The organism is Bartonella sp. AP30XZML (assembly GCF_042195945.1).
Taxonomy (GTDB): domain Bacteria; phylum Pseudomonadota; class Alphaproteobacteria; order Rhizobiales; family Rhizobiaceae; genus Bartonella.
In genome coordinates, this window is sequence record NZ_JBHIPJ010000118.1 from 46,844 (window position 1) to 261,730 (window position 214,887).

Annotated in this window: 157 protein-coding genes, 1 tRNA gene and 2 pseudogenes; 82 read left to right on the forward strand and 78 right to left on the reverse strand. The window is 37.2% G+C overall.

All coding sequences use genetic code 11. The features are described from left to right. The 10 genes from cyoD to acnA form a co-directional block, all read right to left on the reverse strand. Positions 1 to 569, reverse strand: a 569-nt coding sequence (cyoD, locus tag ACFIL2_RS09420; RefSeq protein WP_375681733.1) for a cytochrome o ubiquinol oxidase subunit IV, incomplete at its 3' end; no start/stop codon positions are given. Then, positions 569 to 1,237, reverse strand: a complete 669-nt coding sequence (locus ACFIL2_RS09425) for a cytochrome (ubi)quinol oxidase subunit III (protein ID WP_375617543.1) — start codon at positions 1,235 to 1,237, stop codon at positions 569 to 571. The genes cyoD and ACFIL2_RS09425, both read right to left, overlap by 1 nt. After that, entirely contained in the window at positions 1,234 to 3,252 is a 2,019-nt protein-coding gene (cyoB, locus tag ACFIL2_RS09430; RefSeq protein ID WP_375680133.1) for a cytochrome o ubiquinol oxidase subunit I, read from the reverse strand. Before cyoB ends, ACFIL2_RS09425 begins: the two co-directional genes overlap by 4 nt. 76 nt (positions 3,253 to 3,328) lie before the next feature. Then, positions 3,329 to 4,300 (reverse strand): ubiquinol oxidase subunit II, encoded by a 972-nt coding sequence (gene cyoA / locus ACFIL2_RS09435; RefSeq protein WP_375633701.1) that lies wholly within the window; start codon positions 4,298 to 4,300, stop codon positions 3,329 to 3,331. Between the two features lie 130 nt (positions 4,301 to 4,430). Then, positions 4,431 to 4,883, reverse strand: a complete 453-nt coding sequence (gene aroQ, locus ACFIL2_RS09440; RefSeq protein ID WP_375632160.1) for a type II 3-dehydroquinate dehydratase — start codon at positions 4,881 to 4,883, stop codon at positions 4,431 to 4,433. A 54-nt stretch (positions 4,884 to 4,937) separates the two neighbouring features. Further along, positions 4,938 to 6,071, reverse strand: a complete 1,134-nt coding sequence (gene recF, locus ACFIL2_RS09445) for a DNA replication/repair protein RecF (RefSeq protein ID WP_375611469.1) — start codon at positions 6,069 to 6,071, stop codon at positions 4,938 to 4,940. Positions 6,072 to 6,091: 20 nt separating this feature from the next. After that, positions 6,092 to 7,213 (reverse strand): DNA polymerase III subunit beta, encoded by a 1,122-nt coding sequence (dnaN, locus tag ACFIL2_RS09450; protein WP_375633700.1) that lies wholly within the window; start codon positions 7,211 to 7,213, stop codon positions 6,092 to 6,094. Positions 7,214 to 7,399: 186 nt separating this feature from the next. Further along, the gene (gene dnaA / locus ACFIL2_RS09455; protein ID WP_375611430.1) at positions 7,400 to 8,971 is read right to left on the reverse strand and encodes a chromosomal replication initiator protein DnaA; all 1,572 of its coding nucleotides are present in this window, start codon (positions 8,969 to 8,971) and stop codon (positions 7,400 to 7,402) included. 701 nt (positions 8,972 to 9,672) lie between these two features. Beyond that, a complete protein-coding gene (gene rpsT, locus ACFIL2_RS09460; protein ID WP_273790272.1) occupies positions 9,673 to 9,939 on the reverse strand; it encodes a 30S ribosomal protein S20 in 267 nt (88 codons plus the stop codon). Positions 9,940 to 10,176: 237 nt separating this feature from the next. Continuing rightward, a complete protein-coding gene (gene acnA / locus ACFIL2_RS09465; RefSeq protein WP_375634012.1) occupies positions 10,177 to 12,864 on the reverse strand; it encodes an aconitate hydratase AcnA in 2,688 nt (895 codons plus the stop codon). A gap of 294 nt (positions 12,865 to 13,158) precedes the next feature. On the opposite strand from acnA, the gene ccmA reads away from it, so the two are divergent. The 5 genes and pseudogenes from ccmA to ACFIL2_RS09490 all read left to right on the forward strand — a co-directional run bounded on the left by ccmA (position 13,159) and on the right by ACFIL2_RS09490 (position 16,081). Beyond that, entirely contained in the window at positions 13,159 to 13,770 is a 612-nt protein-coding gene (ccmA, locus tag ACFIL2_RS09470) for a heme ABC exporter ATP-binding protein CcmA (RefSeq protein ID WP_375680132.1), read from the forward strand. Positions 13,771 to 13,781: 11 nt separating this feature from the next. Further along, positions 13,782 to 14,447 carry a heme exporter protein CcmB gene (ccmB, locus tag ACFIL2_RS09475; protein ID WP_375617534.1) on the forward strand — a complete coding sequence of 222 codons (666 nt, stop codon included), beginning with the start codon at positions 13,782 to 13,784 and terminating at the stop codon, positions 14,445 to 14,447. A 46-nt stretch (positions 14,448 to 14,493) separates the two neighbouring features. Next, entirely contained in the window at positions 14,494 to 15,273 is a 780-nt protein-coding gene (locus tag ACFIL2_RS09480) for a heme ABC transporter permease (protein ID WP_375633698.1), read from the forward strand. Beyond that, positions 15,261 to 15,513 (forward strand): annotated as a pseudogene (locus ACFIL2_RS09485) (hypothetical protein). The gene ACFIL2_RS09480 and the pseudogene ACFIL2_RS09485 overlap by 13 nt, the downstream one beginning before the upstream one ends. After that, the gene (locus ACFIL2_RS09490; protein ID WP_375633697.1) at positions 15,488 to 16,081 is read left to right on the forward strand and encodes a DsbE family thiol:disulfide interchange protein; all 594 of its coding nucleotides are present in this window, start codon (positions 15,488 to 15,490) and stop codon (positions 16,079 to 16,081) included. The pseudogene ACFIL2_RS09485 and the gene ACFIL2_RS09490 overlap by 26 nt, the downstream one beginning before the upstream one ends. A gap of 911 nt (positions 16,082 to 16,992) precedes the next feature. Here ACFIL2_RS09490 and ACFIL2_RS09495 read toward each other — a convergent pair. From ACFIL2_RS09495 to ACFIL2_RS09505, 3 genes are read right to left on the reverse strand one after another with little or no spacing between them, the layout of a single operon-like run. Continuing rightward, the gene (locus ACFIL2_RS09495; RefSeq protein WP_375680131.1) at positions 16,993 to 17,994 is read right to left on the reverse strand and encodes an Hsp33 family molecular chaperone; all 1,002 of its coding nucleotides are present in this window, start codon (positions 17,992 to 17,994) and stop codon (positions 16,993 to 16,995) included. 36 nt (positions 17,995 to 18,030) lie between these two features. Continuing rightward, on the reverse strand, positions 18,031 to 18,966 hold the full coding sequence (gene argF, locus ACFIL2_RS09500; RefSeq protein ID WP_375636344.1) for an ornithine carbamoyltransferase: 936 nt from the start codon (positions 18,964 to 18,966) through the stop codon (positions 18,031 to 18,033). Beyond that, positions 18,963 to 20,177, reverse strand: coding sequence for an aspartate aminotransferase family protein (locus ACFIL2_RS09505; protein ID WP_375636452.1), 1,215 nt, complete (start codon positions 20,175 to 20,177; stop codon positions 18,963 to 18,965). The genes argF and ACFIL2_RS09505 overlap by 4 nt, the downstream gene beginning before the upstream one ends. Positions 20,178 to 20,662: 485 nt before the next feature. Here ACFIL2_RS09505 and ACFIL2_RS09510 point away from each other — a divergent pair, with 485 nt between their 5' ends. After that, positions 20,663 to 21,199, forward strand: coding sequence for a GcrA family cell cycle regulator (locus tag ACFIL2_RS09510; RefSeq protein ID WP_375617530.1), 537 nt, complete (start codon positions 20,663 to 20,665; stop codon positions 21,197 to 21,199). 911 nt (positions 21,200 to 22,110) lie between these two features. Here the strand turns inward: ACFIL2_RS09510 and ACFIL2_RS09515 are convergent. Both ACFIL2_RS09515 and ACFIL2_RS09520 read right to left on the reverse strand, forming a co-directional pair. Further along, entirely contained in the window at positions 22,111 to 22,701 is a 591-nt protein-coding gene (locus ACFIL2_RS09515; RefSeq protein ID WP_375617529.1) for a Smr/MutS family protein, read from the reverse strand. Between the two features lie 52 nt (positions 22,702 to 22,753). Next, positions 22,754 to 23,446: a Tim44/TimA family putative adaptor protein gene (locus ACFIL2_RS09520; protein ID WP_375617567.1), complete on the reverse strand. Its 693-nt coding sequence runs from the start codon at positions 23,444 to 23,446 to the stop codon at positions 22,754 to 22,756. Positions 23,447 to 23,620: 174 nt separating this feature from the next. On the opposite strand from ACFIL2_RS09520, the gene ACFIL2_RS09525 reads away from it, so the two are divergent. After that, a complete protein-coding gene (locus tag ACFIL2_RS09525; RefSeq protein ID WP_375633695.1) occupies positions 23,621 to 24,115 on the forward strand; it encodes an FxsA family protein in 495 nt (164 codons plus the stop codon). A 142-nt stretch (positions 24,116 to 24,257) separates the two neighbouring features. Continuing rightward, positions 24,258 to 24,734, forward strand: a complete 477-nt coding sequence (secB, locus tag ACFIL2_RS09530; RefSeq protein ID WP_375617527.1) for a protein-export chaperone SecB — start codon at positions 24,258 to 24,260, stop codon at positions 24,732 to 24,734. A 66-nt stretch (positions 24,735 to 24,800) separates the two neighbouring features. On the opposite strand, the gene ACFIL2_RS09535 is transcribed toward secB, so the two are convergent. After that, positions 24,801 to 27,101 carry an NADP-dependent malic enzyme gene (locus ACFIL2_RS09535; protein ID WP_375680130.1) on the reverse strand — a complete coding sequence of 767 codons (2,301 nt, stop codon included), beginning with the start codon at positions 27,099 to 27,101 and terminating at the stop codon, positions 24,801 to 24,803. Positions 27,102 to 27,296: 195 nt separating this feature from the next. Here ACFIL2_RS09535 and mutS point away from each other — a divergent pair, with 195 nt between their 5' ends. After that, positions 27,297 to 30,041: a DNA mismatch repair protein MutS gene (gene mutS, locus ACFIL2_RS09540; protein WP_375639520.1), complete on the forward strand. Its 2,745-nt coding sequence runs from the start codon at positions 27,297 to 27,299 to the stop codon at positions 30,039 to 30,041. Positions 30,042 to 31,063: 1,022 nt separating this feature from the next. Here the strand turns inward: mutS and ilvD are convergent. The 4 genes from ilvD to ACFIL2_RS09560 form a co-directional block, all read right to left on the reverse strand. Continuing rightward, positions 31,064 to 32,902 carry a dihydroxy-acid dehydratase gene (ilvD, locus tag ACFIL2_RS09545; RefSeq protein ID WP_375639519.1) on the reverse strand — a complete coding sequence of 613 codons (1,839 nt, stop codon included), beginning with the start codon at positions 32,900 to 32,902 and terminating at the stop codon, positions 31,064 to 31,066. A gap of 172 nt (positions 32,903 to 33,074) precedes the next feature. Then, a complete protein-coding gene (locus ACFIL2_RS09550; protein WP_375681732.1) occupies positions 33,075 to 33,290 on the reverse strand; it encodes a hypothetical protein in 216 nt (71 codons plus the stop codon). A 588-nt stretch (positions 33,291 to 33,878) separates the two neighbouring features. After that, the gene (locus ACFIL2_RS09555) at positions 33,879 to 34,130 is read right to left on the reverse strand and encodes a DUF1150 domain-containing protein (protein ID WP_012754519.1); all 252 of its coding nucleotides are present in this window, start codon (positions 34,128 to 34,130) and stop codon (positions 33,879 to 33,881) included. 26 nt (positions 34,131 to 34,156) lie between these two features. Then, a complete protein-coding gene (locus ACFIL2_RS09560) occupies positions 34,157 to 34,588 on the reverse strand; it encodes an Hsp20 family protein (RefSeq protein WP_375612819.1) in 432 nt (143 codons plus the stop codon). A gap of 120 nt (positions 34,589 to 34,708) precedes the next feature. On the opposite strand from ACFIL2_RS09560, the gene nth reads away from it, so the two are divergent. From nth to ACFIL2_RS09610, 10 genes are all read left to right on the forward strand, one after another. Then, on the forward strand, positions 34,709 to 35,449 hold the full coding sequence (nth, locus tag ACFIL2_RS09565) for an endonuclease III (RefSeq protein WP_375639518.1): 741 nt from the start codon (positions 34,709 to 34,711) through the stop codon (positions 35,447 to 35,449). Positions 35,450 to 35,604: 155 nt separating this feature from the next. After that, positions 35,605 to 35,808, forward strand: a complete 204-nt coding sequence (gene rpmI / locus ACFIL2_RS09570; RefSeq protein ID WP_183193590.1) for a 50S ribosomal protein L35 — start codon at positions 35,605 to 35,607, stop codon at positions 35,806 to 35,808. Between the two features lie 33 nt (positions 35,809 to 35,841). After that, the gene (rplT, locus tag ACFIL2_RS09575) at positions 35,842 to 36,243 is read left to right on the forward strand and encodes a 50S ribosomal protein L20 (protein WP_012754515.1); all 402 of its coding nucleotides are present in this window, start codon (positions 35,842 to 35,844) and stop codon (positions 36,241 to 36,243) included. 94 nt (positions 36,244 to 36,337) lie between these two features. Next, positions 36,338 to 37,420, forward strand: a complete 1,083-nt coding sequence (gene pheS, locus ACFIL2_RS09580) for a phenylalanine--tRNA ligase subunit alpha (RefSeq protein ID WP_375639516.1) — start codon at positions 36,338 to 36,340, stop codon at positions 37,418 to 37,420. Positions 37,421 to 37,452: 32 nt separating this feature from the next. Further along, positions 37,453 to 39,867: a phenylalanine--tRNA ligase subunit beta gene (pheT, locus tag ACFIL2_RS09585; protein WP_375680129.1), complete on the forward strand. Its 2,415-nt coding sequence runs from the start codon at positions 37,453 to 37,455 to the stop codon at positions 39,865 to 39,867. Between the two features lie 291 nt (positions 39,868 to 40,158). After that, positions 40,159 to 41,067, forward strand: a complete 909-nt coding sequence (locus ACFIL2_RS09590; protein WP_375680128.1) for a metal ABC transporter substrate-binding protein — start codon at positions 40,159 to 40,161, stop codon at positions 41,065 to 41,067. Beyond that, a complete protein-coding gene (locus ACFIL2_RS09595; protein ID WP_273790252.1) occupies positions 41,064 to 41,894 on the forward strand; it encodes a manganese/iron ABC transporter ATP-binding protein in 831 nt (276 codons plus the stop codon). Before ACFIL2_RS09590 ends, ACFIL2_RS09595 begins: the two co-directional genes overlap by 4 nt. After that, entirely contained in the window at positions 41,891 to 42,757 is an 867-nt protein-coding gene (locus tag ACFIL2_RS09600) for a metal ABC transporter permease (RefSeq protein ID WP_273790251.1), read from the forward strand. Before ACFIL2_RS09595 ends, ACFIL2_RS09600 begins: the two co-directional genes overlap by 4 nt. After that, entirely contained in the window at positions 42,754 to 43,659 is a 906-nt protein-coding gene (locus ACFIL2_RS09605) for a metal ABC transporter permease (RefSeq protein WP_375678816.1), read from the forward strand. Before ACFIL2_RS09600 ends, ACFIL2_RS09605 begins: the two co-directional genes overlap by 4 nt. Positions 43,660 to 44,067: 408 nt before the next feature. Beyond that, the gene (locus ACFIL2_RS09610) at positions 44,068 to 44,454 is read left to right on the forward strand and encodes a YbaN family protein (protein WP_375611405.1); all 387 of its coding nucleotides are present in this window, start codon (positions 44,068 to 44,070) and stop codon (positions 44,452 to 44,454) included. Between the two features lie 1,464 nt (positions 44,455 to 45,918). Here ACFIL2_RS09610 and pncB read toward each other — a convergent pair. From pncB to aroA, 5 genes are all read right to left on the reverse strand, one after another. After that, complete coding sequence (pncB, locus tag ACFIL2_RS09615; protein ID WP_375628467.1) at positions 45,919 to 47,223, reverse strand: nicotinate phosphoribosyltransferase; 1,305 nt, start codon at positions 47,221 to 47,223, stop codon at positions 45,919 to 45,921. A 132-nt stretch (positions 47,224 to 47,355) separates the two neighbouring features. Beyond that, on the reverse strand, positions 47,356 to 55,926 hold the full coding sequence (locus ACFIL2_RS09620) for a GH36-type glycosyl hydrolase domain-containing protein (RefSeq protein WP_375680127.1): 8,571 nt from the start codon (positions 55,924 to 55,926) through the stop codon (positions 47,356 to 47,358). Positions 55,927 to 56,152: 226 nt separating this feature from the next. Next, positions 56,153 to 57,853: a 30S ribosomal protein S1 gene (gene rpsA, locus ACFIL2_RS09625; protein ID WP_026500132.1), complete on the reverse strand. Its 1,701-nt coding sequence runs from the start codon at positions 57,851 to 57,853 to the stop codon at positions 56,153 to 56,155. Positions 57,854 to 57,986: 133 nt separating this feature from the next. Continuing rightward, positions 57,987 to 58,634, reverse strand: a complete 648-nt coding sequence (gene cmk / locus ACFIL2_RS09630) for a (d)CMP kinase (RefSeq protein WP_375680126.1) — start codon at positions 58,632 to 58,634, stop codon at positions 57,987 to 57,989. Further along, positions 58,631 to 59,959, reverse strand: a complete 1,329-nt coding sequence (aroA, locus tag ACFIL2_RS09635; RefSeq protein ID WP_375639508.1) for a 3-phosphoshikimate 1-carboxyvinyltransferase — start codon at positions 59,957 to 59,959, stop codon at positions 58,631 to 58,633. Before aroA ends, cmk begins: the two co-directional genes overlap by 4 nt. A gap of 187 nt (positions 59,960 to 60,146) precedes the next feature. On the opposite strand from aroA, the gene ACFIL2_RS09640 reads away from it, so the two are divergent. Then, positions 60,147 to 60,527, forward strand: a complete 381-nt coding sequence (locus ACFIL2_RS09640) for a TIGR02300 family protein (RefSeq protein WP_375611400.1) — start codon at positions 60,147 to 60,149, stop codon at positions 60,525 to 60,527. A gap of 117 nt (positions 60,528 to 60,644) precedes the next feature. Next, positions 60,645 to 60,720, forward strand: a tRNA-Ala gene (locus tag ACFIL2_RS09645). A gap of 1,598 nt (positions 60,721 to 62,318) precedes the next feature. Here the strand turns inward: ACFIL2_RS09645 and ACFIL2_RS09650 are convergent. Next, positions 62,319 to 62,906 (reverse strand): hypothetical protein, encoded by a 588-nt coding sequence (locus ACFIL2_RS09650; protein WP_375612813.1) that lies wholly within the window; start codon positions 62,904 to 62,906, stop codon positions 62,319 to 62,321. 111 nt (positions 62,907 to 63,017) lie between these two features. After that, a complete protein-coding gene (locus tag ACFIL2_RS09655; protein WP_375612812.1) occupies positions 63,018 to 64,199 on the reverse strand; it encodes a DNA recombination protein RmuC in 1,182 nt (393 codons plus the stop codon). A 90-nt stretch (positions 64,200 to 64,289) separates the two neighbouring features. On the opposite strand from ACFIL2_RS09655, the gene def reads away from it, so the two are divergent. From def to truA, 3 genes are read left to right on the forward strand one after another with little or no spacing between them, the layout of a single operon-like run. Beyond that, the gene (def, locus tag ACFIL2_RS09660; protein WP_375620854.1) at positions 64,290 to 64,826 is read left to right on the forward strand and encodes a peptide deformylase; all 537 of its coding nucleotides are present in this window, start codon (positions 64,290 to 64,292) and stop codon (positions 64,824 to 64,826) included. Continuing rightward, on the forward strand, positions 64,826 to 65,755 hold the full coding sequence (gene fmt, locus ACFIL2_RS09665; RefSeq protein WP_375633681.1) for a methionyl-tRNA formyltransferase: 930 nt from the start codon (positions 64,826 to 64,828) through the stop codon (positions 65,753 to 65,755). The genes def and fmt overlap by 1 nt, the downstream gene beginning before the upstream one ends. Position 65,756: 1 nt before the next feature. Continuing rightward, complete coding sequence (gene truA, locus ACFIL2_RS09670) at positions 65,757 to 66,500, forward strand: tRNA pseudouridine(38-40) synthase TruA (RefSeq protein ID WP_375633680.1); 744 nt, start codon at positions 65,757 to 65,759, stop codon at positions 66,498 to 66,500. 32 nt (positions 66,501 to 66,532) lie between these two features. Here the strand turns inward: truA and ACFIL2_RS09675 are convergent, their stop codons facing one another. Continuing rightward, positions 66,533 to 67,396 carry an LOG family protein gene (locus ACFIL2_RS09675; protein WP_375680125.1) on the reverse strand — a complete coding sequence of 288 codons (864 nt, stop codon included), beginning with the start codon at positions 67,394 to 67,396 and terminating at the stop codon, positions 66,533 to 66,535. Between the two features lie 106 nt (positions 67,397 to 67,502). On the opposite strand from ACFIL2_RS09675, the gene dapD reads away from it, so the two are divergent. Further along, positions 67,503 to 68,351: a 2,3,4,5-tetrahydropyridine-2,6-dicarboxylate N-succinyltransferase gene (dapD, locus tag ACFIL2_RS09680; RefSeq protein ID WP_375620857.1), complete on the forward strand. Its 849-nt coding sequence runs from the start codon at positions 67,503 to 67,505 to the stop codon at positions 68,349 to 68,351. 574 nt (positions 68,352 to 68,925) lie between these two features. Here the strand turns inward: dapD and lepA are convergent. From lepA to dnaK, 5 genes are all read right to left on the reverse strand, one after another. Beyond that, the gene (lepA, locus tag ACFIL2_RS09685; RefSeq protein WP_375611467.1) at positions 68,926 to 70,731 is read right to left on the reverse strand and encodes a translation elongation factor 4; all 1,806 of its coding nucleotides are present in this window, start codon (positions 70,729 to 70,731) and stop codon (positions 68,926 to 68,928) included. 1,446 nt (positions 70,732 to 72,177) lie between these two features. After that, complete coding sequence (locus tag ACFIL2_RS09690; protein ID WP_375611392.1) at positions 72,178 to 73,092, reverse strand: DMT family transporter; 915 nt, start codon at positions 73,090 to 73,092, stop codon at positions 72,178 to 72,180. 32 nt (positions 73,093 to 73,124) lie between these two features. Continuing rightward, complete coding sequence (gene argB, locus ACFIL2_RS09695) at positions 73,125 to 74,030, reverse strand: acetylglutamate kinase (protein WP_375680124.1); 906 nt, start codon at positions 74,028 to 74,030, stop codon at positions 73,125 to 73,127. Between the two features lie 1,729 nt (positions 74,031 to 75,759). Further along, complete coding sequence (dnaJ, locus tag ACFIL2_RS09700) at positions 75,760 to 76,902, reverse strand: molecular chaperone DnaJ (protein WP_375680147.1); 1,143 nt, start codon at positions 76,900 to 76,902, stop codon at positions 75,760 to 75,762. Between the two features lie 158 nt (positions 76,903 to 77,060). Then, positions 77,061 to 78,953 carry a molecular chaperone DnaK gene (gene dnaK, locus ACFIL2_RS09705; protein ID WP_273790233.1) on the reverse strand — a complete coding sequence of 631 codons (1,893 nt, stop codon included), beginning with the start codon at positions 78,951 to 78,953 and terminating at the stop codon, positions 77,061 to 77,063. 959 nt (positions 78,954 to 79,912) lie between these two features. Between dnaK and ACFIL2_RS09710 the strand changes: the two genes are divergently transcribed. Then, positions 79,913 to 80,467: a copper chaperone PCu(A)C gene (locus ACFIL2_RS09710; RefSeq protein WP_375633676.1), complete on the forward strand. Its 555-nt coding sequence runs from the start codon at positions 79,913 to 79,915 to the stop codon at positions 80,465 to 80,467. A 111-nt stretch (positions 80,468 to 80,578) separates the two neighbouring features. Here ACFIL2_RS09710 and lysM read toward each other — a convergent pair whose 3' ends face one another. Continuing rightward, positions 80,579 to 81,034: a peptidoglycan-binding protein LysM gene (lysM, locus tag ACFIL2_RS09715; protein WP_375606145.1), complete on the reverse strand. Its 456-nt coding sequence runs from the start codon at positions 81,032 to 81,034 to the stop codon at positions 80,579 to 80,581. A 386-nt stretch (positions 81,035 to 81,420) separates the two neighbouring features. On the opposite strand from lysM, the gene ACFIL2_RS09720 reads away from it, so the two are divergent. The 6 genes from ACFIL2_RS09720 (at position 81,421) to thpR (ending at position 86,466) form a co-directional block, all read left to right on the forward strand. Continuing rightward, positions 81,421 to 82,143 carry a response regulator transcription factor gene (locus ACFIL2_RS09720; protein ID WP_005774392.1) on the forward strand — a complete coding sequence of 241 codons (723 nt, stop codon included), beginning with the start codon at positions 81,421 to 81,423 and terminating at the stop codon, positions 82,141 to 82,143. Positions 82,144 to 82,182: 39 nt separating this feature from the next. Next, complete coding sequence (locus ACFIL2_RS09725; protein ID WP_375680123.1) at positions 82,183 to 83,967, forward strand: stimulus-sensing domain-containing protein; 1,785 nt, start codon at positions 82,183 to 82,185, stop codon at positions 83,965 to 83,967. A 23-nt stretch (positions 83,968 to 83,990) separates the two neighbouring features. Then, positions 83,991 to 84,455: an HPr kinase/phosphatase C-terminal domain-containing protein gene (locus ACFIL2_RS09730; RefSeq protein WP_375612806.1), complete on the forward strand. Its 465-nt coding sequence runs from the start codon at positions 83,991 to 83,993 to the stop codon at positions 84,453 to 84,455. A 136-nt stretch (positions 84,456 to 84,591) separates the two neighbouring features. Beyond that, a complete protein-coding gene (locus ACFIL2_RS09735; protein ID WP_375680122.1) occupies positions 84,592 to 84,990 on the forward strand; it encodes a PTS sugar transporter subunit IIA in 399 nt (132 codons plus the stop codon). A 17-nt stretch (positions 84,991 to 85,007) separates the two neighbouring features. Further along, positions 85,008 to 85,301: an HPr family phosphocarrier protein gene (locus tag ACFIL2_RS09740; protein ID WP_012754483.1), complete on the forward strand. Its 294-nt coding sequence runs from the start codon at positions 85,008 to 85,010 to the stop codon at positions 85,299 to 85,301. 625 nt (positions 85,302 to 85,926) lie between these two features. Then, entirely contained in the window at positions 85,927 to 86,466 is a 540-nt protein-coding gene (thpR, locus tag ACFIL2_RS09745) for an RNA 2',3'-cyclic phosphodiesterase (RefSeq protein ID WP_375680121.1), read from the forward strand. 106 nt (positions 86,467 to 86,572) lie between these two features. On the opposite strand, the gene grpE is transcribed toward thpR, so the two are convergent. Further along, positions 86,573 to 87,235: a nucleotide exchange factor GrpE gene (gene grpE, locus ACFIL2_RS09750; protein ID WP_375661980.1), complete on the reverse strand. Its 663-nt coding sequence runs from the start codon at positions 87,233 to 87,235 to the stop codon at positions 86,573 to 86,575. Between the two features lie 124 nt (positions 87,236 to 87,359). Next, positions 87,360 to 88,430, reverse strand: a complete 1,071-nt coding sequence (gene hrcA / locus ACFIL2_RS09755) for a heat-inducible transcriptional repressor HrcA (protein WP_375633672.1) — start codon at positions 88,428 to 88,430, stop codon at positions 87,360 to 87,362. Between the two features lie 515 nt (positions 88,431 to 88,945). On the opposite strand from hrcA, the gene rdgB reads away from it, so the two are divergent. Continuing rightward, positions 88,946 to 89,593 carry an RdgB/HAM1 family non-canonical purine NTP pyrophosphatase gene (gene rdgB, locus ACFIL2_RS09760; RefSeq protein WP_375617491.1) on the forward strand — a complete coding sequence of 216 codons (648 nt, stop codon included), beginning with the start codon at positions 88,946 to 88,948 and terminating at the stop codon, positions 89,591 to 89,593. Then, a complete protein-coding gene (gene hemW / locus ACFIL2_RS09765; RefSeq protein ID WP_375639503.1) occupies positions 89,590 to 90,789 on the forward strand; it encodes a radical SAM family heme chaperone HemW in 1,200 nt (399 codons plus the stop codon). The genes rdgB and hemW overlap by 4 nt, the downstream gene beginning before the upstream one ends. 1,620 nt (positions 90,790 to 92,409) lie before the next feature. Here hemW and dapE read toward each other — a convergent pair. The 3 genes from dapE to ACFIL2_RS09780 form a co-directional block, all read right to left on the reverse strand. Beyond that, entirely contained in the window at positions 92,410 to 93,582 is a 1,173-nt protein-coding gene (gene dapE / locus ACFIL2_RS09770; protein ID WP_375680120.1) for a succinyl-diaminopimelate desuccinylase, read from the reverse strand. A gap of 234 nt (positions 93,583 to 93,816) precedes the next feature. Beyond that, complete coding sequence (locus tag ACFIL2_RS09775) at positions 93,817 to 94,563, reverse strand: M48 family metallopeptidase (RefSeq protein ID WP_375639501.1); 747 nt, start codon at positions 94,561 to 94,563, stop codon at positions 93,817 to 93,819. A 31-nt stretch (positions 94,564 to 94,594) separates the two neighbouring features. Beyond that, positions 94,595 to 95,374 (reverse strand): alpha/beta hydrolase, encoded by a 780-nt coding sequence (locus tag ACFIL2_RS09780; RefSeq protein WP_375633669.1) that lies wholly within the window; start codon positions 95,372 to 95,374, stop codon positions 94,595 to 94,597. Positions 95,375 to 95,570: 196 nt separating this feature from the next. Here ACFIL2_RS09780 and infC point away from each other — a divergent pair, with 196 nt between their 5' ends. Then, a complete protein-coding gene (gene infC, locus ACFIL2_RS09785; protein WP_375617486.1) occupies positions 95,571 to 96,089 on the forward strand; it encodes a translation initiation factor IF-3 in 519 nt (172 codons plus the stop codon). A 597-nt stretch (positions 96,090 to 96,686) separates the two neighbouring features. Continuing rightward, positions 96,687 to 98,453, forward strand: coding sequence for an ABC transporter ATP-binding protein (locus ACFIL2_RS09790; protein WP_375617485.1), 1,767 nt, complete (start codon positions 96,687 to 96,689; stop codon positions 98,451 to 98,453). A gap of 1,528 nt (positions 98,454 to 99,981) precedes the next feature. On the opposite strand, the pseudogene ACFIL2_RS09795 reads toward ACFIL2_RS09790, so the two are convergent. The 3 genes and pseudogenes from ACFIL2_RS09795 to ACFIL2_RS09805 all read right to left on the reverse strand — a co-directional run. After that, positions 99,982 to 100,259, reverse strand: a pseudogene (locus ACFIL2_RS09795) (Arm DNA-binding domain-containing protein); the annotation flags it as partial. A 455-nt stretch (positions 100,260 to 100,714) separates the two neighbouring features. Continuing rightward, positions 100,715 to 105,373, reverse strand: a complete 4,659-nt coding sequence (locus ACFIL2_RS09800) for a translocation/assembly module TamB domain-containing protein (protein ID WP_375680119.1) — start codon at positions 105,371 to 105,373, stop codon at positions 100,715 to 100,717. Then, the gene (locus tag ACFIL2_RS09805; RefSeq protein ID WP_375680118.1) at positions 105,373 to 107,337 is read right to left on the reverse strand and encodes an autotransporter assembly complex family protein; all 1,965 of its coding nucleotides are present in this window, start codon (positions 107,335 to 107,337) and stop codon (positions 105,373 to 105,375) included. The genes ACFIL2_RS09800 and ACFIL2_RS09805 overlap by 1 nt, the downstream gene beginning before the upstream one ends. 408 nt (positions 107,338 to 107,745) lie before the next feature. Here ACFIL2_RS09805 and ACFIL2_RS09810 point away from each other — a divergent pair, with 408 nt between their 5' ends. Further along, positions 107,746 to 109,278 (forward strand): YifB family Mg chelatase-like AAA ATPase, encoded by a 1,533-nt coding sequence (locus ACFIL2_RS09810; RefSeq protein ID WP_375633666.1) that lies wholly within the window; start codon positions 107,746 to 107,748, stop codon positions 109,276 to 109,278. Between the two features lie 11 nt (positions 109,279 to 109,289). On the opposite strand, the gene ACFIL2_RS09815 is transcribed toward ACFIL2_RS09810, so the two are convergent. Continuing rightward, positions 109,290 to 110,195, reverse strand: coding sequence for a transporter substrate-binding domain-containing protein (locus ACFIL2_RS09815; protein ID WP_375639493.1), 906 nt, complete (start codon positions 110,193 to 110,195; stop codon positions 109,290 to 109,292). A gap of 1,257 nt (positions 110,196 to 111,452) precedes the next feature. Here ACFIL2_RS09815 and gyrB point away from each other — a divergent pair. The 11 genes from gyrB (at position 111,453) to tsaE (ending at position 129,872) form a co-directional block, all read left to right on the forward strand. Then, positions 111,453 to 113,885 (forward strand): DNA topoisomerase (ATP-hydrolyzing) subunit B, encoded by a 2,433-nt coding sequence (gyrB, locus tag ACFIL2_RS09820; RefSeq protein WP_375680117.1) that lies wholly within the window; start codon positions 111,453 to 111,455, stop codon positions 113,883 to 113,885. A 118-nt stretch (positions 113,886 to 114,003) separates the two neighbouring features. Then, positions 114,004 to 114,786 carry a bifunctional demethylmenaquinone methyltransferase/2-methoxy-6-polyprenyl-1,4-benzoquinol methylase UbiE gene (gene ubiE / locus ACFIL2_RS09825; RefSeq protein ID WP_375617479.1) on the forward strand — a complete coding sequence of 261 codons (783 nt, stop codon included), beginning with the start codon at positions 114,004 to 114,006 and terminating at the stop codon, positions 114,784 to 114,786. A 2-nt stretch (positions 114,787 to 114,788) separates the two neighbouring features. Further along, a complete protein-coding gene (gene ubiB, locus ACFIL2_RS09830) occupies positions 114,789 to 116,375 on the forward strand; it encodes a 2-polyprenylphenol 6-hydroxylase (RefSeq protein ID WP_375633664.1) in 1,587 nt (528 codons plus the stop codon). A gap of 68 nt (positions 116,376 to 116,443) precedes the next feature. Beyond that, positions 116,444 to 117,865 carry a bifunctional phosphopantothenoylcysteine decarboxylase/phosphopantothenate--cysteine ligase CoaBC gene (gene coaBC, locus ACFIL2_RS09835; protein ID WP_375633663.1) on the forward strand — a complete coding sequence of 474 codons (1,422 nt, stop codon included), beginning with the start codon at positions 116,444 to 116,446 and terminating at the stop codon, positions 117,863 to 117,865. Positions 117,866 to 119,753: 1,888 nt separating this feature from the next. Next, the gene (locus ACFIL2_RS09840) at positions 119,754 to 120,473 is read left to right on the forward strand and encodes a sulfate transporter family protein (protein ID WP_375633662.1); all 720 of its coding nucleotides are present in this window, start codon (positions 119,754 to 119,756) and stop codon (positions 120,471 to 120,473) included. A 982-nt stretch (positions 120,474 to 121,455) separates the two neighbouring features. After that, positions 121,456 to 122,376: an acetyl-CoA carboxylase, carboxyltransferase subunit beta gene (gene accD, locus ACFIL2_RS09845; protein ID WP_012754464.1), complete on the forward strand. Its 921-nt coding sequence runs from the start codon at positions 121,456 to 121,458 to the stop codon at positions 122,374 to 122,376. Positions 122,377 to 122,380: 4 nt separating this feature from the next. Further along, the gene (locus ACFIL2_RS09850) at positions 122,381 to 123,700 is read left to right on the forward strand and encodes a bifunctional folylpolyglutamate synthase/dihydrofolate synthase (protein WP_375639487.1); all 1,320 of its coding nucleotides are present in this window, start codon (positions 122,381 to 122,383) and stop codon (positions 123,698 to 123,700) included. 42 nt (positions 123,701 to 123,742) lie between these two features. Next, positions 123,743 to 124,741: a complex I NDUFA9 subunit family protein gene (locus tag ACFIL2_RS09855; protein ID WP_375633660.1), complete on the forward strand. Its 999-nt coding sequence runs from the start codon at positions 123,743 to 123,745 to the stop codon at positions 124,739 to 124,741. Positions 124,742 to 125,453: 712 nt separating this feature from the next. Further along, on the forward strand, positions 125,454 to 126,851 hold the full coding sequence (ahcY, locus tag ACFIL2_RS09860; protein WP_375633659.1) for an adenosylhomocysteinase: 1,398 nt from the start codon (positions 125,454 to 125,456) through the stop codon (positions 126,849 to 126,851). Between the two features lie 33 nt (positions 126,852 to 126,884). Beyond that, positions 126,885 to 129,350, forward strand: coding sequence for an ATP-binding protein (locus tag ACFIL2_RS09865; RefSeq protein WP_375633658.1), 2,466 nt, complete (start codon positions 126,885 to 126,887; stop codon positions 129,348 to 129,350). Positions 129,351 to 129,401: 51 nt separating this feature from the next. Continuing rightward, positions 129,402 to 129,872, forward strand: a complete 471-nt coding sequence (gene tsaE / locus ACFIL2_RS09870; RefSeq protein WP_375633657.1) for a tRNA (adenosine(37)-N6)-threonylcarbamoyltransferase complex ATPase subunit type 1 TsaE — start codon at positions 129,402 to 129,404, stop codon at positions 129,870 to 129,872. A gap of 678 nt (positions 129,873 to 130,550) precedes the next feature. Here tsaE and trxA read toward each other — a convergent pair. The 6 genes from trxA to ACFIL2_RS09900 all read right to left on the reverse strand — a co-directional run bounded on the left by trxA (position 130,551) and on the right by ACFIL2_RS09900 (position 142,886). After that, positions 130,551 to 130,874, reverse strand: coding sequence for a thioredoxin (trxA, locus tag ACFIL2_RS09875; protein WP_375633656.1), 324 nt, complete (start codon positions 130,872 to 130,874; stop codon positions 130,551 to 130,553). Positions 130,875 to 131,052: 178 nt separating this feature from the next. Continuing rightward, the gene (addA, locus tag ACFIL2_RS09880; protein ID WP_375680116.1) at positions 131,053 to 134,529 is read right to left on the reverse strand and encodes a double-strand break repair helicase AddA; all 3,477 of its coding nucleotides are present in this window, start codon (positions 134,527 to 134,529) and stop codon (positions 131,053 to 131,055) included. Between the two features lie 2 nt (positions 134,530 to 134,531). Continuing rightward, positions 134,532 to 137,651, reverse strand: coding sequence for a double-strand break repair protein AddB (gene addB, locus ACFIL2_RS09885; RefSeq protein ID WP_375680115.1), 3,120 nt, complete (start codon positions 137,649 to 137,651; stop codon positions 134,532 to 134,534). A gap of 385 nt (positions 137,652 to 138,036) precedes the next feature. Then, positions 138,037 to 139,611: a peptide chain release factor 3 gene (locus ACFIL2_RS09890; protein ID WP_375633653.1), complete on the reverse strand. Its 1,575-nt coding sequence runs from the start codon at positions 139,609 to 139,611 to the stop codon at positions 138,037 to 138,039. After that, positions 139,611 to 141,272: a lysine--tRNA ligase gene (locus ACFIL2_RS09895; protein WP_375633652.1), complete on the reverse strand. Its 1,662-nt coding sequence runs from the start codon at positions 141,270 to 141,272 to the stop codon at positions 139,611 to 139,613. The genes ACFIL2_RS09890 and ACFIL2_RS09895 overlap by 1 nt, the downstream gene beginning before the upstream one ends. A gap of 378 nt (positions 141,273 to 141,650) precedes the next feature. Further along, on the reverse strand, positions 141,651 to 142,886 hold the full coding sequence (locus ACFIL2_RS09900; RefSeq protein ID WP_375639480.1) for an argininosuccinate synthase: 1,236 nt from the start codon (positions 142,884 to 142,886) through the stop codon (positions 141,651 to 141,653). A gap of 169 nt (positions 142,887 to 143,055) precedes the next feature. Here ACFIL2_RS09900 and ACFIL2_RS09905 point away from each other — a divergent pair, with 169 nt between their 5' ends. After that, positions 143,056 to 143,697 (forward strand): LysE family translocator, encoded by a 642-nt coding sequence (locus tag ACFIL2_RS09905; RefSeq protein WP_375617465.1) that lies wholly within the window; start codon positions 143,056 to 143,058, stop codon positions 143,695 to 143,697. 794 nt (positions 143,698 to 144,491) lie between these two features. Here ACFIL2_RS09905 and rlmN read toward each other — a convergent pair. The 6 genes from rlmN to lptC all read right to left on the reverse strand — a co-directional run bounded on the left by rlmN (position 144,492) and on the right by lptC (position 151,646). Further along, the gene (gene rlmN / locus ACFIL2_RS09910; RefSeq protein ID WP_375680146.1) at positions 144,492 to 145,718 is read right to left on the reverse strand and encodes a 23S rRNA (adenine(2503)-C(2))-methyltransferase RlmN; all 1,227 of its coding nucleotides are present in this window, start codon (positions 145,716 to 145,718) and stop codon (positions 144,492 to 144,494) included. A 41-nt stretch (positions 145,719 to 145,759) separates the two neighbouring features. Further along, complete coding sequence (locus ACFIL2_RS09915; protein ID WP_375633737.1) at positions 145,760 to 146,263, reverse strand: invasion associated locus B family protein; 504 nt, start codon at positions 146,261 to 146,263, stop codon at positions 145,760 to 145,762. A gap of 1,885 nt (positions 146,264 to 148,148) precedes the next feature. Next, the gene (ptsN, locus tag ACFIL2_RS09920) at positions 148,149 to 148,613 is read right to left on the reverse strand and encodes a PTS IIA-like nitrogen regulatory protein PtsN (protein ID WP_375636394.1); all 465 of its coding nucleotides are present in this window, start codon (positions 148,611 to 148,613) and stop codon (positions 148,149 to 148,151) included. 911 nt (positions 148,614 to 149,524) lie between these two features. Then, positions 149,525 to 150,319 (reverse strand): LPS export ABC transporter ATP-binding protein, encoded by a 795-nt coding sequence (lptB, locus tag ACFIL2_RS09925; protein ID WP_375633647.1) that lies wholly within the window; start codon positions 150,317 to 150,319, stop codon positions 149,525 to 149,527. A gap of 6 nt (positions 150,320 to 150,325) precedes the next feature. Further along, positions 150,326 to 150,925, reverse strand: coding sequence for an LptA/OstA family protein (locus ACFIL2_RS09930; protein WP_375633646.1), 600 nt, complete (start codon positions 150,923 to 150,925; stop codon positions 150,326 to 150,328). Between the two features lie 76 nt (positions 150,926 to 151,001). After that, the gene (gene lptC / locus ACFIL2_RS09935; protein ID WP_375680114.1) at positions 151,002 to 151,646 is read right to left on the reverse strand and encodes an LPS export ABC transporter periplasmic protein LptC; all 645 of its coding nucleotides are present in this window, start codon (positions 151,644 to 151,646) and stop codon (positions 151,002 to 151,004) included. A gap of 183 nt (positions 151,647 to 151,829) precedes the next feature. Here lptC and ihfB point away from each other — a divergent pair, with 183 nt between their 5' ends. The 7 genes from ihfB to ACFIL2_RS09970 all read left to right on the forward strand — a co-directional run bounded on the left by ihfB (position 151,830) and on the right by ACFIL2_RS09970 (position 157,740). Beyond that, on the forward strand, positions 151,830 to 152,108 hold the full coding sequence (gene ihfB / locus ACFIL2_RS09940) for an integration host factor subunit beta (protein ID WP_273790186.1): 279 nt from the start codon (positions 151,830 to 151,832) through the stop codon (positions 152,106 to 152,108). A gap of 7 nt (positions 152,109 to 152,115) precedes the next feature. Then, positions 152,116 to 152,412 (forward strand): lipopolysaccharide assembly protein LapA domain-containing protein, encoded by a 297-nt coding sequence (locus tag ACFIL2_RS09945; RefSeq protein WP_375617461.1) that lies wholly within the window; start codon positions 152,116 to 152,118, stop codon positions 152,410 to 152,412. A 171-nt stretch (positions 152,413 to 152,583) separates the two neighbouring features. Further along, positions 152,584 to 153,516 (forward strand): class I SAM-dependent methyltransferase, encoded by a 933-nt coding sequence (locus tag ACFIL2_RS09950; protein WP_375633644.1) that lies wholly within the window; start codon positions 152,584 to 152,586, stop codon positions 153,514 to 153,516. A gap of 2 nt (positions 153,517 to 153,518) precedes the next feature. Next, positions 153,519 to 154,373 carry a TrmH family RNA methyltransferase gene (locus ACFIL2_RS09955; RefSeq protein ID WP_375611349.1) on the forward strand — a complete coding sequence of 285 codons (855 nt, stop codon included), beginning with the start codon at positions 153,519 to 153,521 and terminating at the stop codon, positions 154,371 to 154,373. Then, on the forward strand, positions 154,363 to 154,866 hold the full coding sequence (gene lspA / locus ACFIL2_RS09960; RefSeq protein ID WP_375611348.1) for a signal peptidase II: 504 nt from the start codon (positions 154,363 to 154,365) through the stop codon (positions 154,864 to 154,866). Before ACFIL2_RS09955 ends, lspA begins: the two co-directional genes overlap by 11 nt. Before the next feature lie 1,124 nt (positions 154,867 to 155,990). Beyond that, a complete protein-coding gene (locus tag ACFIL2_RS09965) occupies positions 155,991 to 156,764 on the forward strand; it encodes a Bax inhibitor-1/YccA family protein (RefSeq protein WP_375611347.1) in 774 nt (257 codons plus the stop codon). Between the two features lie 112 nt (positions 156,765 to 156,876). Further along, positions 156,877 to 157,740, forward strand: coding sequence for an endonuclease/exonuclease/phosphatase family protein (locus ACFIL2_RS09970; RefSeq protein WP_375680113.1), 864 nt, complete (start codon positions 156,877 to 156,879; stop codon positions 157,738 to 157,740). Positions 157,741 to 157,745: 5 nt separating this feature from the next. Here ACFIL2_RS09970 and polA read toward each other — a convergent pair whose 3' ends face one another. The 6 genes from polA to ACFIL2_RS10000 form a co-directional block, all read right to left on the reverse strand. Beyond that, positions 157,746 to 160,673, reverse strand: a complete 2,928-nt coding sequence (gene polA, locus ACFIL2_RS09975; protein ID WP_375680112.1) for a DNA polymerase I — start codon at positions 160,671 to 160,673, stop codon at positions 157,746 to 157,748. 299 nt (positions 160,674 to 160,972) lie between these two features. Beyond that, complete coding sequence (dnaQ, locus tag ACFIL2_RS09980; RefSeq protein WP_375629128.1) at positions 160,973 to 161,680, reverse strand: DNA polymerase III subunit epsilon; 708 nt, start codon at positions 161,678 to 161,680, stop codon at positions 160,973 to 160,975. Between the two features lie 4 nt (positions 161,681 to 161,684). Beyond that, the gene (coaE, locus tag ACFIL2_RS09985; RefSeq protein WP_375639474.1) at positions 161,685 to 162,272 is read right to left on the reverse strand and encodes a dephospho-CoA kinase; all 588 of its coding nucleotides are present in this window, start codon (positions 162,270 to 162,272) and stop codon (positions 161,685 to 161,687) included. Then, complete coding sequence (locus ACFIL2_RS09990) at positions 162,269 to 163,141, reverse strand: shikimate dehydrogenase (RefSeq protein WP_375639472.1); 873 nt, start codon at positions 163,139 to 163,141, stop codon at positions 162,269 to 162,271. Before ACFIL2_RS09990 ends, coaE begins: the two co-directional genes overlap by 4 nt. Then, positions 163,134 to 163,730, reverse strand: a complete 597-nt coding sequence (locus ACFIL2_RS09995; protein ID WP_375639471.1) for a Maf family nucleotide pyrophosphatase — start codon at positions 163,728 to 163,730, stop codon at positions 163,134 to 163,136. Before ACFIL2_RS09995 ends, ACFIL2_RS09990 begins: the two co-directional genes overlap by 8 nt. Beyond that, positions 163,727 to 164,566, reverse strand: coding sequence for a pyruvate, water dikinase regulatory protein (locus ACFIL2_RS10000; protein WP_375633959.1), 840 nt, complete (start codon positions 164,564 to 164,566; stop codon positions 163,727 to 163,729). Before ACFIL2_RS10000 ends, ACFIL2_RS09995 begins: the two co-directional genes overlap by 4 nt. Before the next feature lie 552 nt (positions 164,567 to 165,118). Here ACFIL2_RS10000 and rho point away from each other — a divergent pair. The 6 genes from rho to ACFIL2_RS10030 all read left to right on the forward strand — a co-directional run bounded on the left by rho (position 165,119) and on the right by ACFIL2_RS10030 (position 172,087). Beyond that, positions 165,119 to 166,384 carry a transcription termination factor Rho gene (rho, locus tag ACFIL2_RS10005; RefSeq protein WP_015857121.1) on the forward strand — a complete coding sequence of 422 codons (1,266 nt, stop codon included), beginning with the start codon at positions 165,119 to 165,121 and terminating at the stop codon, positions 166,382 to 166,384. A gap of 31 nt (positions 166,385 to 166,415) precedes the next feature. Beyond that, complete coding sequence (gene mnmE, locus ACFIL2_RS10010) at positions 166,416 to 167,723, forward strand: tRNA uridine-5-carboxymethylaminomethyl(34) synthesis GTPase MnmE (RefSeq protein ID WP_375639469.1); 1,308 nt, start codon at positions 166,416 to 166,418, stop codon at positions 167,721 to 167,723. A gap of 106 nt (positions 167,724 to 167,829) precedes the next feature. Then, positions 167,830 to 169,698, forward strand: coding sequence for a tRNA uridine-5-carboxymethylaminomethyl(34) synthesis enzyme MnmG (gene mnmG, locus ACFIL2_RS10015; RefSeq protein ID WP_375639467.1), 1,869 nt, complete (start codon positions 167,830 to 167,832; stop codon positions 169,696 to 169,698). Beyond that, positions 169,698 to 170,345: a 16S rRNA (guanine(527)-N(7))-methyltransferase RsmG gene (gene rsmG, locus ACFIL2_RS10020; RefSeq protein ID WP_375633639.1), complete on the forward strand. Its 648-nt coding sequence runs from the start codon at positions 169,698 to 169,700 to the stop codon at positions 170,343 to 170,345. The genes mnmG and rsmG overlap by 1 nt, the downstream gene beginning before the upstream one ends. Positions 170,346 to 170,351: 6 nt before the next feature. Continuing rightward, the gene (locus ACFIL2_RS10025) at positions 170,352 to 171,149 is read left to right on the forward strand and encodes a ParA family protein (RefSeq protein WP_273790170.1); all 798 of its coding nucleotides are present in this window, start codon (positions 170,352 to 170,354) and stop codon (positions 171,147 to 171,149) included. Positions 171,150 to 171,190: 41 nt separating this feature from the next. Then, positions 171,191 to 172,087, forward strand: a complete 897-nt coding sequence (locus tag ACFIL2_RS10030; RefSeq protein ID WP_375612765.1) for a ParB/RepB/Spo0J family partition protein — start codon at positions 171,191 to 171,193, stop codon at positions 172,085 to 172,087. A 21-nt stretch (positions 172,088 to 172,108) separates the two neighbouring features. On the opposite strand, the gene ACFIL2_RS10035 is transcribed toward ACFIL2_RS10030, so the two are convergent. From ACFIL2_RS10035 to dapF, 7 genes are all read right to left on the reverse strand, one after another. Further along, a complete protein-coding gene (locus ACFIL2_RS10035) occupies positions 172,109 to 172,576 on the reverse strand; it encodes a hypothetical protein (RefSeq protein WP_375680111.1) in 468 nt (155 codons plus the stop codon). Between the two features lie 154 nt (positions 172,577 to 172,730). Further along, positions 172,731 to 173,228 (reverse strand): hypothetical protein, encoded by a 498-nt coding sequence (locus ACFIL2_RS10040; protein ID WP_375633637.1) that lies wholly within the window; start codon positions 173,226 to 173,228, stop codon positions 172,731 to 172,733. Between the two features lie 2 nt (positions 173,229 to 173,230). After that, a complete protein-coding gene (gene gloB, locus ACFIL2_RS10045; RefSeq protein WP_375633636.1) occupies positions 173,231 to 173,992 on the reverse strand; it encodes a hydroxyacylglutathione hydrolase in 762 nt (253 codons plus the stop codon). Between the two features lie 62 nt (positions 173,993 to 174,054). After that, positions 174,055 to 174,741 (reverse strand): septation protein A, encoded by a 687-nt coding sequence (locus tag ACFIL2_RS10050; RefSeq protein WP_375633635.1) that lies wholly within the window; start codon positions 174,739 to 174,741, stop codon positions 174,055 to 174,057. Further along, complete coding sequence (gene ftsY, locus ACFIL2_RS10055; protein WP_375633634.1) at positions 174,738 to 175,937, reverse strand: signal recognition particle-docking protein FtsY; 1,200 nt, start codon at positions 175,935 to 175,937, stop codon at positions 174,738 to 174,740. Before ftsY ends, ACFIL2_RS10050 begins: the two co-directional genes overlap by 4 nt. A 14-nt stretch (positions 175,938 to 175,951) precedes the next feature. Further along, on the reverse strand, positions 175,952 to 177,235 hold the full coding sequence (mtaB, locus tag ACFIL2_RS10060) for a tRNA (N(6)-L-threonylcarbamoyladenosine(37)-C(2))-methylthiotransferase MtaB (RefSeq protein WP_375633633.1): 1,284 nt from the start codon (positions 177,233 to 177,235) through the stop codon (positions 175,952 to 175,954). Beyond that, entirely contained in the window at positions 177,235 to 178,086 is an 852-nt protein-coding gene (gene dapF, locus ACFIL2_RS10065) for a diaminopimelate epimerase (protein WP_375636422.1), read from the reverse strand. The genes mtaB and dapF overlap by 1 nt, the downstream gene beginning before the upstream one ends. A 225-nt stretch (positions 178,087 to 178,311) precedes the next feature. On the opposite strand from dapF, the gene ACFIL2_RS10070 reads away from it, so the two are divergent. The 8 genes from ACFIL2_RS10070 (at position 178,312) to lpdA (ending at position 189,443) form a co-directional block, all read left to right on the forward strand. Next, on the forward strand, positions 178,312 to 178,857 hold the full coding sequence (locus ACFIL2_RS10070; RefSeq protein WP_375633631.1) for an AprI/Inh family metalloprotease inhibitor: 546 nt from the start codon (positions 178,312 to 178,314) through the stop codon (positions 178,855 to 178,857). Between the two features lie 98 nt (positions 178,858 to 178,955). After that, entirely contained in the window at positions 178,956 to 180,155 is a 1,200-nt protein-coding gene (gene zapE, locus ACFIL2_RS10075) for a cell division protein ZapE (RefSeq protein WP_375633630.1), read from the forward strand. Between the two features lie 289 nt (positions 180,156 to 180,444). Further along, positions 180,445 to 181,407 carry a malate dehydrogenase gene (mdh, locus tag ACFIL2_RS10080; RefSeq protein ID WP_375617436.1) on the forward strand — a complete coding sequence of 321 codons (963 nt, stop codon included), beginning with the start codon at positions 180,445 to 180,447 and terminating at the stop codon, positions 181,405 to 181,407. An 88-nt stretch (positions 181,408 to 181,495) separates the two neighbouring features. Beyond that, a complete protein-coding gene (gene sucC / locus ACFIL2_RS10085) occupies positions 181,496 to 182,692 on the forward strand; it encodes an ADP-forming succinate--CoA ligase subunit beta (protein WP_375633629.1) in 1,197 nt (398 codons plus the stop codon). Between the two features lie 3 nt (positions 182,693 to 182,695). Beyond that, positions 182,696 to 183,598, forward strand: coding sequence for a succinate--CoA ligase subunit alpha (sucD, locus tag ACFIL2_RS10090; protein WP_375633942.1), 903 nt, complete (start codon positions 182,696 to 182,698; stop codon positions 183,596 to 183,598). A gap of 163 nt (positions 183,599 to 183,761) precedes the next feature. Then, a complete protein-coding gene (locus ACFIL2_RS10095) occupies positions 183,762 to 186,761 on the forward strand; it encodes a 2-oxoglutarate dehydrogenase E1 component (RefSeq protein WP_375680110.1) in 3,000 nt (999 codons plus the stop codon). 32 nt (positions 186,762 to 186,793) lie between these two features. Then, a complete protein-coding gene (gene odhB / locus ACFIL2_RS10100) occupies positions 186,794 to 188,005 on the forward strand; it encodes a 2-oxoglutarate dehydrogenase complex dihydrolipoyllysine-residue succinyltransferase (RefSeq protein ID WP_375680109.1) in 1,212 nt (403 codons plus the stop codon). Positions 188,006 to 188,036: 31 nt separating this feature from the next. Continuing rightward, a complete protein-coding gene (lpdA, locus tag ACFIL2_RS10105) occupies positions 188,037 to 189,443 on the forward strand; it encodes a dihydrolipoyl dehydrogenase (RefSeq protein WP_375680108.1) in 1,407 nt (468 codons plus the stop codon). Positions 189,444 to 190,591: 1,148 nt separating this feature from the next. Here lpdA and ACFIL2_RS10110 read toward each other — a convergent pair. Continuing rightward, a complete protein-coding gene (locus ACFIL2_RS10110) occupies positions 190,592 to 191,830 on the reverse strand; it encodes a saccharopine dehydrogenase NADP-binding domain-containing protein (protein ID WP_375680107.1) in 1,239 nt (412 codons plus the stop codon). Positions 191,831 to 191,885: 55 nt separating this feature from the next. After that, entirely contained in the window at positions 191,886 to 192,983 is a 1,098-nt protein-coding gene (locus ACFIL2_RS10115; RefSeq protein ID WP_375678887.1) for a carboxynorspermidine decarboxylase, read from the reverse strand. A 167-nt stretch (positions 192,984 to 193,150) separates the two neighbouring features. On the opposite strand from ACFIL2_RS10115, the gene ACFIL2_RS10120 reads away from it, so the two are divergent. The 7 genes from ACFIL2_RS10120 to mnhG all read left to right on the forward strand — a co-directional run bounded on the left by ACFIL2_RS10120 (position 193,151) and on the right by mnhG (position 199,928). Next, positions 193,151 to 193,648 carry a BA14K family protein gene (locus ACFIL2_RS10120; protein WP_375680106.1) on the forward strand — a complete coding sequence of 166 codons (498 nt, stop codon included), beginning with the start codon at positions 193,151 to 193,153 and terminating at the stop codon, positions 193,646 to 193,648. A 228-nt stretch (positions 193,649 to 193,876) separates the two neighbouring features. After that, positions 193,877 to 196,798: a monovalent cation/H+ antiporter subunit A gene (locus ACFIL2_RS10125; RefSeq protein ID WP_375680105.1), complete on the forward strand. Its 2,922-nt coding sequence runs from the start codon at positions 193,877 to 193,879 to the stop codon at positions 196,796 to 196,798. Continuing rightward, complete coding sequence (locus ACFIL2_RS10130) at positions 196,798 to 197,139, forward strand: Na+/H+ antiporter subunit C (protein ID WP_375617427.1); 342 nt, start codon at positions 196,798 to 196,800, stop codon at positions 197,137 to 197,139. The genes ACFIL2_RS10125 and ACFIL2_RS10130 overlap by 1 nt, the downstream gene beginning before the upstream one ends. Then, the gene (locus ACFIL2_RS10135; protein ID WP_375633621.1) at positions 197,139 to 198,761 is read left to right on the forward strand and encodes a monovalent cation/H+ antiporter subunit D; all 1,623 of its coding nucleotides are present in this window, start codon (positions 197,139 to 197,141) and stop codon (positions 198,759 to 198,761) included. Before ACFIL2_RS10130 ends, ACFIL2_RS10135 begins: the two co-directional genes overlap by 1 nt. Beyond that, positions 198,758 to 199,243, forward strand: a complete 486-nt coding sequence (locus ACFIL2_RS10140) for a Na+/H+ antiporter subunit E (RefSeq protein WP_375617425.1) — start codon at positions 198,758 to 198,760, stop codon at positions 199,241 to 199,243. The genes ACFIL2_RS10135 and ACFIL2_RS10140 overlap by 4 nt, the downstream gene beginning before the upstream one ends. After that, a complete protein-coding gene (locus ACFIL2_RS10145; RefSeq protein ID WP_375633620.1) occupies positions 199,240 to 199,521 on the forward strand; it encodes a K+/H+ antiporter subunit F in 282 nt (93 codons plus the stop codon). The genes ACFIL2_RS10140 and ACFIL2_RS10145 overlap by 4 nt, the downstream gene beginning before the upstream one ends. After that, on the forward strand, positions 199,518 to 199,928 hold the full coding sequence (gene mnhG / locus ACFIL2_RS10150) for a monovalent cation/H(+) antiporter subunit G (protein WP_375633619.1): 411 nt from the start codon (positions 199,518 to 199,520) through the stop codon (positions 199,926 to 199,928). Before ACFIL2_RS10145 ends, mnhG begins: the two co-directional genes overlap by 4 nt. Positions 199,929 to 199,944: 16 nt before the next feature. Here the strand turns inward: mnhG and ACFIL2_RS10155 are convergent, their stop codons facing one another. The 4 genes from ACFIL2_RS10155 to ACFIL2_RS10170 form a co-directional block, all read right to left on the reverse strand. Then, positions 199,945 to 200,337, reverse strand: a complete 393-nt coding sequence (locus ACFIL2_RS10155; RefSeq protein WP_375633618.1) for an MliC family protein — start codon at positions 200,335 to 200,337, stop codon at positions 199,945 to 199,947. A gap of 17 nt (positions 200,338 to 200,354) precedes the next feature. Next, positions 200,355 to 200,750, reverse strand: a complete 396-nt coding sequence (locus ACFIL2_RS10160) for an MliC family protein (RefSeq protein ID WP_375617422.1) — start codon at positions 200,748 to 200,750, stop codon at positions 200,355 to 200,357. 416 nt (positions 200,751 to 201,166) lie between these two features. Then, positions 201,167 to 202,300, reverse strand: a complete 1,134-nt coding sequence (aroB, locus tag ACFIL2_RS10165) for a 3-dehydroquinate synthase (protein ID WP_375617421.1) — start codon at positions 202,298 to 202,300, stop codon at positions 201,167 to 201,169. Beyond that, positions 202,275 to 202,907 (reverse strand): shikimate kinase, encoded by a 633-nt coding sequence (locus ACFIL2_RS10170; RefSeq protein WP_375636458.1) that lies wholly within the window; start codon positions 202,905 to 202,907, stop codon positions 202,275 to 202,277. The genes aroB and ACFIL2_RS10170 overlap by 26 nt, the downstream gene beginning before the upstream one ends. A 260-nt stretch (positions 202,908 to 203,167) precedes the next feature. Here ACFIL2_RS10170 and ACFIL2_RS10175 point away from each other — a divergent pair, with 260 nt between their 5' ends. The 3 genes from ACFIL2_RS10175 to ACFIL2_RS10185 all read left to right on the forward strand — a co-directional run bounded on the left by ACFIL2_RS10175 (position 203,168) and on the right by ACFIL2_RS10185 (position 205,931). Continuing rightward, complete coding sequence (locus tag ACFIL2_RS10175) at positions 203,168 to 204,106, forward strand: site-specific tyrosine recombinase XerD (protein ID WP_375617420.1); 939 nt, start codon at positions 203,168 to 203,170, stop codon at positions 204,104 to 204,106. Between the two features lie 78 nt (positions 204,107 to 204,184). Continuing rightward, positions 204,185 to 205,141 (forward strand): acetyl-CoA carboxylase carboxyltransferase subunit alpha, encoded by a 957-nt coding sequence (locus tag ACFIL2_RS10180; protein ID WP_375633734.1) that lies wholly within the window; start codon positions 204,185 to 204,187, stop codon positions 205,139 to 205,141. Between the two features lie 40 nt (positions 205,142 to 205,181). Next, the gene (locus ACFIL2_RS10185; protein ID WP_375633615.1) at positions 205,182 to 205,931 is read left to right on the forward strand and encodes a L,D-transpeptidase family protein; all 750 of its coding nucleotides are present in this window, start codon (positions 205,182 to 205,184) and stop codon (positions 205,929 to 205,931) included. 886 nt (positions 205,932 to 206,817) lie between these two features. Here the strand turns inward: ACFIL2_RS10185 and ACFIL2_RS10190 are convergent. The 3 genes from ACFIL2_RS10190 to ACFIL2_RS10200 all read right to left on the reverse strand — a co-directional run bounded on the left by ACFIL2_RS10190 (position 206,818) and on the right by ACFIL2_RS10200 (position 210,882). Next, entirely contained in the window at positions 206,818 to 207,879 is a 1,062-nt protein-coding gene (locus ACFIL2_RS10190; RefSeq protein WP_375680104.1) for a CobW family GTP-binding protein, read from the reverse strand. A 406-nt stretch (positions 207,880 to 208,285) separates the two neighbouring features. After that, positions 208,286 to 209,383, reverse strand: coding sequence for a D-alanyl-D-alanine carboxypeptidase family protein (locus tag ACFIL2_RS10195; RefSeq protein ID WP_375642807.1), 1,098 nt, complete (start codon positions 209,381 to 209,383; stop codon positions 208,286 to 208,288). Positions 209,384 to 210,075: 692 nt separating this feature from the next. After that, a complete protein-coding gene (locus ACFIL2_RS10200) occupies positions 210,076 to 210,882 on the reverse strand; it encodes a 1-acyl-sn-glycerol-3-phosphate acyltransferase (RefSeq protein WP_273790137.1) in 807 nt (268 codons plus the stop codon). Positions 210,883 to 211,011: 129 nt separating this feature from the next. Here ACFIL2_RS10200 and thiD point away from each other — a divergent pair, with 129 nt between their 5' ends. Then, entirely contained in the window at positions 211,012 to 211,866 is an 855-nt protein-coding gene (gene thiD / locus ACFIL2_RS10205; protein ID WP_375617415.1) for a bifunctional hydroxymethylpyrimidine kinase/phosphomethylpyrimidine kinase, read from the forward strand. Positions 211,867 to 213,764: 1,898 nt separating this feature from the next. On the opposite strand, the gene ACFIL2_RS10210 is transcribed toward thiD, so the two are convergent. Continuing rightward, entirely contained in the window at positions 213,765 to 214,241 is a 477-nt protein-coding gene (locus ACFIL2_RS10210) for a GNAT family N-acetyltransferase (protein WP_375633918.1), read from the reverse strand. 181 nt (positions 214,242 to 214,422) lie between these two features. On the opposite strand from ACFIL2_RS10210, the gene ACFIL2_RS10215 reads away from it, so the two are divergent. Then, positions 214,423 to 214,545 carry a hypothetical protein gene (locus ACFIL2_RS10215; protein ID WP_375633916.1) on the forward strand — a complete coding sequence of 41 codons (123 nt, stop codon included), beginning with the start codon at positions 214,423 to 214,425 and terminating at the stop codon, positions 214,543 to 214,545. Positions 214,546 to 214,887: the final 342 nt, after the last annotated feature.

Consider the following 214,887-nt stretch of genomic DNA (forward strand, 5'->3'; position numbering starts at 1 on the left):
GGCATTTCTGAACCAGGTGCTTGATCTACAGGAGTTTGCGTACCTAGACCCTGCCCCATAGGCATTTCTGAACTAGGTGCCTGTTCTACAAGAGTTTGCGTACTTGCACCTTGCTCCATCGAAACCTCTGAGCCCTGTATCTTTTCTGGCTGTTTTCTTACGGATATATCTTTGGTTGATAACTGCTCAGACACTGAAGAATCATCTCTACTTGATATTTCCGGTTCAATAACACGTCCTGAACCACCCATCATATTATAATTCAAATGAGAAATAGCCCACCAAGTTCCCCCAATAATAACAAAAACGCAAATAGCAGCAAACCACAACGCGCTTAAATTCCACTTGGCGTCTGGACCAGAATTCAAGTGCAAAAAGAAAACAATTTGTACTATAATCTGAATAATCGCCATCCCAATAAGATACGCAACCTTTGTACTAACTGCCCAACTTTCCATCATTCCATACATCACAGGAATAAAAGAACCCAAAGTGAAAAATACAGCCAGAATAAAACCAACCAAATAGGAACCAGTACTGGGACCATGTGTTTCATTTTGCACGCTCATCACAACGCTCCTAATAGATAAACCATGGTGAAAACACCAATCCATACAATATCAAGTAAATGCCAAAAAATGGAAAGGCATGCTAAACGTGTCTTATTGTTCTGATCCAAGCCATTACGACGAAGATGAAAAAACATCACAACCATCCAAAGAAGGCCAACACTTACGTGAAGTCCATGGGTGCCAACCAAAGCAAAAAATGCTGACCAATAAGCAGAGAGAATTTCCCGTCCAAAAAGCTGTAAACCTGTTGCAGGATCAATACCCGCATAAGCATTTGGATCGAAATAAAAAACCTCACTCAAAAGTTCATGAAATTCGTAAAGTTCCATACCAATGAAGCAACACCCCAATACAAAGGTAATAGCCATCCATAAACGCACACCACTGATGTTATTTTTATGTGCTTGTACCATTGCAAAGCCATAAGTGACGGATGAAAACAACAAGAAAGCAGTCTCAACCAAAACAAACTTTAAATCTATAAACTCACTGCCCGCTTTACCACCACCATAAGAAGCAGAAAATACAGCAAAACTTGAAAACAGTGTCGAAAACAGGATTAAGTCTGAAAGAATATAGACCCAAAAACCAAACGTCATTACCGAGCTACTATCGTGGTGAAGTTCATCTATAGTGCTCGCGTTATTCATTGTTACAGCACTCATACTATTACTCCTCGTTCTTTAAGAACAGCCGTAAAGGCATCTTCAGTTTTTTGCACTTCTTCAGCTGGAATATAGTAACCATGATGATCACCTGTTAATGAATGACACACAAGCGTTGCGATAAAACCAACCAGTCCAACCGCAACAAGCCACCAAATATGCCAAACAAGCGCAAAACCAACAACTAATGAGAAGAAGCCAGCAATAATTCCAGCCGATGTATTCGAAGGCATATGAATTTTTGTAAATCCACTTATCGGCCGTTGATAACCACTTTTCTTCATATTCCAATAAGCATCATCAGACTGTATCTTTGGAAGGAGGGCAAAATTATAGGAAGGAGGCGGTGAAGAGGTAAACCATTCAAGTGTACGTGCATCACCCCAAGAATCATTTAATGTTACCGGTAAGTGCCCTTTATGCTTAATACCGTACCAAATCGCCAAAACAACCTGTAGCACGAAACAAAGGATACCAAGTAAGATAATACAAGCACCCAATGCAGCAATAATAAACATCGGCTGCCAACTAGGTTCCATGTAATGCTGAAGACGACGCGTCGCCCCCATTAAACCAAGCGCATAAACGGGAAAAAAGGCAAGGTAAAAACCAATAAACCAACACCAAAAAGATGTAATACCTAGTATGCGATTTGGTTTATAACCAAAAACTTTTGGAAACCAAAATGCAATCCCCGCTAAGTACGCAAAAACCACACCTCCAATAATTGTATGATGGAAATGTGCTATCAAAAAGAGCGAATTATGAAACTGCCAATCAGCAGGAACAATAGATAATAAAACACCTGTTAATCCACCACCAACAAATGTAAAGATCATACCCATGCACCAAAGCATAGGAGGCTCAAAGCGAATCCGACCTCTATACATCGTAAGCAGCCAATTAAAAACTTTTACACCGGTTGGAACTGCAATAATCATCGTAGCAATACTAAAAAAGGTATTTACAGCTTCACCCCCACCCATTGTGAAGAAATGATGTCCCCAAACAAGAAGCGAAAGAATCAAAATAACCAACATGGCCCATATCATTGAAGTATAACCAAAGAGGCGTTTTGAAGAAAAAGTTGATACAACTTCAGAAACAATTCCAAAAGCAGGAACAACCAAAACATAAACCTCAGGATGACCAAAAACCCAAACATAGTTAATCCATACCATCGGATTTCCGCCACCAACATTGGTAAAGAAATTCATGTTCAAATAACGATCACATGCCAAGAGTGCAAATGCTACAGCCAAAACAGGATAAATGACTACAATAAGAACATTGCTGACAAAAGCACTCCAACAAAAAATAGGCATTCTCATCATTGTCATTCCAGGAGCACGCATTTTAATCATCGTTGCAATGAAATTCACTGATCCCATTGTTGTTGCAATACCAGAAAGCTGAAGTGACCATAAATAATAATCTACCCCTGTATCTGGACTCGTTTGCAATTCTGTAAAAGGTGGATACATCAACCAACCACCACGACCAAAATTCCCAACACCTAGGGATATGTTAATCAATATCGCCCCTGCAGCCGTAATCCAAAAACCTAGATTATTTGCAAAGGGAAAAGCAACATCACGCGCACCAATTTGAAGTGGTATAAGATAATTAAAAAGACCAAATAAAATAGGCGTGGCCATGAAAAAAATCATGATCGTACCATGCGCCGAAAAAATTTGATCAAAATGCTCAGGGGGCAAATAACCTGCTGTTTCACTCCCAAGAGCTAAAGCTTGATGCGTTCGCATCATAAGTGCGTCCGCAAAACCGCGAACAAGCATAATAATTCCAAGAACGATGTACATAATACCTATGCGTTTATGGTCAACCGTTGTAATCCAATTTCGCCATAGAATCCCCCACCACCCAAGTACTGTTAGAGCAATAACAGCAATTAAACCAACCAAAACAATCGCAATACATGTATACAAAACGATCGGTTCATGTGCAAGCGCATGAAAAGCACCTGCCGTAGGATCTGTAAGTCTTCCAAACATTTCTCAACCCATTTCAAATGAAATTCAAGTTTAAAAGAAACCTTTGTTAAAAGGGCTCTTTACTTTATTGACTCTGTTAAATAACATCAGGATCAAATACTGAACATAGTGCACCCCATAGCGTCTGAACAGCAGCACGTTTCATTAAATCTTCATTACATACCGTCTTTTCATCGACACATCGATTAACAACACGATAGTAAAGCCGCTTCTCAACAGGTGCAAAATAACGAACTTCAGCATCTTTTTCCTTCGCAGCAATATCACCCATACGAGGCGCAATAGAAAGTTGACGATAAGATGAACGATCAAGTACTCGACCATTAGCCCGAGCTTTTACAATCCAATCCTCAAAATCCTGCAAAGACACAGAATGCCACTTAAACCGCATACCCGAAAAACCATCACCACTATAATTTGCTGAGGCTCCTTTGAATACTCCTTGCTCTTCAGCGACCAAATGCAACTTAGCATTCATCTGCGGCATAGCGTAAAGAACAGTACCCAATTTGGGAACCCAAAAAGCATTGACAGAATTCTCTGACGTCAATTGCAATAAAACTTGACGTCCTTCAGGCGCATAAATCTCATTAATCGATGCAACACCGTATTCAGGATAAATAAAAAGCCATTTCCAATCAAGAGCAACAGCATCAATCTGTAATGGCTTTCCTTCACCTACAACTTCCACTGGAAGAGGATTTGTAGGTTCAAGCTTATAGGTATAATAAGCTGTTAATGAACCTAAAACCATTACAATTACAACTGGAATACCCCACATCAATGCTTCAATTTTATTTGAATGTGCCCAATCAGGAGAATAGTCCGCTTTCATATTCGATGCACGATATTTTATAGCTAAAAATACCACACTCACCATAACTGGGATAACAATACAAAGCATCACCACCACACAAACAACGATCAAAATGAGCTGTTGACGTGCAACATAACCTGATGGCTGCATAACATCAATTTTACAACCAGACAAAAGCAGTGATCCCCCTAAAATCACAAGCATTTCTAATTGTCTAACAAAGCTTTTCATCTCTATTTACCCCCGTCATACGCACTAAAAACTGTCATAAATATATACCTCACATTGTACAGATTTGAAAATAATTATCAAGAGAATTAAATGCCTATATTACTCTTATTAAACGCTTACTCTTTACCTATCACAATTTAATTGTTTTGCTTAATTGTTTTGCAATATACTCAAGTGCAAACCGATATCCATCACCTCCACACCCAGTTATGATAGCGTCTACACCTGCAGATGTATAAGAATGGTGACGAAAAGCTTCACGCTGATAAATATGAGATAAATGAACTTCTACTTTCGGCCCTGAAAACATTTTTAGGGCATCAAGAAGTGCAACAGATGTATGACTGTAAGCCGCTGGGTTAATGATCAATCCAGAACTTGCCTCTATTGCTTCTTGTATCCATGCTACTAATTGCCCTTCACAATTACTTTGATAAAAATTTATTATGATATCATTTTTTTTTGCCCATTCTCTGCATCTTTTTTCAATATCTTCTAGAGTTTCAGTTCCATAAATTTCTGGCTCACGTTGACCTAGAAAATTTAAATTAGGACCATTTAAAATCGTTATTATCTCTGACATAGCAAGCCTTTTCTTTCAGATCTATCACTTATTAAAAAAATATTTAGCATGTTTTTACGGCAATAAAGCGCCATCCTTAATCTCAAAGAATTCTGCGCGTCCTTTTAAGTCATCAAATAAAAGACGATCTGTTCCTGTCATAAATGTTTGTACAGCTAAATCATCAAGAATATCAAATAGAGCAGCACGTCGATGCGAATCAAGATGGGCAGCCATTTCATCAAGAAGAAGAATGGGAGATCTTTCCGACATCATACCTGTTAGACGTGCATGACACAAAACTAAACCTGTTAGCAGCGCTTTTTGTTCACCTGTTGAACAAGATGTTGCTGCTCTATTTTTATCAGCATAAAAAACCTGCAAATCTGCACGATGTGGTCCTTCTAACGTCCGACCAGCAGCACGATCCATTGCGCGATTATGCCGCAATCGATCACAAAATTGTTCTTCAACTTCAGTTGCTGATATTTCACTAAGAGCTGTTTCTAAAAAACCATCAATTTGCAAAAAAGCTCGTGGAAAAGGTATCTGTGAGGGCATTTGTGTAAACATGTCATTTAAAAGACGAATAACATCAACACGCGCCGCAGAAATAGCTGTCGCCAATTCTGCCATTTGCTTTTCTAAAGCATCAAACCAAGCACAATCTTCATTTCCATCTAAAAACAAACGATTACGTGCGCGCATAGCTCTATCATAATCGGCTATGCGGCGCCTATGCAAGGGATCAATCGCCAAAACCATACGGTCCAAAAAACTACGGCGCTCAAGTGAAGGACCTGTAAAAAGACCATCCATAGACGGTGTTAGGACACTAATATGACAATAATCTGTTAGGCAATCACTCGACTCATTCACACCATTAATATGGACCTTTCGACTGTTATCGCTAACCTCAAAAGCTGTACCAATCTTTACTTCACCATAAAGAGCGCATTCAAGACGCGCAAATACAACAAATCCTCCACCACCACCATCTACAAAGCTAACGTCAGAATAAACAGCACGCCGCAAACCACGACCAGGAGAAAGAAAAGATAACGCCTCTAAAAGGTTCGTCTTACCAGCACCATTATGGCCAGTAAAAACCACATGCTGACCAGAAAAATGAATATTGAAAAAAGAATAATTGCGATAACGTAAAAGCTTCAGCTGCCTCACTGCCACTTTGTGCACATGACTGGCCATGCATTGCAAAACAACTGCCCCTAAACGCGAATAGGCATCAGTACATAGAGCACATTCGCATCATCATTATCACGAATCAGAGCTGGTGCTCCAGCCTCAGCCAACATAAAAACCATCTCATCACTTGAAAGCTGCCCAGCAATATCCAAAAGATAACGTGAATTAAATCCTATCTCAAGCGGTTCAGATGCATAAGTTACTGATAATTGATCTTCTGCACTGCCCGAATCTGGGCTATTAACAACAAGCCTTAACTGTCCATGCTCAATCGTTAATTTAACTGCACGCCCCCGATCACTTGAAATCGTTGAAACACGATCAACTGCAGAAGAAAAGTCCTGCCTATTAACAATTAATTCTTTATCATTTCCAAGAGGGATAACACGTTGATAATCTGGAAATGTTCCATCAATTAATTTTGATGTAAAAATCACAGAGCCTATAGAAAAACGAATTTTTGTCTCCGAAAGCTCTATACATACATCGCTATCATTTTCTTCTGAAAGAAGTTTTTGCAATTCTCCTACAGCTTTACGGGGAACAATAACACCAGGCATTCCCTCAACTCCCGAAGGAGCTTCCATCTCAACTTGTGCCAAACGATGACCATCAGTTGCAACCAAACGCAATTTCAAAACACCATCATTAATAATATGGAAATAAATACCATTAAGATAATAACGGGTTTCTTCAGTAGAAATAGCAAATTGTGTACAATCAAGTAAATGTTTTAAGCCTGATGCCGATAGAGAAAAACGATAACCAAATTGCCCAGGAAGCGACTCTGGAAAGTCTGCCTTCGGAAGACATTGAAGCTGAAAATGTGCACAACCCGAAACAACGGACATTGTACCTGCTTGATTCTCATCGAGGGATAATACAACTTCATTGCTATCAGGAAGTTTTCGAATGATATCATAGAGCAAATGTGCCGGAACAGTTGTTGCTCCAGCTTGTTTAACATTAACTGCAAAAGATTCCATAACCTCTAAATCAAGGTCTGTTGCTTTTAACTGTACACGGACATTTTCTGCATCAATCAACACATTCGATAAAATAGGAACAGTATTACGGCGCTCTACCACACGGTGAACCCGACCAAGAGACTTGAGAAATTGACTGCGATCAACTGTAATACGCATAAAAGCCCCGTATGATTTACTAAAAACTATAAGAATTCCTTAGAATTAAAGAATAGATCCCTTTAGAGAATCGCCTGCTAGAGTTTATTAAACCTCTCTTAAAATGGCAAGTCACTCCTGCATAAGAAAAAATAAATCTTTTCATTAAATTCTTTAAAGTCTCTCCAAAGAAAGAAACGATAAACACTATACAGCCTGTTCTCCAATCAACCGCTTAAGCAACTCAAGTTCCTTAGCCAAGGTCTGATCACCACAAACCAAATCTTCAATTTTACGCACAGCGTGTAAAACTGTTGTATGATCACGCCCACCAAAACGGCGCCCAATTTCTGGTAATGAGCGAGGAGTTAATACTTTTGCTAAATACATTGCAACTTGCCGTGGCTTCACAACCGTACGTGTTCGACGATTAGATAACAAGTCCTGTTTAGAAACATTATAATGGCGTGCTACCGTACGCTGAATTTCTTCAATCCGAATACGCTTAGGTTCACCAGGACGTGTCAAGTGACCTAATAACTCATCAATCCGCTCTAAAGATAAATCAGACTCAAAAGATTGACGAAACAAGAGCTGATTAAATGCACCTTCAATATCACGCCCAGACCCTAAAACCGTTTTCGCAATATATTCCAAGATATCATCAGAAATTGATACCATGCCATCATCTTGTTGTGCCACCTTCAACCGCTGGCGCAACATTTGCAAACGCATTTCATAATCTGGTGCTTCAATTTCAAGAGCGACCCCTCCCTGAAGACGAGAGCGAACGCGAAGATCAAGCGATTCTAATTCTGCTGGTGGACGATCTGCAGCGACAACAACCTGTTTTGCACTATCAAGCAACATATTAAGCAAATGGCAAAACTCATGTTGTATCGACTTACCCTGCAAAAACTGCATATCATCAATAATCAAAAGGTCGATATCACGAAGCTGTTCTTTAAAAGAAAGAGCATCATTATCACGAATAGCTGTTGCAAAACGCCACATAAAATATTCAGCAGTTAAATAAATAACGCGCGCAGACGTTAAACGCTTCAATGCAGAAGCAGCAATCGCTTGAAGCAAATGTGTTTTTCCTAAGCCAACAGATGCGTGAATAAAAAGAGGATTAAAACGCAAAGCACTTTTATGCCCTTCTGCAATGGAACGCGCTGCTGCTAAAGCAACACGATTAGAAGCCCCCTCAACAAAACTTTCAAAAGTATAGCGAGAATCAAGTGGAGATCCAAAAACTCCCGTTTGAGAATTCTTAACTGAATGCTCTGCGCAACTTTCAACAAAAGATGAAGTCGCCTGCTCCTCTAGCACAACAGGAGGAACACTTCTTTTACAAACGACATCTCTTGAAACGCGTTCCATACCACGAACAATAACTTCAACACGAAGAATTGCTGAATTCTCTTGTTTCCATAAATGTGTCAGAAGAGAACCATAGTGATTATTAATCCATGAACGTAAAAAAGCAGTAGGAACAGAAAGCTTTACAAGAGTATGACTATATTCAGCAAGCTTCACACGTCCAAACCAACTGGTATAAGCCTCAACACCAACCTGCACCTTTAATTGCGCCATAACACGTATAAAAGCCGCCGCACTTTCCTCCTCTGAAACAATAGAATGCCCTATAGAAGCATTTCTACAAACGTTCTCATCACTTTCCGTCATCCTATTCTTTATTATGTTCTCTGCCGACAGGATATTTACCGAAACCCTTTTAAAGGAACTAGCTTTAGAGTTCAATTTATCCACCATCTTCCATCCTGATAAAAATAAAATTTTGTCCTGCCAAACAACTAAAATAAATCTAGCGAAGGCAAAACGCCCTACCCCAAATAAGATTACTCACCCTCCCCTAGGATAGCCTCATCACAACCCCACTAACAAAGATGACCAATAAGATTTACTTGCACTCATGATATGACCCACCCTTCTAAAATGGTAAACATATCCATTAAGAAAACTAAAAAACCGTCAGAAAACCTCTCCAACACAAAAGTTTCGAAAAGCCTAAATCAAAACATCTTGTATTCAACAAAATACAGAATAATGCGCTGATGTGACCCCTTCATGCTTCTTAGTCTTCATAAGAACCATACAAAACAGCAGAGGTAAAATGCAAGAGGTCAAAATAAAATCAAAAAACCCGAAAAAAATGCTTATATTAATGAGGACTGAAAAAAATATTGATTCAATTCATTTTTTTTCTCTAAATTTACCAATAATTAAAGAATCTCTTCAGATTTAAAAAAAAAAATAAAATGCTTGACAAAAAAGACTCTGTACAAATCCACAAAGCTTGTGGATAACCATACCTCCCCCTATAAACTTTCTCTCCTTTTTCAAGTGGAGAATCATTATCGATTCTTATTTTCAATAGAAACTTTTTGAAATAATAAACAAAAAGCCAGCATCCTCATGGATACTGGCTTTGTTCTCAATTAAAGGAGAAAAGCTTAAACGCTGAGAGCCTTCAAACGTTTAGCTAAACGCGATACTTTCCTCGCAGCAGCATTTTTATGAAAAACCCCTTTAGAAACTGCACGCATAATTTCAGGCTCAAAATTCTTAAATGCAATCTCTGCAGATGCCTTATCGCCACCCGCTAAAGCATCATCAAACTTACGTATAAAAGTACGAACGCGTGAACGGCGGGCCTTATTAACCTGTGTGCGCGCCGCAACCTTGCGCACCGCTTTTCGAGCAGAAGGTGTATTCGCCATAAATATAATCTCTCTTTCAACACCTTGGTAAAATGAGTCTCAATAACAACTCTACCAATATAAATAAATCCAACCCAAGCAAAACTATAAAGCTGCCTATAACTGTGTGGTTTATAGCGCAATCCTAAAGCTAACGTCAATTAGATTTTCAAAGATAGCCATAAAAAAACGAAGCCAAACTCTTTGATCCGCAACTTTATAGCTTAATAATAGATATTCCTTAACAAACAAAAGAATTTAAACGGCTAACTTACGCAAGACATATTGCAAAATTCCACCATGATGCAAATAATCTAGCTCATCTTCAGTATCAACACGGCATAATAATGGAACGGTTTTTACCGTACCATCAGAAAAAGTAATTTTCGCTACAGTCTTTTGACGAGGTTTCAAGTTATGAATCCCTTCAATTGTCACCTTTTCATCTCCCTTTAAGCCTAAAGATTTCCAACTTAGTCCCTCTTCAAAGACAAAAGGGACAATGCCCATACCAACAAGATTAGAGCGATGAATCCTTTCAAAAGACTGCACAATCACTGCTTTGACACCAAGAAGATTGGTCCCCTTGGCAGCCCAATCGCGGGATGATCCATTACCATATTCAATACCTGCAAAAACAACGAGTGGAATACCTTCTTGTTTATACGCCATTGCTGCATCGTAAATGGTTTGTTCTACCGCTGACGGATAATGAACCGTATAACCTCCTTCTCGACCATTTTTCCCTAACATGAAATTACGAATGCGAATATTGGCAAAGGTCCCACGCACCATAACTTCATGATTCCCACGACGCGTTCCATACTGATTAAAATCAGCCACTTTAACACCATGATCCATTAAATATTTTCCGGCAGGAGAAGCTGCTTTAATAGAACCAGCAGGAGAAATATGATCCGTCGTGATTTTATCACCAAATAAACCTAAAATCCGTGCATCTTTAATATCTGGTAAGATATCAGGTGTTTTCTGCATATCATCGAAATAAGGTGGATTGCGTACATAGGTGGATTGCTCATCCCAAGAATAGGTAGAACCCGTAGGAATCTGAACTTTTTGCCAATTTTCATCTCCCTTAAAAACATCTGCATACTTTTCGGCAAAAACCTTCCGCGTGACATTTTTTTCGATAAACTCCTGTATTTCTTGAGAAGTTGGCCAAATATCTCTCAAATAAATGGGGTGGCCATTTGAATCTTCACCTAGAGGCTCCTTGGTTAAATCTTTACACACCGTCCCGATGAGCGCATGTGCAACAACTAACGGTGGTGAAGCTAAATAATTCGCTTGCACATCAGGGGAAACACGCCCTTCAAAATTACGATTTCCTGAAAGAACCGCAGATGCAATTATACCATTGTCATTAATCGTTTTGGAAATAGCTGGATGCAAAGGACCAGAATTCCCAATACATGTTGTGCACCCAAATCCTACTAAGTTAAATCCTAATGCATCTAAATCTTTTTGCAGACCCGAATTTTGAAGGTAAGCTTCAACGACTTGTGAACCAGGTGCAAGAGAAGTTTTTACCCATGGTTTACTCTTAAGACCCTTTGCCACAGCATTTCGTGCCAAAAGACCCGCTGCAATAAGAACACTTGGATTCGATGTATTCGTACACGACGTAATCGCAGCGATCACCACATCACCGTGACCAAGCGTATATTCTTCACCCTCAACCTGATAACGCTTATCTTGTCCAGAAGTCTTCTTATAGTCTTCGACCAATGCCTTCTCAAAACCCTGCCCAACATTTTCCAACGCAATACGTCCTTCAGGACGTTTAGGACCAGCCATAGAAGGGACAACGGTTCCCATATCTAATTCAATTGTATCACTAAAAATGGGATGAGCCACCATTTCATCATGCCACATCCCTTGTGCTTTGGTATAAGCCTCCACTAAGGCAATCCGACTTTCATCACGCCCTGTCATATTGAGATAACGCACTGTCTCCTTATCAATTGGGAAAAAACCACACGTTGCTCCATATTCAGGTGCCATATTTCCAATCGTTGCCCGATCAGCAAGCGTCATATGCTCCAAACCAGGACCAAAAAACTCAACAAATTTACCGACAACACCCTTCCGACGTAGCATTTGGGTCACCGTTAATACGAGATCGGTGGCTGTTACACCTTCCTTAAGTTTACCTGTTAGACGAAAACCAATCACTTCAGGTAACAACATAGAAACAGGTTGGCCTAACATTGCTGCTTCTGCTTCAATACCACCAACACCCCAACCTAAAACCCCTAAACCATTTACCATAGTCGTATGCGAATCAGTTCCCACACAGGTGTCAGGATAAATCGTCTCACAGCCCTCTTCATTCTTCATCCATACACATTGTGCTAAATATTCTAAGTTAACCTGATGACAAATCCCTGTTCCTGGAGGAACAACGCGAAAATTTTGAAAGGCTTGTTGCCCCCATTTAAGGAAACGATAACGTTCACCATTGCGTTCATATTCATGCTCAACGTTTTCCTTAAAAGCCATGGAATTGCCAAAAGCATCAACAATAACTGAGTGATCAATGATGAGATCAACGGGAATGAGAGGATTGATTTTTTCAGCGTTACCGCCAAGTTTAACCATAGCATCACGCATTGCAGAAAGATCAACAACTGCTGGAACACCTGTAAAATCCTGCATAAGAACACGTGCAGGACGGTAAGCAATTTCTGCCCCAGCGCTTCCTTTGTCGTTTAACCACTTAGCAACATTGAAGATATCCTCTTTTTTAACTGTGCGACCATCTTCGAATCGCAATAAATTTTCGAGAATAACTTTCATCGAAAACGGTAAACGAGAAACACCTTCAAGTCCGTTCTTCTCCGCTTCAATCAAGCTATAATAAATATATTCTTTGCCACCAACATTTAATACTCTACGACAATTAAAGCTATCAATTTGAGTCATGACTGTCCACCCTCATACTATAACCACCCAATTTCCAGGAATGAACAACACAAACTACGAGTCAAGGTCGCAGCTTGAGCGCAGACGCAATTACCTCCGCCATCCATTTCCCCTCCACCCTCTAGGCATAATGCGGAAATCAGCGCCAGAAACCATTTTACACCAGATATTGATGTAAGGTATCCCTTATAGAACTATTTCTAGAACTATTCTAGGTACAATTGCATAAAAAATGTGTTTTTTATTCTATAATGCAATAAAGAATATGAAAATAAAAACAAAATAGGCAATCACATGGTGTTATCAGGCAAAGATTTAGCCGCTTACAGAAACGAGGAAATTCTGTTTAAAGGTCTTTCTTTTTGTTTATTTTCACAGCAACTTATGACAATCACCGGTCCTAATGGTATCGGAAAGTCTACATTACTCCGAATCATTGTCGGTCTTCTTGAAGCTGCTGAAGGTCATATAATACTTAAAGACCATGATCAAATATACCCTGTTGCAACTGCTTGTCATTATCTTGGTCCTCAAAATGCTATGAAACCTCTCTTATCTGTCATTGATAATTTGCAATTTTGGGCAGATTTTTACGGTCAACATTTACGTTTTGCGCATGAAGCTCTTTCCGATATTGGTCTTTCTAACCTTGAACATTTACCCTTTAACGCTCTATCAACTGGACAACAAAGACGCGTAGCTATTGCTCGCCTTTTGCTCTCCTATCGTCCTCTTTGGATTTTAGATGAACCAATATCTGGGCTTGATAACCATGCCCAAAAACTCCTTGCCCGTATTTTCCAACGTCATCTCAATCAAGGTGGTATGATTATCGCTGCAACTCATAATTCCATAGGCATTCCAGAAAACCATAACATCGCTCTGGAAAAATTTTTACCTCTCTAGGAGAGAATAAAATGAAAGCACTGTTCTGGCGTGATCTTAAACTATTATTAGCGCTACAAGCCACTTCACTAACAGGATTATTGTTTTTTATCGCTGTTGTTGTCATAACCCCCTTTACCATTGGACCAGATCCCAAAATTCTTGCACAAATAGGACCAGGTATATTGTGGTTTGGAGCCCTTCTTGCAGGACTCCTCAATCTGAACAAACTTTTCCAAATCGATCGTGATGATGGTAATCTCGACCAATTTATCCTTTCAGGAAAAAGACAAAGTTTTACACTAATTGTCTTTACAAAATGTCTTGCCCATTGGGTAGGAACAATGCTTCCTCTTATTTTTGCCACACCTATTTTAGCCCTCATGCTCCATTTAGATATAACAATAACTTTTACAACAATACTTACCCTTTTATGCGGAACACCAGCTATTATTTTTATTGGTGCTATAGGCGCTGCACTCGCAACCTCATTGTTGCACAGTACTTTGCTTATTTTTATCATTATCTTGCCGTGGATCATTCCAATTATGATTTTTGGTGTTTCCGCTGCTACAGCCCCAATAAACCCAAATACCTCTTTTCTCACTTCTCTAGCTCTTCTCAGCGCTTTTTCACTTCTTTTGAGTCTCTTTAGCTCTTTTGTTGCTGCGATAACGCTTAAACTTTTATCAGAATAATAAAAGATGATTGCCGCATAGCAAAACTCTGCCTATTATGAATTTTATGAATAAACTATCTCGTACATATAAAATCAGGTTACTCCCTGCAAGTTTCACCCTTTTCATGAAAATAAGCAGAGTCGTCTTACCTTGGTTGGCCGGCATAACATTGTGTTTCCTTATCTTAGGGCTTATTCTAGTGATGCATTCCCCTGATGACTATCAACAAGGCATTACTGTTAAGATTATGTACCTTCATGTACCCTTTGCGTGGTTGTCTACATTCTGCTATGTAACGATGAGTGCAGCGGCATTAGGAAATCTGATTTGGAAATATCATCTTGCTGATGTAGCACTTAAATGTGGAGCGCCTATTGGGGCAATTTTTACCGCCTTGGCTCTCATGACAGGAGCGCTTTGGGGGCGACCTACATGGGGAACATGGTGGGTTTGGGATGCACGATTAACATCAGTTTTAATTCTGCTTTTTATCTATCTCTCCATTATCCTGCTTGGGCGTGCTTTTGACAACCAAGTAAAAGCCGCTCGCGCTACTGCAATTCTTACACTTGTTGGATTTGTTAATATCCCTGTTATTAAATTTTCCGTTAATTGGTGGAATACATTGCATCAACCAGCATCATTGTTACGTGCTGGAGGATCAACAATCGACAATGCTATGTTATGGCCCCTTATAACAATGCTCTTTTGTTTTATCTTTATGTTTATTGCTCTTTATTTGATGGCTATGCGAAATGAAATCAATAGTCATTATATCCGAATACTTCAGATTAAAAAATCCCGTCGTGTACAACAACAGGACGCTTCATCATGCTCGACCTAAATGGCATCCACGGCGGACTTTTAGGAAATCTATCTCAGAAAATTGATTTTTTCCTGAGCACCCTTAAACACGAGCAAATTGTTGTTTTAAGCTATGTGCTTTCTGCAATATCCCTCTTATGTCTTATTGGATATATTCTTTGCAAAGCCCTATACCAAAAAAAAATTCTCCAACATCTAAACAAAAAAGAGCTGTCACAAAAAGATAAAGTATAATGAAAAACATCCCTCCAAAACTTAAAAAAAATATATCTTTACCTGTTCTGCTTGTTTTTTTGGGACCATTTGTGCTTTTTCTTCTTCTCATGATGTTTTTTTTCAACTTTATGGATAAAAAACACCTTCAAGATTCTTCTCTTCTCCCAAACGCATTGGCTGAAAAACCTGCTCCCAATATTCATCTTCCTCTTCTTGATAAAGAAAGTTATCTCAATTCAAAACAGTTTAAAGGACGTGTCACATTGGTCAATTTTTGGGGCTCTTGGTGTTTGCCCTGTCGCGAAGAGCATCCTATTCTTATGCAAATTGCACAAGATAAACGTTTTGATCTGATTGGTATTAATTATAAAGATAATAAAACAAACGCCCTGCGCTTTTTAAACAGTTTTGGTAATCCTTTTAAATTTATTGGCTTTGATATTTCAGGATATACAGCCATTGATTGGGGAATATATGGCCCCCCAGAAACCTTTCTCTTGAATAAAGAGAGCATCATTATTGCCAAACATGTTGGTCCCTTAACATGGCAAATTTATCAAAAAAAAATTCTACCAAAAATTGAACAAGCGATTATGACAGAAGAAAAATAATGCAGGTGTGTAAAAACATAACGTTTTATCATGCTATGTATGCTATTTTATTTATACGGCCACTTATTCTTCTTAGAAAGATTTGACAAGAGTATTATCATTGTTGATTCAAAAACATGTCTAAAGAAATATCTGTAGAACAAACCTCCAAAATATGACAAAAATTTTAAGTAGTTTTCATTTTTCTTTAGCGATTAAATATCTGTTTGGGAGCTTTATTTTTGATTATTTGGACAAAACAATATTGCTATAGAACCATCGTTAGCTTAGTGACAGCAACCAACTATTGTTTTCAAAATCATATAGTATTTTTTCTCCGCTTTTTTATCTGAAATACACATTGTTATGAGGGGACTTCACCACTATTCTCATCTTTATAAAATAATAAATCTGCTCTTTTGCAGCGTCATTTTTATATTTATTCCCATTACACTTATCTGTTCGTAATAGACTCCATAAAGTCTATATTGAATCTATACATTCTTATTCTCTCGATAATTTCCCTTATGATTATAACTAATAAGCTTTATTAAGTCTTAATAAGATAAATTCGAGTAAGAAAATATGACTACAATCAAAAAGTCTCATTTAACAGAGAAGATAAGTTATGAGTGCATAATCAATTTATCAATGAACATTATAAAAGAATTCATTGTAAGAAATAAACTTTTGAGATGTAAAAAGTACAAAAGAAGCTTTTTCGAGAGGAGAAAATATATTTTACAGAGAACTCTTTTTTAAGCACTCTATGACGTAATTACTGATCTCAACAGAACGATCACTCGTATACATTAAAAAAACTCTAAGACAAGCAATATTCTAGAAGTTCATATGAGATTATGCGTAAACTTTTATGACGCAAATAAAATAGGCTTTTGTTGCAATCATCATTTTTTATGAAAAATATTTGATTATGTTTTTTCTTCTAAAAATTCTTGCGGTGTAAAACAATATGTTTTTGAGCAAAATTCACATGTGACTGAAATATATTTATTTTTAACCATTTTATTGCGTTCATCAATAGAAAAGCCTTCTAGGATTCCTTTAATTTTTTCGTGTGAACAAGAACATTGATCGACAAGAGAAAAAGGGTTAAAAACTCTAATACCTTGTTCATGAAAAAGACGGAACAAGAGCTGTTTACTACCGACTTGGGGATCTGTTAATTCTGAACTTTCAATCGTTGCCATGAGTATTTTAGCTTCCTGCCATTGGTTATCCAATTGGGTATGAGTTTTCGTTTCTTCTTGCTTTTGATGAGGGGCATCTATTTTATGATGAGATGATTCTTGGGGTAAAAGTTGGATCAAAATACCTCCAGATCGCCAGCTTTTCTGCTGTTTTCCTTGTTGGTCACGATTAATTAATATAGCAACAGCCAGACGGATATCGGTAGGAATTTGTTCTGATTGATCAAAATAAATACGAGAAGCTTCTTGTAAATTTGATCCATCTAATGCAACTATCCCTTGATAGGGTTGCATATGGGGACCTTGATCAATTGTGAAAGCTAAAGTGCCTTTTCCTAAAAGTGTTTCTGAAGAGGTTTGACCATTGTTTATGGCTTGTTTAAGCTGTTCTTTATCAAAACGAGCGTATCCACGTAAACTGGAAGGAGGCAAAAAATCGCACACCAACATATTAACTGGTCCATCGGAATGAGTTTGTAAAATAAATTTTCCCGTAAGTTTTAGAGAAGTTCCAAGCAGAACCGTTAAAAGTAAAGCTTCTGCTAGAAGATAAGAAACCGGTTCAGGGTATTGATGTCTTGTGAGAATAGAATTTAAAGTTTCCCCAAGTTGTACGGTCCGTCCACGGATATCAAGTTCTTCAACTTGAAAGGGAATAACACTATCATCTTCATGCAAGAAGTTGTTGTTGAGAGAGGCTTCATCTTTAGCTTGTTCACTCATAGCTTTGCCTTTTTTATATAATTTATTGTAGGGAGGCTATTGTGGAGAGAAAAACGCATCTTGTAAACACCAAGAAAGAATTGCTTTTTGAGCATGAAGACGATTTTCAGCCTCATCGAAAACAACGGAGTGCGGTCCATCAATCACAGAATCAACCACTTCTTCACCACGATGAGCAGGAAGACAATGCATAAAAAGAGCATCAGATTTTGCTAATTTCATGAGAGATTCATTGACTTGATAAGGCTGAAAAATAGAATGACTGCGAGCACGAAATTCTTGTCCCATGGAGACCCATGTATCGGTCATAATACAATCAGCATCTTGAGCCGCTTTTTGGGGATCATGGGTTAGTGTAAGATGCGCTCCTCGTTCACGTGCCCAATGTATAAATTTCTCCTGTGGTTCACTGCCCTTTGGAGTAGCAATACGCAAATGAAAATCAAAAAGAGCTGCGGCTTCAATTAAGGAATGGAGCACATTATTACCATCCCCCATCCACGCAAATATTTTGCCAGCAATTGGCCCTCTATGTTCCTCATAGGTTAAGATATCTGCTAGAATTTGGCAAGGATGTGTATCATCTGTAAGAGCATTAATGACAGGAATTTGTGCATATTGTGCCAATTCGAGCATACGTTGGTGTTTCGTTGTTCGTAATATCACTATATCCACAAAACGGGATAAAACGCGCGCCGTATCAGCTATGGTTTCACTATGACCAAGTTGCATCTCTGAACCCGTGAGCATGATTGTATCTCCGCCAAGCTGGCGCATACTGATATCGAATGAAATACGGGTTCGTGTGGATGGTTTTTCAAAAATCATCGCAAGTGTTTTACCTATAAAAGGTTTTGAATCTTTTCCTGCTTTAAAAGATGCTTTAAGGATCTTTGCATAATCGATCAGTGCACGTGCTATTGCTGGCGTTAAAATGGATAAGTCCGTGAAATGACGAAGAGCATTTGTCATGTGTGTGATATTTGTCTTTCTTTGTTTACTTGCGAAAGATAAGCTATTGCTTTTTCAATACGATGTAAACTTTCATCTATTTCTTCTTCCCTAATGATAAGAGGAGGCAATAAGCGCACAACGTTGTTGTTGGCTGCAACGCTTAAGAGATATTCATTTTCCAAAGCATTAACGACAAGATTTGAAGGTACAATACACTGAATACCCAACATAAGCCCCATCCCCTGAACTGCGCAGATAATATCAGGATAGATATTGAGAATGTACAAAAGTCCACTTTTTAGTTTATCCCCCATACGCTGAACATGGTTGAGAAAACTTGGCTCTAACAAAATATCAAGAACACTATTTCCTACAGCCATTCCAAGAAGATTTCCTCCAAAGGTTGAGCCATGTGTCCCAAGTGTCATGCTTTTTGCAACTTTATCCGTTGCAAGGCAAGCACCTAATGGAAATCCCCCTCCTAATCCTTTTGCGAGGGTAAGAATATCAGGCGTGATATCACTCCATTCATAAGCAAAAAGCTTTCCTGTTCGTCCTATACCCGTTTGGACTTCATCTAAAATCAATAACAGACCATTATCATCGCATATTTTGCGCAAAAATCTTAAATATTCATGAGGAACCGTTCGTATTCCTCCTTCTCCTTGAATAGGTTCAATAAGAATAGCGGCGGTATTTTTATTAATAGTGTTACGCAAAGCGACTTCATCACAAAAAGGTACTTGAATAAATCCACCAGCTTTAGGTCCAAAGCCTTCAAGATATTTTTCATACCCAGTCGCAGCAAGTGCAGCAAGTGTACGTCCATGAAATGCCCCTTCAAAAGTAATTATTTCAATGCGTTCTGAATGACCAGCAGCATAGTAATAATGGCGTGCAGTTTTGAATGCGCACTCCAATGCTTCAGTACCTGAATTGCAGAAAAAAACCTTATCCGCAAAACTATTTGCACAAAGCCGCGTGGCAAAAGATGCTTGTTCAGGAGATTGAAAAATATTAGAAACATGCCAAAGTTTTTCAGCTTGTATTTTGAGCGTATCAACTAATTTTGGATGTGAATACCCTAATGCGTTAACAGCAATACCAGATGTGAAATCAAGATAATGTTCTCCTTTATCGGAAATAAGCCATACACCATGCCCTTGTTCAAAATGCAAATTTCGTCGTGCGAAGCATTCATAAAGTGGTTGTATAGAGACGACATCCATCATAATTCCCTTTATATTTTAGTCTTTTCAATATATATACAAAGCAACACTACAAATAAAACAGCATGGTATATTTCGTTACGGTGCTTTCAACATTTCATTACGATTAGTGATTACACCTATAGAATAGATCATTACACCAATTGAAAAAAAGTCAATGAGGGTTCTACAAATAAGCATTTTGGGAAAAAGCCTTAAACAAAAGTGAAAGTTTAACCTATGATTGATTTGCAAGTTGGGGAAAACATTCTAAATAAACTCTTCAAGAGGTAAAGACTCTTGTCATAGAGTGAGTGCATATTGTAATTTACAATATAATAAGCAAGATGATGTGTTTTGATTTGTAAATCCACAGGTTGGATGATTTTTTTATGCTCACGTAGAGTGTAAAGTTCTTTCATTCAGCGTAATGAAACATTATTTAAACATTTGAAGATGCAACGGGGGAGAGCATCTTAGTGACGTAATCGGAATGGAGTGCTGGTATGGGTTGGACATGTGAACGCGTTGAGCTTCTTAAAAAGCTTTGGAGTGAAGGGTTAAGTGCAAGTCAAATTGCTGCTCAATTAGGTGGGGTCAGTAGAAATGCAGTCATCGGCAAAGTACATCGATTAAAGTTACCAGGACGTGGTAAGACAGCACAAGGAAGCACGCGTGCGCAAAAAACTCCCGTGGGAAGCAGCAGTCCATCATCTCCACGTGTGCGTCGCAACACATCCACGGTATCGCCAATAAACACATCATCTGTAAGTATTGAAGAAACAGCTTTAAAGACAGAATTTGTAGTGGAAGATGTAAAAGAAGTTGATATGTCCACAAAATCCAATGTCGTTGTGCCTATATCACGTCAACTTAATCTTCTACAATTGAGTGAAAATACATGTAGATGGCCGGTTGGCGATCCATTATCAGCAGATTTTCATTTTTGTGGTGCAGATTCTGATGAAAATAGCCCCTATTGTGCCTTTCATGCTAAGCTAGCATTTCAACCAATATCTGAAAGACGTCGGATAAGAGTATAATACCCACGGTAGAATCTCATATTCTACGCCTTCTGCGCTTCGTTATTAAATTTTATTATCGAATTATTATGAGAAAGAAATTTGATGGAGCTTTTAATGAATGAAAAAAATTCTTCATGAAACTATTCAACGAAACTGTATCTTTTGGTGCTATTGCGCAGCTGTGTGTTGTAAAGTTATATTACTGTTTATTTTCATAATTTTCTTTAATTTAGTTGTACTGCTTTTAACACTATCCATAGCAACATCTTTTGAATAAGATCGTTTCTCAATTTCTCATGTTTTTATTCTTCGTGTATTTAATAGAGTAATGCTGTGGTTTATAAAAATAATTTATTGCTTTGCAACCTGAATGAGATCCATCTATATCTCTCTCATTTTAAGTCCTATTATATTGAATCAATCAAAATCTTTCGTTTGGGCGTCACGAGCGAGATGAGAACTGTGGAGAGTTAAAAACACTTAAAGAAAAGCATGCCTCTTATAAATGCTTTCAAGTGCCAAGGACTTAAAGGGTTGTTGCAACATTGGGAGATGGCAAAGTGTATGATGATGCCAGCTTGCTCTTTTATTAAGTATAAAGATAGTGAGTGCTTCATGGATTTATCGTTATACTCTTCACGAATGCCGTCGCAAAATAGGCTTGGGAGCGTTGAGAGATGTTTCTTTAAAACAAGCCTGTGAATATATGCAATTCAATGTCATTCTGTTTTGCGTGAGGGATGTGCCCCGTTAAAGAATGCGAAAAACAAAAGCGTAAAGCAATACGTAGAATGTAAAATAATATCTTTATAATTTTTTATAAAAAATTATAAAGAAGGGAATATTGTATTCAAGGCTCTTACGAAATATACAAAAACAATAAATTATAAGTATAAATAAATATAAAATCTAGAGCGACCACAATAACATCACTTTCCTTCTCCCGACACAAAACGGCGCAACCAAACATAAAGCGCACCTTCTCCGCCATGCTGACGCGCTGCTTGCTCAAACGCGTGGACATAATATCGAAAAGCTGGTGTTGATAACCAATACGGAACAAATCTATACAAAGCTCCATCGCTCCCAACGGATCGTCCTTTTCCTGTAATCACAAGGACATAACGCAATCCTCTCTGCTGAGAGGACTGTAGAAATTTTTTTAATAAAAAATAAGCTTCTTCCTGCATATAACCATGGAGATCAAGACGCGCCTCAAGAGGACAACGACCTTGGGAAATTTTACGATATGCAACATGATCAAAGAAATGAATCTTTTGTGCTTGTGTAACTGACCTCTTTTCTCTTTTAATAATTGTCGAGGATTGTTGATTTTCCTGAGACAATGAGGAGATTTGAGTTACAGGCTGTTTTTTATCATTAATATTTGCAATAGTTTCTGAAGCAGAAGAGAGCATCTTACCGTGAAGCGGTGTTATCGTACGACAAACCATCTCCCATAAAAAACGATCTTGTGGAGCCAATAAATCTATTTTTTGTCTCCATTTACTTGAGGACATTTTAATTTCTCATAAATCATTGAATGCTTATGGAAGAAAAACAAAAAGTATTTTAATTTTCATTTTCTGTAGCAAAAAGCTTCCAGTTGGGATCTGACGATAAACTATTGCGAACAAAAGTCCAAATATCCCTGATTTCTACAATAGCATCAGGATCACCGTCTATACGCTCGCCCTGTTCATTATAAGTAACAGAAATCATCTCACTGACAATACGTATCGTTAAAAGTTCATCTTTTTCTTGTATTGCCGCCGCAACAAATTCGATCTTATTAATTCCAACAAAAGTGAATTCTATTCTTTCTTTATTTTTTTCTCGTTGCTCAATAGCCGTACAAAAGCTCTCAAAAACATCCTGACAAAGCAAGCTTTTAAGTTGATTGCGATCACCTTTGGCAAAAGCTATTACAATCATTTCATACGCAATTTGTGCACCTTTTATAAAAAGTTGAGGAGAAAAATGAGGATCAATTCTATGCAATTCCCGCAAATTTTTATTCAAAACACTCCCCTCCGGTGAAATTTTATCAATTTCACTAAAGTCGTCTTTTTGTGAATTTTTCTGATGAGGGAACGAAACAATATTATCAGCCGTTTCTGCTTCAACTTGTTTTTTAGAACGTCGTGAATAAGGATCAAAGGGTGGCTTTTCAAACCCAATTCGTTTCCCTAATACATTACGGAGTTGCACAAAAATAACAACCATAACAACAAGAGCTATGACAAGTATAACGTCAAATTCCATAGGCGCTGTCAATCTCCAAAGCTTAAGTCTCTAATAAACATTGCAGTCAATACCATTTATCAATAAATATGTAAAATAAGGAATCTTATCATTCAAATATTTTTATAGATTTTGTATTTAAACGGAGTTCTCTTAAGAATTTCTCCCCCTACTCATCCAGAAGGAAACTTTCATGTGATAAAACTTTATTCTATAAATCCTCGTTTTTTTGTTGTTATCTTTCTTTGCATTCTTTTAATCGAGATTGCTGGTTTTATCTTTGTTGGTCAAGAAATTGGTATTTTGGCAACCTTGAGTTTGGTTATTCTCACAACCATAGCTGGGGTTGTTTTATTGCGAATTCAAGGGATTAGCCTTTTAAAAAATATACAAAATGAACTTATCCAAGGACGTACATTAGAGAATAATATTATTAATGATGCTTTCATCATGTTTAGTGCAATTTTACTTATTCTTCCCGGCTTTGTCACTGATCTCTTGGGAATATTACTTCTTATTAAACCAATTCGCTCTGTTGCTTGGCATTTCTTTGCATCATTAAAAAACAAAATGAATCCCAATACTAGAAGAAAAAATAACTCTGAAAAAATAATTGATCTTAAAGCAGAAGATTACACAATTCATGATACGACAGAATCTCCATGGCGCAAAAATGATGATAACCATTGAAATGCCTAAAAAATCTGTAACAAACTAAAAAAATATTCAAGATAAAGAGCGCATTTCTTGCAACCTTTTGCAAGGCGTGATAACCAATCTGGTCTTTAGATCTAAAATAAATATACATATTATAATGAGAGAGGTTTGTCGTATGGCCGAAGGTGAAATGAATAACAGTGGTGGAGAGCCGGTTTTTGCTGTATTAACTCAATATTTAAAAGATTTATCATTCGAAAACCCTGGTGCTCCTCGTTCATTGCGTGCACGTGAAAAATCACCACAAATTGATATCAATATTAACGTCAATGCTAACCCAATTGGTGATGACAATTACGATGTCGTTTTGTCTCTCTCCGTCAAAGCCAATGATGAAACTGAAACCTTGTTTCATGTAGAACTTATTTACGGTGGTGTTTTCCACCTTAAAAACATTCCACAAGAACATGTTATGCCACTGGTCTTTATTGAATGTCCCCGTCTTTTATTTCCATTTGCTCGCCAAATTATATCTGATGCTACTCAAAGTGGTGGTTTTCCACCTTTGTGGATTGATCCTATTGATTTTGCAGCACTCTTCCAAAAGCGTCTTTCTGAAGAACAAAAAGACAATCAAATACAGCCCTCTTAAAAATTTATTTTTTTGCTATCAAAAAGCCCCTTGATATATTATTGGTATATTAGGGGCTTTTTTCCTTTAGACGACTTTTGCGGCATGATAAGCCGCAAGCATTGCAATATTGACAACATCTGTATCGCTTCCACTAAACGGTACAATTTGGACAGATTTTTCCAATCCAATTAAAATAGGACCAATGATGGTTGCTTCACCGAGTTCTTGTAACATTTTGCTTGCAATGGAAGATGCGTGATATCCAGGCATAACCAAAATGTTAGCAGGCTCCGTTAATCCCATAAATGGATATTGCTGCATCAATTTGGAATTGAGTGCCACATCAGCACTCATTTCTCCATCAAACTCAAAATCAACTTTGCGTTCATGCAAAATATTAATCGCATCCTGAATTTGCTGCGTCGTCTTCCCTTTCATATAACCAAATGTAGAAAATGCTAAAAATGCTACCCGTGGTTGATATCCAAATCCTCGCACAAATGAAGCTGCTTGTTCCGCTATATCTGCAAGTTCTTCAGCATTAGGATTTTCATAAACGGCTGTATCCGTAATAAACACAATTCGTCCACGGCAAATAGCCATTGAAATACAAATCAATCGTTCTTTTGGTTTTTCATCAATTGCACGACGTATATCGATCAACGCTGTTTCATAATTGCGTGTCACCCCTGTAACCATTGCATCAGCATCTCCTAGTGCCACCATACACGCAGCAAAATAATTGCGATCATTATTGATACGACGATGACAATCACGCAACAGCCAACCTTGACGCTGCATTTTTTTATAAAGATAATTCGCATAAGCATCTGTACGGCAAGAAAGCTTAGCATTCATAATAGAAATACCTTCACGCTCCAGATCAATTCCAGCGATAACAGCCGCTTCTCTTACTTGCTCTTCACGACCAACCAAAATCGCTTGTCCCAATTTTTGATGAACATAGGAAACGGCTGCCCGCATAACTTGCTCTTCTTCACCTTCTGCAAAGACAATTTGTTTTGGCGCTTGACGAACATGGTTATAAACCCCACGCATCATCGAGGAAGTAGGATCACGTCTCGCATTCAAATCGCGCTCATAGGCCTCTAAATCATCTATGTTCTTTTGCGCAACACCGCTTTCCATTGCTGCTTTTGCTACCGCTATTGAAACAACCGTAAATAAACGCGGATCAAAAGGAACAGGGATGATATAGTTAGGACCAAACTTTAATCGCTTTCCATGATAAGCTTCTGCAACGCTGTCAGGCACTTCTTCATGCGCTAAATTAGCAAGAGCCTTTGCCGCAGCAATCTTCATGTCTTCATTAATAACTCTTGCACGCACATCAAGCGCACCACGAAATATATAAGGAAAACAAAGAACATTATTAATCTGATTTGGATAATCGGAACGTCCTGTTGCGACAATGGCATCATGACGCACTTGCATAACCTCTTCCGGCGTAATTTCTGGATCGGGATTAGCCATAGCAAAAATGATCGGCTGGGGTGCCATGGATCTTACCATTTCAGGAGTAAGAGCACCTTTAGCAGAAACCCCAAAAAATATATCTGCACCTTCCATTGCTTCCATAAGCGTACGTTTATCTGTTTGAATAGCATGCGCAGATTTCCACTGATTCATTCCCTCTTTGCGTCCTTCATAGACCACACCCTTTGTGTCACATAATATGATATTTTCGGAACGAAAGCCCATCGCTTTAATCAATTCAATACAAGCAATCCCTGCAGAACCAGCACCATTACAGACTAACCGCGTATTTTGCATATCACGCCCTGTTAAAGTCAAAGCATTGAGAACACCCGCAGCAACAATAATCGCTGTACCGTGTTGATCATCGTGAAAAACAGGTATATTCATCATCTCGCGTAGGCGGCTTTCAATCATAAAGCACTCTGGCGCCTTAATGTCTTCAAGATTAATTCCACCAAAAGAAGGTTCTAAATGGCGCACCAAATTGATAAAACTTTCTGTATCGTTTATATCAATTTCTAAATCAATGGAATCAATATCCGCAAAACGCTTAAACAACACTGCTTTGCCTTCCATGACCGGCTTAGAGGCAAGTGCCCCTAAGTTGCCTAACCCTAAAATAGCGGTTCCATTTGAAATAACAGCAACAAGATTACCTTTTGCTGTATAATCATAAGCTAGCGCTGGATTTTGAGCAATTGCCTTAACTGGAACTGCAACACCTGGTGAATAAGCAAGTGCTAAATCATGCTGTGTTGCCATAGACTTTGTTGCAATAATCTCAAGCTTTCCTGGTCGACCACGACTATGAAAATCTAGAGCTTCTCTTTCGCTCGCACTGTAAACAGTTTGAGACATTTTCTGATCCTGCTCGCTCTTTTTCATCTCACTTTATTTTCTCCAAAAACAGTGTAAATTTTGCTTGATAATGCGTATAGTCATTAAATTTGATTCATATATTAGAAATCGCTATTCTTGCCTTAGCAAATCTAATGATGCGTTGCAATTTAGAGATAAATAGATATTGAAGTAAACAAAAAAGAGTAAAAACTTCACTTAAAGGAAACAGGCCTCGTACAAATGGATAAAAAAAACAATCATAAAAATAATTTAATTCCACAGCCTGCCTCCCCATCTGCTTCCTCTCAAGAACGTCTTACACCTATGATGGAGCAGTACATAGAAATCAAAGCCGTCCATCATGATTCCCTTCTCTTTTACCGAATGGGGGATTTTTATGAATTATTTTTTAATGATGCGATTGAAGCTGCTCAGGCTTTAGGAATCACACTCACAACACGCGGAAAACATTTAGGACAAGATATTCCTATGTGCGGTGTTCCCGTTCATGCAGCAGATGATTATTTACAAAAACTGATTGCTTGTGGTTACCGAGTTGCTGTTTGTGAACAAATAGAAGATCCTGCTGAAGCAAAAAAACGTGGCTCAAAATCTGTTGTTCGGCGTGATGTTGTTCGCCTTGTAACCCCTGGAACGATAACAGAAGAAAAACTCCTTGATCCAACACGCGCAAATTATTTTATGACACTTTCCCGTATAAAAACTAGCGATGGAGAGGAATTTGCTCTTTCTTGGATTGATATCTCAACAGGCATATTTCGTGTAACAGAGAGCCGCCAAGAAAAACTTTTAGCAGATATTATGCGTGTGGATCCACAAGAAATCATTGTTTCTGATTCATTTTTTCATGATAAATCTCACAAGTCACTTTTTAGTGTTCTTGATCGTATCGTTTCACCTCAACCTGCTTGTCTCTTTGATGCACTCACCGCTGAACGCGATATTTGCAATTATTTTAAACTCTCAACTCTTGAAGGCGTTGCCGATTATTCACGCTGTGAACTCTCTGCAATTGTAGCTGCTATTCGTTATATCGAAAAAACACAAATCACGCATCGCCCTCCCCTCATGCAGCCTGAGCGCCAAAATGAAAGTGCAACTCTTTTTATTGATGCTGCAACCAGACTAAGCCTTGAACTTATTCGAACGACATCAGGTCAACGGGATGGAAGTTTATTAAAAGCTATTAATCGCACTGTAACAGGAGGAGGATCACGCCTTCTTATTGACCGCCTTATTGCTCCCCTCACAACTCCTTCAGCTATTGATACGCGTTTGGATTCTATCGATTTTTTTCTACATAATCCTTCTCTTGCGGAAGCGATAAAACTTATTTTAAAGGGGGGACCAGATATGCCCCGCGCCGTTTCACGTTTGGCTCTTGGACGAGGAGGTCCCCGTGATATGGCGACAATCCAGCGCGGCTTTGAAATCATTCGTGAATTGCATCAACTTCTTAATAATGAGCTTCTGCCTCAAGAAATAAGTGATGTACAACAGGTGTTCTCAAACTTACCCACAGCGTTGTACTTTCATTTAGAACAAACATTAGCTGATGATCTCCCACTCCTTAAACGTGATGGTGGTTTTATTCGTTCAAATTATCATAAAGAGCTCGATGAAATGCGTGCTTTACGTGATGAATCGCGCCGTGTCATTGCTGAACTTCAAGCGCAATATGCCCAAGAAACAGATATTAAGACTCTTAAAATAAAGCATAATAATATTCTAGGTTATTTCATTGAAGTAACCAGTACACAAGCATCTGCCCTTACAAATAATCCACAAGCTAAAGCACGTTTTATTCATCGGCAAACAATGGCAAACGCTATGCGTTTTACGACAACAGAGCTTGCTGACCTTGAAAGCCGTATTGCCCATGCTGCCAATCACGCATTGACACTTGAACTAGAGATTTTTGATATTCTCGTTCAGGAAATTACCGAACAAGTTGATTTTATTCGTAAAGCCTCTGAAGCACTTGCTATTTTAGATGTCTCTGTCGCCTTAGCATATCTTGCTGAAGAACAAGGCTATTGCCGCCCTAAAATTGATCTTTCACTTACCTTTCATATCACAGCAGGACGCCATCCTGTCGTCGAGCAAGCACTCTGCAAACAAGCAGCAGAACCTTTTATTGCCAATAATTGTGATCTCTCTGTGCAAGAAAATCAGCAATATGCAGCAATCTGGCTGTTGACAGGGCCTAATATGGGAGGAAAATCAACTTTTTTGCGGCAAAATGCTCTCATTGCTATTATGGCGCAAATGGGGTCCTTCGTTCCAGCGACTTCAGCACATATTGGTGTCGTTGATCGCCTGTTTAGTCGTGTCGGGGCTTCCGATGATCTTGCACGGGGGCGCTCAACCTTTATGATGGAAATGGTTGAAACAGCAACGATTCTCAATCATGCTAGCCATCATTCCCTTGTTATTCTTGATGAAATAGGACGTGGAACCTCAACCTTTGATGGACTTTCTATTGCTTGGGCTGCTGTTGAATATCTCCATGAAGTTAACCATTGTCGTGCTATTCTCGCTACCCATTTTCATGAAATGACTGCACTTACCGAAAAACTTGACAGACTGCATAATGTAACCATGAAAGTCAAAAATTGGGATGGTGATGTAGTTTTTCTTCATGAAATCACACCAGGAGCTGCTGACCGTTCCTATGGTGTACAAGTCGCAAAGCTTGCTGGACTTCCCCCAGCCGTTATTACACGAGCAACAGATGTACTCCATCAATTAGAACAAGGTGAAATGGCTGGAAAAGGACATAAACTCATTGATGATTTACCACTCTTTTCTCTTAAAGCAACATCTCCCGTCAATGAAGCAAGAAACAAACATTGTGTACTTCACGAAGCTTTAAAAAATATCCATCCCGATGAACTCTCCCCTAAACAAGCTTTAGAAGCAATTTACCACCTCAAACAGCTTGAAAAGAGTAACCCTTTATAGAAAACAAATGTTATTTTTTATTAAAAAGCTTTCTTAATAGGAGATAAAGTATCCCTTTTTGATATGCCACAGCACAAACTGTTGTTTACCGTATTCCCATCTCTTTTCTACACAATATATTTTGATAAGTGTAATGCATATAGAGGCAAAATCCTATGCATTATATTTCATATTTCCTTAGATCAACATTGGCCCGTATACAAAAAATTGGTCAATATCGACTATTTTTACAAGATAGTCGTTTTTTGCAAAGATTGTCATGAAATCTCCTCCACCTTGCAAATACGCAACATTTAATGAATTATGCTTTTTCACAATCAATATTATTGTTATCATAGCAACAGTTTTAGTTTAAAGCTGTCGGTGTTGGGATGCCTCCCCATTTTTCATAATAAATTCATGGATAATGGATCTCGCATTTTCTTCACATTTTAAGTTATAAAGAGCTCTTTTACTGTTTTCATATGAAACATATAATCAGATATATCACAGCAGTACTTTATTTTCATAAACATCCTTGAACTCCTTCCCGCACCTCAAAGGATAAGGATTTTCATTCGAATCAAGTCTGCAAACAGTCCAGATTCTAAGGGATTTACCTTAACTTCCTAGTCATGTAATTCACTTAAACTCAAAGTTTGATAAACAAGTCTAAGAATATTCACCACACACTAAATATATTAAGTAGGATGTCGTATATCACAGCTCTAAATGACAGTGTTTTTACGGTAAAACAAGATAATGCCACCAGTACAATAAATATCTTTCATAAATTATGAGTAATAAGAAACCATAATCTCATATAAGATTGGAATATGATATGAAAAGTAATTATACTGCATCTGTCTTACATAGCTGCTAAAATAAGCGATCCGCAGCAGCTTTTAGTTGTATTGATAGCTTTTTAATCATACTGATCATGACTCGAAATATTCTGATAAGTTCATAAACTCATAAAATAATTAGCTTAGAATATCGTGCAAAAGATGCAAAAAATCAGAGCATTATCTCTATTCAACTCATCAAATATTACGTACTGCACCCTTTGCAGCAGATGTGGTCATCGCTGCATAGGCTTTGAGAGCCTTTGAAACTTTACGCTGACGCTTCTCAATCGGTTGCCAAGCGCTTTTTCCTTTTGCTTCCATCTTAGAACGGCGCTGCTTCATCTCAACGTTATCCACCAACATATGAATTCTACGATTTGGAATATCAATTTCTATGATATCCCCCTCCTCCACCAACGCAATTTCTCCTCCTTCAGCAGCTTCTGGTGAAATATGTCCTATCGAGAGCCCTGAACTTCCCCCTGAAAAACGTCCATCCGTAACAAGTGCACAAACCTTGCCCAATCCTTTAGATTTGAGATAACTTGTTGGATAAAGCATTTCTTGCATTCCAGGTCCACCACGTGGACCTTCATAACGGATTAAAACAATTTCACCTATTTTAATCTTATCAGTTAATATAGCTGAAACAGCTGAATCTTGGCTTTCAAAAATTCTTGCCGGACCTTTAAAAGTTAAAATTGATTGATCAACGCCTGCTGTTTTTACAATGCAGCCATCTTTTGCAAGATTTCCATAAAGAACTGCCAATCCTCCATCTTGTGAATATGCATGTTCCCTATCGCGAATCACACCTTTTTCACGATCAAGATCAAGGCTCTCATAGCGACAAGATTGGCTAAAAGCTGTCTGTGTTGGAATGCCACCAGGAGCAGCACGATAAAATGTACGAACTGTTGGTTCATTAGTTTGTTTCACATCCCAACGGTAAAGAGCTTCTTTCATTGTTTTTGCGTGAACCGTATAAGTTGACGTATCAATGAATCCCGCCGCATCCAGTTCACCTAAAAGCCCCATAATACCACCAGCGCGATGAACATCTTCCATATGTACATTCGCGACAGCAGGAGCAACCTTACATAAAACAGGAACACGACGTGAAAGATGATCAATATCCGTCATGGTAAAATCCACCTCACCTTCTTGCGCCGCGGCTAAAAGATGCAGTACTGTATTGGTTGATCCCCCCATAGCAATATCAACGGTCATTGCATTTTCAAAAGCCTTGCGTGAAGCAATAGAGCGCGGCAAGACTGTTTCATCATCTTTTTCATAATAACGTTTAACCAATGCAACAATCTGTTTTCCAGCTTCTTCAAAAAGCATTCGTCGATCTGCATGTGTTGCTAACATTGATCCATTTCCGGGAAGAGAAAGCCCCAATGCTTCCGTTAAGCAATTCATAGAATTGGCCGTAAACATTCCTGAACAAGAACCACATGTAGGACAAGCAGCACGCTCCATTTCAGCCACTTCTTCTTCTGAATTTTGTTCTGAAGCTGCTGCAACCATGGCATCGACCAAATCAACCGTTAGATCTTGATCCTTCCATTTAATCTTACCTGCTTCCATAGGACCGCCTGAAACAAAGATTGTCGGAATATTCAACCGTAAAGCAGCCATTAACATACCAGGCGTAATTTTGTCACAATTAGAAATACAGACAAGTGCATCTGCACAATGTGCATTAACCATATACTCTACAGAATCAGCAATGATTTCACGTGAGGGCAACGAATAGAGCATTCCATCGTGCCCCATTGCAATTCCATCATCTACAGCAATGGTATTAAATTCTTTCGCAACACCACCGGCAACTGCTATCTGTTGCGCGACTAATTGCCCAAGATCTTTTAAATGGACATGCCCTGGTACAAATTGTGTAAAAGAATTCGCAATCGCAATAATGGGTTTACCAAAATCAGTATCTTTCATCCCTGTTGCACGCCAAAGTCCGCGGGCTCCTGCCATATTACGCCCGTGGGTCGATATTCTTGAACGGTAAGAAGGCATTATTTTTTTCCCCTCAAATAATTCCATTTTGCTTGTTGTGCTGTAACTTCATTATAAAAACAAGAGCTTTAATATTCAAAAGAGCAAAATACCTTGTACTGAGGCAGTTGAAGCACAAAATTAAAAGCTCTGCATAAACTTTTTCATAAAACCTTTGTTTTTTTATTACCTGTTAATCAACATCTAATCCTTGTGCAAGTCCACGTTTGAGACAAATATCAAAACGCTTCAGTGTGACATGAACAGTTCCAGATTTTTGTATGCCAGATTTGGTTAGTATATTGCATCTATCTGTTTGCGTAATCTCTAGAATTGGAAAGAATATAAAGAAATCGTGGTAAAAATCTATTATCTCCTTATAATTCAGCTTTACACCTTTCAAACGCATTCATAAAAATATCTTTTAAATAATGATGACGCATTATCTCATGCTTTTGTTTTTACACTCTTCAATAGAGCTACTCCGCTCAGGAAGAACAAAACACACCAAACAAAATACACTTGTATAGCCTTTATGTATTCATTTTAAAGAGACATCTTTCAATGCACTCGAGCCCATTTCACGATAGCGCCTATGAATGGTATAACAGCCCCCGTGAATAATATAAATCTATAAGGGACATCTTCACACTTATGAAGAAGATAACTGACACCATCATACATTTTTCTCATCCCCAATATTGCGAACATCCTTGGTAATTAAGACAATTAACAAGAGATATTTTTATTCCTTCCTTCAAGCGTTTTTATCTACACGGCTTTCCCTGCGTGTGACATACAAGCAAGTGACTTTAATTGTTTTAATACAAGAGGATCTAAAATGAGAGAACCTTATGATATTCGGGACTCTCATTCCAGTTGTAAAAAATTAATTATGAATATAAACCAATACTTATCTCATTATAACTCACATTACACCCTTTACGGAAAAACAGATAGAATTTACAAAGAGTACAGCGTTTTCTCGTAAGGTAATCTAGTGCAGAGTTACAATTTGTAGTTCATGCTCATTGGCTCCAGCAAGAGCGATAGAACGCTCATCGGATAAAATGATAGGATAACCTGTTTCACCAAAGAGAGCCCATATCGTAATGCCTGGGGTCATCGGTGGAAGATCTGGAAAGTTTTTAGCCAAATCATCTGTACAAACTTTTTTTAAATAGGCAATCTGTCCCGCATCAGAGTAGGATGTGTTCTGAAACGACAAGTTTTGTTTGTGTTCTCCCATTTCACTGTTCCTTTACGCCTTAACTTTTATGACTCACCACTACTGACTTTAATTGGAATCTGTTTTATTTCTTTTTTTAATTTTGGTTGATACAGATTAATTGATAAAAGACCATTTTTCAACTCTGCATTTGTAACATGCATCCCTTCCGCGAGAACAAAGGTTCGCTGGAATTGTCGCGCAGCTATACCGCGATATAAATATTGATGATTTTGGTTGTCTGTTTGTTTACCATGAATAACCAATTGATTATCATCGAGTAAAATATTAAGATGGTTAATCTTAAATCCAGCAACAGCCAAAGTTATCCGGATATGATTTGCATCATCACTTTTATGCAAACGTTCAATATTATAGGCTGGGTAAGCCTCATCAGCTTTACCGATACGTTGCAATATTTTTTCTACGGTTTCAAACCCTAAAAGAAAAGGATTGGAGAAAGGCGTCACATGTGTCATTCATGAGTATCCTATTTAAAACGGCTTTACTTGACCAAACTCTATAAAAGTGTTCGCTGCACTCCTCTCATATGGCGAGCGTGAATGATAACTTCAAGAGAGAAGATTTAAGAGAGTTCAATGCCTCAAAGTAACATAAAATTATCAAAGGTGCGAAATTTATCTAGTATATTGTATAATAAAGATGAAATTGCGGAAATATTTCGCCGTTTTTCTGTGCAACGCCCAACACCTAAGAGTGATCTTAACTATATAAATACTTTTACACTTTTAGTTGCCGTTGTGCTTTCGGCTCAAGCGACAGATGTAAGCGTTAATAAAGCGACAAAAGAATTATTTTGCCTTGCTGATCAACCGGAAAAAATGGTTGCATTAGGGGAAGAAGAAATAGCAAATCATATCCGTTCAATTGGCCTTTGGCGTGCAAAAGCACGTAATGTTTATGCGCTTTGCAACTGTTTAATTGATTATTATGGCGGTCAAGTACCCGATACGCGTGAAGCACTCATGGCCCTTCCTGGAGTGGGGCGCAAAACGGCTAATGTGGTCTTGAATGTTGCTTTTGGTCAGCCTACATTGGCAGTAGATACACATATTTTTCGCTTAAGCAATCGTCTTGGTTTGGCGCCTGGCAAAACACCAGAAATTGTTGAGAAAAAATTATTAAGGATTATACCGGTTCATTATATTCGCCATGCGCATCATTGGCTGATTTTACATGGTCGCTATATTTGTCAAGCCCGTAAACCACAATGTACGCAATGCATTATTGCCGATTTATGTAAAGCAGCCATCAAAACAAATGCAATTCCAGCACCTTTGGTTGAGCTTCAAGGCAATGGAGCGCCGATTTTTTTGTAATACGGTCTTGCTATTTTGTGTATACTAGCTTATGAAAACGTCTTTAAGAGCCGCCCGGCAGGGCATGCCGTGGCTGTTTAAATGCTTGTTCAAGCGTTGGTCCGCTTGAGTGAATAAAATGTTTGATTAAATAAATTAATGTACGGAGTAGCAAAATGCCCAAGATGAAGACCAAATCATCCGCTAAAAAGCGGTTTAAAATCACTGCGTCAGGCAAAATTAAAGTAGCAGCTGCCGGTAAGCGCCACGGCATGATTAAGCGTTCGAATAAATTTATTCGCGATGCACGTGGAACAATGGTTTTGTGTGAACAAGATGCTAAAAAAGTCATTCAGCATTATTTGCCGAATGGTATTTAAACCTTACGCTTTTGATTTTGAGGAGATTATAATATGGCTCGTGTGAAAAGAGGTGTGACAGCACACGCTAAGCACAAAAAAGTTCTTAAACAGGCTGAAGGTTTTTACGGTCGTCGTAAAAATACCATTCGTGCAGCTAAAGCAGCGGTTGATCGTTCAAAGCAATACGCTTATCGTGATCGCAAAAATAGGAAACGTACTTTCCGTGCTTTGTGGATTCAGAGAATTAATGCGGCTGTTCGCGCAGAAGGTTTAACTTATGGACGTTTTATTGATGGCTTATCAAAAGCCGGTATTGAGGTTGATCGTAAGGTTCTTTCAGATATAGCAATCCATGAGGCAGAAGCATTTTCTGCTTTAGTAGCTTCGGCAAAAAAAGCTTTAGAATATTTAAAAGATACGACACCTAATGCTTTCGAAGGCGCTGTCAAATAAGCCAGTCGTGTTCTCTTAAAGCATTCATTTATTCGAGGTCCCGTGCTGGCTATTGCGAGTGCGGGTTTTTCTTTATTAAAAAATAGGCAAAAATATGAATGATATTGAGCGTCTGGAACAAGAAATTTGTTTAGCCTTAGAGGCAGCAGGTGATGAACAAGCACTTGAAGAAGTGCGTATTGCAGCATTGGGTAAAAAAGGTAGTATCTCTGAAAAATTAAAAGAATTAGGAAAAATGGATGCTGGCGAGCGCCATAAAGTTGGACCAGTTCTTAATGGATTAAAAAATCGCATTTTAGAATTATGGGCACAAAAGCGTGATCTTCTGAAAAGACAGGCAATGGATGCCCGTCTTTCTCGTGAAACAGTTGATGTTACCTTGCCTGTTCGCTCTTCACCTATAGAACGGGGACGCATTCATCCTATTTCACAAGTGATTGAGGAAATTATTGCCATTTATACAAAGTTGGGTTTTTCTCTTGCAGAGGGACCTGATATTGAAACAGATTATTATAATTTTACGGCATTGAATTTTCCTGAAGGGCATCCAGCGCGTGAAATGCATGATACCTTCTTTTTTGATGTTGATAAAATGGGAGAACGAAAATTATTGCGAACCCATACATCACCCGTACAAATTCGTACACTAGAAAAACAAAAAGCACCGATACGAATCATTATTCCTGGAAAAACTTACCGCATGGATTCGGATGCAACACATTCTCCCATGTTCCATCAGGTAGAAGGTCTTGTCATCGATAAAACCTCCACCATTGCCCATATGATGTGGCTACATGAAACCTTTTGTAAAGAATTTTTTGAAGTTCCCTCTGTAAAAATGCGTTTTCGTCCCTCTTTTTTCCCTTTTACCGAACCATCTATGGAAGTGGATATTCAATGTGATCGTTCTGGTTCAGAAGTAAAGTTCGGAGAAGGACAGGATTGGTTGGAAATTTTAGGATGCGGAATGGTGCATCCCCAGGTGTTGAAAAATGTTGGTTTAGATCCCGATGAATATCAAGGTTTTGCATGGGGCATGGGCATTGATCGTATTGCCATGTTGAAATACGGTATGCCTGATTTGCGGGCTTTTTTTGATGCTGACCTGCGTTGGTTAGACCATTATGGCTTTCGTTGCTTTGATATGCCTGCTTTTTTTCCTAATAAAAACGTGTGATCTTAGTCATCGCTTTCATGTGAGGTTTTAAAATGAAGTTTACATTGTCGTGGTTAAAAGATCACTTAGAAACAAATGCATCTTTGAATGAAATTTGTGAAAAATTAACCGCTATCGGTCTTGAGGTTGATCACGTTGATGATCGGTCTTCTTTAAAAGGTTTTATGATTGCAAAAGTTTTAATAGCAATAAAACATCCTGATGCCGATAAACTTCAAATTTTATCAGTGGATACAGGAACTGCTACACCTGTTCAAGTTGTCTGTGGAGCACCAAATGCACGAGCAGGTCTTGTAGGTGTTCTGGCACTACCAGGCACTTATATCCCAGGACTTGATGTGACATTATCTGTAGGAAAAATCCGCGGGGTTGAAAGTTTTGGGATGATGTGTTCGCAAGCGGAGCTTGAATTATCAAATGAACATGAGGGAATTATCGAACTTCCAGAAGATGCACCTATTGGAGATTCATTTGCAGCTTATGCTGGTTTAGATGATCCGGTTATTGATATTGGTTTGACCCCCAATCGTTCCGATTGTACAGGTGTTCGCGGTATTGCTCGTGATCTTTCTGCCGCTGGAATGGGAAAATTAAAAGAATTATCTTTGTCAAAATTTGAGCCTTCTTTTGAAACACCTCTCGATGTTTCATTAGATTTTTCGCAAGGTTCATCATTATGTTTAGGTTTCGCTTGGCGTGAAGTACGCAATGTTCAAAATGGCGAATCACCACAGTGGATGCAACAGCGTTTGAATGCAATTGGTCTGAGACCGATTAATGCGCTTGTTGATATGACCAATTACATCAGTTTTGACCTTGGTCGTCCGCTCCATGTTTTTGATGCAGATAAAATTAAAGGTAATTTGTGTGTACGTTGTGCACGTGAGGGAGAACAGCTTCAAGCACTGAACGGAAAAATCTATCATCTGGGCGCTAAGAATTGTGTCATTGCAGATGACGAGGGGATTGTTTCGATTGCCGGTATCATGGGCGGAGAAAGAACAAGTTGTGATGAAACAACACATCGCGTTATTATTGAATCGGCGCTTTGGGATGCGCGAAGCATTGCACAAACAGGAAGAGCATTAGGTCTTATCAGTGATGCACGTTATCGATTTGAACGAGGTGTTGATCCGGCTTTTATAGACACAGGACTTGAGATTGCAACAGAATTGGTCTTACGTCTTTGTAGTGGTGAAGTATCTAAAAAGAGGATCGTTGGCTATCAGCAACAAGAAATCAAACAGATCGCTTTTCCTTTTTCTGAAATTAAACGTTTAACAAATTTGGAAATAGAACCTGAAAAAGTCATCTCTATTTTAACAAAACTTGGATTTTTTGTTGAAGGAAAAGGAGATGTTATTACGGTAAAAGTACCATCATGGCGCCCTGATATTATGGGTAAAGCCGATTTGGTGGAAGAGGTTATGAGAATTTATGGGTTAGATAAAATTAAACCTATTCCTTTGGAAAACTTTGCAGAAGGAAAAGATCAAATTTTAACATGCGCACAAATTCGTTCACGTGCTACACGTTTGGCTTTAGTGCAACGTGGTATGAAAGAAGCGGTAACATGGTCTTTTATTTCTGAAAATCAAGCTCTTGCTTTTGGAGGAGGTCAAGAAGAGCTTAAATTGGTTAATCCTATTGCTGCTGATATGTCAATGATGCGTCCTTCCCTTTTACCTGGTTTGATTATGGCGGCACAGAGAAATGCTGATTGTGGTTTTTCCGATCTTGCTTTGTTTGAAGTTTCCAATATTTATGAAGGCGATACCCCTGATAAACAACACCGTGTTGTTAGTGGGATTCGTCGTGGAACAGAGCAATTTAAAGGGTCTGGTCGTTTTTGGAATGGAAATGCAACCGTCGTTGATGTTTTTGATGCCAAAGCAGATGCTTTAGCTATTTTAGAAGCATGCGATATGGATGTTGGAAAAGTGCAGATTGAAGTTGGAGCGCCCAATTGGTATCATCCTGGTCGTTCAGGTGTCATAAAACTTGGATCAAAGATTATTCTTGGTTTTTTTGGTGTTTTTCATCCTGCTACATTAGAAAAGTTAGATGTCAGTGGCCCTTTATGCGGCTTTGAAATTTTTCTAGACAGAATTCCAGAATCAAAGAAAAAAACGACCAAAAGCCGTCCTCCTTTGAAACTCTCACCTTTTCAAATGGTGCGGCGTGATTTTGCCTTTATAGCGGATAAAACTGTTGCCTCTTCTCTTATTATTCGTGCGGCAAGTGGAGCCGATAAAAAACTTATTCATTCAGTGCAGATTTTTGATATTTTTGAAGATTTAAGCTTTGGCGAAGATAAAAAATCTGTTGCGATTGAAGTAACTATTCAGCCCATAGAACGGACTCTAACAGATGAAGATTTAGAAAAGCTTGCCTTAAAGATCGTGGATAATGTTACCAAAATGACAGGTGCATATTTGCGCTACTGAATATTTTCATTTTTTATGAGATATTTTACATGAAGTGGGAGCATTTTTGAGTGCTCCCTTTTTATTTGGCATTCAAGAGCGATAGAGCTTCTTGAAAGCGGATCTCCTTACCAAAACAAGCTGCTTAAATCATCAATTTTTTCAATATGAAAAAAGCTGTTTTTAAACATCTTGAAAAGTTATTTTTTCTCTTAATCCTTCATTGCAAATGTAAAAGATAACTGCTATTGCTAAATGATAATGCAAATTATTTGCAATAAAAAGAAGGCATATAAAGGAAAGAGAGAATCAATGAACGTAAGAACGTTTTTCACCATAGTTTTTGGAAGTGTTATTTTTTTTACACCCAATTTTGCTTTGTGTGCTGGTAAATTTAAAGCTGTTACGACATTCACTATCATTGCTGATATGGCACGCAATGTAGCAGGTGATGCCGCTGATGTTGAATCCATTACAAAACCAGGTGCGGAAATTCATGAATACCAACCCACCCCACGCGATCTTATGCGTGCTCAGGGAGCTAACCTTGTATTGTGGAATGGTTTAGAGTTAGAGCTTTGGTTTGAAAAGTTTTTTCAAAATATCAAGGATGTTCCAAGTGTTGTTGTTTCAAAAGGTATTATACCCATTAAAATTGGTGAGGGACCCTTTAGCGGTAAACCCAATCCTCATGCGTGGATGTCACCGACCTCTGCTTTGATTTACGTTGATAATATTCGCGATGCTTTTGTAAAATATGATCCTGAACATGCTGAAATTTATAAACAGAATGCTGAAATTTATAAACAGAAAATTCGTGCAACGATTGATCCAATTAGGACTGAATTAGAAGCTGTACCGCAAGATAAACGTTGGCTTGTGACCAGTGAGGGGGCTTTTAGCTATTTGGCGCGTGATTTTGATCTAAAAGAACTTTATTTATGGCCCATCAATGCTGACCAACAAGGAACACCACAGCAGGTCAAGCATGTTATCGATATGGTTCGCAAATACAATATTCATGCAGTTTTTTCTGAAAGCACTATTTCCCCTGCGCCTGCCAAGCAGGTTGCCAGAGAAACAGGGGCTAAATACGGTGGTGTTCTTTATGTTGATTCTTTAAGTGAGAAAAATGGTGAGGTACCCACTTATATTGATTTATTACGTGTCACGAGTGGACGTATTAGCAATGCTTTAGTAGAGGGAGTAAAAAACCAATGACGGAATGTGGAATTTTTGCCCAAGGAGTAACGGTAACATATCGTAATGGACATACAGCTTTACGCGAAGTGAATTTTGAAAGTCCAAAGGGTTCTATTACGGCATTGGTTGGTGTTAATGGATCCGGTAAGTCAACGTTATTTAAAGCGATTATGGGGTTTGTACGCCCCTCAAAGGGAAAAATTCGTATGTTTGATTTGCCCGTTGATATAGCTTTGAAAAAAAATCTTATTGCTTATGTTCCTCAAAGTGAAGATGTTGATTGGAATTTTCCTGTCTTGGTTGAAGATGTTGTATTGATGGGGCGGTACGGTCATATGAATTTCTTTCGCTATGCCCGTACACAAGATTATGAAGCCGTTCGTATTGCCTTAGAACGCGTTGATATGTTGGCTTTTGCCAAGCGCCAAATTGGAGAACTTTCTGGTGGACAGAAAAAGCGTGTTTTCCTAGCGCGCGCTCTTGCACAGAAAGCAAAAGCTATTTTATTAGATGAGCCGTTTACAGGGGTTGACGTTACAACAGAAGATAAAATCATTGCTTTGTTACAAGATCTCCGTAAAGAAGGAGCAGTGATCTTGGTTTCAACTCACAATTTGGGTTCTGTTCGCGAATTTTGTGATCATACAGTTTTAATAAAAGGTACTGTTTTAGCTTCTGGGTTAACAGAAAAAATCTTTACAAAGGAAAATCTGGAGAAAACTTTTGGAGGGTCTTTGCATCACCATATTTTTGATCTTCAAACCACAAAAAAAAATGATGTTTTCATGGGAAGAAAGCAGTCTGCCGTTTGTGAAGATATTGAAAGAGTGGAGCACGTTGCATGATTTCTTGGTTGCTTGAGCCACTGAGCTATCAATATATGGTGAATGCAATGTGGGTTTCTGGGTTAGTTGGGTGTGTTTGTGCCTTTCTTTCAGCTTTTTTGATGTTAAAAGGTTGGTCATTGATTGGTGATGCACTTTCCCATTCGATTGTTCCTGGTGTAGCAGGAGCTTACCTTTTAGGGTTACCTTTTTCACTCGGCGCTTTTTTTTCTGGTGGTCTTGCAGCAGCAGCAATGCTCTTTTTTAACCACCGGACAAAGCTTAAAGAAGATACCATTATTGGGCTCATTTTTTCTTCCTTTTTTGCCTTTGGGTTGTTTCTCAAATCATTAAAACCAATGGCTGTTAATATTGATACGATTGTTTTGGGAAATATTTTAGCAGTGAGTTCAACAGATATTCTACAATTGGCTTTTATCGGCTTTGTTTCGTTGCTTATATTGCTTTTGAAATGGAAAGATCTTCTTGTTTCATTATTTGATGAAACGCATGCGCATGCCATTGGATTAAACGTAAAATTTTTAAAGATTCTCTTTTTCACATTGCTTGCCGCTTGTACCGTTGCTGCGATGCAAACCGTTGGAGCGTTCTTAGTCATTTGTCTTGTTGTGACACCTGGGGCAACGGCCTATCTTTTAAGTGATCGTTTCGTAAACATCTTGGTTATTGCAGTTGTAATTGGAACCTTCACAAGTATCTTGGGTGTTTATGTGAGTTATTTTTTGAATGCACAAACGGGGGGGGTTGTAGTGCTTTTTCAAGCATCTTTATTTGTTTTGGCTTTTATTTTTGCTCCTAAACATGGGTTTATTGCTGCGCGCTTACGCATAAATGCAGCAAAAAAGGGTGTAATATTATCATGATTGATCAATTACTGCTTCCGTTTCAGTTTTCTTTTATGCTTAAGGGTATGCTTATTGTCATGATTCTTTCTATTCCCATGGCGATGCTTTCCTGTTTTCTTATTTTGAAAGGATGGGCGCTGTTAGGTGATGCCATTTCTCATGCAGTTTTTCCAGGTGTTGTTGTTGGTTATATGACAACACCATGGGTAATCGCATTTTTAACTTCTTTGCCATTTGCTTGGTTTCAGCATATACGTCCAGAGAATATTACAATGACTTTGATTACTTGCGGTGCTTTTGTTGCAGGAATGGTGTGTGCACTATTAACGGGTTTTTTAGGGAGCAATAGCCGTATCAAACAGGACACGGTGATGGGTGTGGTCTTTTCTTCAATGTTTGGTTTGGGGCTTGTTTTAGCCACGTCTATTTATAGTAGCTTAGATTTGAATCATATTCTATTTGGTAATCTCTTGGGTGTTAACTGGCTTGATATAACGCAGACGGCAATCATTTCTGCTGTTGTCACTTTTATTTTAGCAGCAAAATGGCGCGACTTTATGCTGTATATTTTTGACACAGTTCAAGGACGTGCAATGGGGTTACCAATATCTCTACTCCACTATACCCTGCTAACGATGATTTCTCTTACAATTGTTGCGGCTTTGAAAGCTGTAGGTATCGTACTCGTTATTTCTTTACTGATAGCACCAGGAGCAATTGCCTATCTTGTCACAAAGCGGTTTTCTTTTATGTTAATGATCGCGATACTTGTTGCAGCTTTTTCTGGTTTTTTAGGGATTTATCTCAGCTTATTTATCGGCTCTGATTCTGCTTCCACAATTGTGTTGATCTTGACGTTGATTTTTATGGCTATTTTCATGATGATTTTCTTTCGTCGAAACACAGTTCAAGAGACTTGAAAGTGTTAAAATTCATGCATATCAGCCATGCATTTTTATATATTGTTTCTCATTTTTATTTTAATTAGAGTCCGGGGTGCTAGATTATTTTTCCTCCTAATATCTAGCAGGTGAATGCAGTAAATTTTCTCCCCCCCAACACTGCATTCTTAATTAAGAGGCTGCATTGATTTCTTCTGCAGCCTTTTTATTTTTTTGTTTTTCTAAAATCTCTCCTCTTTTCTTGAAATCATTTAAAATGATTATAATATTGTGTAAGCTATTCGGTATTTTCAAAGAACTTATAACAGCAAAGACACTTACGCATGAAGGGATAGAGCGTAATTGTACACTCAGACATGTAAACAGAAAAAAACAGATACAATGTTTTTGTATAGGGTTTTGCGTAGAGGAAAATAGTACGAGAAAATGAAAAAAGATTTGAAGATATCGCACCCTTTACGTATCTGCTATTATATAGCAGGGTGGGCGATGGTTATATTAGGTATTATCGGTGTCGTATTACCTATTATGCCAACTGTGCCTTTTTTATTGGTTGCCTCATGGTGTTTTACGCGTTCTTCTCCACGTTTTCATCAATGGTTGAATAATCATCGTATTTTTGGTCCCCCTATTAAGCGATGGGAAGAAAAAAAAGCAATCTCTCCATTTGTTAAAGTTTTTGCAATGATGAGTATGACAGGAGGATTTTTATCCTTTTTTGTAATGCTACACCCTCCTTTGTGGATTTCTTTACTTGTTGCGGTTATATTATTGCTGATTGCCATTTATATTGTAACACGTCCATCTTCCTAATGATAAAAAAGGCTTTATGGGATACTCTTTTTAGCTTCAACTTATTTGTAAAAACTATGAGAACTTTTAAGTTTTGAATATGAGCTCTCCATTTCCAAAATGCATATGAAATAGCAAGCTTTTTGAACGCAATTAATTAATAATATGTTTGTGAAATAATTTTTATGAACACTCAAAATGTTCTCACTTGGTAAACAATGATAAATCACATTCATGGAAGAGAGTCATTATTTTTGTAAAGCATGTTTGTATGAATCTCTACATATACATCATTAAAAAGTCATTGATATGATAGTCATTTCTTTCTAAAAGACATTTCGTTTGTTTTCATATCTCTTAATGAGGATATAATACAAAGCTTACTAAACACCATCATTTTTATACTTATACAGTTAAGAAGCCGGTCTATTATATCAATCTTTAATGTTACATCTGTTATTAACTTAAGAATAATTCATAAGAAACAACAGAGTTTTTCAAATGGTTTTATATATACACGCATTCTTATTATAATATGCGAATAAATAATTTCTCTGTCTTTGTATAAAGCTTATTCGAAATAAAAATATTATTGCATTCTCTGTTTTTTAATGAAGTCATGCCCCTCACGTAAAACAAAAGGTCTCCCAAATCATGTTATTTACACATTTATTTTTAATGAAACATTTCTCAACGCTTTACTCATTTCATAATAGCAGACTATACATGGATAAAGTAAAATCTCCTGTAACATGTATAAAATCTATTTGAGCACCATCATCCTTGCCTTTCAAAATGCACACCAATAGTCACCATGCTATTTGTCATCCTCCAATGTTGCCTTAGTAATTCCTAATGCTACAATTATAGCTTGTCATCTGGTTTTGTATATTTTGACACTAGATTTTGTACCAATTTATTTTTTTCAAAGAGTTTAAAGATGTTCTCAAAGGGTTTTGAAAGCCTTTTCTCATTTTTACTTATGGAAACGCACTTTTTTCTGATTTTCGGTAATTTTTGCAATTTTAGGTGTCAAAATCTATTTTGATAAAACGCGCATTGAATGGTCAAAATTGTACATAAAAACAACAAATTACCACGTATTCCTACTTAATCCAACCTCTTCCCACTTAGTATAAAACCTACTGTCAAACTACAACAATAACCCTTAGAACTTGAAAACCTTCATACATGCAAGGAGATGAGTGTGCTTGATTTAACAGGGTTAAAATGAGAAAATCTCCTTGGCTAAACTTCCTTGGCACGTTAAGTATTTTTTTAATGCGTTGTAAATATTTTTAAGTCTTATCTATCGCGCCTTATGTAAGTGAAGCGTATGCGTGGTAGGCCAAGTAGAATCTGCTCAAAAACAGCCGAACTGTTTACAGACCAGCAAAGGTTAAAAATCCTCGTTTTAAGGCAGGACAAAAATCAATCTTATAAACAATATGATGGATCAATATACTTGTTTTAAAGAACCGGAAACTATGTTTTTATAGGTCTAGCAATTCGCTTTTTATTACCAAAAAAATTGAGATAACGTTGTACTTCTTTTGAATCACCGATCGTTTTTTCAGGATTATCTGAAAGTTTTACGGCTGGTCGACCATTGGCATAGGTCACCTTACAAACAAGGGAAAGAGCATCAAGAGTTTCGATTTCCTGAGGTGCACAGCCTGTAAAATCATTGGTAAGATCCGTGCCCCATCCAAAACTCATGCGCACTTTACCATGGAAATGATGATAGGTTTTTTCAATTGTATTGACATCAAGAGCATCAGAAAAAATTAAAAGTTTTTTGCGTGGATCTTTTCCTTTTTCTTTCCACCATTGAATAATACGTTCACCACCTTCAATAGGAGGCGCACTATCGGGTCTGAAACCCGTCCAATCAGCGACCCAATCTGGTGCATTGCGTAAAAATTCTTCTGTACCAAAGGTATCAGGTAAAACAATGAGAAGATTTCCACCATAATAACGATTCCAATCTTGCAAGACTTGATACGGAGCTCTGCGTAATTCATCATCGTTGTTGCTGAGAGCCGCAATAACCATAGGCAATTCGTGTGCATTGGTTCCAAGAGCTTCTAAATCCGTATCCATGGCAAGAAGAACATTAGAAGTTCCAGTAAAAGAATGACCAATGCCTTCTTTTAATGCTTCCACACACCAGCGCTGCCATAAAAAAGAATGGCGGCGCCTTGTCCCAAAGTCAGATATTTTAATATCAGGCAATTTTTTGAGACGTTCAACTTTACTCCACATTTTTGCTTTAGCACGCGCATAAAGTACATCAAGAGCAAAACGATCTAGTTTTTTGAGAGCAGCACGTGAACGTAATTCACTAATAATAGCAAGGGCAGGAATTTCCCACATGGAACTATGGGCCCAGGGTCCATGAAAATGAAGGATATATTGGCCATCTTTGCGGGTGAGTTCATATTCTGGAAGTTGAAAATTCTCAAGCCACTGAAGAAAATCCGGTTCAAAAATTTGTTTGCGTCCATAAAATGTATTACCAGCAAGCCAAATCATTTCTTTTTTTGTAAAGCGCAAACTAAGAGCATGATCAAGTTGGGCACGCAATTCACTCTCATCAATATCATCGACAAGACGTATTGTTTTAGAGCGATTTATGAGGGAAAAAGTAACATTAACATTAGGATATAACCCCCAAATCATCTGCACCATTAGAAGCTTATAAAAATCCGTATCAAGAAGTGACCGAATAATGGGATCAAGTTTCCAAGTGTGATTGTAAACACGTCTAGCAATATCCGGATGATTCATAACCTTTTTCTTTCATTTTCATAAAATCTAAAATATTATGCACCAACACGGCTAATATAGGCGGTGCAATATAACAACTCTACAGTTTTGGACAAGAATAAAAAGTCTGCTCTCTTTTTTCATCTTTAATCTTTAAGATTTGACAATACGTATAATTTCATGCTGACCTGTTTTTTGTAACTTTATCCCTGTATGAACTTCGGTATATTCTTTTCTATTAATATAGAGCATATTTTTAGGTCCCCATTTTACTTTAATGCAATAAACGGCATCATAAAACTTCATTGTTGCTTCATATTTTGGCCAAATAGAGGGTAAATGTGGCTGCAAAAACAATAGGTCTCCCTGACGCTGTATTCCAAGAATAGCTTGTGTTGCGGCGCGATAAAACCAACCGGCTGAACCTGTATACCAAGTCCAACCGCCTTGACCACATCGTGGTTCAACAGCATAAATATCTGCGACCATTACATAAGGTTCAACACGATAAATTTCAGGATCTTGTCCGTGGGTAATTGGGTTTATCATAGAAAATAAAGCATAAGCTTTATCGTTTTGTTCCATTTCAGCCAACGCAAAAATACTCCAAATGGCACCATGCGTGTATTGACCACCATTTTCTCGAATTCCTGGAGGATAACCTTTTATATAACCAGGCTCGAGCGTACTTTTATCAAAAGGCGGCCAAAAAAGGCGAATGAGTCCGCCTTTTTTATCATAGAGATGTTCCAACATTGATGTCATTGCTTGTTTTTGACGTTCAGGCGATGCCATTTGAGAAATGACAGCCCAAGATTGAGCAATGGTATCAATTTGACATTCATCATTGATTTTAGAGCCAAGAGGTGTTCCATCATCAAAATAACCACGTCGATACCAAGCACCATCCCAACCATTTTTCTCTAGGGATTTTGTTAAATGTTCAAGGTACGTACTCCATATTTGCATATGGCTATTGTCACCACGTTTTTTGGCTAAAGAGATAAATGCTTGTAATGTGTACCCAAGAAACCATCCTAACCAAATGCTTTCGCCTTTTCCTTCCACACCGACCAAATTCATGCCATCATTCCAATCCCCACCTAAAATAAGAGGGAGACCATGTGGTCCGCAGCGTTTAATGGCAAGGTCTAAAGCTAAAACACAATGTTCATAAACTGTTGCAACCTTTGGGGATTGGGTGGGTTGAAAATAAGCATCCTGTTGCCCACTTTTGAGAACATCACCTTCAATAAAAGGAATGAGCGTATCAAGAAAAGCGTCATCACCAGTGGTAGTGACATAGAGAGCTGTTGCATATGAAAGCCAAACGATATCATCAGAAATGTATGTACGAACACCAGCATTTGTGTCAGGCAACCACCAATGTTGCACATCACCTTCAAGAAATTGGTGCGCTGCTGCATTTAACAATTGTTCACGTGCTAATTGTGGTTCCAGCAATAACAAAGACAAGCTATCTTGTAACTGGTCACGAAAACCAAATGCACCACTCGCTTGGTAAAAGCCTGCGCGTGCCATGATGCGGCATGCGTAGATTTGATAAGGAAGCCAATGGTTGACCATAAGATTAAAAGAAGCATCAGGTGTTTTGACTTGGAAAGGAGAAACAAAATCACTCCATTGCTGTTTTTGTTTTGTGAGCTGAATTTCAAAATCACTTGCACGTACTTGATTGAGTAATTTTTCAGCTTCTTGCCTATTTTCAGCACTGCCAAGATAGAAGATGATTTCTTTTGTTTGCCCTGGTTGAAGATCAATATCATAGGCGAATGCTGAACAAGGATCACATCCTGCTTCAATGGTATTTGAAAGAGCAGCGGCTTTACGGATCGCATTTGGACGTGTTACGGTTCCCGTTGCACCAATAAATTCAGCGCGATTGGTCGTCGTGCTGGTTGGCATTTCGGATGCTGATAAAAATGTAACTTGTTGAGATTTCTCGATGTGATAGGGATTTTGAATAAAATGTGCACCCCATCTGGTCTCATAAGAGGAAACAATAAAGGGGGCATATTTTGTACGGACATTTCCCAAAACCCATTCAACATAATTATAAAGGCGTAAACTGCGTGGTTTTTTCCCTTCATTCGTAAGGATAAGACGTGAAAAGCGAATAGGTTTTTCGGGATCAAGTGTATGAGTCAGTTCTAATGCGATTTCTGAATGTGTTGATTTAAAAGTTGAGAATCCAAACCCATGACACGCCTCATAGACAATATTTTCGTCACATTCAACAGTAGAAACGGGTGAGAAACGTTTTAAAGACTGGCGATCAACCAGATAAAGAGCTTCTCCTGGTCGGTTAGACGTTGGATCATTCGCCCAAGGAGTTAGTTGATAATCGCGGCTATTGTTAGCCCAAGTAAAAATTGCACCTTCAGCAGAGACATGAAAACCAAATCTGTGATTAGCAATGACATTAATCCACGGATGCGGTGTAGTGGTACGTCCATGAAGACGTATTACATAATGATTGTGCTGATTAAAACCACCGTAACCATTCCAATATCTTAGATCTTCTCCATTTGGGAGAAAAGAGGATGGTTTTTGTTGGCTAATAAGACCAATAGAAGAAAAAAGATTTTGTTCAGTTTGTGTTGTAAATTGCTGTCCTTCGTTATATCTTGGCAAGTCTAATTGATCATAAGGTTCTTGATAATTTTTACGAACTGTGAGATTAAAATCATTCTCATCAAGTCGTTTAAGTTGTTCAGATAAAGAGCCATTTTGGGCATCAAGAACGATACGCGCTGATGCAAGAAGCGTTTTAAAACTCTGTTCACTCATTTGATCGCGTCGAAGCATGAAAATATGTTGGCGTTCATCTGCTTTTTGCGTGTGGTGATAATAAGATTCACAGACCCACTCAAGAGCGCGTTGTGTACTTTGTATATAAGAAAATGTTTGTTCATTAAGAATGACCAAATCAACAATGAGTCCACGCATACGCCAATATTCATGTGCTTTAAGGAGCTCGCGCAGTACAGTTATATTTCCCTCGTTATTTAATCTAAGAAGACAGAGTGGATTGTCTCCTGAGATAGACATGGGCCAAAGATTAGACTGTTTTCCTAGCGTTTTTGCTAATATTTCAGAAGGAAGACGCCACGTTCTTTCTGGATAAATAAGTGGTGTTGCATATTTTTGATAGACAATAGCTTCTTTAAGCTGGGTTCCGCTCTGATACAGTGCGACTTGTGAGCGCGTCCATGCCATTGAAAGTTCTTTTTGAAACATATCAGGTTGTCGATAATGTTTAATATGATTATTTAGCGCTTCTTTTGTATGAGCAGCAAAAGTCCAAAAAATAAGTTCTGCTTTTTCATGGGCTGGAATTTTTATACGGCATCGCAATGACATAACAGGGTCAAGAACACAACCTTGACTGTTACTGAAACGAGCATTTTGGTCAAATGCAGCAGGACGATGAATGGATCGCCCCCGACCAATAAACAGAGAGCGATCTGTTTCAGCTTCTGTCTCTTGGAGAATATCTGTTGTACTAGAAACAAAATGAGCAACATAGATTTCAGGGTCACTAGGCGAGCGTTTGCGCCTTTTGGCAAAAATTGTTTTACCTTCTTCAGTAATTTCTGTCTCTATAAACATACGGGAAAAAACAGGATGAACTTGGTCTGTATCCATTGTGGCAAGTGCTAATTCACCATAAGAAGTCACTTCAATGAGTCGGTCTTTATTTGTCGTATTCATCAGTTGAATACGTCTCCCTTCGCCACATCCTTCAGATGTAATAAGACATTCAAGTGTTGATTTAATACCATCAACCATTTTTGTATATTCAGCCTTTTCATCTGTAAAAATGCTGACAGCGTCTTCTTCAATAACACGTGTTGGCTCACCAGTAACAGACCACCACCGTCCACTATGCGTGTCACGTAAGAAGAATAAAGTACCTTGTTGATCTTCTGTTGCATCAGGAATAAAGCGCGTAATCGCATAATCGTGCCAACGACTGTAACCAGAACCGTTCGCTGTTAACATGGTAGAATAAAAGCCATTAGACAAAAGTAAAGTTGCTCGTGGTTTGAGTAACGGGTTTGTAATAATGCGCAAAGGGGCTGCGTCAAATGCTTGAGACTTATTGCGCATACGATTAACAGCTTTGGTATGAATAATAGGAATGAGATGAGGCGCTCTTTCCTGTAAGAGCAATTGTGTTGCTTCAATAACGGGATCACGGTGAAAACGATCACGCATTCGCCCTTGAAAAATAACATTGTTAAGAGCAAGAATAGACATGCCATGATGATGCGCATAATAATTGCGTACAATGGCGTATTTTTCCCCTGTTTTCACACGTGTTGGAGTAAAATCAACAGAGTCATAATAACCATATGTTCCTAAAGCTCCAAGATCACGGAGTCGTTTTAAATTAGCGACAGCGCAAGCAGGAGCATATTGTGCCGCTAGAAGGCTGGCATAGGGAGCAATGACAGCATTGCGTGAAAGACCACGTTGGAGTCCGAGGTTTGGAACACCAAAATGAGCGTATTGGTAATTCATTAAATGATCGCGAGCATTAAATGCGGCTTCTGAAATACCCCATGGCAATTCCCGTTTATGGGCATATTGTATTTGACAACGAATAATCAATCGATTTGTTTGATCTAGGAGAGATCCTAAAGGTTCATGCATTACGAGAGATGGCATAAGATATTCGAACATTGATCCAGACCATGATAGGAGTGCACCTTTCCCACCTATGGGTACGAGAAGTCGACCAAGACGAAACCAATGTTTAAGTTTTATATCTCCTTTTGCGATGGCAAAAAAGCTTGCAAGACGTGCTTCTGAAGCAAGTAGGTCATAACAATTTTCATCGAGTTTGTTTTCTTGAACACGATATCCTATGGATAAGAGATGCCGTTTAGGCTGTTCTAAAAAGTCAAATTTCATATCAAAGGCTATTTGCCGTGCCATTATAGCCAGCCTGTTTAGTTTTTTACTTAATTTTTCAGTATCACAATGAGCAGTCGCATCATTATGATGAGCGTTACAGGTGTCGATAAGGCATTTAGCCCAAGAAAGCGCACCAGCAGATTCTATCGTTTGAATTTTGTGGTCAAGTTCACCGACTAAGTGCACAATATCGTGGGCTGCAAGTGAAAGATCTATGATGTGAGAAGGGACCGTATTTTCTTGTTCTAAAAAAGTGAAGACAGAGTCATGAAAACGAGTGATGTTTTCTTCGATTTTTTGGCGTAAAGAGCGTAAACTGGGTTGATGATCTGGAACTTCTCTGACAGTTTCTTCAAGAATAGCAAGAACATCCGATAAGCCTTCTAGATCACTTTGGAAAAAAAGAGGCGGTTTTTCAGCCCATTCACTTAAAGCAGAAGAGAGTGTTACCAAATGACCGGCAAGATTTCCTGAATCAACGGTTGATACATAAGTAGGCAAAAGAGGCCTGAGTGTCTCCGTTTCATACCAATTATAGAGATGACCACGAAACTTTTCCATTTTTGTAAGAGAGCGTAATGTACATTCAATACGGGTGATGGTCTCTTCAAAACCAATCCAGCCAAAATCACGTGCTGCAATAATAGAAAGGAGATAAACGCCAATATTCGTAGGCGATGTACGTTGAGCAACAAGAGGTTCAGGATCTTCTTGAAAATTATCGGGAGGCAGATGGTTGTTTTGTGCATTGACAAAGGTTGTATAATAAAGCCATGTCCGCCGTGCAATAGAGCGAAGTTTTTTTTCATCTTTTGAAGAAAGATCAAGGCTATCTTGAAAGGTTGAAGGTTGACTCACAATCCAAGCAATAAAGGGTGAAAAAAACCATGCTATCCCAAAAGGCAAAGCAACCAAGCTTGCAAAACTATCAGAAAAAGGAGGGAGTGCTATAGTAAGAATACCAATAAGCGATGCTGGTGCCATTGTAAAAACATAGAAACGCAAACTATTTGGTATTGATTTTGTTGCGGCAGAAGTTTTCCATTCAAGAAGATGCTGTTTTGAAATCGTCATACGATAGAGTGTACGAATAATCGCATCGGTCATAAAATACGCCGAATGAGCAAGAAACGTCGTTTTAAGAAATATATCAGCGCTTGTAAGAGCAATTTTGTTCCAAATTAATTGAAAATGTCCACGCAAAGAATGATCTATATTGGATGAGACAAGCGTTTTTAATACACATAGAATGGGTGAAATGAAGGAGCTAAACAACAAGAATAGTTGCCAGACGATTGCACTCTTTAAAGACAAAAAAGCCCATCCTGCAAATGCTGCGATTAACCACATAAGTGGAGTGAGAGAACGACGTAAATTATCCTGCATTTTCCAACGCGTCACGGAACTTATTTGACGGTGGGAAAAAAGATAAGGCAAAAGCTGCCAATCACCGCGGACCCAACGATGATAACGCATAACATCAATATTATAAGCGGTTGGATAGTCTTCAATGACTTCTATGCTACTTACTAGAGCAGTACGAGCATATCCTCCTTCTAAGAGATCATGACTAAGAATAGTATTTTCTTTAATTTTGCCATCAAGTGCTTGTTCAAATGCATCAATATTATAAAGACCTTTACCGATAAAGGTGCCTTCTCCTAAAAGATCTTGATAAGTATCAGAAACAGCAAAAACATAAGGATCAATGCCACGGTTGATAGAAAAAACCCGTTGGAGAATTGATGTTTTTTTTCCTGTTGTAAGAGAAGGAATAATGCGTGGTTGTAAAATGCTATAGCCCTTTACAACCTTTCCACTTTGTGGATCAAAAACGGGATAATTGAGTGGATGGTTAAGCTTTCCAACAAGTTTCGCGACGCTCTCTGGAGTAAGACGTGTATCACAATCCAGCGTCATAACAAAACGGCAATCCATGGGAAGATGTGGATTGGGAGGATAAAAGCTTGTATTTTTATCGCCTCTTAAGAGCCGATTAAGTTCATGAAGTTTTCCTCGCTTTCGTTCCCATCCCATCCAACATTTTTCGCTTGTATTATAAAGGCGTCGGCGATGTAAAAGGAAAAAAAGCGGAAGTTTATCACGATGATAACGACTATTGAGTTTATCAATACTCTTTTGCGCATAGTGCAATAAATCAAGATCATCTTGCGTTTCTCTCAATGGAGCATCCACCCAATCTGTAATGAGTGCAAAATGAATGGCACCTTTAGAATTGGAAAGATAGTGCACTTCAAGATTGCGCACTTGTTCATCAATGTCAGCGCGTGATGTCATCAAAGTAGGTACAACAACCATTGTCCGTGCATGTTTTGGAATACCTTCTTTATATTCATAACTAATGAGTTGTTTTGATGGGACAAACCACGAAACAACAGTGTTAAATAAAGCAAAAGCAGCATCGATAGCAGGAAAAAGCGCCAATCCAGTAAAGCAAAAAGACATCCATTGTGTCATGCCAGATAGCTGTAAAAGGGCGTAAATTACCAGCAAAAGAGCAAGCGTCAGAAAAGAGACAGGAATGGCGATGACTCTCAATTTTGAGCAACAGGAAGCGCGTGTCCATTTTATGAAAAAGGGCGGAATATATCCACAAGCCTTTTCAAATATACCACAACCATCATCAACAAGGTACCACCCCACACAAGAATGATAAGGCATATCTTTAGAAGTGGAATTTGCCATTTCTACAACTTTATGTGCAACTTCCAGTTCACTAAGAGGCGAAAAGCGAGAAACTTTTTCAATGACTTGTCGATAAATATTGCGTGAGTGAGCATCAATTTCAGAAAAATCACTATTTTTACGCAAAATAGAATCGACACAACTCACTGTTTCAAACCATGCTGTCCAATCAACATCATCTATAGCTTTAAGAGCACGGATAATATTACCCATGGTCACACCATCTGCTGCTTGTCGGGTATGTTCATCGGCTGTTGCAATCTCTAAGCTACTGCCTTGGCTTTTCAATTGCTTTTCAAGCCAAGTTAATGCTACGGTTGAATCGACAGATGCACTGCGCAGGCGATAGAATAAATGTGCTGAAAAAGTTGGATCAACAATAAATGATTTATACTGCGTAAAAAGAGAGTGTAGATTTGTTTTATTTTTTACAAGAGAAATTTTATCTGCAACTTGACTAGCAAGATGGCGCATATGTCGCGCTTTTTCGATACGTACTGAAAGACGACGGACATTTTCAATGAGCAGCATTTGCATAACTGAAGGAAGAGCCCACAATTCACCAATTGTGAGCGCACAAACTTCTTGAAATCCGTTGGTTATAGCAGTGAGTGTTCCTTGTGAAAAGCTGCTATCGGTATGCGCAATATAAAGCCAAGTTAAAGCAAAAATTCGTGGTATTCCGGCTTTGTGTGTAGAAAGAGGAAGTTGCTTTATGAAGGACTTGGGTAGATTACAACGTAGCTTTTGTATGGTTTTATCAATGGTGTAATGATTATCAATGAGCCATTGAGCAGATGGTGCGATGGTTTCATCATTTCGAGCAGCAAAATCACTGGTATGAAAGGCATGAAGAATAAGTTTAGCATTTTCATTCAATCTCTTGCGAAAATCTCCTACTCCTTCATATTCAGGGAGTAAAATTTCTTTACCAGAAGCTATATCATGCCCTAAGTTATAAAGATCTTCCTGTACCTTATAAATTGCACGAAGAGGAAAATCCGTATTAATAAAATGATCTTTTTTCTCTTTTTGAGAAAAAAAGCACTTTATGAAAGGTATTATGCACGTCATAGTGTCCCATTGTTATTCAATTACATCGTTTTTTATTTAAATTTTAAGCATTTTATCTGAATAGTGAACCGTTGTTAGACAAAAAACAAACTTTTTGTTTTTATTTGCAAGCATTTATAATTTTTGTTTCAATAATTTAAAAATAAGCAGACAATTTTTTTAGAAAATAAAAAGGTCACTCCTAATGAGTGACCTTAATAATAAAACCAACTTTAATGATTGATGATTAATCTTGTTCTTGTTTTTTCAAAGCTGCACCCAAAATATCACCAAGAGAAGCACCTGAATCTGTAGAACCATATTGTGCAACAGCTTCTTTTTCTTCTGCAATTTCTAAAGCTTTAATCGATACTGAAATTTTACGTGTTTTTTTATCAAATGCTGTGATGCGAGCATCAACCTTTTGCCCAATTGCGAAACGCTCAGGACGTTGCTCATCACGATCACGCGCAAGATCAGCACGCCGAATGGTTGTCTCAAGGTTGTGGTCAATCAATTTCACACCAATGTCATTGTCGTTAACAGCAATCACTTCGCATGTTACAACTGCACCTTTTCGCAATTCGCCAGAAGCAGCTGCTTCTCCAACTTTATCACTGGAAAGCTGCTTAATTCCAAGAGAAATGCGCTCTTTTTCAATATCAACATCAAGGACCACAGCTTTAACGATATCGCCTTTATTGTAAGTATCAATAACTTGTTCACCAGGACGGTTCCAATCAAGATCAGACAAATGAACCATACCGTCAACATCGCCTTCAAGCCCAATAAACAGACCAAATTCTGTTTTATTTTTGACCTCTCCTTCAATTTGCGAATTGACAGGAAATTTATTGGCAAAAGCTTCCCATGGATTTTCAAATGTTTGCTTTAAGCCAAGAGAAATACGCCGTTTAGAAGGATCAATCTCAAGAACAACCACTTCTACTTCTTGTGATGTAGACAGAATTTTTCCAGGATGAACATTTTTCTTTGTCCAACTCATTTCAGAAACATGGATCAGCCCTTCGATTCCTGGTTCAATTTCAACAAAACCACCGTAATCAGTAATGTTGGTAACAGCACCCGTAATTTTTTTACCAATCGGATACCGGACACTGATGCTTTCCCAAGGATCACTTTCAAGCTGTTTCATTCCAAGAGAAATACGGTGCGTATCTTGATTAATGCGAATAATCTGCACTTTAATCGTTTGGCCAATTGTGAGCACTTCAGATGGGTGATTAACACGCCGCCATGCCATATCTGTAACGTGCAAGAGACCATCAATCCCACCAAGATCAACAAAGGCACCATAATCTGTAATATTTTTCACCACACCTTCAACGATTTGGTTTTCTTCAAGATTTTGTACGATTTCTGAACGTTGCTCAGCGCGACTTTCTTCTAAAACAGTGCGGCGTGAGACCACAATATTGCCACGACGACGATCCATCTTCAAAATTTCAAAGGACTGTGAATTATGCATGAGGGGTGAAACATCACGAATGGGACGAATATCAACTTGGCTGCGAGGCAAGAAAGCAACTGCACCATCAAGATCGACTGTAAAACCACCTTTTACTTGGCTAAAGATCACTCCATCAACGCGTGCACCAGCATTGAATTTTTCCTCCAAACGGACCCAACTTTCTTCGCGCCGTGCTTTTTCACGCGATAAAACAGCTTCACCCATCGCATTTTCAATGCGTTCAATGTAAACCTCAACTTCATCGCCAACTTGCAAAGAACCATCTTTTGCTTTAGCTCCAAATTCTTTGAGAGGAATACGTCCTTCGACTTTAAGACCAGCATCAATAATGGCCATGTCTTTTTCGATTGCAATAACACGACCTTTAACAACAGATCCTTCATTAAGATCATTAGTTTGAAAAGATTCTGTTAAAAGGGCTTCAAAATCCGCTGTTGTGGGATTGTATTGTGACATAAGAACTCCTAATATATACCTTGTATTATAAGGTATGAGCGCTAGGTTAGTGTTAACATAAGTAACTCCCTAGCCTTTTTCCTTGAATAAAGGAAAAAAAGTTAGCGCTAGGCTGGAAGTTACCTTAACGAATTTATCCAATTATATGCATTTTTATGATTGGATCAATAAAGCTGCATGCAATTTCAAATGTTGCTTCTATACTCAATTCTGACGTATCAAGCAAGTGGGCGTTTTTTGCTGGTTTTAGTGGACTTTGTTTGCGCGTTATATCGCGACTGTCGCGCTGTTCAAGTTGAGCTAGGATTTCATGATAATTTGCTTGAACACCTTTTTTTAAAATCTCTTGGTAGCGGCGTTTGGCGCGTGTTTGAACATTGGCTAGAATATAAAACTTGATATCGGCATCAGGACAAACAATCGTTCCGATATCACGCCCATCAAGCACACAACCGGGCAAAACTTTAGCAAAGTTGCGTTGTTTTTCGACAAGAATTTTGCGTACAGCAGGGTTAATTGCTATTTTTGAAGCCGCTTCACCAAGTTCATGAGAAGAAAGAAGAGAAGGATTTAAGGTGTTAAAATCAAGTCTTTTAGCATAAATAATAGCATTTTTTTCATCATTAAGAGCTAAATTTTGCTGTAAAAGCGTATGAGCAACACTACGATAAGTAAGACCAGTATCGAGATGACGAAGGCGATAATGTGCAGCAATTTTGCGTGCTAAGGTTCCTTTGCCTGAGGCAGCAGGTCCATCAATGGCGATAACAAAAGGCTTCAAGCGATTTTTCCCCCAAGTTGTTTTATAAAAGGAATAAATTCTGGAAAGCTCGTAGCGATCATTCGTTTATCATCAATGGTAACAGGTTTTTCTGATACAAGCCCAAAAATGAGAAAACACATAGCAATTCGATGATCAAGATGTGTGGCAACATACCCTCCCCCCAAACCTTTGGCAGAACCTTTTCCATAAACAACAAGAAAATCTTGACCTTCTTCACAGTCTACGCAATTAATTTTTAATCCTTGAGCAACAGCAGACAATCGATCCGATTCTTTTACACGCAATTCTTCAATTCCTAGCATTACTGTTTTGCCTTCTGCAAAGGCTGCTGCTACTGCCAAAGCAGGATATTCATCAATCATCGATGGAGCACGTTCTTTGGGCACCGTAACGCCTCTAAGGACCGATGACTTTATCCGTAGATCAGCAACATCCTCTCCACCTGTTTGACGTCGGTTCAAAAATTCAATTTGAGCACCCATTTCCCACAATGTTTCGATAAGTCCTATTCGAGAGTTATTTATCAAAACATTTTCAATGGTGATATCAGAGTCTTCTATAAGAAGGGCTGCGATAATTGGAAAAGCAGCAGAAGAAGGATCACCTGGAATATGAATCGTTTGTCCAGTAAGATGGGGTTGACCATTAAGATGAATCAAACGCGCACCTTCGTTATCTTTTTCTATTTCAAGTTGCGCACCGAATGCTTTTAACATTTTTTCCGTATGATCTCGTGTCAGAACTGGTTCAATAACAGTTGTAGTGCCGGCGGTATTGAGTCCAGCAAGCAGGATTGCTGATTTAATTTGGGAGGAAGCTATTGGAACACGGTAACGAATCGGATTAGCCATTTTCGGACCATAAAGCGTTAAAGGAAGGTGATCGTCGCGCGTTGCCTCAACTTCAACCCCCATGAGACGCAGTGGATCAAGGATACGTCCCATTGGACGTTTAGAGAGAGAAGCATCACCAATAAAGGTTGTTTTCATATGATACGGACCAACCATTCCCATAACCAAACGAGCACCTGTTCCAGCGTTTCCAAAGTCTAAAGGTTTTTGTGCAGCTAAAAGGCAACCATTCCCTGTTCCTCGTATGATCCAGAAATCTTCTTTTTTAATAATACAGGCACCCATAGCTTGCATAGCAGCAGCTGTATTGAGTACATCAGCGCTTTTAAGTAATCCATGAATATATGTCTCACCACTTGCTAATCCTCCCAATATAAGAGAGCGATGAGAGATTGATTTATCTCCTGGTATTTGAATTTTTCCAGAGAGACTACTCGATTTATAGGTGGTTATAGGGATTGCTTTTTGCATGGAAATTCTATTTAATTCTATCTAACTTTTATGAAATTGTGCATCCTTTAGCACATGCTTTAAAAGACGTCATGAAAAAATCACTGTGGAACAGTGTATTTATCTTTGACAAAGGTATTATTTTTCGATTAAGCACCATAAAATTTATCTTTTAATGGAATAACAGTTAATCAAAGAGGCACGGTTTATGGCAAAACAAGAACTTGGAACTAAACGTGTTGATCCAGAAACAGGAAAAAAATTTTACGATCTAAATCGCGATCCTATTGTGTCGCCCTATACAGGAATTTCTTATCCGCGTTCTTACTTTGAAGTTGCAGCAGCTGAAGCAAATAATGAAGAAGAAGTTGATACTGAAGAGCTTGATACAGCACTTGAAAAATCTGCTTTTATGCTTCTTGAAGATGATGATGTGGATTCTAAAGATGACGATCTTCCTGATTTAGAAGATAGTGATGTAGATCTTGGTGATGATGATGATACATTTTTGTCTCATGATGGTGACGATGAAGATGATGACGTTACTGATATTCTCGGAGGCGGTGTTTCTAATGATGACGATGCTTAAAAGAAGTAAAAGAGGACATCTTTTTTATTGAATGTAAATTCTTCTTGATCTTCAATTTTGATCGTTCTAGAAAAGCTGGAATTGTATACTGTCTTTTTGGGACAATTTGTTTTTATAGGGGCTATAGCTCAGCTGGGAGAGCGCTTGCATGGCATGCAAGAGGTCAGCGGTTCGATCCCGCTTAGCTCCACCAAAAAGACCAACTGTTCTATCAAGGAAATCAATTATAATAAAAGATGTGTGCATCAATTTAAAAGGTTTATGTGCTATTTAATTATCATTCCAATAGCGCCTGTTCCTTGCATCTTAATGATATTATAATACATTTTTAATCATTTGTTGGATTATAAAATTTACTGTTGCAACCGTGAAAGTAGATAATTTTTTTATGCTTTGCACAGAAATAGAAAATGAGCTGTTTAACTTACGCCTTGTCTTAAAGGACAAAATTTGAATTTCCTTTACCACAATATTTCCACAAATATCATAATATGTTGTTTACCGGTATCTTTTTAAAAGATATGAAGTACTTAAACAAAGAGTAGAGAATAAAATATTAAAATATACTTCTCAATTATTGCGAATCAGAACTTTCTTCGAGTATTTTTAGCCTGATCAGATGTTCTTCCAATTAAAAATTACCCACCTTGAGTAGCATATACCTGCTCAATACTAAGGTATATTAACGCTTAAATAATATATTGATCAATTAATTTTTTCCTTGCACGTCACAAACAAGGTTGAGGTGTGAGAGCAAAGTGGTGCCATCATTATATGTGCTAATTCCCAATGTTACGGATAATTCTTACATTTGAGAATGTATGTTCATAAAAAAACATTTTTAGTCTTTTCTTTCACAGTTTTTATCCACATACCCATTGTGCTTGTTATGTGCAAGCCAATGGTTTTATTGATTCAACCTCAAGAAATCTGAAACGATAAAACCCTACGCCATTCGAGATTCTTACTTTAATATGAATAACGATATATTATCTTTATAAATCAACATCTTAAACCATTTAAGAAAAAGAATAAAAATGCTTCTCATAAATATTCTCAAATGCAAAAGCTATCACAACATTGGAGACTGACTTGTTACTTCATAGGCGTTACAAATCTTTCTCTGAATACTCCCTACCCTGAGTATTCATTGTGTGTAAAGTTGCATATACCTTATCATCCTATAAACGGGAGTGTTTTTACAATACAATAAGATAACTTCTTTCAATTAAGATGAACTGGATGGACGAGTATGTTTTATTTCATACAATACTAAATACACTTAGTTTTTTTGAAGACTGTAGCGCCCTCTTTATACAAAACAACGTTTTTTCGTTTAATGCATTTCTCGTTTTTTTATATTGAATATTTTACCCTTTTTATGATGCCCGAATTGCATTTGTTTTAATTGCTATTTTATACGCTTAACAAAGAAAATATTCATATAATAATCAGCCAGTAATACGCATAATGAAAATAAAAAATGATATTATATTTTAAAATTTTTCTTCAATAACCTCTAGTACTTAGCCCAATGCGAAATGCCAACACTAAATAGAAGATGGTTTCTATTATAAATTTTTTTAACAAAGGAGGTAAAAATGTCGAGAGTATCTTCAAATATATTGTGTATTGCAAAAGCTTTCTGTCGCTTGAGTTTATTCTAAAAAATAACAATTTATTTCATTGAACGATCGGAAAAACGACACTATTTTATCATATTATGTGGAATTTTGCTTTTGAATAATTTTATCCCATCAATTCCCTGATTGAGATTTTCAAAAATCTTCCCTAATGCCATCCACATCTTTTTAATTGCTGTTCATAGAGCCTCGATATCCTTGCCATGCGCTGTGCTGTCTGTGAAAGCGCAGCACTGACATGCCCACCACTACGTGCATAAGCACCATGCCCCATATGATAATTTAAATAAAGGCTATATGCATCATCAAACCTCACCCCATTGCGTTGAACACTTTGGCTATGATACCAAGCAACAAAATCAGCAGCATCTGCGAAATTCGTACGCCATGCAAAAGACTTTCCTGTAGAGCGAAGATACATTGCCCATGTACTATCAAGCGCTTGAGCATAACCATAAGCTGTCGACCGACGCTTCCATGGTATAAAACCAAGTAGTTTTTTGCGTGGAGGACGTGCATTGTGACGAAAGCTCGATTCCATCTTAATGGTTGCAAGAATAATAGGCATAGGAATTCCATAGCGCATTTCCGCTCTTTGAGACACCTTACCCCAATTGTCAAAAAAACCATTTTTTTGTGCTAAAATAGCACAAGCATTATTTGTGTGGATGGGAGTGGTTGTTGCACATCCCTCTAGCAAAAACACCAGTGCCCCTAAAAACAAAAGGTGTCGCATATTCCTATTCCTCTCGTTTAAGAAATAAAACAAGATAGAGATACTAAAAAATGATTACCAATCAATAAAGAACATGATCTAACTTGTAATATTTAAGAAGCTTGCTTTGCTTTATTCCTCATCAGCAAAACGCAATGTTTGCGACTGAGCCAATGTTGTCATTTTTGTTGGTTCAGAGTAATTTTCTTTTAATTCGACAGTTTCAATGCGATTTGCCCGTTTCATGATTTTGGAGGACGATATCAAAATTCCCTCTATATCTTCACCTGCTTTATGAAAGTGCTTCTGTAGTGCGCGAACACGCGTATCCATTCGTCCAAAATCTTCCATCAATTTTGCTACTTCTGATTGAATTAAATGCGCTTGTTCACGCATCCGCGCATCTTTCATAATGGTTTGTACCACTTGGACAGAGAGCATCAACAAAGATGGTGAAACAATAATCACATGGGCTCTATTGGATTTTTGTACCAATGCCTCAAAGTCCTCATAAATTGTTGCGAAAATCGATTCAGATGGCACAAAAAGGAAAGCAGTGTCATGGGTTTCTCCAGGAATCAAATATTTTTGTGCAATATCACGAATATGAACTTCCATATCGGTACGAAATTGGCGTTCTGCCTCTTGACGCTCTTGCGCTGATTCTGCCTTACGCATAGCATTCCAAGCTTCCAGAGGAAATTTAGCATCAACAACAAGAGAAGGAGCTTTATTGGGCATATGAATGAGACAATCTGGGCGCTTTCCATTGGAAAGAACAGCCTGAAAAGCATAAGCGTTTGTTGGTAAGGCATCGGCAATAATTGCTTCCATCCGCCCTTGACCGAAAGTACCACGCGTCTGCTTATTGCTTAAAATGGACTGCAACTGAACAACTTGTCCCGTAAGCGATTGAATATTATTTTGTGCTGCATCAATCACTGCTAAACGTTCTTGCAAACGATTCAAATTTTCATAAGTGGATTTGGTCTGTACCTGAAGTGTTTGGCCTAAGCTTGTTGTCATCCCATTGAGTTGCTCACTGAGTGATTTATTCAATTCAGCTTGCCGTTGACCAAAAATTTCCGCCATCGTTTGCATTCGTCCTTGCATTTCAGCTTGTGTTTTCAGCAAAGTAGCCATCTGCATTTGTGCCTCACGTGCGCGTTCAGCAATTTCATTTTCCAAAAATGCTTTTTTTCGATGAGAATGTATCAACATAAAAAATGCCAAACAGACAAGTATAAATAAAAGCAAAAGCATTAGTTTAGAAAAAAAATCACCAGCGAGTATGGAAAAAAACGAATCAAACATAAATTGTAATATAACGCTCTTATTGTAAAAAAACGCAAGAATCCGTTATTCAATATTGACCAATAACAAACCATTGATTAATCTCTACTTATGCCAATGAGATCTTTAGTTACTTTACCTGATCCGATTTTACGGGAAGTGTCCAAACCTGTTGAGCAGGTCGATTCAGCTCTCCAAAAACTTGCGGATGACATGTTGGAAACCATGTATAATGCTAAGGGCGTTGGTCTTGCTGCTATTCAAATTGGTATACCGCTACGTATGTTGGTTATAGATGTCTCTGGAAATTCTGAAGATGAGCAGAAAAAACCACTTGTTATTATCAACCCTGAAATTTTATGGCTTTCAGATGAGCGTAATATTTACAAAGAAGGTTGTCTTTCTATTCCTGATTATTTTGCAGAGGTTGAACGTCCTAAACGCCTTCGTGTTCGCTATCAGAACCGTGAAGGAAAACAAACAGAAATTGAAGCAGACGATCTCTTAGCAACTTGCTTGCAGCATGAAATTGATCATTTAGATGGGCGCCTTTTTATTGATTACATTTCAAAGATCAAACGCGATATGGTGATACGAAAATTTAAAAAACGCGCAAAAGAAAAAAACATGCAGGAAGCAGTTTTGTAATGGCTTTACGATTAAGTTTTATGGGAACACCAGATTTTTCTGTTCCTATTTTACATGCTTTACTGGATGCAGGTCATGATGTTGTTGCTGTTTATAGTCAACCCCCTCGCCCAGCAGGACGTCGAGGGCTTAAATTAATCCCCTCACCTGTTCACAATGTAGCAAAAAAGAAATCCATTCCTGTCTTCACGCCTCAAACACTTAAAACAGCCGAACAACAGGAGCAATTTGCAGCACTTTCTGTTGATGCTGCTATTGTCGTGGCTTATGGACTCCTTTTACCTAAAGCTATTCTCGAAACGCCGCGTTTTGGTTGTTTTAATGCCCACGCTTCACTCTTACCACGTTGGCGTGGTGCTGCGCCTATTCAACGAGCAATTATGGCTGGTGATAAAGAAACAGGTATCATGATCATGAAAATGGATGAAGGACTTGATACGGGGCCTATCGCTCTTTCTCGCTCCATCCCCATTACTGATAACACCACCACTGCTGAGCTTTCAAACAGACTTTCACATATTGGCGCAGAACTTATGGTAGAGACTTTATCAACTCTTGAAAAAGGACAACTTAAACTGACCCCACAATCAGAGGAAGGCATTACCTATGCGGCCAAAATTAGAAAAGAAGAGACCCGCATTGATTGGACAAAACCTGCAGAGTTTATTCATAGGCATATTCGCGCGCTCTCTCCCTCTCCTAGTTGCTGGTGCAACATGAATATCGGTGGACGAGAAGAACGTGTAAAAATTCTTGATAGTCGCTTAACAACAGGTCCTTCTCTTGAAATTGGACGGATAGAACCAGATTCTTTGATTATCCATTGTGGGCAAGGACGGATAGAAATAACCTCTCTCCAAAGATCTGGCGGTAAAATTCTTGAGTGCGCAACATTTTTGCGAGGTGCTCATATTTCTGCTGTTTTTTAAGATGCCACGTTTTAAACTCACTCTTGAATATGATGGTTCAAATTATGCTGGTTGGCAGCGTCAAGCAAAACTTCACACTATACAAGGAGCTCTTGAACAAGCACTCTTTTCCTTTAGTGGACAACAATTGACCATAACAACAGCAGGACGAACGGATGCAGGAGTACATGCTACGGGACAAGTTGCGCATGTTGATTTTGAAAAAAACTGGCATCCCCATACTGTACGTGATGCGCTCAATGCTCTTTTACGAAAACAGGGAGAAGCAATTTCAATCCTAAACGTAGAAAATGTCCCTGATGACTTTGATGCACGATTTTCCGCTATAAAACGCCATTATCTTTTTAAAATACTTAATCGTCGCTCTCCACCAGCCTTAAATGCCAAACGCGTGTGGTGGTTGCCAAAGCCTCTTAATGCTGACGCCATGCATGAAGCAGCGCAAAAGCTTGTAGGACAACATGATTTTACAACTTTCCGTTCAGCACACTGCCAAGCCAAAAGCCCTATTCGCACCCTTGAACGCCTCGATATTCAAAGAGAAGGTGAAGAAATTTTCCTTTATGCACAAGCTCGTTCTTTTCTTCATCATCAAATCCGTTCATTCGCAGGAAGCCTCATGGAAGTGGGTATTGGACGTTGGACAGCTCAAGATCTCGAAACAGCTCTTCATGCTAAAGATCGTAAACGTTGTGGTGTTGTTGCCCCCCCCGCAGGACTTTATTTAACCAAAGTAGAGTATTAATGATCCTTCAAGAGTGAACATCTCAAAAGTCGTTAAAGCAGTTTATAAAAAGAACGAATTTCTTCAAAAGCTTCTGCTGCTGTATTAACAAATTTTACAAAATTAATATCAGTAGGAGAAATTGTACCTTGTGCAGACAGATACTCAAAATTGACAGTATTGCTCCAAAATTCTTTGCCAAACAATAAAATTGGTACCTGTTTCATACGCCCCGTCTGTACTAAAGTTAATGTCTCAAACAGTTCATCCAGAGTCCCAAATCCTCCAGGGAAAATGGCTAGGGCTTTCGCTCGTACTAAAAAATGCATTTTGCGCATCCCTAAATAATGAAAATTGAAACATAAATGCGGCGACACATACGAATTAGGCTCTTGCTCATGTGGTAAAATAATATTCAAGCCAATCGTTGGAGCACCAACATCACAAGCACCACGATTTCCCGCCTCCATGATTCCTGGTCCGCCCCCCGTAACAACCACAAATTCACGATATTGTGTCGTAGCAGAATAGAGTGAGCACAAACGCGCAAACTCTCTTGCTTCATCGTAATAATGTGACATAGCATGCAAATTTTTCTTTTGTATTTCATTTTTTGCAGCCCACGCTGCTTGCCCAGGTTCAGGAATACGCGCACCACCAAACAAAACAACTGTTGATTGAATATCATATTCTTTAAGGGTTATTTCCGGCTTTAAAAATTCAAGACTAATACGTTGTGAGCGCAGCTCTGGACGCATCATAAAATCTTGATCGATATAGGCTAAACGATAAGTAGACGAACGCATTTGTGCTGAATTAGAGATTTTATGGATCTGTTGTAGAGCATCCTTCGTATGGAGAAGTGGTGTCCAGTTTTCTTGCTCCCTTTTTCTTTTTTCTTTACAGCTTTTTTTCATGCACCTGTCCTACTTCCTCATCGTTTTATTGACTGAACACATTTCTTCGCGTAGTTCATAGAGAATAAATCTTGAAGCTTTCAACTTGTTTAACGGAACTCTCGTCATGACTCATATCACACAACTTGAAATTATTATCGAAAAAGCTTTTGACGACCGCGATTCTATCGATACTACCACAAAAGGCGAAATACGTGAGAGTGTTGAACATGCATTGAACCTTCTTGATAAAGGTGAAATCCGTGTTGCAGAACGACAAAAAAATGGACAATGGCATGTTCATCAATGGTTGAAAAAAGCGGTTTTACTCTCTTTTCGGCTTAATCCTATGCAAATTATTACTGGTGGAATCAATGGGACACATTGGTGGGATAAAGTTCCTTCAAAATTCTCTGGTTGGCAAGAGGCAGATTTTAAAAGTGCTGATTTCCGTTCCGTTCCTGGAGCCATTGTACGTCATTCTGCTTACATTGCACCCAATGTTATATTGATGCCATCCTTTGTCAATCTTGGTGCTTTTATCGATGAGGGCACAATGGTTGATACATGGACCACCGTTGGTTCTTGTGCACAAATTGGTAAACATGTCCATCTTTCTGGCGGTGTTGGTATTGGAGGTGTTTTAGAACCACTGCAAGCAAATCCAACAATCATTGAAGATCATTGCTTTATCGGTGCTCGCTCTGAAATTGTTGAAGGCTGTATTATCCGTGAAGGTGCTGTTTTGGGAATGGGAGTCTTTATTGGAAAATCAACAAAGATTATTGATCGTACAACAGGTGAAATTTTTATTGGTGAAGTACCAGCCTATTCAGTGGTTGTACCAGGTTCTCTCCCCGGAAAACCTTTACCAAATGGTGAAGCAGGCCCAAACCTTTATTGTGCTGTTATTGTAAAACGCGTTGATCAAAAAACACGAGAAAAAACATCTATTAATGATCTTTTACGTTCTTAGACACAAGATTAATTCATAATAATATTTCATCGTTTTTTAACTTGAATAATAACCTCGAATACAAGGATTCTCTCATTTCAAATCCTTTCATAGTGAATCAATCACTATCATTTCCTTGCACGTTATAAACGCAGTTGGTGTGTGGGTAAGAAACACTTCAAGAAAAGAGTGAAATACCTTTAATGAATTCTCTCAAGTGATAAGGACTGTCATAATATTTTGAGCTGAAAAAAAGTATGATGGGTGCGCTTTGCACCTTTCTGACGCGTAAAAGCGGTAATGCCAAATGGATTTTATATCATTCACAGTGTATTTTACGTTATATTTTTCATAGCCCCCGTTGTGAAATGGAGTTTGATGTATTGAGTGATGATTTACGAAAACGAGCACGCCAATATGCAACATAAATGTATTTTGTTTAAAGCATTCTGTTTTACGTGAGGAAGTGATACCATTATGCAATACACAAGAACATGAAGCACGACGCAATTCTATTTAAAAGTGTTCTTTAAACACCTGAACCAATCGACAAAAGCAAAAGCGCAATCAATGAGAGAAAATACCCCTTTTTTCATTATTTGTTCATTTTGAGCGCTTGAATAAATGCCGATTGTGGAATTTCTACTTTTCCAAATTGGCGCATCCGCTTTTTGCCTTCTTTTTGCTTTTCCAAAAGTTTGCGCTTACGCGTAACATCACCCCCGTAACATTTCGCTGTTACATCTTTACGCAAAGCACGAATCGTTTCGCGCGCTATAACTTTACCACCAATAGCCGCTTGAACTGGAATCTGAAACATATGCTGAGGAATAAGATCTTTCAGTTTTTCGCACATTGAACGCCCACGCTTTTCTGCAATCGTGCGGTGAACAAGCATCGATAATGCATCAATAGGCTCTCCATTCACCAAAATAGACATTTTAACTAAATCACCTTCTGCATAATCTGTCATTTGATAATCAAAAGAAGCATAACCCTTTGAAATCGATTTTAGCCGATCATAAAAATCAAAAACAACTTCATTCAGTGGTAAATCATACGTTACCATAGCACGGGTTCCAACATAGGATAAACCAACCTGTACCCCACGCCGCTCTTGGCATAGCTCTAAAATTGACCCAAGATAATTATCAGGAGTCATGATTGTTGCCCGAATCCATGGTTCTTCTATGGAAGAAATTTTAACCACATCAGGCATATCCGCTGGATTATGTAACTCTTTAACAGAACCATCATTCATATTCATGCGATAAACAACTGAAGGTGCTGTCGCAATTAAATCCAAATTAAACTCACGCTCTAATCGCTCTTGAATAATTTCAAGATGCAGAAGTCCCAAAAAGCCACAGCGAAAACCAAACCCCAAAGCCGCAGATGTTTCCATTTCAAAAGAAAAACTCGCATCATTTAAGCGTAATTTGCCCATGGCTGCACGCAAATCATCAAAATCAGCAGCATCAATTGGAAAAAGCCCACAAAAAACAACCGGTTGCGCCGGCTTAAAACCAGGCAAAGCATTTTCACAAGGACGACGCTCTTCAGTAATCGTATCCCCAACCCGTGTATCTGCTACCTCTTTGATAGAAGCAGTGATAAAACCAATCTCGCCTGGTCCTAATTCATCAACCTGTACCATTTTAGGTGTAAAAACCCCAACGCGCTCAACTGGATATTTTGCACCTGTACCCATCATACGAATGGTTTGGCCTTTTTTTAAAATACCGTCTATCACCCGTACCAAAACAATGACACCAAGATATGCGTCATACCAGCTATCAACCAACATTGCTTTCAAGGGATTTGCAACATCGCCTGTATGTGGAGGTGGTAATTGTGCAACAATTGCCTCCAAAACATCAGGAACACCCAAACCTGTTTTTGCTGATATTTCTACTGCTTGAGATGTATCAATGCCTATCACATCTTCAATTTGTTCTTTAACTCGCTCAGGTTCTGCTGCTGGAAGATCAACTTTATTGAGAACAACAACCAACTCATGGGAATTATCAATGGCTTGATAAACATTTGCTAACGTCTGCGCCTCTACGCCTTGGCTTGCATCCACCACCAACAGAGAACCCTCACAAGCTGCCAATGAACGCGAAACCTCATAAGCAAAATCCACATGACCTGGTGTATCCATAAGATTTAAAATATAGGTTTCACCATTCTTTGCCTTATAGTGTAAACGTACCGTCTGTGCTTTAATAGTAATTCCACGTTCACGCTCAATATCCATGGAATCGAGTACTTGTTCTTTCATCTCACGTGTATCAAGCCCACCTGTTATTTGAATCAAACGATCAGCTAAAGTGGATTTGCCGTGATCAATATGCGCCACTATGGAAAAATTACGAATATAATTACGATCTATTGTCATATAAGGCGATTTAGCAAAGAATAATACAAAACGCAAAGACCAATTATGCTCCAGCTCCTTACAAAAGAATATAAACCTAAAAAGCCTCTCAAAACACAACTTTTTATAGCCTAAAAAATGAGGCTTTTATTTGCTAAATTAAATCCAAGGCTGCTAAAATGATCTTTTCGCATCTTATTTGATAACTCATATGCTGTAGTAAGCTGGCACCATCACACACTTTGCCAATCTTCAATATTGCGACGATCCTTTACATTTGAAAAATTTTATAAGAGATATGCTTTTCTTTTACAGTTTTTACCCACATGGCCCCACCCACTCACTTGTGACGTGTAAGAAAGTGATTTGGATTGATTTAACATGAAAATGATTTGACGTGAGAAAATTTTACGGTATTCAGGGTCATAATTGAATGTGAATAATGCTATATTATAATTATAAATCAATGTATTATCATATTTATATGATGGGCGTGTATATCACTTAGGCTTGCAATAAAATTCGCAAGAAATGCTTTTTATTTGTACGCAATAATCTGCTTTTTTAGCAATCTTATATAAAATAACATGAATATCGAGAGAGTTTCTTCTCAATTTTTAAAACTTTAGAAATACGCTCTATTGAGTGATGTTTTTATATACTTTTTATATAACTCCTTCCTTCCTCCATTAAATATAAAACACACCAATCCTCTTCGATTCATTGGATAACGCATTGATTTATAATGATCGTTTATTGTTTTGCAATTTAAATTAAAGCTCTGAATATCGCGAGCTTCTCTCATTTTAAATCTTCTCATAATGAATCAATAAATTTTTTGCTCACCCATTATAAAACAGAGCTAGTGTATGGATAAAAACGTTTAAGAAATGAGTAAAAATACCTCTCTCTTTCAAATGCCAAAAGCTATCGTAATATTGAGAACAGATAAAGAAAATGCTCGTGCCTTTTATTTTAAGTAAAATGATGATGCTCTGTGGTTTTTCTATACTTCATGCAAACCGTCAATGAATATGATGTATATTGAGAAAATTATCTTTTAAAAAACGCTTTAATGTACAACGTTATGGGGATACTTTGGGCGTTCTATTTTGCGTGAGAAGCGTAACTCTATTAAGGGACAAAAGAAATAACGTGCGACAGTGCGTAATTTTCATTATTCAAAAACATTACCGTAGATGTTTTTGAAAGTTGTTAAAGCCGAATTTAAAGATGAGCGTTAATTTTTACCTTTATATCACCTCATGTTTTGGCTCAATGAAGGTTGTCTGCCCAGTTCAGAAATCTGACAAACAGAGAGAAGCACACTATTTCTCCAATTTGGTATGCAAAAACTGGAATAATTTATAGAACTTCTTAATCATCTGAATATTAAAAAAGCTCCAAAAATGAAAACTTTATAAGCAAAAAGCTCATGCAATAAAATCATAATAAAAAAATGTATAGCTAATCAATTTTTTTAATTGCTTTATTTTTTTTACGCCATTGTGAAGGTTGTAATTCAGCCACAATGATCCCAATCAGAATAAGCAAACCGCCCAATAAAGCTAAGGGAGATAAATGTTCTCCAGCCAAACGCCCAACAATACCAGCCCATACTGGTTCACCTGCGTAAATGAGTGTCGCACGCGTAGGGGAAATAGACTTTTGTGCCCAATTCATAGCTAATTGAATGATGGCACTCATTAATGCCAATCCTATACCAATATTAAACCAAACCCACGAAAATTCAGGAATGCTTTCTCCCATCAAAGGCATACAAGCAAATGAAAAAAAACCACTAAAAAATAACTGAATAATGGTTACACGCCGACTATCAACCTTGTTCGCAAAAATTCCGATGAGTATGACTTCTCCAGCAATCGCTAAAGCGCCTAACAAAGTTAAAATTTCGCCTTTTGAAAAATCAAAATTTCCCGGCTTTTGTCCTGAAATAAATACAAGCCCAATAAAAGCGAAAATAATGCCAATCCAACAAGCTAAACGGGGAGGTTTTTTAAAAACAATCCATTGCAAGATTGGAACCATCGGTACATAAAGCGCTGTGATAAAAGCTGACTGACTACTAATAATTGTTTGAAGTCCAGCTGCTTGAAAAGCATAACCAAAAAACATGGCTAAACCTATTGCCATCCCAGCGAAAACTTCATAAACAGTTATACCTTTTATAGAGCGCCAAAAAATTACCCCACATATAAGAGATGCAACAATAAAACGAAATCCAACAAAAAACAGAGGACCACTATAGCGTACCGCAATGTGAATGACTAAAAATGTAATGCCCCACAATATTGTCGCAGTAAATATTGCCAATTCTGGCTTACTTAATAAAGGATATTTAAACTGTTTTAGATTCACCATGAAAAACTTTCTCTTCCAATTTTCCCCACAATTTATGAAACAATAAGCGTTCCAACTCCCTGTTCGGTAAACAGCTCTAGTAAAACAGAATGAGGAGTTTTACCATTTAAAATGACAACACCTTCCACACCATTTTGAAGGGCTTTTATGCAAGTCTCTACTTTTGGAATCATGCCTCCTGAAATTGTCCCATTTTTAATAAATTTCTCAGCTTCAGAAACTGTCAATTCTTTTAAAAGTTTACCTTGTTTATCCAAAACACCAGGAACATCAGTGAGAAATAAAAGGCGTTTAGCCTCTAATGCACCAGCAATAGCTCCAGCAAAAATATCAGCATTGATATTATAAGTTTTACCATCGCGTCCTGGAGCTACAGGAGCAAGAACTGGTATCATTTCAGAAGATGCTAAAAGATCTAGCAATGTGCGGTCAACTTCAACAGGCTCACCAACAAACCCCAAATCTAAAACACGTTCAATATGCGAATCAGGATCAATGACAGTTTTATAAGCCTTTTCGGCAAAAACCATATTGCCATCCTTGCCGCATAATCCTATTGCCCATTCACCCTCAGCATTGATGAGAGCAACAATTTCTTTATTTATGGAACCCGCTAAAACCATTTCAACCACTTCAACGATCCGCTCATCGGTTACCCGTAGTCCGTTTTCAAATCGTGATTCAATCCCCATTTTCATTAAAATTTCAGCAATTTGAGGCCCACCACCATGAACAACAACAGGATTGATCCCCGATTGCTTTAATAGAGCAATATCACGCGCAAATGCTCCCCCCAAAGCAGGATCACCCATAGCATGGCCGCCATATTTTACCACGACCGTTTCATTTTCATATTTTTGCATATAAGGTAAAGCAGACGATAAAAATGCTGCTTGTTTTTCCAAAACATCTACATCACCGTTTTTAGCATCATCCATCAATAGAGCCTCCTCATCACTTTTTACCATCTCTTAATGAAATTTAGGAAAAGTGAAAACAATAAAACCAAACTTTACTCTATCCGCCCCCTCCCCTGAAAATCGTCAATTTTCCTCTAAATTACGAAAAAGGAATAGCAAAATGAAATACAAAAAACTTCCTTTAAAAATTGAAAGCGAAAAATTAAACAAAATAGACGTAAAAAAATGTCATTATTTTATGACCTTATATATAAAATTGAAAAGCAAAATTTTGAAGCTAAGCCGTACATTCAACTCATTAGTTTATCCCTATGGATACTTAACAATGAATAGGAATATATACAACCATTGATTTTGTAAGATAAAAATAAAGTTTCTTATAATAATAAAATTAACATATTCCCAAGATAAGAAATCACTCAACTGCTTTATAGCTTATCCCAATAAACTATAACTTTGGTTTTAAAAATTTGACTTTTTCTCAATCATTAAACATGAGGAAATGTCAATTGAACGCTCCTCATGGAGAATCATAATAAGTTGATTTATAATCATAATTTATCTTTTTATATCGTAAAATCAAAAAAAGGCTTTGCAAAATTATCATATATTGTGACTTTATTTCGATAACTCTTCAGAAGCATCTTCGTAAAAGCATTTAATTGTTTAGATTACTCTCTTCGTAAGGTTTTATAAAACTTCTCATTTTTCATGATCGGTCATTAAGTTTTTCTTTCTGCATAGCGATACATGCTTGAATTATTCAATGTTTTGTAGAATTTTTAACTCTTTTAATTATGTTATTTTATGAAAAAAGATTCATTTCGTAAATTTCTCTTTCCATATCACCAATCAATTTCAACAATATATCGTGCTGTTTTCTAAGCATATTGTGCTATTTTTTATTGTATTTATTTTTTCTTTTTAAAGGTAACTTCCTCTATCTTCCCACCAACTTTTTATTATGCCAATAAATTCAATTAAGTGAATTCCATCGAATCTGTTTCCCCACAAGAGAGATACATCGAATAACTCAAAAAGTGTTTTGTTATGTCTTCTTTAGCATTCAACACACATTATCTCATTCCACAATTTCTTTGGAACAAAATAAACTTGATTATAGCGTTTTTTATTATCTGGAAGAACTATTATGACATCAGAAATACAAAACTAAATCCGCATCTAAAAAGACATGATTACTGCTAAAAGCTAAGATGAGGCATGTAAAAGCTATTCCGAACAAAATAACCCTTATTTTAAAGGAAGCAGTGATTAAAACTATGAAAAATGCCAAAAATAAAATCGGTTATAAGAAGTTGATACTTTATTTGAAAAAGATGGATTGCCTAACAGCTTATTTAGCGTTTCTTGGCAAGCCGCTACCTATTTTATAGTTTTATTATAGAGCCTTTAAAAAGAAATTTTGAGTGAAAAAATAAACACCAAAAATACTGAATGCATAAAGGCAGTTATCATGACACTGGCAATATTTATTATCAATCACTCAATTGCGTTCTTATATGGATAAGCCCTTTTTAAAATGTCATAGACACTCAAAAATAAGACTTATCCATAAAACTCATGAAATATAAAAACTATCAGCAGCAGGAGTTTATCCTAAATTAGCTGTCTCTCTCTTTTCTTTTCAAGAAAAAATGCTTTTCAAAGATAATGAGACAATAGAAAGCTTAATGAAAATAACTTTCCCACAGTTCTCTCTAATTATTCTGAGAACATTCACATAATTTTAACCAGAAATATTTTCAAAAAATTCTTTCATACGTGAAAAAAAACCATGTGATTGCGGTGAATTTTCATGATTTGAGAGTTTCTCAAATTTTTGCAACAATTCACGTTGTTCTTGCGTTAATTTCTGCGGCGTCTCAATCGTGATATGGATGTAAAGATCACCCCTTGCTTGCTGACGGCGCAACATGGGCATACCTTTGCCTCTAAGGCGGAATTGACGTCCATTTTGTGTCCCTTCTGGAATCTTAACGCGTGCTTTAACACCATCAAGGTCGGAAACTTCAAACTCTCCTCCTAAAGCAGCTGTTACCATTGAAATAGGAACGCGACAGTGAAGATCTGCTCCTTCTCGCTGAAAAAACTCATGCGGTTTAATGGAAAGGAAAATATAAAGATCACCATTGGGGCCACCACGAATACCAGCATCACCCTCACCAGAAAGGCGAATACGCGTTCCATCTTCAATACCAGCTGGAACATTTACGCTTAATGAACGTTTTTTCTCTATACGCCGTGTCCCCTGACATTTGGGGCATGGATCCGTAATAGTTTCACCACGTCCATGACATGTAGGACATGTCCGCTCAATAGAAAAGAACCCCTGTGCAGCACGCACACGACCAGATCCATGACATGTTCCACAAACTTGCGGCTTAGAGCCTTTTCTTGCTCCTGATCCTTCACAAACATCACACGTAACGGAACTGGGAATATTAATTTCTGCAGTTTTTCCTGAAAATGCCTCTTCTAAAGTCACTTCCATATTATAACTCAAATCTGCGCCACGTTCGCGACTATCACCACGCTTACGGTGTGTCCCTCCCATAATCTCACCAAAAAAGTCTTCGAAAATATCCGCAAATCCACCACCAGCAGCAAAACCACCAAAGGGATTTACTCCCCCTTGACCACCGCTATTTTCAAAGGCCGCATGGCCAAATCGATCATAAGCAGCACGCTTCTGGGGATCTTTAAGAACTTCATAGGCTTCGCCAATTTCTTTGAATTTTCGCTCTGCCTCTTTATCCCCCGCGTTGCGATCAGGATGATATTGCATTGCCAACTTACGAAAAGCAGATTTCAACTTTTTATCATCACATTCGCGAGTCACGCCAAGAATTTCATAATAGTCAACCTTCATCATGTATTCCTGATAATTTTTCTGTCATCCATCTTTATGGATAATATTTCTTTTAATTTATATTTTTAGCAACAAAGTTGCAACTTATCTCAAATAATAAAGCCCAGCCTTATATTTCAAAGGCCGGGTTTATCAATTAATCAACACATATGCTGACACTATTTCTTCTTATCATTAACTTCTTCAAAATCAGCATCAACAACATCATCATTCTTTGCCTCTGTTTCAGTGTCAGCGCTCGCTGCTTGTGAGGCTTCGTACATAGCCTGTCCAAGCTTCATACTGACTTCTGCTAATTTTTGCATCTTTGTTGTTACTTCTTCCGTATCACTGCCTTCAAGCGCAGATTTCAAATCAGATATTGCTGTTTCAATCTGTCCCTTTTCTTCAGCTGATACTTTATCGCCATATTCATTGAGCGACTTTTCAGTTGAATGAATAAGAGCCTCCGCTTGATTTCTAGCTTCAACACCTTCACGGCGTTTTTTATCCTCAGCCGCGTGCTCTTCTGCATCCTTTACCATTTTTTCAATATCAGCATCACTTAAACCACCTGATGCCTGAATACGAATTTGATGCTCTTTACCTGTTCCCTTATCTTTGGCCGAAACATTAACAATACCATTCGCATCGATATCAAAAGTAACTTCAATTTGAGGTATACCACGTGGGGCTGGAGGAATACCAACAAGATCAAATTGAGCCAATAACTTATTATCACTTGCCATTTCCCGTTCACCTTGAAAAACACGAATCGTCACAGCACTCTGGTTATCATCAGCTGTCGAAAAAACTTGCGATTTTTTCGTCGGGATAGTGGTATTGCGCTCAATAAGGCGTGTGAAAACCCCACCCAAGGTTTCAATACCCAAAGATAAAGGTGTTACATCTAGCAACAATACATCTTTGACATCGCCTTGCAATACACCTCCTTGGATGGCAGCACCCATTGCGACCACTTCATCAGGATTAACGCCTTTGTGTGGATCCTTACCAAAGAAGCTCTGCACAACTTGCTGAATCTTGGGCATACGCGTCATTCCACCCACTAAAACAACTTCGTCAATCTCACCGGCCTTTAATCCAGCATCTTTCAACGCAGCTTTACAAGGTTCAATGGTACGCTGCACTAAATCGTCAACGAGAGATTCAAATTTTGCCCGAGTCAATTTCATTGTTAAGTGCTTAGGACCTGATTGATCTGCCGTGATAAATGGTAAATTAATTTCTGTTTGCTGTGATGAAGAAAGCTCAATCTTTGCTTTTTCTGCCGCTTCTTTTAAGCGCTGTAAAGCGAGTTTATCATTTTTCAGATCAATTCCTTGCTCTTTTTTGAATTCATCGGCAAAATAACCAACCAAGCGCATGTCAAAGTCTTCACCCCCTAAAAATGTATCCCCATTGGTTGACTTAACCTCAAAAACGCCATCTCCAATTTCAAGGACTGAAATATCAAATGTACCACCACCAAGGTCGTAAACAGCAATTGTTTTTCCGTCCTTTTTGTCCAAACCATAAGCTAAAGCAGCAGCAGTTGGCTCATTAATAATCCGTAAAACTTCAAGTCCAGCAATTTTACCTGCGTCTTTCGTGGCTTGACGTTGCGCATCATTAAAATAAGCAGGAACCGTAATAACGGCTTGTTCAACTTTTTCACCAAGATAAGATTCTGCTGTTTCCTTCATCTTTTGCAAAATCATAGCTGAAATTTGTGACGGAGAATATTTCTTTCCCGCCTCTTCAACCCATGCATCACCATTGTCACCTTTAACAATTTTATAAGGAACAAGCGCTTTATCTTTTTCAACCATAGGGTCATCAAAACGGCGCCCTATCAAACGTTTAACTGCAAAAACTGTCCCTTCAGGATTTGTCACCGCCTGCCGTTTAGCAGGTTGCCCAACAAGCCGCTCCCCCCCATCAGTAAAGGCAACAACGGAAGGTGTTGTTCGCGCTCCTTCTGAGTTTTCAATAACTTTTGCGTTTTTGCCATCCATAACAGCCACACAAGAGTTCGTTGTCCCCAAATCAATACCAATTACTTTTGCCATATTATAATCTCCATTCAGCAAGCTACCTCAACCTTCATAAAGCATCTTTTTAAGATAGCTCCTCATAACACCTAAAGCCCGTATATTGCTTCAAGCAACATAAATAATAATAAACTGCAAGTCGCAACAAGCCTTGCTGCCTCGTATATAAGAACAGGCTTTTATTGCTACAAGAGAATAATGAGAGAAACATCTCCAAAATAAAAAATTTATTTTAAAATAGGCACGCTAATGACCCATAAATACCATATTTATGAGAGACTTGAGAGTATAATATATTTTTCTTGCGATTCTTAAAAAATATATCTTTCTATAAAAATTAAAAAATAAAAGAATGATTGCACTCTCGCTCTTGATCTTCTCATCATTGATAAAATCATACTCACGTAAAAGCTTTTTAAAAGGCGAATAATTTATATCACAAATATTATAAATTTTCCTTGGACTAAAATAGTCATCATATCTAATGCTCATATCAGTAAAGGTATTATCTATCGATCTCCTTTCAAAAATTCTCCTTCTAACGGTCTCATTGTTTGCGGCTTTTGAAATCTGTGCTTTAAATTCACCTAAAGCGTTTTTTCTTAACTGTATAATTTTGAACTTTGAAAATATTAAAAATACCTCTGTATAAACGCTTTAAAATGCCAAGAGCTGTCATAATATTAAAAATTGGTAAAGTGGTTGATGATTGTTCTGTATTATATCTTCATTAAGTAAAATAGTAGTGCATCATAGATTTTATACCATTTGCAAATACTATTTATGAGATGAACACGGAAGCGTTAAGAGGTGTGTTGTCATTGTAAATCTTACTGTCTTCTTTTAAATTTCAAGAATTCTATGATTTTTATATTCAAATCAATTTCATTTTAGCATTTCTTTCTTTTATTTTAAATAAAAGCTCTGCTAAAATAAAAAATATTCAAAGTGTGAATCTTATGAAGGAGGGTAAATCAATGATGACATCTATTATTAAGAAAATAACAAATCTCATCTTTAAGAATATAATACATACACAATATCCATACAAAAAGGTTATCATAAATATCGTGTGTGCTCTTCTCTTTGCTGGTATAACCCTGCCAGCAGGTGCTCAGCAATATAAACTTGGCGACATAGAAATTCTCAATCCTTGGACACGCGAAACACTTAGAGGTATAAGAGTTGGTAGCGGTTATCTCTACATTATTAATCACAGTAATACCCCAGACCGTTTGGTTTCTATTTCCACAAACGGAGTAAAAACAACAGAGATACACTCTATGGCTGTCGTTAATGATATTATGAAAATGGAAAAAATGCACAATGGCATTGAAATTCCGGGAAATGGCGAAATCACGCTTAAGCCTGGCGGTGATCATATTATGTTCATGGGGCTTTCACAACCATTTAAGTTAGGTGATAAAATTAGCGCAAAATTAACATTTGAGAAAGCAGGAACCATTGATGTTGATTTCTCTGTAAACGCTATGAAAGTACCATCACCTTCTAAATCCTCTCCTGTTCACTAAGCTCCTTTTTATTATAAATACACACTTTATAAAATGAAGAAGCGTGAAATTTTTTACGCTTCTTTATTTTTTGTTTAATGCCATCAGTAAAAAATTATCCCCTTTGATGAATTAACTATGGTCAATTTCAGGAATACGTAAAACTTGTCCAGGATAAATTTTATCGGGAGATTTTAGCATTGGCTTATTGGCTTCAAAAATAAATGTGTTTTTATTACCTTGCCCTTTTCCATAAACCTCTTCAGCAATTTTCCAAAGATTATCACCAGATTTAACCTCATAAAAGCGAGAAGTTTTTCTAGGCGTTGTATCTATAACCTTTAATTGATCAACATCTACAGAAGAGATACCTTGTGAATTGCCAACAACCAGCAGTGCTTTTTCAAGTGTTTCCCTATCTGGAACTTCACCGCTTAAAATAGCTTTACCGTCTTCAACTTGAATATTGACTTTTTCTGTACCGAGTTGAAAATGATCAAATGCTCTCTTAAAATCCTTTTCTTTTGGTTCATGGTCCCCAATACCTAATTTTTCCCCTACAGTTTTAATAAAATTAAAAAATCCCATTACGACCTCCTTTCGTGTAGCAGAAACAAATTTTTGTGCATATATTGCCACATTCTTTTCTTTGCTCTTAAAACACATAGGCAGATTTTCTAAACTTCAACAATCAAAACTACATCTGTTCAATTATGAGACAAATACAATAATAAACTTTGTAATAAACCTTGATAAAAAAAGCCTTTATGAAAATTTTCTCTCAAATGAAGGGATCTTAATAGACGTAAAAACATTATAAATTATGAAAGCAAAACAAGATTTTACAGTAATGACAGAAGGTTTTTTACTTTGCTACAATTTGTATCATATTTGTTTTGCAAAAAAAATATGAACTCCCATATAAATAAGTGTGGGTAATTTGCTACCACAGCAATAGAAAGGTCTAAGAAACCATGAAAGATACACCAACAATCACGCAAACGATTGTACTTGTTGATGATGATCGCAATATTTTGACATCTTTATCTTTTGCGCTTGAGACAGAAGGATATCGGGTTGAAAGCTATACAGATGGAGCATCTGCACTCAAGGGTCTCACACTTCACCCTCCACACTTAGCTATTTTTGATATTAAAATGCCCCGAATGGATGGGATGGAACTTTTGCGTCGTTTGCGTCAAAAATCTGATCTTCCAGTTATTTTTCTTACCTCTAAAGATGATGAAATTGATGAATTATTTGGTCTCAAAATGGGAGCTGATGATTTTATTACTAAACCTTTCTCCCAACGTCTTCTTATTGAACGCGTGAAAGCTATTTTACGCCGTTCTAATGCACGTAACCAACCGCTTTCTACAGGAACTTCTTCCACCTCTTCTCTCAAACGCGGAGATCTTGTGATGGATCAAGAACGCCACACCTGTACATGGAAAGATAAACCTGTTATTTTAACCGTTACGGAATTTTTGATTCTGCAAACCTTAGCACAAAGACCAGGAGTTGTAAAAAGTCGTGATGCTTTAATGGATGCTGCTTATAGTGATCAAGTCTACGTAGATGATCGCACCATTGATAGTCACATTAAACGTCTGCGTAAAAAGTTTAAACAAGTGGATGATGATTTTGCAATGATTGAAACACTTTATGGTGTAGGTTATCGTTTCCACGAGGTATAAAACTACTTTGTCGCAAAAATTTGAATGGCAATCAAATCGATGACAGACAATTTTCAACTGGAAACTTTACAAAAAACAACCGTTAATGGTACATCCTCAACGCCATTTCTTATGTTCGCTCGTTTGCATCTTCGAACACACCGTCTCTTTAGACAATTGCTTTTTTCCAGCCTCACACGTCGCATTGTTATATTAAACATTGCTGCTCTTGCCGTTTTAGTTACAGGCATTTTATACCTTAACCAATTTCGCGATGGTTTAATTGAAGCAAAAATCAAAAGTTTATGTACCCAAGGAAAAATTATTGCTGGGGCTATTGCTGCTTCTGCAACAGTAGATACAAATTCTATCCTCATTGACCCTCAAAAACTCTTAGAGTTACAGACTGGTGAAAGCGTTACACCCGCTCCTCAATCAACCGATTCTTGGGATTTTCCTATTAACCCTGAGCAAGTTGCCCCTCTTTTACGGCGTCTTATTACACCTAAAACGACAAGAGCACGTATCTATGATCGTGATGCTACTCTCCTTCTTGATTCGCGCGTTCTTTATTCTAGTGGAGAAGTTTTTAGTTATGATTTACCCCCACTTAAAACAGAACAAAACATGTGGGATCGCCTTACTTCATGGTATTCAAGCGCATTTTATGGCAAAGGTATTGCTCTTGACAGAGAACAAACAAAAACCAGTGGTATTGCTTATCCAGAAGTGTACCGCGCATTAAACGGATCTCTTGCTACGGCTAAAAGACGCAACAGACAAGGGCAATTAATTGTTTCTGTTGCCGTTCCTGTTCAACGCTATCGCGCAGTGGTTGGAGCTCTTCTTCTTTCAACCACTGGTTCCGATATTGATAACATTGTAAAAGGCGAAAGACTGGTTATCTTTAAAGTTTTTGCCGTTGTAGGTAGCGTACTTTTGGTTCTTTCTCTCTTTTTGGCCCATACGATTGCCCATCCATTAAGTAAATTATCTGCCTCGGCTAATCGAGTGCGTAATGGCAATAATCAGCGTGTAGAAATTCCTGATTTTTCAATGCGTGAAGATGAAATTGGTCACCTTTCAACTTCTATTCGTGATATGACTAATGCCCTTTATATGCGTATTGAAGCCATTGAACGCTTTGCTGCTGATGTAAGCCACGAATTAAAAAATCCTCTCACCTCTCTACGCAGTGCTGTTGAAACACTCCCTCTGGCTAAAAATGAAGAAGCACAAGAGAAATTGCTGGAAATTATTCAACATGATGTGCGCCGCCTTGATCGGTTGATTACAGATATTTCTGATGCATCGCGACTCGATGCAGAGCTTGCACGAGAAACCGCAGAGATTGTTGATATGACACCGCTTTTGGAAAGTCTTGTTCATGCTGTTCAGGAAGTGTATCGTAATACGCAAACTATTGATATAAGCCTTAATATTGTCCCACGTCCTCATGGAAAAGCTTATCTTGTATTGGGACATGAACTTCGTTTAGGACAAGTGATTTCAAATCTTCTTGAAAATGCGCGTTCTTTTATTCCTCGGAATCGTGGCAAAATTTGCATTACTATGAAAAGTCATGCTTCAACCCTTATTTTAACCATTGAAGATAATGGCCCAGGTATTCGTTCAGAAAATATTGAACGCATTTTTGAACGTTTTTACACAGATCGACCAAATGAAGATGCTTTTGGACAAAACTCTGGACTTGGCCTTTCTATTAGTCGGCAAATCATCGAAGCTCATAATGGGACAATTACAGCCGAAAATATTATCGATCCTACACTTGGGAAGTGTAAAACTGGTGCACGTTTTACTATTATGCTTCCGCTTGCTAAATAAATCTTTTATCCAAAGTAAAAGGCATGAAAACAAAATGTGAAATACTCCACGCAAATTGCCTTCAACTGGGCGGCAAGGGGCTGTTAATTATAGGTCCATCGGGATCAGGAAAATCAACCATCACCCTTTCTTTGCTTGACCGCGCTGAGTGGTCAAAACGTGAAGCGAAGCTTATCAGTGATGATTATACAATGTTGCGTGCGGAAAATGGAAAGCTTCACGGATACACTCCCGATAATTTAGAGGGCGGCATCGAGATTCGTGGCGTTGGTCTTTATATGATAGAATTTAAAAAGCACACAACTATCGATTGCGTTATTTTTCTCGGTCCGGAATATGAACGTTTTTCCACAAATAAAACTTTTCAATTTGAAAATTTGCACATTCCTCTTTTAAAACTTCCCTCTCTTCGTGAAGCCGATTGTACAGCCATTTGTCAAGCTATTGAAGCATTTTTGTTTAGAAAAATATGGCAAAAATCTGTCTAATTTTTTTCTAAAGATAAAAAAATCACAATTTTTGCCTTTTTTTTGCAAATTTTTCTTGGCAGCAAGATAAAGCCTTGTACAATGTCTTTCCCACCAACTATGGTCGGGTCTTATTAGTTAACAGGAGTTTGCGTAAATGATTGGACTCGTGCTTGTAACGCACGGTGAGCTGGCTATCGAATTTTTACATGCCGTGGAACATGTTGTTGGAGTACAAGAAAAGTTCGCAACAATATGCGTTTATCCCGATGACGATATAGATCAGCGCCGAGGTGATATTATAGCCGCAGTAACCGATACAGATACGGATCATGGCGTCATCATATTAACAGATGTGTTCGGTGGAACACCATCAAATATAGCTATCCCTGCTATTGAAAAAGGACGCGTTGAAATGATTGCGGGTGTTAATTTGCCCATGCTTATTAAACTGATTTCTATTCGCAAATGTCCTGATATTTCATTATCAGACGCGTTAAGAATAGCACAAGAAGCAGGGCGTAAATACATTAATGTACCAAGTATAATTTTATAGCGGATAATAAAATACCAATGTTTTCCAAAGATACCCTCCCATGTATAAGTCGTCATTTCAATATCTGTAATAAACGTGGATTGCATGCACGTGCTTCTGCAAAATTTGTACAAACTGTTGACAATTTTAATGTTACTGTTGAAGTTGAAAAGGACGGAAAAATTGTTGGCGGATCATCAATTATGGGACTTATGATGCTAGCGGCTTCATCCGGTTGCAACCTCACCATTCGTGTTTCAGGACCAGAAGCAACAGATGCTCTTAATGCTCTTGAAAAGCTCATCAATAACAACTTTGGAGAGGAAAACTAGTGCTTTTTTATCATAAACAAGGATGATGATTCTTAGAAAATAGGAACTTTCCATCATTATTTTGAATTTTAATTTCTCTTCCCGCTTTTATACCAATATTCATATCCATTATAGATTGGCATAATTATCATAAATGTAAAAGCTTATAGTAATTTTGTTATGCTCGATTTTTTTCTTCCTTTCCTAACATTATTTGACCAATTTGAATAGTTTTGCGTATTATGGCTATTCCCCGACTTAATCATATAATTAAATTTTTACAGAAAAGAGAACTCTTCACCTTGTATTAAAGTATGCTTTATTTTAGACTAAAGATAAACGTCAAAATAATTTCGCACATCAAAAATCTATCAACTTTTCTTATTTTCTGCTAACTTTGTAGCCTTTATAATACACAAGTAATCTTCCATTGCACATCATTGTGATACAGATCCTGAAAACGCAATTCTTATCAATGTCATAACCATTTCTTAAAACGAATAAGCTTTGTACGCTCATAATTATAGTAAGCATTTTTTAGACATTCTTTTTCTATACTATTGCCTTGTTTTCTGTGATACGTGCCCCGCCCTTATTATCTATATTGCGCTTGAGATAGCATCTTTCATTATAAGGAGATAATATCATGGGTCGTCTATTTAGTGCTCTTCAGATTCCTCAACAAACAACAAAAGCCCTCGTATCATTGCAAAATGGCTTACCAAAAGCGCAATGGATCAACCCGCAAAATTTTCATGTCACCTTATCTTTTTTTGGCGAAGTTGAAAGCTCCTTAGCAGATGAAATTACGCATACCTTTAACACTATAGAACTTCCTTCTTTTACGCTACAGATAAAAGGTTTTGAAGTTTTTGGTTCAGAAAATGCTCCTCATTCTCTTGTGGTTCGCATTGAACCTTGTGAAAAGCTTATTCTTTTACATGAAAAGACGCAATATATCCGGAATAAATTAGAGTTAAAGCCTGATAAAAGACTATTTATTCCGCATATCACTCTTGCACGAATATTTGATATTAATCTTAAAGATCTTTCTTATTATCTATCTTTTCAAGATGATTTTTTTGTTCCTCCTTTTGAGATTGATCATTTTGTTTTATTGTTATCGGCCTCTCCCTTAAATAAGGCTCCCTATATTGTAAAAGGAAGTTGGGCGCTTCAAAGATAAAAGGGTGTTTATAACACCCTTTAAAAACCCTTTAAGAAAAGACTTCATATATGTGTGATTGCAGGGAATACTGCATTTTATGTTAGAGATTTATTATTGATGTGTTTTAAGCCGAATCAGCTTCAACAGAAGCTTCTTTTGCTCCTCCTTTAGCTACACCCACTATAGCTGGACGCAGCACCCTTTCCCCGATAATATAACCTGCCTGAACCACTTGTTGAACAGTATTATCTGGAACATCAGCATTGGGAATTTCAAACATCGCTTGATGAAAGTGAGGATCAAATTTTTGCCCCTCTGGATGAATTTTTTGCACCCCATGACGTTCTAATGCTGCCATCATGGCACGTTCAGTCATTTCAACGCCTTCTGCCAATGATTTCAAACCAGCATCACTCTCCCGTGCACCTTCTGGAATAGCTTCCAAAGCACGATTGAGATTGTCAGAAACCGATAACATATCCCGTGCAAAATTAGCAATGGAATAAGCCTTTGCATCCGCCACATCTCGCATAGTACGGCGTCGAAGATTTTCCATATCTGCAACAAGACGTAAAAGTTGATCTTTCAATTCTTTATTTTCATCCTGCAAAGACGCTAAAAGATCACTAATCTCATTGCTTTCTGTTTCAACGACTTCGTGTTCCTCTGTTTTATGTGTTTTTAAAAATTCATCGGCTGCCTGTTTAAGTGTATTACGATCAGCTGGATTTTTTAAATCACAATTTTCAAATGAAGCGTCAGTAAATTTGTTTTTTTCATCAGACATAAAAATTTTATTCCTTCATAAGATTCGTTATTCTCGATATCGAAATTCTACAGACAAAAATCAAGGGGTATCGATGTATATAATACAATGAGCTTTTATAGTACAAATACTTACTTGCATCGTTTTAACGCAATAACTGTGACACAAGTTGAGCTGTATAATCAACCATGGGCACGATCCTTGCATAATTAAGCCGTGTAGGACCAATAACACCTAAAGCACCAATGACTCTTTGTTGTGAATCACGATAAGGTGCTACAACTAAAGAAGAACCAGAAAGTGAAAATAACTTATTTTCTGAACCAATAAAAATTCTAACCCCAGAACCTTCATCCGTTAAATCGAGAAGCTGTGCCATACTCTCACGCGTTTCAAGATCATCAAACAAATGGCGTAATCGTTCTAAATCTTCTTCTGCTTTCACATCTTCAAGTAAATTGCTACGCCCGCGAACAATGAGGTGTATTTTATGATCAGCACCTTCTCCTCCCCAAAGAGCTAATCCCGTTTCAACAAGATGATGCGATAAATCATCAAGTGCAGCCCGTGTTTCTGCGCATAAGCGGGCAATTTCCCCTTTAGCTTCACTCAATGTACGCCCTTGGATATGGGCATTGAGAAAATTCATTGCTTCCGTCAATTGTGCATGAGTAACCCCTTCTGGTAAATGAACAATACGATTTTCAACTTCACCTTGTTGAGTCACCAAAACGGCAAGAGCGTGCTCCCTATCAAGGCGCACAAATTCAATATGTTTCAATGTTCCTTCTTGTTTTGTTGCTAAAACAAGCCCTGCCCCACGTGAAAGATCTGAAAGAACTCGGCTTGCTTGAACAAGAAAATGTTCAACCGATTGTGCATGACCAGCCTCTTTGACTTGCATTTCAATATTTTCTCGCTCTTCGTTTGGCAAATCACCCGCTTCCATAAATGCATCAACAAAAAAGCGTAAACCTGATTGTGTTGGCATTCGACCCGCAGAAACATGTGGTGCATAAATCAAACCGAGATGTTCAAGATCACTCATCACATTGCGAATCGTCGCAGGCGATAATGTCTGTTGTAAAAGCCGCGAAAGATTACGTGATCCTACAGGTTCACCATCATTAAGATAAGCTTCAACAATATGGCGAAAAATATCACGCGAACGTTCATCAAGATATTTTAGTTCATTATCAATAGTTTTGTGCTTCATCACAATTGTTTCACTACTTTTAAAATCCTCATCTCTTATATAAGTTTTGCCAAGGTTTGGTCAAATAGTCTAAAGTAGTATAAAAACATATTATCCTATTGAGCTGTAAAATGCTACCTTTCAGAGTGATGCTTGATAAATTACGCGGGAAATATTTTTTTGTTAGAGTGTGTGAGAAATATTTAAGATTAAGAGTTGATCTGTAAAGTGGTCTGCTGTAGGGACTTGTCAAGAGAATCTAGATTGATTAAAAACCGCTGTAAATAGAAAATTTCACCCTTTAGAGCAAGCAGAAAATTGGAAATTTACCATAAAATGCTATCATAAAAAAGACATGTCTTTCTTATCTTTGCAAGATTATCTTCGTGCAAGATAAAAATTTTTATTGGAATAAAATATCATAAAACGTGTAAAATAATCATATCATGTAAAATCAAGCAGAATGTGTGTGTATGAGCATTTAAACCGGTTTTTAGCACAAAAATAATTCCCCTTTCATTTTTGGAGAAATCTATATGAGAAGCATAGCAGATAAAAAACTTGTCATTGCTACACATAACACCGGAAAATTGCATGAAATCACTACTTTAATTACGCCTTTCGGTTTAATAATACAATCGGCAAAAGAACTGGGCTTGCCAGAACCAAAAGAAACGGGAAAAACATTTGAAGAAAATGCTTATATTAAAGCTTTTTCAGCAGCAAAAAAAACAGGACTTCCTGCACTCTCTGATGATTCAGGCTTAGAGGTAGATGCATTGGAGGGTGCGCCAGGCGTTTATACCGCTGATTGGGCAATTCAAGCCGATGGTACACGTAATTTTCCAAAAGCTATGAAAAAAATAGAAAATGAACTCCAAAAAGTCGGAGCACGAGAAAAAAGTCAACGGAAATGCCGTTTTATATCAATCATTTGCATTGCATGGCCTGATGCTCATGCAGATTACTTCCGCGGATGCGTTGAAGGAACGTTCATTTGGCCTCCACGGGGAGACAAAGGCTTTGGTTTTGATCCTATTTTTTTACCCGATGGATATGAAAATACCTTTGGAGAAATGTCAACAGAGCAAAAACACAACTGGAAACGTAATGATCTTCCCCCTCTTTCGCATCGCGCACGTGCTTTCAAACTTTTGGCAGAAAACCTTTTAGCATTCTCATGAATGAACCTTTCGGCATTTACATTCATTGGCCCTTTTGTGCAGCTAAATGTCCTTATTGTGACTTTAATTCGCATGTTCGCATCCATGGTGTTGATCAACCACGTTTTGTCACCGCCTTTAAGCGCGAAATAGAAACGCAATACCACAAAATAGGCCCACGCCATATTACAAGTATTTTTATTGGTGGAGGAACCCCTTCTCTTATGGAGCCACAGACTGTCGATGCCCTATTGCAAGCACTTGCAAAAAAATGGGTAGTCGATGATAAAATTGAAATTACATTAGAAGCCAATCCATCCAGTGTGGAAGCAGAGCGCTTTCGTGGATACCGTGCGGCAGGTGTTAATCGCTTATCTCTAGGAATACAAGCGCTCAATGATAAAGCATTGCGCAAACTTGGCCGACTCCATAATGTGGAACAAGCTCTTTGCGCCATTACTTTAGCACGGAAAATTTTTCCACGTTTATCCTTTGATCTCATTTATGCCCGTCCCGAACAAACCCTTGAACAATGGAAATCTGAACTTGTACAAGCAATTGATTTAGCAGCGGACCATCTTTCTCTTTATCAATTGACAATCGAAGAAGGAACTGCCTTTAAACGGCTTCATGATGCAGGAAGACTTATCCTTCCCCCATCAGAGCTAGCAGCAGATCTGTATCATCTTACTCAAGAAATAACGGCACTAAATGGACTTCCTGCCTATGAAATCTCAAACCATGCAATGCCCGGTGCCGAATCAGCACACAATCTTCTTTATTGGCGTTATCACCAATATGCAGGCTTTGGTCCAGGAGCACATGGACGTTTCATTGAGCACACACCGAATCATTCCTCTTTCTGTTCAAAAACATTGTCATCACACCTTGAAAACCGCGAACGTTATGTCACAATAAATGAAAAGCATCCCGAACAGTGGCTTAATTTGGTAGAAACAACAGGACATGGCTGTATTGAAACGGAACATTTAACCACTGAACAACAGGCAAATGAAATGCTCCTTATGGGATTACGCCTTTGCGAAGGCTTAGAACTTATACGCTATGAAACCTTAAGCCCTAAACACATTCCAATGGAAAAACTGATCGATTTACAACACCAAGAATTGATAGAAATGGTGGATAACCAACGCTTAAAAGCAACAACCAAAGGACGTATTGTTCTTGATCACATCATCAGCCAACTCGCAAACTAAAGTTTTTATAACAACATACTTATTTTAATCATAATTATCATTTTTCACAGCAAAGGTGAGATTAGAATATCGTGAGATTCTCTCATTTCAAAACTATTTATAGCAAGTTAGTTACCGCCATTTGCTTACACCTTAAAAAGGGAGAAGCATGTGGATAAAAACTATAAAAAAGGAGTAAAAAGGCCTCTGATGAACACTCTTAAATGCTAAAAGCTATTGCAATATTTTGAGCTAGAAAGTGTATGGTGGTCTAACTTTCTTTTTCATAAACGCAAAGATGGTGAGGCACTGTAGACTTTATACGCTTCACGGAAAATTTTATACTACACTATTCATAAGCACCGTAGTGGCATAAATGTGATAAACATTGAGAAAATTTCTTTAAAACAATTACGTGAATGCATAATACGATAATGTATTGTTCTTTATGAAATCGTGGCACCATTTAAAGAACCAGAGAAATAAGCATGAAACCATGTATCAATCTCTAATTATTTAAAAAGATATTACTCTAGTTACTTTTGAAAACCGTAAAACCGAATAAAAAAAGGAGAGTAAAAAAGCACGCTGATTTTCACCTTTATACCTTTTATATTTTCCCTCAATGAGGTTGTATGTCTGTTTCAGAGATTATAAAAAATAGATATACACAATACTTTTATCCTATTCTGGCATATAAAAGCTGTTGTCGCAAAAAATACTGAACCAATATTTATTTGAGATACGCGGCTGTATGATTGGTGTTGATTTATAGATAACAGCAACATCATGAGCTTTATTACACAAATAATGCACTCAAATGGCAAATATACCAAAGATGAATCGAGATTGCTTTGTTAGCGAGCGAAATGACATTAATCCCATATAATTTCACTTGTATGCGTACATGCTTATGAGTATCTATACGCGTCCTTTAAGGTTATTTTATTAAAAAATTGAGAATAATACTAGGACAATCCTTGGCTAAAGAAGTCAACGTGATGCTACAAAAGAATTTCTGTGTACCTTTATCATAACCAATATTAAAGCTGATTAAATAAGCTCACCTTCTATCTCGTAATGATATTGCAACGGAAGTTCTTGGGGACAAAAAAAGCAGAGCGAAATATATGAAATAAAATAAACTTAAAGCGCTTTTCCTATAGTCTTTATTCTAAGAGAGTCTAATTGAAATAAGAGGTACCTTTTGTGAGAGCTCAGAAACCATATTAAAACATGAGCTGTGAATGAGCGCATTTATGTTGTACAAACTTTTTACAATAGCAGCATGTTTTTGTGTGTCTTCATGGCTTCAACCTGTCACTACACAATGATGATATAATATTCATTGTTTTCCATATATGATTGCACTGCCTTTCTACACCTTAAAGAACGAATATTTTCAATCCAATATGATCTAAATAGTTCTGCTTCTTCAAGCAGTCCTCTTTTGGCTTTCCAATTATGTAATTCAATTAACTAAAGATTCTACAGACAAGAATCCCAACTTAAGAATATTCATCACTTACTCTAAAACCACTTAATATATTAAGTTTTACGGAACTCGCATCACCATACCTTAAATGGTAATATCTTATGGCACAACAAGATAAAAGTATTTTTGAACCAGCAATCTTTTCTTTATGAAAAAAAATCAATAATAAAACGCTCATAAATAGTAGTAAGAGTTTCCACTGCATCAAGGGACACACACTCATCTACCATATGCATCGTTTGCCCTGGTAAGCCGAATTCAACCACTGGGCAATAATCCTTAATAAATCGCGCATCCGAACTACCACCTGAAGTGGAACATTCTGGTATATTCCCTGTTACACTTTTAATAGCATTGGATAAAGTTTGAATAAGTTTATCATTTTTGGTTAAAAAAACATCCCCTAAACTTGGAATCCATTCAAGCTGATAAGAGGGATATTGGTCACCATTGTTTTTTGATTGCACCAAAGCAAGACGCTTTTCAATTTCCTCCACCAGTGTTTCTTTTGTCCAAAGATCATTGTAGCGTATATTAAAACGAACTGTTGTCTGCGCTGGGATAATATTGACTGTTAAATTACCGGTATCGATGCTTGTTAGCTCTAGATTACTAGGTTGAAAATTCTCTGTCCCTTTATCTAAAGCAGTTTGTGTCAATGCTTGAATAAGCTTACTTGCCAAAGGCAAGGGATTAGCAGCCGGCTCTGGAAAAGCAACATGACCTTGGCGACCCTTCACGGTAATAATACCAGAAATCGATCCGCGGCGACCAATTTTGATAATATCACCAACAGTCTTTACGCTTGTTGGTTCCCCCACAAGAGCCGCAGTCCATTTTTCACCTTTTTTTTCTGCCCATTTGAGAAGTTTTACCGTACCATTAACAGCAGGCCCCTCTTCATCACCAGTAATTAAAAGGCTTACCCTTCCTTTAATGGATCGTTTCTCAAGAACTCGCGCTAGAGCCGCAATAAAACAAGCGATTCCACCCTTCATATCAACAGCACCCCGCCCATATAATTTTCCTTGATCTATGACAGCTTCAAAAGGTGGATAAGTCCAATCTTCCAATGCACCTGGCGGTACGACATCCGTATGACCCGCAAACATAAGATGGGGTCCTTCACTTCCCATTTTTGCATAAAGATTTTCAACATTGTCTGTATTTTTATCCGTAAAAATAGGGCGCTCGACATGAAATCCCATTTTTTTCAAAAATTGTTCCAAAGTTGATAACGCCCCTGCTTCATGAGGTGTAACAGAAGGACAACGAATAAGTGCCTGTAATAGCTGAAGTGGATCTGTAAGAACAGACATAAAAAACCTTCCCATTTTTTATAAGTCATCGGAACTTAGGGTTATTACGCTGAATTACAAAAAAGATAAAGTAAAAACATTGAAGACACTCAGCAAACCAAGCAGGGGAGAACAATCGTGCTGAGAGCTTCAATGGCTTCCTCATTATACATGAGCAAGATACATGAGCAAGCACACACACAACAAAACACTCAACAAAAAGTTCCGTTAAATATTGCCTTCATTTGAAAGTTTTTACGCCTCTAAATTATATGAATCAAAATTAATTGCATGCAGTCTAGGAGCATTTTCTTTCAACCAAGCACGATATGTTTTACTATCAGGACATAGCTCTTCACAAAGAGCCCAAAATCTTGGCCCATGATTCATTTCAATAAGATGAGCAACTTCATGAGCAACAACATATTCCACAACTTCTTTTGGCGCCATAATAAGGCGCCAAGAAAAAGAAAGACGCTTATCTATTGAACAAGAGCCCCAACGACTTCTCGTATCTTTATAACAAATGGATTTGACTTTACGCTCTACCTGATGAGCATAATGTGCCACCAAAGGCGTTATAATAAGCGCCGCTTGTTTTTTTAAAACGTCAGCAATGCGTCTTGGAAGATATTCTAATTGACCATAAACAATAATTTCAGGCCCTTGCTCCGCATCTGCTGTAATGATTTCTGTTACTCCACGTCCCTCTCTATGTTTTATGGTATGAGAAACACCCAATAAGGGAATTGTCGCCCCCTCTTTGAGATAAGCATTTTTATGAGAGATTTGTACATGAGCAAGACGTGCCTCAATCCAAGATCGATGCTTTTCAATAAAATTTTCAACCGCATAGAGATTTATTGCTGGTGGTGTTGTTACACAAATCTCCTGACTTCTGGCATCAATACGTAAGGTAAGACGGCGCGCATACTTATTTTCCCGCACCCGTACAGGTACAGAGCGCTCAGAAAAAATAAAATGCTGTTTAGAAATGCTCATATATTTTTATCTTCATCAATAAATGTACCCCTTACTTTGCATTAATCTGATTAATAAAAGATCTCAATACTGTTTCAAGGCAATCTAAATCTTGTGGACGAGAAAAGCGATGATCTGCATCACGAACAAGTGTCAATGTTACATCATGGAGAGGTAAATGATCAAGTAAAGTCAATGTATGCTGATAGGGAATATCTTCATCTTCCATCCCTTGTAGAATATGGACTGGACACCCAACATCAATGCATCCTTTCATAACACAATTTTCGCGCCCATCTTCAATCAATGTTTTTGTAAAGGGCATTGGCTCTGTATCATCAACTGCAGGTCGTTCAATATAGCCTTTCTCCTCCAAAATCTTCCATTCTTCTGGGCCTAATTTTGGTTCCACCAATGTTTGTGTAAAATCAGGTGCTGGAGCAATCAATACCATGCCAGCAAGCTTCTTATTTTTCTGTGCTAGCATCATAGCAAGCCTTAGCGCAATCCACCCACCCATAGAGGAACCAATCAAAATTTGTGGACCCTCACAATAGGTTTCAAAAGTCGCTAAACTTTCCTTAACCCAACGCGAAATTGTTCCTTGAAAAAAATCACCTTCAGATTCTCCATGTCCAGAATAATCAAAACGTAAACAAGACAAATCATTCTTCTGAGCAAACTGATCAACTAACGTTGCCTTACTTCCTAACATATCGGATTGATAGCCAGGAAGCCAAACCAAACCTGGAGATTGGCGCCCCTTGCGATAGCGTACTGCAAGTGCGGTGTTCTCAAATGAAAAAAACTGACAAGGAATATTTTGATCCATGATTCTTTATCCTCCATAAAATAATTTCTTTAAATTAAGAGAAAAACTTTTATAATCTAAATCATCCCAAAAAGTAATAAATCAAATAATGAAAATAACACGAATTATAGTTGTTTTTAGGTACATAATTGTATATTAAATTAACTGTAGTTGAATCAAAATTTAAGGAGCATAAACCATTCGTAAACCGTTTAAAATGACACCTACCCAAAAAGACGGACCACGTTCAAATCAGGATATTCGGGTACCTCATGTTCAGCTTATCAATGATGAGGGACAACATCAGGGAGTTGTTTCGATACAAGAAGCTCTTGCTATGGCTGCAGATGCGGGACTTGATTTGGTTGAAATTGTACCAAATGCGGAGCCACCTGTATGTAAAATCATCGATTTGGGAAAATTAAAATATCAAACCCAAAAAAAAGCTGCTGAAACACGTAAGAAGCAAAAAGTCATCGAAATCAAAGAGATTAAGATGCGCCCAAATGTTGATGTCCATGATTATGGAGTCAAACTCAAGGCTGTTCATCGCTTTATTGATCATGGTGATAAAGTAAAGATTACTTTGCGTTTTCGTGGTCGTGAGATGGCTCACCAAGATCTTGGATTAAAGCTTCTTCAGCGTGTGAAAGAAGATACAAGTGAAATTGCCAAAATCGAATTGGAGCCAAAGCTTGAAGGCCGGCAAATGATGATGGTGATAGCACCTAAATAGTTTTGCATTGGAATAATATTCGCATGCAATTCATCAAAATGATGTGTATAGTATTATTTAGAAGCACCACATAGAGTTTTTGTGGTGCTTTTAAGGTTTTATAAATGTGTATAAATCCTTTTAAGAGTTTAATAATGCTTGATCGATTTATAAGAAGAATTCATTATTTTGCATATTAAATGAGAAAACTCAAACATCGTAAGGTCTTCTTATTTCAAGCTCTCTGTATCATGCAATGCGGCAAAATTGTTTGCTTACACATCACAAATGGAGATGATACATAAAAATTATCAAAAAAGCAGAAATGTTTTTTGTGAACTATTTCAAGTGCCAAAGACTATCACAATATGGAAATTGATAAATACAATAGTGAAACTTGCCGGTACCTTTTATTGAAAACTAAAAATAATGATGAACAACGAATTTTCGTTATACCTTTCACAGAAACTTTGCACTACATTCTTCACTCTCACCATCGTGAAATTGATGTGATGAACCTTGAAAGAAAAAGCTATTTTTGTAAAAAAGATTAAGGGGCTTCTTAATTAAGAGTGTTTCAATCTTGCATAAAATAATGAGAGAATATAGAAGCTCTTCATGGCTAAAAAACAAATTTCCTCTTTTGACAAACATCTTATTATCCGCCTTTTGCGAGAAAATTTTCGTAAACATATGCGTTGGTATAGTGCGGCTATCTTCTCAATGATCATCATTTCTTGTACCACAGCAACCAGTGCATGGATTATGCGGGATGTTGTTAATCAGATTATTGATGCACAAAATTTTCCTATGATTGTTTTGATTTCTAGCTTCATTGCTTTTATCTTTATTCTCAAAGGAGTTGCAACTTTTTTCCAAACTTACTTTCTAAACAAAGCAGGCAATAGTATCATTGCTGAACAACAGCGTAAAATTTTTGCACGACTTATGGAACAAGGAGTCTCTTTTTATCATAATAACACTTCATCTGATCTTCTTGTTCGTGTAACTCATAATGCGACAGCCGTACGTAATATAATTGATACTATTATCACAACTTTTGTACGTGATTTGCTTTCCGTTAGTGGTCTGTTGCTTGTCATGTTCATTCAAAACTTTGTGTTAATCTCCATTACTTTAATCGTAGGACCACTAGCTTTTTTAGGCGTTCGAATGGCTTTAAAACGCGTTCGCAGCTTGATGGAAAAAGAGCTCCTTTCACTTGGTGAAATTATCAAAATCGTACAGGAAACGGCTGTTGGTATTCGAATCATCAAGGCCTTTTCACTAGAAGAAGTCATGAAAAAACGGATGGACAAAGCCATTTGTGATGTTGAAAAACAAACAAACAGTATTGCAACACTCGAAGCTATTACCAATCCAATTATGGAAACACTCACGGGTGTTGCCATTGCAGGTATTATTTGTTTTTCCGGTTATCTTGCAACCCAACGCGCAGGTGTTCAAGGTGAATTTATGTCCTTTATTGTTGCTTTACTTTTAGCTTATGAACCCGCAAAAAGACTAGCAAATGTACGTGTTAAAATTGAATCTGGCTTGGTCAATATCCGTACGATGTTTGAAATACTCGATTGTCCCCTTACAGTTGTAGAACATAAAGAAGCTAAAGATCTGAATAAAACGCAAGGAACTATTCGTTTCGAACATGTTTCTTTTGCATACACTAATAACAAAATGATATTGAAAGACATCAACCTAGAAATAGAAGCCGGAAAAATGACAGCATTGGTGGGACCATCCGGTTCGGGAAAATCAACCCTTATCAACCTTATTATGCGCCTCTATGACCCCACAAAAGGACGCATATTGATTAATGATCAAGACATTCGCTACACAACATTTCGCTCTCTGAGAAACCTGATGGCCTATGTAGGACAGGATACTTTTCTCTTTCAAGGAACTGTTAAATATAATATCGGACTTGGAAAAGAAGGAGCTAGTGATGACGAAATTATCGAAGCAGCAAAAGCAGCAAATGCTCATGACTTTATTATGAGTTTGTCAAATGGTTATGATACACAGATAGGTGATAATGGCTGTAATCTTTCAGGGGGGCAAAAACAACGACTCGCTATCGCTAGAGCAATGATTCACGATAGTGAAATTCTGATTCTTGATGAAGCAACGAGTGCGCTCGATTCACACACCGAAGCACAAATTAATGAAGCTATTCATCACCTTACTAAAGGACGCACAACGATCATTATTGCTCATCGCCTTTCAACGATTGCTCGTGCTCATAAAATTGTGGTCATACAAAATGGACAACTAATTGAACAAGGTACTCAAAAAGAATTGCTAGCAAAAGAACATGGGTTTTATAAAAAACTTCATAATATCCAGTTCAAAAAACATACCTCCTAATTTCTAGATCCTTAAATAAAATTTGAAATAAAAAATGGATAGAAGGTAATGCTCCATTTATAAAAAAGACTTGTTACCAAGAAAAAGCATTACTTTAATCAAAGTTTGCGAAGAATTTATGGTTTATTGAAAATAAACTTCTTGGATTTAAATGAAAACTTTACTCGCTATTTTGTTGAATGCAATTGACTTTAACCATGAAATTTCAAAAACCCCTTCCCTTCCTCAAATAAGTGTTGAAACATTCATAAGTGTTGTGAATCCTGAAAGAGAGAGCATCAAGGTTTGAAAAAATTATCGCGGATGATAATGAATCTGGATCAATACAACCTTTATCCGTGTTTATCCCTGCACTGATAATTTTTTTCTCCACACAACTTTTAAAGGACAAAGACTCTACCCAATCTGATCTGTAAACAATCTAGATTTTTATTGAGCTCATTCCACTTGATAACAACTTATGTGATTCACTTATACAAGGCTTACCCTAAATATTCACCACGTGCTTTCAGAATACTGTGTCAAAAAGGCTTACATACCTTATATCACCACACCTCAAATGTCGGTCTTTTATGGTACAACAGAATAAGCTAACAATTATAAATTGTGTTGCAAATTATAGATACACTCCGTTTAAAAGAAAAACATTGAAAAAATAAGAGAGGTTTTATTATAAAACTTTTTTACTGTTGTAGCTTGCTTTAAAGCAAGCTTTGCTGTTTTTTCTACATTTAGAAACTAAAATGATATTCCTCCAATACTTTAACTGCTTGAAGAGTTTATAAATGCACAACGTTAGTGCTTATATAAGGCTATAATTTCAATATGCAAAAAAACAGATGAAAAGCAAAATGACATTCCTCTTTCTTTTAACCGCTAAAATAGAAAAATACGACATATAACTCTGATAAATATTTTTACAAAAATATCTTTTAATATACATTTTAATACTTTGATTTATAATCATAATTTGTTATTTTACATCTTAAACAAAAGATAAGATGTAATTTGCTTATTGCAAATTTTCTTTATATTTATGATGAATCAATCAAAAGCGCTTGTTGTACGTCATAAGAGATATTGGTATATGCATAAAAACTCTTAAGATAAGCAATAAAAATACCTCTACACTTTCAAGTGAAAAGATTGTCAGCAACATGAGAAGCTGAAAAATAGAATGATAATGCCGGCTTATAGCTTTAGTAAATACTTATACCTTTATTAATAACGGTAGTGTGGATTTTATACCATTCATAAGAGGTACTTTATACCATTTCACAAGCAATCTTATGAAATAGACTCAAGCGCACACTGAGAAATGTTGCTTTAAAACAAGTACATAAACTTGCAATACAATAATGTTATATTTTGGAGTATTCTGTTCGCGGAGCTATTCGTTATAAGAAAAGTGATCTCATTCAAGACACAATAAACAAAAATCTAAAATAATAGGTAATTTTTATTATTAAAAAATATTGCTTTAAATGCGTTTGACAATAAAATCGATGTCTTATGAATTCTCCGCTTAACGCTTTTGTTTATCACGTTCTTTAATGGAATCATGTCCTTCACATAAAAACAGAATGCCATTGTGTTGCAAATTCACGTGCTTGTTTTAAAGAAACCTCTCTCAAAGTCTTCCCCAAGCCCATTTCGCGATAACGTCCGTGAATTGTATAATGATAAATCCATTAAGCTGCCCTATCTTTACGCTTATGGAGTAACAAGCCGGCACCATTCACACTATTCTGCCAGTCCCTAATGTTGCGACAGCTCTTAGTTCTCGAGATGATTCATAAGAGGCATTTTTAGTCATTTCTTAATAGTTTTATCCACACAGAATTCTCCGCTTGTAGCATGCAAGCCGAATGGTTTTGATTGATTCAATACGAAAGAGATTAGTAATGAGAGAATCATATAATATTCAAAGTTCTAATTCAAGTTGAATAACAATAAATTATCTTTATAAATCAATATATTGCACACACTCCATTCTTTAGGCAACAGCACGATATGGGCTTGAAAACAAGGTAAGGTATTTCTCTAAAATAAATATATAGCAGCAAAATAACATACTATCTTTCGTGAAGATTTTTTCCCTTTAGAGAATAGCATAAACAAAAAATCGAATATTTCAGATATATCTCTTCACGCCTCAACAAAAAGCTTCTTCTTTTATAGGATTTCTAGTCTATCTCTTCTTCCTCAGATTTAGAAATGAGAGACAAAAAACGAAGAAATTGTTTTTTTAAATTCAATCTTTAATAATCTCTTTCATAAAAGAGACCTATACTAGAATTTTGTTCATTTCCTATGGCACCTTTAGCTTTGAGATGACGCGAAATATCTAAATTAATTGTCCCTTTCGTCGTTCCATCAGACCCTGCTTCAAAGCCCAAATAAATATTATTGTGTATGTAGCGTCCAATACGTAAGCCTGTATTCCCCTTCTCATTAACGATAACATCAAGATCATCAAGTCCAATTTTAGTTCGTAAAGTATTCAACAAAGATGTATTAGAACTACCTGCAAGATCAGCCGCTGCTGCTGCAAGTTGAGCAATCTGAAATGGTGATAATTCATTAAGAGAGCGATTAAAAATCAAACGCGCCAAAATCTCATCCTGAGGCAAATTTGGTTGTGATGAAAAATTAATATCAAGATTATCAACCGTCCCACTTACAGTTACAGTGACGCGAATATCACCACTGTTATTGTTGGTTACAAAATAAACCGTAGGATTAAGATTACCACTAAAACTCGCTTGTCCTTGATCAAAATTAAGACGTTGCGACAGGATATCAAAACGTCCACGAATCATTCTAAATTCACCAACTGGATGCACATCATTCAATGGACCTGCTAGATTAATGCGTCCTCCCAGTTCAGCATCTAAGCCTTTTCCGCGTACAAAAAATTGATTGCGTGCTGTAATACGCATATTTGATAGCACGACAGATGAAGATTCTTGTGTAACTATACGGCTTTTGCTTTTGTTCGTGTTCTTAACATCAGCACGTTCAAGTGTTGTTTGAATCGATTTAGTTAAATTCTTATTTCTAACATCAAGAAACTTGGCACTTTTAAAATGATCAGGAACAAAAACTTCAGCTTTTTCAACGATGATATCACCACCAAGAACAAGACTATTTAAAAAATGACCTGTCATTGTCATCTCACCTGATAATGTTGCCAGAATCATAGAACCATCATTATAATTGGCATTATCAAGATGAAATATCAAATCTGTCTCTAGACCATTAGAGATACGACCTGAAGCAGAAATTCCTCCCCCCTCAAACGAAGAAGCTGAAGCTTTTTCTATAAGGATATGATCACCTTTCAATTTGCCTTCAATCGTTATATTATTCAATCCTACATTTGTTTGTGAATCAAAAAAGCTACCGTCGCCTATAGAAATATTTCCTATCAATTGTGGCTTTGATAATGACCCATTAAGAGCTGTATCAATTCTTGCTGTACCCGTTATATGTGCACCACGCTTAGCTAATAAGAGATTAACAAAATCAAGAGGCATTATCCCTTTAACGTTTAATTTTGCCTCTGAACCATTAAGAGATAAAGGCCCATGGATGGAAAGATCTAATCCTTTATCTCCAGTAGCTATCATATTTTCAATATGAAATGTCGATTTTTTATAAGAACCACGAGCATTTATATTGATTGACATCGGTCCTTTATGCGTCATAGCGGTTAAATTTTGACTAGAAAGCTCAAAATGAGCAGATGGATCCTTCATTGTTCCATCAATATCAACTTTACCTATTACTGTCCCATCAAGCGCTTGTCCTGCAATAAAACCATTCGCCAAACGTGCAGATAAATTTTGCAAATTAATATGAAGATCAAGCGCATTTTTCTCTAGAGATACACGCCCCTGAGCTTGTGCTTGTATTCCTTCTCCTGTTAAATTTGCATTCAAAGTAAGATTTTGATCTACAGTGTTTCCCGTAGCAGAAAAAGAAAAAGGCATAATTTTTTTATCTTGAAAAGCAACGGTTGTCAGTCCCTCACCTTTTATATCGTAAGTTATATCAGGTTTTTTTAAATGACCACGAATCATAACCTGCCCTGTTACACTCCCTGCTGCTCCAAGATCGGATTTCCACAAATTGACTAAAGTAGCAGGAAGGGCATTCATTGTAAGTTGTAAATTCAGGGTATCTTGAATATTTCCTGCTAAGATGATGTTGCCCCCATTTATTGCAATTCCTAATTCATTGATTGTCATTCCATCTTTATCAAAAGAAATTATAGATGGCTTCGGCAATGTTGCATGAAAAGTGTGTTGTTTTAAGTCCACAGCTTCAATTTGCACTTCTCGTTTTATACTTTCTGGAAGTTCCTCAACCATTAAACGACCAGAAAGCCTTGCATTGAGAGTATCATGCAACATCGCTTGGACAGTAAAAACCGTTTGTCCATTATTCCTATCGGCGTGAGCATTTAAACGATTGACCATTACCAAAGGTGTTTGAATATGTTCTGCATTGATAACTCCTTCAAACTGAGTCATGCCAAAAGGGTCGAATATGTCAGCATCTATTGCCAATTTTTTTATTTTATTCTTGGAAAAATTCAAATGGTTAACATGCGCCTTCACATTGGTTTTTTGTCTGCCATTTTGTTCATCAAAAATAAAATCTCCTTTTACTTTTCCACTACCATCCTGCAAAAATAACGCTGAAAGTACGGAAATATCATCGGCATCAATATGCAGCGCTCCTTTCAAAAAACCGCCAAGTTGTTGAGAAAGATCACCCGTTATTTTTGCACTTCCCCCTCTAATATCGATATTTTCAAGTTTTCGAATTTTATGAGAATCTTTAAAAGAGGCCGATAAATGCAAAGGTTTCTTAGCAAAAATTCCTTCACCTTTTACCCCCCCCGTTAAAGCAGTAACTGGTGCTGTATTATCTACAAGTACATCTATGTTAAATGTTGTGTTTTGAAGTTTCTTCCCTACGATTAATGCTTCAGCAATATGGGCACGTGTATTTAGTTTTATATGGCTATTGCGCCCTCTCGCCGTACTTTCAATCGTAAGCGCACCGCTTATCTTTGGATCTAATTTGGACAAATCAGATATTTCAGCAGATAGATCCATTTTAGCGCTTTCATCTGAAAAATAACCATTAGCCTTTATGTTTGTATATTGATTTTTCAAATTAAAATGACGAAAAATGAAACCCTTCGTATTTCGAGTAGCACCACCTGAAAGAGTGATGTTTCCTTTGAATAAACGATCAAAAGACTGCACGCCTATTTTCATATCGTCAGCCATTCCTGATAATTGGAGATCAAAAATGCCACTCAATAAATTGATCGTTCCTTTGGCTTTAATATCTGCACTACCAGAAAGTGATTGTTTACTGAACACTTCCAAAGGAGTTAATGTTTGAGCTTTTAAACCGAGATCGCCTTTAAAAACAAAATTCTCCATTGTCCCTTTTAACCAAGAAGAAAAACTCTGAGCCGTAACACTCAGATCATGAATCAAAATTGGTTTGTTCGAAACAATATCCGTATCTAAATGCACATGAACCGCTTGGCTTAAATTTTCTACTAACGCTCCCTTAATCTTTTTAACCCCTTGAAGCGTCCCTTTAACCTGAACACCAACATGACGAGAAGCTGCATTATCAAGATTTTCGCTTACTCCTCCCATATCAAAAATTGCATCGCGAATATAAATATTTTTATTGCTTAAATGATTTACAACCAACCGCCCATTCCAAGATTGTTGACCTTCGCGACCATAGTCAATGTTCAAAGCAAGAGTATTCGCAGGTTTTGGCACTTCTGATATAGGTAAATGAACAGACTCCTTTTCGTTATCAAGAGCCATTTTGCCATCAACAAAAAGCCGTCGCAAGAATCCATCGGCGGTTATTTCAGCATTGGCTATAACATTCATTGCTTTGTTCTGAATAACCATCTGATCAAGGTGTGTCACACCTTCTTTTGTTCTTCTTGCCTTTGCTTTTAATGTTATATCAGATTCGAAGAGACTACGATATTGAACAGGTATTAAAGGGCTCAGTGTTCCCTCTAATTTCGTAGAAAAACTCTGTCCTTCTGGAACACTTGCAAGAATAACATTACCATCTAAAATAGAATGATGATCGGACTCTAAAGAAAGTTTGATAACCAAATCATCAAAAGTACCATCACCTTTCACGACGAGACTTAATGCTGGACGTTGTTCAATGTTAAAAATATTCGCCAAAATACCATTTTGTGGTTCGTTAGCAGAAATATCAATTTGAGCTGTACGATTACTATCAGATATCTTGGTGAGAACAGAAAAAGAACCCGGTGCATCTAAACGATGCGCCGCTATATCGACATCAAAATTACCACCAGCCAAGGTGAAATTGCCTTTTAAGGACATATCAGCAGAAAAACCAAAAAGATTCTGTTCAAATGTCACATGTTGAGCTGTAAGCGTATTGATAGAAAGAGCAAGCGGCAATTTTGGTAAAGAGAACTTACCCGTCTCAAGGGAAGAAACAAAAGAAGAATTGCCTTGCGGTTTGCGTAAAAATGTAACCTGTTCTGCCGAAAGCTGGTTAATATCCATCCGCCCTCTCAGCAACGCTAGACGATTCCAATCCATTTTAGCATTGGTAATTTTAAGCCAAATCCCTTTTTTATCACTGACAGTAATAGTATCAATTGATGTTTGAGAAGACAGTGTCCCTTGCATATTGTGTAAACGAACTTGACGATTAGGTGTTGAAAGCTTTCGTTCAATTAAAGAAACAAACCATGAGCGATCATCTGTTTTCATTTCGCTAGAGGGAAGAATGTCTCCTCTTTGCGCAAAAACAAAACCACCCACCCAAAAAAACAAAAATACAAAGAAGAAAGCTGATAAACGTACACCTTTTTTCATTAAAATGCTTGCCCTATACCTACATAAAAACCAATGCGAGGGTCACCCTTCTCTCTCTTTAAAGGAAAGGCTAAATCAACGCGTAAAGGACCAAGACCCGTCATATAACGACCTCCTATACCGGCTCCCCATTTAATTTTTTGAGAAAAATCAAAATTCGCCTTTTCCCCTACTAAACCTCCATCAAGAAAACTGACAAACCCTATTTTATCATTTAAAGAAACACGCAATTCTGCTGACCCCTCAATAAGCGCCCGTCCACCAACAACCCCATCATTTTCTGTTTTGATACCAATATTACGGTAAGCATAACCACGAACAGAGCCCCCACCACCAGCAAAAAAAAGCGTATTTGCGGGTACTTGTGCTGTATCATTCCCAAGAATTGTACCAAGCTTTGCCCGCGCAGCAACAACAAAACGATCCCCTTCATCCAACGCCCAATAAGAACGACCTTCTGCTGTTACTTTTGCAACAAAGTTGCTAAAACGCATCTCATAAAAAGGCTCAATGAAAACTTCACCATATAAACCTTTTGTTGCATTAAACTTATTATTACGACTATCGTAAATCAAACCGCTAGGGAAACCGATTGTTGTAAAATTACGGCTCCCAAAATAGATATCGCGTGAATAACCATTTGAAACTTCTACAGCAGCCTGTCCCGATAGATTACCATTAAAAATATGCGTAATACCTAATTTTCCTTTGATGGCTTTTGTCGTATAATTTTCTAAAACATCTTGTTGTATTTTTAATTCTGACCTGAAATCTGTATCTGGCGTGAGTACACCGGGCTTTATAAATGTGCCACCGAAAAGATAATCAAAATTTTTAAAATTATATGATTGCTTTTTATTGCTACCAACACCACTTATTTTTGTTTCAATTTTAAGAGTCTCTGCATGACCAAAAAGATTGTTATGCATCCAATAAGTCTCAAAACCAGCACCGTCTAAAGTTGAATAGCTACCGCCTACACCAAAACGACGCGGTTTACGTTCTTGTACAACAAGTGCAAGCGGTAAACTACCATCTAGATTAATAGTATCAGCCTCACGTATATTGATAGCACGAAAAACACCAAGGCGCGCAAGACGTTCATTTGCCTTAGCTAACGCATCAGAATCGTATATCTGCCCTGGTTTCAATCCGGTCATCCACGCGATATAAGCTGAATCTACACGTGGTTTCTTACTTATATTACGCACACTTAAAAGACCATAATAAGCCTTTTGTCCAGGAGCAACAACAATCCGTCCTTCAACACGCAACGCAGCATGGTCAGCCACGACCTCACTCTTCATAATTTTAGCTTTAGCATAACCTTGTTGCCGCCATCCTTCTATCGCCCATTTTTCTGCTTTCAAAATGGTTTCAGATTTAGCAATAGCCCCAACTTTATAGCCCAATTCTTCAATTGTGGGCATTTTATGCGCTTTACGTTTTTCAAACGGAGCTACTTTATCAATATTTGCAATACTAAAAACATATTGTGGACCAGCATTAATTGTAATAACAATATTAGACCGTGCTGGAAGTTGAGTTACCGGACTTAAATCAGCGACTTCTAAGCCATTAATTTTAATACTAATAACACCACCATAGCGTCCATCAGCATAAAGAGCAGAAAGAATTGCTCGATAATCTGAACGCGCCTTGGCGAGCAAACCAGAAGAACTGGCGGATGCTTTCTCTTTATCAGCAACAAGAGAAGAAACAGATTTAACTATTTTTATACCTTCTAATGGTGCACCTGGCGGTGCAACAACATCAACTTTATAAAATTTCTCTGTACTTTTGGCATAATGTGAAGAAGAATTTGTTTTCTTTTGACCAAAAAGAGGGATGCCGAAAAAATCAAATGCAGCAAGTGGCTGTGGAAAAGAAAAAGCAAAACACAAGCCTATAAATACACAGCGCACAGTCCCTGATTTTAACAAAATTCTTGTCTGGTATACCATAAAATCAGATACCTTATAATACACTTTGCATCTACTACGCTTTAAATAATATAAAAATAAGAAAGGTAAATATAATTACTTTGCACATTTTACACGTTTTATCACATCAAATAACACTCTGCGATACATAACGTTATCCTCCCCTTATATTTTCATAAAATTCTGCACTGTTGTATAACACGAACAGCCTCATTCTTTTTTTCTTAACATATTTATTTAGCTTATTATAAATGTTTTATTGCGTCCCATATCATCATGGTTAAATTTGTACAAATGACTTTCCATGGGAATGCTAAAAAACTGCCCACGTATATAGTTCTCTCTATAAAAAAAGCTATAGAGATGCTTCTTGATTTTTATAAATAGATATGATTGTCTCTACCAAGTCTAAAGGGGGAAAATAAATAAATGATCGCACGTATTACAACTGTTGCTTTTCGCGGTCTAGAAGCAGTACCTGTCGATGTACAGGTTATGATTTCGTCTGGTAAAATAGGAATGGCTATTGTTGGATTAGCTGATAAGGCAGTTGCAGAAAGCCGTGAACGTGTACAAGCAGCCCTCCACGCTTGTGGACTTTCTATGCCTACTAAACGAATTACGATTAATCTTGCACCAGCTGATTTGCCTAAAGAGGGATCGCATTATGATTTGCCAATCGCTGTAGGCTTAATGCTTGCTATGGGAATCCTCCCTCCCGAAGTAGCTCAAGACTATATCATTTTAGGAGAATTATCACTGGATGGTTCACTTACCGCTGTTAATGGTGTTTTACCAGCTGCCATGACAGCTTTATCACTCGATAAAGGACTGATTTGTCCCTTCCAATGTGGACCTGAAGCAGCATGGGCAAATGCAGAAATAAATATTCTTGCCCCAGAGACTCTGCTCACTATAGTCAACCATTTCAAAGGAACCCAAATTCAAAAACGTCCACAACCGCGCCAATATACTATCGAAACTGGACTTCCAGATCTTTGCGAAATCAAAGGACAAAAAACAGCCAAACGTGCCTTAGAAGTTTGTGCTGCTGGACGCCATAACCTTTTGTTTGTAGGTCCCCCTGGTGCTGGAAAATCTATGCTAGCGCAACGCTTACCTTCCATTTTGCCACCTCTTGATAGCCGTGAGCTTTTAGATGTCTCTCTGATTGCTTCTATTACAGGAGAAACGGTTCATAATACCATTTCACTTCATTGCCCCTTTCGTTCCCCACATCATTCTGCTTCCATGGCCGCAATGATTGGTGGAGGGCTTAAAGGACGACCAGGAGAGATCTCCCTTGCTCATAATGGTGTGTTATTCCTTGATGAATTGCCTGAATTTTCTCCACAGGTTCTTGATTCTCTTCGTCAACCTTTAGAAAGTGGGGTGTCAGTTATCGCCCGCGCTAATCACCATATTAGCTATCCTGCTCGCTTCCAACTTATTGCCGCAATGAATCCTTGCCGTTGTGGTATGGCAGGCGAAAAAGACCATGTTTGCCCTAAAGGGATACGCTGTCAAATCGATTATCAGTCCCGTATTTCTGGTCCTCTGCTTGACCGAATTGATTTACGGATTGATGTCCCTGCTTTGACGGCTATGGACCTTATGCAACCAGAACAATCAGAAAAAAGCTGTGACGTTGCCAAACGCGTCGCACGGTGCCGTACCATTCAAGCTAAACGTTTTTCAACAATGGGGTTTGATCATATTCGTACCAATGGCGATTGCCCTGCCAAAATTATAGAACAGATTGCCATTCCTGATAAAAGTGCGACCATACTCTTACGAGATGTGAGTGAAAAAATGCACCTCTCTGCACGCGCTTATCATCGCATTCTCAAAGTTGCACGCACAATTGCTGATCTTGACGGATCAGATACTCTTTCACGCTATCATCTCGCAGAAGCTATTTCCTATCGACTAGGCGCAGAAAGATTAACAGCCCTTAATTAAAAAACTACTCATCAATAAAAACTTATTGGAAAATAACGCAAATAAAGTTCTGTAAGTTTACCATCCTCTTCTAGAGATTTCAGCGCATAATTGAGTATATCAACCAATTTTTCATTCTTTTTTGCAACAGCAAGCTGCATTCCTTGCCCCAATAACTGTGGCGCCATATATGCCCCCCCAACAAAATGGCAGCAATCAACAGATTTTTGTTTTTTGAACCATAATGATAAAGCAAATCCATCATCAAAAATAAGGTCAATTTTACGCTCTTGTAATGCTTTATAGAGCTCTTCTCTCTTTTTAAACCCTTGCCATTTGGCTTTAGGAAAATAATGTTGAAAGAGTTTTTCGTGAACACTTTTAGACAAAACACCACTGGTTAAATGTATCAATTGATCGCTTATTGGCTCATCGAGATTTAAACGTCGAGAAGCAACAAATCGCGCTGGAAAGCGCAAATATGACTTTGTAAAAACAAGATCTTGCTGGGTTTTACTTGTTTCTTTTAAACCCGCAATAATGACTTCTGCACCACCATTTTTAACATGTTCTACAAGCTCTTTCCAAGGAATCACTTCTATTTCACAAAGCTTCTCTAATTTTAATTTTGAGCAAATAGCGCGCAATAAATCGATATTATAACCTGCAAGATACCCCGATTGATCAATAAAATTAAAAGGAGGAAAATCAAAACTTGTTACAAAACGCAAACGAAAGATATCCGTTGTATCAGATTGTACCAAATGTTCATGCGAATCAAAAAAAGAAGGCAGCCTTTCAGCTTCTGCGTAAGAGGAAAATAGAATCCCCCCTGCTACAAATAAAATACGAATAAAAATATTGTATGGATTATTGAATAAAAAGTACTGTAAACGCAATTGAAGATGTTTCACATATATAGATTTTTTTATTTTCAAAATCTCTCCCCCATTTTTCAAAACTAAGATGCAACACTTCTTAACTATTATCTAACGCACTTCACCAAAATATCTGGCGTTTAATAAATAAAATTCTTGCTATTTTTGAAACCATTGAAAATGCTTAGATTTCTGATGTTAATTTTCCAAAATGAATATATAAAAAGTAATTTTAGAGAAAAGCGATTTAATTTTTTAATATAAGAAATAAGCTGTATATACTTTAGTGGTACACTTTATTTTATCAAAATATCCCGCGTACCTTAAAATATTAAGACCATTTCCTTGCGTATCACAACCTGGGAAGTATATAGATACTATTGAAGAAAAGAGTAAAAACACCCCTCAAATGCCGAGGGTTTTCTCAACATTAAGGTTGCACCAACATTTAAGAGCTGAAAAATAAAATGATGATTCTGATTTGCACTTTATTGTCACGATGGGAAAGATGGGGGACATAAATCTTGTAGTATTCACAGGGTATTTTGCGTTATACTATTCAAATATCGTTGTAAAATGAGTTTGGGAACATTGAGAGATGCTCCTTAAAAAAGTGCGTGAATAAACAGTACAATGGCGTTTTGTTTTGAATGAGCGATGCAACCTCACGAGAATACAAGAAACAAAAGCGTAAGATAATGCGTCATTACCCTCCTTATTCAAAAACATCACCGTAAGACGTTTTTTTTAAATTGTAAAGTTGAATATAAAGATGATCGTGGAAACATGTTTTTACATTTACGCATTTATATTTTCCTCAAATAAAGCTTTTTTCACATTTTAAAGATGACACAAACCAATATACATAATATTTTCGCCTCAATCTAACATACAAAAGTTTGAACTGCTTAGAGAGCTCGCAACCTTTGTTTTAAATATATGGTAGAATTAGGATTGAAAAATTGATTTATGGATAAAACAAGTGAGACCTTTATTAGTGTAACACAAAATGCATAACTAATTCTGAAACAGAACGTATATGCAAAAATAAACAAAGTAAATAGCATCGTTTATGAAACAGCTTTTTGTATAAGTCATAAGTGTTTATTCGCCTTATATCACCGCCCTAGTGTTTTACAGCATAACAGTACACTATCATTTTATCATTCTCTCCATTATATATCGACAGATATTGAATCTAGATCTGATATACGGTAAATATTTAATGTGGTTATTCCATAAATAACTGATCAGAACATTGAGCTTTAAAAAAAGCGGATAAAATATTGTAAATTGAACACAGGAATGGACTAACTTATGAGTGATGAAATAACCTCACCAGCACAAAGCAATAACTATGATGCCGCTTCTATCAAAGTTCTCAAAGGTCTTGATGCTGTACGCAAACGTCCTGGTATGTATATTGGTGATACTGATGATGGATCGGGGTTACATCATATGGTCTATGAAGTTGTAGACAATGCTATCGATGAAGCTTTAGCCGGTCATGCAACTCTTGTAAACGTCACACTCCATGCTGATGGTTCTTGTTCTGTTCGTGATAATGGACGTGGAATTCCGACAGATATCCATCCAACAGAAGGTATTTCTGCAGCTGAAGTTATTATGACACAGCTTCATGCCGGCGGAAAGTTTGATCAAAACTCTTATAAAGTTTCAGGCGGATTACACGGTGTTGGCGTCTCTGTTGTGAATGCATTATCCGTTTGGCTTAAATTGCAAATCAAACGCAATGGTAAAATTCATGAAATATCATTTACCCATGGGGTAGCTGATGCTCCATTAAAAGTTGTTGGCGATTGCGATCAAGAAAGTGGAACAGAAATTAGATTTTTACCAAGCTCTGAAACCTTTACTATGGTTGAGTTTGATTTTGAAATTTTGGAGCGCCGCTTACGGGAATTAGCCTTTCTAAATTCTGGGGTTTATATTCTTCTTGTTGACGAGCGTCATGCTGATATTAAATCCGTTGAATTGCATTATGAAGGTGGATTAATAGAGTTTGTGAAATATATTGATCAATCAAAAAAAGCTCTGCTTGATACTCCTATTTATATTGCAAGTGAAAAGGATGGTATGAGCGTTGATGTTGCCCTATGGTGGAATGATTCCTATCATGAGAAGGTCTTGTGTTTTACCAATAATATCCCTCAGCGTGACGGTGGAACTCATTTGATAGGTTTCAGAAGTGCCCTTACACGCCAAATTAATGGCTATGCTGAATCTTCAGGTATTACTAAAAAAGAAAAAGTGAACTTAACCGGTGATGACTGCCGTGAAGGATTAACAGCTATTCTTTCTGTCAAAGTTCCTGATCCAAAATTTTCTTCACAAACAAAGGATAAGTTAGTCTCTTCTGAAGTGCGCCCTATTGTTGAAAGTTTGGTCAATGAAGGTCTTTCAATATGGCTGGAAGAACATCCTCATGAAGCAAAACTTCTCATTAGTAAAGTGGTAGAAGCTGCAACAGCACGTGAAGCAGCACGCAAAGCACGTGAACTAACAAGACGAAAAGGGGCGCTTGATATCACTTCTCTACCAGGAAAGCTTGCCGATTGCCAAGAACGAGATCCCGCAAAATCAGAAATCTTTATTGTCGAGGGGGATTCGGCTGGCGGTTCAGCAAAAAGTGGGCGCTCACGTCAAAATCAAGCAATTTTACCCCTTCGTGGTAAAATCCTCAATGTTGAACGAGCACGTTTCGACCGCATGCTCTCATCTGATATGATTGGAACACTTATTACAGCTCTTGGAACGTCTATCGGGAAGGATGAATTTTCACCGGATAAATTACGTTATCATAAGATTATTATCATGACGGATGCGGACGTTGATGGAGCCCATATTCGTACTCTGCTGCTCACTTTCTTTTTTAGACAAATGCCCGAGTTGATTGAACGTGGACATCTTTATATTGCTCAGCCTCCTCTTTATAAAGTGTCGCGTGGAAAATCTTCCCAATATATTAAAAATGAAGCAGCGTTTGAAGAATTCTTGATCGATACTGGATTAGAAGAAACAACGCTTGAGCTTTCAACGGGAGAAGTTCGTGCAGGGGCTGATTTGTATCAACTCGCTAAAGATGCTCGTATATTACGTCAACTTTTAAATGGTCTTCATACCCGTTATGACCGTAATATTGTTGAACAAGCAGCAATTGCTGGCGCTTTTAATCTTGAAGTCTTTGCAACACAAGAAAAAGCGCAAAAAATAGCAGATACTACAGCACACCGCCTTAATCTGATTGCTGATGATATGGAACAAGGTTGGAGTGGACAATATACAGCAGATGGAAGTTTATGTTTTGAGCGTATTTTGCGTGGTGTTAAAGATGTTGTTACGCTTGATGTGGGACTTATAAATTCAACTGACGCACGCCAAATTGATCGCATTTCCCAAAATTTTATCGACATATATCATCCTCCTGTTCTTTTACGTCGCAAAGATAAAACAGAGCGTATTTTTGGTCCTATGAGCCTTTTAGAGAGCATTTTTACAAACGGTAAAAAAGGTGTTACTCTTCAACGTTATAAAGGTCTTGGGGAAATGAATGCTGAACAACTTTGGGAAACAACGCTTGATCCCAATGCACGTTCTCTTTTACAAGTAAAAATTAATGATGCAACCGATGCAGATTCACTCTTTTCTCGTCTCATGGGTGATGAAGTTGAACCTAGACGTATTTTTATTCAAGACAATGCCTTAAGCGTTGCCAATCTTGATATCTAAAGGTACTCTTCTGTTTTTGGCTGTGTAAACGTCGTAGTTTTATACGTTGTTTTTTCGTAGTTGAACATTCCCTCTCTATTTCATTTACGATAAAAGAAAAATAAGGAAGATCATATACATGGCAATTGAAACAGAACGTGTAGGAACCAAGGGTGGCATGGAGCACTCTTTTGGTTTTACAAGAGTAGATGAAACACAAAAACAATTCATGGTGGATGGTGTGTTTCATTCTGTTGCTGAAAATTATGACAAGATGAATGATATCTTATCCTTAGGGCTACACCGTGTGTGGAAAAATTCCATGATTGCTTGGCTTTCCCCACCAGCACTTTCTCATTGGAAAGTTCTTGATGTCGCTGGCGGTACAGGTGATATTGCTTTTCGTATTCTTAATGCTTCACGCCAAAAAGCCCATGCTACGGTGCTTGATATTAATGGCTCAATGCTCAGCGTTGGCAAAAAACGCGCACAAAAAAATGGTCTTGCCCCTCTGATTGATTTTGTTGAAGCCAATGCAGAAAATCTACCTTTTGAAGATCGAAGCTTTGACGCTTACACGATTGCTTTTGGAATTCGCAATGTTCCTCATATTGATCAAGCTCTTAGAGAAGCTTTTCGTGTTTTAAAGCCCGGTGGACGTTTCTTATGTTTAGAATTTTCAAATGTCGAGATGCCTTGGCTCGATAAAATTTATGATCTTTGGTCTTTCCATGCTATCCCTAAGCTGGGTCAATTTATCGCAAATGATGGCGATGCTTATCGTTATTTGGTTGAATCTATCCGCAAATTTCCTAAGCAAGATGATTTTTCCCATATGATCAAGCATGCGGGGTTTTCGCGGGTATCGTACCGCAATCTCACCGGTGCGATTGCAGCGCTGCATTCAGGTTGGAAAATTTAAAAATGGTGCAAATTTCCCCTTACTTTCAATTGATGCGTGCAGGATGGGTTTTAACACGTGAAGGTGTTTTAAGTGCTCTTCCTCATGATGATCTTCAAGGATTTCCAGCGCTATGTCATCGTATAGCGAGTGCATTAGCACGACGCAAAACAAAAAAGAAACAGCGATCTGAAAATATTTCATATGCCATTAATAAGCTTGGACCCTCTTACATAAAACTTGGTCAATTTCTTGCAACAAGGCCTGATATTGTCGGCCGTGATATTGCGGAAGATTTGTCACAACTACAAGATCGTGTCCAAACATTTTCTTGCACCGCCGCTATTGCTCAAATTGAAAGTTCTCTTGGTCGCTCTATTGATGATTTATTCGTAAATTTTTATCCCCCCATTGCCGCCGCTTCTATTGCTCAAGTTCATCCAGCTGAATACAGTGATGAAACTGGCCATAAGAAAAAATGTGCTGTAAAAGTTATTCGTCCCAATATCAGAGCACGTTTTTCTAAAGATCTTAGAGGATTCTATCTCATTGCTCATTTGCAAGAGCGCTATATCCCTGCCTCTCGAAGGCTTCGTCCTGTTTGTGTGGTGGATACTTTAGCACAAATAACACGACTTGAAATGGATTTACGCTTAGAAGCAGCAGCTATATCTGAAATGGCTGAAAATATTCAACATGATACAGGCTTTCGGGTTCCACGTATTGACTGGGAACGGACAGGACGTAATGTTCTTACAATGGAATGGATTGATGGTATAAGAATATCCGAAACTTCCAAACTCAAAGAAGCAGGATTTGATTTGAAGGCGCTTGCTATTACGCTTATTCAATCTTTTCTTCGTCATACACTGCGTGATGGTTTTTTTCACGCCGATATGCATCCTGGTAATTTATTTGTAGATGAAAAAGGATGTATTGTCGCTGTTGATCTAGGTATTACAGGACGGCTTGGAAAAAAAGAAAAGCATTTCCTTGCTGAAATTCTTTACGGCTTTATTACCCGCGATTACCATCGAGTTGCACGTGCCCATTTTGAGGCAGGCTATGTTCCTTCACACCATAATATTGAAAGCTTTGCGCAAGCCAACCGCGCTATTGGCGAACCAATTCACGGACAATCAGCACAAAGCATTTCCATGGCTAAATTGCTCACTTTATTGTTTGAAGTCACTGAATTATTTGACATGCAAACGCGACCTGAACTTTTATTGCTGCAAAAAACGATGGTTGTCGTGGAAGGTGTTGCCCGCACATTAGATCCCACTTTTAATATGTGGAAAGCTTCTGAACCCATTGTCAAAGAATGGATTAGTAAAAATTTAGGACCCGTAGGCGTTGCAAAAGACTTTAGTGAAGGAGCACAAGCTCTCCTTTCGCTGGCACGCAAAACACCACAATTGGTTCAAAATTTCCAACAAATAGAAGAAGATTTTAATCAAATGAGAAAAACAGGTTTTAATCTTTCTCATGCTACCCTCAAACAACTTGCTGTAGAACAAAGTCACAGAAACCGTTATGGTCGTTATAGTCTTTTCATCATTGCACTTTGTTGCGCTTGTCTTACTTTTTACTTTTTTCATCTTTTCTAATCTCCTTAATATGCTAAAAATATCAACAATGAAATCATTGCAATCATTTTATTTCTTGGAGGTATTTTATGGCCAGTATTACCATTCGTAACCTGTCTCCTGAAACCAAAGAAGCTTTGCGCATACGCGCCGCGCAAAATGGTATTTCTATGGAAGAAGAAGTCCGGCGCCTTTTAAGCAATCCCTCTCTTCTCACCACACAACCCCTTCATGCTAGCGCTGTTGAAATGCAATCATTGAAATCAAAATCTCTCCTTCTTATTATTGGTGGAAGTATTGCATCCTATAAAGCACTTGATTTGATTCGCCGTTTACAAGAACGTGGAGCACATTTAAAAGTTGTGATGACAAAAGCAGCGCAAAAATTTATTACGCCTTTAGTCGCTGAAGCTTTAAGCGGTGGTACTGTATATACTGATTTATTTTCACGCGAAGAAGAACACGATATCGGACATATCCGATTAGCACGTGATGCTGACCTGATTATTTTAGCTCCTGCTACAGCCAACCGTATTGCAAAAATAGCCAATGGCATAGGAGATGATCTGGCTAATTGCATTCTTTTAGCGGCACGCTGTCCACTCTTGATTGCACCCGCTATGAATCCGTCCATGTGGACGCATCCAGCCACTATTCGCAATGTTGCACAATTGCGCGCAGATGGCGTTCATATCATCGGACCAGAAATCGGAAATATGGCTGAACGTGACGAGATGGGATATGGACGCATGAGCGAACCTTTAACTATTGTCGCTACCATAGAGAATCTTTTGAATGTGCATGAAAAACCTCTCTCTGACCGCCATTTCATCGTTACCTCTGGCTCTACCCATGAACCAATTGATCCAGTGCGTTATATTGCTAATCGGTCTTCAGGTAAACAAGGTCATGCCATCGCAACCGCTCTTGCACATTTGGGTGCAAAAGTAACACTTATTTGTGGACCTGTTAATCTCGCAGACCCACAAGAAGTAAAAACCATTCATGTTGAAACAGCACAACAGATGTTACAAGCCGTTCAAACCGCATTGCCTGCTGATGGTGCTATCTTTGTTGCCGCTGTTTGTGACTGGCGCAGTCAAACGCAGTCTTTACACAAAATTAAAAAGAATGCTCATAAAATACCACCATCCCTTCATATGGTTGAAAATCCTGACATTTTAGCAACGATTGGACACGCTCCAAACCGCCCCTCATTGGTCATTGGTTTTGCTGCTGAAACATGTGATATCATTGCCAATGCACAAAAAAAATGTGTTGAAAAAGGAGCTGATTTCATTCTTGCTAATGATATTTCTCTTCAACTAGATGGTACAAGTGTCATGGGCGCTGATACAAATCAAGTTTATCTCGTAAGTAGAAAAAAAGTTGAACAATGGCCCCATATGAGTAAACAACACGTAGCGCAAAAATTAGCAAACGTGATTGTATCATTTTTTGCCCCCAAAACACCTACTCCTCATGAGGAAAATATACCCCTTTGCAAATAAGAACTCTTCAAACGCGTTGATATTAAAACACCTTATAAAATAGAACTGACAATAGGTGTCTATCCATCTCAATTAGTATATAATATTTCTGGTTTATAATGATAATATCGCATTGTTCATATTAAATTAGAATCCCAAATATCATAAGATTCTCTCATTCCCAATCTCTCTCATGTTGAATCAATAAAAATCATTTTCTTGCACGTTGTAAACAAGGATAACTGTATGAATACAAAACGTTTCAGAAAGAACTAAAAGCGCTTATAATGGACCGTCTCAAGAACCAAGGGCTTGTCTCGGACAAACACTGAGAATGATGGTGCCAGCGTGCTCTTTTTATTAAGCGTAAAGTTAGTGATGCCCTATAAGTTTTATATTATTCACGAGAGCTTTACCCATATACCATTCACAAACGCTGTTGCGAAATGGGTGTGATGAGCGTTGGGAAATGTTTTTTTAAAAAATCCTATCTCACCCTAGCCTTCATAAAAGTAGGATCTATTGCACCACTGTCTCGCCAGCTTATAAAAAAAACAAGCTATCATTCACTTTGGCTACCATCAATTTTGACAAAGCTCTTGTAATGGATAAAATTTATAAAAAGCATTTTCTTTCTTCAATGTTTTTATCCACATATCGGTCATATTTATGATATGCAAATAAATGATTTTGATTGTTTCATGATGAGAGCAGCTAATGAGAAAATATGAAAACTTTATTTTGAGCTCTTATTCGCTATGAAAAATAATGTATAAATCAATGATATTATAACATCTCAATGCAATTTGAAGCATATCTCACACTGACGCTTATAAAGAGTGTAGACAAAATTCACTGCACCACTGTCTATAAGTTTATGAAACTGAAGCCTTTATTATTTTTCTCAGTGATCGGTCTTTAAAATTAAATGTATGTGTCCTCTCTCCAGAATACCAAGACCACAAAAACTAGAATTTTATCCATGATATCCTCACATTGTGATGTTTCATGAGAAGCATTTTTATTCCTTTATTGAAAGCTTTGTATCCATACATTGGTCTCGCCTATAATGTGTACGTAAATAATTTTTTGATGTTGAATAGAGTCTTTGAAATTAAAGAATATTTCTATATTTGGGATTCTTATTCAAGTTGAAAATGATCAATTCTCTTCGATAAATTAGTGGTGTTATTATCTAAAAATTATTTGATACAGTGCACCACTTGTATGAAAAGTGCTTCAATGAATGCTTACTTCATTGCACTTATAGCTTTTAAAATTCAAAATCTCATCATTTTTAAGCATCCGTGGTTTCTCCCTTTCTTTGCTTCCTCAAAAAACTGCTCTTCTATGGGATCGGACGGTCAATCGCCTAAGCTTATTTTTTCCACTTCTATCATATTAATCATTCTGTTGCCCAAAATTAGAATATCTACGGAGCTACTACGTTACCCCTATTCCATTGAACTCAATATTTTTTTGAAAGCGAGGGGCAAAAGCATGCCGCCAAATAGTAGAAAAGTACAGAATTTTAGGAATTGTGTAAAACAATTAAGCACTTAGATAAACGAAGTTAGATAACTCTACTGAATAAATAGAAGTAAACAACTTTTCTCCCAAATAGTTCTTATTCCTTAATTTTTTACATATATCATATAAACGCAATAATCTACACTATGTACAAAAATACTAAAAATTTCTTCTACAACAGCTACTTTTTAAATTCTTCTTTGTTTTTAAAAATCAAAATTTCTATTTATTCAAACTTTATTTTTAACAAAGAAACCTTAACCGTTTTTTATAATGTTCTTGAAAAAAATCTTGTAATTCAAAGAAAGAAAAAATTACACTGTACATACTTTAAATATATTTCTTGTTTTTTTTGCTTCTTTCCTTAGTTTATTAATCTATGATTTTTACTGCTGCTTATCGTGCTTTACAACGTCTTATGACCTCGCAATATCGTATTATGATACTGAAAGCATTGGGGGTTACTTTTTTCATTCTCACCATTTTATGGTTATGTGTGCACCAACTTTTTGTGTCTTACTTTTGGCCCTGGATTGCTCAATTTCTTCCTGGACTCCCTAGTTGGGCGGGATGGATTGGTTTTAGCATGCTTATCATTTTTAATCTTGGTTTGGCTCTTTTGTTGGCTTTTTTGATTGCACCGATCTCAGCTATGATTGGTGGTTTTTTCATTGACTCTGCTGCTGAAATCATTGAAAAAGAGGATTACCCAAACGAGCCTATTGGACAAGCTTTGCCGTTTCAGCGTTCTCTTATCATTTCCTTTAAATTTGTTATTTTAAGCCTTCTTGGTAATGGAATTGCTTTTATTTTATTCTTCATACCAGGTATTAATTTAATTGCTTTTTATCTTATTAATGGTTATTTGCTCGGTCATGAATATTTCTTGTTTGCGGCTTACCGTTTTCGAACAGAACAAGATGCCCGTGCTTTTTTACATACTCATTACACAACGGTTTTTGGCGCAGGATTATTGATAGCGCTTTTTGTTTCGATTCCAATTCTTAATTTAGCAACACCGCTTTTTGCAGCTGCCTTTATGACATATTTACACAAAATGCTTTCCCAAAAGACCATGGCACGCATTACACAAAAATAGTGTTCCTTGACTTTAAGGTTAATAAAACTTGCCAGCCAAAGAAAACATAATATAAAATTTTATGCTTTATCTTTTATTAAAGCAATATATTGATTTATAATGATAACTTATCGTTTCACAACATGAGTGAAAAACCTAAATATTATGAGGGTTTTTCATTTTAATCCTATTCATATTAGGTCAATTGAAATCGTTTGTTAATATGTCATAAACGGAGGTGGTGTGCGGATAAAAGTACTTTCAAAAAGGCGTGAAATATCTTTATATGAATCCTCTTAATGCAAACATTATCGTCGTATTGAAAACTGAAAAAGAATATGATGGTGTCGCTTTGTACTTTCTATTTCAGTAAAAACGGATAGCATAATGTCTTTTATACCATTCATGGAGAGTGTATACTCTTCATAAGAGAGTTTTGGAAATTATTGAAAGATATCTGTGTAAAATAAACACGTAAATGAGTAATATAATGGTATTTTGAGCGTATTCTATTTTAATTGTGAAAAGCACGCGCTTTAAAAAAACCTTTTGAAAAAAATCTTGCTCTGATGTTAGCGTTTCGCTAATATGATGTCGTCTTATACAGTATTTTAAATGGATTATTTTAGCCTTATTAACGCCTTATATTATAAGGTTTCTTTTCTTCAGAACCGTTGATACGAGTGATTAATTGGATATTCATTTTTATTAAAAAATAAGGGATTTGTTAACCATCGCAAGGAGTGAATTTTAATACCAAAGTAAAAAAATAAAAACATGTAAGTTCTTAAACTTATGAGAAATTTGTTATAGGGAATACTCTTCATAGATATGATTGTTATGATATTGGAAAATTAAAAAGTTAAAAAACAAGCTATACGTACACTGATAAAAGTATTAAATAGACTCCTTTGTTCCATCGGTAAAGCAAATGTGACTGCTTAGGTTCATATTCTTTCAAATCATGCGAAAGATGTGTAATATTTAAAGGAAGGTTATAAAGATGAACTGGATTACAAATTATGTTCGTCCTAAAATTAACTCTATATTGGGGCGCCGTGAAATTCCAGAAAATCTATGGATTAAAGATCCTACCAGTGGTGAAATGATCTTCCATAAAGATCTGGAAGCTAATCAATTTGTAGCTCCCAATTCTGGCCATCATATGCGTATCAGCGCTAAAAATCGTCTCATGCATTTCTTTGATGATGGTGTTTATACAGCTCTTGAAAATCCAAAAGTTGTAACAGATCCTTTAAAATTTCGTGACGAAAAACGCTATATTGACCGGTTAAAAGATTATCGTTCTAAACTTGGTGTTGATGATAATATTTTAAGTGCACGTGGTACGATTGAAGGCTTACCAATCATTGCAACCGTTCAAGATTTCGCCTTTATGGGTGGATCACTCGGTATGGCTTCAGGAGAAGCTATTATTAAAGCTTTTGATACTGCCATTGCCGAAAGGCGCCCGTTAGTTCTTTTTTCTGCTTCTGGTGGCGCACGCATGCAAGAAGGAACACTCTCGTTGATGCAAATGCCTCGTACAACCGTAGCGATTGAAATGTTGAAAGAAGCAAAACTTCCCTATATTGTTGTGCTGACTAATCCAACAACCGGTGGTGTTACTGCTTCTTACGCCATGCTTGGTGATATTCACATTGCTGAACCTGGCGCTATGATTGGTTTTGCTGGTCCACGTGTGATTCAACAAACTATACGCGAAACCCTACCAGAAGGTTTTCAAAGTAGTGAATATCTGCTCGAACATGGTATGATTGATATGGTTGTCTCACGTTTAGAAATGAAAACAACGATTGCGCGTCTTTTACGTTTGATGATGAAACGCCCTGCTGTTTTTAACCCTTCCGATCCATCCCCTACAGACTCTCAAACATCGCTTTCTACAACAAAAGCAGCTTAAATTTATGCAACAAAGCCAAATACAAAAGGTGGTAGATGATTTACTAAAAAATTATCCGAAAAAATTTGATCTTTCTTTAGAGCGTATTATTCACCTTTTAGAGCGTCTTGGTAATCCACATTTAAAACTTGCCCCTATTATTCACATCGCTGGAACAAATGGCAAAGGATCTGCCTCAGCGATTTGCCGTGCTCTTTTAGAAAGTGCAGGATACTGCGTTCATGTCTATAGCTCACCTCATCTCGTCAACTGGAATGAACGCTGCCGGTTAGGTCAAAAAGGAGGTGGTCAACTTGTTACAGAAAACCAATTGGCTGAGACAATCCGTGAAATTATAAAAGTAAATCGTCAAGAGCCGATTACTATTTTTGAAATTTTTACAGCCGCTGCCTTTATGCTGTTTAGTACACATCCAGCTGATGTTGTCATTTTAGAAGTTGGGTTGGGAGGGCGTTTTGATGCTACCAATGTCATTAACAAACCAGCTGTATCGCTTATTATGCCCATTGATTATGATCATGAGAACTTTCTTGGAAACACAATTGCTCAAATCGCTTTTCAAAAGGGGGGAATTATCAAACCAAATGTTCCAGTAGTCATCGGGAAGCAAAATTATGAAGAAACTCTTGCTACTTTAATACCCCTTGCCGATAAAAATAAAGCACCTTATTCTCTATTTGATCAAGATTATCAAAGTTATAAAGAACATGGACGTATGGTTTTTCAAAACAATCAAGGTCTCATGGATCTTTCACTTCCTAACCTTATTGGAGACCACCAAGTTGCCAATGCTGGCGCATCTCTTGAAGCAGTTTGTCAAGCAGGTTTTCAACTTTCAGAACAAACCATAAATGACGCTTTGAAAAATATCTATTGGCCCGCACGGATGCAACATCTTATCCAAGGACATTTGGTTGATCAACTGTCTCCTAATATTGATTTATGGTTAGACGGTGGTCACAATCCTGCTGCTGGAAAAGTTATTGCAGCAGAACTTACACAATGGAGAAAAAAAACAGATCGTCCTATTATTATGATTGCTGGCATGCTCAATACCAAAGATGCTGTCGGTTATTTTCGTTCCTTAGCGAACCTTGTCGATAAAATATATACGATACCGCTAATTAACAATAATGCCAGTATCTCTCCAATAAAATTAGCTGAATCAGCGCAAAAAGCAGGAATCTTTGCTACTCCACAAGCACATCTACAAGATGCTTTGCATAAGATTAGAGCCGAATATAAAGAGGCAATTGTCCTTATTAGTGGTTCCCTTTATCTTGCGGGCGATATTTTACGTGACAATAAAACACCTCCATGCTAGAAATTGATTATTTTAAAGCTTTGAAAGATAGACTTTTTAATCATGCAACTTGATTGTGCACTTTATCAACATCCTAAACTTATTACTGTTTTTGGCGGATCTGGTTTTGTAGGACGACATGTCGTTGAAACTTTGACTAAGCGGGGATATCGCGTTCGTATCGCTGTTCGTTATCCACAAAAAGCTTATTACATGCTCCAAATAGGAGAAGTAGGACAAACCCAAATGCTTAAAACGGATATCAAGCATCGTGCCTCTGTTGCACGCGCGTTGCTTGGAGCTGATGCGGCAGTGTTTTTACCTGGTAGCTTAAAACAAGCAAATCAATCGAATTTTAAAAACACACAAATTGATGGTGCTTACAATGTTGCTGAATTAACAGCACAAGCTGCTATTCCGCTCATCTATATGTCAGCACTTGTGGCTAACGAGAATGCTTCATGTCTTTATGCACGTGTTAAGTTTATGGGTGAACAAATCGTTCATAACAAGCATCCTCAAGCAATTATTATCCGTCCATCCGTTATCTTTGGACCAGAGGATTGTTTCTTTAACACCTTAGCAGATTTGTCACGTTTTTTACCAATTATGCCTCTTTTTGGGGGTGGGCAAAGCAAATTGCAACCCGTGTATGTTGGTGACGTTGCTGAGTTTATCGCGCGCGCTTTAGATGGACAGGTTGCTTGGGGAAAAAATTATGATCTTGGTGGTCCCCAGATTATTACCTTTCAAAATACTCTTGAAAATATACTCAAAATTATTCACCGTAAAAAAACAATCCTATCCATACCTCTTTCTGCTGGTCTATTGATTGGAGGAATTTTGGGAACTATCGGTAAATTGCCTTTTGTACCAACACTTGTAACAGCCAATCAGATACGTTTTTTGCAAATGGATAACATTGTTTCTAAAGAGGCTATAGAGAATGGATATACTCTAGAAGGTGCGGGAATTACCCCCAGAGCAATGGCTGCATTCTTGCCAAGTTATCTTTGGCGATTTCGTCCACATGGTCAATTTTCCCAAAACTTACACGTCTAGAATAAATTTTTCCAAAACTGAGTTATTATTTGATTTATAATTTATAGCTCGTTGTTAGCGATTCTGAAATCAGAATGCTCAATAGAGTAATGTTTTTGCGTTTTAAATGCTCTATTCAGTATCACAAAAAATGTTTAATCGTATACCTATAGTATTTTGATAAAAATCGTTGAAAACAGGAGAAAAGCACTTCTTATAAACTGTCTTTATCCAAGAGCAGATGCAACATTGGAATCCTAAAGAACCGATTCTGAATTGCCTATTCATAAATATGATAACCTATGACTTTGCATTATATTATTTTGGTAGAAAGCTTAATAATGAGATTAAAGTAATTCTTCCTTTTTCAACAACCGCATAAGTGAGTAGAATACGAGTATAATACTTTCGATATTATCCCATAAAAAATCGATATAAAAACTGTGAAGCAATGCACAATTTTTATTATTTAAAAGGTATTCTCTTTGGAGATTTTTAAAAGCTTTAAAGTTACGTGAAAAGGATAGAGTTTTGTTTATATAATAAGACTTATCATGAAGATCTCTTATTCTATCAGTAACATCATTATTCAGATTCATAAATGCATATTTGTTGCACAAATTTATGGAGATTTTAAAAGAGCTTTTTCACATAAAGAAGTCCTCTTCTTGTCTTGCATTTTTTTTTAATTTCTCCTACCGTCTTGGAAAAACTTATTTTAAAGGAATAAAGAATGGCAGCTCAAGATTTTGTTGTCAAAGATATTGCACTTGCCGCTTATGGTCGTAAAGAACTTGATATTGCTGAAACTGAGATGCCTGGTTTGATGGCTTGTCGTAAGGAGTTTTCCTCTAATCAACCTTTGCGCGGAGCGCGTATTTCTGGCTCATTGCACATGACAATTCAAACAGCTGTTTTAATTGAAACATTAAAAGCGATTGGCGCCGATATACGGTGGAGCTCTAGCAATATTTTTTCTACGCAAGACCATGCAGCAGCAGCTATCGCCGCAACTGGTATTCCTGTATTCGCCGTTAAGGGTGAAACATTGGAAGAATATTGGACTTATATAGATGCAATTTTCCAATGGCCAGATGGTAATCCTTCCAATCTTATTTTAGATGATGGCGCTGATGCCACAAACTATATTTTAATGGGAAGTCGTGCAGAACAAAATAAAGATATCCTATCGCATCCAAAAACAGAAGAAGAAGAAATTTTTTTCAAACAAATACAAAAGCGTATGGATGCAACGCCAGGATTTTTTACACGACAGCGCGCAGCAATTAAAGGTGTAAGCGAAGAAACCACAACAGGTGTAAACCGTCTTTATCAGTTACAAAAAGAAGGGCTTTTGCCTTTTCCTGCTATTAATGTCAATGATAGCGTCACTAAATCAAAGTTTGATAATAAATATGGATGTAAAGAATCATTGGTCGATGGTATTCGACGTGGAACAGACGTGATGATCGCTGGTAAAACTGCCATTGTCTGTGGTTATGGTGACGTAGGAAAAGGTTCAGCAGCATCTCTTTCTGGTGCTGGGGCTCGTGTTAAAGTAACAGAAATTGATCCTATTTGCGCTCTTCAAGCAGCTATGGATGGCTATGAAGTTGTTAATTTGGATGATGCTGCTTCCAGTGCTGATATTATCATCACGACAACAGGCAATAAAGATGTTGTTCGTTTAGACCATATGCGACAAGTAAAGGATATGTGTATTCTTGGAAATATTGGTCATTTTGATAACGAAATCCAAGTCGCAGCCCTTAGAAATTTGCCATGGACAAATATTAAACCACAAGTTGATATGATCACCTTTCCCGATGGAAAACGCATCATTTTGCTCTCTGAAGGGCGTTTGTTAAACCTCGGGAATGCGACTGGGCATCCCTCTTTTGTCATGTCAGCCTCGTTTACTAATCAAGTTTTAGCGCAAATTGAACTTTTTACCCGTGCAGAACACTATACAAATGAAGTCACTGTTTTGCCTAAACATCTTGATGAAAAAGTTGCACGTCTACATCTTGATCGGTTAGGAATAAAATTAAGTGTTTTATCAGAAGAACAAGCCGCCTATATTGGAGTCACACCACAAGGACCTTATAAACCAAACCATTACCGTTACTAAACATTTCCTTGGGTTAAAAAAGGGAAAGATATCGTGCGCAGCTTTGGTGACTATAACCCCAAAGAAAAAGCTCAAAAAATGATTCGAATCTATGCGTATATATTTTGCCTTTTTTTCTTTTTTTCTCCAACATGCGCTGTTGCTCAGTCATTGGAAGGTTATTTACCATTTTTCTTCACTTTGCCGAATGGTCCATGGCTGCTTTTAGCGCTGTGTGGAGGAATTTCTTGTGCTTCACTTCTCACGTGCCTAGCTGTTATTATGCGTGCAAAAAAAACTGCACAGAAGACTTTGAAGATAATTCAGGCAAATTTTTCTGAAAAACTTAAATATTATGAATGGCTTCTGGAAGAAACCGAGCAATTCCTTCTTATTTGGGAAAATCCAACAACCTTACCCCGTGTCGTTGGTGCCCTTTCTGCATTGCAAAAAATAGGAATCGACCAGAAAGATTTTCAGCGTTTTGAGCTCTGGGTTGAAGAAAATTCTCTTCGAGAACTTGATTATGCATTGACTCAACTACGTTGTAAATGTCACCCTTTTGATCTTTCTATCACCACCACAAACAATGTATTGCTGCAAGTTACAGGAGTCATCGCAGGAACAGTCGCTATTGCTCGTTTTCAAGATATCTCAAAACAACAGAGTGAAAATGCTCGTTTACAGAAAGATATCGCCCGCCTTCTTACTGAACTGAGAATGCAGCGTAATCTTCTTGATCTTATTCAAGAGCCCGTATGGATAAAAGATTGTGAAGGAAAAGTTTGTTTTATCAATCGCGCCTTTAGAGAAATGACAGATTTTCGTGAAGGCAGTGATGAAGTGGGGGATCTTTTCAATGAAAATACACAACGCAAAACAAATGAAACAGAAACAATTTTTCAAGAACATGTTCACACAGTTATTGATGGAGAACGACATCGTTTTCATCTCACACGTATTACAACAGCCGAAGGGATGGCAGCTTTTGCGCGTGATGACAGCGCATATGAAAATATTGCTCATGAATTAAGTTATGTCCTTCAAAGCCATTGTGAAACACTTGACCAAATTTCAACAGCTGTAGCTATTTTTGATACAAACCAAAAATTAAAATTCTGTAATCATGCTTTTAAAATTTTATGGCCGTTGGAGACTTCCTTTTTAGAAAGTGAACCAAGCCATACATTATTTCTTGAACGTCTACGTGAAAAAGGGCTCATTGCTGCACACCCCGATTGGCGCGCATGGAAAGAAGAACTTTTTAAAGCCTATCGACAAACAGAATCGAACCAACAAATTTGGAATCTTCCAGATGGGCGTACGGTGCGTGTTATCTCGAACCCTCATCCACAAGGAGGTGTCACTTGGCTTTACGAAAACCTTACAGAAAAAATTGATCTTGAACGCCGTTATAATACACTTATTAAAATACAAGGTGAAACACTTGATAAACTTTCCGAAGGCGTGGTTGTTTTTGGTACTGATGGACGCCTTCGTTTATCGAATCCTGCCTTGTCGAAATTGTGGTCTCTTCCTTATAATTTACTTGTAGAAGGGACCCATATTACACAGTTACAAAGCCATTGTTCAGCCTTAACCTTAGGACAAGAATGGGATCAATTTACCAAATTCATTACCGGTTTTGCTGAAAAACGTGAAACATTTTCAGGTCGTATAGATCTTAAAAATGATATGATTATTGACTATACTCTGGTCCCTCTTCCTAATGGACAAACGATGCTTACTTTTGTGAATGTTACGGACACTGTCCATGTTGCGCGTGCTCTTCAAGAAAAAAATGAAGCATTAGAAAGTGCTGATCGTTTGCGTAATGAATTTGTCCAACATGTTTCTTATGAATTACGCACACCTCTCACCAATATTATTGGATTTTCCGATATTTTACGTGATCAAATTTTCGGCTCTATCAATGAACGTCAACAAGAATATCTTGAACACATTCATTCAGAATCAGGAACTCTTTTAAATATTGTTAACGATATTCTTGATCTTGCTACCCTTGATGCAGGCATTATGGAGTTGGACATAAAATCGGTTAACATTGCCGATGCTATGATACAAGCAGTAGCACGTGTAGAAGATCGCCTTAATGGACGTCATATTACGCTTTTACAACAAATTTCTCCTTCCTTAAATTCTATTTCTGCTGATGAAAAGCGCTTGCATCAAATTTTTGTGAATGTACTGAGTAATGCTATTAATTTTGCAACGGAGGCGAGTACTATTGAATTTTGCGTCGATGAACAAGATGATAACATTGTCTTTAGCGTTCACAATCAGGGCTCTGACATCCCAGAAGACATCCTTGATCGTATTTTTAAACGTTTTTCTTCCCATTCACACCATGGTGGGCGTGCGGGAGCGGGTCTTGGCCTTTCCCTTGTAAAAAGTTTCGTTGAACTACACGGTGGACATGTTGAAATTCTTACCGGTTCTGGAAAAGGAACAACAGTTAAATGTTTTTTCCCACTCTCCAAAGGAGATAAGATTTTTTAATTTTAACCTTTATGATAACAAAAATTTTTCATCCATTTCATGGAACTTTTAATGAATTTTAGTTTTTTTCTTGAAAATGAAGAGGCAACAAAGCTTTTTGCACAAAATTTAGCTCTTTCTTTAAAGCCAGGAGATCTTGTGACGCTGCAAGGGGATCTTGGAACTGGAAAGTCAACCATTGCACGTACAATCATTCAAACACTTGCGAACAATAACACTATGGATGTTCCAAGCCCTACTTTTACTCTTGTGCAAAGCTATCAACTTCCAAAGTTTGAAATTATTCATGCTGATCTTTATCGCCTTTCTATGGCAGAAGAAATTGATGAATTAGGGCTTCATGAAGCTCGTGAGAAAAATATTTTACTTGTTGAATGGCCAGAAAGAAATACAGCTCTTTTAGAGCTTGCCACTTTTGCAGTCACCTTACACTATAAAGAACATGGGCGTCATGTAACAGTTAGATCAGCGCAACATTCCATTGAATGTTTGCAACAGTCTTTCGCAATTCGTACATTTTAAAAAAACATGAACATCATCATTTTTTAATTTGATAATACCTCAATACTACCTATGAAATCTGAGATGATGGACAACATAAAGAAGGATTCATGGAGGTACCAACCATGGAAGATGAAACGAAATGCTGACTCTTTCATATAACAATGACATAAATTGCAAAGGACAGCCGTTAATTTATAGGAATTCATCAATTTATTTTAGAGAATCTGATACCTACAATTTTGATTCTAGAGAATAGTATAAGAGAATTTTAAATTGAAGTGGTAACCCTTTAGAAGAGCATTATATAACCTGTAGTGAATTGCTTGTTTCTTTCTGCTTAAAAATTGTGAGCTTCAGAAAAGTAATTTGCAAAGTTTTTGCTTAAAATCTCCTTTTATGTGTTGAAAACACTATCTATTTCAATAGTCTTATCTAAGAAGAAATACCTTTATGAAATTATCATTCACCTAATATTTTTAACGCGCCTATAAGGAAAGAATTGCCTATATTCTTCATACAAAGCAATTTTTTATAAAAAATAGTCAATTGAAACATGCATAAAAGCATGAATTCTTAAATTCATTTAAAATTTTGATTTTTATTGTCTTTTCATTATAATATAATCAAAAAAGAATATTTTAAAAAAGTCAAAAGGAGAGACAAAATTTCTCTCCTTTATAGTGATTATATGTGGAATTAACTAAGCCCATCTTTTATCCATTCAGAAAGACGTCCTTTAGAGGTAGCGCCAACCATATTCGATGAAATATTTCCATTTTTAAACATTAATAATGTAGGGATAGAACGTACTCCGTATTGGGTAGCCAGTTCCGGATTTTCATCAATATTTACCTTAGCAATTTTAACTTGATTTTGCATTTCTATTGAAATTTCATCCAAAATTGGAGCAATCACTTTGCAAGGGCCACACCATTCTGCCCAAAAATCAACCACAACAGGGATGGAAGAGGTTAGAACTTCACTTTCGAAATTGTCCTTATCAACTTTTATACACGTCATTTATTTATCCTTTTATATTCACTTTTTATAGATTGGTATAATAACAATTCATATCAAGTTATTGCAAAGATAAATTATTAAAGGACTTTTTTACACCAGGGATTGTGCGTTGTGTTTGTTTGAGCGATTTTATGAAAGTAAATAAAATGTAAAAATGCTTTGCAAGGAAAAGAGTAACTTATAAGGCAACTTCACGAAGAAATGCCTCAAGTTTTTCTGGAGGAAGTTTAAAAATTTTGGCTTCTTTACTGTAGATAAGCAGAGCCTGGATATCTTTATCGGGATGAATAGCTTGCAACAATTTTTGGTAAAGGGCCATTTGCAACCAGTGATGGGAAGCAATAGCAGCTTCATTTTCTGGTGGAGTTCCGGTTTTAAAATCGGCAAAGATAATGCTGTTTTGCTTGATGTAGAGACGGTCAATTTGACCAGAGATTGCTTGTTCTTTTCCACGAATTTTCACAATACCCATTAAGGAGACCTCAGCACGTGAATGCTCAGAGAAAAGGGGTTTGAGATAAACATGATCTAATATTTTCCAAATATGGCAAAGAGCATCTTCTCTTTGACTCTCATGCCAATGAGAGGCTTTGATATTGAGATAGTTTCGAGCATAATCTCGACGTTTTTGTGGGGGACAATCGGGCAAATATTGTAACAATCGGTGAACGAGATTACCATATTCAATGGAAAAAGCTCTGTTTGTGTTCATGGCTCCTAAAACAGGTGAAGTGGTAAGCTGTTTTGGACTTGAGGACAGCTCTGTATCAGCTTCAATGGAAAGGCTCGCCACTGACGGTTTTAACGGTTTTGGTAACACTGGTTCTGCTGGTACTTTATGAGAGAAAAAAGCAGGCAAAGGTGGTAAGGTTTGGCATTCAGCGGAAGGAACTTTTGAGTTTATAGAAGCAGAAGAAGCAGGTGTAATGCAATAACGCCAAGCTGCAATATCTTCCGAAGAATCTTTTATAGCAAGGGCATGCGGTTCGAGGGCTTTTTTTACGAGTTGTAACCATGTATGAGATGGCGTTTTCGGACCTTTATACCCACAAATAAACAAGCGATCTTCAGCGCGTGTCATTCCTACATAAAGAAGACGCCTATATTCTTCTTCTGCACGCTCTTTTAAATATGAAATTGCTTGTTTAGAGAGTTTTGTATCAAACTTTTCATTGGGATGCCAAATAAAGGCTTGTTTTCCGTTCCATTGTGCATTGTTTAAAGGAACTTTAAGAAAGTGAGGCGCATGCTGAGGATGCCAAATCGCACTACCAGGATCGACTAAAAACACAACAGCAGCCTCTAGTCCTTTTGCAGCATGAACAGTCATGATACGAATTTCTTCATTACTTTGTTCAAATTCACGTTTAATTTCTGGTTCGCTTGCACTTAATGTTTCTAAAAAAGCTTGTAATCCTGGTAATCCTGTTTTTTGAATAGTGAGCGTATAATCCATAAAAGCATCGAGCACATCATTTGCTTCAGATCCTAAACGAGACAGAATTTTTTGTCGTCCCTTATCATTGTTCAGAATATAGCTATAGAATTCAAAAACTGGTATTTTATCCACTAAAGCGCGATAATGGTTTAGCTTTTCAAAAGCATCTTTAAAAGATACCTGCGATGATATATGCGCGCACAGACTTTGCCAAAGAGAGCCGGTGCGGTGTACGGCAAGCTGATAGAGTTCCTCTTCACTAAGAGCAAAAAGTGGGCTTTTTAAAACACAAGCAAGAGAAAGATCATCTTGTGGCTGCAAAACAAAACGCGCAAGCGCCATTAAATCACGGATACTAATATGTTTGGTAAGCTGTAAACGATCAGCCCCTGCTACGGGAATATTACGGTGTTTAAGAGCACGGGAAAGAGCTGAGACAAATTGATCACGTTTACGGACCAAGATCATAATATCACTTGCACGTATTAAGCGTCCTTTTGCTGGAAGCATTTCGCCTTTTTGTAACCAGTCGGCAATCGTTTCAGCAATTTTTTCTGCTAAACGAACTTCAGGTGTATCTAAATGATTAACAGTTGTATGCCAATCTTGAGGAAAGTCACTCGTTTCTTTGGAAATGGCATCCCATATAACAACTTCACCGGGACTGTGAATACGGATAGCTTCATGCACCGTTTTTGTATTTTCTGCCGAAAGCCCTTTATAGTTTTCTGGTGTTTCAAAAACAAGATCAACACTTTTAAGAACATCTGCTGTAGAGCGAAAAGAATAATGCAGTTGTATTTTTTCAAATTGTTGATTTGTTTGTTGCACTTTTTTTTGAATAATTCGTCCATTTGCAGCAAAATTTTCTGGAGCAGCGCCTTGAAAAGAATAAATAGATTGCTTTTCATCTCCAACAGCAAAAAGAGTCCGTATGTTTGTTCGTTGGCTATACCCTGAAAAAAATTCCTGTGCCAACAGTTGAATAATTTGCCATTGCTCAGGGTTGGTGTCTTGTGCTTCATCAAGTAGAATATGATCAAGTCCCTGATCAAGTTTATAGTGCACCCATTGGCTTGCACCTTTGCGCTGTAACAAATGAAGTGTACGCTCAATAAGGTCATCAAAGTCTAAGAAGCCATTGGACTTTTTTAGATTCTTATAAATTTTGAGATAAATAGTACAGAGCTGAAAAGCAGCCATATTGAGGGTGGCAACCTTTGCGCATTGATATTTTTCTAAAAGAACAGAAAGCTTGTTTTGTTTATCTTCAAGCATTTGTTGAATAAAAGGCCAAATTTCGTCTGATTTTTTATGAGATAAATGTGAAAAATTACGCGGCTCACCTTTTGTTGTAAAATAAACATCAGAAATAAGATTGAGAATATTTGTCTCATCATGCACCTTTTCTAATTGGGAAAGTTTTGCCACCATATCCTTAAAGCTTTGATTACCATTGATTTCACAATGCTTAAGAGCATAAAGAGGAAGGCGCGCTGTTTGTTTAATTTGTTCCAGAAGATATTGATTTGTTTCATTGGGCGCTAAGTTAAAAAGCGCGCGCAATTTTTCTTCTCCATTTTCAGATAAAAGAGAAGATAAAAAATCAGACAATTTATGTTGCTTTTCAACTGCCTCATAGAGCAATTGGTTAAAAGTATGTTCGCTAATAACTTGAAGTAACTGTTGCAAAGCAGGTTGTACATCACGACGAGCTAAAAGTTGACGACGAGATTCTTGTCGTAATTTTTTTCGACTGATATCATCGGGAAGTTCAAAATGCCCTGCAATATTGGCTTCTAACATAAATTGATGCAAGAGAGATTCACAAAAAGCATGAATCGTTTGGATTTTTAAGCCACCAGGCGTTTCGAGGGCACGCGCAAAGAGTTGCCGTGCATAAGTTAGTTTTTGCGCATTAACAGTTTTTTTTTCAAACCGTGTTAAGGTTTCTTGCAGCTGTGCATCATCGAGCTCATTCCAACTGGAAAGCGTGCGAAAAATTCGTGATTGCATAACAGCAGCAGCAGCTCTTGTATAAGTAAGGCATAAAATACGTGCTGGAGGCGTACCGTTTAAAAGCAAACGGATAACACGTTCACTTAAAACGTGGGTTTTTCCAGATCCAGCATTTGCAGAAACCCACACGTTTTTTTGGGGATGTGTTGCTGTTGCTTGTGCATCAAGAGCGGCTTCAGGAATAGAAAAAAACGTCATGATTACTCTTCTTTATGAAAACCACTTGACCATTCCCACAACCGAGCCAAATGGTCGTAGTCACCTTCATATCGTTTTGACATGGGGACAGCATGTGAGAGATAGCCTTGTTGTGGATTTTGATAATAAATTATGAGTGCGATAAGATTTTCCCATGCATTTTCAGCAAGATCAACAGCACTTAGATAAGTTTTTCCGTCTTTTTTCTTTAAAAGAATTGATTGGGATTTAATTTCACCTTTTTTGTTAAGGGGAATGTAAAATAAATTTGAAGGTGTAAAATCTTGAAAATCTGGGAAGCCCCCTTGTATGAGTAAAGCTGTTTCTAAAGCCAATTGCGGAAATAATAATTCACGAACTTGTTTTGATAAAGGAGGCGTTCCGGTTTTGAAATCTAGAATTTCAACCGTTTTATCTGGCAAAACATCAAGACGATCAGCACGTCCTGAAAGGGTTACCCCTGTTGTTCCTATAGGGATTTTTTGTGATACCACTTCCGAATATCGCTCTCGCAGTCCTAAACTTTGTTCCCATTGAATAAAGCGTGGAGCAAGATTTTCAAAACTATTCCACCAAATTACTTCAATATCGGGTGGAAAGTTGAATTTATCAAATTCTTTACGTCCAATAGAAAGCAGTACGTTGAGTGCATTTGCATCATTTGGATTTTTCATTTGTGTACAAAAAGCCGCAAGAATAGCGTGATAAAGTGTTCCACGTTCTGAAGCGCTAGGATCATGAATAAGTTCTTTAAGTGGTTTGAGCCTTAAGATTTTTTTGGCATAAATAGCATAGGGATCATATCGCAATGTTTCTATTTCAGTGACTGAAAAATGGCGCGGGCGTATATCAAGAGGTGGAGAAGGGCAAGGACGTTCCACCTCAGAAGTTATGCTTGTATGATCAAGTATCTTTGCCCAATGGCGTAGTATTTCACCTCGTTCACGGATTTGTTCCCAAACCTGTTTTCCTACAACTGTTTCCATGCGTTGTAGCCAGCGTGAAGGAATGGAAGGCGTATGATTAACGCGCAATGCGCGACTCATCACCACTTTATCCATTCCCATTGCCCATTGAAAATCATGCGCAGAAAGACCAATACGCTGCTCTGGTGGTTCCAGAGTTAACATCATTTTCATCGGTCGCGATAAAAAAGCATCATTTCGGGTTGATATCGGCCATGACCCTTCATTAAGGCCGCCGATGACCACTGTATCAACTGTTTGCAAACGCGATTCCAAAGTACCCCAGATGAATAAACGTGGATGTCCTCCAGGCGAAGGTGCGACAGAACGAGTTGCTATTATAGCAGAAAACATAGCAGGCCATTCACAAAGATGAAATGTTAATCCTGATTGATCACTGACCAATTCACGTAAAAACTTTGATAGGGCTTGTCCTGCTTCGTGTTGATAAAGATGTGCAAGAGAATTATCCTCATTGCGACCAAAATTTTCAAAAACTTCAACAGTTGCTATCGCAGCTTCGTTGATGGTGCATTCTTTCTCTTGTTTCATAAGAGATGTTAAAGGTTCAACAGCTGTCCTCAAAAGATGACAAAGGAAACGTGCTTCTTCACATTTCTGCTGATCAAGAGCGTTGATTTCAGAACTATTATGAAAGTATGTTTCAATCCATTTTTCAAGAAATTGATCACACTTGCAAAGATTGATGCGCCCTGTATTCCCTCGAAGAACAAAAAGTTCAAAATTTTCTGCCATTTCCCGTAAACGATGACGATTTTGTTGGAGTGTTGTAAGGGGATGTTTAAGAAGAGAAAGAAAAGCAATGGGATCATCAGGTTGCAATACATTTTCTAAGATAAGTCGTAAGAGAGTTACAGGCAATGTTTGGGCAAGTGGTATTCCCCCTGAATCATTTGCTTCAATTCCAAATCGTTGTAATTCCACGGCAACACGGCGTGCTAAATTACGGTCATTTGTAATAAGAGCTGCGGTTTTTTGGGGTTCTTCAATAGCTTTGCGTAAAGCAACAGCAATAGCGAGAGCTTCTTCACGTTCATTGATAGCTTCAATAAATGACCAGTCTGCACAAAGAGCCTCATAATCGTTACGGACAATTTGTATCCATTTATCTGTCGTAGAAGCTGGTCGAAGTGCCTCTGATAAAAGAGCCATTCGTCTTTTCTTTGTGCTACTTTGTTGGCCAATTTCGCAAACATGATGACGTTGACACTCCATGAGAGAAAGAAGTTTTTTTAAATGATATTGAGGATGGCTAAAAACATTTTCTGCTGGATCAAAAAAATCGCAAGCTGTTTTTTCTTTATTGCTTGTGCTTAATGCATTCCATTGTTCTTCATCCATATAGAGATCAAGACCAGGAAGAACAACAGCCCCTTTGGGCAGAGAAGCTATAACCTTTAAAAGATGAGAAACTGCGGGCATAGAACCCGACACACCAGCTGCAATGATCGGTTTATCAGGCAGCATACGTCGTAAAGCCTCTGCATGCATTGTGAGTGCTTGATTACGCCATTCAACGGGATTGCTTCGTTGTCTTTCTTTCAAGATTTTGGACCAATTTTGCGTAACAATAGTCAGAAAGTCAAGCGTTATTTGCCACCATTCAGCGACCATATCAGGTGCAATATCTTTAAGTTTCGACCAATCTGCTCCTTCTGTTTCAATTTCATCCATCAAATGCGCTAAATCCTGAGCAAACCAAATTGCATCAGCACTATGAGCCGGAATAAGCACATCTTCTGTACCAAACATGGCACGCAGATGCGCAGGTAAATTTTCACGCCATGGACGAATAAGGCGCGCTAAAAGCAGTAAGCGTTCACTTTTTCCAATGGGTGGATTCAGAGTGCTGGTATGATTTTCAACAAAAAGGAAACTGTCTTCATCGACATCTCCTAGAGCACGAATAGTTGGCAAAAAGGTTGATTGTGTATTACTTCTTTCAACAAAAGCTAAACGCAAAGCGCGCGCAGCACGACGTGTCGGAACATAAATAAGGCTATCAGCAAGAGCAGTTTGAATATCTCCATTGGGAGCAAAATTATCAATAAGGCTACCAGAGAGCAGTGCATCAACAAAGTGAGGCAAAAAATCCGTTCCAGAAGATATAGAAAAGACACGTGGTTTATAAGTCATATGATCTCATATTGGGAATAACAAATTTCATCTTATTGATTATTTGCTTTATTTTGACTGTATACAATTTTCATACAAGAAAAAACTGAAAAGCTCTATTTATACAGGAGATTTTTAACTGACATTCAAAATACTTAAATATATGAGCTTGTCTTAAGCTATTGTGAAAAAATATATCAAAATTTTAAAAGACGTTACAATTACAAATATATTATAACTTATTGAATATTATAAATAAATTTACCGTATTCTTTATACAGTGCAATTTGAAAGTGTTCTTTACATACTCCTTTTGTTTTCAGAAAAAATAACAATATTCAGATCCCCAACTCAATATGAAAAATCATTACCAACCAAATTGTTACATAAAAAATTCTTCTTTACATTACAAGCTTACTTGATAATCTTTAAAAGTAGAAAATTTTATCTTAGGAGCTCTTTCTGCTTCATAATTTAATGAAAAATGGTTCTCCGCTAAAAAAACTGGATCACCTTCTAAATCATACGCAATAGCAGAGCGGTGATTGCTGAGAAACTTTTGCAACTCATCTTTGCTCTGCGCTGAAATCCAACGGCATAAATTAAAGCGCGCAGACTCAAAATTCACTGGCAAAGAATATTCTATTTTTAATCGTTCTTTTAAGACATCAATTTGCAAAGCACCAATAACACCAATGAGAGAAGGCGACCCATCATCAGGAATAAACAATTGTACAACCCCTTCTTCAGCCATTTGTTGCAAAGCTTCTTTGAGCTTTTTTGCTTTCATTGGATCGCCTAAACAAACACGACGCAAAATCTCTGGTGCAAAATTTGGTACTCCCTTAAAGAGGATATCTTCTCCTTCAGTCAAAGTATCGCCGATACGCAATGTTCCATGATTAGGGATTCCTACGATATCACCAGCATAGGCTTGATCAGCAATTTGGCGCGAACGCGCAAAGAAAAATTGTGGAGCCGAAAGTGTCATCGGTTTTCCTGTTCGGACCAACTTTGTTTTCATACCACGTTCAAGTGTTCCCGAACATACCCGAAAAAATGCAATACGATCACGATGATTAGGATCCATATTCGCTTGAATTTTAAAAACAAATCCCGTCATTTTAGGTTCAGTTGCTATGATATTGCGCTGATCTGCACTTTGATCACGAGGACTTTGACCAAAATCAATAAGTGCATTGATCAAATCACGAACACCAAAATTTCGTAAAGCTGAACCAAAATAAACCGGAGTCATATGACCTTCACGGAAAGCTTGAAGATCAAAATTCTTGCAAACACTTTGAGCAAGTTCTACCCCTTCAATAAAAGTGGAACGTTGATATTCAGGGAGTAAATGGAAAATCTCTCTGGGATTTGAAACTATTTGCTGTGTTATCTCATCATCTTTTTGACGAAACCGATTATGATGAAGGTCATAGGTACCAACAAAATCTTTACCCGTCCCAATGGGCCATGTTATAGGGGCGGTATCAAGAGCAAGCTTTTCTTCAATTTCATCTAAAAGCTCTATAGGATCACGTGCCTCACGATCCATTTTATTGATAAAAGTAACAATAGGAATATCCCGCATCCGACATACTTCAAACAGTTTTAGTGTTCTAGGCTCAATCCCGCGGGCCCCATCCAATACCATGATAGCACTATCAACAGCTGTAAGCGTGCGATAAGTATCGTCTGCAAAATCTTCATGGCCTGGGGTATCTAGGAGATTAAAAATATGATTTTCATATTCAAACGTCATCACCGAAGTCACAACGGAAATACCACGATCACGCTCAATATTCATCCAATCAGAACGGGTTTGAATACGATCTTTTTTGGCTTTTACTTCTCCTGCAAGTTGAATAGCACCACCAAACAATAAAAGCTTTTCTGTTAATGTTGTTTTCCCCGCATCTGGGTGAGCAATAATTGCAAATGTACGGCGTCGCTTTACTTCCTGCACTCTTCGTTCCATTATTCCTCCATAGGTCGTGCAAGTGTTTCAGCAATCAGTGCACGCATTTCATTAATCCCATAAAGCGCTATAAATGATCCCCATCGTGGACCTCGCTCTTGTCCAAGAAGAACTTCATACAACATTTGAAAAAAAACATTGGAAACACCAGGCCCACCTTCAGGGCTTTTTTTGCTATGATCTTGATAGCGTTCCGTTAACCGTGCAACATCAAGAAGCATATTTTGTAATATGTTGCCATCAACAGTTTCAGGTAAATGAGCTAATTTTTCATCAATTTGTGCTAATGTTGCTCGTTCGCTATCATCTGGTATACGAAATTTCTTGTTTGGTTTAACAAAAACATCAAAATATTTAATGGCAAACTTCACCAATTGATCAAGTTCTGGATAAGTTTGTGCATTTGCTCCTTTAGCGTAACGAGAAATAAAACCCCAAAGAACTTCTGCATTCTCCGCATTTGAAGCACTTACCAAATTTAAAAGCATCGCAAAGGATACAGGCAAATCAACCTGCGGTGGACAACCATTATGAATATGCCATACAGGATTACTAAGCCGTTCTTGCCAACTTTGACGACCATAAGCAGAAAGATGAGCATAATATTCATCCACAGCTTTAGGAATAACATCAAAATAAAGCCTTTTTGCTGTTTTAGGTTTTGAAAACATATAAAGTCCTAAACTCTCTGTTGGGGCATAAGTAAGCCATTCATCAATGGTTAAGCCATTTCCCTTGGATTTGGAAATTTTCTGCCCTTTCTCATCTAAAAAGAGCTCATAGTTGAATCCTTCTGGGGGCTTTCCACCTAATACTTTACAAATTTTAGAAGAAAGATTTGTGGAATCGATAAGGTCTTTTCCGGCCATTTCATAATCAATGCTAAGTGCTGTCCAACGCATTGCCCAATCTACCTTCCACTGACACTTAACTTTGCCCCCAGTAACCTCTGTTTCTATGGTTTCTCCTGTTTCAGGTTCAATATAAGTGACAGTCCCTTTTTCAACATTACGCGCAATCATCGGTACCTGTAATACTTTTCCAGAAAAGGGAGAAATCGGTAGAAAGAGTGAATAGGTCGCTTGCCGTTCTTCACCTAATGTTGGTAAAATAATTGCCATAACCTTGTCATAACAAGCAAGGATTTTTAAAAGTGTTTCATCAAAACGACCGGAATTGTAATAATCCGTAGCACTTGCAAATTCATAATCAAAACCAAAACGATCAAGGAAAGCCCGTAACCGCGCATTATTTGCCGCTCCAAAAGAAGGATAATCATCTCCAAAAGGGTCGGGTACACGGCTCAACGGTTGACCAAGATAATGTTCCATCCTCTCGCGATCAGGCACATTCTCAGGAACCTTGCGCAAACCATCCATATCATCAGAAAAACAAAGTAATTTTGTTTTTACTTTATTCTCCGTGAGAATATGAAATGCATGACGCACCATGGTTGTACGTGCAACTTCCCCAAAAGTTCCAATATGCGGTAAACCAGAAGGGCCATAACCTGTTTCAAATATCACACTGTCTGGATAACCCGTTTTTTCATACCGTTTGATAATCTTACGTGCTTCTTCAAACGGCCAAGTTCTCGATTGAGAAGCTGCATCTTTTAATTCAGGCGTAAGGTTGAGGGTATCACACTGATCACGCATCATTATTATTTATCCTAAAAATTACACTCTTTCAAAATAGGGTGTATGGTTCTTGAATTTATTCGTCAATAATAGCAAGCAAAAAGATGAAAATTTCTTTATACTCTTAAGCCACAATACAAAAACCGCCCTCGTTATAAACATATTCTGTTCTGATAAAAATCAAAAACATTCAATATTATAAAGCAAAATTGACTTGTTTTGATTATCGAAGCCTTCATTGCTATTATTATCATGGGTTTTGCTTATTATATTTATTAGCGCAAAAGATAAGCTTCTAGTATTGAACGAAAGAACGGTAAAAACCAACAGAAAAAATGCTTAAACTAGGCATTTCATACAAAAGCACTGCACCTACTTTACACTTATCACCGTAACTTTCTATTTCTTTTCTTTATCACCTTGATGATGCATTGCTAATGTACGCAAACGTAGAGCATTTAATTTAATAAAACCAGTTGCATCTCTTTGATCATAAACACCTTGATCATCCTCGAAAGTTACTAACTCACTGGAATAAAGTGATTTCTTACTTTGGCGCCCTTCAATAATTACATTCCCCTTATAAAGCTTTAACGTGACTTCACCTTCAACATGTTCTTGAGATAAATCAATAGCTGCCTGCAACATCTTACGTTCCGGCGAAAACCAAAATCCATAATAAATGAGTTCTGCATAACGTGGCATCAACTCATCTTTTAAATGAGCTGCGCCACGATCTAACGTTAAAGATTCTATAGCTCTGTGAGCCGTCAAAAGAATGGTTCCACCTGGTGTTTCATAAATACCCCGCGATTTCATACCCACAAAGCGATTTTCTACCAAATCTAACCGACCAATACCATTATCGCGCCCGTAACGATTTAATTCTGCAAGTAAAGTTGCAGGAGATAAATTTTTTCCATTGATTGAAACAGCATCGCCTTTTTTAAAGCCAAGAGTAATTCTGGTTGCTTGATCTGGAGCATCTTCCGGCGAAAGAGTACGCATATGGACATATTCAGGAGCAGGAAGTGCTGGATCTTCTAAAATCTTTCCTTCTGATGAAGAATGCAATAAATTTGCATCCACTGAAAAAGGCGCTTCACCTTGCTTATCCTTTTCTACAGGAATTTGATGAATACGAGCAAATTCAAAGAGATCTGTCCGACTCTTAAATTCCCAATCACGCCATGGAGCAATAATCTTTATATCAGGATTAAGCGCATAAGCGGAAAGCTCAAAGCGTACCTGATCATTGCCTTTTCCTGTTGCTCCATGAGCAATGGCATCTGCCCCTGTTTCCTCAGCAATTTCAATAAGGCGTTTTGAAATAAGTGGACGTGCAATTGATGTTCCTAAAAGATAAGTCCCCTCATAAACGGTATTGGCTCGAAACATCGGAAACACAAAATCACGCACAAATTCTTCGCGCAAATCTTCAATGTAGATCTCTTTAACACCTAGCATTTCAGCTTTACAACGAGCAAGTTCTAGCTCTTCCCCCTGCCCCAAATCTGCTGTAAAAGTTACAACTTCAACACCTAGCGCACTTTGCAACCATTTAAGAATAATTGACGTATCCAATCCACCTGAATAAGCCAAAACAACTTTTCTAATATTTTGCCACCTTTTCATTTTAACGTTCTATATGAGCTACTTTTTTATTTCTACCCAAAAATCGAAACGATGCAAAAAATATAAAAATAAATTCTTTTTAAGCAACATTAAAAAGACGCAAAAAGCGTAAATAAAGGTGCCTCAAAGTATAAATAGTGAACACTGCTTAAAATAAAAGGAGATTTACGTGTCATTTCTACCGGAGTGGTCTATTGTTGTACAATTTGCTTTAGCATCGTTGATTTTAGCACTTATTCCAGGACCAGATATGATGCTTTCTGTAGGACGAACCATTACACAAAGCAAAAAAGCTGGAATTATGTGCGCCTTGGGTAGTGCAACAGGGTTTGCCATTCAGGTTACGGCTGTAGCACTTGGCTTATCAGCGCTTATTTTTGCTGCACCACATACTTTTGTTCTTCTGAAAATTGTTGGCGCCTTTTATCTTTTATGGTTTTCCTTTCAAGCGTTACGGAGAAACCCCAATTTTTCCTTTGAACAGACATCTTCTAAATCTCAAAGCGCTAAACGTAACTATCTTGCTGGTATTGGAATTAATCTTCTCAATCCTAAAGTTATACTCTTTAACGCGACATTCTTACCACAATTTATCAATGCGAATGATCCTATGGCAACACAAAAATTACTCTTTTTAGGACTCTCTTATATTCCTATTTCTTTCCCCATTACAATTGCAATCGTTTTTACAGCGCATAAACTTACCAAAACTCTCAAAAAGAACCCTCTTTATATTCGCTTTCTCGACTGGCTTATTGCTGGTACTTTTACCAGCTTTGCCCTCCATCTCCTTGTGGTTACAAAACATTGATTTATAAGTGTAATGTATCGCTTTTAATTTAAATAAAAAAACAAATATTATAAGATTTTTTCATTTCAAACCTGTTTATTTTGAATAAAACAATACCTTTCCTTTGTACATCACAAGAGAAGCTGGAGTTTTCGTATGGATAAAAACTATCTAAGAAAAGAATAAAAACACCTCTTATGAACCATCTCAAGTGCTAAAAGCTGTTACAACATTGGGAGCTAAAAAATAGAATGGTGGTACCAATTTACACCTTTATTAAACATAAAGGTGTAGGAGTACAATACATTTCACAGAAGCTTTTTGTTATACTCCTCACAAGCATTATCGTGATATGAAGAGTGCACTAAGAGATACTTAAAAAACATATCAATGGATAACTCAATGGTATTTATATTTTAGATCCTCTGTTTTGCTTGTGATGCGTGATCTTATTTAAGAAAATAATAAACAAAAACATGAGGCACTGCACAATCTTCACTTTTTAAAATATATTACCGTAGATGCTTTTAAAAGACATAAAACCGAATTAAAGAGTATGAGATAATAAGGTAGAAATTAGTTATAATCCTTAAGACCTCATATTCCCTCTAAATTAGGCTTCCTTCTTAATTTCAGAGATTATACAAACGAAACTATAGACAATATCTTACCCCATTTAGCATATAAAAGCTGAAACTGTTCGTCTAGCACTTATCCATCTTAGTATCTGTCTCACATATGCCATCGCATGAGGTTTGGATATTAAATTACAAACAAAAAAGCATAGGCCTCGATATAGCTGAAAATTACGTTAACTAATGACCAATAGCATTTTCAAGTCGTAAACGTTCAGATTTACGTAAGCGCTCTGAAGCCGATTTAAGCTGTCCACATGCAGCTAAAATATCGCGTCCACGCGGTATCCGAATAGGAGAAGCATAGCCCGCTTGATTAACGACATCAGCAAAACGCTCGATTTGCTCCCAATCAGAGCAATGATAATTACTCCCTGGCCACGGATTAAAAGGGATTAAATTAATCTTAGCAGGAATCCCTTTCAATAACTGAATCAATCGCTTAGCATCATCTAAACTATCATTGATATCTTTCAGCATAACATATTCAAATGTGATTCGTTTTGCATTGGAAAGACCAGGATAATTACGGCAAGCCTCCATTAGTAAAGCAAGCGGATATTTTTTATTAATGGGAACAAGCATATCCCTTAGTGTATCGTGTACTGCGTGGAGTGAAATTGCTAACATAACACCAATTTCTTCTCCAGTTCGGATAATTCCAGGAACAACCCCACTAGTTGAAAGCGTAATTCGACGTTTTGATAAAGAAAGTCCATCGCCATCAGAGGCAATCAATAAAGCTTTTTTAACAGCTTCAAAATTATAAAGAGGTTCTCCCATTCCCATCATAACAATATTGGTAATTTTTCGTCCTTCAATGGGAACAATTGCTCCATCAGGGGTATTCTTATCAGGAAAATCACCCAAACAATCACGTGCAACCAATAATTGTGCCAAAATTTCTTCTGCGGTCAGATTACGAACAAGCATCTGCGTTCCCGTATGGCAAAAAGAGCAGGTTAACGTACACCCTACTTGCGATGAAAGACATAAAGTACCACGTCCTTCTTCAGGGATATAAACCGTTTCAATTTCAACAGGCCTTCCAGCTCCACGTGCAGGAAAACGTAAGAGCCATTTACGCGTACCATCTTTTGATATTTGTTCTCCAACAACTTCTGGGCGCGCAATGGAGAAATGACACTTAAGTGTTTCTTGCATTGCTTTAGAAATATTCAGCATATCATCAAAATTTGAAACACCACGCACATAAAGCCAATGCCAAAGCTGACGCACACGCATACGCGTTTGATGCTCTGGTACACCAACTGTCTTTAAAGCTTGCATCATTTCATCTTGCGACAAACCAATTAAAGAGAGCTTAGAACTCTCCTTCACGACCACATTATCTGTTTTTCGTGCAAAACATGAACCAACTGGTCTAAGGTCATAGGAAATGGCCATTGCTTTCCAATTCACATCACTATTTTAGAGTTATCGAAACCTTAATGGCACTTTTGAACTGCATTTAATGCAGCAGTGACCCCTTTTAAGGAATAAGTATAAGTGGTATGCGTTCCTCGTTTTGATATCGCTTGCACTGTCATATTGCTTCCAGCACGCATAGCAGAAACAAGCTGCTTTTCTAGCTCTGATGACGCCAGCCAAGCTGAGGAATCTTTCGTGAAAAAATCAAAGTCCTTACCTCCAATGGTCACTGTCACTCTCGACCCTTCTTGAAGGGTATAACCAGCCATAAACTGCGGTTCAAACGAAATAGGTGAATGAGAACGCTTGGTAACCAAGAAAAAGTTATCACCATGATTAACTGTCGTTGGAAGAGCCTTCAAAGGTACCGATAACACATAGCAAATCGTATTTTTGGGCGATTTATAAGAATAGGCTCCCCACGCTTCAAATTGATTTAAACGGCTTGGCGTTTGTGCATATGCCACTCCCGCTGTAACAAGAACCATTACAGATGCAGCAATAACAGTCTTTTCAAACATCTTCATTTAGCTCACTTCTTTAGTCTCTAACAAGATTTTCTTCATTAGAAAAATTCAACAAAAACTCCTCGATATTCATGTGTTATTGTCCTAATTCCTTCAATAAGCGAAATATTTTCACACTAATCAAAATAGATTTCTACGTTTCATTGTGACCTTTTAATCGTTACCAAAACATAAACTTGTTATTCAATAACCACATTAAAAAATAATATCTTCATTTTACGCTACTTATTTCGTTTTTGTATAAAAAACGATTTCTTTAAGCTATAGAACTTCAAAACGAGATAAAAATATACCATCACTCTGTTAAGAAATAAACCATACTCTTTATATCACAAGCAATCTGATGCAAAATTTTGAAAATACACCCCGGACTCCCCGCAAAAAAGCTTAATCGCCTTACGAATATCACTTCTCGACTTTATGCATTCAATACATTTATGTTCGCAAAATACTCCATCTTTTACTCATTATAGTGCATTCATATTTCGTATTCAATATCGTCCCGATAACACTTTTTCTCAATCTTCAAAAGACCTTGTAAAAATAATAAAATATTATCAAGATATTAATAATAAAACATAAAGAATTTAGATTCTATCTCAATAATCACATACAACTTTGTTTCTTTTGATCTTATTTCCTTATATATTTCATATCCAATTATTAATTTCTAAAATGATTTTAGTAGCTTATAATAGCTTAATCGTATTATTTTAATGTATTAGACGATATTTTTATTTCTGTTATAAAAAACTTCTTAAGAATTCTTTGGGAAAGTCTCCTTATCTTATTTCTAAGTAATTTATAAAAAGAAATATAAAACTTTTTTCTATAGCAGTTCTAACATTACCGTTTTTTAAACAATATTTTAATCAATTAAAGACACTTAAATAAATCTTCCTATGCATAAAAACTCTTTCACCCAACCTAAAGGTATAATTTTCATTCTTACCGTACAAAATTGTTCTTTAGCATGAGCTCTATACAACAGCAGACATCTAAATCATATCTATAAAATAGTTGATCTCTCCACTTGTGAAGAAGAAAGCTGGCACCATAACACTATTTTCCAGCTCCCAATGTTCTGCTACAACTCTCGATACTTGAGACGATTCATAGGAAGCATTTTTACCCCTTTCTTGTACAGTTTTTATCCACACGCTAATTCCGTTTACAACGTGCAAGGAAATGGTTTTGATTGATTCAACATAAACAAGTTTGGAATGAGAGAATTTTACAATATTCGGATCTCTCATCCAACATGCGAAATAGTGAATTATATTTAAAATCAATATCTTGCTATACTGAAGATACAATATATCTCTTATTTCTTCTTGAGCATTAAAATATTATCCCTAAACACTCAAACTCAACTTACAAAAAAATTCAATGCACAAATAAACTTTTCTGTTGATTTCTTTCCCGCTTTCAAAGGACGAAGATTCTTAATCCAATCTGGACTGAAAAAGTTTGGATTCTTGTCGAGCGGTCTCCTCTTTTCTTCCCACTCATGTGATTCACTTAACTAAAGGCTCTACAGACAAGTCCTGCTTAAAAATATTTACCACGCACTCTAAAGCACTTAATATATTAAGAAGACTTACAGAATTTATCTCACCATATCTCAAATGATAGTGTTTTTACAGTATAACAGGATAAAAGAATCCACGAACATAATAATTAGATGCTTTAATATACGAGAACAAGAAAGGACAAGCCCTTCGTTTTTGTTGCTTGCTCTTTAAAAAGAAGGTTCACTTAGAAGTGATTTTCTTAAATCTCATGACATAACCTTTTGTTATTAGTCTTAAGATGCAAATTATATTATTTCCTACGCTCTGTAGTGCATACCTCGCAATTTATACGCTCATAATAACTTTTAAGCTGCATTTGATTCTGAAGTCTGAATCAATAAAGAATAAAGCGCATTGGCATTATGCGTACTGCGCAACTTTTGTACAACATCAGTGTGACGCAAAACACGTGCGATCTGTGATAAAGCTTTTAAGTGATCTGCACCAGCATTTTCAGGTGCTAAAAGGAGAAAAACGAGATCTATAGGTTCGTCGTCAAGAGCTTCAAAATCAACAGGACTTTCAAGACGTGCAAATATACCAATGATCCGATTAATATCAGGTAATTTTCCATGAGGAATCGCAATACCTCCACCCAAACCCGTTGAACCAAGCTTCTCGCGTTGTAAAACAACATCAAAAATCACATGCTCACTAAGACCTGTTAGCTTGGAAGCTTTTTCGGCTAAAATTTGCAGAACCTGTTTTTTCGAATTAGCATTAAGAGCCGGAATGATCGCTTCCGGTGCTATTAACTCACTCAAATTCATACTTTAATTTTCCTCTTACACGCTAAAATGCTCATCAATAAACCTATAAACGCTATAGATACTTAATGTTCTTTCACTTTTCGCAACATCGCATGTGTTTTTACTTTTCAATTTATAATGGGTGATGGCTCAATACATCTCATATCACTTCTAAAACAACAATAAATATTATTCGGATCATCATTAACGGCATAAGAAACCAAAGAAATGAAGTTGTTCATAAAGTTAATTTCCTTACGACTCTAGAAAAGGCCATTATTCATAAATTTATTAAACTTGTCATAAGAGTTGATGTATAATCCGCCATCAGAGTTTTTCTTTCTTTAAAAATGAGCCCTTAAATTAAGATGAAAAGCATACTGAGCAAAATGGACCTTTACTTTGAAAATTACTGTATAGCTTGAACATCGACTTATAACAAGAATATAAAGATTTTTAGAAATTTAATGATTATTTTAAAAGATTTATAGATTTAGCCTGATATCTGTAGCCAAGCTCCTATTTTCAAATAGGCCATATAAACCAATAAAATACGACAACTCCTATTGAATAACCGCAATATATAAACCGGTGCTCCCATCAAAATACCTAAAACAGCATCATCGATATATGATTTGATTCGACAGAGAAAAATATGATAAATATCTCTTACCTTTCAATAACACACGCATTTATTGAGCGCTTCGTTTATCACTCATTATCACGTTAATCTAGTGATATCTTTTCTATGATACAATTATGAGTAAGCTAAACTTATAAAACAACAGACTAACCTCTAATGATGAAGCCTTTTTCACCACTCAATAACAACATTAAGGTTATAGTCATAAAAGAAGTTTTGGCATAAATAAGGAGATTTTCAGTAATAATGTTTGGTTAAACTTAAATGGAAACTCGTGAAAGCTATAAAATCAAAGAGAAAACTGATTTCCCAAATAAATTCTGCGTACATCAACGTTGTTGATAATATCGTTAGGACAACCGTGAACTAACACCCGCCCTGTATGAATAATATAAGCGCGATCGACAAGCCCTAATGTCTCACGCACATTATGATCCGTTATTAAAATACCAATGCCACGCCTCGTTAAATGACGAATAAGTTGTTGAATATCGAAAATAGCGATAGGATCAATTCCTGCAAATGGTTCATCAAGTAACATAAAATGGGGACGAGAAGCTAAAGCGCGCGCAATTTCAAGTCGCCGACGTTCACCTCCAGATAACGAAAGTGCAGACATTTTACGTAAATGATCAATTTTAAATTCATGTAAAAGGCTATCTAACTCTTCACGTTGTTTAAGGCGATCTTTTTCAACGACCTCTAAAACAGCTTTAATGTTATTTTCTACTGAAAGACCACGAAAAATAGACGCTTCCTGTGGAAGATATCCAATACCTAAACGCGCACGTCGATACATCGGAAGATGCGTAATATCAAATCCATCAATTTTAATGGATCCTCCATCAGATTTTATAAGCCCTGTCACCATATAAAAACAAGTTGTTTTACCTGCCCCATTGGGCCCTAAAATGCCAACGGCTTCTCCCGTACGAATGCCAAAAGAAACACCATTAACAGTTCGTCTTCCTCGATAAACTTTAATCAAATTACTGGCAATCAAGGTCCCTTTTAAGGGATTTTTTGAAGCTTCACTTTCAAGATTATACCTATCGGTCTGTTTTTTTCTTTTGATTCCAAACATGAAATCTTAATGGCCATTCTTTTGATTTTGTTTTAAAATAATAGAAACACGGCCTTTTTTCTTAGGCGTCTCACAACCTTCTAAAAAAGCCTTTCCGCTTTCCATATTTGCCGTTAGTTTGCACCCCGTTGCCACATTGTCACCATCAGTTAACACAACATGATTCCCTGTCAAACTCATCATTTTTGACTTTCCATCAAAAACGCCTTTATCACCCGTAGCAACTTGCGTAGCAATTTTTATATAAACTTTTCCTAAAGCTTCCATTTTTTGTATACTCGACGAACCAAATAAAGAAACAGATGATGCCTTTGTATCTTTCCTGTTTTTATCAATTTCTTTATATGCTTTATCGTAGTAAACAACTAATTCTGCCGTTCTTAAAAGACGTTCACCTTGTACCACTGAAACGTCACCCTTAAAAAGCGCTATCCCTTCTTTATCACGTATTTCCAAAGAATCTGCATGAAGTTCTACCGGTTCTTTATCGCTTGATAGACTTATTCCAAAATGGGCCACTTCAGCATATCCTAAAACTGCTCCTTCTCCTAACATTCCCATGCTAAAAGCCAACATCACACCTATCCATCTTTTGTACGATTTCATTATTTCAATTCTTCTGTTTGTATATACACATACTTCTCTTTATAAATATCCTTTAAAGATTTGTATTGATATTGCGTTATTGCTTTTGAAGCACTAAATGCACACCACCATGGAAATATATGTTTTTTCCTTTTTCTCGAATTTGTAAGGCGTTTGCGGCAAGATTCAAACCGGCTTGCTGAATATTAACACGTTGATCTGTTTTTAACTGTCCCTCGGATAAGTTAATACTAGCTGACATAAATTGTACCATCATCCCATCATTTGTCGTAATCGTGAATGGCTTATCCAACTGTAAAAAACCATTAATGTTATCGTAACCCCCCCCTTGTGCTGAAAGAAAAACCTGTCTTTGTTGGCCCATAAATGCTCTAGCTGTAATGTTTTGCAACCCAATCATTCCAGCGTGGGTATGGTCTTGAAATGCCTTTTCTGCTTTAAGCCAATAAGGTTCATGAGCACGCGTATACCCTTCTAATTTTGGATTGAGCATCGTCAAATTCATCACGCCACTTTCTCCATTATTCAAAGGCATAGAATCAGAAGTAACGGGAACCAAGAAAAACGTAAACCAGCAAAAAACCAGCGCTGAAATCAACGCTAAGAGAGGTAAAAAAATTTTTAATATGCTAATGCGACGCGAATGACGAGATGCTTTTTTTAAAACATCTCCAAAAGATGATTGCGTTGAAAAGGCTTTATAATGATTGTGTACGGACATACTCTCCTGATCTCTTAAATCCTCCGCATTTTTAATCTGTATACCCTTTATAGAAGGTATTTTCAAATTTTGTTTCTTGCAATTTGTTTTTTCTTGATTTTATTTTGCTTTTATCCGTTTATATATTGTAATATGCATGGAGTGCACAATTACAAAATTTTTTTGTGTGAAAGTGAGGCTATTGTGGTAAAATCAGAGCTTGTGCAAATTATCGCTCGTCATAACCCGCATCTTTTTCAACGGGATGTGGAGAATATTGTAAATGCTATTTTTGAGGAAATTGCAACAGCACTTGCAAATGGCAATCGCGTTGAACTTCGTGGATTTGGAGCTTTTTCTGTAAAAAGCCGTTCAGCCCGTAATGGACGTAATCCACGAACAGGTGAAGCCGTTTCTGTTGAAGAAAAGTGGATTCCTTTTTTTAAAACTGGCAAGGATTTACGCGACCGTCTTAATCAGTGAGAAACTTATGATAATTAAACGTATTCTTCTAACAAGTATCGGTGTGATTCTCGCAGCGGTTTTGATTGTTTTTATCGTGGCTAATCGTCAAATGGTTCCGTTAACCCTTGATCCTTTTCGAGCAAATCCTGAAAGTTTTACTTATCATGCTCCCCTCTTTATATGGCTCTTTATTTTCTTTGTTTTTGGTATTTTATTAGGAAATCTGATCAGTTGGTTTTCCTACCACAAATACAAAAAAGCTCTCAAAAAAAGTAAAGCCGAGATTGAAAAATTGAAAACATCTATCACAAATCTGGTGTAATGGTATTTAAATGAAATCTTTTCTCTCTGTATTCTATATTCAGTACAGAGTTAAAAGTGCTCTTTTTCTTTTTTATACATGTTTTAATTGACTTTAGCTTTTTTGCACTTTTACGAAACATTTAAGAGTTTTATAATATATTTTTATACCTCATATACCGTGATACAAAACATGCCCGCACAATGCTTTCAATTCTCCCATAACAATAGATATCCGCAGGAAAAGCTGCCCCTTATTTTAGAAACGGGTATAAGCGAAAACTATGCTCTCATTGATTCTGGTCATGGACAAAAATTAGAACGTTATGGAGCTTACCGCATTATTCGACCAGAAGGTCAAGCACTATGGAAACCCGCTTTACCACAAAAAAAATGGGCTGATGTTGATGCTATTTTCACAGGAAACCTTGATGAAGAAGGGGTTGGGCGTTGGCATTTTCCTAAAAAGCCACTTGATGAAACATGGGCTCTTGCTTGGAATGGATTGTCTTTTCTAGGCCGTTTTACTTCCTTTCGTCATGTGGGGGTTTTTCCTGAACAAGATGCCCATTGGCGCTCTATGGAAGAACAAATTGTTAAAGCCGAACGCCCTATAAAATTGTTGAATCTTTTTGGCTATACAGGTATTGCCTCTTTGATTGGAGCACGAGCAGGTGCGAATGTTACCCATGTTGATGCTTCTAAAAAAGCCATTGCGTGGGCAAAAGCTAATCAAGAAAGAGCAGGATTACCAGATCATTCTATTCGCTGGATTTGCGATGATGCTATGAAATTTGTCGAGCGTGAACTGCGTCGTAAGAAAAGCTATGATATGATTCTTCTTGATCCCCCTGCTTATGGGCGTGGACCCCATGGTGAAATTTGGCAACTGTTTGATCATTTACCCGCTATGATCACAAATTGTCGTAAACTTCTCTCTGATAAACCGCTCTCTGTTGTCCTTACGGCTTATTCTATTCGTGCTTCCTTCTTTGCACTTCATGCTTTAATGCGTGATGCATTTGTAAATCTTGGTGGTACGGTCGAATCAGGAGAACTCATTTTGCGTGAAGAAGTTGCAGGACGTGCTCTTTCTACTTCTCTTTTTAGCCGTTGGATTGCTTGAATATGTGTAGACCCAAAACTGGTAGAGTGAAAGAAATTACCTCTCTTAGCAACCCCATCATAAAAAATCTTAAAGCACTTAGCCAAAAGAAAAACCGTAATAGAGAAGGTCTTTTCATGGCAGAAGGATTGAAATTGGTCATTGATGCTCTCAATCTTGGCTGGACAATACAGACGCTTATTTTTTCTAAAAGTGAAATCGGTAATGCTACTATCGAAAATACTGCTGCACGTGCTGTAGCCAACGGTGGTTTTGTTATTAAAGCCTCACAAAAGGTTATGGAATCACTTACCCGACGCGATAATCCACAAACAGTTATTGGTATTTTCAAGCAAAAATGGCACTCTTTTGAAATGATAAAAGGGCAGATTAAAGATGTTTACATCGCGCTTGATCGTGTACGTGATCCTGGAAACCTTGGTACCATTATTCGAACAGCTGATGCTGTAGGTGCTAAAGGTGTTATTTTAATTGGCGAGACAACAGACCCTTTCTCGCCTGAAACAGTCCGTGCAACCATGGGATCTATTTTCTCTGTACCACTTTATCGTTTTGATGAAAACGGCTTTTTAAACTGGTCTTCTCACTTTAAAGGTATGATTGTTGGAACACACCTCAAAGGTTCTCTGGATTATCGCACACTTGACTTCAAAAATGGCCCTATTATCCTTTTAATGGGAAATGAAAAACAGGGATTATCAGATCTTCTTACGAATCGGTGTGATAAACTTACGCGTATTCCACAAAGCGGACGAGCAGACTCGCTTAATCTAGCTGTAGCAACAGCTGTTATGCTTTATGAAATCCGTCGCCCCTATTTAATACTGGAACCATGTGAGGAAAAACATGATTCGTAAATCACTCCCTTTTCTTCTCTTGGGCTTGGCTTTTACAGTAGTACTTGATCAAGCTGTCAAATACTGGGTTATGCACAATATGCCTTTAGGAACAGAAATTTCGCTTATTCCTTTTCTTTCCCTTTATCATGTGCGCAATTCTGGCATTGCATTTTCGTTTTTTTCTTCCTTTTCTCAGTGGGGAATCATCGCCATCACGATCATTGTGATTATCTTTCTTCTATGGTTATGGAAAAATACTGAATATAATAAGTCTTTAATGCGCTTTGGCCTTATTCTTATTATTGGGGGAGCCATCGGCAATCTCATTGATCGTATTCGCTTTCATCATGTCACTGATTATATACTTTTTCATATTGATGATATTTTTTATTTTGCTATTTTCAACCTTGCAGATAGTTTTATCACTCTCGGTGTTATTGCCATCCTTATTGAAGAATTGCGTACTTGGATGAAAGCAAGGCGTCATTCCAATAGTACATCTTCTCATTGATATGTTCAGTGCTTTAGAAAACAGAGATTATTGACCATCACAAGTCTGATTACGCATTGATTTCTCTTAATCAATTCTTGTTGCTCGTCATTTCACGTATTTCTCTTCATGGGACTATAAGATCTTACTTTCTTTTCAACTTTACATTTCTACACTTAGTTAGTGCAAAAGAAATGAACTCAAATAGAATCAATATTTTTTATCCATGTGTCCTACATCACAATTTTTGAGGAGACATTTCACAGCATTTGAAGTTCTGTTTATTTGATTAGAACAATTGCTTTTCGTATGTTTTTTAGTTTTTACAGATATCGCTTTTACAGAGCCTTTCTTAAGTGCTTCGTTTAAAAACTTTCCTTTTTTATTTTATATATTGTTTAATAAAAAACACTTTTTCAACTATTTTCAATGGTGTCTTGTTAAAGCAACATATTGATTATAAATATAAATTACCGTTTTTCATATTGAATAAAAGCCCTTACTATCCTAAATCTCTTTTATTTGGAATCTTTTCATATTGAATCCATTAAAACCATGTCTCTTGCAAGACACAAGCAAGTCAATAATCTTGATTGATTTAATATGAACAGATTTTCAACCAGAGAATCTTGCGATATTCGGAGTATCATTTAGCATTCAAAAAGACAATTTATCATTATACATCAATATTATTATATAAAAATCCAATTCAATAGCTCTTATAACCGTGCAAAACAGATGCAATATTGGAGGTTGAAAATAGTGTGATGATACTTGCCGCTCTTCTCATAAACGCAAAAATAGTGAATATTTTATAAGGGATTGTATTACATAGTTTCTGTGAAAATAGAAAAGTTTTTAAGTATAGTCTTTTTATCTTGCAAAAATATGGCAAAAAATGGAAATATTTTTTATTAAAATGAACTATTTCCTTACCAATTTGTAAGGTTCCTTCTTCATATAAATCTCTTGTAATTTTTAAATAAATCTCCATAATAAGAACATATATGCTGGAATTCTGTCAGTGATTCTTAAGGGTTTTTGTATTTGCCCAATTAAGGCTTATACCAAGCTTATTTGTGTAATGACAGAGACACCTTTAAAGCCCTATACCTGACAGAACATATGCTAAAGGATTTTATATTATGGCTAATTTTAAAGATTTACGTTCGGCACCTGCTTCTCATGCCGATGCATCAATTGATCAGGGATTACGCGACTATATGTTGGGTGTCTACAATGCAATGGCCATTGGTTTGCTTATTACAGCTGCTGCCGCTTATGCAATTGTATCATTAGCAACGACAACAGATATGAGCCAAGCAGCAGCTCAAATCAATAGCAGTGTTTATCTAACACCATTTGGAGTAACATTTTATACATCGCCATTCTCTTATATTGTTATGTTTGCACCACTCATAGCAGTCTTATTTCTTAGTTTTAAAATTAATACATTGAGCACAAATGCTGCTCGTAGTCTCTTTTTTGGTTATGCTGCTCTGGTTGGTCTTTCACTGTCTTCAATCGTTTTGCGCTATACAACAGAAAGTGTTGTGCAAACCTTTGTCATTTCCGCCGCAACTTTTGGAGCTCTTTCACTTTATGGATACACAACAAAGCGTGATCTCACAGCAATCGGTTCATTCTTATTCATTGGATTGATCGGCTTGTTGCTTTCCATGATTGTGAACATTTTTCTTGGATCAAGCGCTTTGCAGTTTGCTATCTCTGTGATTGGTGTTTTTATCTTTGCTGGTTTAACAGCCTACGATACTCAGAGCATTAAGTTGATGTATTATGAAGGAGATGAAAGCGATACCAGAGGACGTAAAGTTATTATGGGCGCGCTGAATCTTTATCTTGATTTCATCAATATGTTTGTCTTCTTGCTACAGTTTCTTGGCTCAAACCGTGATTGATTGCAAAAATCATTACTTAATTAAAGAACCTTGTTTCTAAAAGAAACAAGGTTCTTTTGTTTTTAGTGTAAATCTTTACCCTCTGCTTCTTAGAAACTATTCTTTTCGCAAAATGACAAAAATCCCTTATAAGCAAAAATTCCCTTGGTTTACCGGTTTTATCCAACAAAAACTCCATAGCTCCCTTTTAAATACAACTCACAGCCGCTCTCATCATCAATCAAACATTGTCAATCAAAATAGTAATTATGATCTGACCGTTGCTTCCTATAATGTGCATAAATGTGTAGGTGTTGATAAAGTTTTTAATCCTACAAGAATTGTCCGTGTTATTACTGAATTACAAGTTGATATCCTTGCTCTTCAAGAAGCAGATAAACGTTTTGGGGAACGCATCGGTTTGATTAATCTTCAGCTATTAAAAGCTGAAACCGGTTTGATTCCTGTACCTCTTAATACTATGTCACCTCATGGCCATGGTTGGCATGGGAATGCTCTTTTTTTGCGAAAGGGATATGTACGTGATACTTTACAAGTCACTCTCCCTAGTATTGAACCACGTGGGGCTGTAATTGTAGAATTGGAAATGGCAGCAGGACCTATTCGTATTATTGCGGCTCATTTTGGCTTATTACGTTACTCTCGTAAACAACAAACAAAAATGCTCCTTGAAATTTTCCAAAAACGCCCCCTTATGCCTACACTCCTCATAGGAGATTTTAATGAATGGCGAATGGGAAAAGGCTCATCTTTAAATCATTTTTTTCCCTATTTTGATAGCACTTTTGAAGTTGTACCAAGCTTTCCCTCTCGTTTTCCTTTGTTAGCCCTTGATAGAGTTTTTTCTTTTCCCCACCAATTGGTAACAAGTATTGAAAATCATTATTCACCACTTGCACGCATTGCTTCAGATCATTTGCCTATCAAAGCCTATCTTAATCTTTCCAACGCAATCAATATTCTTAAAAATAAATAAAAAAATTAATGTGCCTCATCCCAATTTTGAGCCGTCATAACTTTTACTTCAAGCGGTACAGATAAAGATAGAACCGGTATTGTAGCATTTTCCATAACATTTTTAACAACAGTCATGGTTTTTTTACTTTCTTCTTCTGGTACTTCAAAAATCAGTTCATCATGAACTTGCAGCAACATTTTTGCTGATAGTTTTTCTGCTTTTAAAGCATCTTCCATATGTATCATAGCGCGGCGAATAATATCGGCCGCAGAACCTTGAATTGGAGCATTGATAGCTGCCCGCTCATTAAGAGAACGAATTTTTACATTCTTTGCTTTTATTTCTGGATAATAGATACGACGTCCAAAAATTGTTTCTACATAACCATTTTCACGTGCAAAGATTTTGGTCTTCTCCATATAATCTTTAATTCCTGGAAATCTTTCAAAATACAGTTGAATATAACGACCCGCTTCTTGGCGTGAAATTCCCAATTGATTGGCTAGTCCAAAAGCTGAAATACCATAAATAATACCAAAATTAATCGCTTTTGCACGCCGTCGTATATCTGAATGCATTCCTTCTATCGCAACACCAAACATTTGTGATGCCGTTATAGCGTGAATATCATGCCCTTTAGCAAAAGCTTCTTTTAATGCTTTTATATCCGCAATATGTGCAAGAATGCGCAACTCAATCTGACTATAATCAGCAGAAAGTAACACATGTCCTTTGGGAGCAATAAAAGCTGTTCGAATTTTACGTCCTTCAGCAGTTCGCACTGGAATATTTTGCAAATTTGGCTCTGATGATGATAACCGACCTGTTGATGTTATTGCCAAAGAATAATTTGTATGAACTCGCCCTGTTTTTGAAAAAATATAAGAAGGCAAGGCATCTGTATAGGTAGATTTTAGCTTTGAAAGTTGACGCCACTCAATAATTTTACGCGGTAAAATATGACCTTCAGCAGCCAACTCTTCTAAGGTCCGTGCAGAAGTTGACCATTGTCCACCCTTAGTTTTAGCGCCTCCAGGCAATCCCATTTTGCCAAAAAGGATATCCCCTAATTGCTTTGGCGAAGCAAGATTAAACTCTTCATCAGCTTGTTTGTAAATTTCCTCTTCTAGAATCAAAGCAGCTTGTGCTAACTCTCCTGAAAGACGCAATAAAATCTGCCTATCAATAAGAATCCCCCGTTCTTCCATTCTTGCAAGAACTTCTACAAGAGGCCGATCAAGACGCTCATAAATTTTTGTCATTCCACGAGCAACAAGTTGCGGTTTCAATACTTGCCAAAGACGTAGCTTTATATCAGCATCTTCCGCCGCATAAAGGGTTGCTTGTTTTAAATCTACTTGTGCAAAAGAAGTAATTTTTTTCCCGTTATGCGTTAAATCTTTATAGACAATTGGTTTATGCTCAAGCCAACGTTCAGACAAATCATCCATATTATGGGTTAACATTCCAGCATCAAAAGCATATGATAAAAGCATGATGTCGTCAAAAGAGCTTATCATAATGTCATATTGCTTCATCACCAACCAATCATATTTTATATTATGACCAATTTTTAACACCGCTGAATCTTCTAATATCGGTTTTAAAAGTGCTAAAGCTTTTTGGTCCTCAATCTGTGAGGCAATGCGCCCGCCCCTCAAAAGGTCCTCTTCTCCTTCATCAAAATGTTCAAGAGGTATATAAGCTGCTTTTTCCGGCTGTAATGCGAGTGAAAAACCAACAAGCTTTGCTTGCATCGGATCAAGAGATGTTGTTTTAGTATCAAAAGCAAAAAAACCCTGCTCTTGTGCTTGTGATAACCAGTCTTTTAAAATTTCCTCATCAAGAATTGTTGTATAAGCATCTCTTGTAATTTTTTGAGTCAGCGCTTGATCTTTACGTTTTTGTGCAAAAACTTGTGGAGAATTTTCAGAAAAATTATGAAGAGATGCGCGCTCAGTATTCTTGATATAAGAATCATGCCTGATATCAGAATCATTCCTGGGGCTTAGTTTTTCCCATTCAACATCTATATCAAGTGCGTCAATAACAGCTGCATCGCATGTCGTTGCCTCTGCCACGCGACGCGTTAATGTTGAAAACTCCATCGCTTTCAAAAAAGCAATTAAACGTGGACCATCTTGTGGCTCCAAAATAAAATCATCTAAATCATTATCTATAGGAACATCTGTTTTAAGCCTGACAAGTTCACGAGATATTTTAACTTGTTCTCTATAAGCTTGAATGTTTTCACGTCGTTTTGTTTGTTTAATTTCTGTTACGTTTTGCAATAAAAGATCAAGAGAACCAAATTCATTTAACAACTGAGCTGCAGTTTTTGGACCAATGCCTGGAATACCCGGTACATTATCCGTTGAATCTCCAATTAATGCTTGTAAATCAATCATTTTTTCAGGCGCAACACCCCATTTTTCTATAACTTCTGAGATACCTATATGCTTATCTTTCATTCCATCATACAAAGATACATGCGTATTTACGAGTTGCATAAGATCCTTATCAGAAGAAATAATGGTTGTTTTTGCCCCAACCTTTGTTGCCAACTTTGCATAGGTAGCAATTAAATCATCCGCTTCAAAGCCTTCCTTTTCAATACAAGGCAAATTAAAAGCTTTCGTTGCTTGGCGTATTAGCGCGAATTGAGGAATTAGATCTTCAGGAGGTTCAACGCGATTCGCTTTATATTCAGGATAAATTTGTTTCCGAAAAGTATCAGATGAATAATCAAAAATAACAGCAAAATGTGTTGGAACAACACCCGTAGCTGTATTACGAGCATCACAAAGTAATTTCCATAACATATTGCAAAAACCAGCTACTGCTCCTACAGGAAGTCCATCCTTTTTACGTTTTAAAGGCGGCAAAGCATAATAAGCACGAAAAATATAGCCTGATCCGTCAACCAAAAAAAGATGATCTGTTGCTTTCATGACAATTTTTTCTCCATTTCAGCTAAAAAAAACAAATTACCCTTATATATTTTTCACTTTGCCTCTAAAAAGCCATTTTTTCTCTTCATAAGACGTGAAGTCGTTGCACTTTATATTAAGTACCTAGAGCTTTTCTTTGCTGTTACAGGATTAATAGCTTTCATTTTGCTCCTCCTATGATAGCTGAGGTACGATGTAGCGACAGGGTCGTTGTGGTGTTCCCCTCCCCACAACGACCGTTTTTTTTGACATCGATATTCTTTAATTTCAATCGTGACTCTTTTAGATAAAAGATGATGTTATTCATGAATTTTGAAGTTATTCCACAGAGCTTTTTCACCCATTTTGTAGATAAAATCAGCGTGTAACTTTTTTTCTTGCATACTCAATCTTGAAGGTAAAGCCTGCGGGCGAATTTTAACGGCATAAGATGTATCTTTATCGTTCTGGATATGTTCATCAATACCCCTTCTGTTATCAAAACCCAATACACCTTGCTTTCCACCGATGAGCTCAATATAAACATCGGCTAGAATCTCTGCATCAAGCAAAGCACCATGAAGAACACGATGGCTGTTATCAATTCCAAAACGTTTGCATAAAATATCAAGAGAATTAGGACCCATAGGAAATTTACGCCGCGCCATAGCCAATGTATCAAGAATATTATCAACACTGATAAGCGGTTTGTTGACGCGTTTTAATTCTGCATTAATAAAACCAATATCAAAACTCGCATTATGCGCAATCATTGTCGCGTCTTTGATAAATTCCAAAAATTCATCAACAATATCACTAAAACTTTTCTCGTTTTTCAAGCGTTCATTGGTTAATCCGTGAATTGCTACAACTTCATCAGGAATAATAACGCCTTCAGGGTTTAAATAAACATGAAATTGGCGTCCTGTGAGATAACGATCAACCATTTCTACACAACCAATTTCGATTATGCGATCTTTCTCTTTATCTAAACCTGTTGTTTCTGTATCAAAAATAATTTCACGCATGATTTTAATTCTTTAGCAATTTTTTTATCACATCAAAAACCTGTTGACGGGTATTTTCTAAATCTTTCCCTGTATCAATAATAAAATCAGCACGTTCTCGTTTTTTTTCATCTGGCATTTGTTGAGCATTGATAAAGGCAAATTTTTTCTCATTCATACCTTGGCGAATCATGACACGTTCTTTTTGTATTTCTGGTGGAGCAGAAACAACAATAACGCTATCCAAACGACTTTCACCATTTTTTTCAAACAAAAGTGGAATATCAAGAATAACTAATTTTTTCCCTTGTTCACGCGCTATATCAATAAATTCCCTTTCTTTTTCTTGTACCAAAGGATGAATTATTTTTTCTAATTTTTGTAATTTTTCTTTATCATCAATCAAAATTTCAGAAAGTTTCAAACGATTAACTTCACCGTTTTCAACAACACCAGGAAAAATACGCTCTATGAATGACAAAGCTGGCTCACTTTTATAAAGCTGTTTTACTGCTTCATCAGCACTAAAAACAGAAATACCCGCTTGCTTGAAAAAATCAGCAACTGTTGATTTTCCCATAGCAATTGATCCCGTTAATCCTACGATCTTCATTCTCTTTTTTCACTCATATCATCTAAAATGGCTGTCCGTAACGCTTTTGTCACCTGTGGTCTTATTCCAAACCACTGTTCAAACCCTATAACAGCCTGATGTAGAAGCATCCCAAGCCCATCAACCGTCTTGAGATCACAAGCCTTTGCCTGTTGTAAAAAAGGAGTTATCAATGGTGTATAAATAATATCTGTTACTAACGCCGTTTTTTTTGCTTTATGAAAATCGCAAAAAAAAGAATCACTTTTTTCTTCTGGAATTTTTATGCCAATAGATGTTGTATTAACAATCAAATCAACTTGATGAAGTATTTCATGGATTTTATACCAATCGTAAACTTTAATGATTTTTCCAAAATGCTGAGCTAAATTATCAGCACGTTGTTTTGTACGGTTAATTAAATAAATCTGTTCAAATCCGCGTTTTTTTAAGGCATATATGATAGCGCGAGCGGCACCACCTGCTCCAAAAACAAGAGCTGTTTCCCCTCCCCAATCAGATGCAAAATCATCAAGATTAGCGCTAAAACCATAGGCATCGCTATTCGTGGCACAAAGCTTATCTCCTTCATACCAAAGTGTATTAACAGCACCAATCATTGTTGCTCTCTCATCTTTATAATCTGCTAAACGAAAAGCTTCCTGTTTATAAGGTAAAGTAACATTTCCTCCACAAAAGCCTATTTTTTGTAAAGACGCAATAAAATGACTGAACTCTTCAGATGTTACTTCTTGTGCAAGATATTCTCCTTGTAAACCATATTGTTTAAGCCAAAAATTGTGAATTTTTGGCGATTTTGAATGATGAATTGGAGAACCAACAACAAAAGCACGCGGATAATTTGTTTTTTTTATTGTTAAGTCAACCATTAATAATTCCTAAGTGGCGCAGTTTTATGAGTAGAGGCAGCAAAGGTAAACCAACAATGGTAAAAAAATCTCCTTCAATTTTTTCAAAGAGATGAATTCCTTCTCCTTCAATTTGATATACTCCCACGCTGTTTAAAACATCTTTTCCTACGCGTGCTAAATAACGTTCAATAAATTCTGATGAGAGTAAACGGACGGACATATGTGCACTAAAAGCTTCAACCCAAATTTTTTGACCATTTTTAAATAAAGCTACCGCACTATGAAGAGAATGGGCTTTTCCTGATAACTTACATAAACGTTGATGTGCTTCTTTAATATTTGTTGCTTTGTGAAAAACTTGACCTTCCAAATCAAGAACTTGATCACAACCAATAACGAAAGCATCAGGAAAACGATCTGAAACATTTTTTGCTTTTGCACTCGCAAGAAAACAGCTGAGTTCTTTAGGTTTTTTTTCTTTTGCTTTTTTTTCTACTTCTCTTTCATCAAAAGAAGCTCCTTCAATGGAAAAATTTAAGCCTGCTTTTTTTAATAATTTTGCACGATAAAAACTAAGAGATGCTAATATTAAAGTATCTGCGTTCATGAGAATTTTCTCTCATTTCCTTCACGAAATCGTGATAACAGTTCAAATATTGCAGCAGCAGTTTCTTCAATAGAACGTCTTGTGACATCAATAATAGGCCAACCAAAACGTTCGCAAATGCGTTTTGCATAGATTAATTCTTCAGCTATGTTGATACGATTTGTATAATTATCAAGAGCAAAACTTTCTCCCAAATCTCGATTTTGGCGGATATGTGAGATTCTTTCAGCTGAAGCAATTAAACCAATAATTAAAGAATTTTTTGCCTCTAAAAGGGATTCTGGCAAATCAATATTAGGAATAAGAGGAATATTAGCCGTTTTTATTCCGCGATTTGCTAAATAGATACTTGTTGGCGTTTTAGAGGTTCTTGAAATTCCCACAAGGATCACATCTGCTTCGGATAAGCTACTGGAAGACTGCCCATCGTCATGCTCTATTGTAAAATCCAGTGCCTCAATACGGCGAAAATAATCTGCATTAAGATCATGTTGTGCGCTCGCACGTAAATGTGTTGGCATTCCAAGGTAAGACTGAAAAGCATTTAAAACAGGATGCAATATATCAATACAGGGAACTTTCATTTCTTTACACCTTTTTTGAAGGAGAAGTTTAAATTCTTCATCAATCATTGTGTAAAGAACAATACCTGGCTCTTGTTGTATTTCATTAAGAGCTTTCTGTAACTGTATTCTATTACGAATCATAGGATAGATATGCTCTGTTGCCTGAATCATTGCATATTGCGATGCTACAGCTCTTCCAACAGAAATTAATGTTTCTCCTGTTGCATCAGAAAGCATGTGTAAATGAAAGAATTTTTTTTCTTTTGTCACAAAAATTTTAACTCCTTGTTAAGACATGTGTATATATCCTCACCGTTTTTTATAAAACTAAAATTTATGAAAAATTCTCCTTTTTTATGCACAAATTAAATGCTTGTGATAATTTAATCCCTCTTATAAAAAAAGAGGGGATAATATCTTTAAGATAGTGATATTTTTATTCTTTTTTCAGTTCCTTTTGTGGATAAAATTGAGGATAAATAATAATCCACACTAAACACAGTTATAAATAAGAATAATCCTTTCTTTAATATAAATTTATTAATATAAATTTCTGTAAAAAATACTTTTGAATAGCATTTCATTAATGCTATAATTCTAACTCACATTTTTGTTATTAAAATAATTAAATACTATTTGGATTTTATATTTTTTCAAGTTTTTCATATAATTACTTAATATTACAGGAACAAATTTCATATAAATGGTACTTGCAGATTAAAAAAATTGAGTGTAGGATATTTTTTCTTAATAATATTTCACTCATAAATTTCCATAAATTATTTAGAACAATCTTCTCCTTAATTACAAAGAGCATATTTCATGCAAAAAATGAAACTACAAGAACTTAAAAGCAAAAATCCCGTTGAGCTTGTTTCTTTTGCTGAAACATTAGAAGTTGAAAATGCCTCCCTTATGCGCAAACAAGAATTAATGTTTGCTATCTTGAAAAAACTTGCTCTACAAGACGTTGAAATTATAGGAGAAGGTGTTGTTGAAGTTTTACAAGACGGATTTGGATTTTTGAGATCTGCTGATGCTAATTATCTTCCTGGTCCTGATGATATTTATCTTTCACCTGCACAAATACAGTCGTTTTCTTTAAAAACAGGCGATACAATTGAAGGACCCATACGCAGTCCAAAAGAGGGAGAACGTTATTTTGCTCTCCTTAAAATTAATACAATTAATTTCGAAAAACCTGAAAAGATTCGTTATAAAATCCACTTTGATAATCTTACTCCTCTTTATTCAAATGAACGTTTCCAAATGGAAATACAAGATCCTACAGAGAAAGATATGTCATCACGCGTGATTGATTTGATATCTCCATTGGGAAAAGGACAAAGAGGGTTAATTGTAGCTCCTCCTCGAACGGGAAAAACAGTTTTACTTCAAAATATTGCTCATTCTATTACCACTAATCATCCTGAATGCTATCTCATTGTTCTTTTAATAGATGAACGACCAGAAGAAGTTACTGATATGCAGCGTTCAGTAAAAGGAGAAGTGGTTTCTTCTACTTTTGATGAACCAGCAATACGTCACGTACAAGTGGCAGAAATGGTCATTGAAAAAGCCAAACGTCTCGTTGAATATGGGCGTGATGTTGTTATTCTTCTCGATTCTATTACACGTCTTGGACGTGCATATAATACAGTTGTTCCTTCTTCGGGTAAAGTTTTAACAGGTGGTGTGGATGCAAATGCCCTCCAGCGTCCAAAACGTTTTTTTGGTGCAGCACGTAATATTGAAGAAGGCGGATCTTTAACTATTATTGCAACGGCTTTGATTGATACAGGAAGTCGTATGGATGAGGTTATTTTTGAAGAATTTAAAGGAACAGGTAATTCGGAAATTGTTCTTGATCGAAAAGTTGCTGATAAACGTATTTTCCCTGCTATGGATATTTTAAAGTCAGGAACGCGTAAAGAAGAACTTCTGGTAGAACGACAAGATTTACACAAAATTTTTGTTCTTCGTCGTATTTTAGCATCTATGAATGTAACAGATGCAATTGAATTTTTGATTGATAAATTAAAGCAAACAAAAAATAATAGTGAATTTTTTGATTCAATGAATACGTAGAGTTATTAAAGTTTTTATTAGGATAAAACCTGTGGATACAATCTTTGCTGTTTCGAGTGGATTGTTACCTTCAGGGGTTGCAGTCATTCGGCTTTCTGGTCCTCATGTTGTGGATATAGTTAAAACGCTTTGTGGTCGTTTACCTAAAGCACGTTTTATGCATTATGGAAATCTTACTGCTCGTGATGGTAGTTTTTTAGATTCTGGTTTAACTGTTTTTTTTCCTTCTCCTCATAGTTTTACGGGGGAAGATTGTGCAGAATTCCATTTACATGGAGGAAAAGCAGTAGTTAATCGTTTTCTCGATGAATTGTCGACATTTTCTGGATGCCGTATTGCAGAGGCAGGTGAATTTTCACGTCGTGCTTTTATGGAAGGAAAATTAGATCTTGTTCAAGCAGAAGGTCTTGCTGATTTAATAGAAGCAGAAACGGAAAGCCAACGGCGTTTAGCTGTTATGGGTACAAGTGGACATTTAACGACGCTTTATCGTGATTGGCGTCATAAGCTTATGAAGGCGCGTGCTTTTATTGAGGCAGAACTTGATTTTGTTGATGAAGCAGATATTCCCAACGCAATATCTGATAAAGTTTGGAAAGATGTTGAGGATCTTTGTACTTCTATTCGGGAATATATTACTGAAGGAGAACGTGCGAGTATTTTACGTGATGGATTAAAAATTGTTATTGCTGGTGCTCCAAATTCTGGAAAATCAAGCATTATGAATCGTCTTTCAGGAAGATCTGTTGCTATTGTAACGGAAGAAGCAGGAACAACCCGTGATGCTTTAGAAATGAGAATTATTCTTGGTGGTTTACCTATTTTTTTAACAGATACTGCTGGTTTTAGAAAAACAGAAAATAAAATAGAACAGATGGGAATAGAAGTTGCTAAACAGCATGTTATGGAAGCTGATTTGGTTATTTTGGTTTATGATATAGGAAATCCTACGCAAGTTGATTTACCAGAAACATCGGCTGAAATATGGTGTGTTGGCAATAAGCTTGATCTTTATGAAAAAAGTGATCAGCGTTGGTCTATACAATTTTCCGCATTAACTGGTTTAAATTTTGATTATTTTATAAAAGAACTTGAATCATTTTGTCATTATCGTGCTTCTGAAATTGGAAATATTGTTCCAGCACGTAAAAGGCAACTTCAATTATTAAAGCAGGCTGTTAAAGAGATTGAATTTTCTCTTAATTATCATTCTCTTGATCTCAGTTTACGTGCAGAACATCTCCGTTGTGCAAGTGATTTTCTTGGGAAAATTACAGGAGATATTGATGTTGAAGATTTGCTTGATATTATTTTTTCAGAATTTTGTGTTGGTAAATAATGATTCACGTGAAACATTGATTATTTCATAGACAGATTATAAAGATTATGTAATTTATATCCTGTTTCACGTGAAACCTTATAATATTTTCTACGGAATGAATTAAATGCAATCATATGATGTTGTTATTGTTGGTGGTGGTCATGCTGGCTGTGAAGCGTCTTCAGCTTCAGCACGTGTAGGAGCCAAAACAGCGCTTGTTACACATAAAATATCAGCACTGGGAACAATGTCGTGTAATCCTGCTATTGGTGGACTTGGAAAAGGGCATCTAGTTCGTGAAATAGATGCGTTAGATGGTCTTATGGGAAGAGCAGCAGATGCTGCTGGAATTCAGTTTAGACTACTTAATAGACGTAAAGGACCGGCAGTAAGAGGACCACGGACACAGGCAGATAGACAACTTTATAAAAAAGCAATTCAAAAATTATTAAAAGAACAAGAAAATCTTACTCTTATTGAGGATGAAGTTATTGATCTGGTTGTTAAAGATAATTGTGTATCAGGTGTTATTTTAAAAAAACAAGGAACAATTTTTTCTGGTGCTGTTGTTTTAACAACAGGTACATTTTTAAATGGCTTTATTCATATTGGTAATAAAACATGGGCTGCTGGTCGTATGGGAGATCAGTCAAGTGTAAAACTTGCTGAACATTTGAAAAAATATCATATAAAACTTGGACGATTAAAAACAGGAACCCCTGCTCGTTTGAGTAAAAAAACAATTGCTTGGGAAGCTCTCAAAAAACAACAAGCAGATGAAAATCCCATACCCTTTTCTCTTTTAACAGAGAAAATTGAACAACCACAAATTGAATGTGCAATAACACGTACAAATGAGAAAACACATCAAATTATTCGCGAGAATATTTATCGCTCTGCTTTATATTCTGGAAATATTGAAGGGTTAGGACCACGTTATTGTCCTTCTGTTGAAGATAAAATTGTGAAATTTGGAGAACGTGATGGACATCAGATCTTTCTGGAACTAGAAGGATTAAATGATGATACTGTTTATCCAAATGGTCTTTCTACTTCTCTTCCTGAAGATGTACAAATTTCTCTATTGAAAACCATTGAAGGATTGGAAAATTCTATAGTTTTGCAACCTGGTTATGCTATTGAATATGATTTTGTTAATCCACAACAATTAACGAGAAACTTAGAATTACGTTCTTTACCGGGTTTGTTCTTAGCAGGCCAAATTAATGGTACAACAGGATATGAGGAAGCAGCAGCACAAGGACTTTTAGCTGGATTAAATGCTGCACGTAAAGTAGGTAAATTAGATGAAATACTTATAAGTCGTTCTACTGCTTATATTGGTGTTATGATTGATGATTTGGTTTCACGTGGTGTTTGTGAACCTTATAGGATGTTTACATCACGTGCTGAATTTCGTTTATCTTTACGATCTGATAATGCTGATACGCGTTTAACACCTTTGGCACAAAAATGGGGTATTGTGAGTAAAATACGTTGGGAATGTTATCAGAAAAAACAACAACGGCTTGATCAAGCACGATCAATATGTCAAAATCTTTTTTTAACACCCAATGAAGCTTCTGCTCATGGATTACATGTTAATCATGATGGAATTCGGCGTTCGGCTTATGATTTTCTTGCTTATCCTCATATGACCTTAGAGCGTCTTTCAAATTTTTGGCCACAATTACAAACAATTGATTCTAAAACAGCAGAATCTTTAGAAATTGAAGCACAATATGCGGTTTATTTAGATAAACAAGCACAAGATATTGCCTCTCTTCAGAGAGATGAGCGTTTAGAAATTCCTTCTTCTCTTGATGTTCAGGCAATTTCAGGTCTTTCAAATGAACTTAAATCAAAAATTCAAGAAGTGTCGCCGGGTTCAATTGCTGATGCACAAAAAATTGATGGCATGACACCCGCCGCGTTATCACTTATTATTACACATATTCAACGTCAACGACGTGAAAAGGCTAAAACAGCTTAATGAATTTTTCTACAGAAAAAAAATATCAACAATTATTAAATATTGTTCCTTCTGTTTCACGTGAAACGATGGAAAATTTAATTCAGTTTGAGTCTTTAATACTTCAGTGGAATGCACATATTAATTTGATATCTGCTACAACTATACCAGATCTATGGACACGACATATTCTAGATTCAGCACAAATTTTTCCTTTGTATGCTCATTCTTTACATTGGTGTGATTTAGGATCAGGAGGAGGTTTTCCTGCAATTGTGATTGCTATCTTTTTGAAAGAAAAAAAAACAGCACATATTAATCTTGTTGAAAGTAATGGGAAAAAAGTTGCTTTTTTGCGAACAGTTATTGCTCAACTTAATCTTCCAGCAACGGTTTATCACGCTAGAATTGAAGATATATATCAAAAAATTCCCATATCTGATATTATAACGGCACGGGGATTAGCGCCGCTTGATACTCTTTTACAACTCATTTTTCCTTTATTAACAGAAAAAACAATAGCTCTTTTGCAAAAAGGTCGGGATTACGCTACAGAAATAAAAAATGCCTCTGCCAATTGGCACTTTGATCTGTTAAAACATAAAAGTAAAGTTGATGAAAATTCTGTTATTTTGGAAATTTCTCATATTCGATCATATAGAGGGTAGAGCAAAATGAGCGAAACACGAATTATCGCTATTGCAAACCAAAAGGGTGGAGTCGGAAAAACAACCACAGCAATTAATCTTGCTACAGCTTTAGCGGCTATTGGTGAAAATGTCCTTATTATGGATGTTGATCCACAAGGTAATGCTAGTACAGGTTTAGGGATTGATCGTAATAGCCGTCCTTTATCTTCTTATGATGTTTTGGTTTCGGGCGTTTCAATTACACAGGCGGCTTTAAAAACAGCCGTACCCAATCTTTATATAGTTCCCTCTACACTTGATCTCTTAGGTGTGGAAATGGAAATTTCTTCATCAAAAGATCGCATACAACGCTTACGTAAAGCTCTCTATGATGATCCGGAAATGGAAAAAAAATTCAATTATATTTTAATTGATTGTCCTCCCTCCCTTAATCTTTTAACACTTAATGCTATGGGGGCTGCGGATTCTGTTTTAGTGCCTATGCAGTGTGAATTTTTAGCACTTGAAGGTTTAAGTCAATTACTTGAAACAGTAAAACAAGTGCGATCCGTACTTAATCCATCTTTAGAGATCCAAGGTATTGTTCTAACAATGTATGATGGACGTAATAACCTTTCAAATCAAGTTGTTGAAGATGTACGTTCTTTTATGGGAGATAAAGTTTATCGTACTGTTATTCCACGAAATGTAAGAGTATCAGAAGCGCCTTCTTTTGGCAAACCTGTATTGCTTTATGATCTTAAATGTGCTGGGAGCCAAGCTTATTTGCGTCTAGCATCAGAAATGATTCAACGTGAAAAACAAGCACGTGCTGCTGCTTAAAAATGTAAAATTTTTTGTAAGAAAACTCAAAGAGCAAAATTATGAACGATGATCTATCAAAAAAAAGACTAGGACGTGGATTAGCGGCATTGATTGGAGATATCAATTTAAACAACAATATTGCACGTTCATCAAGCTTTGATAAATTAAATGAATCCGGTAGTCTTTCTGAGCGATTTATTTCTATTGAATCTATTTCATGTAATCCTCACAATCCTCGGCGTCATTTTACTGAAACAGAGCTTGATAATTTGACACAATCAATTCGTCAACACGGTGTGGTTCAACCGGTTATTGTGAGGCCTTTAAGAGATCATCCTCATCGGTTTGAATTGATTGCGGGTGAACGGCGCTGGCGTGCAGCACAACGTGCAAATTTAAGTCAATTACCCGTTATTATTCGTGATGTGGACGATAAAACGGCTTTGGAATTGGCAATTATTGAAAATGTTCAACGTGCAGATCTTAATCCTATCGAAGAAGCAAAGGGATATGAGATGCTTCTAAATGAACATGATTATACGCAAGTAGATTTAGCGCAAGTTATAGGAAAAAGTCGTAGTCATGTTGCAAATACGCTTCGTTTGTTAAAACTTCCAGAAAAAGTACAACAATTCTTAACTGATGGACAACTTTCTGCAGGTCATGCACGTTGTCTTATAACCGTTGATGATCCACAAAATTTAGCTGAGAAAATTATTCGTGAAGGGCTTTCAGTACGTCAAACAGAAATACTTGCATATGAGCAAGCTAATCCTAAAACTAAAAAGCGTACCAATACGGAGAAAGATGCTGAAACAAAATCTTTAGAAAAATTACTTGCAGATGTGATAGGAATGAAAGTTATTATTCGACATGGTAAAAAAGGTGGAGATTTAAAAATACATTACTCTTCATTAGAACAATTAGATGAAATTTGTCGGCGTTTACAAAGTTAATCAATTGTTCTAAAAAGTTTTTTAACAGTTATATTTTAAAATTTTTATTATTCTATACATATGCTCTTTAGCAAATTCTATATTGCTTGGAGGTAAAAAGTTTTTTTCATAAGTAGAATTTCCTTCATCAGTAAGTACATACAATGTCGCTTGAAGTGCTAGGTGAGCAATAACAAACTCTTTCGGTGTTATATTATTTTCTTTTAAAATATTCACAAGTTTTGGATTATTAGAAATATAGGCAGCGTATTTTTCAATATTATCATTATAATTATTGAAATCACTTTTTTTATTTGTTTGTTCTGGTTCTGAAGATAAATTTTTACATTCTATTTTTATTTTTTCCAGCTTTAAAAGAAGATCTTCCGTTAAGGGATAATTTGCAATGAAAGGCGGTATAAAAGAAAGATCATCTATTTCTTGTTTTTTTTCTTGAGCGTATGATGCAAAAGGAAAAATGAAGAAAAAGCACAATAGAAGTTTAAACATGACTAAAAATTATCCTTTCTTTTTTGAATTTCAATAAATATTTTTTCGTCTGTTATTCTTTATTTTTATAAAAACATTTGTTAAATATAATCGAAATAAACCCAATTATTAGGAATGATAAAAACACGGTTATTTTTTAATGTGTCATAGCTGATTAGTTGCTCAAAATGAGTTTTTCACAGTTATCTAAAAGAATTGTCGCTTTAAAAAAATGTTTTTTAACAAATTCAAGATTGTTTAGAAATATAGTATTTTTCTCAGTAGAATATTCCTTTTCAGGTACAAATATGAGAAGCGTTGATATTTCTTTAAGAGCTAAGGTTCCTGAAGCAAAATCTTTCGGTGTTATATTATTTTCTTTTAAAATATTTACAAGTTTTGGTTTACTAGAAATATAGGTAGTGTAATTTTCAATACTAGATTGGATACTAGAATCATAAGTTATAAGATTATTTTTTGTTTCTGGAAGTAAGTTTTTACATTCTTTTTCAATTTTTTCCAGCTTTAAAAGAAAATCTTCCGTTAAGGGATAATTTGCAATGAGAGATGATATAAGAGAAGAATTATCTGTTTCCTTTTCCTCTGCCATTGTTTGTTGAATATGTATCACGAAAAGAAAAAGCAGGAACAAACGTAATACGAACTTACGCATAGTTAAAAATTATCCTTTCTTCTTCGAATTTCAGCAAAGACTTCTTCATCTGTTTCTTCTTCCATTACAAGGTTTCTTCGCAACACACTATCATCCCAGCGGAGAAAGGGATTGGTGGCTTTTTCTTGCCCTAAGGTTACTGGTAAAGTCATAGCGTTTTTTGCACGTAGCAAAAAAACTTCCTCTATTCTTTGGTGGAGTTTTTTATTATGTGGGTCAATTGTTAGTGCGAAAAGAGCGTTATTTTTTGTATATTCATGTCCACAATAAAGAAGTGTTTCATCAGGAAGTTTACGAAGTTTTTTTAAAGAATTCAGCATTTGTGTTGGTGTTCCTTCGAAAAGACGTCCACAGCCCAATGAAAAAAGTGTATCTCCAGCAAAGAGTAAATTCTTTTCAGGAAAATAGTAAGATAATGCGCCTAGAGTATGACCAGGTGTTGAAAGAGCTAAAAGAAGGTGTGAGCCAAAAGAAAAACTTTCATCAGGTTGAAGTGTTTTATCAAGATGATTGATCTTTTCTTTTTCTGCTTCTGGTCCGATAACCGTAGCGTTGTAAACTTGTTTTAATTCTGATAGGGCTTCTACATGGTCGTGATGATGATGAGTTACAAAAATAGTGTTAAGTGTCCAATTGCGGCGCTTTAAGGCATTGTGAATCGCTTTGCCTTCAGGAGCATCTATTGCAGCTGTCATACCACTTTTTTCATCATGAAGGAGTACACCGAAATTGTCTTCTCGACAAATAAACTGTTCAATCAACATATTTTTTCTCGTGAACAGTGTTTGGCGATGAATCTATAAAATAATCGGTAGTGATGATTTTTTTAAGAATCAGATTTGTCCTCTTCTGTAAAAAATCCTTTTGAATGTTTTATAATTATAGGCATTTGGGTAAGCATGAAAAGGACTGTTATAGGCATGACGCCAAATACTTTGAAACTTGTCCAGAAATTATCGCTAAAATTACGCCAAATTATTTCATTCAAAATGGCAAGAAAAATGAAAAAAAACGCCCAACGATAGGTAAGTTTTTGCCAACCTAAATCATCAAGTTTTAAGGTAGAATCAAGAGCATAACGTAAAAGTGGTTTTTTAAAAAACATCCCACCAAAAAGTACAAAAGCAAATAAGCTATTAATGATTGTTGGTTTCATTTTTATGAAAGTTTCATTATGAAGCCAGAGAGTTAGAAAGCCAAAAACTAAAACAAATATTCCTGAAATAAGAGGCATAATAGGAATTTGTCTTGCAAGGATCCATGATAAGCTTAGGGAAATAATAATAGCCACCATAAAAATAGCTGTTGCAGGGAAAATAGGCTTACTAAAATTTTGAAAAAATCCAATGTTTTTTATCAGCCATTCTCCCTTATAATTGGCAAAAAAGAAGGCAACCAATGGACCCATTTCCAAAAGAAACTTAAGTGTTGGTGAGAGAGAAATTTTTTTATTGTTATTCATCTTTTTTTTAGAATTATTGTGTAAATTAAGATTAGATAAAGGCTGTTTCATGCGTGTTTTCCTGCAATAGTTTCGGCAAAGTCAGAAGCAGAAAAGGGTTGAAGATCTTCAATATCTTCTCCTATACCGATAAAATAAACGGGTAATTTATATTTTGCTGCGATAGCGACAAGAATTCCTCCTCGTGCAGTCCCATCTAGCTTTGTCATAACTAAACCATTAACACCAGCAATATCACGGAAAATGTCCACTTGGTTGAGTGCATTTTGTCCGGTTGTTGCATCAAGAGTTTGAAGGATTGTGTGGGGTGCTTGGGGGGTGTGTTTTTTTAAAACACGAATAATTTTTGCCAACTCATCCATTAATTCAGATTTATTTTGTAAACGCCCTGCTGTATCAATAATTAATACATCACTGTTTGTTTTTTTTGCTTTTTCATAAGCATCAAATGCTAAGCTGGCGGCATCTGCACCCAATTTTGTCGAAATAACAGGAGAATTGGTACGTTCACCCCAAATTTGTAGTTGCTCAATAGCGGCGGCTCGGAAAGTATCACCAGCTGCCAGCATAACTTTTAATCCTCCTTCTGTTAATTTGGCTGAAAGTTTTCCAATAGTTGTCGTTTTTCCAGTGCCATTTACACCTACCAGCAAAATAACATGAGGTTTATGGCTGAGATCAAGTTCTAATGGTATTGCAACAGGTTCCAGAACTTTTTTGACTTCATCAGCTACAATAGTATGAATGTCATCTGGGGAGAGGTTTTTTCCGTAACGACTGGAAGCTAAAGTATTTGTGATACGTGTTGCCGTCTCTACACCTATGTCAGCTTGGATAAGAATATCTTCGAGCTCTTGCAATGTATCTTCATCAAGTTTTCTTTTAACAAAGAGATCGCCAATTGATCCGCTTAGGCGTTGTGAAGAAAGGGATAGGCCTTTTTTAAGGCGCCCAAACCACGCTGTCTTTTTTTGTTCAACAGAAGGTTCAGATAAAATTTCTTCATTCTTTTTTTCACGGATGTTGTCTGTGACAATAATTTTACCAGAAAAGGGAATTTTATCAGAATGGGATTCTAGAAATGGAGATTTTTCATCATATTTTGTAAGTATTGACTCTGGATTTTTTGTCTTTTCATTATTTTCTTCTATTATATCGCTTTTATCAGGAATAGAAATTTGTTGTTCTATTTCTTGCTCTTGAGATTTGTTAAAAGAGAATATTTTTTTTATAAAAGATTTAGTCATAAGAATTCTCCTGCTCAAGCAGCGTTTAATTTTGGAGGGACAGCAATCAATTTATCGCCATCATGATCAACGATAAGGGCTTGAACAATTGTTCCTGCTTTTGCACCTTTAACTTGTACAAGAGTATAATCTTCTGTTCGTCCGATTTCATCTTTTTCAACGAGAATTGTTTGTAGACTGTTTTGTAAATGAGCAAGATGCTTTTGGTAAGCCATATCACCTGCTTTACGCAATTTTTCAGCACGCAGCTTAACTATTTTACGGTTGATTTGTGGCATACGTGCGGCAGGTGTTCCTTCTCTTGGACTAAAGGGGAAGACATGGAGATGGGTTAAATTACAGTCTTTGATTAAGGCAAGACTATTTTGAAACATCTCTTCTGTTTCTGTAGGAAAACCAGCAATTAAGTCGGCACCATAAACCATTGTAGAACGTTTGGCACGCAATTCTTGGCAAAATTGAATGGCATGTTCGCGCAGATGACGCCGTTTCATCCGTTTTAAAATCATATTATCACCTGCTTGCAAAGATAAATGCAAATGGGGCATGATTCTTGTTTCATAAGCTAAAAGATTTATGAGTTCTTCGTCTGCTTCAATAGAGTCAATAGATGAGAGGCGTAATCGGGCTAAGTCAGGGACATGATGCAAAATAGCTGAAGTTAATTTTCCTAGAGTAGCTTTTCCAGGAAGATCGTGGCCATAACTTGTAAGGTCAACACCTGTAAGGACCACTTCTTGGATACCCCCACCTATCAGCTTTTTAATTTGTTCTATGACAGCACCCATGGGAACTGAACGAGATGGTCCTCGTCCATAAGGAATAATGCAAAATGTACAGCGGTGATCGCATCCGTTTTGTACCTGTACAAAAGCGCGGGTGCGCTCTTGCATTGCACTGACCATATGTGGAGCAATTTTTTGTACTTCCATAATGTCATTGATATGCACCTTTTCAGAATGATTAATACCAAAATCAGGAAGTTGACGATAAGAATGAGCGTGAAGTTTATCTTCGTTTCCTAAAACAATATCTACTTCTGTCATTGAGGCAAAATTTTGTGCTTCTGTTTGGGCTGCACACCCTGTTACAATGATACGCGCATGAGGATTTTCACGTCTTGCTTTGCGGATAGCTTGTTTTGCTTGTCGTACGGCTTCGGCAGTGACAGCACAGGTATTAAAGATAATAGCACCATCTTTAAGCTGATCTAGCCCTGAAGAAGTACTTTCTTTGCGAATGATTTCCGATTCGTAGCTATTAAGTCGACAACCAAAAGTTACAATTTCTATTGCCATCAGGAGTGATCCTTTTTGTAGCACCCTGTTAAAGGGCTTAAAAAACCACTAAAGTGATATTTAATTGGTCCTGTCATGATAATATGATCGTCTTCTCGGTAAAAAATATTAAGTGTTCCCTTTGGTAAATTTACATCAACATGGCGCTCTGTAAGTCCACGACGATAAGCAGCCACTGCACTTGCACAAGCAGCACTCCCACATGCTTGTGTTAATCCTGCCCCTCGCTCCCATGTACGTAAATTTAGACTTTTCTTTGACGTTATGCAAGCAATGGAAATATTGCATCGTTCGAGAAACAGGGGATCATGTTCAAGTTTTGGCCCATATTTTTCTAATGGAATATGTTGAATATCATTTTCAACAAAAAAGATAGCATGGAGATTGCCAATGGATATGAGACAAGCGTCTTTTAGGGGACCAGCCATAATTTCTACGTGATTGGTATCAACTATTTCACGTGAAACAGGCATCTCTTTTGCATTGAAATTTGGGCATCCCATATCAACAGAAATGAGATTATCGGTTTGGTATTTTCCTTCAATAATTCCAGCGGGAGTTTCTAAATGAAATTTTTCACCAAAATTGTGATCTTTAAGCCATGCGATGACACAGCGGGTACCATTGCCACAAGCTTTAGCCATTGATCCGTCGGCATTCCATATTTCTATGCGGAAGTCGGCTTTTTTTGGGGTTGGTGTGTGGATAGCCATGATTTGATCAAAATGCATTTCAGGATCTGCCGACAAAGCAAGGATTGCTTGTGGTGTAAGAGCGTATGTGCTTTCACGCATATCAACAACAATAATTTGATTTCCAAGACCGTCCATTTTGCTAAATGGCGTTTTCATGAAACTTCTCTATTTCTAATGATTACTTATAAAAAGATATATGACTGAAAATATTATAAATTTCTAGTGTTTAATAAATATAAAATTGGGTACATAAATTATTTCTTTTAAAATAAGTGATTTTAACCTGTTTTTTTTAATTTGTTAATTTATCTTTGTAACTATAACAAATATTCGCTTAATTTTTTTGTGAACTTATTTATTGTCGTGGGAGAGAGTACAGACATGGCGTTTTCAAAAGTTTCGTTTTTCGTTGCACTATCAACTGTAATGTTTTTAGGGGGGTGTTCAACAACACGGTTTGATGGTAATGACGATGGTAACGCATTAGAAGTTTTTTATCCATCTCAAAAAATGACAATATTAGAAGCGTCTGATCTGTCGTCTACTTCTTCGTCGATATCTGAAGATGCAAACGCTCCGATGTATGAAAAAGGAGATTCTCAGAGCGATGGACGAATGGCTAGTCTCGAATTGCCAAGCAATGCCACTGATTTATTTCCTGCAAGTATTGCTGGGGTATGGAATCTTTCTATGGGAGGAAAAGTTTGCCGGATTGCAACTCCACAAACAAAGTTTGGACAAGGGTACCGTGCTGGTCCTTTACACTGTCCAGGAATTGTTTCCCAAGTGAGATCGTGGGCTGTTAAAGGAAAAAGATTATATTTTTATAATAACTCTGGACGTGTTATCCTCGTTCTTTATTCTTCAAATGTTGATCGTTTTGAGGGACGTACACTTGATGATCATCCCGTTATTTTAAGTCGTTAAATCATTTTTGATCGTTTATGACAAACTAAACTAGACGGACAGATTCTTGAAAAGTATTTGTATTTTTCATTGAGGTCGGTTTGAAAAAGGTTTTTTGGATGATTCTCGTTTCAACACGTTATAAGGAGCTTGTCGCTAAAGGAGAGGTTTGTTTTGATCCCGCTCAATTAGCTATAACAGAATATTTTGATCATTTATTAAAAAAAATTGCGGAACAAAATATCTCTCATTCTTTGCCTTGGATATTTTGCTCTTTCTTTAACAGAATATTTAAAAGGAAAAAACAAAATATTTCTTGCGTTGTAAAACAAGGAGATGAAACAGTTTTTTTTCAGGGACTGTATATTTATGGTGAAGTAGGACGGGGCAAAACCATGCTGATGGATTTGTTCTTTTCTTGTTTGCCTAAAGTTCATAAAAAGCGTGCCCATTTTAATGATTTTATGGCTGATGTGCATGAGCGTATTAATTCTTATCGTCAAGCATCTGGGTGTACAAAATTTAAACAAGATAATCCTATTTTAGCTGTTGCTAAAGATCTTGCACGAGAAGCAAAAGTACTTTGTTTTGATGAGTTTAGTGTAACGGATATTGCTGATGCTATGGTATTGGGGCGGCTTATTTCTGCTCTGTTTGATAAAGGAATTTTCTTTATTGCGACTTCAAATGTGGCGCCGGATAACCTTTATTGTAACGGTTTGAATCGTGAGCTCTTTTTGCCTTTTATTCAAGTTTTGAAAGCATATGTTCGTGTTGTTAATCTTGATGCAAAAACAGATTATCGCCTTGAAAAATCAAATCTACAACAGATGTATGTATCGCCGTTGGGGGTCCAAGCAAATGAATATATGGATCAAGCATGGGCACTTGTATTGCAAGGACATAAGGAGATGTCTGATGAGCTTTCTATAAAAGGGCGCTTTATTCCTATTCCGCGCTTTGGTGCAGGATGTGCTCGTTTTGATTATGGGGATTTATGTGCAAAACCTTTGGCCGCGGCTGAATATTTGTTATTAGGAGAGCATTATCATACGATTTTTATTGATAATGTACCGGTCATGGATGATACATGTCGCAATGAAACAAAACGGTTTATTTTGCTTATTGATATTCTTTATGAGCGGCATATACGGTTGTTTATGTCGGCAGCCGCAGGGATAGGGGATTTGTATAAAGGGCATGCGCAGATTACGGAAACATTTGAATTTCAAAGAACACAATCACGTCTTTTCGAAATGCAAAGCTACGATTATTTAAAACTTTGGGAAGAACATTTTCTTTTGAAGAAGAAGCATTGATTATACTTTTACCTTTACGTAAACTGTCAAAACAATAACTTTTTGAAATTAAAGAAATATAATAATTCTGTTGTATTTTTTTTAAATTCACTTTATCGATACATCGTGATAATTTTCTAATAGTTGTTTCAGCGGAGGGTTGTTGTTTCTGTAAGGAGATAAATTTGTAAATTTCATTTCTTTACTCCTTTTTATGATATTGTTTGAATATGGTTGAAGTCAAAAATATTCAGTATACGGACGTTGATTGGGTGTGCGCTGAATGATCTAAAAGTTAGGAAAAAATAAAATGGCACGGAAAAAAATAGCTCTCATTGGTTCAGGTATGATTGGTGGTACTTTAGCACATATTATTGGGCTTAAAGAGCTTGCTGATGTGGTCTTATTTGATATTACAGAAGGTGTGCCACAAGGTAAGGCTCTAGATATCGCCGAATCTTCTCCCGTTGATGGTTTTGATATCAGTCTAAAAGGTGCTAATGCTTATGAAGCAATTGAAGATGCTGATGTTGTTATTGTAACAGCAGGTGTTGCGCGAAAACCTGGTATGAGCCGTGATGAACTTTTGGGCATTAATTTAAAGGTTATGGAACAAGTTGGAGCTGGAATTAAAAAATACGCTTCTTCAGCGTTTGTTATTTGTATTACCAATCCCCTTGATGCGATGGTGTGGGCATTGCAGAAATTTTCAGGTCTCCCTACACATAAAGTAGTTGGTATGGCTGGTGTTCTTGATTCAGCGCGTTTTCGTCATTTTTTATCTGAGGAATTTAAGGTCTCTATTAGAGATGTGACAGCGTTTGTTTTAGGGGGGCACGGTGATACAATGGTTCCTCTCGTGCGTTATTCAACAGTTGGTGGTATTTCTTTGCCTGATCTTATAAAGATGGGCTGGACAACACAGGAAAGAATTGATCAAATTATCCAGCGTACCCGTGATGGCGGTGCAGAGATTGTTGGTTTGTTAAAAACAGGTTCTGCTTATTATGCACCAGCAGCTTCTGCTGTTTCTATGGCTGAGGCCTATCTAAAGGATACTAAGCGTGTTGTGCCTGTTGCAGCTTATCTTTCAGGAGAATATGGGGTTAATGATACCTATGTTGGGGTACCTGTTGTACTTGGTGCAGGTGGTGTTGAACGAGTCATTGAAATTGATCTTGACAAAGAAGAAAGAGGTGCTTTTGATCATTCAGTAAATGCGGTTAAAAAGCTTTGTGAAGCTTGTATTGCTCTTGTACCTAGTCTCAAGTAAATTGAACAAGATTTAATTCATTAAAATAAGTATTTAGAATGTTAAAACTTTAGGATTAATAAGATCCATAAAAGAAAAGGACAAATGCATGAATATCCATGAGTATCAGGCCAAACGTCTGCTTCATGAATATGGAGCACCAATTGCAAATGGTGTCGCTGTTTATTCTGTAGAGCAAGCTGAAAAATGGGCGGAAAAATTGCCCGGACCTCTCTATGTGGTTAAAAGTCAGATACACGCTGGTGGTCGTGGTAAGGGTAAGTTTAAAGAACTTGGTCCTGATGCAAAGGGTGGTGTTCGGCTTGCACAATCTGTTGAAGAAGTTGTTGCAAATGTTCAAGAAATGCTTGGAAAAACTTTGGTAACCAAACAAACTGGTCCAGAGGGTAAGCAGGTCAACCGCCTTTATATTGAAGATGGTGCCGATATTGAACGGGAGCTTTATCTTTCACTTTTGGTTGATCGTAGCGTTGGTCGAATTGCTTTTGTTGTTTCAACAGAAGGTGGAATGGATATTGAAACGGTTGCTGAAGAGACACCAGAAAAAATATTCACGCTTCCCATTGATGCTGTAGAGGGTGTTACTTCAGCTGATTGTGCAAGACTTTGTGATGCGTTGAAACTACAAAGTAGTGCGCGAGAAGATGGTGAAAAGCTTTTTTCGATTCTCTATAAGGCATTTTGTGAAAAAGATATGAGCCTTTTAGAAATCAATCCGCTTATTGTGATGAAAGATGGTCACTTGCGTGTTCTTGATGCGAAAGTTTCTTTTGATAATAATGCTCTGTTTCGTCATCCAGATATTTTAGAATTGCGCGATCTTTCAGAAGAAGATCCAAAGGAAATAGAAGCATCAAAGCATGATCTTGCTTATGTTGCTCTTGAGGGTACGATTGGTTGCATGGTTAATGGTGCTGGGCTTGCTATGGCAACAATGGATATCATTAAGCTTTATGGAGCAGAGCCAGCGAATTTTTTGGATGTTGGTGGTGGAGCATCAAAAGAAAAGGTGACAGCTGCTTTTAAAATTATTACGGCCGATCCAAATGTTAAGGGCATTTTAGTTAACATTTTTGGTGGTATTATGCGTTGTGATGTCATTGCTGAAGGTGTGGTTGCTGCTGTTCGTGAGGTTGGTTTAAAGGTTCCCTTGGTTGTTCGTCTTGAAGGTACTAATGTTGAGCAAGGTAAAGCAATTATCAATGAGAGTGGTTTGAATGTTATTCCTGCTGATGATTTAGATGATGCTGCCCAAAAAATTGTTGCAGCCGTGAAGGGAGCTTAAGCTATGTCAATTCTTGTGAATAAAGAGACAAAAGTTCTAGTTCAAGGGCTTACAGGAAAAACAGGAACATTTCATACAGAACAGGCACTTGCTTATCATGGTACGCAAATGGTTGGTGGCGTTAATCCTAAAAAGGGTGGAGAAACATGGGAAGGTTTAAAAGGCGAAACTCTTCCTATTTTCGCTAATGTTGCAGAAGCAAAAGAAAAAACAGGTGCAGATGCTTCCGTTATTTATGTTCCTCCTGCAGGGGCTGCGGCAGCTATTATAGAGGCTATAGAAGCTGAAGTTCGTTTAATTATCTGTATTACGGAAGGTATTCCCGTTATGGATATGGTTAAAGTGAAGGCGCGATTAGAAAACTCAAAGTCTCGTCTTATTGGTCCTAATTGTCCCGGTATTCTTACACCAAATGAATGTAAAATTGGTATTATGCCTGGTTCTATTTTTAGAAAAGGTTCTGTTGGGGTTGTCTCGAGGTCGGGAACTTTAACTTATGAAGCCGTTTTTCAAACGAGTCAGGAAGGTCTCGGACAAACAACTGCTATAGGGATTGGTGGCGATCCTGTTAAGGGTACTGAATTTATTGATGTGTTGGAAATGTTTTTAGCGGATGATGAAACCGAGTCTATTGTTATGATTGGTGAGATTGGTGGTTCTGCTGAAGAAGAAGCAGCACAGTTTCTGCAAGATGAAGCAAGAAAAGGTCGAAAAAAGCCAGTTGTTGGCTTTATTGCTGGCCGTACGGCTCCTCCAGGACGTACAATGGGACATGCTGGTGCTGTTATTTCTGGTGGTAAAGGTGGAGCAGAAGATAAAATTGCGGCAATGGAATCAGCAGGGATTCGTGTGTCTTCTTCGCCATCACAGATAGGTAAGACTTTGATGTCAGTTTTGAAAGGCTAAAAGAAAGTTTCACCTGAATAAGAAAAGGTTCTTAGATTCAGGTGAGAAAACTTGAGTATAAAAAGGTAAAACTTTTTTGAATGTTCGAATCACTGCTTGTTTGTAAGCATTTAAAGGTCAAAAAGAGATATAAGGAGACGGAATAAATGTTCCGGAGAAGTATATGGCAAGGCAGGACGAAATAAATAGCCTTTTTGCACAGACATCATTTCTTTATGGTGGGAATGCGGATTATATAGATCAACTTTATGCTCAATATGAAAAAGATCCTACCAGTGTTGATTCACAGTGGCGTGCTTTTTTTGAAGGACTTCATGATAATAAAGAAGATGTTCTTAAAAATGCTGAAGGAGCAACATGGCAGCGTGATCATTGGCCATTAAAAGCAGAGGGTGAATTGATTTCTGCTCTTGATGGTGATTGGTCTTCTCTTGAAAAATATTTTGGCGATAAATTAAAGGAAAAAGCAATAACAGGTGCTGCACAAAAGGGAAAAACTTCCAGTGAACAAGATATTATTCGTGCAACACGTGATTCCGTTCATGCAATTATGATGATTCGTGCGTTTCGAGAACGGGGACATCTTCATGCGCAACTTGACCCTCTTCAATTGGCCGAAAAACAAGAAGATTATAAGGAACTTTCTCCAGAAGCGTATGGTTTTACTCCAGCTGATTACGAGCGTCCTATTTTTATTGATAATGTTTTAGGGTTGGAATATGCAACTATTCCGCAAATGCTTGAGATTCTCAATCGTACCTATTGTTCAACAATCGGTGTGGAATATATGCATGTTTCTGATCCGGTTCAGAAAGTATGGCTTCAAGAACGCATTGAAGGGCGAGATAAAAAAAATTCTTTCACACACCAAGACAAGAAAGCTATTCTGAATAAGCTTATTCAGGCAGAGGGATTCGAACAGTTTTTAGACACTAAATATAAAGGCACAAAGCGTTTTGGACTCGATGGTGGTGAGGCGTTGATTCCCGCTCTTGAGCAGATTATCAAATGTGGTAGTGCTTTGGGGGTTAGGGAAGTTATTTTAGGGATGGCCCATCGTGGTCGTTTAAATGTTCTTTCACAAGTTCTTGCCAAACCGCATAGGGCTATTTTTCATGAATTCAAAGGGGGATCTTACAAGCCTGATGATGTGGAGGGATCCGGTGATGTCAAATATCATTTGGGAACTACCGCTGATCTGGACTTTGATGGTAAAAAAGTTCATTTATCGCTGTTGGCCAATCCATCTCATCTTGAGATTGTTGATCCGGTTGTTATGGGAAAAGCACGTGCTAAACAAGATCAACTTATGGGACATGCGCATACTGATTTACTCCCATTAAGTGAGCGTTCAAAAGTGATGCCATTGCTTATTCATGGTGATGCCGCTTTTGCAGGACAAGGCGTTATCCAAGAAACTTTTGGTCTTTCAGGTCTTAAAGGTTATCGTGTTGCAGGCTCACTTCATGTTATTATCAATAACCAGATTGGTTTTACAACATCTCCACGTTTTTCACGTTCTTCGCCTTATCCATCAGATGTCGCAAAAATGATTGACGCACCAATTTTCCATGTGAATGGTGATGATCCTGAGGCAGTTGTTTTTGTTGCCAAAATAGCAACAGAGTTTCGCCAGATTTTCCATAAACCAGTGGTTATTGATATGTTTTGTTATCGCCGTTATGGGCATAATGAAGGTGATGAACCTTCCTTTACGCAGCCGCTTATGTATAAAGCAATACGTAATCATAAAACAACACTTCAACTTTATAGTGACCAATTGGTAGCAGAAGGAATGGTTACTTCAGAAGAGATTGAGCAACAAAAAAAATTATGGCGCGATAAGCTTGAAGGTGAACTTGAAGCAAGTGCTTCTTATAAACCTAATAAGGCTGATTGGTTTGATGGAAGCTGGACGGGACTCAAAGCTTTTAGTAGTTCTGATGAGCAGCATTCTAGAACAACTGGTGTTGAATTAAAAACTTTAAAGGAAATTGGTCAGAAAATTGTTGAAATTCCGGCAGATTTTCACGTTCACAAAACCATTCAACGTTTTTTAAATAATCGTGCTAAAATTTTTGAAACCGGTGAGGGTGTTGACTGGGCAACTGCTGAAGCTTTAGCTTTTGGTTCACTTTGTTTGGAAGGAGCACCGGTTCGTCTTTCCGGTGAAGATGTTGAACGGGGAACTTTTTCACAACGTCATTCAGTTCTTTATGACCAAGAAAATGAGGCGCGTTATATTCCTTTGAATCATTTACAAAAGGGGCAAGCGCTTTATGATGTTGTTAATTCTATGCTTTCTGAAGAAGCTGTTCTTGGTTTTGAATATGGATATTCTCTTGCTGAACCACGAGGATTAACACTTTGGGAAGCACAATTTGGTGATTTTTCTAATGGTGCACAGGTCATTTTTGATCAATTTATTTCATCCGCAGAGCGTAAGTGGCTTCGTATGTCTGGTCTTGTGTGTTTATTGCCTCATGGTTTTGAAGGGCAAGGGCCGGAGCATTCTTCTGCACGTTTAGAACGGTTTCTTCAACTTTGTGCGGAAGATAATATGCAGGTTGCTAATTGTACAACCCCTGCAAATTATTTTCATATTTTGCGTCGACAAATTAAGCGTGATTTCCGGAAGCCATTGATTTTGATGACACCGAAATCACTTTTACGTCATAAGCGAGCTGTTTCTTTTCTCAATGAAATGGGGCCAGAAACAAGTTTTTGTCGTGTGTTGCTTGATGATGCAGAATGTCTCAAAGATTCTGTCATTAAGTTGCAAAAAGATAATAAGATTCGCCGTGTCGTTCTTTGTACTGGTAAGGTTTATTACGACCTTTATGAAGAACGTGAAAAAAGGGGTATTGATGATGTTTACCTCCTTCGTGTTGAACAGCTTTATCCTTTCCCTGCAAAAGTTTTGGTGAATGTATTATCGCGCTTTTTGCAGGCGGAAGTTTTTTGGTGCCAAGAGGAACCAAAAAACATGGGGGCTTGGTCATTTATTGAGCCTTATTTGGAATGGGTTTTGACGCATATTAATGCGCAATATTCACGTGCTCGTTATGCAGGACGTCCTGCGAGTGCGTCACCGGCCTCTGGGTTAATGGTGAAACACCTTGAACAACTGGCTGCGTTTCTTAAAGACGCGTTAGGTTCTTAATTTATTACTACTCTGATGTATGGAAAAATATTATGACTACTGAAATTCGTGTTCCTACTTTGGGCGAATCGGTTACCGAAGCAACGGTTGGCAAATGGTTTAAAAAACTTGGCGAAGCTGTCGCTATAGATGAGCCTTTGGTTGAATTAGAAACTGATAAGGTAACCGTTGAAGTTCCTTCTCCTGTTGCTGGGAAATTATCTGAAATCATTGCAAAAGAAGGCGATACGGTTGAAGTAAATGCTCTTTTAGGAGTGGTGAAGGCTGGAGAAGCTGGTATCTCCCAATCACTTTCACCTTCTGCTACACTTGTTCCAGCGGCTTCATCTGAATCGGAGAAGCCTGCTTTGAGCAGTGCAATGCCTCCTTCTCCTTCAGCAGCAAAATTGATGGCTGAAAATAATGTTGCAAAAAGCGATATTTCAGGTTCTGGAAAACGTGGACAAATTCTTAAAGAAGATGTTCTTGGTGGATTAAAACAAAGTACAAATGCTCCTACACCCTCTTCTTCTGCGACGAGTTCTTCGGCAACTCCTGTCCAAGAAACACGTGAAGAGCGGGTTCGTATGACGAAATTGCGTCAAACAATTGCTCGCCGTCTTAAAGATGCACAAAATGTAGCAGCAATGTTAACCACATTTAATGAGGTTGATATGTCAGCGGTGATGGATTTGCGCAAGCGTTATAAGGATCTTTTTGAAAAGAAACATGGTGTTAAGCTTGGTTTTATGGGTTTTTTTACCAAGGCTGTTTGTCATGCATTAAAAGAACTTCCTGCTGTTAATGCAGAGATTGATGGGACAGATATTGTTTACAAAAACTATGTCAATGTTGGAATTGCTGTTGGAACGGATAAAGGGCTTGTTGTTCCAGTGGTGCGAGATGCAGATCAAATGTCATTGGCAGAGATTGAAAAAGAGATTGGTCGTTTGGGGCGTCTTGCGCGTGATGGAAAATTAGCCGTTTCTGATATGCAGGGCGGAACTTTTACCATTACCAATGGTGGTGTGTATGGATCGTTGATGTCAACACCGATTTTGAATGCACCACAATCTGGTATTTTGGGAATGCATGCGATTAAAGAGCGAGCAATGGTTGTTGAGGGTCAAGTTGTGATCCGCCCCATGATGTATTTAGCGCTTTCTTATGATCACCGTATTGTGGATGGGCAAGAAGCTGTGACTTTCCTTGTGCGTGTTAAGGAAAGCTTAGAAGATCCGGAACGCCTTGTTCTTGATTTGTAAAATACAGTTTTCAGGATGAAAGGAGAAACGGATGACTTATGATGTGGCTGTGATCGGAGCGGGTCCAGGTGGTTATGTAGCAGCAATAAAAGCGGCGCAACTGGGACTTAAAGTAGCAATTATTGAAAAGCGTACAACATTAGGAGGAACATGTCTCAACGTTGGTTGTATTCCTTCTAAAGCGTTGTTGCATGCTTCAGAAGTGTTTTCTGAAACCCAGCATGGTTTTGAAACGCTTGGTATTTCTATTGGTAAATCTAAGCTTAATCTTGAACAAATGATGGTTCATAAGAAAGCTGTGGTGACAGCCAATACGAGTGGTGTTTCTTTTTTGATGAAAAAAAATAAAGTTGATACTTTTTTTGGGACAGCCAAAATTTTGAATGCGGGTCATGTGGAAGTTGTTGCCAGAGATGGTAATAAACAAACAATTGAGACAAAAAATATTATTATTGCTACCGGTTCAGAGAGTTCAGGCATTCCAGGGGTGAATGTTGAAATTGATGAAAAAACTATTGTTTCTTCTACGGGAGCTCTTTCACTTGAAAAAGTACCAACGCATATGATTGTAGTAGGTGCTGGTGTCATTGGCTCAGAACTTGGATCAGTTTGGAGCCGTTTAGGTGCTAAGGTGACCATTATTGAGTATCTTAATAAAGTTTTGGGCTCAATGGATGGTGAAGTTTCACGGCAATTTCAGAAATTAATGGAAAAACAGGGGATTGAATATAAAACGGGTGCAAAGGTAACAGCTGTTACACAATCTGGCTCAACGGCTCAGGTGAGCTTTGAATCTGTCAAAGGTGGTGAATCTGAAACTTTAGAGGCTGATGTTGTGCTTATTGCTACTGGACGTTCTCCTTATACAGAGGGGCTTGGATTACAAGAGGCTGGTGTTCAGTTAGATGAACGCGGATTTATTGCAATTGATGCTCATTGGCAGACGAATGTTCCAGGAATTTATGCGATTGGTGATGTCGTAAAAGGGCCAATGCTAGCACATAAAGCAGAGGAAGAAGGCGTTGCTGTGGCAGAAATTTTGGCAGGTCAAAAAGGGCATGTTAATTTTGATGTTATTCCTAGTGTTGTTTATACACAGCCGGAAATTGCGAGTGTAGGAAGGACAGAAGAAGAGCTAAAAACTGCTGGTATTGAATATAATGTTGGCAAATTTCCTTTTATGGCCAATGGTCGTGCACGTGCAATGCAAAAGAGTGATGGGTTCGTTAAAATTCTTTCTGATAAAAAAACAGATCGGGTATTAGGGGGGCATATTCTTGGATTTGGTGCTGGTGAAATGATCCATGAAATTGCAGTTTTAATGGAATTTAGTGGTTCATCAGAAGATCTGGGACGTTGTTGCCATGCACATCCTACCTTATCAGAAGCCGTGCGTGAGGCAGCTTTGGCAACATTTGCTAAACCACTTCATATTTAAAAAGCTTTTAAAAAGTACATTTTAAAAGGCACATGAGGCAGAAAATATTAGTGAAGTATGCAACAACATTTTAAAACTTTAAAAAAATATAACCAATTGTATTGAAATGTTCCATTTGTTGTATGCTTTTCGATAATTACTGTTTTAGATGTCTGTTGTGCACTATCGTTTAGAGCGGTGGTGTTTAGTCTATGTAAAGTTTTATATATGGGGTAGTTTTTATACTGTTATAAAATATTTAAGATAGGATTCTGAGCCTATCTGCGTGCTTTGTGTTAAGAAAACATCTCTCAAAGTGCCAAAATCTACTTCGCGAGGGTGTTCGTGAATGGTATAGCTGTAAAAGTTCCTCTTGAAATATATGAAATTCATTCAAACTGTTATAAGACCTATTGTGCACATCATCTTTATGTTTAGTAAAAGTACACGCTGGCATTATAATACACTTTTTCAGTTCTCAATATTGCTAAAGCTCTTTATTATTGAGAGTTTTCATAAGAGAATTTTTATTCTGTTCTTTTATCATTTTACCTCACACGCTCGTTTTGTTTGTGATGTGCAGACAAAAGATTTTAATTACTTCAATGTGAGAGAGTTTGTGATTAAGAGAATTTTACATTATTCAGCGTTATGAATCAAGTTGAAAATGATGATTTATTGTTATAAATCAAAGCGTTATATATGAAGAGGGAAGTCAAAAGGAATTCACTCAAAGAAATTGAATTGTTTAATGATTGGTGTAGGTTAAGGATCTTTGTCATTTAAGATGAAGAGGCGAGGAATTGAATATTCTACAAAATACCGCTCTTCTTTAAAAGAGCGGTATTTTTATATCTTTTGTTTATGACACTATCTTTTGTTTATGACACTATCTTTTGTTTATGACACTATCTTTTGATGATAATGACAAGTTATACAGTGTGATTAAATTAGTTTTTTCTTCTCTGTTTTTCTTGATCATTGCTCGCTATGTCTTAAAAAGATGCTATGTCTCTTCTTTAGGGTTGTTAAGAAATCGCAATGTTGCCAAAATATAACGAATAGCTAAAATTTTTTTGAAAACCATAATTACACGAGAATATTAAATTTGTTTTCATTGGGCAGTTTTGTGATAACTTAAAAAATCAAGCATATGCTTTCTATAGGTACTAAAATTGTAATTTTTTATCCTCTTGTTGTTCTCTTATAAAAGTGGGAAGCCCCATATGATCAAGATATTTAAGGAAAGGGTGGGGTGGTAATTCTTCCACATTGACCATAGTTTTAACATCCCATTCACCTGTGGCAATAAGAAGAGCTGTTGCGGCTGCTGGTACGCCAGCCGTATAGGAAATACCTTGTGCCCCAGTTTCATGAAAAGCTTGTTTGTGATCGGCTATATTATAGATAAAAATTTCTCGCAGGTGTCCATCTTTTTCGCCTTTAATAAGATCTCCAATACAGGTTTTTCCTGTGTAGTCTGGGGCGAGAGAGGAAGGGTCGGGTAAGACGGCTTTCACGACTTTCAAGGGCACGACTTCTTGACCTTCTGCTGTTTTAATCGGTTGTTCGGATAAGAGTCCGAGGTTTTTCAGAACCGTAAAAACAGTGATATAACGATCACCAAATCCCATCCAGAAACGGACATTCTCTACATCAAGATTTTTGGAAAGTGAATGAATTTCATCATGTCCTGTCATATAGGCTTTTTGTTTTCCCACAACGGGAAGATCCCATTCATGGCTGACTTCAAACATTTTATTGGAAGTCCATTTTTTATTTTGCCATGACCATACTTGTCCTGTAAATTCACGGAAGTTAATTTCTGGATCAAAATTTGTAGCAAACCAACGTCCATGATTTCCGGCATTAATATCAATAATATCAATATCTGTGATTTTATCAAAATAATCATCGCGCGCTAATGCTGCATAAGCATTCACTACACCTGGGTCAAAACCTGCTCCTAAAATAGCGGTTATACCAGCTTTTTCACATTCTGGACGCCGAGGCCATTCATAATTGCCATACCAAGGAGGTGTTTCACAAATTTTCAATGGGTCTTCATGAATCGCTGTATCGATATAAGCGCATTTTGTTTCAATACAAGCTGAAAGAACAGACATATTAAGAAAGGCAGAACCAACATTAATGACAATTTCACATTTGGTCTTTTGGATGAGCTTTATAGTTTCTTCTACATTCATGGCATTGAGCGAATGGCTTTTGAGAACACCTTGCTCTTTCATTGTGTTTTTTTCTTTAATAGAAGCAATGATGGTTTCACATTTTTTGAGTGTTCGTGAAGCAATATGAATTTCACCAAGAATATCGTTGTTTTGAGCACATTTGTGTGCAACAACTTGTGCAACACCTCCAGCACCAATAATGAGAACATTTTTTTTCATTGTAGGTCCATCTCCCTTTTTAATACTGTTGTATGACGTTTTTTATGGTTTATCTTTATGAAAGGCTTTCCTGATAGTCGTTATAGCTGAATTGGCGTTGAAGTGTTAATGTACCATCGCACTCTTTGAGAACAATAGCAGGCATTGTAACGCCATTAAACCAGTTTTTCTTGACCATTGTATAACCTGCTGCATCCTGAAAAGACAGTCTATCGCCTATTTTAAGAGGTTTTTGAAATTGAAATGTTCCAAAAATATCGCCGGCAAGACAAGATTTTCCACAAATCATAATTTCGTGTGGTCCTTGATTAGGTTCTAATTTAGCATTTTCACGATAAATGAGAAGATCGAGCATATGTGCTTCAATTGAGCTATCAACGATGGCTAGATTCTTTTCATTATACAATGTGTCAAGAACACTGACTTCTAATGTGGTGCTTTTGGTAATAGCAGCTTCTCCTGGTTCTAGAAAAAGAGTGACACCATGAGTTTTAGAAAATTGTTTTAAGCGTTTTGCGAAAGCTTCTAGAGGATAATTTTCAGCCGTAAAATGGATTCCGCCGCCAAGGCTTATCCAGTCAACAGCAGAAAAAAGTTCTGCAAATTTTTCTTCCATATACCCAAGCATTTGGTTAAAAAGATTAAAGTCAGCATTTTCACAATTGTTATGGATCATCAATCCGTTGATAAGAGGCAGAACTTCTTTGATAGCGCTTTGGTTTGTTTCTCCTAAGCGGCTAAAAGGGCGTGAGGGGTTGGCAAGATCAAAATTTGATGCGCTCATTCCTGGGTTTAACCTTAAACCTCTTTGAATGGTTTTTGTTGCATCAGAAAAGCGTTGAAGCTGTTGGATGGAATTAAAGATGATTTTATCTGCATAACCACAGGCTTCATCAATTTCATCATCTGCCCAAGCCACTGAATAAGCATGGGTTTCTTTGCCAAATTTTTCTCTTCCTAAACGTAGTTCATAAAGGGATGATGATGTGGTTCCATCCATGAACTCAGACATTAAATCAAAAACACTCCATGTGGCAAAACATTTTAAAGCAAGTAAAATTTTAGCTCCGGACATTTCCCGTAAAAGAGAAATTGTTTGCATGTTTTTGATGAGTTTCGATTTGTCTATAAGATAATAGGGGGTTTTTATCATCATTTATTCATTCTTTTTTGAAGGATCTTATTGCCAAGATCAACGTTTAGTACAAAGAGTAACAGAATGTCTCAAGAAAAAAGAATCTTAAGAAAAGAATCTGTTTCTGTCTAGCAAGAGAAAGGCTTTCTGTAATTACTGTTGTTTATTATGTTGAGTTTTTTGTTATGAGTATGAAAAAAAAATTATATTATGCTTTAGCTTTTGTATTTGTTAGCATTTTTTTCATTATAATAACCACTCTTGTTAATTGGGAGCAAAATAGAAGTGACGCTAAAGCCAAACTGGTTACTCATACTTCTGTCCAAGATAGTTCGGTGCCTCTGATTTTTACGGGGCGTAGAGAACTTAATGGTTTCAAAGGTTATCGTCATTATCGGCGTGGTTATCGTAAATACAGTGATAATTGGTGGTATCCTGAAGTGGCATTTGTTACATCACCGCACTTAAGCACAAAAGGCGCATCATTAAAAGTTGTACCAGATGCTAAAAAAGTGTTTTTAACGTCTTCTTCGGAAAAATTAGAAAAAAAAGAGTCATGGATGCTTAAACAACATATTGAATCTTGCCGTGCGCGTTATCGCTCTTATAATAAAAATGATAATAGTTTTCAGCCTTTTCATGGGGGGCGTAGGCAGTGTTTATCACGCTTTTTTAAAGGATAGAAATTAAATAAAATTTTAATTGCTTCTTGTCGTGGGCGTTATTGTTCTTACAATAAAGAGAAGACTTGTGTGGTGCGCAGTATTTTCATGCAAGCATTGTTTTTTTTTAAATTTAAATGCTTTTAAGTTTTATTAAATCTTATTATCATTAAGTGTGGAATGGGGGGTGAGAATATAAGTTTTTGTTTTGTCGATGACAAAATATTAAGGTAAAATGGAGTTTAAAGAATGACAACACGGGAAGCAATGTTGGTATTGCTCGTTTTGCTTCCCTTTGGTGGAAGTGCTGTCATTGGCTTTTTTCGTTCGACAGCAAAAAATAATGAAGCGTGGTTTGCTGGGGTCGTCGCACTTTTCTGTCTTATTTTTACAATAATGCTTTATCCGGAAGTTCGCGGAAACCACATAGTGCGTTTAGATATTTCTTGGCTTCCAGAATGGGGAAGCGATTTGATTCTCCGCATAGATGGTTTGTCGTGGCTTTTTTGCTTGCTTATTACAGGGATTGGGCTGCTTGTTGTCATTTATTCACGTTATTACATAGATTCAGCGGATTCTGTACCGCGTTTTTTTTTCTTTTTTTTGGCCTTTATGGGATCAATGATAGGAATAGTTTTATCAGGTAATCTCGTCTTTTTGGTTGTTTTCTGGGAACTTACCAGTATTTTTTCTTTTTTGTTGATCGGCTATTGGTACCATAATGCAAGTGCGCGTGAGGGTGCGCGTATGGCTCTAACGATCACAGGTTTTGGCGGCTTTGCTCTTTTTATTGGAGTTTTATTGATTGGGTATACTGTTGGCAGTTTTGATTTGGATAAGGTGCTACAGTCTGGAGATATGATCCGGTCAAGTTCTCTTTATAGTCCTATCCTTATTTGTATTTTATTGGGAGGGTTAACAAAAAGCGCGCAATTTCCCTTTCATTTTTGGCTACCTAACGCGATGGCTGCTCCAACTCCCGTATCGGCTTATTTGCATTCGGCAACAATGGTAAAAGCGGGATTGTTTTTGCTTGTTCGTTTATGGCCTGTGCTCTCTGGAACAGAATCTTGGTTTTGGCTGGTTGGCTTTTCAGGACTCTCAACTCTTCTTCTAGGTGCCTATTTTTCCATGTTTCAGCAAGACTTGAAAGGACTGCTTGCTTACTCGACTATTAGTCATCTTGGATTAATTACAACACTTTTAAGTCTTGGTAGTCCACTTGCATGTGTTGCGGCAATCTTTCATATGGCCAATCATGCTACTTTTAAAGCTTCTTTATTTATGGCTGCTGGCATTATTGATCACGAGACGGGAACACGTGATATGCGTAAACTGTCAGGGCTTTATCGTTCTATGCCTATCACAGCAACTCTTGCTTTAGTTGCGAGTGCAGCGATGGCTGGGGTTCCTTTGTTGAATGGTTTTTTATCGAAAGAGATGTTTTTTGCTGAAGCTGTTGAAACGCATATGGAATCATGGCTCGATTGGATTGCGCCTTATGTGGCAACGCTAGCTAGTCTGTTTAGTGTGACCTATTCTATACGCTTTATTCATGGCGTTTTTTTAGGACAAAAGCCTGACAATTTACCCAAGACTCCCCATGAACCACCGCATTTCATGCGTTTACCAATGGAGCTTTTGGTGTTTATTTGTTTAGCGGTTGGTATTTTTCCTAATTTAACAATAGGACCTATTTTAGATAATGCGGTCGTGTCTGTTTTAGGAACAATGACAATTCCTTATAGTTTGGCTGTTTGGCATGGGTTTAACACTCCATTAGTGATGAGTTTTGTTGCATTATTAGGGGGCGGATTGCTCTATGCTGTCGGGCATCGTTATTTTTTATCCTGTGATGATGGGGCTCCTTTTTTCCGTCACTTAAAAGGACCGCGTATTTTTGAACGCATTCTCGTAATTATTTCTTGGAAATGGGCCCGTGCGGTGGAATCTGCTTTGTCAACACGCCGTTTGCAGATCCAATTGCATTGGATTTTTTGGGTCTGTTTTGCCTTTGTTGGTCTTTTACTTTGGTGCGATGGTTTCATTCCAGTGGGGACATTACCGCTTTTTCCACTTGATATTCCTTTTCTCGCTCTTTGGCTGGTTGGCGGATTATGTGCGCTTTTAGTTGCTTGGCGAGCAAAGTTTCATCGTCTTGCTTCACTTATGCTTTTAGGGGGAGCTGGTTTGATGACTTGTGCAACCTTTTTATGGCTTTCTGCTCCTGATTTAGCAATAACACAATTGGTTGTTGAGGTTGTTACAGTCGTTTTATTATTGCTTGGTTTACGGTGGTTGCCTAAACGTTTGCATGACCCTGGGCCAGCTGCTGTTCGTTTTTGGGTTCGCTTGCGTCGTTTCCGTGATTTCATCATATCCCTTGTAGGAGGTGCTGGTGTAGCATGGCTTTCTTTTGCAGTGATGACACGTCCCCAAGGTACAACGATTTCTGATTTTTTTCTAACGCATGCTTACTCAGATGCTGGTGGTCGCAATGTTGTGAATGTGTTATTGGTTGATTTCCGTGGTTTTGATACCATGGGAGAAATTGTGGTTTTGGGTGTTGTTTCCCTTACTGTTTTTGCCCTATTACGACGTTTTCGTCCTGCGCCTGAGAGTATTGATGCGCCTTTTCAACAACGTATCCAGAAAGCCTTTGATATAGCACAGCCTAATCGAAATGTGGGAGATACAGTATTGAATTATTTAGCTGTTCCTGCTGTTATTATGGGTTGGCTCTTTCCGATTATTATCGCTTTTGCTATTTATTTATTCATGCGAGGGCATGATCTGCCAGGAGGTGGATTTGTCGGTGGTATTACTTTGGCAATAGGATTTATTTTACAATATCTTGCACGCGATATTCGGTGGGTGGAAACGCATTTGAGAGTTTTACCTTTGCGTTGGATAGGCTTTGGCTTATTGTTGTCAGTCGTAACGGGGATGGGCTCTTGGTTTTTTGGATATCCTTTTTTAACATCCTTTTTTCGATATATTCATCTTCCGTTAATTGGGAAAGTTTCCATGGCATCCGCTTTTTTGTTTGATTTTGGTGTGCTTTCTCTTGTGTTAGGAGCAACTGTTCTCATTTTAATTGCACTTGCACACCAGTCAATTCGGAGTTACCGAATCGGTAAGAAACCTATTTTAAAAGAGAAGGAAAATTAATGGAAATTGTTCTTTCTTTGGGTATCGGTGTTTTTGTCGGATCAGGTATTTGGCTTGTTTTGCGTCCACGTACTTTTCAAGTCATTCTTGGTTTGTCCTTGATCTCCTATGGTGTTAATCTTTTTATATTTTCAATGAGTAGACCGCGTAGTAATGCTGCTCCAATTGTTGATCCTACCCCTGTTATTAATCCAGCTAATTATGTCGATCCTCTCCCACAAGCCTTGGTTTTAACTGCAATTGTGATTGGTTTTGCAACAACAGCTTTATTTTTAGTTATCTTGTTGGTTTCACGTGGTTTAACGGGTTCTGATCACGTTGATGGACGTGAGGTGCAATAATGGAAATAGGAGTGCATCATCTCCTTATTTTGCCTATTCTTTTGCCGTTAATCACTGGAGCACTTCTTCTTTTTTATGATGAACGTCGTGCAAGACTTAAATCATTCATCAGTCTTTCTTCTGCGGGACTGTTGGTCGTTACTGCTATTTTATTGATTATACGTACTCTTGAAATAGCACCGGCTTGCGATGTTTATCGACTTGGTAATTGGCCGTCTTCTTTTGGAATTGTTTTAGTCCTTGATCGCTTAAGCGCTATGATGCTTTTACTTTCCAGCTTGTTGATGACTAGCGTGTTGGTTTTTGCGCGGGCTCATTGGTACAAAGCTGGTTCTCATTTTCAGTCACTAATGCAATTTTTTATGGTGGGGATAAATGGTGCTTTTTTGACTGGTGATTTATTTAATTTATTTGTGTTTTTTGAAGTTATGTTAACAGCTTCCTATGGGCTTGCTTTGCATGGTTCTGGTCAGACACGCGTGCGCGCAGGGTTGCATTATGTCGTGGTTAATCTTGTTGCTTCATTATTTTTTTTAGTTGGTATAGCGCTCATTTATGGAGTCGTTGGTACTCTTAATATGGCCGATTTGGCTGTTAAAATAAAATATATATCTTCTACAGATATTGTTTTGTTCGAAATAGGTGTTGCACTTTTAGGTATTGCTTTTTTGCTTAAAGCGGGTATGTGGCCGCTTAATTTTTGGTTGGTGCCAACTTACAGTGCAGCAGTAGCACCAGTTGGAGCTTCTTTTGCACTTTTGAGCAAGGTGGGTATTTATATTATTTTACGTTTAACGTTGCTATGGTTTGGTTCTGAAAGTGAATATTTTAACCATTTTGGTCATACGGTTTTGTTTTATGGTGGGCTTGCCACTATGATTGTTGGTTTTATTGGGGTATTGGCAAGCCAAGTTTTGGTGCGTTTGGCAGCTTATAGTGTCCTTGTCTCTTCTGGTACATTGTTGGCCGCGATCGGGATCGGCAATGCAGCACTGACAGCAGGTGCACTTTTTTATATTGTTTCTTCAACTTTAGCACTGGGAGCTTTTTTTCTTTTGGTAGAGTTGGTTGAACGCTGTCAAGATGTGGCTGCAAATGTTCTTGCTGTCACAATGGAGGTGTATGGTGACGATGAAGAGGAGGAAGAAGATGAAGTTGGCATCTATTTTCCGGTAACCTTGGCAATTCTTGGAGCTTGTTTTGGTATTTGTGCCATTTTGATTATTGGATTGCCGCCTTTTTCTGGTTTTGTTGCTAAATTTATGATGTTCATGGCAATTTTAAATCACAGTAGAGAGGATTTTTCTGTCTCTCTACCGGTTTACCAAGATTGGCTTTTTGTAGTTTTTGTCACTCTCTCTGGTTTTGCGGCTTTGATTGCATTGACACGAACGGGTATCCGAACTTTTTGGGTTTCTCTTGAAGGGCGTATTCCCCGTGTGCAAGTGATAGAATTTGCGCCTATTGCCGTTCTCCTTGCTTTGTGTTTTCTTATAACAATTGTAGCCAGTCCTGTTAGTCATTATATGTCTGAAACTGCTAAGACTTTGTATGAACCTCAAAACTATATTGGGAGCGTTTTAACGGATTTTTCTCTCGAAAATAGGGAGGTGAGTAAATGAATCGTTTTTGTCCTTCCCCTTTTTTCAGTGGTGTCATTGTCCTTATGTGGCTTATTTTAAATGGTTTTAGTTTAGGGCAATTTCTTTTAGGGATTTTAACCGCTTTGTTTTGTGGTTGGATGATACGGCTTCTGGAGCCGGAGAAGGCTGTTATTAAAAGCTGGAGTGCGGTTTTTCGTCTCGTTTTTCGAGTATTTATAGATTCTATATTCTCAAATGTTTCGGTGACTTGGTTTGTTTTAACAAAAAGGTCTCGAGAGCAGAAATCTGGTTTTATTGTAGTACCTCTTCTGCTTCATAATCGCACTGCTTTGGCTATTTTAGCATGCATCCTTTCGGCAACCCCTGGAACTGCTTGGGTTGCCTATAATAGTAAAAAGGGTGAACTTTTGCTTCATGTCTTAAATTTTAAAAATGGATATGATTACAAACAGTTGATCAAACAACGGTATGAGCAATTGCTTTTGGAGATTTTTTTATGAGTATGGTGATTCTTTATTGGGGGCTTTTCTTTTCACAGTTTTTTTTAAGTTTAGCGGTGATTTTCGCGCTGTTTCGGTTGATTCGTGGTCCACGGGCGCAGGATAGAATTGTTGGTTTGGATGCCCTTTATATAAGCACTATTCTTTTGTTTCTTACATTCGATATTCGTTCAGGAACAACCGCTTATTTTGTCGCAGCTCTCATTATTGGATTGTTGGGATCTGTCTCAAGCATCGCTTTGGCGAAATTTCTTATGCGGGGGGAGATTATTGAATGAAAGATGATATATCGCTTGTGGTTGCTATTGCTATCACAGTTTTCTTAATATTAGGGTCTGGATTGACATTGATCGCAACGATAGGTTTGGTGCGTTTTTCCAATTTTTATAAGCGTTTGCATATGCTTTCAGTATGTACGAGTTGGGGCGTTGGTAGTATTCTTATTTCTTCATTTCTTTATTCAATATTTGTGGACCATTATTTTGTTTTTCATGAAGTGTTGCTAATGTTTTTTTTATTTTTAACAGCACCGGTAGCTTCTATGTTGCTCTCACATACAGCAGCTTATCGACATCATTCAGAAGAACAGTCAGAAAAACCGCTGGCTCTTTTATTACACCAGACGGAGGAAAAGTCATCCACGTCAGAAGGAACATCAAGAGATGAGAGCCAGCGCGGTTCTTGAAATGTAAGAACCTTCTTTATTCTGTGCTTTTTTCTTCTACACAGTGGATGGGCTTTTCTTCTTTTGGATCATTAATAAGATCGTAAAATATGGCTTCATTTTTAGTTACCCACCAAATGTATTGACCACCCACATATTTTCCTCCAGAAGCGGCAATTACATTAGAACCAACGATGCGCTTACCGTTCCATTTTAAATCAACAAGCGCAATATTGCCAGCATTATGATAAGTTGCCTCAACATGCTCTTTGCTTGTTCCCATGTCGCATTGATAGGAGACGGTCTCTGTTGTTGGTTCTGGATCATTTGGTACTTCAATGACTAAAGAACTTGCTAATGCATTAATTGAACCGAGGAGGAACACACTTAACGTAATGAAAAATTGTTTAGTAAAAGAAATTTTTTTCATAATATTTCCCGTGTTATTTAAAATAATAATGTTGACTCATCTTTACATAGGATAGGTTTTTTTTCTTCTGGATCCTGAGCAAGGTCATAAAGCGTGACTTCTTTGTTCTTCTCCCACCAGATGTACTGAGCTCCTGCAAATTTTGCTCCTGTTGCCGCGATGACATTAGCAGCAATGACACGATCACCGTTCCATTTGAAATCAACCAACGAAATATTGTCAGCATTAAGATAAACTGCCTCTACGCGCTCTTTACCTGTTTCAGTATCACACTGATAGGTAATGGTCTCTGTTTTGGGCTCTGGATTGTCTGGTACTTCAATGATTAAAGAACCAGCTAAGCTATTGTTTGAGCTGAAGAGTGATAAACTTAAAGCGGTGAAAAATCCTAAAATGTGCAAAGTTTTTTTCATGATGCTTCCCTATATTCCTAATATTGTGCACAAAGAATAATTTGACTGATACGATGGTGTCTACGGCAGGATTCGAACCTGCGACCCCAGGATTCATACCACTTCGATTTTCACCGCCAGCCTTATCGGCTGTTTGTGGTCTGGACTGTCTCTTCACCTTAAAGCTTTTGCTCTTTAGGTGCTGCCCGTTCAGTCTCTACACCTTTCTCTCATTTGAAAAGAGACTTGGCTCGGGATTGGCATATAGTCGCCCATGAAGCTTTCCCCGAATTTGAGCAGATTCACTTTGAGGATTTCTCCTCAAAGTGCCCAATTTCTTTAGGAATCCTGTGCTCTATCCTACTGAGCTACGCAGACATCATCATATTTAATCTTTAATAGAAGTATAAAAACGAATCAATTATATTCAATATGAATTAACGAATTTCTGTTAATTTTTGTTCCAAAAAGGATAAAACTGCATCTGGTGAAACATTTTTTGCAATAAATGATTGGCCAAGTCCGCGTGTTAAGATGAAAGTCAAATTGTTTTGCGAAACTTTTTTATCTTGGGCAATGAGAGTCATTAAAGTTTCAGCATCTGGTAGACCCCCTGGGATATCCTTTAATTGTGTAGGCAATCCTATAAATTTGAAGTGCGCTTCAATGCGTTGTGTAAGCGTGGGGCTTATTAAATTTAATTGAGCAGAGAATTGATGAGCTAGAATCATCCCAATTGCTACGCTTTCGCCATGGATTAAACGGTTGGAGTCATAAGCGGTTGCTGTTTCAAGCATGTGTCCAAATGTATGGCCAAGATTTAAGAGTGCACGCTCTCCCGTTTCGTACTCATCGCGTGCTACAATGTCAGCTTTAAATTGGCATGAGCGAACAATGGCCTCTGTTCGCATAGGGCCATTAGAGAAAATTTTCTGCCCATTTTTTTCAAGCCACTCAAAAAAGTCAGGTTGGTTAATGAGACCGTATTTTACTATTTCTGCGTAGCCAGCGCGAAATTCGCGCGGCGGCAGGGTATCAAGAAGACACGTATCAGCAATAACGCATTGTGGTTGATAAAAAGCACCGATAAGATTTTTGCCATATTGGCTATTGATTCCAGTTTTTCCACCAACAGAGGAATCAATTTGTGCAAGAAGCGTTGTGGGCATTTGAATGAAGTTCATACCACGGCGGATTATACTTGCCGCAAATCCTGCTAGATCGCCAATGACACCACCGCCAAAAGCAATAACACAGTCGCCTCTTTCTAAACGCGCAGCAAGAATTTGATCGATGACAACTTGCAGGGTTGAAAATGATTTTGATTGTTCTCCCGCTTCTACAATAATAGGGACAGTATGAATTTTATTTTTTGTTAATTCTGCTTGCAATATCTCCAAATGAAGGGAAGCAACATTTGTATCTGTAACAAGCGCCAAGCGCGTTTGATGAGGATCTTTTTTATTAAGAGCATGTTTAATTTGTGAAGCAGCTTGTGTAATCAGACCCGGACCAATGATGATATCGTAACAGTGTTTGTCCAGTTTAACAGTAACGGTTTTGGTTTGCATGCTGGTTATCCCTATTGTTAATTTCTGTGTATAGGTAGTGCTGTACGGATCGTATAACATTTTGTGCTACGGTATGACGGCTTTCTTTATGACTGTTAATTGTTAAGTTTGCCTTTGCATAGATAGGATAACGCTGTTCCATGAGTTTTTGCATGGTTTCTTTAGGATTGGCTGTTTGAAGCAAGGGACGTGTCGGGTGCTTTGAGACACGTTGCATGAGGATATCAAGATCGACTTTTAGCCATATGGATATACCATTTTTGTGAATGGCTTTTCGGATATTTTCATTTATATAGGCACCACCACCTGTTGCTAAAACAAGGGGATTTTTTTTCATGAGGTTTAGAATAACACGCTGTTCAAGAGCACGAAATTCGGATTCACCATAAATTTCAAAGATTTCCGTAATTGTCATTTGTGCAGCTTTTTCAATTTCTTGGTCAGAATCATAAAAAGGTAAACGGAGCATGGTGGCGACGCGTTTTCCGATCACTGATTTGCCTGCCCCCATAAGACCAACAAGGACAAGTGCTCTTTCATCAAGGGACGATAAGAGCTGATTCTTTATTTGTGTTATGGGGACGCGTTTTGGTCGATTGCTTTTCATAACTTTATTTCGGCATTTATCCATCTTAAAGTCAATTCCTGTTAATCTTTGTGAGGCATAATACGAGATAGAATATTTTTGGGTAGGTTATTGTCTTATGCCAACATTGACTAGATTTTTGATGATTCTTTTCATTTTGCTTTCTGTTCTTTTCATTATAATGGGTGCTCTTGTGGTTTGGGTTGAACCAGTAACTGTGGATATGTACATTGATGTTCCCTTGGATTCATGGAATCTTTCTACGGAAGCGAATCAATGAAATGAAAAGTGGTGCTGTGATAGATCATTTTCTTGAGATGATGAGTGCGGAGAGAGGGGCTTCGTCTCATACGCTTGCGGCTTATCAGCATGATTTGCAGTGGGCACAAGACGAATTGTCTTCACACTCTGTTTCGCTTTTTTCAGCACAAAAAGAAGATTTAATTACCCTTTTGTCGCTTATGCATACTTTTGGTTTTGCGGCATCGTCGCAAGCGCGCCGTTTATCAACTTTGCGTCAGTTTTATCAATTCCTTTATGCTGAAGGGTTGAGAGCAGATGATCCCTCTCATGATATTGATGCACCTCGTCAGAGGCGTCCTTTGCCCAGAATCATGAGTGAAGATGCAGTGATAAAATTGCTTGATTTTGCGGAGTTAGAAGTCAATCAAGCAGACTATGGGTCCAAAGGTTATTTCCGTGCACTGCGTCTTCAGCTATTGATTGAAATGCTTTATGCAACAGGGTTACGTATTAGTGAGTTGGTGAGTCTGCCGGTTCAGTCTGTTCGAAGGAAGGAATACAGCGTTTTGGTTCGTGGTAAAGGCAAAAAAGAACGAATGGTGCTGTTATCAAAAAAAGCATGTCAAGTTCTTTCACAGTGGTTAAACTTGCGTGATCAGGGAAAGGATGCTACGAGTTCTTATCTTTTTCCTGCGCATTCCGAGACAGGATATATTGCTCGTCAAGTCGTTGCACGAGAGTTGAAAAATCTCGCTAGAAGAGCAGGGATAGGAAGTGATAGCTTTTCTCCCCATGTGTTGCGTCATGCTTTTGCTAGTCATCTTTTGCAAAATGGTGCTGATTTGCGTGCCGTTCAACATTTGTTAGGTCATTCTGATATTGCTACCACTCAGATTTATACCCATGTGTTGGAAGAGGGACTTTATCGTTTAGTCAATGAGCATCATCCACTTGCCGATGAGCAAAAGGCTCGTTAAAGAAAAGGTGATGTTTTTGAAAAAGACTTTATAAAGCAAATTATAAGTGTATAAGTGACACTGAATGAGTTGATACAAATGTATAATTATCTTGATTTTGAAAAACCAGTTGCTGATCTTGATGGGAAAATTCTTGAATTAAAAAAAATTTCTCAGGAAAAAGGCAGTCTTGATATGAGTGACGAGATTGCTCGTCTTGAAACGCGTTCCCAAACAGCGTTGCGCGATATTTATAAAAAATTATCGCCGTGGCAAAAAACACAAGTCGCTCGTCATCCGGATCGTCCCCATTTTATGGACTATTCTAAACGCCTATTGAGTGATGTTACGCCTTTGGCCGGAGATCGCAAGTTTGCTGAAGATGAGGCTATTCAAGCGGGGTTTGCACGCTTTAAAGGTGAGGCCATTGCTTATATCGGTCAAGAGAAAGGTCACGATACGGAAACACGTTTGCGCTATAATTTTGGTTCTGCACGTCCAGAAGGCTATCGTAAAGCTGTACGTATTATGGAAATGGCTGACCGCTTTGGTTTGCCACTCCTCACTTTTATTGATACAGCAGGTGCTTATCCTGGGGTAAGCGCTGAAGAACGTGGGCAAGCGGAAGCAATTGCTCAATCAACAGCTACAACTTTGCGTTTGAAAGTTCCTGTAGTTTCCGTTGTTATTGGAGAAGGCGGTTCTGGAGGGGCGATAGCAATCGCGGCTGCCAACAAAGTTTATATGTTGGAGCACGCAATTTACTCTGTTATTTCACCAGAAGGAGCAGCTTCTATCTTATGGCGTGATCCAGCTCGTGCAAAAGATGCTGCAATGAATATGCGTATTACCGCTCAAGATTTGTATCGCTTAAAGATTATTGATGGCATTATTTCGGAACCTTTAGGGGGAGCGCATCGTGGCAAAGAGATTGTCATTGATGCAACGGGTGATGTTATTTCAGAGGCTTTAAAAGCTATGGCTGGAAAAGATGGTCAAGTGCTTAAACAAGAGCGAAGGGAAAAATACCTTCAAATTGGTCGATCTCTAACATAGGTTATTTTTTGTGAGGGGTGTTGGATTGGAGTTTTATTCGATGACATTTAGCAGATTCCTCGCTGTGTGTGTGTTGTTTGTAATGGGACTATTGACAGCATGTGAAGGAAGATTACCAGCCTCTATTCGCGCTAAAGTTGAGCAGCCGTTGCCGCAAGAAATCAAAAATAGAATGGTTCTGTATGATATAGATCCCTATGCACCGATTATGATGCGGTTTTTTAAGGAAGAAAATCTTGCTGAAGTTTGGAAGCAATCTCGTTCAGGACCTTTTATCTTGGTTGCTCGCTATGGCATTTGCAAATGGTCTGGTAAGCTTGGACCTAAATATAAAGAAGGGGATCTTCAAACACCAGAGGGTTTTTATACTATTAGCGCAAACCAAATGAATCCTTATTCAAAATATTATCTCTCTTTTAATATAGGATTTCCTAACCTTTATGATCAGGAAAATGGTCGCACAGGAAGCAATCTTATGGTGCATGGTTCTTGCTTTTCCGCAGGTTGTTATTCTATGAGTGATAAGAACATGGCTCAGATTTATGCGTTTGCACGGGATGCTTTTAAAGGAGGACAAAGAGAGTTTCAGTTGCAGGCTTTTCCTTTCCGCATGACCGAGGATAATATGTCACGTCATAGCAAGAATCCTCATTATCAATTCTGGATTATGCTTAAGAAAGGTTATGATTTTTTTGAAAAAAATCGTCAACCTCCAACTGTTGAGGTTTATGGAAAACGTTACGTTTTTAATCGCGATATTGATAAAAATTCAGTTTCTCTAATGCAGTGAGTGGTATTGTATCCTACTGCACCGTAAACACTATCACTTAATAATGGTGATACAGGATATGCAAAAACTTTGCACATAAGATGTTTAAGTGAGTGGTCAATATTTTAAAGTGCAGAGTTTTTTCATAGAGCTTTATGTAAGTAAATCATATGAAGTGGGAAGCCAAGAGGAATTTTCTCAAAGAAGTTGGATTGTTTGCACATCGTTACTGGTATCAATCTTCGTTTTTAGTGAAGAGTAAGTTAATATAAAATGTACCTCTCTTTTTATTTCTTTCAAAGAGTTTTATTCTTTTATGCTGTGAAATATTGTCTTGTCGTGCTGTTATATAAGATACATTCACATATTTTAAAATGCGATATTGCCTCTGTCTAATTTTGGTTTTTTTCTTAACAGGGATTTTGATTTCAATTAGCTTGAATAAATATAGAGTTGAGCAGAATATTTTAGAACCAAGAATTTGGCCAATCGGTCTGTGAAATGAATCACATGAAATGGTTTGCAGATGAAGCGCATTTAGAGAGAAAACAATCTATTTGCAGATTGATGGGTATTAAATTTTGTATCATAACAATTTGATTTATAATGATAATTTAGTTTTTAAGTCAAATTAGAACCCTGAATACCGTAAGCTTCTCTCATTTCAAAGCCGTTCCATGTTGAATAAATTAAAACCATTTGCTTGCACGTTACAAGCGGGGATAGCCGCGTGGGTGAAACTGTGCAAGAAAGACTAAAATGCTTTTTACAAACCGTCTCAAGTACCAAGAGCTGTTTCAACATTGGGAATTAGCAAAGTGTGTAATGGTGCCGGTTTGCTCCTTTAAAAGCATAAAGATGGTGGTGCTAATGAATTTAATGTTATATCATTGAAGGGGAGAAAAAATTAAAATTTTATTCCTGGAATGACCAGGGGATTTTCTAAGAGAGCTGTTTTGTCTGCAGTATCTATTGCTGGTTTATTAAAAAAAGCATTGAGGAGCTTTTGTATTGCGTCTTTTTCAACACCATCGGCAATGATGACGAAACGTGTTTGTTTTATTCCTTTTGGCCATGCTGGCAATCTTATGGGAGGATGAAAAAATGTTTGTACGCCATGTAATACAAGTGGGCGATAAGGGTCATCACGTAATGCGATAATTGCTTTAATACGTAATAATTTTGTACCATAACGCTCTTGTAGGAGATCTAAAAAAGCCTCAATTGTGGCGTAATCAACAGGACCCCCACAGTTTAGTGAAAAGGTACGAATGGTTTTATGGGGGCTATGATCATGTGGGGTAGTCGTAAGATTTTGTTTAAGTTTTGTATTTTCTACTTTTTCATCCCATAATGTGTTATTTATTAATAGATTTGAACAGAAATCTTTAGAATGGGCGTCAATGATTTGTGCTGTAGGATTCATTGTTTTAAGTGTGCTAAGGAGTGCATCTGAAAGCGTTTGTGGGTCTCTAAGATCTGTTTTGGTGAGAATGATTTTATCAGCAAATATTAATTGTTTATATATTTCAGGATAGCGCTCACATATGGAAAGTGGGCTTAATGTATCAAATGTTGCAAGAACAGCATTTATGGACAATGTTTGAATAAACAATGGGTGGCTTAAAAGTATTTGTAAAATAGGGGCGGGATCAGCCATCCCTGTGGTTTCAATGATAATATGATGGAGTTGTTTGATCTGTCCTGTCTGAACGCGATTTATTAAATCAATTAATGTGTCGATGAGATCACTGCGTAAATTGCAGCATAAGCAACCATTGGCAAGCTCAATAATTCCTTCTGTTGTTTTTTCAACCAGAAGGTGGTCAATACTGATTTCGCCGAATTCATTGATGATAACAGCACATTCTGTTAGAAGAGGGTCTTGTAGCATACGGTTGAGCAAAGTTGTTTTGCCAGAGCCTAAAAAACCCGTAATAAGCGTGAGAGGGATGCGCTTTATTTTCATGTTAATCATCAATCATAGTTTTGTTTTTAAAAAATATATCTCAGTATGTCTAACCAATTTATAATGATGTCCGTGAGGGATGTAATGGTTAATCCCTCATGAGATCCATTGTACCACTATCTTTACGCTTATAAAGGTAGGTGCACGTGGGTATATTATACACTTTTTAGCGTCAATGTTATGATAATTCTTGGTTCTTGAAAGGACTTATAGGAAGGATTTTTATTCCTTGTTTTAATTATTTTATCTACATGTTCATCCACCTTGTGGCGCGCAAGAGACTGGTTTTATTGATTCAACAAATACAGATTTGAAATGAGAGAATCTTACAATACTTGTGGTTTTGACATAAGGTACAAAATAATTAATTATCATTATAAATCAAAGTATTATAATTAATTGTAGATTATGATTTATGGCTTTTTATAGAATGGTTTGCGTGCCTTTTATACGGAATATAGGGTTTTCTTAGTGGTTTTACTGTCATTTTAGGTGTTTGTGGCGTACGAATGAGGTGTACTGATAAAGGATGAGAAAAAGAAGGTGGAGCAGTGATAAAAGGTGAGGTGAGAATAATATTTCCTTGATCATCATATGATTTTGCATGCATTTTTATGGCTTCAGGTGTGCATGTTTGTTGTCTCATATTGTTGGCTTTTGTTATGTTGCTCCCATAAGGTTTTAATGTTGCTAGTGTTAATTGGGGGTTTCCTTGGTGCAAAAATCCTATTTCAAGAAGTTGTGCAGCTTTTTCTTCTCTTTCACTTATGTTGTTAGCACCTAGAATGACAGCAATAATTGTACGTTTATTGCGGGTGGCTGAGGCAACAAGATTAAAACCAGAGGCACAAATAAAGCCTGTTTTCATACCGTCTATCCCATAAAAACGGCCAATGAGGTTGTTTGAGTTATGTTGGATTTTTCGATTATTACCAAAATCAATGGCTGGAATAGAAAAATAATGAGCATATTGTGGAAATTCTCTACGTATTTGAACGGCTAAAAGAGCAATATCGCGTGCCGTGGAATAGTTTTGAGGATCTGGTAAACCACTTGCGTTCGCAAAATGGGTGCCAAACATGCCTAAACGTTTAGCTTCGCTATTCATTTTATGTACAAAATCTTTCTGTGAACCCGCAACAGCTTCACTCATGGCAATGGCTAAATCATTGGTAGATTTAACCATGGTGATACTTAAGGCTGTATCAAGTGTGAGTACAGAACCAGCTTTATAGCCTGAACGATATGAGGGAGCTTTTGCGGCGTATTCGCTGATGGTGATATGTTTGTTTGGTGAAACTTCTCCTCGGCTCATGGCACGAAAAATAACATAAGCGGTCATTAATTTTGTCAAGGAAGCAGGATACCAACGCTCAAAAGCTTGATTATGTTTTAAGATACGCCTCGTTGTAACATCAACAGAAATAAAAGGCTGCGCTAAAGCAACAGCGCTGGATAAACTCAAAATCACAGAAAAAAATAAATTATAGAAGAGACGTTGCATTAATTTAAATCTAGTTCCCTCTTATTCGTTATTTAGAATTGTTTTAATGTAGCACACAAAGCTTTTAAGTCTAGGATAGGGAGGAAAGATGGTTAATTGCTGTATCCGTTGTGTCTGTGGGATAAAAACCAACACTCATTTTTATTTTCCCCTTGAATTTGGTTTGATGACTTAAGTATCTCAAGAAATACTTTTTAAATAATGAAGATTGTACAAGATTTCATGTTCTTGGAGGGATTGAATTTCTCAGAAAGGAATGAATCTGTATAATCATGCATTTTTCTTGCTCTCCTGTTAGGATAGCCCTTGGCACTTGAGACGGTTCGTAAAAAGCATTTTAATCTTTTCTTGTATCGTTTTATTCACACAGATATCCCCGCTTGTAATGTGTAAGAAAATGATTCTAATTGATTCAACCTAGAATAGATTTGAAATGAGAGAATCTTACGGTATTCAGGGTTCTCATTCAAGTTGAATAACGCTAAAACATCCTTATAAGTCAATGAGATGTATGTTATTTAAATGATTTTAAAGAGAGGAAGAATTCTTTTTCAAAAAAAATTACACATTGATTATTTCTTATCATGTACATGTGTTTTATAATTTTGAATTAGAAAGTTTGAAGTATCTTTCTTATATTTTTGTTCCCTATACTCCGCTCAATATACAAAGTTATGCATTATTCTTATCAATTAGTGCATTGTTTCATGATGATTTAGTTTTTGAAGTTTCTGAACAGCGTATGGTGGCATAGGAGGAGGGGTAGGATCTTGAGCTGCTAAGAGAAGCAGTTCATCACACGCTTTTTCAGTTTTTTGGACAAGTTGATCTAGAAAATCACGTTTGCTTAAACCCGCTTCTATCGGGGGAAGAATACGGACACGAATTGTTCCGGGATAGCGGCGAAAATTATTGCGTGGCCAATATAAACCCGCATTGTGTGCAATAGGGACAACTTGAAGTCCTAATTCATTATAGAGCGCGACAATTCCTGACTTATAATCTGGTTCTTGACCGGGTTGTCGGCGTGTTCCTTCGGGAAAAATCAAGATTTGGCGCCCTTGTTTTACTTTCTCTTTTGCTTTTTGTATAATCATTTTTAAAGCTTTGATGGGTGTTGTGCGGTTAATGGGGATAATTTGCGTTTTTGCCATATACCAGCCAAACAATGGAATCCACATCAATTCACGTTTTAAAATGAGAGTGGGATCATCAAAATAAGGAACAAGACTGAAAGTTTCCCAAGCTGATTGATGCTTTGGAGCAATGATATAGGGGCCTTTGGGAAGATTTTCTAAACCTTCAATCTCATAACTTGTGCCTGCGATGTATTTTTGCAAAAAGAGTGTAACGCGTGCCCATGTTTTAGGGACAATCCATGCCTTTTTGCGGGGCATTAAAAAATAAACGGGAGCGTAAAGAATCATTTGTATGAAAGTTGTTGTATAAAAAGCGAACGTAAAAAGAATAGAACGAAGGATAAGCACTACATTTTCCATTTTATATCTATAAGAAGACTTCATATATAATATAATTCACATGAGAAAACATCTTCTTTATGTTTTCTCAAGCATCTATTTTTTCGGTAACTCATTTTCCGATATTTAAAAACAGAAGGAAAGAGGTTAATGGAATTACAAAAAGATAAACTTTTTATTCCACGGATTTTATCTATTGCGGGAACAGATCCTTCTGGTGGCGCTGGAATGCAGGCGGATTTGAAGGTTTTTTCAGCTATGAAAACTTATGGTATGAGTGTGGTTACAGCTGTTGTTGCACAAAATACTCAGGGTGTGCGTTCTTTTCAGGCATTAGATGCTTCTTTTGTTGCAGATCAAATTGATTCTGTTTTTGAGGATATCCATGTTGATGCCGTTAAAATTGGTATGGTTGCAAATGCTCAGATTGCACAGGTTATTGCAGAACGTCTTGCTTATCATAAAGTGCGTTTCATTGTTTTTGATCCGGTTATGGTTGCAAAAAGTGGTGATGTTCTTTTAAAGTCTGATGCAATTGAAATTATGCGTGATGTTCTTGTGCCGATGTCAACTTTGATCACGCCAAATTTGCCTGAAGCTGCACTGTTATTGGGGGGTGAAGTGCAATGGTCTTTAGAGACTATGTATCAATATGCTCCACGACTCTTGGCGCTAGGGTGTCATGCAGTTTTGTTAAAAGGGGGACATTTGAATACGCTTACCAAAAATAGCACAGAAAATTACGATTGTTCTAGTCCAGACCTTTATTGTGATTGTGAAAACCTTTTTATACTTGAAGCTTCTCGTCTTTCAACTACTCATGATCATGGGACAGGGTGTACCATTTCTGCTGCCATTGCAGCTCTGTTACCTACTCAACCTTTGGATTGCGCTGTTAAACAAGCAAAAGATTATTTGCATGGCGCTTTAACTGCTTCAGATGCTTTAAAAGTAGGGAAAGGGCGAGGGCCGCTTCATCATTTTTATGCATTATGGAAAGATTAATACAACGATTGATTGTGAAAAATCTTCACTCTATGAATTTGTTTCGTCATTATATGATGTTTTGGACTTATGACTGATAAGTGTTAGCGCATTGTAGCTTAACAGTTATTTTGTATTAAGAAGGATAAGAAAAAATGTTATAATTTGCTTCTTTTATATATTTTTTACGATTAATCTATCCTGTTTCAGAGGCAATTTTGAGTATAAAAAAGAGAGCAAGGAATTGTAAAATCAGGATTTGATAGCAAAAAGAGTAGAGGGAAAGACCTTTTACAAGGCGATATTAAAGCTGGCGGATCCTGCTATATTCGCTGTTTCTTATATTGGTGGCAAAACAGGGTGAGCCAAAATCGTCATCAAAATTATTATATATCTAACATTTACATAGTTTTTGTCAGCATGGATAGGGTTTTCTAAATAGAAATTGATACTTCCTGATGGAATTATTAATGATCTTTCAGGTGATGTGGTAAATTTTTTTCGGATATTACAACGTCATTATCCTTTTTTATGGAACTGCTTTATAGAATTATTGGCGTTTCAGATGAGTAGCTATGAGGAGTTTCAACATTTAATACAGCAAGATCTAGAAACTTTTACGAATTTAGAGCGGATTTTAAGGTTTTTATATTTATAGTGATTCAGTTTTAGCGAGAAGGTAGTCGATTGCACAATCGGAGTTTCAATAGACCTGTAGCGTATGGTTTAATCTTTTCAAAATTGAATTTTTATTCTGTTGTTTAGCTGATGTTACCATTAAACATTTAAAATGGTCTGATTTTATTGTGCACTATGACGGTTTCAATACTTTATGTTACCTTATCTTGATTTGAAGTTATGTTCCTCATGTAAAATAGAATGCACTTAATATTGTTAATTCACATGTCTATTTTAAAGAGATTTCTCTCAAAGTGTGTCACATCCATTTTATAATAACGTTCGTGAATGGTCTAAAGCCTTTATGAAGTGTATAAAGCTATTATGCTTCCCATTTTTACGTTTTCAAGGTGAAAGGGGTACCTCCCTATACTATTTTAGCTCCCAATGTTGCGATAATCTTTGGTATTTCAGAGCGTTCAGAAGAAGAGTTTTTATTCCTTTCTTCAAGTGAATTTTATTGATGCCTCAATTTTTCCTGTTATGCGTGAGTAGATGATTGTGAGTGATTTTAATGTATAGAGATTTGAAATGAGATAATCCTATGATATTTGAGACGCTTGCTCAATATGAATAATGATAAATTATCTTTATAAATCAAGTTATTAATTTATTTTTGTGTTGAAGATTATTCTGGATAAGAATTTGTTCAAGAAAGAGGATTATCAAATGATGTGCCAGAAATCCCAAAAACTTAATTTACTCTAAATAATAGGTGAAAACAGTTTATTTCGTTTGAAAATAATTACAATTAGCGTGAGGGATTTTTCATCATCAACTGTGACATAGAAAAAGAAACAATACACATAAAGGACCTTTAAATGATCTTTGAAAGATTTTTTAAGCTCCTTTGGTTATTTTATAAAGCGAAAATTTTTTCTATTAATTAACTAACAGACTAACCATCTAACAAATTATGATGCAACTGTCGTTTTAAATGTTTGCTTTCGAGCTCTTCATAAATATCAGTAACAGACAGTAGATTATCGATCATATAAAAAAATTACATTTGTTCAACTTAGATTTGTGATAGATATCTTTATTTAAGACAAAGTAAAAAATAAGAAAATTTGAGTGAGCCATTTGAAACAATTATGTTTATAAAACTGATTTTAGCTTTTCACTATCAGTATTAAAGGCGATTGGCCAAGCTTTCTTGGTTATATCGATTGCTTGATCATATTTGAGTTCTGCTGAAAATAATAAATTCTTTTAATTGATGAGCAAAAAAGAATTCAGAGCTAAACCACTATGTGTTTATTGGAATAAATTTTAAATTCACCAAAGTTTGTAAAGCCCAATTTTTTATAAATGCTAATTCCCTCGTGAGAGGCTTGCATACCAATAACATGATATCTCTTTCTTTTTAAATGCTCAATAGCAATTTTTGTCATGAATGTCCCAATACCTTTTTTCTGAAAATCTGGCTTGGTGACAATATCATACAATCCACCAATCCCATCCGCTTTAATACAAAAACATATTGCTATAGGATTGTTATTTATATAACCAACGAACATCTCTACATCAGAGTCTTTTTTATAACAACGCCCTATTGTTTCATAAAATATAACTGCTTCTTCATTAAAAGGCTCGAAGACTGATGCCATAACATTTCCATAATCTCTAAAATCTTGAAGTGATTCAACTTCCTTGATTTTGAAGCTATCTGGCATAGAAGTAACATGTGAGTCTATATCTTGCGCTAAAGCTGCCATTCCTACCTCTGTTTCAACATGCTCTAAGCCAATAGATAAGAGAACTTCATCAACTTTATAATGAGATGAATGAGGTCCAACCCACTAAACTAAAGGTAGTTTCTGCGCATTAAAGGAAGCGATTATAGATTTTGCCTGCTCTACAGGTATAGTTTCTTGTAAATTTTTAGAAGAGATAATATTGAATGTATCTGAAGCGAATGTTGAATTAATAGAAGACACGCCATTTGAAAAATCAACAACCTTCATTTTAGGGCACAATTTTGGTAAAAAACGTACTTTTGAACAAAAATTATTCATCTAATGATAAGTCAATTTTTGATTTGTTTAACATTTGTTTTTCTTGTCATTGCTCATCATTTCTAATTAATCTTTTATACGGGGGCTGTAAAAAATCCGTCTAAGTTAAAAATTATTATCTTAAATCTAAGCCCCCAATCCAATAGATGCTTCATAAGAAATTACGAATCTTAGAAAAACTTTGAAAAAAAATAAATTGATACAAGATCGAGTGGAAAAATATACAAAACCTGCTGGCAAGCTACATACAGCTACAACAACCGATTGTAGTTTGACACTAGGTTTTGTACTAAGTGGGAAAAGGTGGGATTAGGTAGGAATACGTGATAATTTGTTGTTTTTATGT

Excerpts from the sequence above, each read along its gene's own strand:
- ACFIL2_RS09425 (WP_375617543.1), bottom strand. The coding sequence starts at position 1,237 with ATGAGTGCTGTAACAATGAATAACGCGAGCACTATAGATGAACTTCAC.
- cyoB (WP_375680133.1), bottom strand. The coding sequence starts at position 3,252 with ATGTTTGGAAGACTTACAGATCCTACGGCAGGTGCTTTTCATGCGCTT.
- cyoA (WP_375633701.1), bottom strand. The coding sequence starts at position 4,300 with ATGAAAAGCTTTGTTAGACAATTAGAAATGCTTGTGATTTTAGGGGGA.
- aroQ (WP_375632160.1), bottom strand. The coding sequence starts at position 4,883 with ATGTCAGAGATAATAACGATTTTAAATGGTCCTAATTTAAATTTTCTA.
- recF (WP_375611469.1), bottom strand. The coding sequence starts at position 6,071 with ATGGCCAGTCATGTGCACAAAGTGGCAGTGAGGCAGCTGAAGCTTTTA.
- dnaN (WP_375633700.1), bottom strand. The coding sequence starts at position 7,213 with ATGCGTATTACAGTTGATCGCAGTCAATTTCTCAAGTCTCTTGGTCGG.
- dnaA (WP_375611430.1), bottom strand. The coding sequence starts at position 8,971 with ATGGTGGATAAATTGAACTCTAAAGCTAGTTCCTTTAAAAGGGTTTCG.
- rpsT (WP_273790272.1), bottom strand. The coding sequence starts at position 9,939 with ATGGCGAATACACCTTCTGCTCGAAAAGCGGTGCGCAAGGTTGCGGCG.
- acnA (WP_375634012.1), bottom strand. The coding sequence starts at position 12,864 with ATGACTCAAATTGATAGCTTTAATTGTCGTAGAGTATTAAATGTTGGT.
- ccmA (WP_375680132.1), top strand. The coding sequence starts at position 13,159 with ATGGTGTTATCAGGCAAAGATTTAGCCGCTTACAGAAACGAGGAAATT.
- ccmB (WP_375617534.1), top strand. The coding sequence starts at position 13,782 with ATGAAAGCACTGTTCTGGCGTGATCTTAAACTATTATTAGCGCTACAA.
- ACFIL2_RS09480 (WP_375633698.1), top strand. The coding sequence starts at position 14,494 with ATGAATAAACTATCTCGTACATATAAAATCAGGTTACTCCCTGCAAGT.
- ACFIL2_RS09490 (WP_375633697.1), top strand. The coding sequence starts at position 15,488 with ATGAAAAACATCCCTCCAAAACTTAAAAAAAATATATCTTTACCTGTT.
- ACFIL2_RS09495 (WP_375680131.1), bottom strand. The coding sequence starts at position 17,994 with ATGAGTGAACAAGCTAAAGATGAAGCCTCTCTCAACAACAACTTCTTG.
- argF (WP_375636344.1), bottom strand. The coding sequence starts at position 18,966 with ATGACAAATGCTCTTCGTCATTTCACGGACTTATCCATTTTAACGCCA.
- ACFIL2_RS09505 (WP_375636452.1), bottom strand. The coding sequence starts at position 20,177 with ATGGATGTCGTCTCTATACAACCACTTTATGAATGCTTCGCACGACGA.
- ACFIL2_RS09510 (WP_375617530.1), top strand. The coding sequence starts at position 20,663 with ATGGGTTGGACATGTGAACGCGTTGAGCTTCTTAAAAAGCTTTGGAGT.
- ACFIL2_RS09515 (WP_375617529.1), bottom strand. The coding sequence starts at position 22,701 with ATGTCCTCAAGTAAATGGAGACAAAAAATAGATTTATTGGCTCCACAA.
- ACFIL2_RS09520 (WP_375617567.1), bottom strand. The coding sequence starts at position 23,446 with ATGGAATTTGACGTTATACTTGTCATAGCTCTTGTTGTTATGGTTGTT.
- secB (WP_375617527.1), top strand. The coding sequence starts at position 24,258 with ATGGCCGAAGGTGAAATGAATAACAGTGGTGGAGAGCCGGTTTTTGCT.
- ACFIL2_RS09535 (WP_375680130.1), bottom strand. The coding sequence starts at position 27,101 with ATGAAAAAGAGCGAGCAGGATCAGAAAATGTCTCAAACTGTTTACAGT.
- mutS (WP_375639520.1), top strand. The coding sequence starts at position 27,297 with ATGGATAAAAAAAACAATCATAAAAATAATTTAATTCCACAGCCTGCC.
- ilvD (WP_375639519.1), bottom strand. The coding sequence starts at position 32,902 with ATGCCTTCTTACCGTTCAAGAATATCGACCCACGGGCGTAATATGGCA.
- ACFIL2_RS09550 (WP_375681732.1), bottom strand. The coding sequence starts at position 33,290 with ATGCGTTTGAAAGGTGTAAAGCTGAATTATAAGGAGATAATAGATTTT.
- ACFIL2_RS09555 (WP_012754519.1), bottom strand. The coding sequence starts at position 34,130 with ATGGGAGAACACAAACAAAACTTGTCGTTTCAGAACACATCCTACTCT.
- ACFIL2_RS09560 (WP_375612819.1), bottom strand. The coding sequence starts at position 34,588 with ATGACACATGTGACGCCTTTCTCCAATCCTTTTCTTTTAGGGTTTGAA.
- nth (WP_375639518.1), top strand. The coding sequence starts at position 34,709 with ATGCCTCAAAGTAACATAAAATTATCAAAGGTGCGAAATTTATCTAGT.
- rpmI (WP_183193590.1), top strand. The coding sequence starts at position 35,605 with ATGCCCAAGATGAAGACCAAATCATCCGCTAAAAAGCGGTTTAAAATC.
- rplT (WP_012754515.1), top strand. The coding sequence starts at position 35,842 with ATGGCTCGTGTGAAAAGAGGTGTGACAGCACACGCTAAGCACAAAAAA.
- pheS (WP_375639516.1), top strand. The coding sequence starts at position 36,338 with ATGAATGATATTGAGCGTCTGGAACAAGAAATTTGTTTAGCCTTAGAG.
- pheT (WP_375680129.1), top strand. The coding sequence starts at position 37,453 with ATGAAGTTTACATTGTCGTGGTTAAAAGATCACTTAGAAACAAATGCA.
- ACFIL2_RS09590 (WP_375680128.1), top strand. The coding sequence starts at position 40,159 with ATGAACGTAAGAACGTTTTTCACCATAGTTTTTGGAAGTGTTATTTTT.
- ACFIL2_RS09595 (WP_273790252.1), top strand. The coding sequence starts at position 41,064 with ATGACGGAATGTGGAATTTTTGCCCAAGGAGTAACGGTAACATATCGT.
- ACFIL2_RS09600 (WP_273790251.1), top strand. The coding sequence starts at position 41,891 with ATGATTTCTTGGTTGCTTGAGCCACTGAGCTATCAATATATGGTGAAT.
- ACFIL2_RS09605 (WP_375678816.1), top strand. The coding sequence starts at position 42,754 with ATGATTGATCAATTACTGCTTCCGTTTCAGTTTTCTTTTATGCTTAAG.
- ACFIL2_RS09610 (WP_375611405.1), top strand. The coding sequence starts at position 44,068 with ATGAAAAAAGATTTGAAGATATCGCACCCTTTACGTATCTGCTATTAT.
- pncB (WP_375628467.1), bottom strand. The coding sequence starts at position 47,223 with ATGAATCATCCGGATATTGCTAGACGTGTTTACAATCACACTTGGAAA.
- ACFIL2_RS09620 (WP_375680127.1), bottom strand. The coding sequence starts at position 55,926 with ATGACGTGCATAATACCTTTCATAAAGTGCTTTTTTTCTCAAAAAGAG.
- rpsA (WP_026500132.1), bottom strand. The coding sequence starts at position 57,853 with ATGTCACAATACAATCCCACAACAGCGGATTTTGAAGCCCTTTTAACA.
- aroA (WP_375639508.1), bottom strand. The coding sequence starts at position 59,959 with ATGCAAAAAGCAATCCCTATAACCACCTATAAATCGAGTAGTCTCTCT.
- ACFIL2_RS09640 (WP_375611400.1), top strand. The coding sequence starts at position 60,147 with ATGGCAAAACAAGAACTTGGAACTAAACGTGTTGATCCAGAAACAGGA.
- ACFIL2_RS09650 (WP_375612813.1), bottom strand. The coding sequence starts at position 62,906 with ATGCGACACCTTTTGTTTTTAGGGGCACTGGTGTTTTTGCTAGAGGGA.
- ACFIL2_RS09655 (WP_375612812.1), bottom strand. The coding sequence starts at position 64,199 with ATGTTTGATTCGTTTTTTTCCATACTCGCTGGTGATTTTTTTTCTAAA.
- def (WP_375620854.1), top strand. The coding sequence starts at position 64,290 with ATGCCAATGAGATCTTTAGTTACTTTACCTGATCCGATTTTACGGGAA.
- fmt (WP_375633681.1), top strand. The coding sequence starts at position 64,826 with ATGGCTTTACGATTAAGTTTTATGGGAACACCAGATTTTTCTGTTCCT.
- truA (WP_375633680.1), top strand. The coding sequence starts at position 65,757 with ATGCCACGTTTTAAACTCACTCTTGAATATGATGGTTCAAATTATGCT.
- ACFIL2_RS09675 (WP_375680125.1), bottom strand. The coding sequence starts at position 67,396 with ATGAAAAAAAGCTGTAAAGAAAAAAGAAAAAGGGAGCAAGAAAACTGG.
- dapD (WP_375620857.1), top strand. The coding sequence starts at position 67,503 with ATGACTCATATCACACAACTTGAAATTATTATCGAAAAAGCTTTTGAC.
- lepA (WP_375611467.1), bottom strand. The coding sequence starts at position 70,731 with ATGACAATAGATCGTAATTATATTCGTAATTTTTCCATAGTGGCGCAT.
- ACFIL2_RS09690 (WP_375611392.1), bottom strand. The coding sequence starts at position 73,092 with ATGGTGAATCTAAAACAGTTTAAATATCCTTTATTAAGTAAGCCAGAA.
- argB (WP_375680124.1), bottom strand. The coding sequence starts at position 74,030 with ATGGATGATGCTAAAAACGGTGATGTAGATGTTTTGGAAAAACAAGCA.
- dnaJ (WP_375680147.1), bottom strand. The coding sequence starts at position 76,902 with ATGAAGGTTGACTATTATGAAATTCTTGGCGTGACTCGCGAATGTGAT.
- dnaK (WP_273790233.1), bottom strand. The coding sequence starts at position 78,953 with ATGGCAAAAGTAATTGGTATTGATTTGGGGACAACGAACTCTTGTGTG.
- ACFIL2_RS09710 (WP_375633676.1), top strand. The coding sequence starts at position 79,913 with ATGATGACATCTATTATTAAGAAAATAACAAATCTCATCTTTAAGAAT.
- lysM (WP_375606145.1), bottom strand. The coding sequence starts at position 81,034 with ATGGGATTTTTTAATTTTATTAAAACTGTAGGGGAAAAATTAGGTATT.
- ACFIL2_RS09720 (WP_005774392.1), top strand. The coding sequence starts at position 81,421 with ATGAAAGATACACCAACAATCACGCAAACGATTGTACTTGTTGATGAT.
- ACFIL2_RS09725 (WP_375680123.1), top strand. The coding sequence starts at position 82,183 with ATGACAGACAATTTTCAACTGGAAACTTTACAAAAAACAACCGTTAAT.
- ACFIL2_RS09730 (WP_375612806.1), top strand. The coding sequence starts at position 83,991 with ATGAAAACAAAATGTGAAATACTCCACGCAAATTGCCTTCAACTGGGC.
- ACFIL2_RS09735 (WP_375680122.1), top strand. The coding sequence starts at position 84,592 with ATGATTGGACTCGTGCTTGTAACGCACGGTGAGCTGGCTATCGAATTT.
- ACFIL2_RS09740 (WP_012754483.1), top strand. The coding sequence starts at position 85,008 with ATGTTTTCCAAAGATACCCTCCCATGTATAAGTCGTCATTTCAATATC.
- thpR (WP_375680121.1), top strand. The coding sequence starts at position 85,927 with ATGGGTCGTCTATTTAGTGCTCTTCAGATTCCTCAACAAACAACAAAA.
- grpE (WP_375661980.1), bottom strand. The coding sequence starts at position 87,235 with ATGTCTGATGAAAAAAACAAATTTACTGACGCTTCATTTGAAAATTGT.
- hrcA (WP_375633672.1), bottom strand. The coding sequence starts at position 88,430 with ATGAAGCACAAAACTATTGATAATGAACTAAAATATCTTGATGAACGT.
- rdgB (WP_375617491.1), top strand. The coding sequence starts at position 88,946 with ATGAGAAGCATAGCAGATAAAAAACTTGTCATTGCTACACATAACACC.
- hemW (WP_375639503.1), top strand. The coding sequence starts at position 89,590 with ATGAATGAACCTTTCGGCATTTACATTCATTGGCCCTTTTGTGCAGCT.
- dapE (WP_375680120.1), bottom strand. The coding sequence starts at position 93,582 with ATGTCTGTTCTTACAGATCCACTTCAGCTATTACAGGCACTTATTCGT.
- ACFIL2_RS09775 (WP_375639501.1), bottom strand. The coding sequence starts at position 94,563 with ATGAGCATTTCTAAACAGCATTTTATTTTTTCTGAGCGCTCTGTACCT.
- ACFIL2_RS09780 (WP_375633669.1), bottom strand. The coding sequence starts at position 95,374 with ATGGATCAAAATATTCCTTGTCAGTTTTTTTCATTTGAGAACACCGCA.
- infC (WP_375617486.1), top strand. The coding sequence starts at position 95,571 with ATGACACCTACCCAAAAAGACGGACCACGTTCAAATCAGGATATTCGG.
- ACFIL2_RS09790 (WP_375617485.1), top strand. The coding sequence starts at position 96,687 with ATGGCTAAAAAACAAATTTCCTCTTTTGACAAACATCTTATTATCCGC.
- ACFIL2_RS09800 (WP_375680119.1), bottom strand. The coding sequence starts at position 105,373 with ATGAAAAAAGGTGTACGTTTATCAGCTTTCTTCTTTGTATTTTTGTTT.
- ACFIL2_RS09805 (WP_375680118.1), bottom strand. The coding sequence starts at position 107,337 with ATGGTATACCAGACAAGAATTTTGTTAAAATCAGGGACTGTGCGCTGT.
- ACFIL2_RS09810 (WP_375633666.1), top strand. The coding sequence starts at position 107,746 with ATGATCGCACGTATTACAACTGTTGCTTTTCGCGGTCTAGAAGCAGTA.
- gyrB (WP_375680117.1), top strand. The coding sequence starts at position 111,453 with ATGAGTGATGAAATAACCTCACCAGCACAAAGCAATAACTATGATGCC.
- ubiE (WP_375617479.1), top strand. The coding sequence starts at position 114,004 with ATGGCAATTGAAACAGAACGTGTAGGAACCAAGGGTGGCATGGAGCAC.
- ubiB (WP_375633664.1), top strand. The coding sequence starts at position 114,789 with ATGGTGCAAATTTCCCCTTACTTTCAATTGATGCGTGCAGGATGGGTT.
- coaBC (WP_375633663.1), top strand. The coding sequence starts at position 116,444 with ATGGCCAGTATTACCATTCGTAACCTGTCTCCTGAAACCAAAGAAGCT.
- ACFIL2_RS09840 (WP_375633662.1), top strand. The coding sequence starts at position 119,754 with ATGATTTTTACTGCTGCTTATCGTGCTTTACAACGTCTTATGACCTCG.
- accD (WP_012754464.1), top strand. The coding sequence starts at position 121,456 with ATGAACTGGATTACAAATTATGTTCGTCCTAAAATTAACTCTATATTG.
- ACFIL2_RS09850 (WP_375639487.1), top strand. The coding sequence starts at position 122,381 with ATGCAACAAAGCCAAATACAAAAGGTGGTAGATGATTTACTAAAAAAT.
- ACFIL2_RS09855 (WP_375633660.1), top strand. The coding sequence starts at position 123,743 with ATGCAACTTGATTGTGCACTTTATCAACATCCTAAACTTATTACTGTT.
- ahcY (WP_375633659.1), top strand. The coding sequence starts at position 125,454 with ATGGCAGCTCAAGATTTTGTTGTCAAAGATATTGCACTTGCCGCTTAT.
- tsaE (WP_375633657.1), top strand. The coding sequence starts at position 129,402 with ATGAATTTTAGTTTTTTTCTTGAAAATGAAGAGGCAACAAAGCTTTTT.
- trxA (WP_375633656.1), bottom strand. The coding sequence starts at position 130,874 with ATGACGTGTATAAAAGTTGATAAGGACAATTTCGAAAGTGAAGTTCTA.
- addA (WP_375680116.1), bottom strand. The coding sequence starts at position 134,529 with ATGACGTTTTTTTCTATTCCTGAAGCCGCTCTTGATGCACAAGCAACA.
- addB (WP_375680115.1), bottom strand. The coding sequence starts at position 137,651 with ATGACTTATAAACCACGTGTCTTTTCTATATCTTCTGGAACGGATTTT.
- ACFIL2_RS09890 (WP_375633653.1), bottom strand. The coding sequence starts at position 139,611 with ATGGAACGAAGAGTGCAGGAAGTAAAGCGACGCCGTACATTTGCAATT.
- ACFIL2_RS09895 (WP_375633652.1), bottom strand. The coding sequence starts at position 141,272 with ATGATGCGTGATCAGTGTGATACCCTCAACCTTACGCCTGAATTAAAA.
- ACFIL2_RS09900 (WP_375639480.1), bottom strand. The coding sequence starts at position 142,886 with ATGAAAAGGTGGCAAAATATTAGAAAAGTTGTTTTGGCTTATTCAGGT.
- rlmN (WP_375680146.1), bottom strand. The coding sequence starts at position 145,718 with ATGGCCATTTCCTATGACCTTAGACCAGTTGGTTCATGTTTTGCACGA.
- ACFIL2_RS09915 (WP_375633737.1), bottom strand. The coding sequence starts at position 146,263 with ATGTTTGAAAAGACTGTTATTGCTGCATCTGTAATGGTTCTTGTTACA.
- ptsN (WP_375636394.1), bottom strand. The coding sequence starts at position 148,613 with ATGAATTTGAGTGAGTTAATAGCACCGGAAGCGATCATTCCGGCTCTT.
- lptB (WP_375633647.1), bottom strand. The coding sequence starts at position 150,319 with ATGTTTGGAATCAAAAGAAAAAAACAGACCGATAGGTATAATCTTGAA.
- ACFIL2_RS09930 (WP_375633646.1), bottom strand. The coding sequence starts at position 150,925 with ATGAAATCGTACAAAAGATGGATAGGTGTGATGTTGGCTTTTAGCATG.
- lptC (WP_375680114.1), bottom strand. The coding sequence starts at position 151,646 with ATGTCCGTACACAATCATTATAAAGCCTTTTCAACGCAATCATCTTTT.
- ACFIL2_RS09945 (WP_375617461.1), top strand. The coding sequence starts at position 152,116 with ATGATAATTAAACGTATTCTTCTAACAAGTATCGGTGTGATTCTCGCA.
- ACFIL2_RS09950 (WP_375633644.1), top strand. The coding sequence starts at position 152,584 with ATGCCCGCACAATGCTTTCAATTCTCCCATAACAATAGATATCCGCAG.
- ACFIL2_RS09955 (WP_375611349.1), top strand. The coding sequence starts at position 153,519 with ATGTGTAGACCCAAAACTGGTAGAGTGAAAGAAATTACCTCTCTTAGC.
- lspA (WP_375611348.1), top strand. The coding sequence starts at position 154,363 with ATGATTCGTAAATCACTCCCTTTTCTTCTCTTGGGCTTGGCTTTTACA.
- ACFIL2_RS09965 (WP_375611347.1), top strand. The coding sequence starts at position 155,991 with ATGGCTAATTTTAAAGATTTACGTTCGGCACCTGCTTCTCATGCCGAT.
- ACFIL2_RS09970 (WP_375680113.1), top strand. The coding sequence starts at position 156,877 with ATGACAAAAATCCCTTATAAGCAAAAATTCCCTTGGTTTACCGGTTTT.
- polA (WP_375680112.1), bottom strand. The coding sequence starts at position 160,673 with ATGAAAGCAACAGATCATCTTTTTTTGGTTGACGGATCAGGCTATATT.
- dnaQ (WP_375629128.1), bottom strand. The coding sequence starts at position 161,680 with ATGCGTGAAATTATTTTTGATACAGAAACAACAGGTTTAGATAAAGAG.
- coaE (WP_375639474.1), bottom strand. The coding sequence starts at position 162,272 with ATGAAGATCGTAGGATTAACGGGATCAATTGCTATGGGAAAATCAACA.
- ACFIL2_RS09990 (WP_375639472.1), bottom strand. The coding sequence starts at position 163,141 with ATGGTTGACTTAACAATAAAAAAAACAAATTATCCGCGTGCTTTTGTT.
- ACFIL2_RS09995 (WP_375639471.1), bottom strand. The coding sequence starts at position 163,730 with ATGAACGCAGATACTTTAATATTAGCATCTCTTAGTTTTTATCGTGCA.
- rho (WP_015857121.1), top strand. The coding sequence starts at position 165,119 with ATGCAAAAAATGAAACTACAAGAACTTAAAAGCAAAAATCCCGTTGAG.
- mnmG (WP_375639467.1), top strand. The coding sequence starts at position 167,830 with ATGCAATCATATGATGTTGTTATTGTTGGTGGTGGTCATGCTGGCTGT.
- rsmG (WP_375633639.1), top strand. The coding sequence starts at position 169,698 with ATGAATTTTTCTACAGAAAAAAAATATCAACAATTATTAAATATTGTT.
- ACFIL2_RS10025 (WP_273790170.1), top strand. The coding sequence starts at position 170,352 with ATGAGCGAAACACGAATTATCGCTATTGCAAACCAAAAGGGTGGAGTC.
- ACFIL2_RS10030 (WP_375612765.1), top strand. The coding sequence starts at position 171,191 with ATGAACGATGATCTATCAAAAAAAAGACTAGGACGTGGATTAGCGGCA.
- ACFIL2_RS10035 (WP_375680111.1), bottom strand. The coding sequence starts at position 172,576 with ATGTTTAAACTTCTATTGTGCTTTTTCTTCATTTTTCCTTTTGCATCA.
- ACFIL2_RS10040 (WP_375633637.1), bottom strand. The coding sequence starts at position 173,228 with ATGCGTAAGTTCGTATTACGTTTGTTCCTGCTTTTTCTTTTCGTGATA.
- gloB (WP_375633636.1), bottom strand. The coding sequence starts at position 173,992 with ATGTTGATTGAACAGTTTATTTGTCGAGAAGACAATTTCGGTGTACTC.
- ACFIL2_RS10050 (WP_375633635.1), bottom strand. The coding sequence starts at position 174,741 with ATGAAACAGCCTTTATCTAATCTTAATTTACACAATAATTCTAAAAAA.
- ftsY (WP_375633634.1), bottom strand. The coding sequence starts at position 175,937 with ATGACTAAATCTTTTATAAAAAAAATATTCTCTTTTAACAAATCTCAA.
- mtaB (WP_375633633.1), bottom strand. The coding sequence starts at position 177,235 with ATGGCAATAGAAATTGTAACTTTTGGTTGTCGACTTAATAGCTACGAA.
- dapF (WP_375636422.1), bottom strand. The coding sequence starts at position 178,086 with ATGAAAACGCCATTTAGCAAAATGGACGGTCTTGGAAATCAAATTATT.
- ACFIL2_RS10070 (WP_375633631.1), top strand. The coding sequence starts at position 178,312 with ATGGCGTTTTCAAAAGTTTCGTTTTTCGTTGCACTATCAACTGTAATG.
- zapE (WP_375633630.1), top strand. The coding sequence starts at position 178,956 with ATGATTCTCGTTTCAACACGTTATAAGGAGCTTGTCGCTAAAGGAGAG.
- mdh (WP_375617436.1), top strand. The coding sequence starts at position 180,445 with ATGGCACGGAAAAAAATAGCTCTCATTGGTTCAGGTATGATTGGTGGT.
- sucC (WP_375633629.1), top strand. The coding sequence starts at position 181,496 with ATGAATATCCATGAGTATCAGGCCAAACGTCTGCTTCATGAATATGGA.
- sucD (WP_375633942.1), top strand. The coding sequence starts at position 182,696 with ATGTCAATTCTTGTGAATAAAGAGACAAAAGTTCTAGTTCAAGGGCTT.
- ACFIL2_RS10095 (WP_375680110.1), top strand. The coding sequence starts at position 183,762 with ATGGCAAGGCAGGACGAAATAAATAGCCTTTTTGCACAGACATCATTT.
- odhB (WP_375680109.1), top strand. The coding sequence starts at position 186,794 with ATGACTACTGAAATTCGTGTTCCTACTTTGGGCGAATCGGTTACCGAA.
- lpdA (WP_375680108.1), top strand. The coding sequence starts at position 188,037 with ATGACTTATGATGTGGCTGTGATCGGAGCGGGTCCAGGTGGTTATGTA.
- ACFIL2_RS10110 (WP_375680107.1), bottom strand. The coding sequence starts at position 191,830 with ATGAAAAAAAATGTTCTCATTATTGGTGCTGGAGGTGTTGCACAAGTT.
- ACFIL2_RS10115 (WP_375678887.1), bottom strand. The coding sequence starts at position 192,983 with ATGATAAAAACCCCCTATTATCTTATAGACAAATCGAAACTCATCAAA.
- ACFIL2_RS10120 (WP_375680106.1), top strand. The coding sequence starts at position 193,151 with ATGAGTATGAAAAAAAAATTATATTATGCTTTAGCTTTTGTATTTGTT.
- ACFIL2_RS10125 (WP_375680105.1), top strand. The coding sequence starts at position 193,877 with ATGACAACACGGGAAGCAATGTTGGTATTGCTCGTTTTGCTTCCCTTT.
- ACFIL2_RS10130 (WP_375617427.1), top strand. The coding sequence starts at position 196,798 with ATGGAAATTGTTCTTTCTTTGGGTATCGGTGTTTTTGTCGGATCAGGT.
- ACFIL2_RS10135 (WP_375633621.1), top strand. The coding sequence starts at position 197,139 with ATGGAAATAGGAGTGCATCATCTCCTTATTTTGCCTATTCTTTTGCCG.
- ACFIL2_RS10140 (WP_375617425.1), top strand. The coding sequence starts at position 198,758 with ATGAATCGTTTTTGTCCTTCCCCTTTTTTCAGTGGTGTCATTGTCCTT.
- ACFIL2_RS10145 (WP_375633620.1), top strand. The coding sequence starts at position 199,240 with ATGAGTATGGTGATTCTTTATTGGGGGCTTTTCTTTTCACAGTTTTTT.
- mnhG (WP_375633619.1), top strand. The coding sequence starts at position 199,518 with ATGAAAGATGATATATCGCTTGTGGTTGCTATTGCTATCACAGTTTTC.
- ACFIL2_RS10155 (WP_375633618.1), bottom strand. The coding sequence starts at position 200,337 with ATGAAAAAAATTTCTTTTACTAAACAATTTTTCATTACGTTAAGTGTG.
- ACFIL2_RS10160 (WP_375617422.1), bottom strand. The coding sequence starts at position 200,750 with ATGAAAAAAACTTTGCACATTTTAGGATTTTTCACCGCTTTAAGTTTA.
- aroB (WP_375617421.1), bottom strand. The coding sequence starts at position 202,300 with ATGCAAACCAAAACCGTTACTGTTAAACTGGACAAACACTGTTACGAT.
- ACFIL2_RS10170 (WP_375636458.1), bottom strand. The coding sequence starts at position 202,907 with ATGAAAAGCAATCGACCAAAACGCGTCCCCATAACACAAATAAAGAAT.
- ACFIL2_RS10175 (WP_375617420.1), top strand. The coding sequence starts at position 203,168 with ATGAAAAGTGGTGCTGTGATAGATCATTTTCTTGAGATGATGAGTGCG.
- ACFIL2_RS10180 (WP_375633734.1), top strand. The coding sequence starts at position 204,185 with ATGTATAATTATCTTGATTTTGAAAAACCAGTTGCTGATCTTGATGGG.
- ACFIL2_RS10185 (WP_375633615.1), top strand. The coding sequence starts at position 205,182 with ATGACATTTAGCAGATTCCTCGCTGTGTGTGTGTTGTTTGTAATGGGA.
- ACFIL2_RS10190 (WP_375680104.1), bottom strand. The coding sequence starts at position 207,879 with ATGAAAATAAAGCGCATCCCTCTCACGCTTATTACGGGTTTTTTAGGC.
- ACFIL2_RS10195 (WP_375642807.1), bottom strand. The coding sequence starts at position 209,383 with ATGCAACGTCTCTTCTATAATTTATTTTTTTCTGTGATTTTGAGTTTA.
- ACFIL2_RS10200 (WP_273790137.1), bottom strand. The coding sequence starts at position 210,882 with ATGGAAAATGTAGTGCTTATCCTTCGTTCTATTCTTTTTACGTTCGCT.
- thiD (WP_375617415.1), top strand. The coding sequence starts at position 211,012 with ATGGAATTACAAAAAGATAAACTTTTTATTCCACGGATTTTATCTATT.
- ACFIL2_RS10210 (WP_375633918.1), bottom strand. The coding sequence starts at position 214,241 with ATGGCAGCTTTAGCGCAAGATATAGACTCACATGTTACTTCTATGCCA.